Annotated in this window: 148 protein-coding genes, 1 tRNA gene and 4 pseudogenes; 87 read left to right on the forward strand and 66 right to left on the reverse strand. The window is 71.7% G+C overall.

Going from position 1 to position 177826, the window contains the following annotated elements; all coding sequences use genetic code 11:
• Positions 1 to 731: 731 nt before the first annotated feature.
• From ASG63_RS21915 to ASG63_RS21925, 3 genes are all read left to right on the forward strand, one after another.
• Positions 732 to 2489, forward strand: a complete 1758-nt coding sequence (locus ASG63_RS21915; RefSeq protein WP_407067277.1) for a type I secretion system permease/ATPase — start codon at positions 732 to 734, stop codon at positions 2487 to 2489.
• Entirely contained in the window at positions 2489 to 3838 is a 1350-nt protein-coding gene (locus ASG63_RS21920; protein WP_056221817.1) for an HlyD family type I secretion periplasmic adaptor subunit, read from the forward strand. Before ASG63_RS21915 ends, ASG63_RS21920 begins: the two co-directional genes overlap by 1 nt.
• A 630-nt stretch (positions 3839 to 4468) precedes the next feature.
• Positions 4469 to 4690 (forward strand): DUF6894 family protein, encoded by a 222-nt coding sequence (locus ASG63_RS21925; protein WP_056221819.1) that lies wholly within the window; start codon positions 4469 to 4471, stop codon positions 4688 to 4690.
• Between the two features lie 175 nt (positions 4691 to 4865).
• Here ASG63_RS21925 and ASG63_RS21930 read toward each other — a convergent pair whose 3' ends face one another.
• The 5 genes from ASG63_RS21930 to ASG63_RS21950 form a co-directional block, all read right to left on the reverse strand.
• Positions 4866 to 5738 carry an alpha/beta hydrolase gene (locus ASG63_RS21930; RefSeq protein WP_056221822.1) on the reverse strand — a complete coding sequence of 291 codons (873 nt, stop codon included), beginning with the start codon at positions 5736 to 5738 and terminating at the stop codon, positions 4866 to 4868.
• Entirely contained in the window at positions 5728 to 6645 is a 918-nt protein-coding gene (locus tag ASG63_RS21935) for a polysaccharide deacetylase family protein (RefSeq protein WP_056221824.1), read from the reverse strand. Before ASG63_RS21935 ends, ASG63_RS21930 begins: the two co-directional genes overlap by 11 nt.
• Positions 6646 to 6750: 105 nt before the next feature.
• Positions 6751 to 7530 carry an ABC transporter ATP-binding protein gene (locus tag ASG63_RS21940; protein ID WP_056221828.1) on the reverse strand — a complete coding sequence of 260 codons (780 nt, stop codon included), beginning with the start codon at positions 7528 to 7530 and terminating at the stop codon, positions 6751 to 6753.
• Complete coding sequence (locus ASG63_RS21945; RefSeq protein ID WP_056221830.1) at positions 7523 to 8374, reverse strand: ABC transporter permease; 852 nt, start codon at positions 8372 to 8374, stop codon at positions 7523 to 7525. Before ASG63_RS21945 ends, ASG63_RS21940 begins: the two co-directional genes overlap by 8 nt.
• Positions 8371 to 9330: an ABC transporter substrate-binding protein gene (locus ASG63_RS21950; RefSeq protein ID WP_056221833.1), complete on the reverse strand. Its 960-nt coding sequence runs from the start codon at positions 9328 to 9330 to the stop codon at positions 8371 to 8373. The genes ASG63_RS21945 and ASG63_RS21950 overlap by 4 nt, the downstream gene beginning before the upstream one ends.
• 126 nt (positions 9331 to 9456) lie before the next feature.
• Here ASG63_RS21950 and ASG63_RS21955 point away from each other — a divergent pair, with 126 nt between their 5' ends.
• Together ASG63_RS21955 and ASG63_RS21960 are read left to right on the forward strand one after the other, a co-directional pair.
• Positions 9457 to 10365 carry a LysR family transcriptional regulator gene (locus ASG63_RS21955; protein ID WP_056221836.1) on the forward strand — a complete coding sequence of 303 codons (909 nt, stop codon included), beginning with the start codon at positions 9457 to 9459 and terminating at the stop codon, positions 10363 to 10365.
• 14 nt (positions 10366 to 10379) lie between these two features.
• Positions 10380 to 11561 carry a hypothetical protein gene (locus ASG63_RS21960; protein WP_056221839.1) on the forward strand — a complete coding sequence of 394 codons (1182 nt, stop codon included), beginning with the start codon at positions 10380 to 10382 and terminating at the stop codon, positions 11559 to 11561.
• Positions 11562 to 11595: 34 nt separating this feature from the next.
• Here ASG63_RS21960 and ASG63_RS21965 read toward each other — a convergent pair whose 3' ends face one another.
• On the reverse strand, positions 11596 to 12909 hold the full coding sequence (locus ASG63_RS21965; RefSeq protein ID WP_056221842.1) for a GGDEF domain-containing protein: 1314 nt from the start codon (positions 12907 to 12909) through the stop codon (positions 11596 to 11598).
• Between the two features lie 376 nt (positions 12910 to 13285).
• Here ASG63_RS21965 and ASG63_RS21970 point away from each other — a divergent pair, with 376 nt between their 5' ends.
• Positions 13286 to 13945, forward strand: coding sequence for an OmpW/AlkL family protein (locus tag ASG63_RS21970; RefSeq protein WP_056221845.1), 660 nt, complete (start codon positions 13286 to 13288; stop codon positions 13943 to 13945).
• A 31-nt stretch (positions 13946 to 13976) separates the two neighbouring features.
• Here ASG63_RS21970 and ASG63_RS26910 read toward each other — a convergent pair whose 3' ends face one another.
• From ASG63_RS26910 to putA, 3 genes are all read right to left on the reverse strand, one after another.
• Positions 13977 to 17429 (reverse strand): YhaN family protein, encoded by a 3453-nt coding sequence (locus ASG63_RS26910; RefSeq protein ID WP_056221848.1) that lies wholly within the window; start codon positions 17427 to 17429, stop codon positions 13977 to 13979.
• An 84-nt stretch (positions 17430 to 17513) separates the two neighbouring features.
• Positions 17514 to 18764 carry a metallophosphoesterase family protein gene (locus ASG63_RS21980; protein ID WP_056221851.1) on the reverse strand — a complete coding sequence of 417 codons (1251 nt, stop codon included), beginning with the start codon at positions 18762 to 18764 and terminating at the stop codon, positions 17514 to 17516.
• Positions 18765 to 18918: 154 nt separating this feature from the next.
• On the reverse strand, positions 18919 to 22614 hold the full coding sequence (putA, locus tag ASG63_RS21985; RefSeq protein ID WP_056221854.1) for a bifunctional proline dehydrogenase/L-glutamate gamma-semialdehyde dehydrogenase PutA: 3696 nt from the start codon (positions 22612 to 22614) through the stop codon (positions 18919 to 18921).
• 341 nt (positions 22615 to 22955) lie between these two features.
• Here putA and ASG63_RS21990 point away from each other — a divergent pair, with 341 nt between their 5' ends.
• Complete coding sequence (locus ASG63_RS21990; protein ID WP_200941272.1) at positions 22956 to 23129, forward strand: hypothetical protein; 174 nt, start codon at positions 22956 to 22958, stop codon at positions 23127 to 23129.
• A gap of 76 nt (positions 23130 to 23205) precedes the next feature.
• Here ASG63_RS21990 and ASG63_RS25735 read toward each other — a convergent pair whose 3' ends face one another.
• Complete coding sequence (locus ASG63_RS25735; RefSeq protein ID WP_156394310.1) at positions 23206 to 23349, reverse strand: hypothetical protein; 144 nt, start codon at positions 23347 to 23349, stop codon at positions 23206 to 23208.
• Between the two features lie 191 nt (positions 23350 to 23540).
• Here ASG63_RS25735 and ASG63_RS21995 point away from each other — a divergent pair, with 191 nt between their 5' ends.
• Complete coding sequence (locus ASG63_RS21995; protein ID WP_056221862.1) at positions 23541 to 23999, forward strand: hypothetical protein; 459 nt, start codon at positions 23541 to 23543, stop codon at positions 23997 to 23999.
• A gap of 309 nt (positions 24000 to 24308) precedes the next feature.
• Positions 24309 to 24764, forward strand: coding sequence for an RrF2 family transcriptional regulator (locus tag ASG63_RS22000; protein ID WP_056221865.1), 456 nt, complete (start codon positions 24309 to 24311; stop codon positions 24762 to 24764).
• A 168-nt stretch (positions 24765 to 24932) separates the two neighbouring features.
• Here ASG63_RS22000 and rocF read toward each other — a convergent pair whose 3' ends face one another.
• On the reverse strand, positions 24933 to 25862 hold the full coding sequence (gene rocF, locus ASG63_RS22005) for an arginase (RefSeq protein WP_056221869.1): 930 nt from the start codon (positions 25860 to 25862) through the stop codon (positions 24933 to 24935).
• Positions 25863 to 26316: 454 nt separating this feature from the next.
• Between rocF and ASG63_RS26915 the strand changes: the two genes are divergently transcribed.
• Positions 26317 to 26445 (forward strand): hypothetical protein, encoded by a 129-nt coding sequence (locus tag ASG63_RS26915; RefSeq protein WP_274533541.1) that lies wholly within the window; start codon positions 26317 to 26319, stop codon positions 26443 to 26445.
• Between the two features lie 25 nt (positions 26446 to 26470).
• On the opposite strand, the gene ASG63_RS22010 is transcribed toward ASG63_RS26915, so the two are convergent.
• The 3 genes from ASG63_RS22010 to ASG63_RS22020 all read right to left on the reverse strand — a co-directional run bounded on the left by ASG63_RS22010 (position 26471) and on the right by ASG63_RS22020 (position 29752).
• The gene (locus ASG63_RS22010) at positions 26471 to 28927 is read right to left on the reverse strand and encodes a DNA topoisomerase (RefSeq protein ID WP_200927246.1); all 2457 of its coding nucleotides are present in this window, start codon (positions 28925 to 28927) and stop codon (positions 26471 to 26473) included.
• 43 nt (positions 28928 to 28970) lie between these two features.
• Positions 28971 to 29273: a DUF6894 family protein gene (locus ASG63_RS22015; protein WP_244479638.1), complete on the reverse strand. Its 303-nt coding sequence runs from the start codon at positions 29271 to 29273 to the stop codon at positions 28971 to 28973.
• Between the two features lie 200 nt (positions 29274 to 29473).
• A complete protein-coding gene (locus tag ASG63_RS22020) occupies positions 29474 to 29752 on the reverse strand; it encodes a hypothetical protein (protein WP_244472567.1) in 279 nt (92 codons plus the stop codon).
• Positions 29753 to 30093: 341 nt separating this feature from the next.
• On the opposite strand from ASG63_RS22020, the gene ASG63_RS22025 reads away from it, so the two are divergent.
• The 3 genes from ASG63_RS22025 to ASG63_RS22030 all read left to right on the forward strand — a co-directional run bounded on the left by ASG63_RS22025 (position 30094) and on the right by ASG63_RS22030 (position 31126).
• The gene (locus ASG63_RS22025) at positions 30094 to 30408 is read left to right on the forward strand and encodes a hypothetical protein (protein ID WP_056221872.1); all 315 of its coding nucleotides are present in this window, start codon (positions 30094 to 30096) and stop codon (positions 30406 to 30408) included.
• A 173-nt stretch (positions 30409 to 30581) separates the two neighbouring features.
• Complete coding sequence (locus ASG63_RS26100) at positions 30582 to 30758, forward strand: hypothetical protein (protein WP_200917502.1); 177 nt, start codon at positions 30582 to 30584, stop codon at positions 30756 to 30758.
• A gap of 164 nt (positions 30759 to 30922) precedes the next feature.
• Positions 30923 to 31126, forward strand: a complete 204-nt coding sequence (locus tag ASG63_RS22030; protein WP_055953942.1) for a hypothetical protein — start codon at positions 30923 to 30925, stop codon at positions 31124 to 31126.
• Positions 31127 to 31258: 132 nt separating this feature from the next.
• Here ASG63_RS22030 and ASG63_RS26105 read toward each other — a convergent pair whose 3' ends face one another.
• Both ASG63_RS26105 and ASG63_RS22035 read right to left on the reverse strand, forming a co-directional pair.
• A complete protein-coding gene (locus ASG63_RS26105) occupies positions 31259 to 31402 on the reverse strand; it encodes a hypothetical protein (RefSeq protein ID WP_200917504.1) in 144 nt (47 codons plus the stop codon).
• A 117-nt stretch (positions 31403 to 31519) separates the two neighbouring features.
• Positions 31520 to 32476 (reverse strand): alpha/beta hydrolase, encoded by a 957-nt coding sequence (locus ASG63_RS22035; RefSeq protein ID WP_056221875.1) that lies wholly within the window; start codon positions 32474 to 32476, stop codon positions 31520 to 31522.
• Positions 32477 to 32573: 97 nt separating this feature from the next.
• Here ASG63_RS22035 and ASG63_RS22040 point away from each other — a divergent pair, with 97 nt between their 5' ends.
• On the forward strand, positions 32574 to 33461 hold the full coding sequence (locus ASG63_RS22040) for a LysR family transcriptional regulator (protein WP_056221877.1): 888 nt from the start codon (positions 32574 to 32576) through the stop codon (positions 33459 to 33461).
• Between the two features lie 83 nt (positions 33462 to 33544).
• Positions 33545 to 34459, forward strand: a pseudogene (locus ASG63_RS24770) (transposase).
• A 43-nt stretch (positions 34460 to 34502) separates the two neighbouring features.
• Here the strand turns inward: ASG63_RS24770 and ASG63_RS22050 are convergent.
• The 3 genes from ASG63_RS22050 to ASG63_RS22060 all read right to left on the reverse strand — a co-directional run bounded on the left by ASG63_RS22050 (position 34503) and on the right by ASG63_RS22060 (position 38852).
• A tRNA-Ser gene (locus ASG63_RS22050) sits at positions 34503 to 34592 on the reverse strand.
• Positions 34593 to 35064: 472 nt separating this feature from the next.
• On the reverse strand, positions 35065 to 37206 hold the full coding sequence (gene mdoH, locus ASG63_RS22055) for a glucans biosynthesis glucosyltransferase MdoH (RefSeq protein WP_274534756.1): 2142 nt from the start codon (positions 37204 to 37206) through the stop codon (positions 35065 to 35067).
• Positions 37207 to 37259: 53 nt separating this feature from the next.
• The gene (locus tag ASG63_RS22060; RefSeq protein ID WP_056221885.1) at positions 37260 to 38852 is read right to left on the reverse strand and encodes a glucan biosynthesis protein; all 1593 of its coding nucleotides are present in this window, start codon (positions 38850 to 38852) and stop codon (positions 37260 to 37262) included.
• Positions 38853 to 39250: 398 nt separating this feature from the next.
• Here ASG63_RS22060 and glmU point away from each other — a divergent pair, with 398 nt between their 5' ends.
• The 4 genes from glmU (at position 39251) to ASG63_RS22080 (ending at position 43548) form a co-directional block, all read left to right on the forward strand.
• On the forward strand, positions 39251 to 40630 hold the full coding sequence (gene glmU / locus ASG63_RS22065; RefSeq protein WP_244480000.1) for a bifunctional UDP-N-acetylglucosamine diphosphorylase/glucosamine-1-phosphate N-acetyltransferase GlmU: 1380 nt from the start codon (positions 39251 to 39253) through the stop codon (positions 40628 to 40630).
• Positions 40631 to 40877: 247 nt separating this feature from the next.
• Complete coding sequence (gene glmS, locus ASG63_RS22070; protein ID WP_056221892.1) at positions 40878 to 42704, forward strand: glutamine--fructose-6-phosphate transaminase (isomerizing); 1827 nt, start codon at positions 40878 to 40880, stop codon at positions 42702 to 42704.
• Between the two features lie 170 nt (positions 42705 to 42874).
• Positions 42875 to 43114, forward strand: a complete 240-nt coding sequence (locus ASG63_RS22075; RefSeq protein WP_056221894.1) for an antitoxin — start codon at positions 42875 to 42877, stop codon at positions 43112 to 43114.
• The gene (locus ASG63_RS22080) at positions 43111 to 43548 is read left to right on the forward strand and encodes a type II toxin-antitoxin system VapC family toxin (protein WP_056221897.1); all 438 of its coding nucleotides are present in this window, start codon (positions 43111 to 43113) and stop codon (positions 43546 to 43548) included. Before ASG63_RS22075 ends, ASG63_RS22080 begins: the two co-directional genes overlap by 4 nt.
• Before the next feature lie 106 nt (positions 43549 to 43654).
• Here the strand turns inward: ASG63_RS22080 and ASG63_RS22085 are convergent, their stop codons facing one another.
• Positions 43655 to 44998, reverse strand: coding sequence for a dicarboxylate/amino acid:cation symporter (locus ASG63_RS22085; RefSeq protein ID WP_056221902.1), 1344 nt, complete (start codon positions 44996 to 44998; stop codon positions 43655 to 43657).
• A gap of 359 nt (positions 44999 to 45357) precedes the next feature.
• Here ASG63_RS22085 and ASG63_RS22090 point away from each other — a divergent pair, with 359 nt between their 5' ends.
• Positions 45358 to 47271: an ATP-binding protein gene (locus tag ASG63_RS22090; RefSeq protein ID WP_082559456.1), complete on the forward strand. Its 1914-nt coding sequence runs from the start codon at positions 45358 to 45360 to the stop codon at positions 47269 to 47271.
• 8 nt (positions 47272 to 47279) lie between these two features.
• Positions 47280 to 48626, forward strand: a complete 1347-nt coding sequence (locus tag ASG63_RS22095) for a sigma-54-dependent transcriptional regulator (RefSeq protein WP_056222203.1) — start codon at positions 47280 to 47282, stop codon at positions 48624 to 48626.
• Between the two features lie 48 nt (positions 48627 to 48674).
• On the opposite strand, the gene ASG63_RS22100 is transcribed toward ASG63_RS22095, so the two are convergent.
• The 3 genes from ASG63_RS22100 to ASG63_RS22110 all read right to left on the reverse strand — a co-directional run bounded on the left by ASG63_RS22100 (position 48675) and on the right by ASG63_RS22110 (position 53264).
• A complete protein-coding gene (locus tag ASG63_RS22100; RefSeq protein WP_056221905.1) occupies positions 48675 to 49229 on the reverse strand; it encodes a PepSY domain-containing protein in 555 nt (184 codons plus the stop codon).
• 96 nt (positions 49230 to 49325) lie between these two features.
• Entirely contained in the window at positions 49326 to 50960 is a 1635-nt protein-coding gene (locus tag ASG63_RS22105; RefSeq protein ID WP_056221907.1) for a PepSY-associated TM helix domain-containing protein, read from the reverse strand.
• Positions 50961 to 50999: 39 nt separating this feature from the next.
• Complete coding sequence (locus tag ASG63_RS22110; RefSeq protein WP_244472581.1) at positions 51000 to 53264, reverse strand: TonB-dependent siderophore receptor; 2265 nt, start codon at positions 53262 to 53264, stop codon at positions 51000 to 51002.
• Positions 53265 to 53825: 561 nt separating this feature from the next.
• Between ASG63_RS22110 and ASG63_RS22115 the strand changes: the two genes are divergently transcribed.
• Positions 53826 to 54572, forward strand: a complete 747-nt coding sequence (locus tag ASG63_RS22115) for a Crp/Fnr family transcriptional regulator (RefSeq protein ID WP_056221913.1) — start codon at positions 53826 to 53828, stop codon at positions 54570 to 54572.
• 159 nt (positions 54573 to 54731) lie between these two features.
• On the opposite strand, the gene ASG63_RS22120 is transcribed toward ASG63_RS22115, so the two are convergent.
• Positions 54732 to 54995, reverse strand: a complete 264-nt coding sequence (locus ASG63_RS22120) for a hypothetical protein (RefSeq protein ID WP_056221917.1) — start codon at positions 54993 to 54995, stop codon at positions 54732 to 54734.
• Between the two features lie 208 nt (positions 54996 to 55203).
• Here ASG63_RS22120 and ASG63_RS22125 point away from each other — a divergent pair, with 208 nt between their 5' ends.
• Positions 55204 to 55956, forward strand: coding sequence for a DUF502 domain-containing protein (locus ASG63_RS22125; protein ID WP_056221922.1), 753 nt, complete (start codon positions 55204 to 55206; stop codon positions 55954 to 55956).
• 139 nt (positions 55957 to 56095) lie between these two features.
• Here the strand turns inward: ASG63_RS22125 and ASG63_RS22130 are convergent, their stop codons facing one another.
• A complete protein-coding gene (locus ASG63_RS22130; RefSeq protein WP_244480001.1) occupies positions 56096 to 57061 on the reverse strand; it encodes an AraC family transcriptional regulator in 966 nt (321 codons plus the stop codon).
• A 160-nt stretch (positions 57062 to 57221) separates the two neighbouring features.
• Between ASG63_RS22130 and ASG63_RS22135 the strand changes: the two genes are divergently transcribed.
• Positions 57222 to 57761: a DUF2380 domain-containing protein gene (locus ASG63_RS22135; RefSeq protein ID WP_244480002.1), complete on the forward strand. Its 540-nt coding sequence runs from the start codon at positions 57222 to 57224 to the stop codon at positions 57759 to 57761.
• A gap of 218 nt (positions 57762 to 57979) precedes the next feature.
• On the opposite strand, the gene recG is transcribed toward ASG63_RS22135, so the two are convergent.
• The gene (gene recG, locus ASG63_RS22140; protein WP_056221929.1) at positions 57980 to 60127 is read right to left on the reverse strand and encodes an ATP-dependent DNA helicase RecG; all 2148 of its coding nucleotides are present in this window, start codon (positions 60125 to 60127) and stop codon (positions 57980 to 57982) included.
• Between the two features lie 236 nt (positions 60128 to 60363).
• Here recG and ASG63_RS22145 point away from each other — a divergent pair, with 236 nt between their 5' ends.
• Together ASG63_RS22145 and ASG63_RS22150 are read left to right on the forward strand one after the other, a co-directional pair.
• Entirely contained in the window at positions 60364 to 60657 is a 294-nt protein-coding gene (locus ASG63_RS22145; protein ID WP_056221932.1) for an FAD assembly factor SdhE, read from the forward strand.
• Between the two features lie 387 nt (positions 60658 to 61044).
• Entirely contained in the window at positions 61045 to 61383 is a 339-nt protein-coding gene (locus ASG63_RS22150) for a hypothetical protein (protein WP_056221935.1), read from the forward strand.
• Between the two features lie 76 nt (positions 61384 to 61459).
• Here the strand turns inward: ASG63_RS22150 and ASG63_RS22155 are convergent, their stop codons facing one another.
• Positions 61460 to 63409: a methyl-accepting chemotaxis protein gene (locus ASG63_RS22155; protein ID WP_056222210.1), complete on the reverse strand. Its 1950-nt coding sequence runs from the start codon at positions 63407 to 63409 to the stop codon at positions 61460 to 61462.
• 1165 nt (positions 63410 to 64574) lie between these two features.
• Between ASG63_RS22155 and mfd the strand changes: the two genes are divergently transcribed.
• Positions 64575 to 68168: a transcription-repair coupling factor gene (gene mfd / locus ASG63_RS22160; RefSeq protein WP_056221939.1), complete on the forward strand. Its 3594-nt coding sequence runs from the start codon at positions 64575 to 64577 to the stop codon at positions 68166 to 68168.
• A gap of 84 nt (positions 68169 to 68252) precedes the next feature.
• On the opposite strand, the gene ASG63_RS22165 is transcribed toward mfd, so the two are convergent.
• Positions 68253 to 68597 (reverse strand): hypothetical protein, encoded by a 345-nt coding sequence (locus ASG63_RS22165; RefSeq protein WP_056222214.1) that lies wholly within the window; start codon positions 68595 to 68597, stop codon positions 68253 to 68255.
• A 283-nt stretch (positions 68598 to 68880) separates the two neighbouring features.
• Entirely contained in the window at positions 68881 to 70281 is a 1401-nt protein-coding gene (locus ASG63_RS22170) for an AMP-binding protein (protein WP_244480003.1), read from the reverse strand.
• 459 nt (positions 70282 to 70740) lie between these two features.
• Here ASG63_RS22170 and ASG63_RS22175 point away from each other — a divergent pair, with 459 nt between their 5' ends.
• Positions 70741 to 71535 (forward strand): invasion associated locus B family protein, encoded by a 795-nt coding sequence (locus ASG63_RS22175; RefSeq protein ID WP_056221942.1) that lies wholly within the window; start codon positions 70741 to 70743, stop codon positions 71533 to 71535.
• A gap of 124 nt (positions 71536 to 71659) precedes the next feature.
• On the opposite strand, the gene hspQ is transcribed toward ASG63_RS22175, so the two are convergent.
• Entirely contained in the window at positions 71660 to 71986 is a 327-nt protein-coding gene (gene hspQ, locus ASG63_RS22180) for a heat shock protein HspQ (protein ID WP_244472571.1), read from the reverse strand.
• A gap of 107 nt (positions 71987 to 72093) precedes the next feature.
• Positions 72094 to 73146, reverse strand: coding sequence for an HpcH/HpaI aldolase/citrate lyase family protein (locus ASG63_RS22185; RefSeq protein ID WP_056221945.1), 1053 nt, complete (start codon positions 73144 to 73146; stop codon positions 72094 to 72096).
• Positions 73147 to 73353: 207 nt separating this feature from the next.
• On the opposite strand from ASG63_RS22185, the gene ASG63_RS22190 reads away from it, so the two are divergent.
• A complete protein-coding gene (locus ASG63_RS22190) occupies positions 73354 to 74643 on the forward strand; it encodes a patatin-like phospholipase family protein (protein WP_056221948.1) in 1290 nt (429 codons plus the stop codon).
• On the opposite strand, the gene ASG63_RS22195 is transcribed toward ASG63_RS22190, so the two are convergent.
• Positions 74644 to 75870 (reverse strand): FAD-dependent monooxygenase, encoded by a 1227-nt coding sequence (locus ASG63_RS22195; RefSeq protein WP_056221950.1) that lies wholly within the window; start codon positions 75868 to 75870, stop codon positions 74644 to 74646.
• A 189-nt stretch (positions 75871 to 76059) separates the two neighbouring features.
• Here ASG63_RS22195 and ASG63_RS22200 point away from each other — a divergent pair, with 189 nt between their 5' ends.
• Positions 76060 to 77451, forward strand: a complete 1392-nt coding sequence (locus ASG63_RS22200; RefSeq protein ID WP_056221954.1) for a GntP family permease — start codon at positions 76060 to 76062, stop codon at positions 77449 to 77451.
• A gap of 48 nt (positions 77452 to 77499) precedes the next feature.
• On the opposite strand, the gene ASG63_RS22205 is transcribed toward ASG63_RS22200, so the two are convergent.
• Positions 77500 to 77724, reverse strand: coding sequence for a hypothetical protein (locus ASG63_RS22205; protein WP_056221957.1), 225 nt, complete (start codon positions 77722 to 77724; stop codon positions 77500 to 77502).
• A gap of 320 nt (positions 77725 to 78044) precedes the next feature.
• On the opposite strand from ASG63_RS22205, the gene ASG63_RS22210 reads away from it, so the two are divergent.
• Together ASG63_RS22210 and pncA are read left to right on the forward strand one after the other, a co-directional pair.
• Positions 78045 to 79019: a quinone oxidoreductase family protein gene (locus ASG63_RS22210; protein WP_056221959.1), complete on the forward strand. Its 975-nt coding sequence runs from the start codon at positions 78045 to 78047 to the stop codon at positions 79017 to 79019.
• Between the two features lie 28 nt (positions 79020 to 79047).
• On the forward strand, positions 79048 to 79680 hold the full coding sequence (gene pncA / locus ASG63_RS22215) for a bifunctional nicotinamidase/pyrazinamidase (RefSeq protein ID WP_056221962.1): 633 nt from the start codon (positions 79048 to 79050) through the stop codon (positions 79678 to 79680).
• Between the two features lie 341 nt (positions 79681 to 80021).
• Here the strand turns inward: pncA and rimO are convergent, their stop codons facing one another.
• Positions 80022 to 81365, reverse strand: coding sequence for a 30S ribosomal protein S12 methylthiotransferase RimO (rimO, locus tag ASG63_RS22220; RefSeq protein WP_056221965.1), 1344 nt, complete (start codon positions 81363 to 81365; stop codon positions 80022 to 80024).
• 271 nt (positions 81366 to 81636) lie between these two features.
• Between rimO and pabB the strand changes: the two genes are divergently transcribed.
• The 4 genes from pabB to ASG63_RS22240 are packed head-to-tail and all read left to right on the forward strand — an operon-like array spanning position 81637 to position 84883.
• Positions 81637 to 83031: an aminodeoxychorismate synthase component I gene (gene pabB / locus ASG63_RS22225; protein WP_056221968.1), complete on the forward strand. Its 1395-nt coding sequence runs from the start codon at positions 81637 to 81639 to the stop codon at positions 83029 to 83031.
• Positions 83028 to 83648 (forward strand): anthranilate synthase component II, encoded by a 621-nt coding sequence (locus tag ASG63_RS22230; RefSeq protein WP_056221971.1) that lies wholly within the window; start codon positions 83028 to 83030, stop codon positions 83646 to 83648. Before pabB ends, ASG63_RS22230 begins: the two co-directional genes overlap by 4 nt.
• Positions 83635 to 84468 carry an aminotransferase class IV gene (locus tag ASG63_RS22235; protein ID WP_056221975.1) on the forward strand — a complete coding sequence of 278 codons (834 nt, stop codon included), beginning with the start codon at positions 83635 to 83637 and terminating at the stop codon, positions 84466 to 84468. The genes ASG63_RS22230 and ASG63_RS22235 overlap by 14 nt, the downstream gene beginning before the upstream one ends.
• A 13-nt stretch (positions 84469 to 84481) precedes the next feature.
• Positions 84482 to 84883 (forward strand): DoxX family protein, encoded by a 402-nt coding sequence (locus tag ASG63_RS22240; protein WP_056221977.1) that lies wholly within the window; start codon positions 84482 to 84484, stop codon positions 84881 to 84883.
• Between the two features lie 35 nt (positions 84884 to 84918).
• Here the strand turns inward: ASG63_RS22240 and mazG are convergent, their stop codons facing one another.
• Positions 84919 to 85728 (reverse strand): nucleoside triphosphate pyrophosphohydrolase, encoded by an 810-nt coding sequence (gene mazG / locus ASG63_RS22245; protein WP_274534755.1) that lies wholly within the window; start codon positions 85726 to 85728, stop codon positions 84919 to 84921.
• Between the two features lie 667 nt (positions 85729 to 86395).
• Between mazG and ASG63_RS22250 the strand changes: the two genes are divergently transcribed.
• On the forward strand, positions 86396 to 87487 hold the full coding sequence (locus tag ASG63_RS22250) for a replication protein RepA (protein WP_056221981.1): 1092 nt from the start codon (positions 86396 to 86398) through the stop codon (positions 87485 to 87487).
• 126 nt (positions 87488 to 87613) lie between these two features.
• Positions 87614 to 88189, forward strand: a complete 576-nt coding sequence (locus ASG63_RS22255; RefSeq protein WP_056221986.1) for a hypothetical protein — start codon at positions 87614 to 87616, stop codon at positions 88187 to 88189.
• A 167-nt stretch (positions 88190 to 88356) separates the two neighbouring features.
• Here ASG63_RS22255 and ASG63_RS22260 read toward each other — a convergent pair whose 3' ends face one another.
• The 5 genes from ASG63_RS22260 to ASG63_RS22280 all read right to left on the reverse strand — a co-directional run bounded on the left by ASG63_RS22260 (position 88357) and on the right by ASG63_RS22280 (position 93983).
• Complete coding sequence (locus ASG63_RS22260; RefSeq protein ID WP_056221990.1) at positions 88357 to 90117, reverse strand: methanol/ethanol family PQQ-dependent dehydrogenase; 1761 nt, start codon at positions 90115 to 90117, stop codon at positions 88357 to 88359.
• A 119-nt stretch (positions 90118 to 90236) separates the two neighbouring features.
• The gene (locus ASG63_RS22265) at positions 90237 to 90536 is read right to left on the reverse strand and encodes a GCG_CRPN prefix-to-repeats domain-containing protein (protein ID WP_056222222.1); all 300 of its coding nucleotides are present in this window, start codon (positions 90534 to 90536) and stop codon (positions 90237 to 90239) included.
• Positions 90537 to 90698: 162 nt separating this feature from the next.
• The gene (locus tag ASG63_RS22270) at positions 90699 to 91844 is read right to left on the reverse strand and encodes an acyltransferase family protein (RefSeq protein ID WP_082559457.1); all 1146 of its coding nucleotides are present in this window, start codon (positions 91842 to 91844) and stop codon (positions 90699 to 90701) included.
• The gene (locus tag ASG63_RS22275) at positions 91841 to 93160 is read right to left on the reverse strand and encodes an O-antigen ligase family protein (protein ID WP_056221996.1); all 1320 of its coding nucleotides are present in this window, start codon (positions 93158 to 93160) and stop codon (positions 91841 to 91843) included. Before ASG63_RS22275 ends, ASG63_RS22270 begins: the two co-directional genes overlap by 4 nt.
• Before the next feature lie 115 nt (positions 93161 to 93275).
• On the reverse strand, positions 93276 to 93983 hold the full coding sequence (locus ASG63_RS22280; RefSeq protein WP_056221998.1) for a DJ-1/PfpI family protein: 708 nt from the start codon (positions 93981 to 93983) through the stop codon (positions 93276 to 93278).
• A gap of 58 nt (positions 93984 to 94041) precedes the next feature.
• On the opposite strand from ASG63_RS22280, the gene ASG63_RS22285 reads away from it, so the two are divergent.
• The 5 genes from ASG63_RS22285 to ASG63_RS22305 all read left to right on the forward strand — a co-directional run bounded on the left by ASG63_RS22285 (position 94042) and on the right by ASG63_RS22305 (position 98693).
• Positions 94042 to 95136: a helix-turn-helix domain-containing protein gene (locus ASG63_RS22285; protein WP_082559458.1), complete on the forward strand. Its 1095-nt coding sequence runs from the start codon at positions 94042 to 94044 to the stop codon at positions 95134 to 95136.
• A 123-nt stretch (positions 95137 to 95259) separates the two neighbouring features.
• Entirely contained in the window at positions 95260 to 97014 is a 1755-nt protein-coding gene (locus tag ASG63_RS22290; protein WP_056222005.1) for an ArnT family glycosyltransferase, read from the forward strand.
• Positions 97015 to 97035: 21 nt separating this feature from the next.
• Positions 97036 to 97761 (forward strand): glycosyltransferase, encoded by a 726-nt coding sequence (locus tag ASG63_RS22295; RefSeq protein WP_056222008.1) that lies wholly within the window; start codon positions 97036 to 97038, stop codon positions 97759 to 97761.
• A gap of 3 nt (positions 97762 to 97764) precedes the next feature.
• Positions 97765 to 98097 (forward strand): lipid-A-disaccharide synthase N-terminal domain-containing protein, encoded by a 333-nt coding sequence (locus ASG63_RS22300; protein ID WP_056222010.1) that lies wholly within the window; start codon positions 97765 to 97767, stop codon positions 98095 to 98097.
• 2 nt (positions 98098 to 98099) lie between these two features.
• The gene (locus ASG63_RS22305; protein ID WP_056222013.1) at positions 98100 to 98693 is read left to right on the forward strand and encodes a pyridoxamine 5'-phosphate oxidase family protein; all 594 of its coding nucleotides are present in this window, start codon (positions 98100 to 98102) and stop codon (positions 98691 to 98693) included.
• Positions 98694 to 99362: 669 nt separating this feature from the next.
• Here ASG63_RS22305 and metC read toward each other — a convergent pair.
• The 3 genes from metC to ASG63_RS22320 form a co-directional block, all read right to left on the reverse strand.
• Positions 99363 to 100550: a cystathionine beta-lyase gene (metC, locus tag ASG63_RS22310; RefSeq protein ID WP_056222225.1), complete on the reverse strand. Its 1188-nt coding sequence runs from the start codon at positions 100548 to 100550 to the stop codon at positions 99363 to 99365.
• A gap of 77 nt (positions 100551 to 100627) precedes the next feature.
• Positions 100628 to 100987: a DUF6883 domain-containing protein gene (locus tag ASG63_RS22315; protein WP_244476433.1), complete on the reverse strand. Its 360-nt coding sequence runs from the start codon at positions 100985 to 100987 to the stop codon at positions 100628 to 100630.
• Entirely contained in the window at positions 100984 to 101235 is a 252-nt protein-coding gene (locus ASG63_RS22320) for a DUF4926 domain-containing protein (protein ID WP_056222016.1), read from the reverse strand. The genes ASG63_RS22315 and ASG63_RS22320 overlap by 4 nt, the downstream gene beginning before the upstream one ends.
• A gap of 135 nt (positions 101236 to 101370) precedes the next feature.
• Here ASG63_RS22320 and ASG63_RS22325 point away from each other — a divergent pair, with 135 nt between their 5' ends.
• The 7 genes from ASG63_RS22325 (at position 101371) to ASG63_RS22355 (ending at position 108256) form a co-directional block, all read left to right on the forward strand.
• Positions 101371 to 102384, forward strand: coding sequence for an amino acid ABC transporter substrate-binding protein (locus ASG63_RS22325; RefSeq protein ID WP_056222020.1), 1014 nt, complete (start codon positions 101371 to 101373; stop codon positions 102382 to 102384).
• Between the two features lie 77 nt (positions 102385 to 102461).
• Entirely contained in the window at positions 102462 to 103610 is a 1149-nt protein-coding gene (locus ASG63_RS22330; RefSeq protein ID WP_056222023.1) for an amino acid ABC transporter permease, read from the forward strand.
• 30 nt (positions 103611 to 103640) lie between these two features.
• Positions 103641 to 104777: an amino acid ABC transporter permease gene (locus ASG63_RS22335; protein ID WP_056222026.1), complete on the forward strand. Its 1137-nt coding sequence runs from the start codon at positions 103641 to 103643 to the stop codon at positions 104775 to 104777.
• Positions 104774 to 105529: an amino acid ABC transporter ATP-binding protein gene (locus ASG63_RS22340; RefSeq protein ID WP_056222029.1), complete on the forward strand. Its 756-nt coding sequence runs from the start codon at positions 104774 to 104776 to the stop codon at positions 105527 to 105529. The genes ASG63_RS22335 and ASG63_RS22340 overlap by 4 nt, the downstream gene beginning before the upstream one ends.
• Positions 105530 to 105671: 142 nt before the next feature.
• Positions 105672 to 106112: a hypothetical protein gene (locus ASG63_RS22345; RefSeq protein ID WP_056222033.1), complete on the forward strand. Its 441-nt coding sequence runs from the start codon at positions 105672 to 105674 to the stop codon at positions 106110 to 106112.
• Between the two features lie 144 nt (positions 106113 to 106256).
• Positions 106257 to 107114, forward strand: coding sequence for an EamA family transporter RarD (rarD, locus tag ASG63_RS22350; protein ID WP_056222036.1), 858 nt, complete (start codon positions 106257 to 106259; stop codon positions 107112 to 107114).
• Between the two features lie 98 nt (positions 107115 to 107212).
• Positions 107213 to 108256 carry a P1 family peptidase gene (locus tag ASG63_RS22355; RefSeq protein WP_056222041.1) on the forward strand — a complete coding sequence of 348 codons (1044 nt, stop codon included), beginning with the start codon at positions 107213 to 107215 and terminating at the stop codon, positions 108254 to 108256.
• A 58-nt stretch (positions 108257 to 108314) separates the two neighbouring features.
• Here the strand turns inward: ASG63_RS22355 and ASG63_RS22360 are convergent, their stop codons facing one another.
• Together ASG63_RS22360 and ASG63_RS22365 are read right to left on the reverse strand one after the other, a co-directional pair.
• Positions 108315 to 108599 carry a hypothetical protein gene (locus ASG63_RS22360; RefSeq protein WP_056222045.1) on the reverse strand — a complete coding sequence of 95 codons (285 nt, stop codon included), beginning with the start codon at positions 108597 to 108599 and terminating at the stop codon, positions 108315 to 108317.
• A gap of 28 nt (positions 108600 to 108627) precedes the next feature.
• Positions 108628 to 108834, reverse strand: a complete 207-nt coding sequence (locus tag ASG63_RS22365; protein WP_056222048.1) for a hypothetical protein — start codon at positions 108832 to 108834, stop codon at positions 108628 to 108630.
• Between the two features lie 431 nt (positions 108835 to 109265).
• On the opposite strand from ASG63_RS22365, the gene ASG63_RS22370 reads away from it, so the two are divergent.
• The gene (locus ASG63_RS22370) at positions 109266 to 110837 is read left to right on the forward strand and encodes an ATP-binding protein (RefSeq protein WP_056222051.1); all 1572 of its coding nucleotides are present in this window, start codon (positions 109266 to 109268) and stop codon (positions 110835 to 110837) included.
• 20 nt (positions 110838 to 110857) lie between these two features.
• On the opposite strand, the gene ASG63_RS22375 is transcribed toward ASG63_RS22370, so the two are convergent.
• The gene (locus ASG63_RS22375) at positions 110858 to 111754 is read right to left on the reverse strand and encodes a LysR substrate-binding domain-containing protein (RefSeq protein ID WP_056222053.1); all 897 of its coding nucleotides are present in this window, start codon (positions 111752 to 111754) and stop codon (positions 110858 to 110860) included.
• 115 nt (positions 111755 to 111869) lie between these two features.
• On the opposite strand from ASG63_RS22375, the gene ASG63_RS22380 reads away from it, so the two are divergent.
• Positions 111870 to 112259, forward strand: coding sequence for a tautomerase family protein (locus ASG63_RS22380; RefSeq protein WP_056222055.1), 390 nt, complete (start codon positions 111870 to 111872; stop codon positions 112257 to 112259).
• Between the two features lie 9 nt (positions 112260 to 112268).
• Here ASG63_RS22380 and ASG63_RS22385 read toward each other — a convergent pair whose 3' ends face one another.
• A complete protein-coding gene (locus tag ASG63_RS22385) occupies positions 112269 to 113321 on the reverse strand; it encodes an ABC transporter substrate-binding protein (protein ID WP_056222058.1) in 1053 nt (350 codons plus the stop codon).
• 364 nt (positions 113322 to 113685) lie between these two features.
• Between ASG63_RS22385 and ASG63_RS22390 the strand changes: the two genes are divergently transcribed.
• Positions 113686 to 114099 carry a DUF3597 domain-containing protein gene (locus ASG63_RS22390; protein WP_056222062.1) on the forward strand — a complete coding sequence of 138 codons (414 nt, stop codon included), beginning with the start codon at positions 113686 to 113688 and terminating at the stop codon, positions 114097 to 114099.
• A gap of 114 nt (positions 114100 to 114213) precedes the next feature.
• On the opposite strand, the gene ASG63_RS22395 is transcribed toward ASG63_RS22390, so the two are convergent.
• Entirely contained in the window at positions 114214 to 115119 is a 906-nt protein-coding gene (locus tag ASG63_RS22395) for an ATP-binding protein (protein WP_056222067.1), read from the reverse strand.
• A 284-nt stretch (positions 115120 to 115403) separates the two neighbouring features.
• On the opposite strand from ASG63_RS22395, the gene yajC reads away from it, so the two are divergent.
• From yajC to ASG63_RS22420, 5 genes are all read left to right on the forward strand, one after another.
• Positions 115404 to 115739 carry a preprotein translocase subunit YajC gene (gene yajC, locus ASG63_RS22400; RefSeq protein WP_055949106.1) on the forward strand — a complete coding sequence of 112 codons (336 nt, stop codon included), beginning with the start codon at positions 115404 to 115406 and terminating at the stop codon, positions 115737 to 115739.
• 79 nt (positions 115740 to 115818) lie between these two features.
• Positions 115819 to 117429, forward strand: a complete 1611-nt coding sequence (gene secD, locus ASG63_RS22405) for a protein translocase subunit SecD (RefSeq protein WP_056222070.1) — start codon at positions 115819 to 115821, stop codon at positions 117427 to 117429.
• 191 nt (positions 117430 to 117620) lie between these two features.
• Complete coding sequence (gene secF / locus ASG63_RS22410; protein ID WP_056222072.1) at positions 117621 to 118568, forward strand: protein translocase subunit SecF; 948 nt, start codon at positions 117621 to 117623, stop codon at positions 118566 to 118568.
• An 8-nt stretch (positions 118569 to 118576) separates the two neighbouring features.
• Complete coding sequence (locus tag ASG63_RS22415) at positions 118577 to 118966, forward strand: Mth938-like domain-containing protein (RefSeq protein WP_056222075.1); 390 nt, start codon at positions 118577 to 118579, stop codon at positions 118964 to 118966.
• 13 nt (positions 118967 to 118979) lie between these two features.
• The gene (locus tag ASG63_RS22420; protein ID WP_056222077.1) at positions 118980 to 119861 is read left to right on the forward strand and encodes a phytoene/squalene synthase family protein; all 882 of its coding nucleotides are present in this window, start codon (positions 118980 to 118982) and stop codon (positions 119859 to 119861) included.
• 114 nt (positions 119862 to 119975) lie between these two features.
• Here ASG63_RS22420 and ASG63_RS22425 read toward each other — a convergent pair whose 3' ends face one another.
• Complete coding sequence (locus tag ASG63_RS22425; RefSeq protein ID WP_056222081.1) at positions 119976 to 120899, reverse strand: manganese catalase family protein; 924 nt, start codon at positions 120897 to 120899, stop codon at positions 119976 to 119978.
• A 267-nt stretch (positions 120900 to 121166) separates the two neighbouring features.
• Between ASG63_RS22425 and ASG63_RS22430 the strand changes: the two genes are divergently transcribed.
• The gene (locus ASG63_RS22430; protein WP_056222231.1) at positions 121167 to 122885 is read left to right on the forward strand and encodes an L-lactate permease; all 1719 of its coding nucleotides are present in this window, start codon (positions 121167 to 121169) and stop codon (positions 122883 to 122885) included.
• Between the two features lie 142 nt (positions 122886 to 123027).
• Positions 123028 to 123558 carry a GNAT family N-acetyltransferase gene (locus tag ASG63_RS22435; RefSeq protein ID WP_056222234.1) on the forward strand — a complete coding sequence of 177 codons (531 nt, stop codon included), beginning with the start codon at positions 123028 to 123030 and terminating at the stop codon, positions 123556 to 123558.
• On the opposite strand, the gene ASG63_RS22440 is transcribed toward ASG63_RS22435, so the two are convergent.
• The 4 genes from ASG63_RS22440 to ASG63_RS22455 form a co-directional block, all read right to left on the reverse strand.
• Positions 123539 to 124864: an MFS transporter gene (locus tag ASG63_RS22440; RefSeq protein WP_056222084.1), complete on the reverse strand. Its 1326-nt coding sequence runs from the start codon at positions 124862 to 124864 to the stop codon at positions 123539 to 123541. The genes ASG63_RS22435 and ASG63_RS22440 overlap by 20 nt on opposite strands.
• 137 nt (positions 124865 to 125001) lie before the next feature.
• A complete protein-coding gene (trmFO, locus tag ASG63_RS22445) occupies positions 125002 to 126432 on the reverse strand; it encodes a methylenetetrahydrofolate--tRNA-(uracil(54)-C(5))-methyltransferase (FADH(2)-oxidizing) TrmFO (protein WP_056222087.1) in 1431 nt (476 codons plus the stop codon).
• Positions 126433 to 126497: 65 nt separating this feature from the next.
• Positions 126498 to 127472, reverse strand: coding sequence for a S1C family serine protease (locus tag ASG63_RS22450; protein WP_056222089.1), 975 nt, complete (start codon positions 127470 to 127472; stop codon positions 126498 to 126500).
• A gap of 93 nt (positions 127473 to 127565) precedes the next feature.
• Entirely contained in the window at positions 127566 to 128969 is a 1404-nt protein-coding gene (locus ASG63_RS22455; RefSeq protein ID WP_056222093.1) for an FAD-binding oxidoreductase, read from the reverse strand.
• 269 nt (positions 128970 to 129238) lie between these two features.
• Here ASG63_RS22455 and serA point away from each other — a divergent pair, with 269 nt between their 5' ends.
• From serA to ASG63_RS22470, 3 genes are all read left to right on the forward strand, one after another.
• The gene (serA, locus tag ASG63_RS22460) at positions 129239 to 130486 is read left to right on the forward strand and encodes a phosphoglycerate dehydrogenase (protein WP_056222096.1); all 1248 of its coding nucleotides are present in this window, start codon (positions 129239 to 129241) and stop codon (positions 130484 to 130486) included.
• A 254-nt stretch (positions 130487 to 130740) separates the two neighbouring features.
• Complete coding sequence (locus ASG63_RS22465; protein WP_056222237.1) at positions 130741 to 131265, forward strand: sigma-70 family RNA polymerase sigma factor; 525 nt, start codon at positions 130741 to 130743, stop codon at positions 131263 to 131265.
• Positions 131262 to 132032, forward strand: a complete 771-nt coding sequence (locus ASG63_RS22470; RefSeq protein ID WP_056222098.1) for an anti-sigma factor — start codon at positions 131262 to 131264, stop codon at positions 132030 to 132032. Before ASG63_RS22465 ends, ASG63_RS22470 begins: the two co-directional genes overlap by 4 nt.
• 31 nt (positions 132033 to 132063) lie before the next feature.
• Here the strand turns inward: ASG63_RS22470 and ASG63_RS22475 are convergent, their stop codons facing one another.
• The 7 genes from ASG63_RS22475 to ASG63_RS22505 form a co-directional block, all read right to left on the reverse strand.
• Positions 132064 to 134295 carry a xanthine dehydrogenase family protein molybdopterin-binding subunit gene (locus ASG63_RS22475; RefSeq protein WP_056222101.1) on the reverse strand — a complete coding sequence of 744 codons (2232 nt, stop codon included), beginning with the start codon at positions 134293 to 134295 and terminating at the stop codon, positions 132064 to 132066.
• Positions 134288 to 135361 carry an FAD binding domain-containing protein gene (locus tag ASG63_RS22480; RefSeq protein ID WP_056222104.1) on the reverse strand — a complete coding sequence of 358 codons (1074 nt, stop codon included), beginning with the start codon at positions 135359 to 135361 and terminating at the stop codon, positions 134288 to 134290. Before ASG63_RS22480 ends, ASG63_RS22475 begins: the two co-directional genes overlap by 8 nt.
• Positions 135358 to 135876: a (2Fe-2S)-binding protein gene (locus tag ASG63_RS22485; protein WP_056222106.1), complete on the reverse strand. Its 519-nt coding sequence runs from the start codon at positions 135874 to 135876 to the stop codon at positions 135358 to 135360. Before ASG63_RS22485 ends, ASG63_RS22480 begins: the two co-directional genes overlap by 4 nt.
• 75 nt (positions 135877 to 135951) lie before the next feature.
• Positions 135952 to 136392, reverse strand: coding sequence for a CopM family metallochaperone (copM, locus tag ASG63_RS22490; protein ID WP_056222108.1), 441 nt, complete (start codon positions 136390 to 136392; stop codon positions 135952 to 135954).
• Between the two features lie 20 nt (positions 136393 to 136412).
• Complete coding sequence (locus ASG63_RS22495) at positions 136413 to 139544, reverse strand: efflux RND transporter permease subunit (RefSeq protein WP_056222112.1); 3132 nt, start codon at positions 139542 to 139544, stop codon at positions 136413 to 136415.
• A gap of 11 nt (positions 139545 to 139555) precedes the next feature.
• Entirely contained in the window at positions 139556 to 141301 is a 1746-nt protein-coding gene (locus ASG63_RS22500) for an efflux RND transporter periplasmic adaptor subunit (RefSeq protein ID WP_056222115.1), read from the reverse strand.
• A gap of 94 nt (positions 141302 to 141395) precedes the next feature.
• Positions 141396 to 141824, reverse strand: coding sequence for a hypothetical protein (locus ASG63_RS22505; RefSeq protein ID WP_156394311.1), 429 nt, complete (start codon positions 141822 to 141824; stop codon positions 141396 to 141398).
• 235 nt (positions 141825 to 142059) lie between these two features.
• Here ASG63_RS22505 and cobF point away from each other — a divergent pair, with 235 nt between their 5' ends.
• Positions 142060 to 142830, forward strand: coding sequence for a precorrin-6A synthase (deacetylating) (gene cobF / locus ASG63_RS22510; protein WP_056222122.1), 771 nt, complete (start codon positions 142060 to 142062; stop codon positions 142828 to 142830).
• A gap of 243 nt (positions 142831 to 143073) precedes the next feature.
• Positions 143074 to 144351, forward strand: coding sequence for a hypothetical protein (locus tag ASG63_RS22515; RefSeq protein WP_056222126.1), 1278 nt, complete (start codon positions 143074 to 143076; stop codon positions 144349 to 144351).
• Positions 144352 to 144384: 33 nt separating this feature from the next.
• Here ASG63_RS22515 and ASG63_RS22520 read toward each other — a convergent pair whose 3' ends face one another.
• Positions 144385 to 144975 carry a PAS domain-containing protein gene (locus tag ASG63_RS22520; protein ID WP_244479754.1) on the reverse strand — a complete coding sequence of 197 codons (591 nt, stop codon included), beginning with the start codon at positions 144973 to 144975 and terminating at the stop codon, positions 144385 to 144387.
• Between the two features lie 345 nt (positions 144976 to 145320).
• On the opposite strand from ASG63_RS22520, the gene ASG63_RS22525 reads away from it, so the two are divergent.
• The 9 genes from ASG63_RS22525 to ASG63_RS22565 all read left to right on the forward strand — a co-directional run bounded on the left by ASG63_RS22525 (position 145321) and on the right by ASG63_RS22565 (position 154749).
• Positions 145321 to 145959: a ParA family protein gene (locus ASG63_RS22525; RefSeq protein WP_056222129.1), complete on the forward strand. Its 639-nt coding sequence runs from the start codon at positions 145321 to 145323 to the stop codon at positions 145957 to 145959.
• Entirely contained in the window at positions 145943 to 146269 is a 327-nt protein-coding gene (locus ASG63_RS22530; RefSeq protein WP_056222132.1) for a ribbon-helix-helix domain-containing protein, read from the forward strand. The genes ASG63_RS22525 and ASG63_RS22530 overlap by 17 nt, the downstream gene beginning before the upstream one ends.
• A gap of 370 nt (positions 146270 to 146639) precedes the next feature.
• Positions 146640 to 148166, forward strand: a complete 1527-nt coding sequence (locus ASG63_RS22535; RefSeq protein WP_056222136.1) for a septal ring lytic transglycosylase RlpA family protein — start codon at positions 146640 to 146642, stop codon at positions 148164 to 148166.
• A 169-nt stretch (positions 148167 to 148335) separates the two neighbouring features.
• On the forward strand, positions 148336 to 149562 hold the full coding sequence (locus ASG63_RS22540) for a D-alanyl-D-alanine carboxypeptidase family protein (RefSeq protein WP_056222141.1): 1227 nt from the start codon (positions 148336 to 148338) through the stop codon (positions 149560 to 149562).
• Complete coding sequence (tmk, locus tag ASG63_RS22545) at positions 149559 to 150290, forward strand: dTMP kinase (RefSeq protein ID WP_056222144.1); 732 nt, start codon at positions 149559 to 149561, stop codon at positions 150288 to 150290. Before ASG63_RS22540 ends, tmk begins: the two co-directional genes overlap by 4 nt.
• The gene (locus ASG63_RS22550) at positions 150280 to 151344 is read left to right on the forward strand and encodes a DNA polymerase III subunit delta' (RefSeq protein ID WP_056222243.1); all 1065 of its coding nucleotides are present in this window, start codon (positions 150280 to 150282) and stop codon (positions 151342 to 151344) included. Before tmk ends, ASG63_RS22550 begins: the two co-directional genes overlap by 11 nt.
• A 91-nt stretch (positions 151345 to 151435) precedes the next feature.
• Positions 151436 to 153010, forward strand: coding sequence for a methionine--tRNA ligase (gene metG, locus ASG63_RS22555; RefSeq protein ID WP_056222147.1), 1575 nt, complete (start codon positions 151436 to 151438; stop codon positions 153008 to 153010).
• Between the two features lie 74 nt (positions 153011 to 153084).
• Positions 153085 to 153864: a TatD family hydrolase gene (locus ASG63_RS22560; protein WP_056222246.1), complete on the forward strand. Its 780-nt coding sequence runs from the start codon at positions 153085 to 153087 to the stop codon at positions 153862 to 153864.
• Positions 153865 to 153936: 72 nt separating this feature from the next.
• A complete protein-coding gene (locus ASG63_RS22565; RefSeq protein ID WP_056222150.1) occupies positions 153937 to 154749 on the forward strand; it encodes an MBL fold metallo-hydrolase in 813 nt (270 codons plus the stop codon).
• Between the two features lie 144 nt (positions 154750 to 154893).
• Here ASG63_RS22565 and ASG63_RS22570 read toward each other — a convergent pair whose 3' ends face one another.
• Together ASG63_RS22570 and ASG63_RS24775 are read right to left on the reverse strand one after the other, a co-directional pair.
• Positions 154894 to 155754 (reverse strand): SGNH/GDSL hydrolase family protein, encoded by an 861-nt coding sequence (locus ASG63_RS22570; RefSeq protein WP_244480004.1) that lies wholly within the window; start codon positions 155752 to 155754, stop codon positions 154894 to 154896.
• A 526-nt stretch (positions 155755 to 156280) separates the two neighbouring features.
• On the reverse strand, positions 156281 to 157138 hold the full coding sequence (locus ASG63_RS24775) for a helix-turn-helix domain-containing protein (protein ID WP_156394312.1): 858 nt from the start codon (positions 157136 to 157138) through the stop codon (positions 156281 to 156283).
• 331 nt (positions 157139 to 157469) lie between these two features.
• Here ASG63_RS24775 and ASG63_RS22580 point away from each other — a divergent pair, with 331 nt between their 5' ends.
• The 4 genes from ASG63_RS22580 to ASG63_RS24780 all read left to right on the forward strand — a co-directional run bounded on the left by ASG63_RS22580 (position 157470) and on the right by ASG63_RS24780 (position 161228).
• Complete coding sequence (locus tag ASG63_RS22580) at positions 157470 to 157664, forward strand: hypothetical protein (protein ID WP_056222156.1); 195 nt, start codon at positions 157470 to 157472, stop codon at positions 157662 to 157664.
• 81 nt (positions 157665 to 157745) lie between these two features.
• Entirely contained in the window at positions 157746 to 159122 is a 1377-nt protein-coding gene (locus tag ASG63_RS22585) for a Mu transposase C-terminal domain-containing protein (protein WP_056222158.1), read from the forward strand.
• Positions 159122 to 160135: an ATP-binding protein gene (locus tag ASG63_RS22590; protein WP_056222161.1), complete on the forward strand. Its 1014-nt coding sequence runs from the start codon at positions 159122 to 159124 to the stop codon at positions 160133 to 160135. Before ASG63_RS22585 ends, ASG63_RS22590 begins: the two co-directional genes overlap by 1 nt.
• A gap of 326 nt (positions 160136 to 160461) precedes the next feature.
• Positions 160462 to 161228, forward strand: a protein-coding gene (locus ASG63_RS24780) for an IS5 family transposase (RefSeq protein WP_156394313.1) whose coding sequence is annotated in 2 segments (ribosomal slippage) — positions 160462 to 160807 and positions 160807 to 161228 — 768 coding nt in all. Because the reading frame shifts where the segments join, the coding sequence is not laid out codon by codon here.
• A 43-nt stretch (positions 161229 to 161271) separates the two neighbouring features.
• Here the strand turns inward: ASG63_RS24780 and ASG63_RS22605 are convergent.
• Entirely contained in the window at positions 161272 to 162600 is a 1329-nt protein-coding gene (locus tag ASG63_RS22605; protein ID WP_056222171.1) for an IS701 family transposase, read from the reverse strand.
• Between the two features lie 1198 nt (positions 162601 to 163798).
• On the opposite strand from ASG63_RS22605, the gene ASG63_RS22610 reads away from it, so the two are divergent.
• Together ASG63_RS22610 and ASG63_RS22615 are read left to right on the forward strand one after the other, a co-directional pair.
• Positions 163799 to 166792, forward strand: coding sequence for a bifunctional diguanylate cyclase/phosphodiesterase (locus ASG63_RS22610; RefSeq protein WP_162248663.1), 2994 nt, complete (start codon positions 163799 to 163801; stop codon positions 166790 to 166792).
• 655 nt (positions 166793 to 167447) lie between these two features.
• Positions 167448 to 167837 (forward strand): helix-turn-helix domain-containing protein, encoded by a 390-nt coding sequence (locus ASG63_RS22615; protein ID WP_056222177.1) that lies wholly within the window; start codon positions 167448 to 167450, stop codon positions 167835 to 167837.
• A gap of 118 nt (positions 167838 to 167955) precedes the next feature.
• Here the strand turns inward: ASG63_RS22615 and ASG63_RS22620 are convergent, their stop codons facing one another.
• Together ASG63_RS22620 and ASG63_RS22625 are read right to left on the reverse strand one after the other, a co-directional pair.
• On the reverse strand, positions 167956 to 169326 hold the full coding sequence (locus ASG63_RS22620; RefSeq protein WP_244480005.1) for an HlyD family type I secretion periplasmic adaptor subunit: 1371 nt from the start codon (positions 169324 to 169326) through the stop codon (positions 167956 to 167958).
• Positions 169323 to 171089, reverse strand: a complete 1767-nt coding sequence (locus ASG63_RS22625; protein WP_056222180.1) for a type I secretion system permease/ATPase — start codon at positions 171087 to 171089, stop codon at positions 169323 to 169325. The genes ASG63_RS22620 and ASG63_RS22625 overlap by 4 nt, the downstream gene beginning before the upstream one ends.
• A gap of 436 nt (positions 171090 to 171525) precedes the next feature.
• Here ASG63_RS22625 and ASG63_RS27155 point away from each other — a divergent pair.
• The 7 genes and pseudogenes from ASG63_RS27155 to ASG63_RS26240 all read left to right on the forward strand — a co-directional run.
• Positions 171526 to 173453: Ig-like domain-containing protein (locus ASG63_RS27155; protein WP_443189825.1), on the forward strand; the 1928-nt coding region annotated here is incomplete at its 3' end.
• A 4-nt stretch (positions 173454 to 173457) separates the two neighbouring features.
• Positions 173458 to 174009: Ig-like domain-containing protein (locus ASG63_RS27160; RefSeq protein ID WP_443189828.1), on the forward strand; the 552-nt coding region annotated here is incomplete at its 3' end.
• A 1-nt stretch (position 174010) separates the two neighbouring features.
• Positions 174011 to 175831 (forward strand): annotated as a pseudogene (locus ASG63_RS27165) (Ig-like domain-containing protein); the annotation flags it as partial.
• The coding region (locus ASG63_RS27170; protein WP_443189826.1) for an Ig-like domain-containing protein at positions 175713 to 176464 on the forward strand (752 nt) is incomplete at its 3' end. The pseudogene ASG63_RS27165 and the gene ASG63_RS27170, both read left to right, overlap by 119 nt.
• 4 nt (positions 176465 to 176468) lie before the next feature.
• Positions 176469 to 177208, forward strand: a 740-nt coding sequence (locus tag ASG63_RS27175; RefSeq protein WP_443189827.1) for an Ig-like domain-containing protein, incomplete at its 3' end; no start/stop codon positions are given.
• A 1-nt stretch (position 177209) separates the two neighbouring features.
• Positions 177210 to 177513, forward strand: a pseudogene (locus ASG63_RS27180) (Ig-like domain-containing protein); the annotation flags it as partial.
• A gap of 23 nt (positions 177514 to 177536) precedes the next feature.
• Positions 177537 to 177826, forward strand: a pseudogene (locus ASG63_RS26240) (Ig-like domain-containing protein); the annotation flags it as partial.

Raw genomic sequence — 177826 nt, forward strand, 5'->3', positions numbered from 1 at the left:
CTCTCGAAACGTGTCAGCAATCGTCTCACAATCCTCTTCACAGAGGATCCGCAAGAGCAAAATCGCCGCCCACGCTTCTCTTTCTCAGATTCACTTGTCAAAGAACATTGTACCGAACACGAACCGTTCGGTCCCAATGCCACTACAGACAAAAACAGTTGGTCATCCAGCTCTTCGCCGGATCCCCATCCGAAAGTCTCTGCAGAAGCGTCGGTGCGCCGCCAAACCCGTTGGCCGGCGCCGATGAGCCGGGGTATACGGGCGCCGGCCGGGGCCGTCAACACCCAACATCACATTTTTACGACGCCCATGCGCAAGGCGCCCCAGCGACCGCCGGGTCGGGCGCGCAGGGCCCCCATGCGTCGCCCCCCACCTCTATCCGGCTGTACTCTCGCACGGTGCCGATCGGCGGGGGAGGGGCGGTCTCGGCCCGTCCACGGCGGATTGTGCCGCCGCGGCCCCGATCGGTCCGAATCTCGGCGGAGGGCGCATTCACCGCATCTTCACATGATTGCCACATGCCTATGGAATGCGCCGCGGCCGCGTCGCGGGGCGTCTTTGCTCCGACCTCGCAGCGCGCTCCGCTTCGGTATCAGATGTAATCCCGACTGATTACGGGCGCGCACGAGGGAGCATCAGCGCGCGGAGACACTTGCAACGACTAAGTGGCTCGCTCAAAATACAGTTGTGGAGAGGGGCGGGCCGCACCGGTCTCGCCGGGAAGGAAGCAGATCGTGACGCAGGCCCGGGATTCCGCCGAGCTGGCCTCGGCACTGGCGCAGTGCCGGACGGCCTTTATCGGCGTGGCCGCCATGAGCGGGCTCGTGAACGTGCTCTATCTCACCGGCTCGTTCTTCATGCTCGAGGTCTACGACCGGGTGATCCCGAGCCGGTCGGTGCCAACCCTGATCGGCCTCTGCATCCTGGCCTTCGTGCTCTACATCTTCCAGGGACTTCTCGAAGCCCTGCGCTCGCGCATCCTGGCCCGCATCGGTGCCGCCCTGGACGAATCCCTGAGCGGGCGAGTCTTCGACATCGTGGTGCGCGCGCCCCTGAAGGGGGCCGCCCCCGGCGACGGCCTCCTGCCCCTGCGCGACCTCGACCAGCTGCGCGCCTTCCTCGGCGGCTCGGGCCCCTCTGCCTTCTTCGATCTCCCCTGGATGCCGATCTATCTGCTGATCTGCTTCCTGTTCCATCCCCTGATCGGCGTCGCCGCCCTCGTGGGCGCGGCCGTCCTCGCCACCCTCGGCCTTCTCACCGACCGGGCGACCCGGCATCCGGCCCAGACCGCCACCGCCCACGGCCTGCGTCGGAACGGCCTGGCCGAGGCCGGCCGCCGCAACGCCGAGGTCTTGGCCGCCATGGGCATGCAGGGGCGCTTCGGCACCCGCTGGGCCCTGGCCAACCGCGACTACATGCAGTCCCAGCAGCGCGCCTCCGACATCGCCGGCGGCTACGGCGCCGGCTCCAAGGTGTTCCGCACCGCCCTGCAGTCCGGGGTGCTGGCGCTGGGCGCCTACCTCGTGATCAACGGTCTGGCCTCCGCCGGCATCATCATCGCCTCCTCGATCCTGGTGGCCCGGGCCCTGGCCCCGGCGGAGCTCGCCATCGCCAACTGGAAGAGCTTCGTCCAGGCCCGCCAGTCCTGGGCCCGCCTCTCCGAGCTCTTCGCCCGCATGCCCGCCGGCGCGCAGCCGCACGCGCTCCCGGCGCCATCCCGCGCGCTTCAGGTCGAGAGCGTCAGCGTCGCCCCGCCCGGAACCCCCCGCCTCGTGGTCCAGGACGTCAGCTTCGCCCTTCAGGCCGGCCAGGGCCTCGGCGTCATCGGCCCCTCGGCCTCGGGCAAGTCGAGCCTGGTGCGCGCCCTCGTCGGGGTCTGGCCGGCCGTGCGCGGGAAGGTGCGCCTCGACGGCGCCGCCCTCGACCAATGGTCGGCCGACGATCTCGGCCCCCATATCGGCTTCCTGCCCCAGGAGGTGGAGCTGTTCGCCGGCACGGTGGCGGAGAACATCGCCCGCTTCGATCCGCAGGCCCCCTCCGACGCCGTGATCGCGGCCGCCCGCGCGGCCGGCGTGCACGAGCTGATCCTGCGCCTGTCGGAGGGCTACGACACCCGCATCGGCGAGGGCGGTGCCGGCCTCTCCGCCGGCCAGCGCCAGCGCGTCGGCCTGGCCCGGGCCCTCTACGGCGATCCCTTCCTGGTCATCCTCGACGAGCCCAACGCCAATCTCGACGCGGAGGGCGAGAACGCCCTGACCCAGGCGATCATCGGGGTGCGCCGCCGCGGCGGCATCTGCATCGTCATCGCCCACCGGCCGTCCGCCCTCGGCGCGGTCGACCTCATCCTGATGATGGCGGAGGGCCGGGCCCAGGCCTTCGGGCCGAAGGACGAGGTCCTCAAGCGCGTGCTGCGTCCGGCCTCGGTCCCCGTGGAGGCCCGCCCCGTGGACACGCAGGCCGGCCCCGGCGCCCTGCAGGAGAGTGCATGATGTCCGTCGCCCTCAGCCCCGTCGACCTGCATCCCGCCCTCACGGCCCCGCGTCCCACCGCGCAGGGCTCGATCCGCCGCCACCTCGCCCTCGGCCTCGCCCTGGGCGCGGTGCTGGTGGTGGGCGTGGGCGGCTGGGCCACCTTCACCCAGATCTCCGGCGCCGTGATCGCGCCGGGCCAGCTCGTGGTCGAAACCGACGTGAAGAAGGTGCAGCACCCCACCGGCGGCGTCGTCGGCGAGCTGCGGGTCCACGACGGCATGCGCGTCAAGGCCGGCGACATCCTGATCCGTCTCGACGAGACCCAGACCCGGGCCAACCTCGACATCATCCTGAAGGCCCTCGACGAGCTCTCCGCCCGGCGCGCCCGCGACGAGGCCGAGCGCGACGGCGCCGCCACCATCGCCTTCCCGCCCGAGTTGCTGGCCCGCAAGGACAGCGATCCCTCGGTGGCCCACCTGATCGAGGGCGAGACCCGGCTGTTCAGGTCCCGCGTGGCCGGCCGCGAGGGCCAGAAGGCGCAGCTGCGCGAGCGCGTCCAGCAGCTGCGCGAGGAGATCAAGGGCCTGACCGAGCAGGTCGCGGCCAAGGCCCGCGAGGTCGGCTTCATCACCGGCGAGTTGCAGGGCGTGCGGGAGCTCTACGCCAAGAACCTGGTGCCCCTGGCCCGGGTCAACGCCCTCGAGCGCGACGCCGCGCGCCTCGACGGCGAGCGCGGGCAGCTCCTCGCCTCGACGGCCTCGGCACGCGGCAAGATCGCCGAGACCGAGCTGCAGATCCTTCAGATCGACGGCGACATGCGCACCGAGACCGGCAAGGACCTCGCCGAGATCCGGGGCAAGTGGTCGGAATACGTCGAGAAGCGCGTGGCCGCCGAGGACCAGCTCAAGCGTGTCGACATGCGCGCCCCGCAATCGGGCACGGTGCACCAGATGACGGTGCACACGATCGGCGGCCTGGTGACGCCCTCCGAGCCCGCCATGCTGATCGTGCCGGAGGCGGACCAGCTCGCGGTGGAGGTGAAGATCCAGCCGCAGGACATCGACAATGTCCGCCTCGACCAGGCGGCAGTGCTGCGCTTCTCGGCCTTCAATCAGCGCACCACGCCGGAGATCGACGGGGTGGTGTCGCGGGTCTCGGCCGACGTCACCTCCGATCCGAAGACCGGGATGAGCTACTACACGGCCCGCATCCGCGTGCCGGAGGACCAGAAGGAGCGCCTCGGCACCGCCCGCCTCGTCCCGGGCATGCCGGTCGAGACCTTCATGCAGCTCGGTAACCGCTCGGTGCTCAGCTACCTCACCAAGCCGCTCACCGACCAGATCGCCAAGGCCTGGCGAGAAAAGTAACGCTTAGTGCGAGAAGTAAGGCCTGGCGAGAAAAAGAAAACGTGGCGCGAGGCCTTCGTCTCGCCGGAAGCCGGATGGCCCCGGCCTGCGCGAAGGCCGCTGCGCCTGAACGGGGGATGGCCCGTGCGCTGGCGGGAGGGATCAGCAGGCCGGCTGGATCGCGGACATCAGGCTTCGAAGGACGGCCCGGAGATGGGCGCGGAGCGCCAGGACCCGCTCGTCCGGCAGGGTCTCGGTTCCTGCCCTCTCGCTTCCGGGACCTGCAAGATATCCGTCGAACCCGCTCATCGGCAGCGCCCCTCAATGCCACGACGCATTTTTGCAGTGCACAAAAGACAAAAAGTATTATTCCAGACCGATTGTCAATACCTGCTTCTAGCGCAATTGCGCATCCCATTCGCCAATTGCATCTTCGATGAATGAAGCGCTTAATTCTACCTGAAGTTAATCGGGATTGAGCAACGATATCCGATACTGAGCACGCCACGGCCTCCCTTTGACTGTCCCGTCGCCCGTACCCTGAGACCTGGATCCCTTCCGGCCTGGAACGGACGTGCGGCGGTTCGGGCGGCAGGTCAGCGGGGGCGACAGGCCCATGCTCGTCCCTGCGTCCCGAGGGCCATTTCCCCGATGCGCTTCCATTTCGATCTCACCGATGGCCGGACGACGATGCCCGACGCGAGGGGCGCCGAAGCGGCCGACCTCGCCGAGGCCATCGCCCAGGCCGCGCTGGTCATCGAGGAACTTCGCAGGGGCGGCGAACTGGTCCATGTCGAGGGCGCCTGGGATCTCGTGATCCGGGATGCGGACGGGCGGGACCTGCACCGCATCCCCGTCGTCCCGAGGGCGTAAGTGCGCGGGCCTGCGCGTCCGAAGCCGAAGCTATGCCGCATCGACGGGGCCGTGCATTAACTTTCCATGAGCGGTTCACGATCAGCGGTTCACGATGCGTGGCCTGCCCTGAGCCGAGGCGGGTCGGAGGAGGGGCCGACCGGGCGAAGGCAGGGCGATTCGCGTCCGGGACGACTCAGGAATAGCCCAACGCGGCGGCGATGCGGGCCAGGCGCCCGTCCGGATGCGCCAGGGCCTCGAGGATCGAGAAATGATCTGCGCCGTCGAGCGCGACGCAGCGGGTCTCGGGCTCCACCGCCGCGCGCGCCGCGGCGTAGGCCTTCGACTGGCGCCGAAGTTCGGGCAGTTCGTCGGCCCCGTAAGCGACCACCAGGGGGACGAAGCGGCGGGGGGCCAGGCGGATCGGCGACAGCGCCTCCACCTCCCCGGGCGTGAGCCGGAGCGCGTCGTCGAGGGACGTCCGGCGGATGGGCGCGAGATCGTAGATCCCGCTGATCGCGAGGCCGGCATCGGCGTCCGGCCCGTCCAGCGCCAGGGCGGCGAGGTGCCCGCCCGCCGACCAGCCGGAAACCACGAGGCGCCGACGCCCCAGGCCCACGGCGGCATCGTGCGCCCGCAGGGCGCGCAGGGCCGCCCGGATCTCGTCCGCGATCCGGGTCAGCGACGCCTCCGGCGCCAGGGTGTAGCCGATCAGGGCCACGTCGAGGCCGAGGGCGAGCGGCCCCTCGGCCAGACAGGCGAAGCCCTCCTTGGCGTTCCGCTGCCAGTAGCCGCCATGGATGAAGGCCAGCAGCGGGGCGCCGGCCCGTCCGCAGGCGAACAGGTCGATCCGATTCCGGGGGCCGGCAGCGTGGGGCGGCCCCGGATCGTAGGGGAGATCGAGGGTGTGGCCCGGGCGGGCCCGGAGGGCGGCGCTGCGCGCGCTCCAGTCGGCGAGGCGGGCGGCGCTGTCGGCGACCGCCCCCGCATTGTCGTAGGCCCGGCTCAGGGCCGCGCGGTCGAGGTCCCGCCAGTCCGTCGGCGGCGTCCCGTCGGTCTCAAGCCTCATCGCCGGTTCCCCGATACCAGTCCACGAGTTCGCCCCCTTGGGCGAACCAGACGTCGTCGCGGGCGAGGAGCGCGTCGAGGAGCCGTTCCAGCAGCCCGATGCGGTGGGGGACGCCGGTGATGTAGGGGTGGAGGGCGAATCCCATCACCTTGGCGCCGCCCAGCGGCCCGTCGCCGGCCGCCTCCGCGGCGAGGCGCTCGACCTGGGCCAGCGCCCGGGCCACGAACTCGTCGGCACGGTGATGCTGGATCGCCAGCAGGGGGATGTCGTTCAGCTCCACCGAGTAGGGCAGGGCGATGAGCGGGCGCGTCGCGGTGGCGATGCGGCTGGGCCGGTCGTCCACCACCCAGTCGCCCACATAGTCGAGACCGGCGGCGGCGAGGTGGTCCGGGGTGTCGAGGGTCTCGGTCAGGCCGGGCCCGAGCCAGCCGCGCGGGTTCGTCCCCGTCACGGCGCGGATCGCCGCCAGGGTCCGGGCGATCATTGCGGGCTCGTCCGCGATGCGGTGGGTCGGGACCTGGTGGAAGCCGTGGCCCATGAACTCCCAGCCCGCGGCGTGGGCTTCGTGCGCCACGCGGGGATAGGCCTCGCAGACCGAGCCGTTGACCGACAGGGTCGGGCGGACCCCGCGCGCCTGGAACGCCGCGAGGAAGCGCCAGAACCCGACGCGCATCCCGTATTCGTGCCAGCCCCAGTTGGCGAGGTCGGGCAGGAGGGGCGCGCCGGTCGGCGCCACCAGGATCTGGCGCGGCATCGGGTTGTCGATGAGCCAGTGCTCGACATTCACCACCGGCCAGATCGCCACGTGCTTGCCCTTCGGCAGGACGAGGCGCGGCCGGTCGAAGGCGGCCCGGTAGGCGAGGCGGCGCTCGGGGCGGCGGGGGTCCGACAAATCCGGTTCGGTCATGCGGGCTCGGCGCGGCACCAGGGGTTGGACATGTGGAGGGCGGCGGGCGCTGCCCGTTCCCCTTCCCCTCGAGGGGGAGAGGGACCCGTTCCGGACGTCAGCGCCTCACGCGGCGACGCGGCCGTGATGGCTGTGGAGCTGGGCCGAGAGCATCCGGCGGATGTCGTTGAAGGCCGGGCTCGAGACGTCGCGGCGGCGGGGCAGGGCGATGTCGTGCACGGCGTCGATCCGGCCGGGGCTCGGCGACATCACCACGACGCGGTCGGCGAGGAAGATCGCCTCCTCGATGGCGTGGGTGACGAACAGCACGGTCAGGCCCGTGCGGCTCCAGAGCTCGAGGAGCTCGTCCTGCAGGCGCTCGCGGGTCATGGCGTCGAGCGCCCCGAAGGGCTCGTCCATCAGCACCACCTCCGCCTCGTTGGCCAGCACCCGGGCGATGGCGACGCGCTGCTTCATGCCCCCCGAGAGCTGGTGGGGATGCGCGTCCGCAAAGGGGCCGAGGCCCACGAGGTCGATGTAGCGGGCCACCGTGTCGCGGATCTCAGGCGCAGGGCGCCCGCGGGATTTCGGACCGAATCCGATGTTGTCGCGGACCGAGAGCCAGGGGAACAGGCCGTAATCCTGGAAGACCATGCCGCGCGACGGGTCGGGGCCGGCGATGGGCTTGCCCCACATGCACGCTTCGCCGGAGGAGGGCGCCTCGAAGCCGGCGGCGATGCGCAGCAGGGTGGACTTGCCGCAGCCCGAGGCGCCCAGCAGGCAGACGAACTCGCCCCGCGTCACCGTGAGGTTGGCCCCCTTCAGGGCGGTCACCGTCCTGCCCTGGACCGCGAAGGTCTTGCCGACGTCGCGGATCTCGAGAATCGGAAGCGTCGGATCACCCATGAGACGGACTCCAGGCCAGGAGGCGGCGGCCGATCAGCATGACGATCCGGTCCGACAGGAAGCCCGCGACGCCGATGACGATCATGCCGCAGATGACGATCTCGGTGCGGGAAAGCTGGCGCGCCTCCATGATGATGGCGCCGAGCCCCGTCTGCACGCCGGTCATCTCGCCGACCACGATCACCACCCAGGCGAAGCCGAGACCGAGGCGCAGGCCCGTGAAGATCGACGGCAGGGCGGCGGGCAGCACCACCCGGGCGAACTGGGCCGAGCCCCGGCAGCCGAGCATCGCCGCCGCCTCGAACAGGCGCGGCTCCACCGAGCGCACCCCGAAGATGGTGTTGACCAGGATGGGGTAGAACGCCCCGAGGAAGACGAGGAAATAGGCCGAGCGCGGCCCGAGGCCGAACAGGATCATGGCGAGCGGCAGCCAGGCGGTGACCGGCACCGGCCGCAGGATCTGGAAGGTCGGGTCGAGGAGCTGGCGCATCAGCGGCACCCGCCCGATGAGGAGGCCGAGGGGGAGCGCGAACAGCACCGCGAGAGCGAAGCCCCCGTAGACCCGCGACAGCGAGGCGCCGAGATGGGTGAGCAGGGTGGCGCTGAAGGCGTCGTCGTTGATGCCCCCCACGGCGAGGTCGACCAGCGCCGTCCAGACCTCCGCGGGCGGCGGGATCAGGCTGTAGGGCCGCCCCGTCGTCAGGAGATGCCAGATGACGGCGAGCCCGGCGGGGATCGCCAGGGCCAGGGCCGCCTCGCGCAGGCGCCCCCAGGGCCATGCGACGCGCGGGCGGGGCGGGGCCGCCGGCACGGACGCCGCGACGGCGGCCGGCGCGGCGCTCACGCGTCCCTCATGGCATCGACGAAGCGGGTGTCGATGAAGGTCGAAAAATCGGGCAGGCGCTTGATCTGCTTCAGGGCGAGCATGCGGTCGGCATAGACCTTGGCCTGGGCGACCTCGGTCTCACCGAGCTTCCATTTCAGCTCGACGTTCGGGGCGGAGAGTTCCAGCGCCTCCCGCTTCTGCCCGAGCTTGGCCACCGCCATGGCGATCATCGCCTCGCGGTTGCCCTGCGCGAACTCCGTGGCCTTGCGGTGGATCTCCAGCATCGTGCGGACGATCTCGGGCCGCTGCGCCGTGGTGTCGGCGTGCGCGCCGAACACCATGTTGAGGGCGCCCATCTCGGTCCCGTAGGGATACTCGACGAGGCTGCCGACGCCGCTGGCGAGGCTCACGCCCGGGGCCGGCTCGGCGCCCACATAGGCGTCGATGTCGCCGCGCGCCAGGGCGATGTGCATCTCCGAGAACGAGATCCGCACCGGGGTAATGTCCTTCACGCTCATCCCTTCCTGGCGCAGGCGCTCCAGGGCGAAGACCTCCTGGGTCGAGCCGGGCCACAGGGCGACGCGCTTGCCCATGAGGTCCTTGAGGGCGGCGATGCCCGCATCCTTCCTGGCGATGATCGCCATGCCGCGGTTGCAGGTCGAGGCGATGATGACGAGGGGCTCGCCGGCGGCCGCTCCCAGGGTGCCGGCGGCGATGCCGAAGGTCCCGAAATCCACCGACTTCGTCACCACCGCGTTCTTGCACTCGGTGGGGCTCTCGAACGGCACGACCTCGACCTTGTATCCGGCCGGGGTGAACGACTCGTAGAAATGCGGCGCGATCGAGTGGATCAGCTTCAGGGAGCCCATCCGGATCACCGTGGGGGCCTGCGCCCGGGCCGGACGGGGAAGGCCGAGGGGCGTGGCCAGGAGGCCGGCGCCGAGGCCGGCCAGGAGGGTGCGACGGCGGATCATGGCGGGGCTCCGGACGGCAAGTCTCGACCACCGAGGCTAGGGTCATCGCCTGTTGCACGCGAGTGCTGTTTCTTGACTGCCCCGTTGCCGATCGGGCAACAGGGGCGGGACCAGCGGACCCGCACGATGAAGCACCTACGCATCCTCACCTACGTGGCCGAGGTGGCCCGCCACGGCGCGATCCGCCGGGCGGCGGAGCGGCTCAACATCACGCCCTCCGCCCTGACCCGGCAGATCCAGGACCTCGAATACGAGCTCGGCACGCCGATCTTCGAGCGGGTGGCCCAGGGCATGCGCCTCAACGCGGCCGGCGAACTGCTGGTGCGCCACATCCGCGACCAGCGCGCCGACCTGGAGCGGGTGCGCTCGCAGATCGCCGACCTGTCCGGGGTCCGGCGCGGGCACGTGGCGCTGGCCTGCAGCCAGGCCTTCGTCAACCACGTGGTGCCGGACGAGGTCGAGGCCTACCGGGCGCAGTTCCCGCAGGTGACCTTCACCGTGCAGGTCCGCGATCACGTCCAGGCGGTGGCGGCGCTGGCCCAGTTCGAGGCCGACCTCGCCCTGGTGCTGCAGCCGCCGCCGTCGGCCGACATGCAGGTACTGTTCTCCTGCCGCCAGACGCTGTGCGCGCTGATGCGGGCCGAGCACCCGCTGGCCGCGGAGACCGGCCCGGTGCGCCTGCGCGACTGCCTCGCCCACCCGATGGCCCTGCCGGACCGCTCGCTCGCCATCCGCCACCATTTCGACGACGCGCTGGGCCGCCGGGGCACACCGCTGAGGCCCGCCATCGAGTCGAGCTCGCTGGAATTCCTGCGCAACCTCGTCCTGCGCGAGGACGCGGTCAGCCTGCAGGTCCCGAGCGGCATCCCCGACGATCCCCGCCTGCGCTCCCGCCCCATCGACGCCCGGGACCTCGCCCCGATGGCGCTGATCCTGGCGCAGCTGCGGGGCCGCACCCTGCCGGTGGCGACGGCCAAGTTCGCCGACCGCTTCGCGAGCAGCCTGCACCGGCGCTACGGCGTCGCGGCATCCTGACGGCGGAGGCGGAGATGCGCGTCCCCCGCCGCGTCCCCATCTCCACCCGGACCATTGGCACGGGATCGGACATGACGCGGATGCGCCTGCGCGGCGGTGCGGCCTGGTTCTCCGCGGCCGCGGGCTGGATCGGCCTCCTGGCGGCCGGCGTGACCCTGGCGGTCGCGGCGGCACCGGTGCTCGTACCCGCCGCGCGCGCGGGCCGCCTCCTCGCGGCGGCCGACGATCCCGGCGCCCTGGCGGAGATCCGCCTGGAGCGCGCGGCCACGCCGGAGCGCCTGGAGGCCGGGCTCGATGCCGCGGTCGCGGCGGAGGACGAGGACCTCGCCCTGAGCTTCCTGGCGCTGGCCGAGACCCGCGGCCTGCCCGTCGATCCGGCCCGCCGGGGCCGCGTGGAGGCCCTGGCGCAGGGCCGGATGAGCCGCGCCGCCCGGGACTTCGCGGCCGGGGCGGTCTCGGGCACCGCGGAGGGGACGGCGGGTCTCGCCGGCACCCTCGCGGCCGACGTGACCGGCCTCGGCGACCTGCGCGACCTCCTGCGCGAGGGCGGGCGCTACGCCCGCGCCGAGCCCTACGACCCGCTCCTCCTCGGCATGGCGCTGGTGGGCCTGCCGCTCACCGTCGCCACCTGGACGGCCGGGGCGGGCGCGGGCGGGCGGGCCGGCATGACCGTGCTGAAGGCGGCCCGGCGCGGCGGCCGGCTCTCGCCCGCACTCGCCGCGAGCCTGGGCCGCACGGTCCGCGCCGGCCTCGATCGCGAGGCCGTGGCCGGCGCGGTCGCCGCCTCCGCCCGCCTGGACGTCGCCGGCGCGCGGGCCGCCGCCGGCCTCGCCATCCGGCCCGGCACGGTGGCGCGCCTGACGAACCTGGCCGGCGATGCCCTCGTGCTCGGCCGCCGCACCGGCCAGCGCGGGGTGATGCAGGTGCTCGGCCTCGCCCGGGACCCCGGCGACGTCACCCGCGCGGTCCGCCTCAGCGAGCGCCTCGGCCCCCGCACCCGCGCCACCCTGGCGCTCCTCGGCCGCGGCGCCCTGGCCCTCGGTGCCGGCCTCGCGGCCCTGGCCAGCGCCCTGCTGACGGGGCTGGCCTGGTGCCTGGGTCTGACGCTGTTCTGCCGACGCCTCGGACTGCTCCTCGGACGCGCGATCTGGCGCCGGCCCAGGCCCCCGAGCCTGCGGGACGCGGGCCGGGCCTGACGGGGTCTTCGGGCCGGAGCAGGTCCGGGACGCCCTAAGCCAGGCGCAGATCGGCGTGCGGCAGATCGGCGACCGGCACGTTGACCGGCAGGTCCACCAACGGGGGATCGAGCGGCGTCGGATCGGCGAGCGGCAGGGCACGGGCCTGCCCGAGGCCACCCCCGACTGCGCGCCCCACTGCGCCGGGCGTCGGAGCCGCCTTCGGCTCGCAGCAGACGCGGTTCCGCCCCTGGGCCTTCGCCCGGTAGAGGGCGGCGTCGGCCTGCCGCGTCGCCTCCTCGAAGCTCGCCGCGTCCAGCCCCATCATGGCGGCTCCGATGCTCACCGTGACCGTCAGGGCCCCGGACCGATGCGGAAACGGCTCCTCGGCGACGGCCGCCCGCACGCGTTCGGCCACGGGCAGGAGTTCCTGCGGACCGGCGCCCGGAAGAACGATGAGGAACTCCTCGCCGCCCCAGCGGGCGATCAGGTCCGTGGCCCGGAGCGTTGCCCGCACGCGGGCCGCGAACGTCGCCAGGATGGCGTCCCCGCTCTCGTGGCCGTAGCGGTCGTTGATGGACTTGAAGTGGTCGATGTCCAGGATCAGGACCCCGCCCAGCGCCTGCCGGCCCGGGGCCGGAAGGCGGCGGCGCAGCTGCTTCTGCAGGCCGCGGCGGTTGGAGAGCCCGGTGAGCGGATCCGTCTCGGCCAAGCGCAGGAGCGTCCGGTTGGCGCGCTCGGCGGCCATCGCGATGTAGCCGAAATAGGCCAGGACCCCCATGACCTGATCCAGGATCATGGAGTTGCGCTCGGTCTCCGCCGAGGCCGTCGGCCAGTCGGTGCCGACGAGGACCCCGATCGAGACGAGGAAGACCAGCACATAGGATCCGAACGCCACGGTCACGATGGATTGCGACCACAGGCGTTCGACGCCCGGCGACAGGCGAACGGTCTCGCGGGCGGCCAGGAGGGCGACCCCGAGGCAGCAGAGGAACACGGCCGCGACCGCCAGGCGGTTGGCGACACCGGCCGAGAGCAGGAGCGGATAGAGGAGACCCGGGAGGGCGGTGAGACAGATCCCGAGATCGATCCGCACGGGGCGGCCGAAGAAGCTGCGCAGGCCCGTCCAGCACAGGACGAGACTCCCGGCGTAGAGCCAGTAGACGACCATCGCGATCCAGACCGGCGGCGCGTCGGACGACGGGACGTGCATCATGATGAGCGATCCCACCATCGACGTCCCCATGGCGCCCATCCATTGCCAGAGAAAGGTCTGCTGCCGCTGGCTGAGGGCCATGACGAGAAAGACGACGACGTAGGCACACCGGCTGGCAGCACTGGCAAAGTGAAGGGTGTGGAGATCAAGCATCACAGAACTCCGTCTCCAGACACAGCGCCACCACCGTCACAACAATCACGGCATCTGTGGAGGCTGCCACGGGATTTATCATTTCATCAGATACGAATACGCAACGAATGCCCAGGGACGACGATCAGGTATATTTATTGCACTTGCACCACTATATCAGATACATATCCGCGAAAATCGTCCTGCAATACTGTAAATCTGCAATATTAAGGAAATGGCAAAGGGCATGCTTAAGAGTATCTTCAGTCGATCTGCCTAGCTTTCCGGGACAGCCCCGCGACCGGGTGCGCCGCGCGAGCCCCGTCCCGGCGGCCTGCCGCCCGGGCCCCGGCGCCCGAGCGCGTCGCGCGGTCCGGCCTCTCCGAAAGCACGTCCCATGTCGAAGCTCGCCTCGTCCCTCGGTTCGCTCCTGGCCGTCGTCCTCGCGGACGGAGCGGGCCTCGCACGGGCGGCGGAGCCCGTCGGCGTCGATCGCGGCTTGCGGGCCGGGGACTGGCTCGTGCGCGGCCGCATTATGGGCACCATCCCCACGGAGCAGAGCACCCACATCGCCGTGATCGGCGGACAGAGCAAGACGCCCACCGCCCTGCTGCCGGACGGCGACGTCTCGTACTTCCTGACGGATCACATCGCCATCGAGGGGCAGGCGGGCCCGATCCGGACCCGCCCGAAGATCCGGAACTCGCTGGTGGGCGACGTCGCGATCGGATCGGTCTGGAACGCCGCCGCCATGGCGACCCTCCAGTATCACCTCCTGCCCGGGGCGCGTCTCAATCCCTATCTCGGGGTCGGCCTCGCCGTGACCACGCCCATCGCGATCGACCCGGCGCGGGGGATCCCCGATTTCACGCTCGGGTCGCTGGCCAGCCCCGTGCTCCAGGCCGGCTTCGACTATCACCTCGGCGGCAACTGGTTCGGGAACGTTGCGGTGAAGTACCTCTTCGTGCCGCGTCAATCCTACACGATCGGCGGCGTGCGGGTGGCGGCCGACCTGGACATGCTCATGGTGGGCGCCGGCCTCGGCTACCGGTTCTGAGCGCGCCGCGCCCGAAGCGGGGCGGCGCCGTTCACAGGTCGAGCACGTCCACCGCATCCCCCAGGCGCGCCCGGGCCAGGTCCGCCACGTGGCGGTGGTGGGTGAACAGGATCGGCTGGATCGTGCCGCCCACCGCCGCCAGGGCCTCGAGGCCGTGGGCGGTGCGGGCGTCGTCGAAGGTGAGGAACAGGTCGTCGCCGATGAAGGGGGCGGGCTCGGCGCGGGCGGCGTAGTCCTCCAGGTAGGCCAGGCGCAGGGCGAGGTAGAGCTGGTCGCGGGTGCCCTCGCTCAAGCCCTCCACGGGCACGAGCTCGCCCGAGGCCCGGCGCCCCGCGAGGCGGGGGGTGTCGGCGGCGTCGTAATCCTGGGCGAGGCCCGCGAAGGCGCCTCCGGTCAGGGCCCCGAACAGGGTGCCGGACCGGGTGAGCAGCGGGTCCTGCTGGCCGGCCCGGTGGCGGCCGATGGCGGTGCCGAGCATCAGGCTCGCGAGCTTCAGCACCGCCCAGTGCCGGGCATTGGCCTGGAGTTCGGCCTCCGCCGCCTTGCGCTGGGCGAGCGCCAGCTCGGCCCCGATGCCCCCCTCCAGCTCGGCGCGACGGCGCTCGTGCCGGTCGCGGTCGGCGAAGGCCCGCTGTCCGCGCTGATCCAGGTCCTCGGCCTCCGCCGCCAGGTTGGCGAGCGATCCCTCGATGTCGTCGCCGGTGAGGGCGGCGAGGTCCGCCCGGAGATCGGCTTCGCCGTGGCCGTCGGCGGCCCGGGCGAGCTCGGCCCGGCGCTCGGCCAGCTCGGCCTGGCAGGCCCGGCGGGCGGTGAGGCGCCCGTGGAGCGCCTCCGGGTCGGTGCCGGGGGGCAGCCCGGCGGCCGCCCCCTCGGCCATGAGGGCGGTCAGGTCGGCACCCGCGGCCTGCGCCGCCTGGGCCGCCTGCACCCGCGCCGCCTCGGCGGCATCGCGCTGGCGCCCCAGCTCCGCCCGGCGGGTCTCGCCCCTGAGGGCGTCCTGCAGGCGGGTGTGCAGCGCCTTCATGGCGGCGGTGGGGGGCAGGGCGGCGAGATCGGGCGCCACCGCCGCGGTCAGGCGCGCCACCGCCTCGCGATGGACCCCGATGTCGCGCGCGATGCCGTTGACCCGGCCGAGGCGGTTGTCGCGCTCGGACAGGGCCGCCGGCACCGCGCGCCAGGCGGCCAAAGCCGCCTCGGCCTCGTCCGGCGTGGCCGCGGCCGCCAGGCCGAGATCGGCGAGGGCGGGCCCCCAGGCCGTGCGCCAGGCGGCCTCGCGGGCCAGGGCCTCGGCGAGGGCCGCCGCCGTGCGGGCGATCTGCTCCGCGGCGGTCTCGGCGCGGGTCTTGGCCTCGCGCACCGCCTCCCAGCGCAGGGCGAGTTCGCCGACCCGGTCCTCGAGGCGGGCGAGCATCCGGCCGAGATCGAGGCCGTCGAGGTCGGGCAGGCCGGCCCGGCGGCTGAGATCCGCCAGGGGCGCCCGGCAGGCCTCGACCCGGGCGGCCATGCGGGCCTGCTCCAGCCTTGTGGTCTCCAGCCCTTGCGCGGAATCCTGCAGGGTCTCGACCTCCGTGAGCCAGGCGGCCATCTCGGCCGGGGCGGCGGGGTCGATCCCGCAGGGGGCCCAGGCCGCCCGCCAGGCGGCGGCGCCCTCGGCCAGCCGCGCCTCGCAGGCGGCGAGGGCCTCGTCCGCCGCGGCGGCCTCGGCCTGCTCGGCCGCGAGGCTGCGGGTGTCGGCCCCCTGCTCGGCCACCCGGGCGGCGTCGCTCACGAGGTCGTCGGCCGCCCGGTCGGCGGCGGCGAGCGCCGCGCCGAAGCGGGCCAGGATCTCGGGGGCGCCCCCGGGCAGGTCGGCCAGGAGGGCGTCGCGGCGGGCGCGCAGGGCCAGGAGGTCCGCCAGGCTCGGGATCGGCCGACCGGCGGCGCGCGCCTCCAGGCGGGCGCGGCGCTGGGCCACCGCCGCCTGCGCCGCCGCCAGGCGGTCGGCGGCCCGGTCGCGCGCGCGCAGCGCCCCGTCGAGGGTGCTCCGGTAGCGCGCCACCGCCTCGGCCGAGGGCGGGCGTCCGGCGGCGTAGGCGTCGAGATCCGGGATCGGGGGGCTGAGGCGGCCGGCCTGGGTCCGGATCGAGGCCGCCTCGCGGGTGAGGGCGGCGTCCAGGTCGTCGCGCCGGTCGAGGTCGCGGCGCAGGCCCGCGAAGGCCTTCAGGTCGGCCCGCAGGGGGGCCGGATCGGCGAGGGCGCCCGCGCCCGCCGTGGCGGCGGCGAGGCGGTCCCGCTCGGCCTCGCGGGCGGCGAGGTCCTGGCGCAGGCGAGCGATCGTGGCGGCGTCCTCGCGGCCCGCGCGGATCAGGCCCTCGATGCGGGCGCGGGCCGCGTCCGAGGGCTGGCGCGCCTGCAGGGCCTCGGCATCCGGCAGGCCGATCCGGGCCGCGAGCTGGGCGAGCTCGCGCGCGACGGCATCGGCCTCGCCCTGGATGCGGGGCAAATCGATGCCGCCCTTGTCGAAGCGGTCGGTGCCGCGGAACGCCTCCAGGATCTCGTCGGCTCGGGCGAGCACGCCCTCCTCCACCGGCACCTGCTCCAGGGCCAGGGCGGCCTGCGCGGCGGCGGACCGGGTGCGGGCCGCCGCCTCCGCCGTGGTGCGCAGGGCCGCCAGGGCCTGGCCGAGGCGATCGATCCAGGCCTCCGGCACCGCGATCAGGCCAGGCTCGGCCTCGGCGCGGGCGGCGGCCGCATCGATGGCCTGGAGAAGCGGGCCGACCCGGCGCAGGCGGGTGAGCCGGGCCTGCTCGGCGGCGATGCGCGCCCGCTCCGCCTTGAGGGCGACGAGGGCCGCCCCGGCGGCCTCGATCTCGCCGTTGAGGTCGCGCCAGTCGCCCGCCCGCAACTCCCCGGCGCGGATCGCCTTGCGGGCCTCGTCGTAGCGCTGGAGCGCCTGGTAGAAGGTCCGGCTCTGGGCGGCGCGCGGCATGAAGATGCCCGCGGCCTCGGTCTCGAGCTCGGCCTGGAGGCCGCTGTAGCCGCGCAGGCCCGAGGCCGCCGCGAACAGGCTGGCACCGACCTCGCCCTCGGCCTCCATCATCTCGGCCGCCCCCGCCCGCAGGGCGCGGGCGTCGAGGCCGAAGGCGCGGCAGAACACCTCGCGGGACAGTCCGCCGAGGAAGGGCGCCAGGGCATCCTCCGGCAGGGCCGCGTCGGCGGCGTCCACGAGGGTGTTCCGGTTGCCCTTGCGCCGCCGGAACCCGAGCCGGCGGCCGTCGGCGGCGCGGATCTCGGCGCCGATCCGCATCTGCGGCATGTCGTGCAGGAAGTCGTAGCGGGTCCGCGTCTCGATGCCGAACAGCAGGTCCGTGACGGCGCTGAGCGCCGAGCTCTTGCCAGCCTCGTTGGCCCCCAGCACCACGTGCAGGCGCGCGTCCTCGCGGAACGTGACGGTGCGGTCCGTGAAGGGACCGTAGCGTTCGAGGGCGAGGGAGAGGAGACGCATCGGAACCTTGGGGGACGCTTCGGGAAGAGCTTCGGGACCCTTGGGGGGCGCTTGCCGGCGGGCGGTCGTTCGACGGGGCGGCGTTCAGCAGGACCGCCCGGAGAGGCGCCCGAGGATCACCGCCTCGGCCTCCGCGCAGAGGGCCTCGAGGTCGGCGGCGAGGTCGTCCTCGGCGGCGAGGCCGGCCGGCATCTTGGCGGCGATCTCGGCCAGCGCCGCCCGGGCGCGGGCGCGGAAGTCCGGCTCGTGGTCCACCGCCGCCAGCAGGGTGGCGGGGTCGATGGCCGCGAAGGCGTCGGGGCGGGCCTCCGCGACGGGCCGGCGCGGACGGGCGGTCTCGATCTTCAGGCGCTCCAGCCAGATGTCCTCGTGGAGGCGGTGGGCGGCGGCCTGGATCTCGGCGGTGAGCCCGTCGCGGTCGGCCGCCAGGCGGTCGTGCGCCGGGGTCTCCCCCCGCAGGCGCACCCGCACGGCGATGAGGCGCGCCGCGGCGGCCTCCGCGAGCGGGCGCAGGGCCGCCTCGACGCGGGCGACCGCCGCGCGCTCGTCGACCACGCCGGAGAGATCGACGTCGACGGGTTGGAATCGGGCCTGGTCGACGATGAGGCGCTCGACGCCCTGCACCCGCCCGTCGGCGACGGACACCGCGACGGCGCCCTTCTGGCCGGGCTCCCGGATGCTGCGCCCCTGCAGGTTGCCCGGAAACACGATCCAGGGGTCGCGGGCGAGTTCGGCGTACTCGTGCACGTGGCCGAGCGCCCAGTAGGCGTAGCCCCGCCCCGCCAGGTCCGCCACCGAGCAGGGGGCGTAGGTGGCGTGGGCCGCGTGGCCGGTGCAGGAGGTGTGCAGGATGCCGATGTTGAACCAGCCCGGCAGGGCGGGCGGATAGGTGAGGGCGTAGTTCTCCTCCACCGCCCGGTTGGGAAAGCTGCGCCCGTGCAGCGCCACCTTGAAGGGCTCGAGGCGGTGGGTCTCGGCCCGGCTCGTCGGGAAGCTGCGCACGGAGTCCGGCAGGGTGATCGAGCGGGTGATGACGCTCTCGGCGTCGTGGTTGCCGCGCACCAGGATGACGGGGATGCCGGCCCGGTCGAGGCGGGCGACCTGCCGGGCGAAGAACAGCCCGATGGTGTTGTCGGACCAGTCGCCGTCATAGACGTCGCCGGCCACGATCAGGAAGGCGACGCTCCGCTCGATCGCCAGGGTGACGAGATCCTCGAAGGCCCGGCGCCCCGCCGAGGCGAAGCGCCGGGCGATGTCGGGGTCCTTGAGGGCGAGGCCGCTGAGCGGGCTGCCGAGATGCAGGTCGGCGGCGTGGATGAAGGTGAACGCGGACATGCGGTGCGGATGAGGGGCCCTGAGAGGCGGCCGGGGCGGGAAGATGCGGGCGCCAGGGTCGCGGGTTTGGCGCCCGATTGCAACGTGGGCGCCCGGATCCGCCCACAAGCCCCTGCGATCCCGAGGCTTTCGTCTCCGATCGCGCCGGCGGCCCTCACCCGTCCAGGGTCATCAGGCCGGCGTTGCCGCCGGCCGCCGCCGTGTTGCGGCTGACCACGCGCTCGCGGACGAGGCCCTCGACCGGGTAGGCCTCGGAGCCGGCGGCCGGATCGGGGCGGGGCCGGTGGATGGCCACCAGGGGGCCGGGACGGGCGGCGAGGGCCGCGGCGAAGGCCGTCAGGGCCTCGGACGCGCCCTCCCACAGGACCGCGTCGGCGGCGGTCTCCGGATCGGCGGCCCGGATGAAGCCGTCCAGATCGTGCGGCAGGGGGTGCGGCAAGGCGGCGAGGAGGACTTGGGCCGGCGCGGTGGGACTGAGAACGACGCGGTTGCCGGTGGCGAGCGCCGCGCCGATCTGGGCCGCGAGCCCCGGCCCGGTCGTTGCCCGGCACAGGATGGTGCCGCGCGGATGCAGGTCGTAGCGGTTCTCCTCGCCCACCGGGCCCGGCAGCCGGAGCCCGCCGCCCACCGGGCTTTGGGCGATCCGCGCTTCCGCAGCCGCGGCCTCCCCGGGCCGGCCCTGGTCGCGCAGCCACCGGACCCAGGCGAGGGCCGCCGGGGCGGGCGGCCCGGGCGGAAGGCCGGTCCCGGCCGGGGCGGCGGCGAGGAGGCGCCGCAGGAGGAGCGGACCGCCGGCCTTCGGGCCGGTGCCGGAGAGGCCGTGCCCGCCGAAGGGCTGCATCCCGACCACGGCCCCGACGAGGTTGCGGTTGACGTAGAGGTTGCCCGCCGCGCTCAGGGCGCAGGCCCGGGCGATCGCCGTGTCGAGGCGGGTCTGGACGCCGAAGGTGAGGCCGTAGCCGGTGGCGTCGACGGCCGCGATCGTCGCCGCGAAGGCGGTGCGGTCGAAGCGCACCACGTGCAGCACCGGGCCGAAGACCTCGCGGGTGAGGGCGGCGACGGACGGGATCTCGATCACGGTCGGGGCGACGAAGGTGCCCCGGTCGCAGGCCTCCGGCAGGGGCGCCCGGTACACGGGATATCCGGCGGCGCGCATCGCGGCGACGTGGGCCTCGATGGCGTCGCGCGCCTGTGCGCCGATCACCGGCCCGATATCGGTGGCCAGCCGGTCCGGGTTGCCGACCCGCCACGCGGCGAGGGCCCCCTTCAGCATGGCCAGGGTCCGGTCGGCGATCTCCTCCTGCAGCGCCAGCAGGCGCAGGGCCGAGCAGCGCTGGCCGGCGGAATCGAAGGCCGAGACCAGGGTATCGGCCACCACCTGCTCGGTCAGGGCCGAGGAATCGACCACCAGGGCGTTCAGCCCCCCGGTCTCGGCCACCAGGGGCACGGGGTGGCCCTCCGGGTTGAGGCGCCGCGCGAGGGTCGCCTGGATGCCCGCCGCCACCGCGGTGGAGCCGGTGAACAGGACGCCGTTCACGCGCGGGTCGGCCACGAGGGCGGCCCCGGTCTCGCCGCCGCCGGGCAGGAGCTGGAGGGCGCCCGCCGGCACCCCGGCCGCGCGCAGGATCCGCACCGCCTCGGCGGCGACCAGCGGGGTCTCCTCGGCGGGCTTGGCCAGGACACCGTTGCCGGCGGCGAGAGCCGCCGCCACCTGGCCGGTGAAGATCGCCAGGGGGAAGTTCCAGGGACTGATGCAGGCGACGACGCCGAGGGGCCGGTGCGTGGCGGGGGCGAAGTCCCGGGCCTGCCCGGCATAGTCGCGCAGGAAGTCCACCGCCTCCCGCACCTCCGCCAGCGCGTTGGCGGCCGACTTGCCGGCCTCGCGGATCAGGAGGGCGATGAGCGCCGGCTGGCGCGCGCTCAGCGTCGCGGCCGCCGCCTCCAGGATCGCCGCCCGCGCCGCACCCGGCCGCGCGGCCCAGGCCGCGGCCCCGGTCCCGGCCCGGGCCAGGGCCTCCGCCAGGCCATCCGGCCCGGCCTCCACCACGGTGCCGACGCGGTCCGCCCGGTCGGCCGGGTTGCGGACGTCGCGGGCCGGCCCGGTGCGCTCGGCCTCGGCCAGCATCGGCACCGCCCGCCAGAGACGCGCACCCTCCGCCGCCAGGCGGCCGGCGAGATCGGCCAGCCCCTGCTCGTCGGACAGGTCGAGGCCGGCGGCCGCGACCCGGTCGGGGACGAGGTCGCGGGGCTTTCGGATCGCCGGGTGGGGGGCGCCGGGAGGCTGCGCGGCCTGCACCACCGCGACCGGGTCGGCGGCGAGGTCGGCCACGGCCACCCGCGCATCCGCGACCCGGTTGACGAAGGAAGTGTTGGCGCCGTTCTCGAGGAGGCGGCGCACGAGGTAGGCCAGCAGCGTCTCGTGGGTCCCCACCGGCGCGTAGATCCGGCAGGGGCGGTCGAGCCCGTCCGGTCCCACCACCGCCGCGTAGAGGGCCTCGCCCATGCCGTGCAGGCACTGGAACTCGTAGCGTCCGAGATGGAAGTCGGGCCCCGCCAGGGTGTGGAGGGCGGCCAGGGTCTGGGCGTTGTGGGTGGCGAATTGCGGGAAGATCGCGTCGGGGGCGGCGAGCATCCGCTCCGCGCAGGCGCGGTACGACAGGTCGGTGTGGACCTTGCGGGTGAAGACGGGGAAGTCCTCCAGGCCCGCCACCTGCGCCCGCTTGATCTCGGTGTCCCAGTAGGCGCCCTTGACGAGGCGGACCATGAGGCGGCGCCCGGAGCGGCGGGCGAGGTCGACGAGGACCGCGACCAGCGTCAGCGCCCGCTTCTGGTAGGCCTGCACCACGAAGCCGAGGCCGTTCCAGCCGGCCAGGTCCGGGTCGGCGCAGAGGGCCTCCAAGATGTCGAGGGAGAGATCGAGGCGATCGGCCTCCTCGGCGTCGATGGTGAGGCCGATGTCGTCGTGGCGGGCGAGGCGGGCCAGGGCGGCGACGCGGGGCAGGAGTTCGGCCATCACCCGGTCCCGCTGGGCGCGGACGTAGCGCGGATGCAGGGCCGAGAGCTTGATCGAGATGCCGGGGCCGGAGACGAGGCCGCGCCCCGCCGAGGCCGCCCCGATGGCGTGGATGGCGTGCGTGTAGTCGGCCGTGTAGCGCGCGGCGTCGGCCGCATTCATCGCCGCCTCGCCGAGCATGTCGAAGGAGTGGGTGAAGCCGCGCGCCTCCTGGTGGCGGGCCTGGCGCAGGGCCTGCGCGATGGTCTCGCCGGCGACGTACTGGCCGCCCATGAGGCGCATGGCCTGGTCGACGCCCTCGCGGACCAGGGGCTCGCCGCCCCGGGCGACGACCCGGGCGAGGGAGCCGGACAGCCCCGCCTCGCGGCGCTCCGCGGCGCGGGCGAGGCGTCCGGTGAGCACCAGCCCCCAGGTGGCCACGTTGACGAAGAGCGAGGGGCTGTGCCCGAGATGGGCCGCCCAGTCCCCCTGTCCGATCGTGTCGCGGATCAGCGTGTCGCGGGTCTCCGGATCGGGAATGCGCAGCAGCGCCTCGGCGAGGCACATCAGGGCCACGCCCTCCTCCGTCGACAGGCTGTATTCCCGCAGCAGGCCCTGGACTCCGCCGACCGGGCCCTGGGCGCGCAGGCGTCCGACGAGCGCGTGCGCGAGGCGCGCGGTGACCGCCGCGGCCCCGGGATCCGTCGTCACCGCCTCCAGGCAGGCGGCGACGCGCTCGGGCTCGGGCGCGCGGGTCTCCGCGGTCAGGCGCCGACGCAGGGGCGTCGGCGCGGCACGCGGCCCCAGGAACGCACCGAAGGGGCGGGCTGACGGCGGTGCCGGATCGGCAGGGCGCATCGCGGGCTCACGGTTCGGGCGGAACCGCCGCCCCGGCCGGGGAGGATGGGACGCGACGCACCGCGAGTCGAGGCCCCGCCCGCGGAGGGACGTCCCGAGCCGTTTTCCCAACATTAGGCAAGCAGGGATATCGCGAGAAATCCAGTATAGTCCCTGCGTAAACCGGACGATCCAAAGCAGAAGCCGTAAGTTTTCCCGGGTCGAGCGATCGGCCCGCGCCTGGACGTCCGTGCCCGAGACCCCAGCCCCCCCTGTGTGCCTCGGGCCCGATGCTGGTGGGGTTGGCGCCGCGCCGCGAAGGGCATCACATCCGCGCCGCGCGCGCCTTCCTCGACGGGTCCATGACCGATCTGTCCCGGGCCAGCGGGCTCTCGTTCTCGACCGTCCAACGCCTGGAGGGGGGCGCGGAGGCCCCCGGCCCAGCCAGCCGGTACCGGGCCGTCGCCGCGCGCCGGGCGTCCGGGATCCTGTTCTCCCTGATCGAGGGGGCCGCCATCGTCGCCGGCCAGGCCTGAACGCCGTCGCGCGCCCCCGAGCCCCGTCGAGCGGGTCCTGCGGCAGGCGTCGACGCGTCAGGGCCTACAGCAGGGCCTACAGAAAGTGGCGATACACCACGTGGGTGTCGGCTTCCGGCTGGAGGCTGCTCCGGCCGGGGGCGCCGCAGGTCGCGGCGGCGAAGGGCGAAACCATTGCGACGAGGGTCAGGAGCCAGCGAAACGGACCTGCGGCAATCATCGGAATCTCCTCGGCCGGGTGGGGATCGGCGGGTTGGGATCGAATCGTCGCCTACGATGGCTGCGGGCCTGGGCCCGGTTCCTCCATGGAGCGTTCCGGCCCGTTTCGCGGTGCCGAGACGCACCCGGCCCGCGCTGTGGACGGCCGCACGCGACCGGGGCGCGCCGTCGCCTTTGGCCGTAGGGTGGGCCATGGCTGCACGGATCCTGGATCGCGACCGGTTCGCGAAGTGTCGCGCACTGATGGAGCGCGGGGCCACGCCCGGCGAGCGCGCGGCCGGACGCGCGGCCGCGACCCGGGTGGCGGCCGCCGCCGGTCTCAGCCTCGCCGACGCGCTCGTCCTGGCGGATGCCGGTCGCCCGGACGCCGGCCGGGCCCCCGCCCCGGACCACGACCGGCCGCGCCGGCCCGCCGAGCGGACCTACGCCTGGGCGACGCCCAGGCCCGCCCCGGAACCGGTGACGGTGGAGGAGTTGCAGCGGCAGAAGGCGGCGGACGAGGCGCGGCGCAAGAAGGCAACGGCTCGTGCCCGCCGGCGCCCGCAGGCCGCCGATCCGGACTGGGAGCACTGGTCCGGCGAGGTCCGCGAGGCCCAGGCCGCCCGGGACCGGGACTGGGCGCAGCGGCGTCCCCCCCGCGCCGCCGACTGAGGTGCCGGCCCCGAGGCTGCAACCGGCCCGACGAACACGCGCGAAAGCCCATTCGGATCGGAACGTGCCGTTCCAAGGCGTCCGATCCATGATAAAAAGACGACAAAGGCGCAGGGTCGCACATCCATCCACGCCGTGATCTCTGTCCGTCGCGCAACGGTAGGCTTGCCGCCGCATGTGTCCGATCCCCGGGACGTCGCCCCCCGAGACAACGCCGGGATACGGTGCGCGCGGGAAGCGCCCCCTGCCAGGCGGCCCGCGCGGGGCCGGTGCGTCACGGACTCGCTCTCACGCGTCCGAGTGAACGCCATGCGCCTCACGCTCCACACCGATTATGCCCTCCGCACCCTGATCTACCTCGGGGTCAACGGCGAGCGGCGGAGTTCCACGGCGGAGATCGCCCGCGCCTATCGCATCTCGGAGAGCCATCTCACCAAGGTGGTGCACAAGCTGGGTCAGCTCGGGCTGATCCGGACCATGCGCGGCCGTGGCGGCGGTCTCCGCCTCGGGCGGCCCGCGGCCGAGATCTGCCTCGGCACGGTCGTCCGGGCGACGGAGGAGGATTTCGCCCTGGTGGCGTGCTTCTCCGGGGCCGCCTGCGTCCTGACCCCGAGCTGCCGCCTGCAGCAGGTTCTCGGGGATGCCCTGAACGCCTTCCTGGCGGTGCTCGACCAGGTCACGCTGGCGGACCTGATCGGCGGATCGGGGGGCGCGGTCGCGCAGCTGCTCGGCCTGGAGGCTCCACGCACCCAAACACCCCCCTGATACGGGCTCCGCTCGATCGCAGCGGTGGCCGTATCGGCGAGCCTGCGCGGCGCTCGAGCGAAGCCCGGATCCGCCCTCCCGAAGGGATCAGACGGTCGGTGTCCGGTGGGGACTGGGGGGGGCCGCCCGGGACGCGGCCGGCGCCCCGGCGGGAGGCGGCGGGACGCCTCAGTAGCTCTGCGTCGGCCGGTCGAGCACGGTCCGGCCCATCAGGCTGGCGGCGAGATCCACCATGAGGAGGGCCGTGCGTCCGCGCTCGTCGAGGAACGGGTTGAGCTCGACGAGGTCGAGGCTGCCGACCAGGCGGGAATCGTGGAGCATCTCCATGATCTGGTGCGCCTCGCGGAAGGTCGCGCCCCCCGGCACCGTGGTGCCGACCCCCGGCGCGATGCCGGGGTCCAGGAAATCCACGTCGAGGCTGACATGCAGCCGCCCGCCGGCCGCGGCGACCTGCCCGAGGAAGGCCCGCAGGGGGGCGACGACGCCGACCTCGTCGATGCTGCGCATGTCGTGGATGAGCACGCCGGCCTCGAGCACCGCCACGCGCTCCGCCGGGTCGAGGCTGCGGGTGCCCATCAGGCAGACGTTGCGGGGGTCGATCGGGGCGGCGGGGGCCGGCAGGTAGCCGGAAAAGCCGCGCCGGCCGGTGGCGTAGGCGAGGGGGACGCCGTGGAGGTTGCCGCTCGTGGTGGTGTCGAGGGTGTGGAAATCCGCGTGCGCATCCAGCCAGAGCACGAACAGAGGCCGCCCCTCCTGCGCCGCGCGGCGCCCGAGCCCCGACAGGGTTCCGGCCGACAGGCTGTGATCGCCGCCGAGGAAGATCGGGAGGCCCTCGGCGCTGTGCCGGTAGGCGGCCTCGGCCAGGGCCTCGGTCCAGGCCGCGAAGGCGCCGAGGTGGCGCAGGGCCCCGTTGGGATGGGCCCGCTCCTCGGCGAGGGCCGGCGCGAGGTCGCCCGCATCGACGATGGAGAGGCCGAGGCCCCCGAGGGTCTCGGCGAGGCCCGCGGCCCGGTAGGCGCTCGGCCCCATGTCGCAGCCGAGGCGGCCGGCGCCCTCCTGCACGCGGGCGCCGAGAAGGATGCAGCGTCGGTTCGTCATGGTCGGGTCTCGCTCCGCAGCGCCGGTCGCGCGGCCCCCCTCGCGGGGCCGTGTTGCCCAGGCGACGTTGCCCGGGCGGGTGTTGCCGACTCGGTCTTGCCAGGCCCGTGCCGGGGCCGGGCCCGGCGCGATCCGGCCTGCCGGACGCAGGATAGGCGATCCCCGTGACGCTCGTTCCGGGCGGGACGCCGCAGGTCTTCGTCGCCCCCTTGGTCTCCGCCGCCCCGTGCGGGGCTCGGCATCCCGGCCACCATGTTTTGTTAACCATTCCGGTCGCAGCGTGCCGCCGTTCCTCCGGCACCGGCGCGCGGCCGGCGGACCGGAGGGAGGCCTCGCCGATGAGTCCCGAATTCGGCGGCGCCTCCATAATCCCGCCCGTTTCTCCGAGCCCAGTGGGGCGGGTCGGGGCCCTGGATCACGCAGCGGCCACGACCATGCACAAGGAGTCTCTCCCATGATCAAAACGCTGCTGGCGCTCTTCACCGTCGCCGCCGTCCTGACGATCCGGGCGTTCCTGAAGCTCCTCTGGCTGCCGTTCCACAGCTTCGGCGGCCTCCTGCGCGGCCGTCCGGCCGCCACCTGAACCCGGGCCCGCAGCCGGGTCCCGATCAGCCGGCGCCGCGACCGGCCGTCCTCCGGCGCGGCCGCCCCGCCGCCGTGCCGGCCTCCTTCGCGATCCCCCGGCCGGCCTCCTTGCCGGCAGCCTTCGCGATGCCCCGGCCGGCCGCCCCGCCGGGCGTCGGCTTGACCGGCCCCGGCCTCGCCTGGCGCGCGGTCGGCCCCGTCCGCGTCGGCGCCGCCTGGGCGTCGAGGAACCGGCGGCAGGCCTCGAACTGCGTCTCGACCTCGGGCGGGCAGTCCAGGCCGCGCTCCGCCGCCAGGGTCCGGGCATAGCGCAGCATCGCCGCGCTGGGGGCACGCGGCCCGCCGGCCGCGCCCGGCGCCGCCGTTCGTGACGCGGCGGGACCGGCCTCGGCATCCAGGAAGGCCCGGCAGCGGGCGAGGCTGCTCTTGCAGCCGCGGGGCAGCGGGATGCCCTTGCGGGCCGCCAGCGCCACCGCGAAGGCGACCATGGCCGGCGTGGGCGGACGATCGCCGCCGCCCGCGGCTCCGCGTCCCCGCGACGGCGGGATCAGGCTCGGGTCCAGGCTGACCACCTCCGCCTGCGCGATGGCGGCGATCAGGCCGTCGAGGCGGGTGCGGGTGCGCTGCCGGAAGGCCTCGGCCCGCGCCCGCGCCTCGACCCGGGTGGGCGCCCGGCCGATCTCGGCGAGCTCCGCCTCGAACGACGCCCGGCCCACCGGGTCGCCATAGGCCGGAAACACCCGCCGCACCGCCGCGATGAAGGCGAGCCCCACCTCGGTCACCGTGAGGGCCGGGTCCTTGCCGTCCCCGAGGGCGAGGTAGTGGCTCTTCAGGAGCTTGGGCAGGATGGTGTCCCGGGTCGCGGCCGTGCCGAGCCCCTTCGGCTCGTTCGGATTGACGGGGTTCTCCAGGGCCCGCTTCGCCGCCGGATCGTCCACCTGGTCGATCAGGCGGCCCATCACCACGGGAAGCTCGCCCCGGGTGATCCGGCGGGGCGGCTCGGTCACGGCCTCGACGATCTCGGCACCGGCGGCCCTGGCCGCCTCCCCGTCGCGCAAGGCGGGCAGGCGGGTGGCGCGGGCCTCGTCCTCGGGCCGGGCCTTGCCCGGAACGGGATCGGCCTCGATCTCGGCCTCCGCCCCGTAGAGGGCGCGCCAGCCCGGCGCGCGCACGACGCGCCCGCCGACCGCGAAGCGCTTCGCGCCGAGGGGCGTCGCCACCTCGGCCACGACCTCGGTGCGCGCATCGATGCCGTCGGGCAGGTGCGCGGCGCCATAGGCCTTGGCGACGAGTTCCCAGAGGCGGGCGAGGTCCGCCGCGAGGCGCCCGGGCTCCGGCACCTTGCGCAGGGGCACGATGGCGTGGTGCTCGCCCGGATCCTTGACGTAGTGCCCCCGCGCCCCGCGCCGGATGACGGGCGGCGCCGCGGTCAGCAGGGCGCCGAGGTCCGGCAGCACGGAAGCGATGGCGGCCAGCACCGCGCCCGCATCCCCGGCCTGCCCCTCGGGCAGGGCATCCGACTCGGTGCGCGGATAGCTGAGATAGCCCTGGTCGTAGAGATCCTGCGCGAGCCGCGCCGTGTGCTGGGGGTCCCAGCCGAAGCGCTTGGCGCAGCGGCGGGCCAGGGTGTCCTTCGAGAACAGGCGCGGCGGCGCCCGGCGGACGTCCCGCTGCGTCACCCCGAGGGGCCCGGACCACGCGGTCGCCGCCGCCCGGATGGTCTCGGCCGCGGCGCGTTCGAAGATCCGCTCCTTGGGGAGGTGCCACAGGGTCAGGGCCGCTCCCGTGCCGGTCTCGGCGTGCAGCGCCACCTTGAAGAAGTCCTGCGGGACGAAGGCCCGGATGCGCGCCTCGAGGTCCGCCAGGATGGCGAGCGTGGGCGTCTGCACCCCGCCGAAGCGCCAGGGCTCGCGGAAGGCGGGCGGCCGCAGGCGCAGGGAGATCGCGCGCGTGCCGTTGAGGCCGAGATGGTAATCCTCGTATTGCCGGCACAGCGCCTCCAGGTAGGCGGCGTAGTCCCGCTCGCCGGATTCCGGCTCCCGGGCCAGCATGGCGAAGGCCCGCCGGACGGAGACGTCGTCGAGGGCGCCGAGCTTGAGGCGGTCGACCCGGCCGCGCCAGCCGAGATGCTCCAGCACCTCCCAGGCGATCATCGACCCCTCCCGCCCCGGATCGGTGGCGATGATGACGCGCTCGACGCCCCGCAGGGCCTGGCCGATCGCCGCGAGCTTGCCCGCATGCGACTGGCCGGACCGGTTGGTGCCGCAGATCACCGGCAGGGTGTCGAGGACGATCGGCAGGGCCTCGAACTGCCAGACCTTCCAGTCCGGCCGGATCCGGCCCGGCTCCTCGGCGGCGAGCAGGTGCCCCTCGGCCGCGACGCAGACGGTGCCGGGCGAGCGGAAGTAGCGCTGGAGCTGACGCATCGCCGACGGCTTCTCGAAGAAGAACAGCGTGCGGCCGGGCGGGGCAGGGGACATGGGATGGGGCACACGGGCTGGAAGGGGATCGCGCGCGCGGGGCTCAGGCGGCCTGCCCGAGGCCGTCCCCGTCGCGGGCCCGCCGCGCCGTCCGTGCGGGCCGGTCCCGGCCCTGCGCCGGAGGATCGACGGACAGGAAGGGCCGGACGAGGACGCGCCGGCCGCGCAGGTCGTGGACGGTCACGTGCCACTCCGCCCAGTCTCCTCCCGCGCCGAGGCTGCGCATCACGTCCCGCGCCACCGCCTCGGCCCGGCGCATCAGCCGATGGGGCGCCCGGATGTCGTTGCCCACGGCATCGAAGATGCATTCGCGGCCGTTGGTGCAGTGGAAGCGGTAGCGGGCCATGCTGCTCTGACTCCCCCGTCGCCGCGCGCCGGGACGCGCTCGAGTTCACTCTCTGTTCTCATATGCACGCAAGGGCGCCGGGATGGCAAGGGCGGGATGGCAAGGGCGGGATGGCAAGAGGTGGCCCGCGCACGCAAAGCCTGCGCGGGCAGGACCGCCGGGCGGCGGCGTCCTGGGGGAAGTCCTCATGGAAGAAGTCGTCAGCGCCCGCCGGCGCCCCCCCGCATGCTCCTCTGCCGACAGGTGCGGCCCATATCCTCGAAGCCCGCCGGGCAGCGCCGGACGCAGGCGCCGGCGGCGTACTTGAGCGGCGGCCGGCAAGCCCGGCTGAAGCGCTGTTCCTGGAACAGGTAATCCTTCGCGGGGCTCTGCGCCGCGGCCGGGCCGGTCAGCCCCAAGGGGACCACGCCCAACGGAAGCGCGCCCAGGGGAAGCGCGACGAGCGCGAGGCGGAGGGCGGCGTGGGGGAGGCGGGGCATCGATTGTTCCGGGGCGGGGGCTTGGGTCCGGGGGAGCCTTGCGGCCTTCGCCTCTACCACGTCCCGTCCCACCCGGACATGGGCGCCGACGCGCGGCGCGCCTCGGCCCGGAGGGGCGTCCAGCGCCCCCGGCGTCGCGACGGGCCTCGCGATCGGTCTCGATGCCACTATCCGCCGACATCTCTTCCTGATCCGCACCGATCTCGACCCGACAACACTTTTGCCATCCTGCTTTTTTGCAATGCACGGGTAATACCGCGGAGCACAAACTAGCCTATTGGTGGAACTTGTACCTTCGCGAACCGTAGGTAGTCTGAACGGGCCCAACCCTCGGGGACGCCATGTTGTACCTGTCCTTCCTTCTCCTGGGCGCCGTGGCCAGCCGCGCGTTCCGGATCTCGGGCCTGCTGGCGATCGTCGCGCTCCTGGCGGTGGCCATCGGACTCGAAGGCGCCCTCAACCAAAGGGACCCGGCCTCCGTGCTGGGCCATGCCGTGCTGATGCTGGCGGCGGTGGAAATCTCCTATCTCGCCACATCCTGGCTGTGGGACGCGGCGGCCCGTCCGCGGCCGCACGGGGAGATCGGAAGCGGGGAAGAGCCCGCGACCCCGAGGCCTTTCGGGCCAAGCCTCCCCGGCGAGCCCCGGGAGTTGTGAAGGTCCGCCCCGGACGCGACGGGGACAGGATCCCGCATCCGAACACCGCCGGCGCCGTCGAACGCCGACCGGCCCGCTATGATTCGGAAATTTCCTGCGCAACCTCCGCCCATCTTGCAGCATTATGCAGACTCGCCCCAAACGTCCGAACGGGGTCAAACGGAGTGTGACGGATGAGCGCCGGCTATCCACTTCTGATCCTCGCCCTGGGAACCCTCGGCGGCATCGGCTTCCTCGCCCTCGGGGCCCGCAAGCAGGTCGCCGACCTGAAGAACGACCCGAAGCGATCGAGCTTCGTGCGCGATCACGGCGGCACGCCGCGGGAGAACATGCCGGGCACCGAGCACTGACGGGGCGACCGGGACGTCCGCACGCGGCGTCCCGGTCGCCGAGACGGTCCCCGCCTGCCGAGTCGGAACCGGCGCCCGGCCCAGCCGTTGACAGACAGATTGGAATTAATCTAATTCGCAACTGAGCGCGGCCTTCGCCGCCGCGCAGATCCCAAGGAGCTCCCATGGCCGGCCACGCGCATTGCGACAGCTGCAAGTTCTTCGACGAGCACAAGGTGAACGGCGCCCAGGCGGCCGGCGAAGAGGGCCTGTGCCGCTACAACCCGCCCGTGACCCAGCCCGCCCCCGAGTCGAAGGGCCTCTGGCCGGTGGTCGCCACCAGCGACTGGTGCGGCCACTTCACGCCCGAGATGTCGGCGGCCGAGTAAGCGGCCCGCACCGCATCCCACCAAGGGCCAGCCTTCGGGCTGGCCCTTCTCGTTTCGGCCGCGATCGACGAACGGGTCGGGTCGACCGCCATCCGGATCGCGGCGCGCACGGCGCGTCCCGCACCGACGGCCCTACAGGGTATTCCGCTTCAGGTGAGCGGCGACCCGCCCGCCGCTCACCTCGGCATCCGGGTTGCGAACCTCGCGCATCCGCGGAGCGGACCCGGTCGTCAGGTAGACCACCACCGTCAGTGCCAGGAGCACCTTCGCGCCCATCGCCCTTGCCCTCATCGTTAAGAGGGGGTGGATAGGATCGATCCCTTTCGACTTTGTTGCAGTGCGGTGGCTCCTCGCGCCGCCGCGGCGGCTTCGTCGGGTGTGGTGAACAGACCGTCACGGCGTGCCGCGATCCCCCGAACCGGCGCAGGCCGCCGTCACGGCCCGATCCAGGAACGCCGCCGCGGTGGCGATCGCCTCGCGCCCTTCGGCCAGTTCGGCATGGAACATGTGCCAGACGTGGAACATCCCCGGCCAGACCTCCAGCGAGGCGCGGACCCGGTTCTCGCCGAGATGCGCCGCGAGCCGGATGGCGTCGCTCAGCATCAGTTCGCCTTCGCCGATCTGCACCAGGATCGGCGGCAGCCCGCGGACATCGGCGAAGACCGGCGATGCCTCGGGGCTGTTCGGCAGCGCGCCGCCCAGGAAGGTCCTGGCCATCAGGTCGAGGCCGGCCTTGGTGTTCAGCCTGTCGAGGCCTTCGCGATTGGTCATCGACGCGCCGGTGTGCTCGAGGTTCGCCCAGGGCGAGAGCGCCGCACCGCCGGCCGGAAGCGCCACGCCGGCGTTGCGCGCCATGACCATCACCGAGACGACCATCGCCCCGCCGGCCGAATCTCCCGCGAACGTCACCGATGCCGGGTCCTGCCCCTGCTCGATCAGCCAGCGGTAGGCCGCGAACGTATCCTCGATCGGAACGGGGAACGGATGCTCCGGCGCCAGCCGGTAATCGGGCAGGTAGACGCGCGCCTTCAACGCCCTGGCGAACGCCGCGGCCAGCCCGTGATAGCCGTCCGGCCCGCCGACGATGTACGCCCCGCCGTGGATGTAGAAGAGCACGCGGTCGCCCGCGACCTCCGGCGGGGTGACGAGGGTCGCCGGCACGCCGCCCATGTCGACCTGTTCGATCCGCATGTCGGCCGGCGTCGGATGCTCGGCCATCGTGCGGACGTACGACCGCCGGATGTCGTCGATCGTCACGGACGCGGTCTCGCCGCGGAGGACGGGGGCGAGGTCCCGCAGGCTCGCGGCCCATCGGTCGAGGCGATGAATCACGGTGGGGTTGAGGGTCATGGCGCTGGCTCCCGATGGCGTTGATCCGTTCACGTCCCCGATATAGTCCGGTGATTGGCGACGGGACGTCGACACTGCGAGGGAGCGGCGGCGCCGCATGGCACCGGGCAACATCAACGACATCGTCGCCTTCGTGGCGGCCGCCGAGGCGGGCAGCTTCGTCGGCGCGGCCCGTGCGCGCGCGATGACGCGGTCGGGCATCGCCAAGAGCGTCGCCCGCCTCGAGGATCGCCTCGGCGTCCGCCTGTTCCACCGGACGACGCGCAGCCTGGGGCTGACCGACGACGGCCGCGTGTTCCTCGATCGCTGCACGCCGATCCTGGCCGACCTCGAAGCGGCGGAGTCGTCGATGTCCGATGGCGGCGGGGAGCCGCAGGGTCTGTTCCGCATGACCGCGCCGATGACGTTCGGACGCGTCGTGATCCTGCCGCTGCTCAACGATTTCCTGGCCCGCTGGCCCCGGCTGAAGGCCGAGGCGAGCTTCACCGACCGGATCGGCGACCTCATCGAGGACGGGATCGACCTGGCGATTCGGATCGGCGAGCCCCGCGAGACCAGCCGCCTCATCACCCGAACCCTGACCCAGCAGCACGATCGGGTCGTCGCGAGCCCTGCCTATCTGTCCACGCATCCGGCGCCGCGGCATCCCGACGATCTGGCGGGGCACGACTGCCTGAATTACATCGGCGCCGGGCAGAGGCGCCCGTGGCGCTTCACCGTCGAGGGCAGGACCGTCGCCGTCACCCCCCGCGCCCGCCTGTCGCTCGACAGCGGCGAAGCGCTCCGCGACGCGGCGGTCTCCGGGGCGGGGCTGGCGTTCCTGCCCGGCTATGTCGTCGAACGGGATCTCGCCGAAGGACGGCTCGTCGCGCTGTTGACGGACCATGGCGCCCCGCCGGTGCCGATCAGCCTCATCTATCCCAGCCGCCGCCATCTCGCGCCGAAGGTCCGGCGCTTCATCGATCTGCTGGTCCAGGCCGTCTGATACCCATCGGTACGGCTGAGGACGCACGGGTTCTACGCGCGCGCGTCGGGCGTGATCCGATCCGGCGAGCCAGGAGGTTTGCCCTGTCGAAGGCCGTGGACCTGCGCGCGGACTGGTGCCGATGCCCGACGACGCCGGGCGCGGACGAGCCGCGATGCCGGTCAGAGCCGGCGCCTTCGAGCGCGGGCCGCGATCGACGAGGGCGAAAGCCGCACCCGGGCTTGCGCGGATCGGCGCGGTCGGCCTGCAGAGGGTGCGCGACTGGGGGCTGGCCTTCGACACGGCTGGGCCGGATGGTTTGATCGAGCGCAGGAAGCCCGGCCCACGGCCCACGCGCGACGATGCGCGGCGACACGCCCTGGCGGCTGTCATCGAGGAAGGGCCGAACCTGCAGCCGCACGGCGTGGTGCGCTGGCGGCGGAAAGACTCGGCCGCCTGGCTGTTCGAGCGCTTTGGGATCAGCCTCGACGAGAAGAGCGTCGGTCGAACTCCGGTGGCAGGACGAGGCCCACCTCGGCCAGAAGAACCCGACCCCGCGGCGCTGGGCACGCCAGGGCAGCCGGCCCGCAGCTCCGAAGGATCGGCGCACGGCTTCCGCCGGCATCTTCGGGGCGGTCTGCCCGGAGAAAGGCGAGGGCGCCAGCCTCGTCCTGTTCCGCTGCGCCAGGCCGGCCATGACCGCGCATCGGGCCGAGATCCGTCGCGCCGTCGATCCCGGCGCTCACGCTGTCCCGATCCTTGAGGGAACCGGCCGGCACGTCGCCGCCGACCTCGTGGCGCCCGACACCATCGCCTTGCCGACGTTGCCGTCTCATGCCCCCGAACTCGCCCCGGTCGAGAAGGTCTGGCAGGTCCTGCGCGAGAACCGGCTCGGCGACAGGGTCTTCGCCTCCTGCGTGGATATTCCCGATCACCGCTGCGAGGCTTGGAACAAGCTGATCGCACAGCCCTGGACGATCCGGTCTCTCGGACTGCGCCAATGGGCCTATCGGTCGTGAACCACGCCGATTGGTCTCGGTCGAGTGCATCGAGTGGATACTTTGGCGGAAGGGGTGGGATTCGAACCCACGGTAGACTTGCGCCTACGGCGGTTTTCAAGACCGCTGCCTTAAACCACTCGGCCACCCTTCCAAGCCCATGCGGGAGCGAGAGACTTCGCCTCCGCGGAAGCACCGGGCCCGGACCCGCCGCTTCTGTTCGCCCTCGTTCGAACCGGCGATCCTGTCTATGGCTGCCCGCGGGGCGGCGTCAACCGTCGCCGCGGGGCCCGCCCTTGCGCCGCCCGGTGGAGCGGGATGGCGCAAGCCCGGTCGCCCGAGGGCTTCGGCGCGATCGGCGCGTCGCCCGTCCGCCCCGATACCCCTGTCGCCGCCGCCATCGTCCACGCCCGAAAAACCCGCCGCGGCTGGGCCGGGCGGGTGAAGGTGTTCCTCGGTGTTCCTGGGTGGAACGCCGTATCCTGCCACTTGGTATTCCAGCAGCAAAGGCGTGGGGGCCGGCCGCGGTGACGAGAGGCCGGGATTGAAACGGGAAACCTCGTCCGGGCCCGGCGGCGGCGCGTCACCGCCGGCGCCGCGGTGCGGTCAGGCCGGACGGCGCGGGCTCAGGGTGCCAGGCGGGTGAGGCGGTCGAGGAGGGCGCGGTCGTGCAGGAGGGCCATGCGCTCCTTCGGCGTCAGCCAGGCCCGGGCCTCGGCGATGCCCTCCGCCTCCACCACCTTGGCCTGGGCCAGCGCCCGGTCGGGGTCGATGGCCCCGCGCGGGCGGGGGGCGGTCTCGGGCAGCATCGCCGCGTGGGCTGCGGCGAGGTCCGCATCGGCGTGGAGGGCACTGAGCGCATCCGCGTCGTCGAGGCCCGCCTCGGCGTTGCGCCGGCTCAGGGCCCCGGCCTGCACGGCGATGGCGGGGGGGTCACGCTCCTCCGGGGTCATCAGCAGGCCGAGGCGCCGCAGGGCCAGCCCGAGGCCGAGCTGGCCGCTCGCCCAGGAGATGGGAATCGCCAGGACGAGGCCCAGGATGGTGGGCGACATCCACAGGAACAGCGAGGTGGCGATGGCGAAGGCCGCCACCCCCGTGACCAGGCCGAGCGCCATGTGCCAGCGGTGGCGGCGCACGATGTCGGACCAGGGGATCGAGCCGTCGTCGCGCCGCTGCGGGTTCCAGCCGGTGTCGCGCCCGAGCAGGATCTGGAACACCGAGCCCGACTGGATCAGCATCGCGATCGGGGCGATCAGGGCCGAGAGCAGGATCTCGATCAGGCTCGACAGCACGAGGCGGACCGCGCCGCCGCAGGCCCGGCGCACGGGTCCGTCGATCAGCGCGAGGCCCAGTCCCAGAAACTTCGGCGCCAGCAGGATGCCCATGGTCAGGCCGAAGAGCTGGAGCGCGCGCACGGGATCGAAGCGCGGCCAGACCGGGTAGAGGCCGAACTCGGAGGTGAAGTATTCCGGCCGCACATAGGCGGTCTGGAGCACCAGGGCGATACCGACCACGAGCTGGGCCAGCCACAGGGGCGAGGCGACGTAGCCGGCGATGCCGGTGGCGAAGTGCTGGCGGGAGGCGAGGGCAAGCCCCGCCGTGCCGATGATGCGGCTGTGCTGGAGGTTCCCTTGCGCCCAGCGCCGGTCGCGCACCGCCACGTCGATGAGCGAGGGCGGGCTCTCCTCGTAGGAGCCGGGCAGCGCCGGCAGCATGGTCACGCTCCAGCCGGCCCGCCGGATCAGGGCCGCCTCCACGAAGTCGTGGCTGAGCACGTGCCCGCCGAAGGGCGGCTTGCCCTTCAGGTCGGGCAGGCCGCAGGCCGCCGCGAAGGCGCGGGTGCGGATGATGGCGTTGTGGCCCCAGTAGTTGCCGTCGCGGCCCGACCAGACGGAGAGGCCCGTGGCGATCACCGGCCCGTAGATCCGCGCGGCGAATTGCTGGACCCGGGCGAACAGGGTGTTGCGGTTGATGATGAGCGGCAGCGACTGGATGATGCCGGCATCCGGGTCCGCCTCCATGGCGGCGGCCAGATGCACCACGCAGGAGCCGGTCATCAGGCTGTCGGCGTCGAGGACCAGCATGTGGTCGTAGGCGCCCCCCCAGCGGGAGACGAAGTCACCGATGTTGCCGGCCTTGCGGTGGTGGTTCTTGGCGCGATGGCGGTAGTACAGCCGCGCCCGTGCGCCGCCCCAGCGGGCCCGGAGCTCGAGGAAGGCGCGCTCCTCGGCGATCCAGGCGTCGCCCTGGGTCGAATCCGACAGGACGAAGTAGTCGAAGGCCTCGCCCAGGACCGTGGCGTCGATCTCGGCGCGCATCGCCTCGATGGCCGCGAAGGTGCGCGCGGTGGCCTCGTTGTAGACCGGCATCACCACCGCGGTGCGGGTGGCCAGACGCGCCGGCAGGGCCGGGGTCGTTCCGCGGCGCAGAAGGACGAGGAAGCCCAGGATCGCGCCGGTGAAGGCCAGCGCGATCCAGGAGAAGTTCAGGGTGAAGAGGGCGAGCAGCACGTATTGCAGCGCCGTGGTGCCGCCCGAGACCGCCACCACCTCGTACATCTGCATCGCGCCGTAGGCGGTGAGCAGCGCCGCCCCGCCGAAGACGAAGGCGCGGGCGAGCCAGGGCTGGGCGTGGCGCGCGGCCGGGCGGTGGCCGTCGGCCGGGTCCCAATGCTCCAGGCCCTGCACGGGCATCGGCAGCGGCGCCTCGGGGGGCATCGCGGCGGCGAAGGGCCGGGGGGCCGGACGGGCCGGGGCGGCCGGATCCACGGGACGGGCCGCGGCGGCCGGAGCCGCCGCGTCGGGGGAGAGGGGGGATGCGGTCACGGGGTCCAACGGTAGAGCCAGGTTTCGGTGAGGGGGATGCCGCCGCGCTGCAGGTTGAGCCGCAGCTCGCAGGACTTTTCGCCCTTCGGGTCGAGCTCGAAGGCCACCCGCAGGGTGTCGCGCTCGGGGTAGCGGTAGAGGGTGCTCGACGGGATCGCCCCGGAGGCCGCGCCGAGCTGGGTCTGGAGGTCCCCGGGGGCGGCGATGCCCGCGCCGGTGAAATCCACCAGGAACAGGCGGCGGTTGTCGCCGCCGCGCCCGCTGCGCGTGCCCGAGACCAGGGCGACCTTCGGCGGCTCGGGGGGCTGCCAGCACCAGTGCTGGCGGTAGCTGAAGGGCATCTCGGCCCCGGCCGCCAGGGTCGCCTTGGGGCGCCAATAGGCGAGCACGTTCTCGTTGAACTCGGAATCGCTCGGGATCTCCAGCAGGGTCACCGCCCCCGGGCCCCAGGCGCCGAGGGGCTCGAGCCAGAGGGAGGGGCGCCATTCCCAGTGCTGCACGTCGTCCTGGAAGGCGGCGTAGTCCCGCGCCCGCTGCATCAGGCCGAAGCCCTTCGGGTTCTCGTCGAGGAAGGAGGAGATCTGCAGGGTCTGGGGATTGCGCACCGGGCGCCAGATCGCCTCGCCGGCGCCGGTGCGGATCTGCAGGCCGCCGCTGGCGGAGGCGCCCGCGCGGGCGTCGTCCGCCCCGCGCCGGTCGTGGGGGCCGAACAGGTAGCTCGTGGTCATGCCGCCGAGGCCCAGATGGTCGATGGCCGCGCGGGCGAAGACCGTGCCCTCGACGTCGCAGAGGGAGGCGTCGCCGGGGCGCAGGCTCATGCGCAGGGCCGCCGCGGCGGAGGGCGAATCCACCAGGGCGTGCAGGACGAGGGGGCCGCCGGGGCCGGGCCGCTCGATCCAGATCGCGCGGAATTCGGGGAATTCCTCGCCCTTCGCGTCGGCCGGGCGCAGGGTCAGGGCCCGGGCCGTGACGCCGAAGCCCTGGCCGGTGGCCAGGAGGCGGAAGAACGACGCCCCCTGGACCATCGCGAAGTCGCTGAGCTCCCCGCCGCGGAAGCGGGCGCGGATGCGGAAGCCCGAATAGCCGGGGTCGTCCTTGAAGGCCGGGAGGGCGACGCCCTCCGTCTCGAACCGGGCCGGATCGTAGGGCAGGGCGCGCACGGTGCCCTCCTCCACCAGGGCCAGCGCCACGCGGGAGCGGAAGACCGAGCCGCGATGCAGGGGCTCCAGGGTGAAGCCCAAGCCCGCCTCGGCCCAGACCGCGCTGCCGGGCCGGGTGCGGATGGCGGCGTACTGCTCGCGGTTGAGGCCCGTCAGGGCGTCCGGCAGGTCGTCGATGCGGGGGGCCGCGTAGGGGCGCCTGGCCAGGGCCCGGGCGAGATCGGTGACGAGGCCCGGCTGGAACGGCGTGCCGTCGGCGGGCAGGGCGGGGGCCTCGTCGGCGGCGGCGGCCCCCGGCAGGGCCGCGAGACCGCCGGCAAGCGTCGCGAGGCCGGCCTGCCGGAGGACGGTGCGGCGGCTCGGGCCGGTGCAGCGGGTCGGGCCGCTGGCGGACGGGGCGTCGAGGAAATCCGGGTTCGGCGGCGTCATCAGGTCCGTGGGGTCGGCGGGGGCGCGCGGAGAAAGGCGAGGGCGTCGATGTGGGGGGCTCGCGGAGGTCGAGCGTCGGTCGTGTCTACCATGCCGGGGCCTGAACCGGGGGTTAAGCCCTCCCGAACCGCGCCGGTCAACGCCGAAGGGCGCGTTTCCGTTCGGTCCGGGCCGGGCCAAAGCTTGCCCGACAGGTCCTGTGACCCGACCGATACTGCCGGAGACCCTGCACGAGGTCCGGACCGATGAAGCCCATGCCGTTCGAGCCCGGACTTGAAACAGCCCCATCGGCGCTTTAGCCCGCGCAAGAGCACCCGCAAGAGCACCAGCTTGACCCGGGCACCAGCTTGACCCGAGCGACAGCGCGACCCGCGGCGGAACCCTCGATGACGGATCAGATGACCAGGAACGCAGACCGCAGCCTCACCGCCATCGTGCTCGCCGCCGGCAAGGGCACGCGGATGCGCTCGGACCTGCCCAAGGTGCTGCACCGGGTCGCCGGCCGGACCCTGCTCGGGCACGTGCTGGCCGCCGCGCAGGGGGCCGGGGCGACCCGCATCGCCGTGGTGGCGGAGCCGGGCCAGGACGCGGTCGCCCGCGAGATCGCCGCCCTGGCGCCCGGCGCGGCGGTCTACCCCCAGGCCGAGCGCCTCGGCACCGCGCACGCGGTGCTGGCCGCCCGTGCCGCCCTGGAGGCGGGCGACGACGACGTGGTGATCGCCTTCGGCGACACGCCGCTGATCACCGCCGACACCCTCGCGCGCCTGCGCGCGCCCCTGGCGCAGGGCGCGGCCGTGGCGGTGCTGGCCTTCGAGAGCCCGAATCCCACCGGCTACGGCCGGGTGCTGACGGAGGGGGACCGCGTCCTGGCGATCCGCGAGGAGAAGGACGCGAGCGCGGCCGAGCGCGCCGTCACCCTGTGCAATGCCGGCCTGATGGCCCTGTCGGGCCCCCATGCGCTGCCCCTCCTCACCCGCATCGGCAACGCCAACGCGGCGGGCGAATACTACCTGCCCGACGCCGTCGCCCTGGCGGTGGCGGACGGCCTGCCCGTCGCGGTGGTGCCGGTGTCGGAGGCCGAGGCGCAGGGGGTCAACGACCGGATCCAGCTCTCCGTGGCCGAGGCCGAGATCCAGGGGCGCCTGCGCCGGGCGGCCATGGCGGCGGGGGCAACCCTGATCGCGCCGGAGACGGTTTTCTTCAGCATCGACACGGTGTTGGGACGGGACGTTGTGGTGGAACCTCACGTGGTGTTCGGGCCCCATGTGACGGTGGGCGAGGCCTGCGTGGTGCACAGCTTCTCGCATCTGGAGGGCGCCACGCTTGAGCCCGGCGTCCAGATCGGCCCCTATGCCCGCCTGCGCCCGGGGGCGGTGCTGGAGACCGGCGCCCGCATCGGCAACTTCGTCGAGGTGAAGAACGCCCGGATGGGCGCCGGCGCCAAGGCGAACCACCTGACCTACGTGGGCGACGCCGAGGTCGGGGCGGGGGCCAATCTCGGGGCCGGCACCATCACCTGCAACTACGACGGGGTGAACAAGCACCGGACGCAGATCGGGGCGGGGGCCTTCATCGGCTCGAACACCGCCCTGGTGGCGCCCGTCCGCGTCGGCGCGGGCGCCATCGTGGGCGCCGGCTCGGTGATCGCCGGGGACGTGCCGGACGACGCCCTGGCGGTGTCGCGCGGTCGCCAGCGCAACCTGGCCGGCTGGGCGCCGGGCAAGCGCGCGGCCCTGCAGGCGGAGAAGGCGGCGCGGGCCACGAAACCGAAGCCGTGAGGCCGACGCGGGCGTGTGCTGAAAGCCCGCGTTCAGGATTGTCGGCGCAGGCTCCGAAGCGGGCTTGGCTGGCCGAGGCGGGCTTGGCTGACCGAAGCGGGCTTGGCCGGCTCCGAAGCAGGCTTGGCGGCCCGCCGGGTCACGCGGCTGGCGCGCCCCTGTCCCGATCCGGTACAAGCCCGGACGCATGCGACCGCGTCCGGGCCTCGCGCCGGGCATCTGAGAAACACCTGAGAGACCCAGACCCATGTGCGGAATCGTTGGCATCGTCGGACGGGACGCCGTGGCCGGGCAGCTGGTGGAAGCCCTGCGCCGGCTCGAATATCGCGGCTACGACTCGGCCGGCATCGCCACCCTGACGGAGGGGCACCTGGAGCGCCGGCGCGCCGAGGGCAAGCTCGCCAACCTGGAGATGCGCCTGCGCGACGCGCCGCTCGGCGGCAGCCTCGGCATCGGCCACACCCGCTGGGCGACCCACGGGCGGCCCAACGAGACCAACGCCCATCCGCACGCCACGACGCGCGTCGCCGTCGTGCACAACGGCATCATCGAGAATTTTCGTGCGCTGAAGGCCGAGCTGCAGGGCCAGGGCGTGCGCTTCGAGAGCGAGACCGACACCGAGGTGGTGGCCCAGCTCGTCAGCCACGCGATGGAGGGGGGCCTGGGGCCGGTCGAGGCGGTGGCGGCCTGCCTGCCGCGCCTGCACGGGGCCTTCGCCCTGGGCTTCATCTTCACCGGCCACGACGACCTCCTCATCGGCGCCCGCCACGGGGCGCCGCTGGCCATCGGGTTCGGCGAGGGCGAGACCTATCTCGGCTCGGACGCCCTGGCGCTGGCGCCCTTCACCCAGGAGATCACCTATCTCGACGAGGGCGACTGGGCGATCCTGTCGCGCGCGGGCGCCGAGATCCGCGACCCGGACGGACGGCCCGTCACCCGCGAGCGCCAGCGCATCGTCGCCCAGGCCTATCGGGTGGAGAAGGGCAACCACCGCCACTTCATGGCCAAGGAGATCCACGAGCAGCCCGAGGTGGTGGGCCGGACGCTGGCCCATTACGTCGACCTCGCCAACGGCCGCGTGGCCCTGCCCGAACCCCTGCCCTTCGACTTCGCCGCGCTCTCGCGGATCTCGATCACCGCCTGCGGCACCGCCTACTATGCCGGCCTCGTGGCCAAGTACTGGTTCGAGAGCCTGGCGCGCCTGCCCGTCGAGATCGACGTCGCCTCGGAGGCGCGCTACCGCGAGCCGCCGCTGGACCGGGACGGGCTCACCCTCGTGATCTCGCAATCGGGCGAGACCGCCGACACCCTGGCCTCCCTGCGCTACGCCAAGGGGCAGGGCCAGCACACCCTGGCGGTGGTCAACGTGCCGACCTCCACCATCGCCCGGGAGGCCTCCGCCACCGTGCCGACCCTGGCCGGGCCGGAGATCGGCGTCGCCTCCACCAAGGCGTTCTCGTGCCAGCTCACCGTGCTGCTGTGCCTCGCCATCGCGGCGGGCCGGGCCCGCGGCGCCCTAAGCGCCGAGGCGGAGCGCCGCCTCGTCGACGCGCTGATCACCGTGCCGGGTCTGATGGCCGACGCGACCAAGCTGGAGGGCGAAATCGAGCTGCTGGCCCGCGAGGTCGCCAAGGCCCGCGACGTGCTCTACCTGGGGCGCGGCACCAGTTACCCGATGGCGCTGGAAGGCGCCCTGAAGCTCAAGGAAATCAGCTACATCCACGCGGAAGGTTATGCGGCGGGTGAACTCAAGCACGGCCCCATCGCCCTCATCGACGAGAGCGTGCCGGTGATCGTGATCGCGCCCCACGACGCGATCTTCGAGAAGACGGTGTCGAACATGCAGGAGGTGGCCGCCCGCGGCGGGCGCATCATCCTGATCGGCGACGCCAAGGGCGCGGCCGCGGCCGGCCTCGACACCATGGCCACCGTGACGATGCCCGACCTCGACCCGGTGGTGGCCCCCATCGTCTACGCGGTGCCGATCCAGCTGATCGCCTACCACACCGCCGTCTTCATGGGCAAAGACGTCGACCAGCCGCGCAACCTCGCCAAATCCGTCACGGTGGAATAGGTCCGTGATGGGGGAGGCGGGTGCGGGCCGGCCCTTCGGAACCGCGACGGGCACGGCGGACCGAAGACCGCCAGTGGCCAGCCCCCTGCCACGGGCCTATGCTCGCCGGCACAGGCCCCTGCGACGGTCCACCGGGATGTTCCTGCAAGGGATCGTCATGGGAGGGTTTCATGGACGGAAAGACGGCGAGCCTGTTCCGGAGCGGCCGCAATCAGGCGCTGCGCATTCCGCGCGGGTTCGAGCTTCCCGGCACGAGCGCGCGCATCCGCCGGCTGCCGAACGGCAATCTCGAGATCGAGCCTCTGGGTGAGATCGGGCTGCTGGCCGCCTTCAAGGATGAGCCACCTCTGCCGCCGGACGATGCGATGGACCCGATCCCGGATCGTCCCGCAGAGCCCGTGGAGCGATGAGCGAGCGCTACCTGCTTGACACCAACATCCTCTCCGAGATCATCCGGGCGGGCAGAGACAGCGCCGTCCTGGGCATGATCGCCCGGGTCGGCCAGGACACCATCTGCACGAGCGCGATCGTGGCGAGCGAGATGCGCTACGGCGTCGAGCGCAAGGGCTCGACGCTCCTGCGTGACAAGGTGGAGCGTGCCCTGCGCAACATCGAGATCGTCCCCTACGCCTCCGACTGCGCGCACGCCTACGGCACCATCCGAGCGACGCTGGAGCGCGAGGGCAGGACGATCGGCGCCATGGACATGCTGATCGCCGCCCATGCCCTCGCGCTGAATCGAACCCTGGTGACGGACAATCTGCGCGAATTCGAACGCGTCGCCGACCTGCGCGTGGTCAACTGGCTCGACCCGGCCTCGCGGGAAGGCGGTCCCGCCGTGTAGGGACGCCGGCCGTCGCGGATCCTGTCCACGGTGCCAGGCCCTGATCGGTCCGACGCTCGACCTGACGAAGGAGGACCGGGCGCCGCGCGCCCGGTCCCGTGTCGCCTCACTCGGCCGGCTGCAGGGCCGGGAGCTCCGAGTCGAGGGGCATCGGGTTGCCGCCGAGCGCCGCCGCGAGCTTGACGTCGTCGACCTCGCCCTCCCAGCGGGCGACCACGATGCAGGCCACCGCGTTGCCGATGAAGTTGGTGAGCGCGCGGCACTCGGACATGAAGCGGTCGACGCCGAGGATCAGCGCCATGCCGACGACCGGCACCGAGGGCACCACCGCGAGGGTCGCCGCCAGGGTGATGAACCCCGAGCCGGTGACGCCGGCCGCGCCCTTGGAGGACAGCATCGCCACGAGGAGCAGGAGGCCCTGCTCGCCGTAGGTGAGGGGCGTGTCCGTGGCCTGCGCGATGAACAGCGCCGCCATCGTCATGTAGATGTTGGTGCCGTCGAGGTTGAACGAGTAGCCGGTGGGGACCACGAGGCCGACCACGGGCTTCGAGCAGCCGGCGCGCTCCATCTTCTCGAGGAGCGAGGGCAGGGCGGACTCGGAGGACGAGGTGCCGAGCACCAGCATCAGCTCTTCCTTGATGTAGCGGATGAGCTTGAGGATCGAGAAGCCGTTGTAGCGGGCGACGAGGCCCAGCACGCCGAGGACGAAGATCGCCGAGGTCAGGTAGAAGGCGCCGACCAGGTAGGCGAGGTTGGCGAGCGAGGCGATGCCGTACTTGCCGATGGTGAAGGCCATGGCGCCGAAGGCGCCGATGGGGGCGACCTTCATGATGATGTTGACGACGCCGAAGATGGCTTCCGACAGCACCTTGATGATGTCGAGGACCGGCTTGCCGCGGTCGCCCAGGAAGGCGAGCCCGAAGCCGAACAGCACCGAGAAGAACAGCACCTGGAGGATCTCGCCGCCCGAGAACGCCCCCACCGCCGTGGTCGGGATGATGTTCATCAGGAAGTCGGTGATCGTCTGCGTCTTGGCCTTGTCGGCGTACATCGCGATCGACTTCGGATCGAGCGACTTCGGATCGATGTGCATGCCCGCGCCCGGCTGGACGAGGTTCGCCACGATCAGGCCGACGATCAGCGCCAGGGTCGAGAAGGTGATGAAGTAGATCAGCGCCTTGCCGCCGACGCGGCCGACCTTCTCCAGGTTGGTCATGCCGGCGATGCCGGACACCACGGTGAGGAAGATCACCGGCGCGATGATCATCTTGACGAGCTTGATGAAGGCGTCGCCGAGCGGCTTCATGTCCGCGCCGACCTGCGGGTAGAAGTGACCGAGGGCGATGCCGATCGCCACGGCGACCAGCACCTGGAAATACAGGGTCCGGTAGATCGGCTTGGGCTGGGGCGGCGCGTGGGGCGCGGTGAGGGGCGATGGTACAGCGGCCATGATGGCGTTCTCCCGGTGGGTCTCTCGAACGATGCCGGCGCGGCTCGGGGACGGCGTCCCGCGTCCGCGCTCTCTTGCTCTTGCGCCGAGGGGTCCGGCCTCCCCCGGCCGCGCCCCGGAGGGGTGCGGCGGCGGGGGCGGCGGCCCTGCGGCGGACAGTCCTGCGGTCGACGCAGGGCTGCATTACCCCTCCGGAATGGCAACCGGCATGCCAGGGCGAGCGCCGGCGAAACGTTTCGTTAAGCCTTTGAAATCGGGATCGTTTTCACGATGAGTCCGCGGCGCGCGCAGGATCGCTTTGCGAAAACCCGGACGCGGCGGCGAAATCCTTTCCGGGAAATCGCAGGGGTCCGACCGGCATGAGGCCCCGCGCCCAGCCGGCCCGATCCCGGCCGGAGGAGGGGCCCGGCGCGCCCCGGGCCCCCGCGTCGCAGGGGCCGAGCCGGCGCAGCCTCGTCCTGCTGGCGAGCGTCGCCGCGATCCTGCTCGCGGCCTGGCTCGCCGGGGGGATCGCCGAGCGCTGGGCCCTGGCCGATTTGCGCCGCACGGCCGCGGCGACGCTGGGGCTGCAGGTCGGCGTCCTGGCGGCCGAGATGCAGAAGCAGACCTCCCTGCCCCTGGCCCTGGCGGCGGATCCGGAGATCGCCGCCGCCGCGCAGGCCGCGCCCCCGGCGGACCTGATCGACCGCGTGAACCGGCGCCTCGCAGAGGTCGCCGCCGCGACGGACTCGGCGGTGATCTACGTCATCCGGCCGGACGGCGTCACGGCCGCGGCCAGCAATGCGGGGAGCCGGGGCAGCTTCCTCGGCCGGGACTACGCCTTCCGGCCCTATTTCCGGCAGGCGATGCAGGAGGGGTCCGGCTCGCAGTTCGCCCTCGGCACCGTGAGCGGCCGCGCCGGCCTCTACCTGTCCCGGCGGATCGGCGCCGCCGGCGGCGTCGTGGTGGTCAAGATCGAGTTCAACGGCGTCGAGGCGGCCTGGCGCGCGGCGGGGGACGGGGTGTTCGTCGCGGATGCGCGCGGCATCGTCCTCGTGGCGAGCGAGCCGGCCTGGCGCTTCACCACCCTGCGCCGGATCGACGAGGCCGAGCGGCGGCGCATCCGCGAGGCCCTGGAATTCGGCGACGCGCCCCTCGACGACATGCCGCTCTATCCCGTCGCCGGCACGGAGGATCTCGTGCGCGTCGGCCAGGGCGCGCGCCCGGCCTGGGCCGCCCTGCGGCTGGACGCCCCGATCCCCGGGACCGCCTGGCGGCTCACCGCCCTGACGCCCCTGGGCCGCACCGTGGAGCGCGAGCGGGTCCAGGCCTGGATCATCGCCGCCCTGGTCACGGGCCTCGCCTGCCTCGGCCTCACCGCGCTGGCGGGCCGGGGCCGGCGCAACCGCGCGCGCCTCGCCCGCGCCTCGGCCCAGCGGGACGCCCTCGAGACCCGCGTCCGGGAGCGGACCCTGGAGCTCACCGACGCCAACCGGATGCTGCGCCTCGAGATCGAGGAGCGGCAGCGGGCGGAGGCCGAGCGCGAGCGCCTGGGGCGCGAGCTCGCCCAGGCGGGGCGCCTGGCCGCCCTCGGGCAGTTCGCCGCCAGCATGGCCCACGAGATCAACCAGCCGCTGGCCGCCATCCGCTCCTACGCCGACAACGCCGCCATCCTGGTCCGGCGCGGCCGGACGGAGGAGGCGGCCGAGAACGCCTTCGCCATCGGGCGCCTCACCGACCGCATCGGCGGCCTCACCCGCCAGCTCAAGGGCTTCGCCCGGCGCTCCTCCGCCAGGCGGGAGCCCGTGGCCCTGTCCGAGATCCTGCACAACAGCCTGGAGCTGGTGGAGGCCCGCGCCTCGGCCGCCCGCATCCCCCTGGTGGTGGAGGGCGCGCGCCCCGGCCTGCGGGTGCTCGGCGACGGGCCGCGCCTCGAACAGGTCGTGGTGAACCTGCTCCAGAACGCCCTCGATGCCGTCCAGGGCCGGACCGACCCGCGCGTCGGCGTGCAGGTCGCCGAGGAGGCGCCGGACCGCGTGGTGGTCGCGGTCCGCGACAACGGGCCCGGCATCCCCGAGGCGGTGCGGGCGCAGATCTTCGACGCCTTCTTCACCACCAAGTCGGACGGGCTCGGGCTCGGGCTCGCCATCGCCCGCGGAATCGTCGAGGATTGCGGCGGCAGCCTCACCGTCCAGGGCGATCCGGCGGGCGGCACGATCTTCCGCATGGCCCTGGTGAAGGCCGCGGCACAGGGGGGGACCGGGGTGGCCGGACCGGCGGAGGCGACGACGTGAGCGAGACCATGGCGGGGGCGGCCTCGGCGGAGCGGGTCGTCTTCATCGACGACGAGGCGGAGGTCTGCCGGGCCAACCGCCAGAGCCTGGAGCTCGACGGGTTCACGGTGGAGACCTTCGGGGCCGCCGGGCCGGCCCTGACCGCGATCTTGGCCGATCCCCCCGGCCTCGTCATCACCGACGTGCGCCTGCCCGACCTCGACGGGGTCGCGCTGTTCGCCCGCCTGCGCGCCCTCGACCCGGAGCTGCCCGTCATCCTGATCACCGGCCACGGCGACATCCGCATGGCGGTGGGGGCGATGCGCGACGGCGCCTACGACTTCCTGGCCAAGCCCTACCCGGCCGAGGCGCTGCTGGCCTCGGCCCGGCGCGCCCTGGAGCGCCGCCGCCTGGTCCTGGAGAACCGCCAGCTGCGGGCGCGCCTCGACGCCGCCCTGGAGGAGGATCCGGCCTTCCTCGGGGTCTCGCCCGGCATCGTGCGCCTGCGCCAGCTCGTGCGCGAGGTGGCCCAGGCCGACGTCGACGTCCTCGTGTTCGGCGAGACCGGCGCCGGCAAGGAGGTGGTGGCGAGCGCCCTGCACCGCTGGGGCCGGCGGGCCAAGCGCAACTTCGTGGCGATGAATTGCGGGGCGCTGCCCGACAGCGTCGCCGAGAGCGAATTGTTCGGCCACGAGGCCGGGGCCTTCACGGGCGCCCTGAAGCGCCGGGTCGGCCGGATCGAGCACGCCCAGGGGGGCACGCTCTTCCTCGACGAGATCGAGAGCATGCCGCTCAACCTGCAGGTGAAGATGCTGCGCGTGCTGCAGGAGCGCCGGGTCGAGCCGCTCGGCGGCAACGAGTCCCTGGCCGTCGACATGCGGGTGGTGGCCGCCACCAAGGTCGATCTCGGCCAGGCCGCGGCCCAGGGCACCTTCCGGGACGACCTCTACCACCGGCTCAACGTGATCACGATCGCGATCCCGCCCCTGCGGGACCGGCGCGAGGACGTGATCCTGCTGTTCCAGGAATTCCTGCGGCGGGCGGGCGCCCGCTTCGGCCGCGCGGTCCCGGCGATCACGGGCCCGGTGCTCGACCACCTGCGCCGGTACGACTGGCCCGGCAACGTGCGCGAACTCGGGCACTTCGCCGAGCGCTACGCCCTGGGGCTCGCCGACCTGGAGCGCCCGGCCCCGGAGGCCGTCACCGCTGGCACCCTCGCGGACCAGGTCGACCGCTTCGAGCGCGGCCTGATCCGCGAGGAGCTGATCATGGCCGGGGGCGACGTCCGGCTGGCGGCGGAATCCCTGGGGACGCCGCGCAAGACCCTCTACGACAAGATCGCCCGCCACGGGCTCACGCCGACCGACTACCGCTGACGGCCCCGGTCGGGGAGGCCGGCCCTGGGGCCGGCCGCCCGCTTCAGATCAGTCGACGACCTTGCCGTCGGGGCCGACCTTGACCTTCTGCTCGCGGTCGGGGAGCGCCACCTTGATGTCGTACTGCACCGAGGCGCCCTCGCGCTCGACTTCGGCCTCGTAGGCCTTGCCGCCGCCGGCCTTCTGCTCGGCGATCTTCAGGGCGTCCTTGAGCGAGGTGGTGGCCTTCTGGAAATCGGCCGGCTTCAGGCGGGTGAAGTAGCGCTCGATCGGCTGGTTCTCGGTCTTGTACAGGGCGCCGTCATCGGCGTTGATGCCGTACTCCACCAGCTTGCCGTCGGGGTAGACGACCTTGATGCTGTAGTGGTTCGGGTTCTTGCCGTCGGCCTTCTCGAAGTCGGCGTCGATGGCGCGGCCCTTCTCGCCCTGCTGCTCGGCGGTGGTCAGCGCCTGGGCGAGGGTGACCTTGCTGACGGCGGCGCGCTGGTACTCCTTCAGGTCCTTGTCCGTGTTGGCGTCCATCTTGGCGGCGGGGGTCTGGGCCAGCACGAGGCCGGAGCTCAGGGCGAGGAATCCGGCGGCGGCGGCGAGGCGGTACATCATGGCGGGTCGTCCCGTTTCGGGTTCGTTGAAGGACCCTGGAAACGGGCACCGGCCCGTTTGGTTGCCCCGCGTCGATCCGGTTGCCGCCGCCGGACCTCAGCGGGCCGACGGGCCCGTCGGGGCGAGGCCGCCGAGGTGCGCGCGGTGCGGCGGGGAGGCGGACGCGGCGGGGGTCGATCCCGCCGCGCCGGACGCGGCGGCCGCCCGGGCCGCCTGCCGCGGCCCGGCGTAGCGGGCGAGCTTGCGCGCCGCGCCGGCGAACAGGCCCGCCAGGGCCAGCAGCGTCGCGTCGAACCAAACGAAGCGCGCCTGCCCGGCGAGGAGCCCGGCCCAGCCGTGATCGACCAGGGCGAGGTCGGCGGCCACCACCGCGAGATAGAGGCCGGCGGTCGCGGTCAGCGCCGCGCCCCAGGCCCGGCGCCCCGGCCCGGCGAGGGCCGCCAGGGTGACGAGGCCCCAGGTGGCGAAGAAGGCGGCGATCTCCCCGTCGCTCCGCCCCGGCAGGCCGAGGGGCAGCAGGCGGTTGGCGAGGAAGTAGGCCGCGATTCCCGCCGGCAGCCCGGCGACGGCGCCGATGTTGAGGGCCTGGACCAGGCGCAGGCCAGGCAAGCCCCGTTCGCCGGCCTTGGGCAGGCGCGCCACCGACCACAGCACGAGGCCGGTGGCCACCATGGCGGAGCCCATCAGGCCGCAGACGAAGAACAGGATGCGCAGGGCCGGCCCGGCGAAATGCGCCTCGTGCAGGCCGACCAGGGTGGTGAAGGTCCGGGTCGCCGGCTTGAGGCCGCCCTGCCGGACCTCGCGCACCGCGCCGGTCACCCCGTCGAAGGCGACCTGCGGGTGCTCGTGCGAGAGCCCGTGCGGCTCCTCGAACACCGCCGTCACCACGGCGTTCGCGTCCCGCGGATTGGTGATCGCCAGCCGCTCCAGGGGCTCGGGCACCGTCGCCATGGCCGCGCGCACCATCGGGCCGATGGGCGCCAGGGTGCCGGGCTGCCCGGCGGGGGGGCGCGGCGCCGGGATCTGGCCGCTCTCGGCGAAGAAGGTCTGGGCCTCGCCCCTGTAGGCCGTGGTGATGCCCCAGGGCATGTACATCACGCTCAAGGTGACGATGCCCGTGTAGGTGATCATCAGGTGGAAGGGCAGGGCGAGGACGCCGGTGACGTTGTGGGCGTCGAGCCAGCCGCGCTGGGCCGACTTGTCCCGCCGCAGCGTGAAGAAGTCCGCGAAGATGCGCCGGTGCGTGATCACGCCGGAGATCAGCGCGACGAGCATGATCATGGCGCAGAGGCCGACGATCCAGCGGCCCCAGAGGGGCGGCATGTGCAGCTCGAAGTGGAAGCGGTAGAGGAAGTCGCCGCCCTTCGTGTCGCGGATCACCGCCGGCGCCCCCGTCGCCGGGTCGAGGCGGGCCTGCCCCGGCGGGGTGCCCGGCCTCGTCCGCCAGAACAGGTCGACGACCGGGCTGTCGGGGGTCGGCAGGCCGATGAACCAGCTCCGCGCCCCGCCCGCATGGGAGGTGAGGTGGGCGACGCCGAACTCGGCCGCCCGCACCTGGGCGTCGGGGCTGAGCGATTCGACCTGGCGGAGCTCGGGCCGCATCCAGCGCGAGATGTCCGTCCGGTAGTAGCTCGCCGTGCCGGTGACGAAGACCGCCAGCAGGACCCAGCCCACGACGAGGCCGGACCAGGTGTGGAGCCAGGCCATCGCCTGGCGGAAGCTCGTTCCCATGCATCCTCCGGGGGGGGGCGGGCCTGGCGAGGGTACGCGTTACCAGCGGTAGCGCAGGGTGGCGTAGACGGTACGGGGCAGGCCGTAGAAGCAGCTCGAGTAGCTGAAGCAGCCCGTGACATAGCGCTCGTCGAGGAGGTTCTGGGCGTTGACCTGCATCGTGAAGCCGTTGAGCGTCGCGTCGAGGTTCTTCAGGTCGTAGGTGAGCACGGCATCCACGAGGACGCTTTCCGGCACCTTGAAGGAATTGGCCGGGTCGCCCCAGGAGGAGCCGAGATAGCGCACGCCGCCGCCGAGGCCGAGCCCGAGCAGGGGGCCGCTGGTGAAGCGGTAGTCGACGAACAGCGAGGCGGTGGTGTCCGGGATCTGGACCGGGACTCGGCCCCGGAGCGGCACCTGCTGGTTGGTGACCTGGTTGAGGGTCGTGGTGATGTCGGAGACGGTGCGGGCGTCGATGACCGAGACGCCGCCGATGACGTTCAGCCCCTCGGCCAGGTTGGCCCGCGCCTCGAACTCCAGGCCCTGCACCCCCACGGCCCCGGTCTGCACCACGAAGTTCCGGTTGACCGGATCGGCGTTGGTCGCGTTCGAGCGGCGGATGTCGAAGGCGGCGGCGGTGAGCAGGATGTCGGTGCCGGGCGGCTGGTATTTGATGCCGGCCTCGAACTGGTCGCTGGTGATCGGATCGGGGATGCGGCCGACCGAGCCGAAATTCGCGTCGAAGATCCGCCCGGCGGTGATGGGCTCGAAGGCCTCGCTGTAGGAGACGTAGGGCGCGACGCCGTTGTCGAAGCGGTAGAGCAGGCTCGCCCGGCCGGTGAAGGCCTCGGAGGGCACGTCCTGGTTGGTCACGACGTTGGTCGTGAGGCTCCGGGTCGGGCCGAAATTGCTGGCCCAGTCGTAGCGGCCGCCCAGGGTGAGGACGAGGCGGTCGAACTTGATCTGGTCCTGGACGTAGAGGCCGGTCTGCTCCGACGTGATCCGCGCATCCGTGGTGAAGGGCGGCGTCGGGATGGTCATGGCGTAGTCGGGCGCCAGCACGTTCAGGCTGGGGGCCGCCGGGAAGGCCGTCGACAGGGTGCGGGTCTCGAACCTCCGGTAGTCCACGCCGACGAGGGCGGTGTGCGCGAAGAGGCCGGTGTCGAACTTGCCCACGAGGTTGTTGTCGATGGTGTAGGCATCGATCCCGACCCGGGTGGCGATGCGCGAGCGGTCGATGAGCGGCCCGCTGCTGAAGGGGCCGGTATTCTCGCTGAAGGCACTGTAGACGCTGCGGTAATCGCCCTCGGTGCGCAGGTAGCGCGCCGCCGAGTGGACGTGCAGGGCCTCGTTGATGTCGTGGTCGAAGATGTAGCTGATCGAGGCCTGGGTCCGGTCCGAGCGCTCGAAGTTGCGGTCGCCGTCGTAGAAGTCCACCGGCAGGCGGCCGGTGACGCCGCCGCCGAAGTTGCGCGGGAACACCGTGCCCACGGCGGGGAAGCCGCCGTAGAAGCCCGAGAACGGATCGCGCTGGTAGTTGCCGATGAGGGTGAGCGAGGTGTCGGCGGAGGGCCGCCAGGTGACGCTCGGGTTGATGAGCACGCGCTCGACCTCCGTCGTCACCGCCGGGCCGTCGCCCTTCCAGCCGAGGCCGATCACCCGATAGGCGAACTGGTCGGCCAGCGGCCCCGCCGCGGACGGGATCGGGCCGCCGATGTCGAAGCCGCCGCGGACCTCGCTGAAGCCGCCGCCCTGGACGAAGATCTCGCCGTGCTGGACGAAGCGCGGCATCTTGGACACGAAGTTGACGATGCCGCCGGGGCCCGACTGCCCGTAGAGCACCGAGGCCGGGCCCTTGATGACGTCGATGCGCTCCACCCGGAACGGATCGATGCTCGCCGAGGCGTCGCGGCTGCCCGGCAGGGCGAGGCCGTCGAGGAAGAGCGGCGCGGTGAAGCCGCGGATGTAGAACTGCTCCAGGCGGGTGGCGCCGGCGCCGCCCCGCTGCTCGGTGGTCACGCTCGGCGAATAGCGCAGGGCCTGGTTGATGGTGAGCGCGTTCTGGTCCTCGATCTGCTGGCGGCCGATCACCGAGATCGACTGCGCCGTCTCCAGGATCGGGGTGTCGGTCTTGGTGGCCACCCGACTCTGGGTGGCGACGTAGCCGGGCACCGGGCCGACCGCGCCGCCGGGCTGGCTGCCCGAGGCGTTCCGGCCCGCGCCGGCGCCCTCCACCGAGAGGGTGTCGAGGGTCACCGCGTCGGTGGCGTTCTGCGCCTGCGCATCCCGGAGCGCGAACCCGACCGCAGCAACGCCGGACAGCAGCGTGACCAAGAGACAGCGATGGGCTGCTCTGGCGACGGGACGGGCACGCTCACGCGACGCAAAGCAGTTCACAGCCAAAGACCATTCCAGGGTGAGTACGAAGGCGCTACCGCAGACGTGAATTGACTTACTTTCGGAAGCACCAAAACGTCTTGGCAGGATTCCCAATTCATCTGCAAGAGATATGTTTTTTACTTATTCCAGATTGGAACTGAGATGAGCAGACCGCGCGCACACCACCCTTAATCCCGCCCTCTGCGAAAAAACCCGCACCGCGACCCAAAGCGCACAGCCGGCGGAGGGGGCGTCGATCCGGGGACCCCGGACGGGCCGCGCTCCGGCGGCGCGGGCCGGGAGCGGCTTGTCCCCGAGGATCTCCGGGGAAGATCCCGAACGTCGGTCCACGCACCGAAACAGGATGTCCGACGTCTGCCGAGAGACCATGCAGACCCGCACGGATACTTGAAACGCGCGCCCACAACTCCATCTCAGAACCGTCGGTCGCATCCCGCCGCGGGCGGTCGGGAGACCGCGCGCTCTTGCCGTCCTGGGAGGAGCGCCATGCCGGATCCGTCACAGCCGAGATCTTCGCCCCCCGATCCGGTCCGGCAGGCCACGGTGCGGAACCGGCTCCTGCGGGCGATGGGGCCGGAGGATTTCGCGCGGCTCGCGCCGCACCTGGAGCCGATGGCGGGCGCGCTCCGCCAGCTGCTGATCCGACCCAACCAGCCGGTCGAGCGGCTGTACTTTCCCGAGAGCGGATTCGTCTCGATCGTCACCGAGGCCTCGGCCGGCCGGGTCGAGATCGGCCTCGTGGGCCGGGAGGGCCTCGTGGGCGCCACGCCGATCCTGCTCGACAGCGATCGGACCCCCCACCACGCCTTCGTGCAGAGCGCCGGCCGCCTGCTCGCCATCGACGCCCCGGCGCTCCTGGCGGCCGTCGGGCAGAGCCCGTCCCTGCGCCATCTGCTGCTGCGCTTCGTCCAGGTGCAGATCGTCCACCTGGGCAAGACCGCCTTCGCCAACGCCACCTTCACCCTGGAGGTGCGCCTGGCCGCCTGCCTGCTGATGTGCCACGACCGGATCGACGGCGACGACATCGCCATCACGCACGCGTTCCTGGCCCTGATGCTGGGGGTGCGACGCTCCGGGACGACCCTCGCGGTGCAGAACCTCGAGGGCCAGAACCTGATCCGGGCGCGGCGCGGGCGCATCACCATCCTCGACCGCCCGGCGCTGCGGGCCCTGGCCGACGGAAGCTACGGCACCGCCGAGGCCGAGTACGCCCGGCTGATCGGCGGGGCCTGATCCCCGCCGGGGGCCAATCCCCGCCAGGGGCCAATCCCCGCCAGGGCGGCGGAGCGGAGGCCGCCCCGGCCCGCGCCGACCGGGCGCGCGCCCGGCAGGTCCTCGCCACCATCCTGGGCGGCTGAGAACGTTCGCGGCCGAGAACGCGCGCGGCTCGGCTCAGCCCCGGTCGGGCCGGGCCTCCCAGATCGCCGCCTCGACGAAGGGGCGCTTCAGCTGCGGGCCGGCGCCGCTGCGCAGGACGAAGTCGTTGGCGCCGGGATGGCGGCGGATGGCCTTGCCGAGGTTCAGCCGGTAGCCCGCCCCGAACACGAAGGGCGGCGCCATCGGGTCGGCCATGTAGGCGTTCACGGCCGCCGTCACCTCGGTCGCGGGAATGAGGCCCAGGTCGCACAGGGCGCGAATCGTCAGCTTCTCGGTCATGCGCTCTTCCATAGGCCCCCGGGGGGCGGGGCCGCAACGCGACCCGTCGCACGGGGCGCGGACGCGGTCTTGAGCCGCGGGAGCGCAGGGGCTACCTCTTGGGACGGGGGCCAAGCTTGCCGGAACCCCGGCTCCGCACGCCGCGCGGGGCAGGGGCGTTCCGCGCAGGGCGCTCCGAGACGCCGTCCCCCCGGCCGAAAGTGCATCCGTGGCACCCACCCTGTCCCCCCCGCTTCCCCCACCCGAGCCCGAGGCCGGCGCCCGCCCGCGGGTGAGCGCGCGGGGCCGCCTGCGGACCTATTTCCTCACCGGCATCATCGTGTCGGGGCCGCTCGCCATCACGATCTACCTGACCTGGTGGTTCATCAGCCTCATCGACGGCTGGGTGAAGCCCCTGGTGCCGGCGAGCTACCTGCCCGACCATTACCTGCCGTTCTCGATCCCGGGCCTCGGCCTCCTCATCGCCTTCGTGGCGGTGACCCTGCTGGGCTTCCTCACCGCCAACCTGGTGGGGCGCAGCGTGGTCGAGTTCGGCGAGGTGCTGCTCGCCCGCACGCCGGTGATCTCCGGGCTCTACAAGGGCCTGCGCCAGATCTTCGAGACGCTGTTCTCCGCCAACGGCACCTCGTTCCGCACCGTCGGCCTCGTGGAATTCCCCGTGAAGGGCACCTGGTCGGTGGTGTTCCTGTCCGCGCCGGCCGCCCCGGACGTGCAGAACGCCCTGGCGCCGGGGGGCGATCATGTCGGCGTGTTCCTGCCCTGCGCCCCCAACCCCACCACCGGGTTCTTCTTCTACCTGCCGCGGACCGACATCGTGGAGATCGCCATGAGCGTGGACGACGCGGCCAAGCTGGTGATGTCGGCCGGCGTGATCCAGCCCGACGACCACCCTGCGAAATTCCAGGCCCTGGCGGCGAGCCTGCGAGCCGCCCACGGCGAGCCCCCGAAGGTCGACGCCTGATCCGGGCGCCCCCGGCGTCTCGTCGTCGAACCCGGAGGCTTGGTGCCGTCTGCAACCGACCGAGGCCCTGGAAGCGGATTTGAAAGGGCCTCAACGGCGGATATTCGCCGTATGCGCGTTCCCGCAGCTTCGTGCTCAATCAGGAGCGCAGACCGTGGTGCCGCCGCCATTGGCTGGGCGTTGAGCCCGTCCAGCCCAGGAACGCACGCGTGAAGTGAGCTGCATCGTCGTAGCCGAGCTCTGCGGCGATGCGCCCGATGCTCAGCGTCGTCTCAACCAGCCGCTCGCCCGCGCGGAGAAGCATGATGCGGCGATGAATGTCGGCGTAGCACGTACCAACCTCCTCCAGGCGGCGCTGGAGGGTCCGGCGCGAGAGGCCGAGGCGTCGGGCCACGCGATCGATGGAAGAGCCCCCCTCGTCGAGTTCGAGGGCGATCACGTGTGCGACGCAATCTGCGAGCCGGTCGGTGATCGGCGCGTCCTGCATGGCCCCGTCGCGAACAGGACGGAAGCGGCAGGGATTGACGGTCTCCAGAAGATTGGCTGGGAAGGCGAGCCCAGCGCGTGGGCCTAGCGCGACCTCGCATCCGAACAGGACCTCGATCTCGCCGCGGGCCGGGAGCCACGCCCCTGTCACCACGGCGCGCGTAGGCCGCCAGGCCTTGCCGAGAAAATGGCGCACCGTACCCAGCAGATAGCCGAGCGCCAGGATCTCGTTGGCCTGACGCCCGCACGCGATCCGCTCGGCGACTTCGTAGCCGTAGAAGGCCTCCGCCCCCCGGCAGCAGACGCCGGTCCGGGTCGCGGTCTGCAAGAGCAGCGGTGTGACGACCTCCACCCGCCCAAGGGCGTCGCCGAGGGTGTCAGCGGACTGCACCTGGATGCCGATGGGACCCAGGCCTGCGATACCGGTGCGGGTCGAGAGCCGAGCCGGCAAGGCGGGATCGCCGATCTCGCGGATGGCTGCCTCGACGAGCGTGAGCTGATCCCGGAGGAGGATCAGCCGATCCGGAGTATCCAAGAGGGTCAGGGGCATTCCGGCGCGACCGAAGGCGCGGCCGACGGAACCGCCGGCTGCGGCGACTGCCTCGGCGATCGGCCCCATCGTGCGCGCCCTGGTCAGTCCGTATGCCGACATGGATGGCCTCCCGGCCGCAAGGTCCGCGCTTTGGCGCAGGATGGCAAGATTGGGGGTTGGGTGTCGCCTAGACCGGAGGGAATTGGCCGGCGTGGATCAGGCCAGAGGTATCCGGGAGGGAACGGCCATGTCGGCTTTCAACGATCGCAGCGTCATACGGCACGTGTATCGGATCGGTATGATCGGCGGCGTCATGACATCGCTGGCGGGGACACCGATCCGCGCGGCGGAAACCACCCCGGTTTCAGTCGCGGTGCTGCCTCTCAAATTGCTCGACACCTCAGGCGAGCCCGCTGATCAGTCCGTTCAGCACACGGAGCGTCTGGCACGCCTGACGGACGACCTCGCCGTCGATCTTACCGGCACGGGCATGTACCGCGCGGCCGTGCTTCCCGCCGAGCACCTGCGCCAGGATTGCCCCACGGGCCAAGCGACTTGCCTGCTCCAAGCCGCACGGGATCGCGGTGCGCAGCTGATCTTCGTCGGCGTCGTGCATAAAAGCAGCACCCTGATCCTTCAGCTTTGGGCGCGTCTGGTTGATGCACGGACGGGCCGAGATATCATGACCCGCGACTTGAATTTCCGGGGCGATACGGATGAGTCGTGGCAGCGCGCCGAGGCGTTCCTCGTCGCCCAGATCCGCGATGCGGCGGCGAAGCCGCTTTAGCCGATCACCTATCGAAGGGGAGGCACACACTCTGCAGGCGCAAGATGGCGTTTCGCTCGGTTGGCCAGACTCTCGTACCGGAGCAAATCCTCTGCTTGGAAAAAGCCTCCGGCAGATGACGGATGTTCGCTTCCGCAACACGTTGCTGGGAAGCGAACGGGCAGACATCCCCCCGTCCCGGCCGCTCGCCGCGGCGAACCGAGCGCCCGATCGTCCGGTCAGCCCGCCCCGAGCAGGCGGATCGCCGCGTCGCGCTCGAACAGGTAGAGTAGCACCCGGAGCGCCTGGCCCCGCGCGCTCGTCAGGCCGGGGTCGCGCTGGACCACGAGCTGCGCGTCGTCGCGGGCCACCTGGAGCAGTTCGGCGTCGGTCTCCAGGCTGGCCAGGCGGAAGGCGGCCATCCCCGATTGGCGGGTGCCCAGCACCTCGCCCTCGCCGCGCAGGCGCAGGTCTTCTTCCGCGATGCGAAAGCCGTCCTCGGTCTCGCGCATCATCTCGAGGCGGGCCCGCGAGACCTGGCCCAGCGGCCCGCGATAGAGCAGCAGGCAGGTGGAGGCGCGCGCGCCCCGCCCGACCCGGCCGCGGAGCTGGTGGAGCTGGGCCAGCCCGAAGCGCTCGGCATGCTCGATGACCATGATGCTGGCTTCCGGCACGTCGACGCCGACCTCCACCACCGTGGTGGAGACGAGGATCTTCGTCTCGCCCCGCTGGAAGCGCTCCATGGCGGCGTCCTTGTCGGGCCCCGGCATCTTGCCGTGGATCAGCCCGACCGCGTCGCCGAAGCTGTGGCGCAGGTCCCCGAAGCGCTCCTCCGCCGCGGCGAGGTCGACGAACTCGGATTCCGCCACCAGGGGGCAGATCCAGTAGACCCGGTCGCCGGCGGCGAGCGCCCGCCCCAAGCCCGCCACCACCTCGTCGAGGCGGTCGGTGGAGACGAGGCGGGTGGCGATGGGCTGGCGCCCGGCGGGCTTCTCGTCGAGCACCGAGACGTCCATGTCGCCGAAGCAGGTCAGCGCCAGGGTCCGGGGGATGGGGGTCGCCGTCATCACCAGGATGTCGACCGCCGCGCCCTTGGCGCCCAGAGCCAGGCGCTGGTGCACGCCGAAGCGGTGCTGCTCGTCCACCACGGCCACGCCGAGATCGGCGAAGACCACGCTGTCCTGGAACAGCGCGTGGGTGCCGACGACGATGTCGACCGCGCCGGCCGCCAGGGCCGCCAGGGTGGCCCGGCGCTCGGAGGCCCTGTCGCGCCCGGTGAGGAGGCGCAGGCGCAGGGGCGCGGCCAGGGGGGCGAGGCGCTCGAAGTGCTGGCGCGCCAGGATCTCGGTGGGGGCCATCAGGGCGGCCTGGCGCCCGGCCTCCACGGCCGAGGCCATGGCGAGGAGCGCCACCGCGGTCTTGCCGGAGCCGACATCGCCCTGGAGCAGGCGCAGCATGCGCCGGTCGGAGGCGAGATCGGCGCGGATCTCGGCCACGGCGCGGCTCTGCGCCCCCGTCAGCCCGAAGGGCAGGGCGGCCTCGATCCGGCCGCTCAAACGCCCGTCTCCCGCATTGGCCCGGCCGGGCGCCCGGCGGTTGCGGGCCCGCATCAGGGCGAGGGCCAGCTGCGAGGCCAGGAGCTCGTCGTAGGCCAGGCGCCGCCGGGCCGGGGAGCGGGGGGCCGCGCCGCCGCCCTCGGGCACGGGGGGCGGGGCCACCTCCGGCCGGTGCTCGGCCCGCAGGGCGTCGGCGAAGGCCGGCAGTCCCTCGCGGGCGATCCAGGCCGGGTCCTGCCACTCGGGCAGCACCGGCAGGCGCTCCAGGGCGGCATGGGCCAGCTTCGAGATCGCCCGGGAGGTCAGCCCCTCGGTGGCGCCGTAGATCGGCTCGACGGTGGGCAGGGCGGCGAGCCCCGCCTCGTCGACGATGCGGGCGGGATGGACCATCTGGCGGTGCCCGTCCCAGAGGTCGATGCGCCCCGTGATGTAGCGGTGGCTCCCCAGGGGCAGCATCTTCTCGACCCGGGCCTGGGGCATGCCGAAGAACACCAGGGTGATGTCCCCGGTGGCATCCTCCACCAGCACCCGGAACGGCCGCCGGCCCGCCCCGGGCTGGGGCGCCCGGTAGCCCGTCACGGTGACGCCGAGGGTCACGGGCTCGCCGGGGGGCGCCTCGGCGATGGAGCCCATCAGGCGCCGGGCGACGCCGCCCTGCGGCAGGTGGAACAGGAGGTCGACGATCCGGGCCGGCTGCTCGGGGGTGCCGAGCAGCCGCTCGATCATCGGCGCCATCTTGGGCCCGATGCCGGGAAGGCCGCGCGCGGGCGCGAAGAGGGCATCGAGGACGCTCGGGCGGAGCAGGGGCTGGCGGGACGCAGGCTCGGTCATGCGGCTCGGGGGCGGGAAACGGGCGGATGGGAATCCGGAGGAGGGGGCAGGACCCGGGCGGAACCGGACGGCCCGGGCGGGATGGCGGCGCGGGCCGCTGACTCTATATACCGCCTGGAAGGCTTGGTCCCGCGACGGATGACGCACCGGGGCCGGGCCGGGGCTGCCACGATCCGAAGGATCCTCCGATCCAAGGATCACGGCATCCCGGGATCCCCGCATCACAGGCTGACCGCATGTCCGGCACCACCCGCACCAGCGCCGACCTCGATCCGCGCCGCCGCCGCACCCTCTTCCGCGCCTGGCACCGGGGCATCCGCGAGATGGACCTGATCATGGGCCGCTTCGCCGATGCCGAGATCGGCACCCTCACGGAGGAGGAGCTCACCACCTTCGAGGCCCTGATCGAGGTGCCCGACCGCGACCTGTTCCGCTGGCTCACCGGCGAGGACGCGACGCCCGCGAACTACGACACCCCGGTCTATCGCCGCCTCAAGGCCTTCCACAGGCACGACGCGCCGATCCACTAGGGATCGGCGCGCGCGCGACCCGTCCGCGCCCCCGACTTCCCGCCACCGGATTCCCGAGCATCGGGTTCGCCGGCCCCGGCATCGACGCCGGGGTCGTGGGAAGACCGTCGATCGGTCGAGGCCGGTCAGCGTCGGAGCTGAAAACACAAGAAGAGCGCCGGCCGAGAGGTGCTTTTCCTGCCGTCGATCATCGTGGCAGACCGTAGATCCGCAGACGTGCGCGCCGATACCCAAAAAACGACCGCGATAGTCCACTCCGAATCAACCAAACCCGTTCAAATTTTCGGCGAGATCAAGGGCGCAATGCTTTTGAAACTTTCACGATCTACTGTTCGGCGCAGAACATAAAAGTAGACTATCGCGCGAGCCTGGATGATGGGATCTTTGATGAAGCGGCGCGTTTTCGCGTATGCAACAGGTCTGGCCTGTTGTCTCGGGGGCCTCCAAGCCTACGCCCATGCCTCGAACGTCGCCGGCATCGTCATCCAGAAAGCCCGACAATTCGGCTTCCAGGCCGTCACCCTGCAGGCCGGCGGGTCCATCGTGCTGTCCAACGACGAGGCGACGGCCGTCCACCACGCCTATATCGAGGCGGACGGCGTCCGCCGCGACTTCGGCGACCAGGCCCCCGGCAGCCGCACCACGATGGTGTTCCCGCACCGGGGCGACTTCCTCGTCCTGTGCGGCGTCCACCCGAAGATGAAGCTGGCCGTCCACGTGGACTGAGGCGCCGGCGGGCGCGGATCGAGCGGACTTCGTCGCCCGATCCGCGCCGGCAGGGTCCCGTCCCGGGGAGATTCGGTCACCGACCGTGGGCGTGCGCCGCTGATCGTCCGTCGGCCGAGGACAGGAACTGCACGTTCAGGCTGGCGCCGGACCGATGCCGCACGGCGCAGTCGAACTCGCGTCCATCCGCCTCGACGACGACCGCGAACCGATCCGGCACCTGGGCGGGCTGGCCCAGATGCAGCCGCGCCCCGCCCTGCGTCAGGTCGCGGATGGTGCAGGCGAGGCGCGCGCCGCCGGGCAGGCGGATCGCGGCGCGCAGAAGGACGCGCGTCCGTCGCTCGGTGCGCCGCTCCTCCATCCCGATGGTCCAGTCGTCCAGGCCCGTGCTGATGCGCGACACCCCGTCGGCCGCCTGCTGCATGCTGGCCAGGATCGCGCCCGTGGCCTGCGCCTGCTCATCCATCGCGGCGGTGACGCCGTCGACATGCCGGCTGATCGTGCCGACCGCCGCCGTGATCGTCGCCAGGGTGGTGGCGACCTCGCTGGAGACCGCCTGCATGCCGGCGATCTCGCTGCTGATCCGGTTCGTGGCGGCGGCGGCCTGGCCGGCCAGGGTCTTCACCTCGGTCGCCACCACCGCGAAGCCGCGCCCGGCCTCGCCGGCCCGGGCCGCCTCGATCGTCGCGTTGAGGGCCAGGAGATTGATCTGCTGGGCGATGTCCGTGATCATCGTGGCGACGCCGCTCATCGCCTGGGCCGCGCCGCGGAGCCGCTCGGTGGCGGCATCCGCCTCCCCGGCCCGGCCATGGATGTCGTCCACGACGGTCTTGGACTGGGCCATGCTGCGGGAGATCTCCCGCGCGGAGGCGTTCATGACGTCGGCCGCATCGGTGACCGCCTGGACGTTGTCGAGGGTGCGCTCGGCGGTCTCGACCGCGACGGAGCGCGCCTCCATGTTGGCGGTGACGTCGGTGGCGTACTTGACGATCTTGGTCAGGCGGCCGGCGGGATCGAAGATCGGGTTGTAGCTGGCCTGGATCCAGACGGGCCGGCCGCCCTTGCCGAAGCGCTGGAACATGCCCGACGCGAAGCGGCCGGCGCGCAGGCGGTCCCAGAAGGCGGCATACTCAGCCGTCTGCGCGTAGCCGGGCTCGACGAACAGGGCGTGCGGCCGGCCCCGGATCTCCTCGATCCCGTAGCCGAGCGCCGTCAGGAAGTTGGCATTGGCGTCGAGGACCGTCGCGTCGGGGGCGAACTCGATCACCGCCTGCGAGCGGTTGACCGCCGCCAGCTGCGCCATCGCGTCCGCGACCTGCAGCTTCTGCGCGGTGATGTCGGTGGCGAACTTGACCACCTTGACCGGCACCCCGTCCCGGTCCCGGATCGGGTTGTAGGTAGCCTGGATCCAGATCTCGCGGCCGCCCTTGGCGATGCGCTTGAACTCGCCCGAGCGGAACTCGCCGCGGCCGAGATCCGCCCAGAACGCGCGGTACGCGGCCCCCGCGCGCTCGTCCGGATCCACGAACAGGCCGTGATGGCGCCCCTGGACCTCGTCGCGGGTGTAGCCCACCGCGGCCAGGAAATTGGCGTTGGCCTCCAGGATCGTGCCGTCGAGGGCGAAGGCGATGACGGCCTGGGAGCGCTGCAGGGCCTCGAGCTGCCCGTCGTGGTCGATGCTGCGCAGGACCTCCGCGGTGACGTCGGTGGCGAGCTTGACCACCCGGGTCACGCGCCCGGCGCGATCGCGGACCGGGTTGTAGGTGGCCTGGATCCAGACCGCCCGGCCATCCTTCGCGAAGCGCTTGAACGCGCGCGTCTGCGGCTCGCCGCGGCGCAGGGCGTCCCAGAACGCGCGATAGGCTTCGCTGGCCCGCTCTTCGGGGGAGACGAAGCGCCCGTGGGGCTCTCCCGTCACCTCGGCGAGGGTGTAGCCCATCAGGTCGAGGAAGAGGTCGTTGGCGGTGAGCACCGTGCCGTCGGGGGTGAACTCGATGCGGGCCCGGGACCTGTCGATGGCGGCCATCAGCGCGCGCAGATCGGTGTCGAAGAACGGCACGGAGGGTCCCCCACGATGCGCAGCCCGCATCCGCCCCCGTCTTACGAGAGTCTGATTAAGCAAACCCGAAACATCTTAAAGTCGAGGGCTCGAACACCTTCAATCTTTGACGCGATGCGCTTCACGGAGTCGCGATCTCGACATTCATCGATGAAGTTTAACAATGTTGTTGCTGGGCAGCACAGGGCGCCTTGCCTGACCGGGAGAGGAACCGGCCCGGGCCGCCGCGCAGCCCCGCCCGACAGGCTTCCCAAACGCCGATCCGCCAAACGTCGATCTCCCAAGCGTCGATCCACCGGGCGGGCGAGCCCGACGCGGGGCGGACCGCGAAAGGCCTTGACAATATTCCTAATTCGTGCCCCTATCTCCCGACCTGCCGCCCGTACGAATCGGGAGCCCGACCGGAGACCGACCGGACGGGCTGGGGGCGGCGGGGCGGTGCCCGCGTCGGTGGCTTCGGTCGCTGCCGCCCCGGGCGACGGCTTGCTATGACCGCCGGCTCGGCACAGGGCGGCGCGCCGGGGGAGGAAATGCCCCCGCCGTCCGACCCGTCGCTGGGCCAGCGGGAAGACGCTGCGGCGCCGCCCATGACGAGGCGGCGTGCGACGAAGGCTCGCTCCGAAGCGTGCGGGGTCTCCCCAGAACCCGCCGAACTTAGCGCCAGCGCGAGCCCCGTCGGAGACACCGCGACGCCAACGGCCCCGGCGGCGACGCCGGAGCCGAGGGACGCCGGGGAACCGGCAACATTCCAAGCGCAACACAGGGTTCCGCGGCGTCCCGCGTCCCCGTCCGCGCGTCGACATCTGGGCCATGCCTCCGGCGCGGAACCGCGCGCGGGGGTGAAGCCGCGTGGGGAGGGGGAACCCGCCGCCGGTCGAGGTCCGCGGGCCGCTGCGCTGGATCAACGCGGCGGGGTAGGTTAACGCCGGTTACGGCGGGGGGCGGGTCTGGTAAGGACTGGGCTCAGGGATACATACGGTCCCGTCCCCTTGCGCGTCCGTCCCGCCGGTCCGCCCCCGGGGGGAACGAAACGTCCTTTCGAGGCCGCCGAGGCGGTCCTTCCGAGACAGGATGGCGGACGGAAGAACAGGCGCTTCCGCCCGGCCCAGCACGAGTTCAGAACCCCGACCCGATGGCAAAACCTCAACCCAAAGCCCCCGCGCCCGCGGCAAGACCCCAGACGGCGCGCTTCGCCCTGCCGAAATCCGGGGCGCTGGCCCGCGCCCTGGAGGCGCTGAAGCGCGGCGACAGCCCGACGCTCGCCAACGTGCCGGAGGGGTTCGACGCGGTGGTCGTGGCGGATCTCGCCCGGGCCCTCAGCCGGGACGTCGAGGGGCCGGCGGTGCTGGTGCATGTCGCCCGCGATTCGGGGCGCTCGGCCGCCTTCGTCAGCGCCCTGAAGTTCGTCGCCCCCGAGATCGAGGCGATGAGCGTGCCGGCCTGGGACTGCCAGCCCTACGACCGGGTCTCGCCCAACGGCGCCATCGCGGCCCAGCGCATGACGGCCCTGTCGCGCCTCGCCCGCTCGCGCTCCTCGGAGGAACAGCCCCGCATCCTCTGCACCACCGTCAACGCTTTGATTCAGCGGGTGCCGCCCCGAGAGAAGATCGCGGTCGAGACGTTCTCGGCCGCCATCGGCAACGTGGTGCCGATGGACACGGTGACGGCCTGGGTCGAGGCCAACGGGTTCCTGCGCACGGGCACCGTGCGGGACACCGGCGAGTACGCGGTGCGCGGCGGCATCCTCGACCTGTCGCCGCCGGGTCTGCCCAACCCGATCCGCCTCGACTTCTTCGGCGACACCCTGGAATCGATCCGCGCCTTCGACCCCGAGACCCAGCGCACCGTCGGGCAGCTGCGCTCGCTGGACCTCGTGCCGATGAGCGAGGTGCAGCTCACCACCGAGACGATCCGGCGCTTCCGCCAGGGCTACCTCTCGAATTTCGGGGCCGCCACCCGCGACGACCGGCTCTACGAGACCATCAGCGAGGGCCGGCGCTATGCCGGCCTCGAGCACTGGATGCCGCTGTTCTACGACCACCTCGACACGCTGTTCGACTACGTGGCCGGCGTGCCGATGGTGTTCGACGCCCAGGTGGACGAGGCGGCGCACGAGCGCCTCACCCTGATCCGCGACTATTACGACGCCCGCGCCGAGGCGATGAAGGCGCCGTCCCCCGGGGTCGCGCCCTACAAGCCCCTGAAGCCCTCCGCCCTCTACCTCACCCCCAACGAGTGGCGCGACCGGGTCGCGGCGGCGGCGATCGCCCGGCTCTCGCCCTTCTCGATGCCGGAGAGCCCGGACCGGGCGACCATCGACTGCGAGGGCCGCCAGGGCCGCACCTTCGCGGCCGAGCGCGCCGAGGAGGCCGCCAGCGTGTTCGACGCGGCCGTCGCCCACGTGAAGGACCTGCAAGGGTCCGGGCATCACGTCATCCTGGGCTCCTGGTCCGACGGCTCGCGCGACCGGCTCTGCTCGGTGCTGGCCGACCACGGCCTGAAGAAGCCCGTGGCCATCAACACCCTCGCGGCGGTGAACGCCCTGAAGCGCGGCACCGACGTCGCCGTCGCGGTCTGGGGCCTGGACTCCGGCTTCGTCGTCGACCGCCTCGCGGTGATCTCGGAGGGCGACATCCTCGGCGACCGGCTGGTGCGCCAGAAGCGCAAGGCCAAGCGCCCGCAGGACATCATCCTGGAGGTGCAGGCCCTCCAGCCCGGCGACCTCGTGGTCCATGCCGACCACGGCATCGGCCGCTTCGTCGGCCTCAAGACCGTGACGGCCGCGGGGGCGCCGCACGATTGCCTGGAGATCCAGTATGCCGGCGGCCTGCTGCTGCTGCCGGTGGAGAACATCGAGCTCCTGACGCGCTACGGCTCGGAGGATGCCGAGATCGCCCTCGACCGTCTCGGCGGCGGCGCCTGGCAGGCCCGCAAGGCCAAGATGAAGAAGCGCATCCTGGAGATGGCCGGCCAGCTCATCCGGGTCGCGGCCGAGCGCTTCGTGCGGCAGGCCCCGCGCCTGCACGCGCCGGAGGGGCTCACCGACGAGTTCGCCGCCCGCTTCGCCTTCGACGAGACCGAGGACCAGGCCAACGCCATCGACGCGGTGCTCACCGACCTCAATGCGGGCCGGCCGATGGACCGCCTCGTCTGCGGCGACGTCGGCTTCGGCAAGACCGAGGTGGCGCTCCGCGCCGCCTTCGCGGGGGCCATGGGGGGCAAGCAGGTGGCGGTGGTGGTGCCCACCACGCTGCTGGCGCGCCAGCACTACCGGACGTTCAGCGAACGCTTCAAGGGCCTGCCCGTGGAGGTCGCCCAGATGTCGCGCTTCGTCTCCAACACGGAGATGAAGCGGGTGCGCGACGGGCTCGCCGCCGGCACCGTCGACATCGTCGTCGGCACCCACGCGCTGCTGGCCAAGGCCGTGGCCTTCAAGGATCTCGGCCTCATCATCGTCGACGAGGAGCAGCATTTCGGCGTGGCCCACAAGGAGCGCCTCAAGGCGCTCCAGGCCGACGTGCACGTGCTCACCCTGTCGGCGACGCCCATCCCCCGCACCCTGCAGCTCGCCATGACGGGGGTGCGCGAGCTCTCGATCATCGCGACGCCGCCGGTGGACCGCCTGGCGGTGCGCACCTTCGTGACCCCGTTCGATCCGCTCCTGATCCGCGAGGCCCTGCTGCGCGAGCGCTACCGCGGCGGCCAGTCGTTCTACGTGGTGCCGCGCATCGAGGATCTGGCCGAGGTCAAGCGCTTCCTCGACCAGGAGATGCCCGAGACCACGGTGGCGGTGGCCCACGGCCAGATGGCGGCGGGCCAGCTCGAGGACGTGATGACGGCCTTCTACGAGGGCAAGTTCGACGTGCTGCTGTCGACCACCATCGTCGAATCCGGCCTCGACATCCCCACCGCCAACACCCTGATCGTGCACCGGGCCGACATGTTCGGCCTCGCCCAGCTCTACCAGCTGCGCGGCCGCGTCGGACGCGCCAAGGCCCGGGCCTACGCGCTGTTCACCACCCCGGCCAACCGCACCCTCACGGTCCAGGCGGAGAAGCGCCTGAAGGTGCTCCAGACCCTCGACACCCTGGGCGCGGGCTTCCAGCTCGCGAGCCACGACCTCGACATCCGCGGCGCCGGCAACCTCCTCGGTGACGCCCAGTCGGGCCACATCAAGGAGGTGGGCTACGAGCTCTACCAGCAGATGCTGGAGGACGCCGTCACCGCGCTCAAGGCCGGCATCGACGAGCCGGTGGAGGAGGCCTGGTCGCCCACCATCGCGCTCGGCGCGCCGGTCACGATCCCGGAGGACTACGTTGAGGACCTCACCGTCCGCCTCGGGCTCTACCGCCGGCTCTCGACCCTGGAGAACGACGCCGAGATGGAGAGCTTCGGCGCCGAGCTGATCGACCGCTTCGGACCCCTGCCGCCGGAGGTGGAGCAGCTCCTCAAGATCGTCACCATCAAGATCCTGTGCCGCGACACCAACGTGGAGAAGGTCGAGGCCGGCCCGAAGGGCGTCGTCGTCCACTTCCGCGACAAGGCCTTCGCCAACCCGCAGGGGCTCGTGGCCTACGTCGCCGAGCAGGCCTCCTTCGCCAAGGTGCGACCGGACATGAGCATCGTCTTCATCCGCGAGCTCGACACGATCCCGGAGCGCCTCAAGGTGACGACCACGATCCTGCGCAGCCTGTCGACCATCGCCCGCCGCAAGAAGGCGGCCTGAGCCGGAACGCGAAAAGGGCGCGCCGCCGGCACGCCCTTTTCGCATGGAACAGAAGAGGTTGGGACGGTCTCTTCGACCAGTCTCTCAGAGGTCCGGCTGGTTCAGCACGTAGGGGCCGATCTGGCTCTGCAGGTCGATGCAGGTGCCGGACCGGCGGCCCATCGTCTCGTCGACGACGATCACCGGGATGCCGGCCTGGCGCATCTGCTCGCGCAGGCGCTCGGAGAGCTGGGCATAGGCCGGATCGCGCCGGGACGAGGCCTGGAGCAGGATGGCGGCCGGGCGCGCGATGACCGCGAGCACGTCATGCGCCGCCTCGAGGGAGGCGGTGACGCTGGCGTAGCCGAGCTCCGCGAGCTCGGCGGCGAGCGAATGATCGATCGCACGGTGGCCGTCGTCGACCACGAGAACTTGTTGCAGCGCACCCATGAGCATCAGTGCTAGCCCATCCTTCGTCCCTTGGAAAGAGACCCGTGTGACAACACACATGGGGGCGGTTGGTTCGCCGGCCACGTTTCGGACGTGACCGTGCCGCCCGATCCCTGAGCGGCGGATGAACCGATTCGATGCGGCGCATCATTCGGTGGCGACGGGGCGCGCGGCCTTCGCTCAACCCGTTCCGGCGAATCGGCAAACCGGCTTTCGGCATCGCAATGGCGGATCGGCGGAGGGCGCCGCGGTCCCCCGGCCGGCAGCCCGGACGGCGGGCGGTTCAGGCCCGCCGGATGGCGAGGGTGCGGTCGTCCTCGATGCCCGCGGCGAAGGGCGAGGGCGCCCAGGCATCGACCGTCTCGGGGATCGCGATATCGCGCTGCAGCGGCTCGGCGTGGCAGGCCCGGCCCCGGAAGGCGAGGCGCCCGTCCGGGTCCCGCCGCAGGGCCATGAGGGTCGAGAACAGGTGGGCGCGCTCGGGATGGGTCAGCGCCAGGGCGACGTCGTTGGCCTCCCGGGCACCGGCCAGGAGGGCGGTCTCGTCGAAGGCGACCACGTCGATGATCGGGCGATGGGCCTCGGAGGCGAGGGTGCGCGGACCGAGGCGCCCCGGGGCGCGATGCGCGAGGACGATGGCCTCCAGCGTCCGCGGCAGGCGGCTGGCGGCGAGGTTTCGCTCCAGCGCTGCCGGCACGACGAGGCGGGTCGGCAGCGGCCGGTCGAGGGCGTCGGCGAAGCTGCGGGCCTCGAACACCGGCAGCGTCTCGAGGCCGGCGCCCGCCACGAGGGCCGCCCCGAGGCCGGTCACGAGGCCGCGCAGGTCGCTCTGCGGCACCAGGCTGAGGATGCGGTCCCCGGGCTGGACCCGGGCGGTGACGAGGTACACGGCGATGGCCGCCAGCAGGGCGTCGCCGCTGCGGTGGACCGGATGCGCGGGATCGCCCGCGGCGAAGCTGATGAGGCCGCCGGGCCCGGGGGCGAAGGGGCCGCCCGCCTGGTCGAGGGCCATGGCGTCGAGGCTGATCACGCCGTCCGGAACGTCCGGGCCGAAGGCGGCGAGGTAGCGCAGCCCGAAATACCGGACCGCGACCCGGCACAGGCGCTCGGCCAGGGCGAGGGGGCCGAACCGGGTCTGGGTGATGACCGCCGGGAGCGCGGCCTGCTGCACGGCGGCGAGGAGGCCTTCCTCGTCGAGGCTCAGCGGCAGCAGGCAGGGGATGTGGCCGGCGGCCTCCACGGCCAGGTAGGCGAGGAAGCTCTCGGAGCTGCCCGGGAGGGCGAGGCCGATGCGGCTGCCGGGGGCCAGGCGCCAGCTGCGCAGGCCGTTGGCGAGGCGGGCCACGATCTCGGCCGCCGCCCCGTAGGTCCAGGTGATGGCGGGCCGCCCGCTCCAGAGGGGCTTGTGCGGCGGATCGACGAAGGCGACGCGATGGGGATGGGCATGGGCCGTCCCCGCCAGAAGGGTACAGAGACGCTGCGCCCGGGGCGGAACCCGCGCGCTGTCGGGCCCCGCGCCCGCAGGGCTCCCCGGCATGGCCCCGGACCCCACCAGGGCCGGACGGCCGGGCCCGGGTGCGGACCCGCCGGCCATGCGGCGGCTGGCCTGGGACAGGGGGATTCCCGCCCGGACCGAGTCCAGGAGATGGGAGGCTTGGAACTGGGCTGCTTGCTGCGCCGGCACGTACGCTGACTCCCGCGACCCTTCGTTCATGAAGGCTTAGGGTTAAGTTCGCCTTAACCCCGGAGCCGCCGCAGCCCCCCGGCCACGGCCGTGGTGTCATGTCTTCGCCGCATTCGGGGGGAAAGCAGGCCGCCCTGTCGTCGGGACGGGACTGCGCCGTCGAGGGCGCGGTCCGCGGGTTGCCGCGCGGTGGCGGAGGCTCTCATCCGCTGCACCGCTGCGATCCCGGTCCAGTCATGATCTCGGCCCAGGGGGATGTCGGCTTCGAAGCGATCTCGGTCGAAGGGTGCCCGTCCGGCGGGCCTGGTGCGATGTATGCGCCGGGCAGGGGCCGAACGGACGTCCGAACGCCCGAAGCGCCCTTGAAGTCCGAACCGTTCGATGCGAATCCGCGCCCCAGCTTCGAGGCGCATCCCGCGAGCCGAATCCGTTACGCCGTATCTTAAGGGGTCAGAGCTGATGTTCTTCGCCAACCGTCCCGCGCGCCCGCTGCGCGTCGCCGCGTTCCTCGCCCTGGCGGGCCTTACCGGAATGGCGGGGGTTGCCGGACCGGCTCTCGCGCAGGGAGCCAAGGGCAAGGCCGCGCCGGCCCCGACCGCCCCCGCGCCGACGGCGCCCCCGGCCGCCGCTCCCACCGGGGCGGCCCAGACGGGCCCGCAGATCGTCAACGTGAAGTCCGATCCGGCCCAGACGGAATGGACCAAGGTCTGCGGCAAGGACCAGGCCAGCGGCACCGACGTCTGCTACACCACCCGCGACTTCGTCTCCGACCAGGGCCAGCCCGTGCTCGCGGTCGCCGTCTACGAGATGAAGAACGCCGCCCAGAAGCAGGAAGTGCGGGTGATCCGCTACCTGCTGCCCCTCGGCCTGCTGCTGCAGCCGGGCATCCGCTTCACCATCGACGGCCAGCAGGGCACCGCCGGCAAGTTCGCCGTGTGCTTCCCCAACGGCTGCTTCGCCGAGGCCGGCAATGTCGGCCCCGAGCTCGTCGCCGCGATGAAGAAGGGCACCACCCTCAACGTCAGCGTCCAGAACCAGACCCAGCGCGAGGTCACCTTCGCGGTGCCGATCACCGGCTTCGGCAAGGCCTTCGACGGCCCGGCCATCGATCCCAAGGTGCTGGAGGAGCAGCAGAAGAAGCTGCAGGCGGAACTCGAGAAGCGCAGCGAGGACATGCGCAAGAAGCTCGAGCAGCAGAACGCCGCCGGCGCTGCACCGGCCGCCGGTGCGCCGGCCGCCGCGCCGAAGCCCTGAGGATCGCGACTCCGCCGGCCGCTCGCGCGGCCGGCCTTCCTGAACGCAACGAGGCCGGGCGCGATGCCCGGCCTCGTTGCATTTCACGGGCCTGTCTCCCGGCGCCGACCGCGCCGGCGGGGTCTCAGTTGGCGTGGGCTGCCCCGCGCATCCGGTAGCTGCCGTCGGCGCCGCGCTCGAACACCTCGGCGATGCCGGTATGCCGGAGGGCCTCCCCGGAGGTGTCGGTCACGAGGTTCTGCTCGGACACGTAGGCGACGTATTCGCTCTCCGCATTCTCGGCGAGCAGGTGGTAGAACGGCTGGTCCTTGCGTGGCCGGACCTCCTCGGGAATCGCCAGCCACCATTCCTCGGTGTTGTCGAACACCGGGTCGATGTCGAAGACGATGCCGCGGAAGGGATAGATGCGGTGGCGCACGACGGCACCGAGGCCGAACTTGGCGGTTCTCATCACGGAATCAGCAGTGATCGTATCGGTCATGCGATAGAAAATAAGCGGCTCCGGGCCACTTGTCATCGGCGGTGCTCCGCCGATGACGAAGGGGAGGGGAAAAACCCTCAGGCGAGACCGTAGGTCTTGGCGAGTTCCGGATCCTTCTCGGCCACGAGCTTGGCGAGATCGACGATGACCTTGGCCTGCTTCCAGGTGGCGTCGTCCTGCATCTTGCCGTCGAGCATCACCGCGCCGGTGCCGTCGGGCATCGCCTCGACGATCCGCACCGCGAAGGCGACCTCCGCCGGATCGGGGGCGAAGACCCGCTTGGCGATGGCGACCTGATTCGGGTGCAGGGTCCAGGCCCCGGCGCACCCCATCAGGAAGGCGTTGCGGAACTGGGCCTCGCAGGCCTCGCCGTCGGAGAAGTCGCCGAAGGGGCCGTAGAAGGCCTTGAGACCGTTGGCCATGCAGGCATCGACCATCTTGGCGATGGTGTAGTGCCAGAGGTCCTGCTGGGCGGAGGCCCGGGCGGCGCCGTCGCTCGTCGGGTCGGCGATGACCCGGTAATCCGGATGGCCGCCGCCGACGCGGGTGGTCTTCATGCCGCGGGAGGCCGCGAGGTCGGCGGGTCCGAGGCTCATGCCGTGCATGCGGGGCGAGGCGGCGGCGATGGCATCGACGTTGGCGACCCCCTCGGCGGTCTCGAGGATGGCGTGGACGAGGATCGGCTTGGTCACGCCGTGCCGGGCCTCGAGCTGGGCCAGCAGCTGGTCGATGTAGTGGATGTCCCACGGCCCCTCGACCTTGGGCACCATCACGACGTCGAGCTTGTCGCCGACTTCGGCGACGATCTCGAACAGGTCGTCGAGGATCCAGGGCGAGTTCAGGGCATTGATGCGGGTCCAGAGGCCGGTGCCGGAGGCGGCGAAGTCGGTGGCCCGGGCCATGGCCACGAAGCCCTTGCGGGCCGCCTCCTTCTGGTCGATCGGCACCGCGTCCTCGAGGTTGCCCAGCACCACGTCGACGGTGGCGGCGAGCTCCGGCACGCGGGCCCGGACCTTCTCGTTGTGGGGCGGCACGAAGTGGATCATCCGCTCCAGCTTGACGGGAAGCTCGCGGAAGGGGGCCGGTGCGCCGGTGGCGAGCGGCTGGAAGAAGCGGCGTGGCAGTTTCATGGGTGGTTCTGGCTCCCGGGAGTTTCTTTGTGTGAGATCGGCGTCCCAAACCAGCGGTTAGGGCAAGGCCGGCCCCGCCGTAAAGGTGCGCGGGCGCACGCAAGCCGTTTGCCATGCCGCCATCGCGGTGCGCGCGGCGGAACGCCCGTCTCCGGCTCACGTTCTCACGATCGAGGGGGCACCTCACGGACGACGAAGGACGGACCCATGTCCGGATCATCGACCCGGCGGACTGGCTTCCGCCATCCGGTGCTGCTTGGAGCAGCCCTGATCGGTCTCGGCCTTCCGCAGACCACGTTCGCCGCCGAGCGCGCCAAGCCGGCCGCCGAGAAGCAGGTCCAGTCCGCGACGCAATCCGGGCGCGTGGCCTTCACGGCCGCCGAGGCCGCGACGGCGTGGCCCGACGGACTGGCGGCGGGGCTGCGCATTCCCGGCGACGATGCCGCCGCCTTCCGCACCCTTCTCGATGGAGCTTCGGCCGCCAACCGGCCCTGGCTCGTGCTCTCGGGCGGGGGTGAGAACGGCGCCTACGCGGCCGGCCTGCTCAACGGCTGGAGCGAGGCCGGCACGCGGCCGGATTTCGGCATCATCACGGGCGTCAGCACCGGCGCGATGATCGCGCCCTTCGCCTTCATCGGCACCGCCGGCGACGCGGCCCTGCGCCAGAACTACACCGAGATCTCCGCCGCGGACGTGTTCGAGTTCGGCGGCACGAACGAGGCCCTCACCGATACCTGGCCCCTCAAGCGCCGGATCGACCGGGCGGTGACCCCGGCCCTTCTCAAGGCGGTGGCCGCGGAGCACGCCAAGGGCCGCCGGCTCCTGGTGGCGACCACGGCAGTGGATGGCGAGCGGCCGGTCCTGTGGGACATGGGGGCCATCGCGCAGACCGGGGGCCCGAAGGCGCTGGCGCTGTTCCGCTCGGTGATCCTGGCCTCCTCGGCCGTGCCCGGAGTGTTTCCCCCGGTGATGATCGACGCTGTGGCGGGCGACGGCAAGCATTTCCAGGAGATGCACGACGACGGCGGTACCACCGCGCCGTACTATCTCGCCCCGGAAGCGATGCTCCTGGCGAAGGATCCGGAGCCCTTGCCGACGCCTCAGGTCTACCTCGTCGTCAACAACAGTCTGGCGCCCGACTTCCAGATGGCGTCGCGCACGACCCTGAGCGTGCTCGGCCGCTCGATGTCGGCGGCGATCAAGGCACAGACCCGCGCCGCGCTCGCCCTCAGCCAGGGCTTCGCCCGGCGCACCGGCCTCGACCTTCAGGTCGCCCAGATCGACGGGCGCTTCGGGAAGACCTCCGCTGCGCCGTTCGACCAGGGGTATATGAAGGCCCTGTTCGCCCACGGCGTCGCCCTGGGCAAGTCCGGCACCGCCTTCCAGGACGGTACGGCGGACCCGGCGGCGGAGATCGCCACCGGCTCGGTCGACCGGCGGGTGGCCCGGGAGAGTTCCGCTCAGGACGGCCCGGTCCGGAGCGTGGCCGGGCGCTGATCAGCGCATCAGGCTCGGGGCGCCGAGGCGGGGCAGCACGCCCTCGCGCATGACGATGCGGCGCAACGGGCCGATCGTCGTCATGGCGAGGAGGCCGAGGCCGCGCAGGGCGTCCACCGGCAGGAGGTCGGCGAGCAGGCTGCGGTTGAGCGCGTCGACCGCGGTCGACCGCAAGCGCGCGTCGAGGTCGCGCCCGCGGGCGAAGCCGGCCAGCGCCGCGCGCGAACCCGGGTCGCGTCCGTCCGCCACCGCCCGCATCACCGCGTCGCGCAAGGACGCGGCGTCGCGCAGGCCGAGGTTCAACCCCTGCGCGCCGATGGGCGGGAAGACGTGGGCGGCCTCGCCGATCAGGGCGAGGCGGGCCGCGACCGGGCTCGGCACGGACAGGCCCCGCATCGGCACGAGGCCGCGCGGCCCGTCGACGCGCATCGCCCCCAGCATCGCCTGGGCCTGGCGCTCCACCGCCCGGGCGAGGGCCGCATCGTCGCAGGCCGCCAGGCGCTTGGCGGGGCTCTCGCCCATCACCCAGACGAGGCTGGAGCGGAGCCCACCGGGCAGGGGCACCAGGGTGAACGGCCCCTGCCGGGTGTGGAACTCGGTGGAGACGTCGCGGTGGGGCCGCGTGTGGGCGAGGATCGTCGTGATGGCGCTCTGCGGGTAGGACCAGGTGCGGGGCACGATGCCGGCGGCCTCGCGCAGCTTCGAGCGGGCGCCGTCCGCCCCGGCCACGAGACGGGCCGACAGGGTGGCGCCCCCGGCCAGCGTGATCGTGGCGGCGTCCGCGCCGGCCACGAAGCCCGCGGCGTCCTCCTCGAACAGGGTCAGGTTGGCGGCCGAGCGGGCCTCGGCGCGCAGGCCCTCGACGAGGCGGGCGCTCTCGACGTTCCAGCCGAAGGCGTCGAGGCCGATCTCGGTGGCGACGAAGCGGGCCGGGGGCGGGCGGAACAGGCTGCCGGTGTCGTCGACGAGGTGGAGCTCGGCCAGGGGACTCGCCTGGGGCGCGATCGCCGCCCAGACCCCGAGGGCGTCGAGGAAGCGCACCGAGCCGTCGAGGAGCGCCACCGTGCGCCCGTCGGCCACGGGGGCGTGCCGGCCGACCAGGGCGGTGGCGACGCCGTCGCGGGCGAGCGCCAGGGCGAGGCTCAGGCCCGCCGCGCCGGCCCCGACCACGGCGACCGCGAAGGTCTCGGACGGGGGAGCCTCGGATTTCGCAGGAAGTGTCGCCACGGCGTCGCGGTCTCCAGAACGGCATCGGGCAGCGCATCGGCCGGCAAGATCCCGGCCGACCGAAAGAACCTGACGCTTACAGAGGCGTGTCACCGCGCCGGTCAAGGCCGCGATGGTGCCGCAGGGGCGGGGCTTGTACCATCCGGCGCAAGGCCGCGACCCTCGGCGACCCGGAGGCCCACCCCGATCATGAGCCTGTTCATCGCGCTGCTGGCGCTCGGCTTCCTGATGCTCGTCGCCTATCGGGGCTTTTCCGTCATCCTGTTCGCACCGGTGGCGGCCCTGCTGGCGGTGCTCCTCACCGATCCGTCGGCGGTGCTGCCGGTCTTCTCCGGCCTGTTCATGGAGAAGATGGTCGGCTTCGTGAAGCTGTACTTCCCGGTGTTCCTGCTCGGCGCGGTGTTCGGCAAGGTCATCGAGATGTCGGGCTTCTCCCGCTCCATCGTGACCGCCGTGATCGCGCTCGTGGGCACCCGGCGGGCCGTGCTCTCCATCGTGCTGGTGTGCAACCTGCTCACCTACGGGGGCGTCTCGCTCTTCGTGGTGGTGTTCGCGGTCTATCCCTTCGCGGCGGAGGCCTTCCGCCTCAGCGACATCCCCAAGCGCCTGATCCCCGGCACCATCGCGCTCGGGGCCTTCTCCTACACGATGGACGCGCTGCCCGGGACGCCGCAGATCCAGAACATCATTCCCACCACCTTCTTCGGCACCAACACCTGGGCCGCCCCCTGGCTCGGGCTGATCGGCGCGGCCTTCATCCTGGGGGTCGGCGTCGCCTATCTCGACCGGCGCATCGCCGCGGCCAGGCGCCGGGGCGAGGGCTACGGCACCGGCCACAGCAACGAACCGCAGGTGATGGACGCGGCGTCCCGCGCGCATCCGGCCATCGCCCTCCTGCCGCTGATCGTGGTGGGGCTGGCGAACCTCGCCTTCACGGCCCTGATCCCACGCCTCTACGGCGCGAAGGCCGAGACGGCCCTCGCCGGCCTCGACAAGCCCATCGTCACCGCGGTCTCGTCCGTGACCGCGATCTGGGCGGTGGAGCTGGCGCTGCTCGCCGGCATCCTCACGGTGCTGGTCTTCGCCTGGCGCCCGGTCTCGCAGGGCTTCGCGGAGGGCAGCCGCGCGGCGGTGGCGGGCTCGCTGCTGGCGGCGATGAACACCGCCTCCGAATACGGCTTCGGCGCAGTCATCGCGGCCCTTCCGGGCTTCCTCGTCATCCGCGACGCCCTCTCGGCGATCCCGAACCCCCTGGTCAACGAGGCCGTGACGGTGACGGCGCTGGCCGGCATCACCGGCTCGGCGTCGGGCGGCATGAGCATCGCGCTGGCGGCCATGTCCTCCACCTTCATCGCGGCCGCGCAGGCCGCCCACATCCCCATGGAGGTGCTGCACCGGGTCGCCGCCATGGCGAGCGGCGGCATGGACACCCTGCCCCACAACGGCGCGGTCATCACCCTGCTGTCGGTGACGGGCCTGACCCACCGGCAGGCCTATGCCGACGTCTTCGCCATCACGCTCCTGAAGACCGGGGCGGTGTTCCTGGTGATCGGGGTCTACTACCTCACCGGCATCGTGTGAGCTGGCGCCGTGCCTGGGCGAAGCCCGGATTCGTCCGTGCCGAAGGGATCAACCGGATCCGGCGCGGAGCGGCGGTTCCTCCGGTTCGACGAGCCGTAGGGTGAGCTGCGTGAAGGGCCGGATGTCCCAGGCCGGACCGGCATGGAACATCATCACCACGGGCCGGCGGGCCAGCACCTGGAATTCCGGCAGTCCCGCCTCCGGGCGCAGGATCGTGCCCGGCTGGACGGCGGGGTCGTACCCGGCAGGACGTATCCACACGATCTCATCCATTCAGCCGATCCATCGTCATGGTCGTGCCGCGCCCTCCCGGCGGGACCGGGACGGCCGCATCCCGGCGCCGGAGCCGGGAACGACTCGCGGGACGGGGGCCGGTTAACCTGCGTTAATCACGCGGCCGCCGTGGACGCAATCGGAGAGGTGCGGGAGTCCGATCCGGTGCGCCAGCGCACATGGGCTGGCAGGAGCGGGATGAGAACCTGCACCATTGCCGGCATACCGGGACCGTCTATGGCGCAGATCATCGCGGCCGGTGGCCCCGCACCCGTCCCGCCCCAGACCTACACCGAAGACCCACACTGAGGAACGACACGATGCCGAAGGCGATCCAGGTTCACGCGTACGGCGGCCCCGAGGTGATGCGCTACGAGGACGTGACGCTGCCGGCCCCGGGCCCCGGCCAGATCCACGTCCGGCAGACCGCCATCGGCGTCAACTTCATCGACATCTACTTCCGCTCGGGCGCCTACAAGGCGCCGCAGCTGCCCTTCACCCCCGGCAAGGAGGGCGCCGGCGTGATCGTGGCGCTCGGCGAAGGCGTCACCGGCTTCCGGGTCGGCGAGCGGGTCGCCTACGGCTCGGCCGCGAGCACCTATGCGGAGGAGGCGGTGATCGAGGCGAGCGCCGCCGTGCACCTCGCCGACGACATCGACGACAAGACCGCCGCCGCGATGATGCTGAAGGGCCTCACCGCCGAGTACCTGCTGCACCGGACCTACGCGGTGAAGCCGGGCGACACCATCCTGTTCCACGCCGCCGCCGGGGGCGTCGGCCTCATCGCCTGCCAATGGGCCAAGCACCTCGGCGCCACGGTGATCGGCACCGTCGGCTCGGCGGAGAAGGCGGAGCTCGCCCGCGCCAACGGCTGCGACCACGTCATCCTCTATCGCGACGAGGATTTTTCGGCCCGCGTCCGGGAGATCACGGGCGGCAAGGGCGTGCCGGTGGTCTATGACGGCGTCGGCAAGGACACCTTCCCGGCCTCCCTCGACTGCATCAGCCCGCTGGGCCTGTTCGTCAGCTTCGGCTCGGCCTCCGGCCCGGTGGACGATTTCAGCCTGGCGCTGCTGGGCCAGAAGGGCTCGCTCTACGCCACCCGCCCCTCGCTCTTCGCCCATGCGAGCAAGCGGGAGACCCTCGACGCCATGGCCAAGAACCTGTTCTCGGTGGTGGCGAGCGGCGCGGTGAAGATCCCGGTCCACAGCACGGCCCGGCTCGCCGACGCGCAGCAGGTCCACCGGGATCTCGCCGCCCGCAAGACCACCGGCGCCACGGTGATGATCCCGTGATCCGGTCGTCCCGGGATCGGAGGATCGCGTGATCCCGGGAGCCCAGGACGTCCTCCTCGTCATCGACGTGCAGGTGGACTTCCTGCCCGGGGGGGCCCTCGCCGTGCCGGACGGCGACGCCGTGGTCGCGCCGGCGAACCGCCTCCTCGGCCTGTTCCCGCACGCGGTGCTGACGCAGGACTGGCACCCGCCGGGGCACGTCTCCTTCGCGACGAGCCATCCCGGCCGGGCGCCCTCCGACACCGTGCCGCTCGCCTATGGCCCGCAGGTGCTGTGGCCGGAGCATTGCGTGCAGGGCAGCGCCGGGGCCGCCCTCGCCCCCGGCCTCGCGGCGGACCGCGCCGAACTGGTGATCCGCAAGGGCCACCACCCGGGGGTCGACAGCTATTCGGCCTTCCTGGAGGCGGACCGCCGCACGCCCACGGGGCTGGCCGGCTACCTGCGTGAGCGCGGCTTCACCCGGGTGGTCCTGTGCGGCCTCGCCACGGATTACTGCGTGGCCTGGAGCGCCCGCGACGCGCGGGCGGCCGGCTTCGAGGCCCTGGTGGTCGCGGACGCCGTGCGGGGCATCGACCGGGACGGCTCGCTGGCGCAGGCCTGGACCGAGATGACGGCGGCCGGGGTCGGGCGGATCACGAGCGGGGCGATCGGAGGCGGGTAGGCCTCCGAGGCCTTCTCCCGGCAGCACTGCCCTGTCCGGACAAGGCGCGTTCCGCTCCCCCTTAGGACAGGGCGATCGCAGATGCCGATCGGCTCTTCGGAAACGCTCTCGCAGCCCCCGTCATCCCGGGGCCGCGCAGCGGAGCCCGGGATCCTGAAACACAGGTGATGCAAGGCCCCGCACCGTCAGCCGCTCCGGACTTGCGTGCGCGCCCCTTCGGGTCCGGGCTCGTGCGGCGCCCCGGAATGACGGCGCGCCACCCTCTGCGATGGACCTGCCCTCGTGGGGGCACTCAACCACCCCACCGCCTCCCCACAAGGTGGGGGGAGGGGTGCATAATCCTACACCGCGCTCCCGTAGAGATCGTAGGCGTCCGCGCGCTCGATCTTCACGGTGACGATGTCGCCCACCCGCAGGGGCCGGCGCGCCGTGACGTGGACGTTCCCGTCGATCTCGGGGGCGTCGTATTTCGAGCGGCCCTTGGCGACGGTGCCGTCGGCCGCGTCGATGATGACGGGCAGGCGCTTGCCGATGCGGGCCTTCTGCAGGCGGGCGGAAACGGCCTGCTGCGCCTCCATGAAGCGGCGCTTGCGCTCGGCCTTGACCTCCGGCGGGACGAGGTCGCCGAGGCCGTTGGCCACGGCGCCGGCCACCGGCTCGAACTCGAAGCAGCCGACACGCTCGAGCTTGGCTTCGCGAATCCAGGTCAGCAGCTCCTCGAACTCGGCCTCGGTCTCGCCGGGGAAGCCGACGATGAAGGTCGAGCGGATGGCGAGATCGGGGCAGATCTCGCGCCAGCGCCGGATGCGCTCGAGCTGACGCTCCTGGTTGCCGGGCCGGCGCATGCGCTTGAGCACGGACGGGCTCGCGTGCTGGAGCGGCATGTCGAGGTAGGGCAGGATCTTGCCCTCGGCCATCAGCGGAATGACCTCGTCCACGTGCGGGTAGGGGTAGACGTAGTGCATCCGCACCCAGGCCCCCAGTTCGCCGAGTTCGGCGGCGAGGTCGTAGAACTTCGCCCGTACCGCGCGGTCGCGCCAGGGGCTCTCCGCGTAGCGGATGTCGACCCCGTAGGCGGAGGTGTCCTGCGAGACCACCAGCAGTTCCTTGACGCCGGCCTTCACCAGCTTCTCGGCCTCGCGCAGCACCTCGCCGGCCGGCCGGCTGACGAGATCGCCGCGCAGGGAGGGGATGATGCAGAAGGTGCAGCGGTTGTTGCAGCCCTCGGAAATCTTCAGGTAGGCGTAGTGGCGCGGGGTGAGCTTCACCCCCTGCGGCGGCACGAGGTCGAGGAACGGGTCGTGGGCCGGAGGCACCGCCGCGTGCACCGCCGCCACCACCGATTCGTAGGCCTGCGGCCCGGTGACCGCGAGCAGGTTCGGATACTTCTCGCGGATCTCGTCGGGCTGGGCGCCCATGCAGCCGGTCACGATGACGCGGCCGTTCTCCGCCATGGCCTCGCCGATGGCCGAGAGCGACTCGGCCTTGGCCGAATCGAGGAAGCCGCAGGTGTTGACGATGACGACGTCCGCGCCGTCATGCCGCCGGGCGAGCTCGTAGCCCTCCGCCCGCAGGTGCGTGAGGATGCGCTCGGAATCCACCAGCGCCTTCGGGCAGCCGAGGGAGACGAAGGAGATTTTCGGCGCCGCCTTGGCGGGGGCCGGCGGCAGGGGGGATGCGGTCATGGATGCTCGTCGGGCCGGACCGGCTGCGGAAGAACCGGATCGGCCGTGGACTCGGGGGAGGGCGGGACAAAGAGGTTGACAGCCCTATAACGGGATTCGCGCGCCCAAGCGAGCCGGGCGGGTCCGAGCCATGCGCGGATCGCGCTTTTGCCACGGCATCGCGCATGCCACCTGTGCATGATACCGCAGGCCACGACGGATGCGTCGGCCCCCAATGCTTCGGCACACCGGGATCGTCGGTCCGTCGCCGCCCCAAAACCTTCGAGTCGTCATGTGGATTGCTGACATCCCGTTCGTCGAGCCCGTCGCGGCGGCCGAGGCCCTGGCCGCCCTGCCGGGGCTCGCCTTCCTCGACAGCGCCATGCACCACGACACCCTGGGGCGGACCTCGACCCTGGCGGCGGACCCGTTCGGGCGCTTCCGGTTTCGCGATGGCCAGGCCACCCTGGATGGGCGTCCCGTCCCGGGCTCCGGCCTGGAGGCGCTGCGCGCCTGCCTCGCCCCCTACCGCACGGCGCGGGACCCCGATGGCCCGGCCTTCGCGGGCGGCGCGATCGGCTACGTCGCCTACGATTTCGGCGCCGCCCTGGAGCGGGTGGCGCCCCCGGCCCGGCGGGCGGGCCTCTGCGACGACATCGCCTTCAACCTCTACGACACGGTGCTGAGCCTCGACCACGCGACCGGGCGCTGCCGCCTTCTCGCCACGGGCTTTCCCGAGACCGACCCCGCCGCGCGCGAGGCCCGCGCCCGGGCCCGGCTGACGCAGTTCACCCGCCTGCTGGAAGGCGCGCATCCGAGCCCCGAGCCGGCGGCGCAGGGGCCGCTGGCCTGGCGCTCGAACTTCACCCGCGCCGGCTACGAGGCGGCCGTGGAGCGGGTGCGCGACTACATCCGCGCCGGCGACATCTACCAGGCCAACATCGCCCAGCGCTTCGAAGCCGACCTGCCGGAAGGCTTCGATCCGTTCGCCCTCTATCGGCGCCTGCGCGCCACCAACCCGGCGACCTTCGGCGCCTATCTCGACTTCGAGGACCTGCGGGTCGCCTCCAGCAGCCCCGAGCGCTTCCTCAAGCTCAGCGGGCGGGCGATCGAGACCCGGCCGATCAAGGGCACGGTGCGGCGCGTGGCCGATGCCGCCGCCGACGCGCGCCTGGGCGAGGCGCTGCAGGCCAACGCCAAGGAGCGGGCCGAGAACATCATGATCGTCGACCTCCTGCGCAACGACCTCTCGCGCATCTGCGAGCCCCACAGCGTGCGGGTGCCGGTGCTGTGCGGCCTCGAATCCTACGCCTCGGTCCACCATCTCGTGTCGGTGGTCACCGGAACCCTGAAAGCCGACATGGACGCCCTCGACCTGATCGCCGCCACCTTCCCGGGCGGCTCGATCACCGGCGCACCGAAGCTGCGCGCCATGGACATCATCACGGAGATCGAGAGCGACGCGCGCGAACTCTATTGCGGCGCCATCGGCGCCCTCGGCTTCACCGGCGACCTCGACACCGCCATCGCCATCCGGACGGTGTTCATGAACGACCGCACGGCCGTGCTCCAGGCCGGCGGCGGCATCACCCTGCTGTCCGAGCCGGGCCCGGAATACGAGGAGACCCTGACCAAGGCCGCGCGGGTGTTCCAGGCCTTCGAACCTGAGGCGGGGAGGGCGCCGTGATCCTCGTCATCGACAACTACGACAGCTTCGTCTTCAACGTGGTGCGCTACTTCGAGGAACTGGGCGAGACCGTCCGGGTGGTGCGCAACGACGCCCTCGACGTCGCCGGCATCCGCGCCCTGGCGCCCGAAGCGATCGTGATCTCGCCCGGCCCCTGCACCCCGGCGGAGGCCGGCATCTCGCTGCCCGCCATCCGGACGCTCTCCGGGGCGGTGCCGCTGCTCGGCGTCTGCCTCGGCCACCAGGCCATCGGGGCGGCCTTCGGCGGCCGGGTGGCGCGCGCCGGGCGCCCCCTGCACGGGCAGGCGACGCCGATCCGGCACGACGGGGCCGGGCTCTTCGCCGGCCTGCCCGACCCGATGCAGGTCGGGCGCTATCACTCGCTGATCGTGGCGCCGGAGGCCGGCATGGCCGACCGGCTCAGCATCGATGCGGTCTCGACGGAAGGGGAGGTGATGGCCCTGTCGCACCGGACCCACCCGACCTGGGGCGTGCAGTTCCACCCGGAATCGGTGCTCACCGAGAACGGGCACGCCATCTTCGCCAATTTTCTGCGACTGGCCCGCGCCTGGCGCGCCGACCACGCCCTGCCGGCCCAGACCGATGCTGTGGTTTGACGGCGGCCTCACCGAGGGGCCGGTGCCCTTCGACCTCGGCGACCGGGGCCTGACCCTCGGGGACGGGGCGTTCGACACGGCCCTCGCCCGCCATGGCCGCATCCTGTTCGAGGCCGCGCACGTGGACCGCCTGGCGGCCGCCACCGCGACGCTGGGCTTTCCCGTGGCGCCGGAGCGCATTGCCGAAGCGATGCGGGAGCTCGCCGAAGCGGCGGGCCGGGTGCATCCCCTGGCGGCGATCCGCACCACCGTGACCCGGGGCTCCGGCCCGCGCGGGCTCGGCCCCCCGGCCGCGCCCCGGCCGGTGCTGTGGGCGAGCGCCGCCCCGGTGGGCGACGCCCTGGCCTTCGCGCCCCTGACCCTCCACCCCACGGAGATCCGCCGCAACGAGACCTCGCCGGCCGCGAGCCTGAAGACGCTGGGTTACCTCGACGCGGTGCTGGCCGCCGGCGCGGCCCGGGCAGCCGGCTTCGACGAGGCCCTGTTCCGCAACACGCGCGGGCACGTCGCCTGCGCCGGCACGGCCAACCTGTTCGCGGTGGTCGACGCCACCCTCGTCACCCCGCCCCTGTCGGACGGCGTCCTGCCGGGCATCCTGCGCGGCGAGGTTCTGTCGGGATGCGCTTCGCGCCTCGGCCTGCCCGCCGCCGAACGCAGCGTCGGCCTCGAGGTGCTCCTGCGCGCCGACGCGGTGTTCGTGACCAATTCCCTGCGGGGCCTCGCCCCCGTGACGGCGATCGGCGAGACCGCCTTCGCGAGCGCCGACCACCCCGTGGTGGCGGCCCTCATCGCCGACCTGCGCGACGCCTTCGCGCCATGAGGGCGCCCGATCCATGAGGACGCCGCGCTTCTGGTGGCGCCTGCCCCTGATGGTGGCCTACGGCTTCATCGGGATCGTGCACCTCGCCGCCCCCGAGGCCTTCCTGCCGATCATGCCCGGCTGGGTGCCGGAGCCCCGCCTCACCGTGATCGTCACCGGCCTGTGCGAGCTCGCCGGGGTGCTCGGCCTCGCCTGGGGCTCGACCCGGCGCTGGGCCGGGATCGGGCTCGCCCTCTACGCGGTCTGCGTCTTCCCGGCCAACCTCAAGCACGCCCTGGAGGGCATCGTCGTGCCGGGCCTGCCCGACAGCTGGTGGTACCACGGCCCCCGGCTGGCGTTTCAGCCGGTCTTCGTCTGGTGGGCCCTCTATGCCGGCGGGATCGTCAACTGGCCGTTCGGCCGGCGCCCGGCCTGAGCCCCAGGGCCCGCCCTTCGGCGGAGCCCACGGCGTCAGCCCTTCTCCGCGACCTTGACCGCCGCCCAGGCCGCCTCCATCGCGTCAAGATCGCTGTCGGCTAGGTCGCGCCCCTCCGCGACGAGGGTCGCAGCCATGGCGGTGAAGCGGCGCTCGAACTTCATATTCCCTTCTCGTAAGGAATATTCCGGATCGATCCCAAGGTGGCGGGCGAGGTTGGCCACCGAGAACAGGAGGTCGCCGAGTTCCTCCGCCACCGCCGCCCGGGTGCCGTGGGCCATGGCGTCCGCGACCTCGTCGATCTCCTCGCGCACCTTCAGCACCACCTGCGCTGGATCGGTCCAGTCGAAGCCGTAGGTCGCGGCCTTGGCGGAGAGCTTGTGGGCGCGGGTCAGGGCGGGGAGGGGCAGCGGAATGCCGGCGAGCGGGCCGGTCTCCCGCGGCGGCTTGGCCCGGCGTTCCTCCGCCTTGATCGCCTCCCATTGCCGCGCCACCGCCGCGGGATCGCGCCGGGGCGAGCCCGTCGGCAGCAGGGTTCCGTCCGGCGCGAACACATGTGGGTGGCGCCGGACCATCTTCTCCATCACCGCCCGGACGACGTCCGGGAACGCGAACAGCCCGGCCTCCTCGGCGATGCGCGCGTGGAACACCACCTGGAGCAGCAGGTCGCCGAGCTCGTCGCGCAGGTCGTCGGTGTCGCCGCGCGCGATGGCGTCGGCGACCTCGTAGGCCTCCTCCACCGTGTAGGGGGCGATGCTGGAGAAATCCTGCGCCACGTCCCAGGCGCAGCCGGTCTCCGGGTCGCGCAGCTGCGCCATCAGCGCCAGCAGATCCTCGATCCTCACTCCATCGCCTCCGCGTCATGCCTCGATCCGCTTCCCTTAGCGGATCGCGGGCCAACCCGTGAGGCTGGGGATGGAGGCGGGAGAAGCGGTGGCTTCCTCTGGAAAATTTCCATGAAAAAGCCTTGGCCGGGGGTGTGTTCGTTCTTCCGAACGGTTCCCGCGCCCTTAGGAAAGGTATCAGTAAGGGATTCTCAGAGAGTCATTTCTGAGAGTTATATGGGGGCGTCGAAAGCCGTTCCGCTGCAGGGGTTTGGCGGGTGTTCGCGCATCGAACTCTGCGCAAGTCCGTATCGAACTCTGCGCGGGTCCGCATCGAACTCTGCGTGTCCGAACCCGGCCGGCGCATGGGATTCTGCGTGCCTGCGTATCGGGTTCGGCGTGGATCGGCGGTCGCAGCGGTGAACTCTGGGGATTGTGCCGAATCCGGCCCCGTATCGAACTCTGCGTCGGCGCGCGCCGGCCGGATCCGGCCCGTCCACCGGCGCCGGTTTTCCCCGTCCCGGCCGGTGGATAGCCGGGATGACGCCGGTCTTCGGCCTGGGCCGGCGAGACTCCGCGGCGGGGAATCGGGCATGGTCGCCCCGCGGCGGCGTCCGGGGATGTCGATCCCCGGGCGGGTCTTCTCGGGCTGCCCGAGGGGCGCCGCCGGGAGCATGGGGCGGGGCGCGTGGGGATCGAGGACACATTGGCGGGCATCCGCGACGCCGACCTCCTCGCCGAGGTGGAGGCGGCCCGGGGCAGCTTCCTGTTCGCCACCATCGCGGAGACCATCCTGCATCGGCAGCGGGCCCGGGACGCGGAGGCCGCCGCCCGCGGCGCCGTGGCCGGCCGGCGCCAGGCCATGGGCCGCGACCAGCGACGCCGGGACGCCATCCGCGAAGTCATCGAGACCGAGCCCACGGGCCCGGAGAACCTGCAGCACATCCACTCGGTGCTGGCCCTCTGCGGCCTGCCCTATCGCGACCCCGGCGACGCGCGCGAATTCTTCCGCGAATACGGGCGGAATTCCCTCAGCCTGCTGGCCGGACGGCTGAAGAACCCCGCCACCGGCGAGATGGAGTTCCAGGGCCTGCCCTACGGGCCCAAGGCCCGCCTCGTGCTGCTGCACCTCTGCACCGAGGCGGTGCGCCAGCGCAGCCCGACGATCGCGGTGGCCGACAGCCTGTCGGGCTTCATGAAGGAGATGGGATTCGCCGTCACCGGCGGCGAGCGCGGCACCATCCGGCAGTTCAAGGAGCAGCTCGCGCGGCTCGCCGCCTGCACCCTGCAGATCGGTCTCTGGGACGGGGCGGGCAGCGCTAGCACCCTCAACGTGCCGCCCTTCCGCCAGCTCGACCTGTGGCTGCCCCAGGGAGCCGACGGGGTGGTCTGGCAGAAGAGCGTCCAGTTCCACCAGGATTTCTACGACAACCTGATCCAGCACGCCCTGCCGGTGGACATCCGGGCGGCCCGGGCCTTCTCGGGCTCGGCGCGCAAGCTCGACCTGCTGTTCTGGGTCGGATACCGCCTGCGCGCCCTGCAACGGCCCCTGCGCCTTACCTGGGACAACCTGCACAAGCAGTTCGGCGCCGACAACGCCAGCATCCGCAGCTTCCGCCAGGCCTTCAAGGCGGATCTCGCCCACCTGCAGGAGGTCTTCCCGAAACTGCCGATCCGCCTCGACGACGGCGGCATGCTGCTCCAGCCCGCCGACCCGAGCGCCCTGCTGATCCCGCCGCGCGGGGCCAAGCTGCCGCGCAAGGCCGCCGCGTCGGGCTGAGCCACATGTTCCCTTAATGGAATGGAATAAAGGAAGGAATACGGCTTGTTCCTCTTTCGCAGATAAGGAATAAGGTTTGGAATTCTGGGTCGCTTCGTCGTCCGCGGAATATTCCAAGAGGATTCGATGTTCCTGTCCGAAGCCGAGGCGGAAGCGGCCCTGCGGGATTTGCGGCGTCGCCGCGACGAGCTCGACCGGGCCATCGCCGACCACCAGCTCTACCTCGAGCTCGGCCGCCGCCTGCGGCCGATCGGCCCGACGCCGGCCGCCGAGGCGGAGACTCCCCCGCCCGGCGCCTGGGACGCGCCCGCCCGCCCGCCCGCGGCGGAGCCGGCCTCGCTTCCGGAGCCGGTCTTCGTGCCAGGACGTGATTTTGTCTCAGGACACGGCGTCGTGCCAGGGCAGATCTCGGGTCCCGGACAGGCCGAGCCCGCGCGCGCTGGCGAGGATCTCGTGGCGGCGCGCCGGCACGGGCGCGCGCTCGTCGCGGCGGCCGTGAACCTGCTGCACGAGGCCGGCCGGCCCCTCCATGCCGGCGAGATCTGGCAGGGCCTCACCGCCCTCGGCTTCGCGCTTCCCGGCCACGATCCCGTGGCGGCCCTCAACACCCGCCTGTGGAAGCGCTCGGGACCGGGCGGCCCGCTGAAGCGCCTCGGCGAGGCGGTCTACGCCCCGTCCGAGGAGGATGACGATCTGGGCTGACCCGCGCCGCCGGTCCGGCGCGCCGGAAGCGTTCCGTCCCGAGACGGCGGCGTTGACATCCGGCCCCCCTGATCCCCGGTTCCGCTGCGCGGCCCCGGGATCAGGGGGCTGCGAGCGGGCTTCCGGCGCGACGCTCCGCCCATGCGATCACGCGCCACAGCAGAGGATCATTCGGGCAGGGCGAACACGGTGAGCTGGCCGCCGAGCGCGGTGTAGCGCGCCAGCGCGGCGTAGCCGCCGACCGCGCCGGCGCCGTCGTTCGGGTCGGTGAGGCCGGCCGCGAGGCCGATCCCGGCCCAGCCGCCGACGCCGGAGAGCACGGCGACGTATTGCCGGCCCTCGTGCAGGTAGGTGGTGACGTTGCCGACGATGCCCGAGGGCGTCTTGAAGCGGTAGAGCTCGTGGCCGTCCCGCGCGTCGACGGCTTTGAGATAGCCCTCGAGGGTCCCGTAGAACACCACGTCCCCGGCGGTGGCGAGCACGCCGGACCAGACCGAGAACGGCTCGGGAATCGTCCAGCGGATCGCCCCCGCGACCCCGTCCCAGGCGGTCAGGGTTCCGGTGCGGGGATCGTCGGGTGCCGGGTGCAGGCTCACGGTGGCGCCGACATAGGGCAGGCCGGGGGTGTAGGAGACCCGGAACGGCTCGTAATCCATGCAGATGTGGTTGGTCGGCACGTAGAACAGCCGGGTCCGGGGCGAGTAGGCCGCCGGCTGCTGGTTCTTGGCCCCGATGGCGCCGGGGCAGATGCCCGTGGTGGTCTCGTCCTCGCCCGAGGATTCCGGCGCATGGCGCGGGTCGAGCACCGGGCGCCCGTAGCCCGGCGAGGCCCGGTCGAGGTCCACATGGGTCGCCCAGTTCACGGAGCGGTCGAACTTCTGCGCCACCAGGAGTTCGCCGGTGGCGCGGTCCAGGGTGTAGCCGAAGCCGTTGCGGTCGAAATGGGTGAGGAGCGGGCGGGGGACGCCGCCGACCGCCGCATCGGTCAGGATCATCTCGTTCACGCCGTCGTAGTCCCACTGGTCGTGGGGCGTCATCTGGTAGAGCCAGCGGGCGATGCCGGTGTCGGGGTCGCGGGCCACGATCGATGCCGCCCAGCGGTTGTCGCCGGGGCGCTGCGCCGGGTTCCAGGTCGAGGGATTGCCGGTGCCGTAATAGACGAGGTCGAGGGCTGCGTCGTAGGCGAACCAGCCCCAGGCGCAGCCGCCGCCGGTCTTCCACTGGTCGCCCTCCCAGGTCTTCAGGGAGGAATCCCGGCCGATGGGCTTGCCGAGCGACGTCGTGCGCGCGGGGTCGACCCGCATCTGTTCGTCGGTGCCCGTGGCGGTGGCGCGCCAGAGCCGGCCGCCGGTCTTCGCGTCGTAGGCGGTGACGTGGCACTGGACCCCGAACTCGCCGCCCGAGAGGCCCACCAAAACCTTGCCCTTCACCGGCAGCACGGCGGCGGTGTTGGTCTCGCCCCGGGCCGGGTCGCCGTTGCGGACCGACCAGTTCACCCGTCCGGTCTTCGCGTCGAGGGAGACCAGGGTGGTGTCGGCCTGCTGCAGGAAGAGGACGCCGTCCGCGTAGGCGAGGCCCCGGTGGACCGTGTCGCAGCACAGGAAGGCCATCACGGCCGGGTCCTGCTTCGGTTCGTAGCGCCAGAGGATGCGGCCGTCGTGGTCGAGATCGAGGGCCGTGACGGTGTTGGGGAAGGGGGTGTGGACGTACATCACCCCGTCGACCACCAGGGGCGCACCCTCGTGGCCGCGCAGGATCCCGGTGGAGTAGGTCCAGGCCACCCGGAGCCGGCCGACATTGGCGGCGGTGATCCGGTCGAGATCCGAATAGCGGGTGTTGGCCGCGTCGACCGTGGGCAGCACCGTCTGGGCCGCGGCGGGACCCGGGAGGACGCTCGCCAGCAGGGCGAGCAGGGGGATGGCGCGCATGGGACTCCCGGTTGCGGGGGCGGAGATGGTCGCTTCCCCTCCCCGTGCCACAGCCGGGCGCCGAAGCGAAGGGACCGGGCGGTGCGCCGCCGCCCGATCCCTCCCGGAGAGACCCGATCCTAGAAGTAGGGCCCGAAGGGCGGGCGCGGGCGGTAGTCGCCGTAGCGCGGTCCGTAGAAGGGACGGGGGCCGTAGAACGGCCGCGGGCGATAGTCGCCGTAGGGGCGGTACATCGGCCGGCAATAGCCGAACCGGTTCGGGATGAAGCCGGGACCGCAGCCATAGGCGACGGTTTCGGCGGCGGCCCCCGCCAGCGTCCCGGCGGGGGCCGGGGCGAGGGGCGCCGCCTCGGCGGCGGCGCCGAAGCCGACGGCACCCGCGACGCCGAGCGACGCGGCCAGCGTCGTGCGGGCGAGCATCGTGCGAAACAGCGATTTCGTGCGAAACAGCGATTTCACGGACATGAAACCATGACCTTCTGCTGGTGTGACCTTTGTCGTTCTCGACCGTCCGGCCTCCCGGAGGCCGGACAACGCTGATCCTGCCGGGCGACGGCTGAACGCTCCCTGACAGGGTGCGTTTCAGCCCGCGGCGACGGGTCCGGCGGCCGGCGGGCGCGCGGCCCGGCGGAGGATGCGCCGGCGCATCGGCTCCTCGAGGCCCCGGTGCAGGAGGACGCTGAGGGCGAGGGCCAGGGCGGTGGCGAGCCCCGCCCCGAGCCAGGGCGCGGCGGCGAGGCGGCCCCCGAGGGCGATCCGGTCGAGGCTGTTGACCAGGGCGTAGGCCGGGACGTGGATGAGGTAGAGGGCGAAGGAGATCCGGCCGAGGAAGACGAAGCCGGGCCTCACCAGGGGGCCGCTGCGGAGCTGGGCGCCGGCCAGGATCAGGGGCGCCCAGGCCAGGGCCGTCAGGCCGTTGTGGAGCAGCACCGCGGGCAGGTGGGGCGCCGCCGCCACCAGCGCGAGGCCCGCCAGGGCCGCCAGGGCGAGGAGGGCGGGCGTGGGCAGGCGCCACCGGGTCCAGGCCCCGTAGAGGAGGAGCCCGGCCACGAATTCCGGCAGGCGCAGCAGGGGGTTGTACTTGATGGCCTGGGCCAGCAGCACCGGGCCTGCGCCCCCCGCCTCCGGATCGATGAGTGAGACGCCGGGGGCGTAGCGCGCGAAGGCGAGGGCGGCCCCGGCGGTCAGGACGATCCACGCGGCGAGGGTCAGCCGCGCGGTGCGGCCGGGCGCCCCGCGCGCCAGGGGCAGCAGGAGGGGAAACAGGGCGTAGAAGACCACCTCCACCGAGATCGACCAGCTCGGGCAGTCGAGGGCGCAGGCGGCCCCCGGCACCCAGGCGTGCAGGCCCAGCGGCGCCAGCACCGCGCTCGCGGCCATCAGCCCCTGCAGGGGCGGGGGGGACTTCGCCACCCAGGCGACGAACCAGGGCAGGGCGAGGACGAGGCAGGCCAGGTAGACCGGGTAGACCCGCGCCACCCGGGCCCAGGCGAAGCGCGCGCGGGCGGCGCGGTCGGTCAGGTCCACGTCCCGGTAGGTGTAGGCCAGGATGAAGCCCGAGAGCAGGAAGAAGAAGGTCACCCCGGAATAGCCGAGGCGCACCGCCCCGGGGATCGCCGCCTCCGCGAAGAAGAAGGTCGCGTAGTGGAACGCCACCACGTAGGCGGCGGCCACGAAGCGCAGGGCGGTGAGCGCCGGCAGCGGTGCCACAGGGGGATGGGCGCTCATCGCGGGGCCTCCGCGACCACCCGCCCGGCGGCGCCGAAGCGCAGGCCGAAGACCGAGAGGGCGACGAGGAAGAACAGCGCGTTGGTGGCCTGGTAGAACACCGATTCGAAGACGCCCACCATCAGGCCGAACAGCCAGATCCGCAGGAAGAGCAGCCGCAGGGGGTCGAGGGCGGGGCCGGCCCCGGACCGGCTTTGGGCCTGGAGGTCGGAGAGGGGGGCCAGCACCATCCACCACACCGTGAGGGCGAGGCCCGGCAGGCCGCTTTCCAGGGCGGTGTTGAGGTAGCCGTCATGGGCGTCGGTGGCGCGGTTGACCCAGGTCGTGGCCTCGCCGCCGCCGCCGTAGAACACGCTTTCCCAGAAGGCGCCGTAGCCGAAGCCGGTGAGCGGCTTCTTGGCGATGTTGTCGAGGGCGAAGCGCCAGATCTCGGTGCGGCCGGTATAGGTCGGGTCGGCGGCCAGGCCCGCCACCAGGGCGCCGAGGCTGGGCGACAGGACCGAGCCCACGGTGAGCAGGAGCAGCAGCGCCAGGGGGCCGAGGAGGATCAGGCGGCGCCAGGTGCCCGAGGCCGAGAGGGTGCAGGCCCAGGTCAGGCCGAGCACCGCCGGAGTCATGACCAGGGAGGTCTTGGCGTTGGTGAAGACGAGGAACACCCCCGCCAGCCCCACGACCGCGTAGCCCAGGAGGCGCTGGCCCATCCCGGCCCAGAACAGCCCGACGATGATGAACAGGCTCATGGCCGCGCCGGCGCCGTTCTTGTGGGCGAAGACGCCGCGCCAGCTGCCCGCGTGCTCGGGCTCGATCAGGTCGAGGGCGGTGTGCATGGCGCGCTCGGGCACCAGCACGAGGCCGAGGTAGCAGGTCGCCAGCACGAGGAGGACGGTGCCGCCGAGGACCTGGGCGAACTGGCGCGCGTCGCGGGCGAGCACCAGCACGCTCACCACCCCGCCGAACATGATGACGAGGGAGACGAGGCGCCGCGCCGAGACCGCGGGTTCGATCGAGAGGGCGGTGGAGACGCCGATCCAGGCCAGCATCGCCAGGATCGGCAGGGTGGCCAGGGGGCGCAGGGCCTCCCGCCCGCGCCAGGCCAGCGCCGCTGCCGCGATGCCCGCCATGACCAGGAACAGCCCCTGGTTGACGAGGTTGCCGCCGGCCCGCGAGGCGGCGTTCTCCGCCGCCGTCCCGTCGAGGAAGGGATCGGCCCCGATCAGGATGAAGAGCAGGATCGCGCCCATCGCCCCGATGCGCAGGGCATCGGGGAGGTCCGCCCGCCGCGTCGCGCCCGCGCCGGTGGCGATGCCCGTCGTCATGGTCCACTCCCGCGCTCGAGGGCCGGCAAGGTCTTGCGCACTCTAGATCCGCCGGTGCCGCCCGCTAGGCGCGCAGAATACGTTTAAGAACGCGCAAAGGACCGGCGGGCCCGCCTCACGGCCCGGCCGGCCCCCAGGGGACGATGTCGGTCGCCCCGGTGATCGCGCCCACGATGCGCTCCCGCTCGGCCCGGCCGGCGGCGAGGCGCCCCCGCACCGCCGCCAGCACGGCGGGGTCGGCGCCTGCGGGCGTGCCGGCGGCGAAGGGCGGGGCGGGCGCGTATTCGAGGCCGAGCTGGATCGCCTCCGCCGCCGGCCGCCCGGCGAGCTCGGCCGCCAGGGTCAGGGCGAAGTCGATCCCGGCGGTGACGCCGCCCCCCGTGAGGAGGGGGCCGTCGCGCACCACCCGCTCGGCGACCGGGATCGCCCCGAAGGCCGCCAGGAGGTCGAGGCTGGCCCAGTGGGTGGTGGCGCGCCGGCCCCGCAGGAGTCCGGCCGCCCCGAGCACCAGGGCCCCGGTGCAGACGGAGGTGACGTAGCGGGCGCCCTCCGCCTGGTCGCGCAGGAAGGCCAGGACCGCCGCATCCCGCATCAGCCGGTTCACCCCGAGGCCGCCGGGCACGCAGAGCACGTCGAGCTGCGGGCAGTCGGCCATGGCCAGCGTCGGGGCGAGCACGAGGCCGGTGGAACTCGTCACCGGCGCCCGGTCGGCGGCCACGAGGTGGACCCGCGCCTCCGGAATCCCGACGAAGACCTCGTAGGGCGCGGTCAGGTCGAGCTGCTGGACGTCGGGGAAGGCGAGAAGGCCGATCGTGAGGGGCATCGGGACTGTCTCCGGCTGTCTGGACAGGACGACCCTAACCCCGCAGGCTCCGGCCGACATGACCAAGAGGCCTCGTTTCCTGCCAGATCGCACCGCGGACGAACCCTTGCGCCACGAAGTCTCGCGCCACGAACCCCGCCGCATCGAGATCCTCGCCTTCCCGGGGGTGCAGCTCCTCGACGTGTCGGGGCCGCTTCAAGTGTTCGCCACGGCGAACGATCTCGCGGGCGAGGCCCCGGCGCCCTATGCCCTGCGGGTGGCGGCGGCGGGCGGCGGCGTGGTCCTGAGCTCCGCCGGGCTCGGCCTCGCGACGGAGCCGCTGCCGGCGGCGGAGGCCCCCGTGGACACCCTCGTGGTCGCCGGCGGGCGCGGCGTCGACGGGGCGATCGCGGACGGGCTGGCCGCCTGGGTCGCCGCCCGGGCACCCCGCGCCCGGCGGGTGGCCTCCGTCTGTACCGGCGCCTTCCTGCTCGGGGCGGCCGGCCTCCTCGACGGGCGCCGGGCCGTGACCCACTGGACCCGCTGCGACGCGCTCGCGCGGCGCCATCCGGAGGCCCGGGTCGAGCCGGATCCGATCTTCATCCGAGACGGCGCGGTCTGGACCTCCGCCGGGGTGACAGCGGGCATCGACCTGGCGCTGGCCCTGGTGGAGGCCGATCTCGGCCGGGCCGCGGCGCTGGCGGTCGCCCGCCACCTCGTCGTCTTCCTCAAGCGCCCGGGCGGCCAGGCCCAGTTCAGCACCGTCCTGTCGCAGCAGGTCCTGTCGCCCGGGGCGGGCGGCGCCCGCTTCGAGGCCCTCCAGGCCTGGATCGCCGATCATCTCGCCGAGGACCTCACCGTGCCGCGCCTGGCCGAGATGGCCGGCATGAGCCCGCGCGGCTTCGCCCGCCACTACCGGGCGGCCACGGGGCTGACCCCCGCCCGCGCCCTGGAGCGCCAGCGGGTCGAGGCGGCCCGGCGGCTCCTGGCCGAGACCGCGCTGCCGGTGAAGCGCATCGCCGCGCGCTGCGGCTTCGGCTCCGAGGAGACCCTGCGGCGCAGCTTCCTCCGCCAGGGGGCGGTGGCGCCTGGCGTCTGCCGCCAGCGGTTCCGCGCGGCCGGGGCGGGGGGGCCGGGCGCGGCGGCCGGCGACCCCGCGGAACCAGAGATTTGACATTCCCGGCCGCATCATCGACACCGCCGGCCTCGCGGCATCGACCGGAATCAGCGACCGGATTCCCGGGTCGGGTGCCGGTCCGGAGCCGCGTATGTCCCCCCTGACGGCCCATCCGCCCGCATGACCGACCGCGCCACCGTGCCCCGCCCGGCCCGTGGGGACGCCTTCGCGTTCCCGGACAGCCTCCTGTCCGCCGCGGCCCGGAGCCATGCCCGGGCCTGCGCCCTCCTGGTGGCCCTCTGCCTCGTCTGCTTCCTGCCCGGGATCGTCTCGCTCCAGCCCATGGACCGGGACGAGCCGCGCTTCGCCCAGGCCTCCAAGCAGATGCTGGAGACCGGCGATCTCGTCGACATCCGCTTCCAGGCCGAGGCCCGGCACAAGAAGCCCGTGGGCATCTACTGGGCCCAGGCCGCCGTGGTCGGCGCCGCCGAGGCGCTCGGCGTGCCGAACGCCCGCACCACCATCGGCCTCTACCGCATCCCGTCCCTGCTGGGCGCCATCGGGGCGGTGCTCCTCACCTACTGGTCGGCCCTGGTCTTCCTGCCCCGGCGGGGCGCCGTCCTCGCCGCCGCCCTGTTCGGGGCCTGCGTCGTGCTCTCGGCCGAGGCGCGCCTGGCCAAGACCGACGCGCTGCTCTGCGCCTGCGCCGTGGCGACCTTCGGCGGCCTCGCCCGGGCCTGGCTCCGGCGCGACCGCGCGGAGGGGCATCGCGTCGAGGGCCCCCTCGACACCGCCACGGTGCTGACCTTCTGGCTCGGCCTCGCCCTCGGCATCCTGATCAAGGGCCCGATGGTGCCGCTGTTCTGCGGCCTGCCGGCCCTGATCCTCTCGCTGCGGTGGCGCTCCGGCCGCTGGCTCGGCGCCCTGCGGCCCGGCCTCGGCCTGCCGCTGACCCTGCTGATCGTGGCGCCCTGGTTCGCGGCCATCACCTGGAAGAGCGGCGGCGCCTTCTACGGGGAGGCGGTGGGCCACGACATGCTGAGCAAGGTCCAGGGCGGCTCGGAGAAGCACTTCGCCCCGCCCGGCGCCTACCTGGTGGCGTTCTTCGGCACCTTCTGGCCGGGTGCCGCCTTCGCGGCGCTCAGCGCCCCCTTCGCCTGGGGCTACCGGCGCGAGCCCGCCATCGCCTTCCTCCTCGCCTGGATCGTGCCGACCTGGATCCTGTTCGAGATCGTGCCGACCAAGCTGCCCCACTACGTGCTGCCGCTGATGCCGGCCATCGCCATCCTCACCGTGCGGGCGCTGGCCGCGGGCGCCCTGCACCCCGAGCGCCGGGGCGCGCGCCTCACCGCCGGGCTCGTGGTGCTGATCCCCGTCGGCCTCACCCTCGGCCTCTCGGCCTTCGCCTTCGCCTACGACCGGACCCTGCCCTGGGCCGGGCTGCCCCTGCTGCTCGGCGCCAGCGCCGTCGCCGCCCTGGCCTGGCGCGCCTTCGCCCGCGGCCTGCCCGAGCGCGCCCTCGGCCTCGGCGTCCTGGCGTCGATGCTGCTCTCGCCGGCCGTGTTCGGCCTGACCCAGCCGGTGATGGCCGCCCTCAAGGTCTCGCCCCGCCTCGCGGCGATCCGCGATGCCTTGCCCTGCCCGCATCCCCGCGTCGCCAGCCTCGGCTACCGCGAGCCGAGCTTCGTCTTCCTGATCGGCACCGACCTCGCCATGCTCGGCACCGGCACGGAGGCCGCCGACTTCCTGAAGGGCGACGGTTCGCTCAGGGGGGACGCCTGCCGCCTCGTCTACGTCGAGGGCCGGTTCGCGAGCGAGTTCGACGCCGCCGTCAAGGCCGCCGGGCTGGCGCCCAACCGGGTCGGCACCGTCTCGGGCTTCAACATCAACGGCGGACGCCGGGTCGACCTCTCGGCCTACGCGGCGACGCCCTGACCTCCCTCGGATCGAACCTCCATGCGCCTCTCCGTGATCATCCCGGTGAAGGACGAGGCCGGCAACATCGCGAGCCTCGTCGCCGAACTCGAGACCGCCTGCGCGCCCCTGGCGCCCTTCGAGGTGATCTACGTCGATGACGGCTCCACCGACGGCACCGCCGAGGCCCTGCGGGCGGCCCAGAGCGGACGGCCCTGGCTGCGGGTGCTCGCCCACGACCGCACCGCCGGCAAGGCGGCCGGCATCCGCAGCGGCATCGCGGTGGCGCGGGCGCCGGTCTGCGCCCTGATGGACGGCGACGGCCAGAACGACCCGGCCTTCCTGGCCCCCCTGCTCGAGGCCATCGAGGCGGGCGGCGCGCGGGTCGGCCTCGCCCAGGGCCAGCGCGTCGGGCGCAAGGACGGGCGGCTGAAGAGCCTCCAGTCGCGCATCGCCAACGGGGTCCGGGTGCGCATCCTGAAGGACGCCACCCGCGACACCGGCTGCGGCTACAAGCTCGTGCGCCGGGACGTCTACGGGACGCTCCCGTTCTTCGACGGGCAGCACCGCTTCATGCCGGCGCTGGTCGCCCGCGAGGGCTTCGGCGTGGTCCACCGGGACGTGGTCGACCGGCCCCGCTTCACCGGCACCTCGAAATACGGCCTGTTCGACCGCCTCTGGGTCGGGCTCCTCGACCTGGCCGGGGTGTGGTGGCTGATCCGGCGCAAGCGCGTGACGCCGCGGGTCACGGACGTGACGGGAGCCTGAGCCATGCTGATCCAGCTCGCCGAGGACGTGCGCGGCTACGTCTACGACGTCTTCGTCACCCGCTTCGATGCCTGGCTGGTCTTCGGCATCCTGGCCCAGGCGGTGTTCGGCGCCCGCTTCGTGGTGCAGTGGCTCGCCTCCGAGCGGGCGGGCAAGAGCGTGATGCCGCTCGCCTTCTGGTTCCTCTCCATCGCGGGCGGCCTGATGACCCTGGTCTACGGCCTCGTGCGGCGCGAGCCGGTGATCATCTTCGGGCAGGCGCTGTCGACCTTCATCTACCTGCGCAACGTCGCCCTGATCCTGCGCGAGCGCCGCGCCGCCCGGGCGGCGCCCTGACCATGGACCCGCTGCCGCCCTTCCACGACGACCTGGACGCGGCCCTCGCCGAGGTCTGGCGCCTGCTGGTCGAGGGGCCGCGCTTCCGCCGCAACGCCTTCCACATGCCGGCGCTGGCCACCGTCGACGCGCAGGGGCACCCGCAGGTGCGCACCGTGGTGCTGCGGCACGCCGACCCGGTGGCCGGCGCCTTGCGCTTCCACTGCGACCGCCGCTCGGACAAGGCCTCCGAGATCGCGGCCTCCGGGCATGCGGCCCTGCACGGCTACGATTCCGCCGCCAAGATCCAGATCCGGGCGTCGGGCCCGGCGACGCTCCACGGCGACGACGCGCTCGCCGACGCGGCCTGGGCCGGGTCGATGGCCATGAGCCGGGTCTGCTACGGCGCCGACCCCGCCCCCGGCGCGCGCCTGCCCGCGGGCGATGCCTACACCCTGCCGGACCCCGAGACGGCCCTGACCCTCGGCCGGCCGAACTTCTGCGCCGTGGTGGTCACGCTCGCCCGGCTCGAATTCCTCTACCTCGACCGGCGCGGCCACCGCCGGGCCGCCTGGGTGCGGGCCGACGGCTGGCGCGGGGTCTGGCTGGCGCCCTGAGGGCGCGCCGCCGCCGAGCCGCCGGGCGTTGAGCGGCCCGGCCACGGGGACGCGGCCCCGCCGCCGGGGCCGGCGCGGGGGATGACCCAAGGAGACCGGGCGGAACGAACGCCCGGCGAAACGGGAGACGCGGGACGCCGCGAGACCACGTTTTGGAAACAGGTATGCCGGTCCCCCGGCGTCCCTCGGCCCGGCCCCTCGCGGGGCCGATCCGTTTCGTCACGACGTCTTCTCGGCACCGGCGACCCGGCTTGTGGCAGCCCCCCTCCGGATCCGCCGCCCTGGCGGGCGGTGCGGTCCGGCGGCCGTCTGATCAGGGCGCGTGGCCCCGAGCCCGCCTCGTAGTGGGCGGGCCGTCCGCTCTCTCGGTGCGCCTCAGGGGACCGGGTGCAGCCGTGCGGCCTTGCAGCCCTGCGGCCTTCCCGTCCGAGACGCCTTGCGTCGCCGATGCGGCCCGGGGCGATGGCGAAACCGGGCCATCGACGCGGGGCGCCGTCTCCTCCCCCCGAGCCCCCCGGCCCGGTCCGCCGGGGGGCCTCCCGCGTGGGAGGCGAGTGCCCGGACTGAACCACACAATAGGAATATTGTCAATGTTTTTCGGTGGCGGCGGTGGGGCCGCCGGCGCCGGAGCGGAGAAACCCGTTGCGGCTTCGTCGTGGCGGCGCCCGCTCACAGCGCCGCGCGCAACCGCGAAAACCCCGCGTCGAGATCCGCCTGCAGATCCGCAACATCCTCCAGGCCGATGTGGAAGCGCAGGGCCGGGCCCTCGGGGGCCCACCGGGTGGCGGTGCGGTAGGTCCTGCAGTCGAACGGGATGACGAGGCTCTCGAAGCCGCCCCAGGAGAAGCCCATTCCGAAGAGCTCGAGCCCGTCGAGCATCGCCGCCACGGCCCGCTCCGGGGCGGGCTTCAGGATGACGCCGAACAGGCCCGAGGCGCCGGAGAAGTCGCGCGTCCAGATGGCGTGGCCGGGATCGTCGGGGAGGCCTGGGTGGAGCACGCGGGCCACCTCCGGCCGGGCCTGGAGCCACCGCGCCATGGCGAGCCCCTGGGCCCCGTGCTCGCGCAGGCGCAGGGCCATGGTGCGCAGGCCCCGCAGGGCCAGGAACACGTCCTCCGGGCCGGGACACATGGCGAAGTGCTCGAAGGTCCGGTGCAGGGCCGGCCAGTATTGCGCGTTGGCCGAGGTCAGGCCGAGGAGCAGGTCCGAGCCGCCGGAGAGGTACTTGGTCCCGGCCTCCACCGCGATGTCGACGCCGCGCGCATGGGGCGGGAACAGCAGCGGCGTCGCCCAGGTGTTGTCCATGATGACGGCGGCGCCCCGGGCGTGCACGATCTCGGCGATGGCCGGCACGTCCTGCATCTCGAAGCTCTGCGAGCCCGGGGCCTCCACCAGCACGGCCTTGGTGGTGTCGCGCATCAGGGCGCCGATGCCGGCGCCGATCAGGGGATCGTAGTACTCGACCGCGACCCCGAAGCGCTTCAGGACGCCGTCGCAGAAGATGCGGGTGGGGCGGTAGGCGGAATCGCTGACCAGCAGGTGGTCGCCGGCCGAGACCACCGCCATCAGGGCCACGGTCAGGGCGGCGAGGCCCGACGGCGTCAGCACGGTGCCGGCCGCGCCCGCGAGCTCGCTCCAGGCCTGGGTCAGCGAATCCGTCGTCGGCGTGCCGGAGGTGCCGTAATCGTAGCGCCCGCGCCGGTGCTGGAGGTCGTCGTAGGTCGGGAACAGCACCGTCGAGCCGCGATAGATCGGCGTGTTGACGAAGCCGTGCTGGGCGGAGGGATCGCGCCCCGCATGGACGAGGCGGGTGCTCGCCCCGAAGCGGGCGGGGTCGCGGGGAGGGGTGTTCGACATCGGCACCGGTGGGCGAGGGGTGAGCGTGCGGCGACCGAAGCCCGGCCCGCGCGCCGGCGTCAAGCCGGGCGGCCGGATCAGGCCTCCTCGTCCGCGCGCCTCAGGGGAACGACCGTCACGAGCCTGGCGACGCCATCGGCCTCGACTTGCCAGACCGAGCGCACCCAGGGCTCCCGGCCGTTCGGCGCGCGAAGCCGCCCTTCGAAGACGAGCTTGGTCGGGCCGTTCTCCGTCAGATTCTGCGGGCGTCCCTCCGTCCTGAGGACGTGGTCGGCCAGGGCGTCGGCAAGTTCCATCGGTCTGTCCCGGCTGAAGCCGAAGGCCAGGAAGAAGCGTGCCTTCGAGCCGCCCCGTGGATGGGAGAGGTCCAACAGGTAGTCGACGAGCTTGTTGTTGCGGATCGTGAACCGCGTCGGAGAGGCCGCCGGCCCGCTCAAGCCGCCCGGCGCCCGATCCGCTTGATTCCGGTGGCCCGAACCGTCGCGAGGGCGCCTTCGGGCTCGGCGAACTCGACCTCGTAGGCTGATCCGTCCTGCCAGACGGCCACCACGGTTCCCTCCGTGCCGGCCTGGATCAGTGTTCCGTCATCCGTCCGCGCGTCGGCCAGCAGCACGACGTCATCGAGTTCCCGGAGATCGACCCCAGGCTCGTCCTTTCGCAGGAGATAGAAGACTTCGACGGACATGGGCGAAGGATATCCGGCGGGTGCCGGCCGGACAAGCCACGCGGCCCGATCCTTTGGTCTTGGGGCCCCCTGGTCTTGGGCCCGACGCCTGGGTCCCTGGCTTGACCCCGGCCGCCGATGCCCTGCAATGCGCGCATGCGATCCCTGTCGATCCCGCTCCTCGCCGCCCTGCTCGCCGCGTCTCCGGCGCTCGCGCAAGGCGACACCCTCGCCCAGGTCAAGGCGCGCGGGCACCTCGTCTGCGGGGTCAGCGGCGGGGTGGCGGGCTTCAGCATGCCGGACGGGCAGGGGCGCTGGCACGGGCTCGACGTGGATTTCTGCCGGGCGCTCGCCGCGGCGATCTTCGACGATCCCGACGCGGTGCGCTTCATCCCGCAATCCTCGGCCGCGCGCTTCACCGCCCTGCAATCGGGCGAGATCGACGTGCTCGCCCGCAACACCACCTGGACCCTGTCGCGCGACACCGCCGCGATGAACTTCCCGGTGATCACCTTCTTCGACGGGCAGGGGTTTCTCGTGCGCAAATCCCTGAACGTCACGGCGGTGAAGCAGCTCGACCGGGCCACGATCTGCCTGCAGCAGGGCACCACCACGGAGCTCAACACCGCCGACTGGTTCCGCACCCGCGGGCTGACCTACCAGGTGGTCACCTTCGCCAACAGCGAGCAGACCCTGGGCGCCTACGAATCCGGCCGCTGCGACGCCTACTCCACGGACAAGTCCTCCCTCTTCGGCGAGCGCCTGAAGACCGCCCACCCGGAGGCGCACGTGATCCTCGACGAGGCGATCTCCAAGGAGCCCTTCGCGCCCGGCGTGCGCCAGGGCGACGATGCCTGGCGCGACCTCGTCGCCTGGACCCACTACGCCATGATCGACGCGGAGGAGGCGGGCATCACGCAGGAGAACGTGGACCGGCTCCGGGGCGAGACCCTGAGCCCGGACGTCAAGCGCATCCTCGGGCTGGAGGGCAAGTACGGCCAGGGCCTCGGGCTGACCGGCGACTGGGCCTACCGGATCGTCCGCCACGTCGGCAATTACGGCGACGTCTTCGCCCGCAACCTCGGCGACGGGACGCCCCTGAAGATCCCGCGCGGGCTGAACGCCCTCTGGACGAACGGGGGCCTGCACTACGGGCCGCCGATCCGGTGAGGGGGGACGGGATGGACCGCGCGTCCGGGCGGACCCGCCCCCGCAGCGGGGGGAGGGGTGCGCGGGGAGGTCGGCGCGTGCCTCGATCCCCGCGCGCCCTCGCGCTCCAGGCCCTCGTCGCGCTCGCGCTCGCCGCGCTCGCGTATGTCGCCGCCACCAACGCGTCCGAAAAACTCGCGCGCCAGGGCATCACCGCCGGCTTCGGCTTCCTCGGACGCTCGGCGGGGTTCGACATCAGCCAGCGGCTGATCCCCTACGCCGCCGCGACCGCGACCTATCTCGACGCGTTCCGCGTCGGGCTCCTCAACACCCTGCTGGTCTCGGGCCTCGCCATCGGGCTGGCCACGCTGATCGGATTCGCCGTGGGCATCGCCCGGTTGTCGCCGAACTGGCTCGTCCGGACCCTGGCGGCCACCTATGTCGAGACCCTGCGCAACCTGCCGCTGCTGCTCCAGCTCCTGGTCTGGTACGTGGCCGTGCGGGTGGCGCTGCCCGAGGCGCAGCGTCCGGCGGCCTGGGGCGGGGCCTATCTCAGCCAGCGCGGGCTGGTCCTGCCCCGCCCGGAATTTTCGGGTGTCGCCTGGCTCGTGCCCGCAGCCGTCCTGGCGGGGATCGTCCTGTCGGGCGCCTGGGCGCGCCGCAGGGCCCGCCGCGTCGAGGCCGGGGCCGCGCCCGGCCCGGTCGTGGGGCCGGCCCTCGCCCTGGTGCTCGGCCTGCCGGCGCTCGCCTGGATCGGTCTCGCCCGCGCCGGGCACCCCGTGCCGGTCGCCTGGCCGGCGCCCGGTCCCTACGGACCCGAGGGCGGGCTCGGAATCCTGCCGGAATTCGCCGCGCTGCTCCTCGGGCTCTCCACCTACACGGCGGCCTTCATCGCCGAGATCGTGCGCGCCGGCCTCAACAGCGTGGCCCGGGGCCAGGGGGAGGCGGCCGCCGCCCTGGGCCTGAGCCGGGCCAAGACCTTGGCGCTCGTCACGATTCCCCAGGCGATGCGGGTGATCGTGCCGCCGCTCACCAGCCAGTACCTCAACATCACGAAGAACTCGTCCCTGGCGGTGCTGATCGGCTATCCCGACCTCGTCCACGTCTTCATGGGCACGGTGCTCAACCAGACCAACCAGGCCGTGGAGGTCGTGGCGATCACCATGGCGGTCTACCTGACCCTGAGCCTCGGCCTCGCCGCGCTGATGAACGCCTACAACCGCCGCGCGGCCCCGGGGATGCGATGAATCCGGGGTCCCCATGAGTCCGGTCTGTCCATGACCATCGTCCGCGAGACCCTGCTGCCCCCGGCCCCGCCGCCGCGCCGGACCGGCGGCCCCGTCGGCTGGCTGCGGGACAACCTGTTCTCGGGCCCCGGCAACACGCTCGCCACCCTGGTGGTCCTGGCCGGGCTGGCGCTCCTGCTGCCGCCGGCGATCCGCTTCCTCGTCACCGACGCGGTCTGGAGCGGGACGTCGGGCGAGGCCTGCCGGCCGGCGACCGCCGGGCACCCGGTGGGCGCCTGCTGGGCCTTCATCGGCGACAAGATCAACTACCTCGTCTACGGCTCCTACCCGGCGGCCGAGCGCTGGCGGCCGAACCTGTTCTTCGGCCTCGTGGCGGTCAGCGCGGTCTGGATGCTGTGGCTCGACGCGCCCAAGCGCGGCCTCGGGGCGGTCTTCGTCTTCCTGGTGGGCCCGATCCTGTCGGTCTGGCTGCTCTCGGGCGCCTCCGTCCTCGGCCTCGCCCCCGTCGCCACCAGCCTGTGGGGCGGCATGCTGGTGACCCTGGTGGTCTCGCTCGTCGGCATCGTCGCCGCCCTGCCGCTGGGCATCCTGCTGGCCCTGGGGCGGCGCTCCGAACTGCCGGTGCTGCGATACGCCTGCATCGGCTTCATCGAGTTCTGGCGCGGGGTGCCGCTGATCACCGTGCTGTTCATGGCCAACGTGATGCTGCCGCTGTTCCTGCCCGGGGACCTCACGGTGGACCGGCTGGTGCGCCCGCTCGTCGGCATCGCGCTGTTCGCCTCCGCCTACATGGCCGAGGTGGTGCGCGGCGGCCTGCAGGCGATCCCCGAGGGGCAGGGGCGGGCGGCCCTGGCGCTGGGCCTCACCCGATGGCAGGCCCTGCGCCTCGTGATCCTGCCCCAGGCCCTCAAGGTGGTGGTGCCCGGCATCGTCAACACCCTGATCGGCCTGTTCAAGGACACGACGCTCGTCTCCATCGTGGGTCTGGCCGACTTCATCCGGGTGCTGGAGGCGGCGCGTGCCGATCCGCGCTGGTCGGCGCCGACGATCCCCGCCACGGCCTACGCCTTCGCGGCCCTGTTCTATCTCGCGGTCTGCTTTTCCATGGCGCGCTACGCCGCCTTCATCGAGCGGCGTCTGGCCGCCGGCGAGCGGGGCCGGTCGTGACGGACGGCCCCGCGACCCCTGATCTCAAGACCCCCGCCGTCGAGTTCCGCGGCGTGAACAAATGGTTCGGCACCGCCCACGTCCTGCGCGAGGTCTCCCTCACGGTGGCGAAATCCGAGCGAATCGTGATCTGCGGCCCCTCGGGCTCGGGCAAGTCGACCCTGATCCGCTGCGTCAACGGCCTCGAGGCCCACCAGGGCGGCACGATCCGGGTCGCCGGCCAGGACCTCACCCCGGCCCGCATCCCGGCGGTGCGGCGGACCGTCGGCATGGTGTTCCAGCACTTCAACCTGTTTGCCCACCTCACCGTGCTGGAGAACTGCACCCTGGCGCCGATCCACGGGCGCGGCATCGGGCGCCGGGCCGCCGAGGCGCGGGCGCGGGACGAACTCGAACGCCTCGCCGTCGCGGATCTGGCGGACCGCTACCCCGGCCAGCTTTCCGGCGGGCAGCAGCAGCGGGTGGCCATCGCCCGCGCCCTCTGCCTCGACCCGGCGGTGATGCTCTTCGACGAGCCGACCTCGGCCCTCGACCCCGAGATGGTGCAGGAGGTGCTCGACGCCCTGACGGATCTCGCGAGACGCGGCATGACCCTGCTCTGCGTCACCCACGAGATGGGCTTCGCCCGGCGGGTCGCCGACCGGGTGGTGTTCATGGACGCGGGCCAGATCGTCGAGGTCGCGCCGCCGCAGGCCTTCTTCGACCGGTCCGAGCATCCCCGCACCCGGGAATTTCTCGCGCGTCTTCTCTGAGGGACGGGAGGCCCCGCGCTGCGGGCGCGGCCCCGGCGGAGTTGTGCCGGCGCAGGACCGTTCGCGAAACCGGACGCTCCGGTTCGTTAACGCCGATGCGCTAAATCCATCCCGGTACTCGCGTATCCGGGAAGCCCGTCCCTTGCGTATCCTGCGGAACATCGTCGTCGGCAGCGTCTTCGGCGGCAGCGCCCTGGTCATCGCCTTCGCCTGCGTCGACCGGCTCGACCATCCGGCGCCCCGGGCGGCCGTGCCGGTGGCCGCCCTCACCCGGCTCCGCCCGCCCGAGCCCACCGTGACGGGCGCGCTCCCGGCCGAGACCGGCCCCTCGATCAGCGACATCCTCGGGCGCGACGCCGTCGCCCGCCAGACCGTCACCCGTCCGCCCGTGCCCAAGGCCTCCACCACTCGCGAAACCCCTGCCCGCGAGACGGCGGGTCGGGCCCCGGCCAAGCCCGTGGCCAAGGTCGCCGCCGCGCCGGCCCCGAAGCCGGCGAAAAAAACCGCCGAGGGCTTCGACACCGAGCGCCTGAACGCCCTCATGCGCGGCGACCCCGCCGTCACCCTCGCGCGCACGCGCTGAGCCCGCCGGGCGCCCCGAGCGCCCCCGCCATGCGCCATCCCGCACGGGGCGCGTCCCTGAACGCCTGCTATAAGCCGCGCCCGGTCCCCCCGCGGGCCGCGGCGAGGCCGCCGGCAAAGGGCCGGCGGCAAGGGGAGGCGGCCTTTGGGTCTGATCTACGCGCTCGGCGCCTATCTCAGCTGGGGCCTCGTGGTCCCGGTGCATTTCCGCCTGCTCGACGCCGTGCCGGCCCCCAGCATCCTGGCCCACCGCATCGTCTGGTCGAGCCTGCTCGTCGCCGGCCTGCTCGTGGCCCTGCGCCGCCGGATCCGGACCCCCTTCCCCCTGGTGCGCCGCCACGGGCTCCTCGTCCTGTCGGCCGGCCTGATCGGCGTGAACTGGCTGCTCTACCTCCGGGCCGTGCAGTCCGGGCACATGCTCGACGCCAGTCTCGGCTACTTCATCAACCCGCTGATGAGCGTCGGCCTGGGCGCCCTGGTGCTGGGCGAGCGCCTGCGTCCGGTCCAGGCCGCGGCGGTGGCGCTGGCCGCCGGCGCCGTGCTCCTGGCCGTCGCCCTGGCGGGCAGCCTGCCCTGGGTCTCGCTGGCGCTGGCCGGCAGCTTCTCGCTCTACGGGCTCGCCCGCAAGGTCGTGGGCGTCGACGCCATGGTGGGCTTCGCCGCCGAGACGCTGGTGCTCCTGCCGGTGGCGCTGCTCTACCTCGCGGCCTTCGCGCCGCCGGTGATCCAGGGCGACCCCGTGCGGGCCGGCCTGATCCTGCTCACCGGAGTCACCACGGCCCTGCCGCTGATCTGGTTCGCGGCGGCCGCCGAGCGGCTCACCCTGGCGACGCTCGGGCTGATGCAGTACCTCGCGCCCTCCTGCCTCCTCCTCCTCAGCACCCTCGTCTACGGCGAGCGGCTGGAGCCGCACCGGATGGTGCTGTTCGGGCTGATCTGGCTGGCGCTGGCGATCTACGCCGCCGACGCCTATCGCGCCGCCCGGCAGGCGCGAGCCGGCTGAGGGCCCGCGCCGGAACCCCTCGCCCCGAACCCCTCGCCCCGAACCCCTCGCCCGAAGCCCCGCCGCGTGCGATCCTGGCCCCCGGGAGGAGGTGACCCGTGCCGACCAACCGCATCACCGACATCGCCGGCCTCCGGGTCGGCCACGCCAGCGATCCGCGCCTCGCCAGCGGGGTCACCGCGCTCCTCTTCGACGAACCCGTGATGGCGGGCGTCGACGTGCGCGGCGGCGGCCCCGGCACCCGCGAGACCGACCTCCTCGATCCCGAGCGCACCCTGGAGCGCATCGACGCCCTGGTGCTCTCCGGCGGCTCGGCCTTCGGCCTCGACGCCGCCGCGGGCGTCGTCGCCCACCTCGCCGAGACCGGGCGCGGCTTCGCGATCGGCCCGGCGCGGGTGCCGATCGTGCCGGCCGCGATCCTGTTCGACCTCCTCAACGGCGGCGACAAGGCCTGGGGCCGGTTCTCGCCCTACCGCGACCTCGGCTACGCGGCGGCCCTCGCCGCCACGCGGGCGTTCGCCCTCGGTTCCGTCGGGGCCGGGACGGGGGCGGCCACCGCCAACCTGAAGGGCGGCCTCGGCTCCGCCTCGGCGGTCGTCGCGGGCCTCGCGGCCGCCGGCGTCGCGGCCGGGGGGCCGGCCGAGAGCGGATCGCCCGTGCGGGTCGGGGCGCTGGTGGCGGTGAACGCCTTCGGCCGGGTGACGCAGGGGGAGGGGCCGCATTTCTGGGCCGGCGCCGACGAGGTCGGCGACGAATTCGGGGGCCTCGGGTTGCCCGCCGCGATGCCGGCCGATGCCTTCGCCTGGCCGCCGCGCAAGGCGCTGGCCGGGGCGAGCACCACCCTGGCGGTGGTGGCCACCGACGCCGCCCTCACCAAGGCCCAGGCCCGCCGCCTGGCCGTGATGGCCCAGGACGGCCTCGCCCGGGCGATCCGCCCGGTCCACACGCCGCTGGACGGCGACGTCGTCTTCGCGGTCTCCACCGGGCGGGTGGCGCTGGCCGACCCCGTCACCGACCTCGCCCGCATCGGCGACGCGGCCGCCCGAACCCTGGCGCGCGCCGTGGCGATCGGCGTGCATCGCGCGACGGTGCCGCCCGGATGGGCCGGGCCGCCGGCCTGGCGGGATCGCTTCGGGACGTGACCGGTTCGGAACGCGGCCGGCCCGGTTCAGGCTCGGCGCGATTCGGGCTCGGCCCGGTTCACGTCTGGCCGAGTTCGGCCTTCGAATCCGCGATGAGGCCGGCGAGGCCGGCATCGACCTCGGCCCCGAGCAGGCGGCGCTCGGCCTCCGTCAGGTCGGCGGCCCAGCCCCGCTGGCCGAAGCCCTCCGCGCACTTGGCCCGCTCGGCCGTGAGATAGGCCTCCGTCTCGGCGGGCTGCGTCCGCATGGCCTGGACCAGGCCGAACCAGGCCGCGCGCTCCACCACCGCGAGGCGGGCGCGCAGGCGGATCATCACCGCGCGGTCGGGGTCGACGTCGTCCATGGCGTGTCCGGTCTCCGGGAGCGCCGCGTCAGCGCCGCGGCTCGCAGCGCGTCTTCACGTAGGTGCCCTGGTCGTTGCCGTGCCCCGCATTGGCGGCGAGCACGGGCCCCTGCATCAGGCATTCCTGCAGGGTGTGGGCGGGGCCAGTGATGATGTCGAGCGCCGTGTCCCGCGAGCAATCCGGGGCCTGGACGGTGGAGGCGCAGACGAGGGCGACGACGAGGACTGGGTTCATGGGGGGATTAACTGGATCAGGCCGGCGACGCGGCAAGGGCGGCTTTTGCCGCGGGTGCAGTTTAATGCCTGCGGGGTGATGCCTGCGGGGCTCCTCGATGCCGGCCGCTCTCCGCGCCGGCTTGCGTTCCTACTTTGTTCCAGTAGGGGCTCTGGGATCGCGTCGGGCGAGGCCAAGATACCTAGGATATCGCGCCTAGGTTCTTGAGCCTAGGACAAGAGGCTTATCCTCCGCATTGCCTTCCAGGGTGCCTCGAACGAAAGAGGAACAAAGGGGGGACCTGCCGGCTCTGTCTGCGCGCCGGGTGCGGCCCCTGGCCTGTGGATGCCGGCCCCGCGCGACGGACCGGCCCGATGGCGCGCGTGTTAAGGTCTTCGTGCGAGAGCCAGGAGGTGCGGAGGACCAGCCTCCGCGCGGGAGCCGGAGCAGGCATGACGGTCGGCATCGAGATGGGTCTGAGCATGGGGCCGGGGGCGGAGCCCGCGCGCCTCGACCTCGAGGAGCTCCTGGCGACGCGTCTCCTGGTCCAGGGCAATTCGGGCTCGGGCAAGTCGCACCTGCTGCGGCGCCTGCTGGAGCAGAGCGCCGGCGCGGTGCAGCAGGTGGTGATCGACCCCGAGGGCGACTTCGTCACCCTGGCGGAGGCCTACGGCCACGTGGTGGTGGACGGCGCCCACGGGGAGGCCGACCTGCAGGCCATCGCCGCGCGGGTGCGGGCGCACCGGGTCTCGGTGGTGCTCACCCTGGAGAGCCTCGACATGGAGGCGCAGATGCGCGCCGCGGCCGCCTTCCTGGGCGGGCTGTTCGAGGCCGAGCGCACCCACTGGCACCCCGCCCTGATCGTGGTCGACGAGGCCCAGATCTTCGCGCCGGCGGCCGCCGGCGACGTCTCCGACGAGGCCCGCAAGGCCTCGCTGGGGGCCATGACCAACCTGATGTGCCGGGGCCGCAAGCGGGGCTTGGCCGGCATCATCGCCACCCAGCGCCTGGCCAAGCTCGCCAAGAACGTGGCGGCCGAGGCCACCAACTTCCTGATGGGCCGCACCTTCCTCGACATCGACATGGCCCGCGCCGCCGACCTCCTCGGCCTCGACCGGCGCGGGGCCGAGCGCTTTCGCGACCTGTCCCGGGGCGAGTTCGTGGCGCTGGGCCCGGCCCTGAGCCGGCGGCCCCTGGCGCTGCGCATCGGCCCGGTGACGACCTCGGCGCGCTCCGGCTCGCCGAAGCTCGTGCCGCTGCCCGCCCCGGCGGATGCGGACCTGCGCGCCCTCATCCTCACCCGCTCGCCCGACGAACCGACCCTGGCCTGGGCGCCGGCGCCGCGCACGCCGCCGACCCCGCGCGCCACCCCGGCCGATCTGATGCGCGAGCTCAGCGCCTACCGTCCGGAGCCGGTGGAGGCGCCCGAGCCGATGAGCGAGGACGAGATCCGCGCCGGGCTCGACGCGGTCCTGCGCGGCATCGCCGCCGACCCGGATGCCGGCGGCCAGCCGGTGGCGGTGGTCTACCAGGACTTCCTCGTGCGCTGCCGGATGCGCGGCCTCGACGGCGAGGCGATCAGCCTGGCGGCCTTCCGCCGCCGCCTCGGCGTCGCCCGGGCCGGGTTCGACGGGGCCGACGTCGCCCCGGACGAGGCGGACGGGCGCTGGGAGGAGGCGCAAGGGGTCGCCGCCACCCTGCCGGACGAGGTCCAGGGCCTGTTCCTGCTGCTGGCCCGGGCGGCCCTCGCCGGCGAGCCCTGTCCCGGCGACGAGGCCCTGGCCCGGGCGATCGGCAGCCGCTCGCCCGGCCGGGCCCGGCGCCTGCTCGCCTATGTGGAGACCCGCGGCACCATCGTGTGCCGCATGGATTACCGCGGCAACCGCATCGTCGCCCTGCCGGCCCTGGCCTGCGAGACCGGACCCGGTGATCCGAAGGCGCCGGTCGAGGCCAAGTCCGGCGCCGCGGCCGCGGCGCCGCCGGCCGCGGAATCCGGCCTGCCGGGCCTGTTCGCCGCCGAGTAGGCCCGCGGGCGAACAGGCTCTCAGCTGAACAGACCTGGGGCCATCGCCGCGCGCAGCATCTGCGCGAGGCGGTCCAGCGCCGGGGAGCGGCGCCCGGTCGAGGCCCGCAGCGACAGACCGATCCGGGGCAGCGCCGGCAGGTTGGCCTCGGCCGGCTCCAGGGCGCGGAGGGTCGGCGGCAGCCCGTGGGGCACCCGCAGGGCGATGCCGAGGCCGGCGGCCACCGCGGCCCAGAGCCCCGTGAGGCTCGGCGACGCGAAGGCGACCCGCCACGGGATCGCGGCCCCGTCGAGGGCCCGCAGGCCGGCCTGGCGGAACAGGCACGGCGCGGCGAAGGCGACCAGGGGCAGGGTCGCGTCGGGCGCGCGCACGAACCCGTCCCGCGGCCCGATCCAGGCCATCGGCAGGTCGAGGCGCGCGAGCGGCGCCGGGCCCGGCCAGGCCTCCGACGGCACGGCGCCGGATTCCCAGGCCAGCACGAGGTCGAGGCGCCCGGCCTGAAGCCCCGCCAGCAGGGCGGCGTTGGTCTCCACCCGCACCTCCACCTGCACGCCGGGGTGCTGGCGCGCGAAGGGGCCCAGGAGGCCCGGCAGCCAGGTCTCGGCGAAATCCTGCGGCAGGCCGAGGCGGACGGTGCCGGCCAGCGCCGGTTCGCGCAGCCGGGCCAGGGTCTCGTCGTTGAGGGCGAGCAGGCGCCGGGCCGGGCCGAGGAGGGCCTCGCCGGCCTCGGTCAGGGCGAGGCCCCGGCCGGACTTCCGGGTCAGCGGCTGGCCGAGCTGCGCCTCGAGCTTGCGCAGCTGCAGGCTGAGGGCGGACGGCGAGCGGCCGAGGCGGTCGGCGGCCTTTGCGAAGCTGCCGAGGTCGATTCCGGCGACGAAGCTGCGCAGGGCATCGAGGTCGAGGCTGGTGGCGACCATTCGGTTTTCCCAAACGATCCGTTCGGATCTTCGCGATTTTCGCGACGATGCTGCGCCTCTAAGCCTGGATGGGTCAACACCACACCCCGCGAACCCCCACCCGCAGGAGCCCCCCATGCCGTTCGTCCGCGTCACCCTCTCCGGCCCGCCCCCGAGCGGGCGCGCCCGCGAGGCACTCCAGGGGGGCGTCACCGCCCTGATGGCCGAGGTCCTGGGCAAGCGCGCCGACCTGACGGCGGTGCTGGTGGAGGGCACGGCGCCCGGGGCCTGGAGCATCGGCGCGGAACCGGTGGAAACCGCGGCCCATCTCGAGGCCACGGTCACGGCCGGCAGCAACAGCCCGGCCCAGAAGGCGGCCTTCCTCGCGGCGGCGCACCGGCTGCTGGCCGAGACCCTCGGGGCGGGCCTGCCCCTCGCCACCTACGCGGTGGTGAACGAGGTCCCGGCGGAGTCCTGGGGCTATGGCGGGCTCACCCAGGCGCAGCGCGCCCGGGACCGGGGCTGACGGGGGCCTTCAGCGCTTCGTGGCGGCCTCGTAGTATTTCGGCTCGAACAGGCCCTCCAGGGGGACGTCCTTGTCGAGGGTGCCGATCGAGACCTGGTAGGCCTGCATCGCCTTCGTGGCCGCGATGATCTGGCGCGGGTCGGCGGTGAACTTCGCCGCCGGCGAGGTCAGCGCCCGGGTGATGGTGGCGGTGTCGGTGATGCCCTTGCCCAGCGCCGCCTCCACGGGCTTGGCCGCGCGGGCCGGATCGCTCTTCAGGAGCTCGGTGGCGCGCACCACGGCCTTCACCAGGCCTTCCACGGCGGCGGGGTTCTTGTCGGCGAAGGCCCCGAACACGCCCACCACGGTGCCCGGCTGGTCGGGGAACATCTCGCCCCCGGTGGCGACGAGCTTGATGGCGGGGTTGCGCATCTGCACGATGGTGAGCGCCGGCTCGCGGATCGAGGCGCCGTCGACGGCCCCGGCCAGCATGGCCTGCTGGGTCGCGTCGATGCCCATCGCCACCACCTCGGCATTGGCCTTGTCGGCCTTGGCCACCTGCCAGAGCCAGTGCTGCAGGGTGGTGTTGGGCACCGAGCCCGGCGGCTGCGTGGCGAGGCGGGCGGGTTTGCCCTCCTTGGCCCGGAACTGCGCGAAGGCCTGCGCCTTGTCGGCGCCGTCGGCGAAGTAGGGCGCGAGCTTCGGGCCGGCCACGAACACCATCTCCTCGATGGCGGTGGCGGCCACCACCCGCACGTCGATGCCCTTGGTGCGGGCGACGGCCAGCGGCGCGACGCCGGCGACGTAGACGTCGATGGTGCCGGAGGCCAGGGCCTGGATCATGTTCGGGCCGGATTCGAAGGTGGTGAAGGTGGGTGCGAGGCCCGCCTCCTTCAGCCAGCCCTCGCCGTTGGCCACGAAGATCGGCGCCGCGCCGATCACCGGGATGACGCCGATGCGGACCGGGACCGGCGCGGCGGTCTGCGCCGCGGCCGGTCCGGCGGCGAGGAGGCCCGCGCTGGCGGCGAGGGTGGCGGCGAAGAAGGTCGCGGCGAAGGTGACGGTACGGCGGGTCGGGCGCATCGGGTGGTTCCGGTCGGGGGCGGGCCGAACCCGGGCGCGCACGCGGCGGGACGGCGTGCGGCGGCGCGGGGCCGGCCAGGAGGATGCCGCGCAGTGGCACGCACGGGGCGTCAGCGCAAGAATCCGCTCCGGTCTCGGCGCTCCACCCCGGATGTTTGGCGTTTTCATCTCCACCGCATGCGCGAAGGAGAAGATGAATCTCCCGCCGGCGAAGGGTTGCGGGCGGGCCGGCAAGGTCGAGAGCCCGTCGAATTCGCCCGCGCCGCCTTCGGGATCCGTCCCGTTACGGGAACGGGTCCGGACCCACCCCGTTGTCACCCCGTCGCGGCACCGGCCGCCGACGTGAGATTGAGGGAAACCTGTTATGAGCCTCCTCGGCAGCATCGTCAGCAAGATCCTCCATCCGTTCGGCGGCGGCGACGCGCAGGCCAAGCCGTCCGAGGCGAACGCACAGCCCTCCGCCGGCGGTTCGGACGCCCCCGCCTCGACCCCGACCAGCACCGGCGCCCCGGCCGGCGGTCCCGTCGACGTCGAGCAGGTGCTCAACGGCATGGCGGCGAAGAATCCGCAGACCCTGAACTGGCGCACCTCGATCGTCGACCTGATGAAGCTCCTCGACCTCGATTCGAGCCTCACCGCCCGCAAGCAGCTCGCCGACGAGCTGCACTACACCGGCGACAAGGAGGACTCGGCCACGATGAACGTCTGGCTGCACAAGCAGGTCATCAAGAAGCTCGAGGAGAACGGCGGCAAGGTGCCGGCCGATCTCAAGGACTGATCTTTTCCGACTGATCCGGCGCGGCCTGCATCCGGGTCGCGCCGTCGGGGCAGGGGACGGCGTTCCCTGCCCCTTTTCTATGGTGGTCCGGGTGGCCGGCGCGGGAACCCGCCTTCACCCCTCCAGCCGCTGCCCCAGGCGCCCGGCGAGATCCTGGATGAACTGGAACGCGGTCCGGCCCGAGCGCGAGCCGCGGGTGGTCGCCCATTCGAGGGCCTCCGCGCGGACCCGGTCCGGCTCGGCGCGCAGACCATGGCGCGCGACATAGGCGCGGATCATCGCCAGGTACTCGTCCTGGCTGCACTTGTGGAAGCCGAGCCAGAGGCCGAAGCGGTCGGAGAGGGAGACCTTCTCCTCCACGGCCTCGCCCGGGTTGATCGCCGTGGAGCGCTCGTTCTCCACCATCTCCCGGGCCAGCAGGTGGCGCCGGTTCGAGGTGGCGTAGAACAGCACGTTCTCGGGCCGCCCCTCGATGCCGCCGTCCAGCGCCGTCTTCAGGGACTTGTACGAGGTGTCGTCGCCGTCGAAGGAGAGGTCGTCGCAGAAGACGATCCAGCGATGGGCGTCGCCCCGCAGGGTCGCCATCAGGTCGGGCAGGGCCTCGATGTCCTCGCGGTGGATCTCCACCAGCTTCAGGGGGAGGGCGCCGGGCGCCCGCGCCGCGTTGATCTCCGCGTGCGCCGCCTTGACCAGCGAGGACTTGCCCATGCCGCGCGCGCCCCAGAGGAGCGCGTTGTTGGCCGGCAGGCCGTCGGCGAACAGGCGGGTGTTCGCCACCAGGGTGTCGCGGGCCCGGTCGATGCCGGTGAGCAGGCCGATCGCCACCCGGTTGACGCGTGGCACCGGGATCAGCCGGCGCTCCGGCCCCCACAGGAAGGCGTCCGCTTCCGTCAGGTCGACGGGCGCGCGCGGGGCGGGGGCGGCGCGCTCCAGGGCGGCGGCGATCCGTTCCAGCACCGGCAGGAACGCCGCCAGGGTTGCCGGATCGACGGCCGGGTCGGCGGGGGGCGTGGCGGTCATGGACGGCTCCTCGAACTCGGGTCCCGCGACGGGGCGGACAGGGCGGGTCAGACGTGGCGGGTCAGACGTGGCGGGTCCCGTGCTTTACGGTGCCGGAGCGCCGCGATGAACCCGATAAATCGCGCCGCCGCCGGCGATTCGCGGCCCCGGACCCATTCGCCTCACCCGGGCGGCGTTGCTTTCACTTAGGCCCTGGCTATAGTCCGCGCGCTTTTTGACAAGCCCGGACGCCCCCTCGACCGAGGGTCTGGCGGCGCGGGCCTTATCCTTGAGGAGTCACCCGCTTGATCACCCCCGCCTTCGCGCAAGGGGCCACCTCGGCCGCTGGCGGAGCGGACATCGCCTTGCAGGTGGTGCCGTTCGTCCTCATCTTCGTCATCATGTACTTCCTGATCCTCCGCCCGCAGCAGCGCCGCGTGAAGGAGCATCAGAACATGGTCAAGAACGTCCGCCGCGACGACACCGTCGTCACCACCGGCGGCATCGTCGGTCGCGTCACCAAGGTCGCCGACGAGGCCTCGGAGATCGAGGTCGAGATCGCGCCCAACGTCCGCGTCAAGGTCGTGCGCGCGATGATCTCGGAAGTCCGCGTCAAGGGCGCGCCGGTCAAGGCCGCCTGAGGCGGCGACCCGGGCGCTGCAGGCCGGGCCCACGGCCCGCGGCGCCCTTGAGGAAACGGACACAGGACGGACCCGGCGGATGCTGCGCTTCTCGAGAACCAAGATCGTCACGACGCTGGCCGTCATCCTGATCGGCCTCAGCCTCGCCGTGCCGAGCTTCTTCTCGGCCGAGCAGCGCAGCCACTTCATGGCCTCCCTGCCGAGCTGGTTCCCCAGCTGGATCGTGCCCCAGCGCGCCATCGTGCTGGGCCTCGACCTCCAGGGCGGCTCGCAGCTCCTCCTCGAGGTCGACCAGAACGACCTCGCCAAGTCCCTGACCACGGCCCTGCGCGACGACGTCCGCCGGGTCCTGCGCGAGGCCGGCGGGGTGACGCCGGAGGGCGGCATCCAGATCATCCCGCGCGGCGTCCAGCTCCGGATCTCCAACGAGGCCGCCCGCGCCAAGGTGCTGCCGAAGCTGCGCGAACTCGCGCAGCCGATCTCCAACGCCCTGGTGGGCCAGGGCGGCGGCCAGACCCTGACCGTCGCCGAGAAGCCCGAGGGCGTGATCCAGCTCACCCTCACGGATGCGGGCCTGACCGACCGGACGCGCCGAGCCGTGACCCAGGCCATCGAGGTCATCCGGCGCCGCATCGACTTCGGCGGCACCAAGGAGCCCTCGATCCAGCAGCAGGGCGCCGACCGCATCCTCGTCCAGGTCCCCGGCCTCCAGGATCCGCAGAAGCTGGAGGACCAGCTCGGCAAGACGGCCAAGCTCGAGTTCCGGATGCTGGCGGATTCGCCCTCCGGCGACGTCGACCTGCTGCCCTCCAAGGACGAGAAGGGGGCCCGCGTCCCCGTGGAGCGTCGCGTGATGGCCTCCGGCGCCGACCTCACCGACGCCCAGCCGGCCTTCGACCATCAGACCCAGGAGCCGATGGTCAGCTTCAAGTTCAACCTGAAGGGCGCCCAGAGCTTCGGCCAGGCGACCTCGGAGAATGTCGGCCGCCGCATGGCCATCGTCCTCGACAACGAGGTGGTCTCGGCCCCCCGCATCAACACGCCGATCACCGGCGGCTCCGGCCAGATCACCGGCAACTTCACCGTGGCCCAGGCCAACGAGCTCTCGATCCTGCTGCGGGCCGGCGCGCTGCCGGCCAAGCTCACCGTGGTCGAGCGCCGCGTTGTCGGCCCCGGCCTCGGCAGCGACTCGATCCAGGCCGGCAAGTACGCCACCCTGGTGGCCGGCGCCCTCGTCATCGCCTTCATGTTCGCCACCTACGGGGTGTTCGGCTTCTTCGCCAACATCGCCCTCATCGTGCACGTGGGCCTCATCCTCGGCCTGATGTCGGTGCTGGAGGCGACCATGACCCTGCCGGGCATCGCCGGCATCGTGCTCACCATCGGCACGGCGGTGGATTCCAACGTGCTGATCTACGAGCGCGTGCGCGAGGAGGTCCGGGCCGGGCGCTCCATCGTGTCGGCCCTCCAGGCCGGCTTCGACAAGGCCTTCGCCACCATCATCGATTCGAACTCGACCATGGCGATCGCCGCCCTGATCCTGTTCTTCCTCGGCTCCGGCCCGGTGAAGGGCTTCGCCGTGGTCTTCATCCTCGGCATCCTCACCACGGTCATCACCGCCGTCACCCTGACCCGGATGATGATCGCCCTGTGGTACAACATGGCCCGGCCCAAGGCGCTGCCATTCTAATCCGCCGTTCGCCCGTTCACCGTTTGCAAGAGGAGGTCGATCCGATTTTCGCGTGATCCGCTCGGTCGCCACGCCACCACGTCATTCCGGGGCGCCGCAGGCGAGCCCGGAATGACGGGGAGCCCGGAGGAGACGAGCGCGGCCACGCAGAAGCCCGATCGACCGCATCGCCGAAAGACCCGAGACCGATCATGCGCCTGCTCCGCCTCTGGCCCGACGAGTCGCACGTCGACTTCATGCGCTTCCGGCGCATCACCTTCCCGCTCTCGGCGTTCCTGTCGGTGGCGACGGTGGTGCTGTTCCTCACCGTCGGCCTGAACTTCGGCATCGACTTCAAGGGCGGCACCCTGGTGGAGCTGCAGGCGAAGTCGAAGTCGGCCGATGTCGGGGCCGTCCGCCACACCGCCAACGGCTTCGGCTTCGGCGAGACGGAGGTGCAGGAGCTGGGCGGCGAGGGCACCGTCCTGGTGCGCTTCCCCCTGCAGCCGGGCGAGCAGGGCCAGACCGCCGTGATGCAGAAGGCGCACGCCGCCTTCGACGCCGAGTACGAATTCCGCCGCACCGAGACCGTGGGACCGCGCGTCTCGGGCGAGCTCGTGCAGTCCGGCACCATCGGCGTCGTGCTCTCAGTGCTCGCCGTGCTGTTCTACCTCTGGTTCCGCTTCGAGCGGGAGCTGGCGCTCGGCGCCATCGTGGGCACGCTGCACGACATCGTGCTGACGCTGGGCGTCTTCGTCATCAGCCGCATCGAGTTCAACATGACCTCGATCGCCGCGATCCTGACCATCGTGGGCTACTCGCTCAACGAGACCGTGGTGGTGTTCGACCGGACCCGCGAGCTGATGCGGCGCTACAAGACCATCCCCACGGTGGAGCTCCTCAACCTCTCCATCAACTCGACGATGTCGCGCACGGTGATGACCGCGACCTCGGCCTTCCTGTCGCTGCTCGCCCTGGTGCTGTTCGGCGGCGAGGCGATCAAGGGCTTCGCCATCGTGATGCTGGCCGGCGTCGTGATCTGCACCTACTCGGCGATCTTCGTCTCGACGCCGGTGCTGATCTATCTCGGCCTGATGCTCTCGGGCGTGAAGGCGCAGGGGCGCCCGGCCGGCGGGCGCGTGCCCCAGGCGGCGGAGTAGGGGCGGGCATGGCGTCCCTCGGCAGCCTGCACGACGGCTTCGTTCCCGGGCGCCACCTCATCGACGCCTACGGCAACGGCGGCTTCCGCTTCGCCGAGATGTCGCATCGCGGCTCGATCCTGGTCACGCCGTCGGGCATCCGGGCCTGGGACGTGGGCGCGCCCCGCGCCATCGACCGGAACAGCCTGCGCCCGATCCTCGCCGAGGCCGGGGCGGTGGACCTCCTCCTCATCGGAACCGGGCTCGAGATCGCGCCTTTTCCTGATGCGCTCCGGCGCTGGCTCAAGGAGGGCGGCATCGGCCTCGACGTGATGCAGACGGGGGCGGCGGCGCGCACCTACAACATCCTCATGGCGGAGAACCGCAAGGTCGCCGCCGCCCTGATCGCGGTCGCATGATGAATTGCGGGACATGACGGATTCGGACACCCGGACCAGCCCGGCCGAGGGCAACCTCACCTTCGCCTTCCAGCATTGCGAGGCCCTGGTCCGGGAGGGCGATCCCGACCGCTACTTCGCCACCCTCTTCGCGCCCGCGAGCGCCCGTCCCCACCTCTTCGCCCTCATCGCCTTCAGCCTCACCGTCGCGCGGGTCCGCGAGGCCGCCTCCAACCCGATGGCCGGCGAGATCCGCCTGCAATGGTGGCGCGACGCCCTCCAGGGCGAGGCTCGCGGCGACGTGAAGGCCAACCCCGTGGCCGCCGCCCTCGACGACGCCATCGTCCGGCGCAAGCTGGGGCGCCAGCCCTTCGTCGATCTGATCGACGCCCGGGTCTTCGACCTCTACGAGGACCCGATGCCCCGGGTGAACGACCTCGAGGGCTATTGCGGCGAGACCGTCTCGGCCCTGATCCGCCTCGGCGCCCTCGTCCTCTGCGACGGGGTCGAGCCCGGCGGGGCGGCGGCCGCCGGCCATGCCGGCGTCGCCTACGGGGTCACCGGCCTCCTGCGCGCGCTGCCCTGGCACGCCCGGGCCGGCCAGGTCTACCTGCCCGCCGACATCCTCAAGACCTACGGGGTCACCCGCGAGGACATCATCACCGGGCGCGGCGGCCCCGGGCTCCTGCGGGCCACCGCCGATCTCCGGGCGCTGGCCCGCCGCCACCTCAAGGCCTACGCGGCGGCCCGCGCCACCATCGCGCCGGCGGCCCGCCCCGCCTTCTTAGCCGTCGCCCTGGTGGAGCCCTACCTCGCCGTCATGGAGCGGCCGGGCTACGACCCCCTCAACACCGTTGTCGAGATCCCGCGCTGGCGCCGCCTCTGGACCCTCTGGCGGGCCTCCCGCCGGGCCTGAGGGCGGGCCGGTCGCCCATGAAAAAGGGCGGCCCCCGAAGGAGCCGCCCGTCAGCCGTCGCGAAAGGGGCGGCCCCGAACGAGCCGCCCCGTCATCCGTCGCGAAAAATCCGCCTCAGCGGGCCTTCTTCGTCAGCTTCTCGGCGATCTCGAACATCTCCTGGGGCGCGTAGTCCGGGGTGAAGGCCGAGGGCACGCCGGTGAGCTGGTGGATCTTGCCGCCGTCGGGCATCCCCTCGACGACGCTGAGCTCGCCCGGCGGGTCGCCCGGGAGCGCCACCTCGCCGTTGCCCCAGATGCCGGCCATCTCGGTGTAGTCGCCCGGGCTGAAGGTGTAGAGCCGGCGGTGCGAGCCCTCCTGCAGGTACTTCTGGCACTCGGGGATCTTGTCGAGGTTGATGTTCGGCGTCGGCAGGAACTTCTCGATCTCGACGCCGGTGATCTTCTTCAGCGCCAGGGCGTAGGCGTGGGCGTGGACCGAGCCGCGCACCAGCAGGTAGCCGCAGACCTCGCGGCCCGTCGGGTCCGTCAGGGTCTCGTAGACGCGCAGCTTGTGCAGGCGGGCGCCGCACTCGAGGTGGAAGTTGTGCAGCAGGTCCACCACGACGTTGCCCGTGGTGGTGATGAAGTCGTTGTTCCAGGACGCGCCGTTGCTGTTGACCGGCGTGACGCCGCCGCCGTTCGACAGGAAGGCGGCCGCGAGGCGGATGTCCTTCATGTCCTCGAACGGGGCCTTCGAGATGTCGCCGCCGTCCTTCTCGTCGCCGTCGTTGTCGGGGCCGTTGTTCAGCATCGCCACGCCGTTGCTGACGAGCTCCACGTGACCGAGTTCCTCGGCCGTGATCGCGGCGACGAGGCTATAGAACGGGCGCAGCTTCGACTTGCTTCGAAAATTGAAGCTCTGGAACATGTAGTTTCCCAGGGTCGACATCTCGCCGTACTTGCCGCCGAGCAGTTCCTGCAGGGCCGCAGCGGCGTTGGGATCCTTCCGCTTGGGGGCTGGAAGCTCGGCCTGTAGCTTGTCGACGCGCATAAACATGGATTAAATCTCCGCTTCCCGTCGTTCGGGGTCTCGACAGGGAAGTGGTCGCCGGACGCGCATGTTCCGCTGGCCCGGCCAGGAATGCGGTGGCCGCGGCGTCGCGGACCGGGGCGGGTGCGCCGGCGGCGCGGACGGATCTTCGTGCAACACCCTCTGAATACATGATTAACCGCGTTGAGCCGGCCGAACGGCTCTGCTAGCAACGGGAACAAGGCCCGGCATGAGATCGGGTTGCCCTGGAGGAGGACGGCCCCCGTGAACACAGTGACCACCTGGAATCAGGTCTACGACCCATTCGGGAACGCCTGGCTCTCGACGCTTGCGGCCTCGCTGCCCGTCATCGCCCTGCTCGGCATGATCGCGAGCGGCAAGGTCCAGGCCCATATCGCGGCCGTGCTCTCCCTCGTGCTCGCCTTCTGCGTCGCCGTCTTCCTGTTCGGCATGCCGGGCGACCTCGCCCTGCGCGCCTCCGGCTACGGCGTCGCCCTCGGCCTGTTCCCCATCGGCTGGATCATCCTGAACGTCATCTTCCTCTACCGCCTGACGGTGGAGAAGGGCTGGTTCGCCACCCTCCAGCAATCGGTGGCGGGCATCACCACGGACCGGCGCCTCCAGCTCCTCCTCGTGGCCTTCGCCTTCGGCGCCTTCTTCGAGGGGGCGGGCGGCTTCGGCACCCCGGTGGCGGTGACGGGCGCGATCCTGATCGGCCTCGGCTTCTCGCCGCTGGCCGCCTCCGGCCTCTCGCTCATCGCCAACACGGCGCCCGTGGCCTACGGGGCGCTCGGCGCGCCCATCCAGGGCCTCGCCTCGGTGACGGGCTACGATCCCTACATCCTCGGCGCCATGATCGGCCGGCAGCTGCCGTTCTTCTCGATCATCGTGCCGTTCTGGCTGATCTGGGTGTTCGCGGGCTTCCGCGGCATGATCAAGATCTGGCCCCCGATCCTGGTCTGCGGCGGCTCCTTCGCGGCGGCCCAGTTCCTGATCTCGAACTACGTGAACCCCTGGATCGTCGACATCGGCGCCTCCCTGATCTCGATGGCCGCCCTGGTGGCCTTCCTCAAGGTCTGGCAGCCCAAGGAGGTCTGGACCTCCCCGGCGCTTCGCGGCAACGACCCGTCGATCGGCTACGTCAACGGCGGCCGTCCGGTCTCCCTGGGCGCCGCCGTCCCGGGCGACCTGCCCAAGGTGGATCTCGGCGGCCGCACCGCGACCTCCCGCGAGATCGCGATGGCCTGGGTTCCGTGGATCATCCTCTCGGTGATCGTGGCGATCTGGGGCACCGGCTGGTTCAAGAGCCTCGTCAACCCGATCTTCACCTGGAAGTACGAGGTCCCGGGCCTGCACAACGTCATCATGAAGGTGCCGCCGGTGGTGGCCAAGGCCCATCCGGAAGCCGCCGTCTTCGCCTTCACCTACATGTCCTACACCGGCACCGGCGTGCTGTTCGCGGCGATCATCTCCGGCCTGATCATGCGCTTCTCGCCCTGGCGCCTGGTGACGGCCTACATCGAGACGATCTGGGTCTTGCGCTACTCGCTCATCACCATCGCGGCGATGCTGGCTTTGGGCGTGCTCACCCGCTACGCCGGCGTCGACGCCACCCTGGGCCTCGCCTTCGCCGGCACCGGCATCCTCTACCCGTTCTTCGGCACGCTGCTGGGCTGGCTCGGCGTCGCGCTCACGGGGTCGGACACGGCCTCCAACGTGCTCTTCGGCGGCCTGCAGAAGATCACCTCGGAGCAGCTCGGCCTGTCGGGCATCCTCATGGCCTCTGCGAACTCGTCGGGCGGCGTGATGGGCAAGATGATCGACGCCCAGTCGATCGTCGTCGCCTCCACCGCCACCGGCTATTTCGGCCAGGAGGGCAAGATCCTGCGCTTCGTGTTCTGGCACTCGATCGTGCTGGCCTGCCTGGTCGGCGGCCTCGTGATGCTGCAGGCCTACGTGCACCCGTTCAGCGCGATGGTGATCCACCCGTAGGGGCGATCCGCTCGACACCCTGACGACAGGGCCCGCCCCGGAGACGATCCGGGGCGGGTTTTTTCGTGACCGCGCACGGCCCGGGGGCCGGCCGCCCGCGATGCCGCTTGTGTCCCGGGCCGCGCGGGGGCAAGTCCTGGGGATGTTCTTCCGCAAGCTCGCCGCGCGCTACAGCCTCGCGAACCTCAAGCCGGTGGAGACCGCGCGGCTGCGCCTCGCGCCGCTGGTGCCGTCCGACGCCGAGGCCCTGCGCGCCCTGACCGACGACCCGGCCATCACCGGGGCGGTCGACTTCCTGCCCGCCCCCTTCACCCTGAAGGACGCGCGCCAGCTCATCGGCCCGGCCAAGGTGACGAAGGACTGCTTCCTCGGCGCATGGCTGCGGACGGACGGGGCGCTCGCGGCGGTGATCGGCCTGCACCTGCGCGGCGACCACGCCGCCGAGGTCGGCTACTGGGTCGGCGGCGCGGCCCGGGGGCAGGGGCTCGGCACCGAGGCGGTCACCGCCGCGGTGGGCCTGCTGCAGGAGCGCTTCCCCCACCGCTTCATCATCGCCCAGTGCCGCCCCGAGAACGCGGCCTCGGTCGGCCTCCTGCGCAAGGTCGGCTTTCGCGACACCGGCGATCCGGGCCAGCTGCCCGGACGCCGGATCTTCACGGTCGCGTCGGCGTGACCGGGGCCGGGATTCCGGTCGCCGGCAGGTCCGACGCCCGCCGGCGGTAGACGACGACCGTGGCCAGGAGACCGCAGGCGCCCCCCAGGGCGAGCCACAGGCCGGGGGCCGCCTTGTTGCCCGTCTCCGCGATGAGCCAGGTGGCGACCAGCGGCGTCATCCCGCCGAACAGGGCGGTCGCCAGGGAATAGGCCAGGGAGAACCCGGCCGTGCGCACCTCCGGCGGCACGATCTCGGTGAGCGCCACCACCATGGCGCCGTTGTAGCCGCCATAGAGGAAGGACAGCCACAGCAGCACCCCCAGCATGGTCTCGAAGCTCGGATGCGCCACGAGCCAGGCCAGGGCCGGATAGGCGGTGACCAGGGTCAGGCCCGAGAACAGCAGCAGGATCGGGCGCCGGCCGATCCGGTCGGAGAGCGCGCCCATCACGGGGAGCCAGGCCAGGTTCGACACCGCGACGCAGAAGGTGACGATCAGGCTGTCGGTGTCGGAGAGCCGGAGGACGGTCTTGCCGAAGGTCGGGGTGTAGACCGTGATCGCGTAGAACGCGATCGTGGTCATCGCCACCATCAGCATCCCGAGCCCGACGATCCGCCAGTTCCGCCCCAGGGTGCGCAGCACCGCGCCCACCGGCGGGTGGACCTTGCGGGCCTGGAAGGCCGGGGTCTCCTGCAGCGAGCGCCGGATGTAGAACAGGAACGGCACCAGGAGGCAGCCGATCAGGAAGGGGATGCGCCAGCCCCAGGCGCCCATCTCGGCCGGCATCAGCAGGCGGTTGAGGGCGTAGCCGATGGCCGCCGCCGCCATGATCGCCACCTGCTGGCTGCCCGATTGCCAGGCGACGTAGAAGCCCTGGCGGCCGGGGGGCGCGAGTTCGGCGAGGTAGACCGAGACGCCGCCGAGCTCGACCCCGGCGGAGAAGCCCTGGAGCAGGCGGCCGACCAGCACCAGGATCGGCGCCACGAGGCCGATGCTGGCGTAGTCGGGGACCAGGGCGATCAGGATCGTGCCGGCGGCCATGATGGCCAGGGTGACGATGAGCCCCTTCCGGCGGCCGACCCGGTCGACATAGGCCCCAAGCAGCACGGCCCCCAGGGGCCGCATGAGGAAGCCGGCCCCGAAGGTCATGAAGGTCAGCATCAGCGCGGCGACGTCGCTCTCGCTCGGGAAGAACGCCTTGGCGATGTAGGCGGCGTAGAACCCGAAGGCGAAGAAGTCGAACATCTCCAGGAAGTTGCCGCTCGTCACCCGCAGGACGGCGGCGGCCCGGGAGCCGGCTTGGTCGTGATCCGCATGGCCCGCCATCGCAGTTCCTCGCCTGATACGTTCGGCCCTGGGCCGTTCATCCCAGGGTGACCGCATTTTTTCGCCGCCGCTAGGGCGGGGGAGGGGCGGAGCGGTTTCAATGCGGGCGCCGTGTTCGGGGCGCCGCGGCGGGCTCCCTACTCGGCCGCGATCTGCGCCGGTCCGTGGCCGAGCCAGGCCGCGAGGTCGGCCCGGGCCCGGTCGGTCATCGCCTTCTTCTTGGCCACCGCCTTCTCCGGCCCCTTCAGGCGCTTGCCCCCCTCGCCCTTCGGGGCGTGGTCGAGGGGCGGGAACAGGCCGAAATTCACGTTCATCGGCTGGAACGAGCGCGGGGCGCCGGCCTCCTCGGCCGCGATGTGGCCGCCGGTGATGTGGCCGATCAGGGCACCCAGCGCCGTGGTGGCGGGGAGGGGCGCGAGGGCCTCCCCGCGGACCTCGGCCACCGCGAAGCGGCCGGCCATCAGGCCGATGGCGGCGCTCTCCACGTAGCCCTCGCAGCCGGTGATCTGGCCGGCGAAGCGCAGGGACGGCCGCGCCTTCAGGCGCAGGGTCGCGTCGAGGAGGCGGGGGCTGTCGAGATAGGTGTTGCGGTGGAGGCCGCCCAGCCGCGCGAACTCAGCGTTCTCCAGGCCGGGAATCGTGCGGAACACCCGGACCTGCTCGGAATAGGTCAGCTTCGTCTGGAACCCGACCATGTTGTAGAGGGTGCCCAGCGCGTTGTCCTGGCGCAGCTGGACGATGGCGCAGGCCTTCACGGTGGGGTCGTGCGGGTTGGTGAGGCCCACCGGCTTCATCGGGCCGTGGCGCAGGGTCTCGGGGCCGCGCTCGGCCATGACCTCGATCGGCAGGCAGCCGTCGAAATAGGGGGTCGAGGCCTCCCACTCCTTGAAGCCGATCTTGTCGCCGGCAACGAGCGCCTGGATGAACCGGTCGTACTGGTCGCGATCCATGGGGCAGTTGATGTAGTCGGCGCCCGTGCCGCCGGGCCCGACCTTGTCGTAGCGCGACTGGAACCAGGCCTTGCCCATGTCGATGGAGTCACGGTGCACGATCGGCGCGATCGCGTCGAAGAAGGCCAGCGACTCGGCCCCGGTCAATTCGCGGATCCCCTGCGCCAGGGACGGGGCGGTGAGGGGGCCCGTGGCGATGATGGTGCGGCCCCAGGCCTCGGGGGGCAGGCCCTCGACCTCCTCGCGCACGATGCGGATGCGCGGATGGCCCTCGATCGCCGCGGTGACGGCCCGGGCGAAGCCCTCGCGGTCGACGGCGAGCGCCCCGCCGGCGGGAACCTGGTGCGCGTCGGCCGCGCGCAGGATCAGCGAGCCAAGGGTGCGCATCTCCTGGTGCAGGAGGCCGACGGCGTTGCCGTTGGCGTCGTCCGAGCGGAACGAGTTCGAGCAGACGAGTTCGGCGAAGTCGCCCCCGTGATGGGCCTCGGTGCCGCGCACCGGGCGCATCTCGTGGAGCACCACGTCGTGGCCGCTCTCGGCGATCTGCCAGGCGGCTTCCGACCCCGCGAGGCCGCCGCCGACGATGTGGATGGGCAAGGATTCCGCGTGGTCCGTCATCGGCACGGGATAGACCCGCCCGGGACTTGGATCAATGCGGGGCTTGGATCAATGCGGGGCTCGGCTCAATGCAGCTGCGGCGAGACCAGGAAGCGCTCCCGGTCCGAGGAGGTCACCGAGAGCTTGAGGGGCTTGCCGTCGCGCTGGATCGTCAGGGGCACCCGCACCCCGGCCTCGCCCAGGGCCCAGACCTGGCGGAAGAAGCCCGCGAGGTCTGCCACCGGCTCGCCCGCCACCGCCACGATGACGTCGCCCGGGCGCAGGTCCGCCGCCTCGGCGGGACCGTCGTCGGCGAGCCCCATCACCACCACGGAATCCTCGCCGTCGCTGGCATAGAGCCCGAGCCAGGGGCGGACCGGCCGGTCGACGCGCCCGCGGGTGGTGAGGTCGTCGAGGATCGGCGGCAGCAGGTCGATCGGCACGATCATGTTGATGGTCTTCGGCCCGGCCGTGCCGCCCTGCTGCAGCTGCAGGGAGCCGATGCCGAGGAGCGCCCCGTCCGGTCCGATCAGCGCCGCCCCGCCCCAGTGCGGATGCGAGGGCGCGGTGAACAGGGCCTCGTCGAGGACGTATTCCCAGTAGCCGGCGAATTCCTGGCGGGCGACGATCTCCACGGCGAGGCTGCGCGCGCGTCCGCCGACCCCGGCCATCACGGCCCGGTCGCCGATCTTGACGGGCGCGGAGCGCCCGAGCTTCAGCGGCTTGATCCGCAGGTCGCCCAGCGCCTGGACGAGGCCGAAGCCGGTGACCGCGTCGAAGCCGACCACGTGGCCGGGCACGGAGCGCCCGTCATGGGTGGTGAGCCAGACGGAATCCGCCTCGGTCACGAGGTACCCGATGGTGAGGACGAGGCCGTCCTCGCCGATGACGACGCCGTTGCCGGCCCGCTCGGTGCCCAGCGTCTCGGCGGTGAAGGCCTCCGGCGGTACCCGCGTGGAGAGCGCCACGACGGCGGTGAGCGCCTGCTCGAGGTCGTAGCCGTAATCGGCGGCCTTGGGCTGGGCGGATGCGGGGATCTTCCAGTCTCCGGGCGAGGCCATGGGCGCGTCTTTCCTGCCGTCGTGTCGTGTCGATGAGACCGGAGATAGGTCGCCGGCTCGGATTCCGACAGTCTGGAGCGACCCTGCGACCGCTCAAGGCCCGGCGCGCAGCACCTTGCCGGGATTGAGCAGGCCCTGGGGATCGAGAGCGCCCTTGATCCGGCGGGCCAGCGCCATCTCCTCCGGCCGCCGGTGGTGGACGAGGGCGTCGACCCGGTACTGGCCGATGCCGTGCTCGGCCGAGATGCTGCCGCCGAACCGCGCCACCGCGTCGTGGACGATGCGGTTGATGGCGTCCGATCCGTGCCCGGGGCCGATCAGGACGTTGTAGTGGATGTTGCCGTCGCCCATGTGGCCGAAGATGTTCGGCCGGGTGCCCGGCGCGCCCGCGGCCAGGGCCTCGCCCGCCGCCGCCAGGAAGTCCGGGATCGCCGGGATCGGCACCGAGACGTCGTGCTTCACGCTCTTGCCGGCCCGGGCCTCGGCCTCGGTGATGTGCTCGCGCAGGGCCCAGAGGGCGGCCGCCTGCGGGCCGGATTCGGCGAGCACGCCGTCGGTGGCGTCGCCCCGCTCCAGGGCCTCGCCCAGCAGCGTCTCGACGGCCTCGCGCAGGCCGGGCAGGCTCGATCCCGCCTCCATCAGCACGGTCCAGTCGGCAGCGGCGATGGGACTCGCCAGGCCCGCATGCTGGGCCACCAGGGCGAGGGATTCCCCCGCGATCAGCTCGAAGGCCTGGATGGTGTCGCCCAGCGCATCCTGGGCCGCCCGGAGGAGGCGCAGGGCCGCCGCCGGATCGGGCACCGCCAGGAGCGCCGTGGCGGTGTGGCGCGGGCGCGGCACCAGGCGCAGGATGGCGGCGGTGACGATGCCCAGGGTGCCCTCGCTGCCGATGAAGAGCTGCTTCCAGTCGTAGCCCGCATTGTCCTTGCGCAGGGCGCGCAGGCCGTCGACCACGGTCCCGTCGGCGAGCACCACCTCGAGGCCGAGGACGAGGTTGCGGGTCATGCCGTAGCGCAGGACGTTGAGGCCGCCCGCATTGGTGGCGATGACGCCGCCCAGCATGGCCGAACCCTCCGCCGCCAGGCTGACGGGGAGGAGGCGCCCTTCCGCCGCCGCCGCCTCCTGCGCCACCTTGAGGATGCAGCCGGCCTCCCCCTCCAGGGTCAGCCCGAGGGGGTCGACCCGGCGGATCGCGTTCATGCGGGCGAGCGACAGCACCACCTGGCCGCCGGAGGCGTCCGGGGTTGCGCCCCCCGCAAGGCCGGTATGTCCCCCCTGGGGCACCACCGCGACGCCGGCGGCGTGACAGGCCGCCATCACGGCGGCGACCTGCGCCGTGGTGCCTGGGCGCGCCACCGCCGCCGGCCGGCCCGGGAACAGGCGGCGCCAGTCGACGGCGTAGGGCGCGCAATCCTCCTCGCCCGTCAGCAGGCCGCCCCGGCCGAGGCTGGCCTCCAGGCGGCCGAGGAGGTCGGCCTGTGCGCGCGTCTGGCTCATCGGAAGGCTCCTCGTGCTGGCGGTCCGGCCCGGGCCGGACAGCCCGGGAAACGGGTCGTCCCGGCATTCCGGCGCCGGCCCGCCGGGTCAAGGGGGCGGCCTGACAATCGCCGCCGATGCTCAAGGCCGGCCCTTGACCGGACCCGTGAACTGGCTTCTCACACGGCCCATTCGGGCGCCGGCGTCACGGTCCCGGCCGCGTCGCGCGGCCTTCGGGGCCGGCGCCCCATCCGCCCGCCACGGGCGCGAGATCCGAGAAGAACACGACCATGGCCGAACGACTCTCCTTCCCGAAGGACAAGATCCGCGTCCTGCTGCTCGAAGGCATCAACGACAGCGCCGCCGAGCTGTTCGCCGCCGCCGGCTACACCAACGTCGTCCGGGTGGCCAAGGCCCTGGACCGGGAGGCCCTGCACGAGGCCCTGAAGGGCACGCACATCCTCGGCATCCGCTCGCGCACCCAGCTCGACGCGGCGGCCCTGGCCCACGGCGAGCGCCTCCTGGCGGTGGGCTGCTTCTCGGTGGGCACCAACCAGGTCGACCTCGAGGCCGCCCGCCACCGGGGCATCCCGGTCTTCAACGCGCCCTACTCGAACACCCGCTCGGTGGCCGAGCTCGTCATCGGCGAGATCGTGATGCTGCTGCGCCGGATCGTGCCGCGCTCGGTGGGCGCCCATGCGGGCGAATGGGACAAGTCGGCCACCGGCTCGCAGGAGGTGCGGGGCAAGACGCTGGGCATCGTCGGCTACGGCAATATCGGCTCGCAGCTCTCGACGCTGGCGGAAGGCATGGGCATGCGGGTGGTGTTCCACGACCAGACCGACAAGCTGCGCCACGGCAACACCGAGCCCACCGACAGCCTGGAGACCCTGCTGGCCCAGAGCGACGTGGTCTCCCTGCACGTGCCGGAGACGCCCGAGACCCACAACATGATCGGCGAGGCCGAGATCCGGGCGATGAAGCCCGGCGCCTTCCTGATCAACAACGCCCGCGGCACCGTGGTCGACCTCGACGCCCTGGCCCGCGCCCTGCGCGACGGCCACCTGCGGGGGGCCGCCGTCGACGTGTTCCCGGTGGAGCCCGGCTCCAACCAGGAGCGCTTCGTCAGCCCGCTCCAGGGCCTGCCCAACGTGATCCTGACGCCGCATATCGGCGGCTCGACGGAGGAGGCGCAGGAGCGCATCGGCTCCGAGGTGGCGCGCAAGCTCGTCGATTACTCCGACATCGGCTCGACCGTCGGCACCGTGAACTTCCCGCAGGTGCAGCTGCCCGCCCGTCCCACCGGCACCCGCCTGATCCACGTCCAGCGCAACATCCCGGGCATGCTGGGGCGCCTCAACGACACCTTCGCCCGGCGCGGGGTGAACATCGCGGCGCAGTTCTACCAGACCGACGGCGAGGTCGGTTACGTGGTGGTGGAGACCGACGTCACCGATGCCGACGCCGAGAGCCTGCTGGAGGAGATCCGGGCGCTGGACGGCACCATCCGGGCCCGCCTGCTCTACGAGCGCCGCTGAGGCGCGCGCAGTCGCCTGCCCTACGCGTGCCGCTGACGCGCGCGCAGTGGCGCACCGGCGCCGCCTCGGTTAACCTGGGTTGAGACGGTGCCATCCGAAGCACCGTCGCCGGACCGATCCCGCGCGCGCCGGAGACAGAGGAAGCCCAGCCGTTGCGTGCAAGTCCCCTGCGTGACGGCCCCCCGCGTGGCGGTTCCCAGCCCGATGGTCCCTCGGCGGACGATCCGGCGCGCACCGATGCGGTCCTCGTCGATCTGATCGCCCGGATCGCCCGGCGCGACGAGGCCGCCCTGCGGACCCTCTATGATCGGACGGCCCCGAAACTTCTCGGCGTGGTCCTGCGTATCCAGTCCGATCGCGGCCTGGCCGAGGACGTGCTGCAGGACGTGTTCCTGCGCATCTGGCAGAAGGCCGCCACCTACAGCCCGGCGGCCGGACGGCCGCTGGCCTGGCTCTGCACCATCGCCCGCAACCGGGCGATCGACGGGGTGCGGCGGCGAAGCGAGACGCAGGGGCCGGTGACCGAGGACGGGGAGGATTGGGTGGAGCGGCTGGCCGACCCCCACGACAGCGAGGGCGCGATCCTCGGGCGCAACGCCCTCCAGGCCTGCCTCGGCCGGCTCGAGGCGCTGCACCGCGACTGCATCGTGCTGGCCTATTGCGAGGGCCAGTCCCGGGAGGATCTCGCCCTGCGCTACGACCGCCCCGTGAGCACCATCAAGACCTGGCTGCATCGCGGCCTCGCGACCCTGCGCGGCTGCCTGGACGGTGCCCCATGACCCCCGATCCGGAGGAGCGCGACCTGCGCCTGGCCGAGTACGTGCTCGGCACCCTGCCGCTGCCCGAGCGGGCGGCGGTGGATCTCGAGCTCGCCGTGGACCCCGCCGCCCGCGCGGCGCGCGACGCCTGGGAACGCCGCCTCGCGCCCCTCGCCCTCGGGGCACCCGAGGTCGTGCCGGGGCCGGAGGTCTGGCCGGCGATCGCCCGGCGGCTCGCCGCCGACGGGCCGCGTCCCGCCTCGCCGATCGACGTCCATCCGGGCGGCGATCTCGGACCCGCCGCCAACGACGACCGCATCGGCGCCCTGCAGGGCGCCCTGCGGCGCTGGCGCCTGACCGCCGGCACGGCGGCCGCCCTGGCGGCGGGGCTCGCCCTGTTCATCGCCGTCGGCGGGCCGCGCCCCGGCACCGGGCCGGGCGAGGGCGACGGGCGCTACGTGGCGGTGGTCAGCCGCGGCGGCGAGGCCCCGGCGCTCCTCGTCAGCATCGACACCCGGGCCGGGACCGCCCGGGTGCGCCCGGTGGGGGCGCAGGCCCCGGCGGGGCACAGTCTGGAACTCTGGTACGTCGGCGCCGGCGCGGCCCCGAAGACCCTCGGCCTCGTGGGCACCGACGCCAGGGTGCTGGACAAGGCGCTGGCCCTGCCGGCCGAGGCCGGCGCGCTGGCGGGCGGCACCTTCGCGGTCTCCGTCGAGCCGGCGGGTGGCTCGCCCACCGGCCAGCCGACCGGGCCGGTGGTCTATTCCGGCCCGCTGATCCGCGAATAGGCGGCGGGCCCGGGACGGCCGGCCCTGCGCCTCACCCCAGCAGCTTGTCCAGGGTGATCGGGATGTCGCGCACCCGCACGCCGGTGGCGTGCCAGACCGCGTTGGCGATGGCGCCGGCGGTGCCGGTGATGCCGATCTCGCCCACCCCCTTGATGCCCAGCGGGTTCACGTGCGGGTCGTGCTCCTCCACCAGGATCGCCTCCATGGCGGGCACGTCGGCGTTCACCGGGATGTGGTACTCGGCGAGATTCCCGTTCATCACCCGACCCGAGCGCGGGTCGAGCAACGCGTGCTCGTGCAGGGCCAGGGACACGCCCCAGATCATGCCGCCGTAATACTGGCTGCGCACGAGGTGCGGGTTGATGATCCGCCCGGCCGCGAAGGCGCCCACGAGGCGCGTCACCCGGATCTGGCCGAGGTCGGGGTCGACCTTCACCTCCGCGTAGACCGCCCCGTGCGCGTGCATCGCGTAGGTCTTTCGCGATGCGGGGTCGCCCGCGCCCTGTCCCTTGGCCTCGACGGAGGTCCTGCCGGCGCGGGCCAGGATCTCGCCGAAGGATTCGGAGCGGGCGGGGTCGTCCCGGCGGGCGAGGCGGCCGTCGGCGGCGGTGACGCCGGCATTGCCGGCGCCGTAGAGGGGCGAGGCGCGGTCGTTGACGGCGAGCTCCGCCAGGGCGGCGATGGCGCCCTGCGCGGCGTTGTCCACCGCCGTGCCGCTGGTGGCGGTGCCGGTGGAGCCGCCGGCCAGGCCGCCGTTGGGCAGGTTCGAATCGCCGATGCGCAGCTCGACTTGGGTAATCGGGAGGCCGAGCCCGTCGGCGCCGATCTGCGCCAGCACCGTCCAGGCGCCCTGGCCCATGTCCTGGGCGGCGGTCTCGATGAGACCCGTGCCGTCGGCCCGGATCGTGGCGCGGGCCTCGCCCTGCATCATCCCGGCCGGGTAGGTGGCGGTGCCGAGGCCCCAGCCGACCAGGAGCCCGTCGGCGTCGCGCATCTGGCGCGGCTGGCGCGGGCGGGCGGCCCAGCCGAAGCGCGCGGCTCCTTGGGCGTAGCATTCGCGCAGCGCCTTCGAGGAGAAGGGCCGATGGGTGATCGGCTCGACCTCCGCGTAGTTGCGCAGGCGGATCTCCAGGGGATCGAGGTCGAGCTCGAGGGCCAGCTCGTCCAGCGCACTCTCCACCGCGACGCTGCCCGAGGCCTCGCCGGGGGCCCGCATGAAGATCGGGGTGCCGATATCGGCCCGGGAGACCGCGTGCGTCGTGGCGATCGCGCCGGCCGCGTAGAGGTGGCGCGAGAGGATGCCGGAGGGCTCGACGAAGTCGTCGTGCCGGCTCGTCAGGGTCAGGGTGTGGTGGTCGAGGGCCGTGAGGGTGCCGTCCCGGGAGGCGCCGAGCTTCAGGGTCTGGCGCGTGGCGGCGCGGTGGCCGACCGGGCCGAACATCTGCTCGCGCCGGGTCACCAGCTTGACGGGGCGTCCCACGAGCTTCGCCGCCATGATGCCGAGGATCTGCGGCGCGGCGATGAAGCCCTTCGAGCCGAAGCCGCCGCCGAGATAGTGGCAGACCACGTGGATGTTCTCGGGCGGAATGCCGAACAGGCCGGCGAGCCGGCCCTTGGCGATCCAGAGCGCCTGGGTCGGCGTGTAGAGGGTCAGGCGGTCGCCGTCCCACGCGGCCACGCTGGCATGGGGCTCCAGGGCGTTGTGGTACTGCGCGGCCGTGTCGTAGGTCGCCTCGATCCGGGTCTCGGCCGCCGCCATGCCGGCGGCGAGGTCGCCCGAGCCCTCGTCGGTGGCCGAGCCGGCCCCGACGGTCTCGGGGCGGAAGATCTCGCCGGCCCCGAGGGCGACGCTGACGGGCTCCGAATCGTAGCGGGGCGCCAGCAGGGCCGCGCCCTCGGTGGCGGCCTCCAGCGTCTCGGCGATCACCACCGCGATCGGCTGGTTGGCGTAGCGCACGCCGTCATTCTGCAGGAGGTCGAGGCGGAAGGCGAAGGGATTGTCCTTCAGGTCCGGCGACTGGGCGAGCGCCGGGGCGTTCTGCGGCGTCATCACCGCGACGACGCCGGGATGGGCCTCCGCCGCCGCGACGTCGAGATGGGTGACCCGGCCGCGGGCGACCGCACTCACCGCCATCACCGCGTGGGCCAGGCCCTCGGGCCGGAAATCCGCGCTGTAGCGGGCCGCCCCGGTGATCTTGGCATGGCCGTCGCGCCGGGTGAGCGGCTGGCCGATGGAGGCGCCGTGGCGCTGACGCTCAGGCATGGGCGGGGGCTCCGGCCGAAGGGATGAGGGGATGGGGAGCGAAGGGACTGGCCGGCAGCGCGGGGACGCGGTCCGGGGTGCCGGCGGCCGCCAGGGTGAGCGCGCGGACCACGATGCGGCGGGCGAGCTCGATCTTGTAGGCGTTGTCGCCCGAGGGCCTGGCGTCGGCCAGCGCCGCCTCGGCCGCCTTCGCGAAGGTCTCGGGCGTGGGCGCCGCGCCGGCCAGCAGATCCTCTGCCGCCCGGGCGCGCCAGGGCTTCAGGGCGACGCTGCCGAGCGCGATGCGGGCCTGCCCGATCCGGTCCCCGTCCATCGCCAGACCCACCGCCGCCGACACCACCGCGAAGGCGTAGGAGGTACGCTCGCGGACCTTGAGGTAGCGGCTGTGCCCGGCGAAGGCCTCCGCCTCGGGGGGCAGGGTGACGGCGACGACGAGGTCGCCCGCTTCCAGAACGGTCTCGCGCTCCGGGTGATCGCCGGGCAGGCGGTGGAACGCCTCCAGGGGCACGGAGCGGGTGCCGCCGGCCCCCGCGATCTCGACGGTGGCGTCGAGGGCGGCGAGCGGCACGCAGAAGTCGGACGGGTGGGTGGCGATGCAGTGATCGCTCCAGCCGAGCACCGCGTGGCTCCGGGTGACGCCGCCCAGCGCCGCGCAGCCGGCGCCGGGGTCGCGCTTGTTGCAGGCGCTGGCGGTGTCGTAGAAATACTGGCAGCGGGTCCGCTGCAGCACGTTCCCGGCGGTGGTGGCGGCGTTGCGGAGCTGGCCCGAGGCGCCCGAGAGCAGGGCTTCCGCCAGGGCCGGGTAGCGCCGGGCGATGGTCGCGTCGTGCGCCAGGGCCGCGTTGCGCACCAGGGCGCCGATCCGGGTCGACCCGTCGGCGCCGCGCTCGATGCGGTCGAGGCCGGGCAGGCGGGTGACGTCGACGAGGGTGTCGGGCCGGCTGATCCCGCCCTTCATCAGGTCGACGAGGTTGGTGCCGGCGGCGAGATAGGCCGCCCCCGGCCGGGCGGCGGCCGCCACCGCCTCGGCGACGCTGGTGGCGCGGATGTAGTCGAAGACCTTCACGCCGCATCCTCCGCGAGCTGGCGGCCGGGCAGGACGTCCGGCCCGCTCATCGCCGCATGGGCGGTGAGCACGGCTTGCGTGATGCCCGCATAGGCGCCGCAGCGGCAGAGATTCCCGCTCATGCCCTCGCGCACCCGCTCGGGGTCGCCCCCGGTCTGGCCCTCCTGGATCAGCCCGACCGCGCCGAGGATCTGGCCCGGGGTGCAGAAGCCGCACTGGAAGCCGTCATGCTCCAGGAAGGCGGCCTGGACCGGGTGCAGGGCGTCGCCCGCGGCGAGGCCCTCGATGGTGGTGATCGAGGCCCCGTCGTGGCTGACGGCGAGCGCCAGGCACGCATTCACCCGGACGCCGTCGAGGAGGATGGTGCAGGCCCCGCACTGGCCCCGGTCGCAGCCCTTCTTGGCCCCGGTGAGGTCGAGGCGCTCGCGCAACAGGTCGAGGAGGGTGACGCGCGCATCCTCCAGGACGACGCTGCGGCGCACGCCGTTCACGGTCAGCGTGATGGGAAAGCTCATGCGGGGGACACCTCCGGCCGGCTTGTCTGGAAAGGCTCCAGATAGAACCGGCGCGGTGCCCGACCAGGGGGGGCTTCAGCGCGCGGCGGCCTTCGCCTCCGCCTCCTTGCGCGCCAGGATGGCCCGCATCTGCGCGATCTCGGTGTCCTGCGCCGTGACGATGCGCTCGGCGAGCGCCCGGACCTCCGGGTCCTTCGAGTATTGCAGGGCGACCCGGGCCATGGCGATGGCGCCGGCATGGTGCGGGATCATGCCGGCGGCGAAATCGCGGTCGACATCGCCGGAATAGCGGATCTCCATGTCGCCGTGCATGCGCATGGCGGCCTCCTGGAACGCCCTGGTGGAGGGGGATGCGCCGGCCTTCGCCGCGCCGGCGGGTTTTTCCGCGTGCGGGTGGCCCGGCGTGGCGTGGCCGTGGTCGTGGCCATCCCCCGCGGGGTGATCCTCATGGGCCGGGGCGGCGCCCGTCAGGGCGAAGAGGGCGAGGGTGGCGAGGACGGCGGCGGCGGTCTTCATGGGGGTCGGTCTCCGGGAGATCAGAACAGGGCCGGGGCGGGGGCGCCCGCGGCCGGCGCCGAGGCAGGGCCTTGCGCCGCCTGGAGGCGGGCGAAGGCGCCCCGGCCGAAGCGCAGGACGAGGACGGGGGTGAGCACCGCGTCGAGGAGGGTGGCGCTGAAGAGGCCGCCGAAGATCGTGACCGCGACGGGGTGGAGGATCTCCTTGCCGGGCGCCGTGCCGTCGACGAGGAGGGGCACCAGGGCGATGCCGGCGGCCAGCGCTGTCATCAGGACGGGCACCAGCCGCTCGTTGCTGGCCCGCAGCACCAGGGCCGGCCCGAAGGGCAGGCCCTCGGCGATGCCGAGGTTGAGGATGTGGCTGATCTTCAGGATGCCGTTGCGGGCGACGATGCCGGTGAGCGTCACGAAGCCGATCATCGAGGCCACCGAGAGGGGCAGCCCGGCGAGGAAGAGCGCCGCGACGCTGCCGATGAGGGCGAGCGGCACGTTGCCCATGACGATGAGGGCGAGCACGCCGGAGCGGTAGCGGCTCGCCAGCAGGGCGAAGACCAGGGCCAGCGAGACGAGGCTGAGGAGCCCGATGGTGCGGGTCGCCTCCCCCTGCGCCTGGAACGCGCCCTCCAGGCTCGCGGTGATGCCCTGGGGGAGCGTCGTGCGCGCCAGCGTGTCGGCCATGGCGGCGGCCACCGCCGCGCCGTCCGCGCCCGCCTGGGTGTTGGCCTGCACGACCAGCCTGCGCCGGCCGTTCTCGCGAAGAATCTGGTTGGGGCCGTCGCGCTCGGTGATATCGGCCAGCGCATGGGCCGGCACCCAGCCGGTGGGCGTCTCGATGAGGAGTTCGCGGAGTGCCGCCACCGAGCGGCCGGATTCCGGCAGGCGCAGGGTGACGTCGTAGCGGCGCAGGCCGTCCACCAGGGTCGAGACCACCCGACCGTTGGCCAGCCGGCTCACCGCCTCGACCACGGCGCCGGGGGCGATGCCGTAGAGGGCGGCGCGTCCGGAATCGACCCGGACCTCGAGCTGCGGGATCCGGACCTGCTTCTCGATGGACAGGTCGGCGATGCCGGGGATCGTCTCGAACGCGGTCGTGAGGGCTTCGGCCGTGCGGCGCAGGCCGTCGAGGTCCTCGCCGAACAGCTTGAGGGCGATCTCGGCCCGGACGCCCGAGAGCATGTGGTCGAGGCGGTGCGAGATCGGCTGGCCGACATTGAGCGAGACCGGCAGCACGCCCAGGCGCGCCCGCAGATCCGCCACGATGGCCGCGCGCGGCCGCCCGCCGGGCTTCATCGCGATCTCCAGGTCCGTGGAGTGGACGCCCTCGGCATGCTCGTCGAGCTCGGCCCGGCCGGTGCGGCGCCCGACCCGGTCCACCTCCGGGATGTCGAGGACCAGACCTTCGGCGATGGCGCCGATCCGGCTCGATTCGGCGAGGGAGATGCCCGGCGTGAAGGCGAGGTTGACGGTGAACGAGCCCTCGTTGAAGGCCGGCAGGAAGGCCCGCGGCAGCGTGGTGGCGGCGAAGGCCGCCGCACCGACGCCGAGCACGGCCGCCGCCATCACGGCGCGCGGGTGACCGAAGGCGAACGCGACGAGGCGGCCGTTGCCGGCCTTGAGACCGCGGATCAGCCGGCCCTCCGGCGCCTCCAGGGTCTTCAGGCCGGGGAGCAGCCAGGAGGCGAGGGCGGGTGTCAGGGTGAGCGAGACGAGCAGGCTCGACAGGATCGCGATGATGTAGGCCTGCCCCAGGGGGGCGAAGAGCCGGCCCTCGATGCCCGACAGGGCGAAGAGCGGCACGAAGACGAGGCAGATGATCACGGTCGCGTAGACGATGCCGGAGCGGACCTCGTTGGAGGCCGCCACGATCACCGCGAAGGCCGTGCGGGGCGCGCCCTCGTGACGGTTCTCGCGCAGGCGCCGCAGGATGTTCTCGACATCCACCACCGCGTCGTCGACGAGCTCGCCGATGGCGATGGCGAGGCCGCCCAGCGTCATCGTGTTGATGGACAGCCCGAGCGCGGAGAAGATCGCCGCCGTGGCGAGGATCGAGACCGGGATCGCCGTGAGCGAGATGAGGGTGGTGCGCGCGTTCATCAGGAAGGCGAACAGCACCAAAGCCACCACGGCGACGGCCTCGAGCAGCACCTGAACCACGTTGTGCAGGGAGGTCTCGATGAAATCCGCCTGCCGGAACAGCACCTTGTCGGCCTGGATCCCGGGCGGCAGGCTGGGGCCGAGCTGGGCCAGCGCCTCTTCCACGGTCTTCGTCAGCCGCACCGTATCGACGCCCGGCTGCTTCTCCACCGAGACGATGACGGCGGGCTTGCCCAGGTAACCGCCATCGCCGCGCCGGGGCCGGGGGGCGAAATCCACCTCCGCCACCTGCCGCAGGTAGACCGGACCCGCGGGCGTGCCCACCACGAGGTTGCGCAGGTCGTCGAGGTCGATGGTCCGGCCGATGGCGCGGATCAGCACCTCGCGGGCCCCCGCATCGGTGAAGCCGCCGCCCGCATTGGTGCCGAAGCCCTCCAGGGCCTGGGTCAGGCTGGCATGGGTGACGCCCAGGGCCCGCATGGCGGCGGGGTTCGGCGCCACCCGGAACTGGCGCACCGCGCCGCCGATCGGGATGACCTGCGCCACGCCCGGAATGGACAGGAGGCGCGGCCGGATGGTGAAGTCGGCGGTCTCGCGCAGTTGCATCGGGCTCGCGGTCTCGGAGGTCACCGCCACCAGCAGGATGCCGCCCATGATCGACGAGACCGGCCCCATCTGGGGCATCACGTCGGCGGGGAGCTCCGAGCGGGCCAGCGCCAGGCGCTCGGCCACGAACTGGCGCGCCCGGTAGAGGTCGGCGTCCCAGGCGAACTCGACGGTGACGATGGACAGGCCGATGCCCGAGACCGAGCGCACCCGGGTGACGCCGGGCAGGCCGTTCATCCGGGTCTCGATCGGGTAGCTGACGCGCTGCTCGACCTCCGGGGGCGCGAGCCCTTCCGCCTCCGTCATCACCGTGACGGTGGGCCGGTTGAGGTCCGGCAGCACGTCGACGGGCAGGCGGGTCAGGGCGAGGAGCCCGGTCAGCACCAGGGCGGCGGCCAGCGCCAGCACGAGCAGGCGGTTGCGCAGGGACTGCGCGACGATGGTCTCGAACATCGGGCCTCTCCTCAGCGGATCTGGTCGAGGAGCTCGGCGCCCTGGACGACGACGCGGCGCCCGGCCGCGATCCCGTCCTCCACCAGCATCCGGTCGGCATCCAGCGGCGCCACCCGCACCGGGCGGCCGAGGAAGCGCTCGGCGCTGACGTGCTCGTAGACGAGGCTGCCGCCCTCCGCCCGCACGACGCCGGAGCGCGCCACCGGCAGGCCGGGGCGGGCCGGGCCGACGGGGGCCAGCACGGTGACGAACTGGCCCAGGCGCAGGCCCTTCGCCTCGCCCTCCACCGCGAACTGGACCGGCACCGCCTGGTTGCGGTCCGCGAGCCCCGTGCCGCGATAGGCGAGCTGCAGGGTGCCGCCGTCGCCCAGGCGCGCGGTGGCCCGGCTGCCCTCGGCCAGCGCCTCGAAGCTCAGGGCCTCGACCCAGAGCTTGCCCGGATCGACGATGCGGTAGACCACGGTGCCGGGGGCCGCCATGGCGCCCGCCACCGCGTTCGCCTCGGCGATGACGCCGTCGACGGGGGCGACGAGGGATTCGGGCTCGCGCCGGATGGCGTCGAGGGCGGCGCGGCGGTCCCGCAGGCCGCCGAGTTCCGAGCGGGCGTCGTCGAGCTGGGTCTGCGCCACCGCGCCGGTGGTGGAGAGCCGCTCGAAGCGCCCGACCCGGCGCTCCAGGATGGCGATCTGCTGGTCGAGCTCGCCCTGGCGCTGGCGCATGTCGGAGACGTCCACCGCCTGGACCGGCGGCGTCACGGTGGCGAGCACCTCGCCGCGCGTCACCCGGGTGCCGAGGCGGGGAAAGCCCCGCTCCGGCGGCGCCAGCCGGCCGCCGACGGAGGATTGCACCACGCCGCTGGCATTCGGGTCGGGGATGATCCGGCCCGGCAACGCGACGCTCCGGGTGACGGAGGCTTGCGCCGTCAGGCCGGTGCGCAGGGCCAGCAGCCGCTGCAGCGACTTCGGCACGAAGACCGAGCCGTCGGGCAGGCGGCGCGCCCGCTCCATCAGGGTGCCGCCGGTGAGCGCCGCCGGGGTGACGGGCGGCTGCGTCTGGTCGGGGCCGTGGCCCTCGTGCGCCTGCGCCGCGCCGCCGAGGAACAGGGCGAGCACCAGCGTCGCCCCGACGGCGAGGAGGACGGCCAGGATCACGGCCAGAGACTGGCCCGCGCGGCGCCGGAGCGCCAGGGCGAACGCCCCGAGCCCCATCAGGAAGCCGCCGGCCGCCAGCGCCGCCGGGCTCTGCCGCGCGAGGCGATCGGCCAGGGCCGTGGCCGAGGCGGCGGCGCCCGAGGCCGAAGGTCCGGCGGTCGGGGCCGCGATCGGGGTGGGCAGATGGAGATCGAGGTCGAGGAGGTCGGTGCGGCCCTCGGCCGAGACGCCGACGACGAGGTCGTGGTCGGTCCCGGCCGCGAGCCAGGGCGCCGCGAGGCGGTAGGTGCCGGGCGCGGTCTCGGCGGCCTTGCGCCGGCCCTCGGGCGTCATCACGGCGACGCCCGCCTCCGGGACGGGGGCGTTGGTGGCGAAGGCGTCGAGGTAGAGCACGAGATCGGTGCCCTGCACCACGGCGACGAGCTCGAAGCGCTCGGAGACGGCCTCCGCCCGCGGGGCCGTCGCGGCCGGAGCCGGCGGCGCGTCCGCACCATGATCGTGGCCCTCATGGGCGAGGGCGGCCCCGGACAGGACGGGCAGGGCGGGGAGCGCGAGGGCGACGAGGAGGGCGAGCGCGCGCAGGGCGGCCGCGAGGCAACGGAACATGGACCGGGAGTCTTTCGCCGAGGAGCACGGAACGGCGTCCCGGCCGCGAGCCTCCATCGGGAGTCTCGCGGGCCTCATGGGACGCGCGGCAGCGTCAGGCGTCGAATCGAGGCGGTTCGGGGAGGGTTTCCGGGACGATGTCCGTCCGGGCGGGGAGGGCGCGTGCCAGGGCGCGGTCGCCGGGCCCGCGCGGGCCGGCCCCGGCGTCGCTGTCCGGGGCGAGCCCGGCCCCGGTGCAGCAGGCGTTCGAGCTGCGGCAGCCGGCATGGCCGCAGAGGCCGTCGCAGGCGCCGGTGCTCAGCGCCTTGATCGGGGCGGCGGCCAGCACCACGCGGGTCCGGATCGCGGCCCGCGGCAGGAGGATCCGGTCTTCGCCGCCGAGCCGGGTTTCCGCCGAGACGGCGGGGGAGGGGGCGGTCGCGGTCACACCCGCGGCGTGCGGATGGCCCGCATGGGCTTCGGCGCCGGACGGCATGAGGCCGACGGCGATCAGCACGATCACCGCCGCGAGCCAGAGTGCCATGTGCCGGACGCGCATCATATCAACGACAGACATAGCACACCGCGCCGGGCGACGACAGGCCGGTTTTCGCGCAGGGCGTGCCCGCGGGCACCCCGGCTCGACCTAAGAGGCTGGGAACGCACGGGGTTTCTCGCGGCACCGGTTCCCCTGCCCCGCCGCATGCTCTAAGCGGGCGACCCGGAGGCTCCGCCTTCGGGCGGCACCGCCTGCAGGCGGCAGCGGAGGACGGCGCGCGATGAGAACTCTCCTGGTGATCGGGATCGGCACCGGCAACCCCGAGCACATGACGATCCAGGCGATCCGCGCCCTCAACACCGCCGACGTGGTCTTCGCCCTCGACAAGGGCCGCGCGAAGGCCGACCTCGTCGACCTGCGCCGGGAGATCTGCAGCCGGTATCTCACGGACAGGCCCTACCGCTTCGTCGAGGCCCAGGATCCCGAGCGCGACCGCAATCCGTCCGATTACGGAGCCACCGTCGAGGCCTGGCACGCCGCGCGCGCGGCGCTCTACGAGGCGATGATCGCGACGGAACTCGGCCCGGAGGGCTGCGGCGCCATCCTGGTCTGGGGCGATCCCTCCCTCTACGACAGCACGCTCCGCATCCTCGACCGCATCCGGGCGCGCCGAACCCTGGACCTCGCGGTCCGGGTGATCCCGGGCATCACCAGCGTCCAGGCGCTCGCGGCCGGCCACCGCATCCCCCTCAACCGCATCGGCGGCCCGATCACCATCACCACCGGCCGGCAGATCGCCGGCGGCCTGCCCGCGGGCAGCGACGCCACCGTGGTGATGCTCGACGGCCGGCCCCGCTTCGACCATCTCGACCCGGACCTGACCATCTACTGGGGCGCCTTCCTCGGGACCGCCGACGAGATCCTGGTCTCGGGCCGCCTCGGCGACGTGGCCGACGAGATCGGCGCCGTCCGCGCGGCCGCCCGCGCCCGGCACGGCTGGATCATGGACACCTATCTCCTGCGCCCGCCCGAGCCGGCCAGCGCGGACTGAGACCGCCTGCGACATGGTCGCCCATCCGCCGGAAGGATCCTCCGGCCTCCTGCCCGACCGACAGGGGATTCTCCCGCGTCGCCGCAGGGACACATCAACAAAAATCCCTTTCCTCCAAAGCTGGCGCGACCCGTGACTGTCTGAGACTTGGCCGGGTGTTTGCACGAGACTTCGCCGGGCCAATAATCGTCCGATCCGGCCGCGACGACGACTGTCGCGGGCCAGGATCGGGAGGGCTTGCGGATGGCGGCGCACGGGGTTCGGGCGGACGGGTTCGGAGGGCAGGGGCGCGCGCGGACGCTCTGTGCGGTGCTGGTCGCCGGGGTCGCCTGCGCCGTCCTGGCGGCCGCCGGGGCGCTTCCCGCCCTCGGCGCGGCCTACGCCGCCCTGTCCCTGCACCTGGAGGACCGCTTCCACACGCAGGAGCCCGGGCCCCCGGCGCGCATCGCCCTCGGGCCGGAGGGGCGCGACATCCGGTTCGCCGGGGCGATCGGGGCCGGGACGGCCGCGCGCCTCGCAGCCCTGCTGGCGATCCATCCGGAGGTGACGCGCATCCATCTCACCAGCGAGGGCGGCCTCGTGGAGGAGGCGACGGCGATCGGCGACCTCATCGCCGCCCGGGGCCTTGCCACCTACGTGCCGGACTATTGCGTCTCCGCCTGCACCCTGGCCTTCGTGCGCGGGGCCGAGCGCTACCTCGTGACGGACGGCCGCCTCGGCTTCCATGCCCCCTACGATCCCGGCCTGTTCGGCCAGGTGGTGCAGGCCGACGCCTCGGCCGAGCGGGCGGCCTACCTGGCCGCCGGCGTCGACCCGGCCTTCGCCGCCGAGGCCCTCGCCGTGGCCTCCGACAGCCTGTGGATCCCCGAGCCCGCCCGCCTGATCCGGGCGCGGGTCGCCACCGCGCTGGTCGACACCGACCGCTTCCCCGATTCCACCCTCGACGACGATCCGAGTTCCGCCGGCGCCCGGGCGGCGATCCTGGGCGCGCTGCCGCTCCTCGGCGCCCTCGCGGGGCGGGGCGCCCTCGCGGGGCGGGGCGACGTCCTCGACGCGCTGGCGGCCGCCTATCTCGACGGCTACCGGGCCGGCCTGCCCGAGGGCGCGGCCCTGGACCGCCTGCGGGCGGGGGCCGCGCGCGCCATCGCCCGTATCCTGCGCGGCGCCGACGACGCCACCTGGGTCGCCACCGGCCGCGTTCTCCTGCGGGCGATGCGCCGGGCCGACCCGCAGGTCTGCCTCAGCATCGGCGGAGCGGGCAACCTCCTGGCGGCGCAGGACATCCTGGACGACGATGCGGCCGCGACCGTGCTCGCCCGGGCGGCCGGGCAGGGGGCGGGCGCGGCGATGGCCGCGCCCGCTGCCGAGCCCGCGCGCACGACGCGCATCGCCCGGGACTGCGCCGGCCTGATCGCGGCCTACGCCGAGGCCCTGGCACGGCCCGGAGCCGGGCCGATCCTGCGGGAGCTCGCGAGCCACCGGGGCCACCCGACGCGGGAGGCCACGGCCCTGCCCCGCTGATCCGGGCCCTTCGTCTCATCCGGGCTCTTCGTGTCAGTGCCGCTGGCCGTCCGGACTGTCCCGGAGGTGGCGGGCGAGCTCGAGGCCGATCTCCACCATCAGGCGATCGAGGAGCCGCGACAGGCCGGGCCGGGCGAGATCGTCGGCGAGGCCGCGCAGGGCGATGGCGTGTTCGGCCATCCGGTTCACCGCATGCTGGTCTCGGGGGCCGTCCGCGCGGTCCTCGGCCAGGTCGAGGACGATGCCGCGCGCCCGCGCCGGGGTCCCCGCGGCGTCGGCCTCGATGCGTCCGCGCAGGTCCAGCCGGCGCAGGTCCAGCCGGCGCGGGCCGCGGGTGCGGAAGGCCACCGCGAAGGCGCCGCCCCGGGCGATCGCCGCGTGGAGGGCGTTGTCGACCCGCGCCCGGTCCGCGTCGTGGATGCGGGCGAGGAAGCGCGCCAGCGGCACGCCCCGCGCGCCCGCCTCCGGCGGCCACCCGACGGCCCGGGCCACCGGGGCCGAGACGACGAGGCGGTCCGCCCAGATGTCGTGCACCCAGGCGCCGACCACGCCCGAGGCGGCGAGGGCCGCCCGCAGGCCCCCGGGAATGTCGGCCTCCGACTCCGGCGGCGGGGATCGCATCATGGGTCTCCTCACCGGCAGGAGCGGATCCGCGCAGACGACCTGAGGTTGCCTGATCGGCCGCACAGAGCGCTGGGCGTGCAGCACCCTAGAGCGGAAGATTCGCTGCGAAAAGGGTCCCAGGCCGAATTCCACGCGAGACCGGCAACCTGAAATTGCCTGTCCACATCTCCGCCGCCGCGCCGGGCTTAACCGTTGGTTAACCATGATCGGCGACATCCGGGATCGCAGCATCCTTGGGTCACAGGACGGAAGGCCACCGCCCCGTCCACCGGCGATCCAGACTGCCGGATCCGTCCGCCCCCAACCGTCACCCGAACTCGTCGACGCTCGCGAAGGGATGCCAGGATGAAAGCCATCACGTTCGTCACCCAGAAGGGGGGCAGCGGCAAGAGCACGCTCTGCATCTCCCTGGCGGTCGCCGCCCAGGAGCGCGGCCTCTCGGTCTGCATCCTCGAGATGGACCGCCAGGCCACGATCAGCGACTGGCTCGACCATCGCACCGCCGAGGGCCCGGAAGTGGCGCAGATCGACGCGACGCAGATCGAGGGCGTGATGGCCCAGCTGCGCGACTCCGCCTACGACTACGTCTTCATCGACACCCCCGGCGTCGATTCCGCCGGCACCCTCTCGGCGATCCGCGCGGCCGATCTCTGCGTCATCCCGTGCCGCCCGACCCCGGCGGACCTGCGCGCCTTCAAGCCGACGCTCGCGGCGATCTACCGGCTGGAGAAGAAGTTCGCCTTCGTGCTGAACCAGACCCCGCCCCGCTCCTACCGCATCCGCGATGCCGCCGACGGCCTCGCCGTGCTCGGCATCCTGCCGGACGTGAACATCGTCGCCCGCACCGATCACCAGGACGCCATCGGCGTCGGCCAGGGCGTCACCGAGTTCAATCCGAAGGGCCAGGCCGCCTCCGAGGTGCGCAAGCTCTGGAGCTGGATCGAGAAGCGCATGCAGGTGAGCAAGCATGCCAAAGCCGCCTAAGCTGAGTCTCGCCTCCATCGTTGCCGCCTCGACCCCGCCGGGCAAGTCCCACCAGGGCCCCCAGCAGACCGCCGAAATCGTCCAGCTCGACACCGGCGCGCCCCCGCTGCGGCGCCCCACCGCCACCCTGAAGCAGCGCGCCCGTCAGATGTCGGTCTACCTGGAGCCGCCGGTCTACGATCAGCTGCGCGACATCGCCCATGCGGAGCGGGCCAAGATGCACGGCCTGATGCTCGAGGCCCTGGATCTGCTGTTCAAGCAGCGCGGCGCCCGCTCCATCGACCAGCTCAACGAGCCGGACGGGCGCTGAGCACGAAAGAAGAGCCCCAGCAAGAGCTTGCCGGGGCTTTCCGATGTTTCGGATCAGCCTTGTGCGGTGCGTGACGGCCCGCGGCCGCGATCGATCGGACCAGGATTTTTTACCGATCCCGCAAAGGCTTGGCGGACGATTCTCAGGCTGAGCCTCCGTCCGGGCTCGCGGCCCCGGCCCCGGCCCGGTTCCCCCGCCGGGACAGGCCTGCGTTCAGCCTTCCTTTACGGCATTCGGACAATCTTATCCGTCTCGGGAGGGGCGCAGGACGCCGGTCCCGGGGGGCTCGTCCGGTCCTGCTCTCGCCCGCCGGCGGTCCCTCTCGAATGTGTTTTGTGGATCGGGGCGGGGGCTGGGGCGGATCATCGCGATGGCGCGTACGACGAAGCCGGGACATCCGGGGCCGGCCCCGCTGCCGCTCTGGCGGCTGCTGGCGGTCTCGGCCGTGGCCCTCACCACGGCCAACTGCGCGCAGTCCCCGCAGAAGCTCGCGGGCGCCTCCGGAACCGGCTCCAGCCTCGATCCGAAATACGGCGTCAAGGCCAGCCCGCGCCTCTACAACGAGGGCGACGTGATCCCGAAGGGGGGCGGCCGGCGATTCTCGGGCAAGCCCTACGTGGTGGCCGGGCGCACCTACGTCCCGCGCGAGGACGCCAAGGGCTATGTCCGCGAGGGCCTGGCCTCCTGGTACGGCTCGGCCTTCCACGGGCGCATGACCGCCAACGGCGAGGTGTTCGACCGCCACTCCATCGCCGCGGCGCACCCGACCCTGCCGCTGCCGAGCTACGCCCGCGTCACCAACCTCGCCAACGGCCACTCGATGATCGTCCGGGTGAACGATCGCGGCCCCTATCACGCCAACCGCCTGATGGACGTCTCCGAGGAGGTGGCCGAGGCGCTCGAATTCCGCCGCAGCGGCACCGCACGGGTCCGCGTCGAGTATGCCGGCAAGGCCTCCACCGCCGGCAGCGACGACCGCAAGCTCCTCGCCACCCTGCGCACCGACGGCCGGCCCGCCGCCGTCAACGGCCCCTCGCCGGTCATGCTGGCCGATCTCGGCCCGGACACGGCGCAGGTCTCCGCCGAGCGCCTCGCCCGGGCGAGCCGCCCCGCCCTGGCCTTCAAGGAGGCCGACGACCAGCCCGCGGCCGAGGCCGCCCCGGTCGCCGCGACCGAGGCGGCGCCGGCGCCCCGTCCGGCCAAGCCCGCCCCCATCCTGGTGGCGAGCGCCGCCACCGTCGCGGTCCCGGCCGCGCTGCAGCCGACGGCTCTGCGGGCCGAGGGGTTCCGGCCCGTGCGGCACAGCCCGTCCGAGCCGCACCAGACCCTGGCCGCCGCCCGGCCCGCGCCCCTCAGCCTGACCCCGCCGCCCCTGCGGCTCGCCGGGGCGCGGCCCGAGCCGCACGCGACCGCGAGCCGCCTCGCCGCCGCGTCGCCGGCCGGTAAGGGCCAGGGCCAGGGGCTGGGGCAGGGGCTCGCGACGGTCGCCCAGGCCGGCGGGGCGCTGGCCAGGAGCGATCCCCGCGCCGCCACCGCCCGCTTCGCCGCCGCGACCCCGGCGCCCGCATCCCGGACGGCTCCCGCCGGGCTGTCGGCCGCCGGACCGAGATCGGGCCACCAGCCCGGTGTCGCCCGGATGGCGGTCGCCAGGACCGGTTCGGAGGCCAGGACCGGTTCGGAGGCCAGGATGGCTTCGGAGGTCAAGGCGGCGCCCAAGGCCGTCGCGGTCGCCAAGGCCGTCGCGGTCGCCAAGGCCGGTCCGGTCGGCAAGCCGGCCGGCAAGGCCGCCGGTCTGGCCCAGGGGACGCCCCCGGCCAAGGCGACCCCCGCGGCGCGAACGGCTCTCGCCGCCAAGGCGCCGGCCCGGACCCGCGCCCAGTTCGCCGAGGCCCGCTGAGACGCCCGCCGAGGCGGCATGCGGCGCGTCCGCGGCCGTCGGGACCCATCGACGCGCGAGGGGACCCACACGTGATTTGGGTTCGATCTCGGCGCCAAATACCTGTAACGTCACGCTTGATCGTGGGGGCGATGCACGGGGCGGCGTGAGGCAGGGCGTGAGACAGGGTATGAGTGTGAGAGAGCTCCTCGCGGGTCGGAACGGAGCGGGCCGCGCGGCGGTGTCGGGGCTGGTCCTGGCCGCGGCGCTGAGCCTGTTCGCGGCGGGCTCCGCCCTGGCCCAGAGCTTCCAGACGGCGGCGCCCCACGCGATCCTGATCGATGCCGATTCCGGCTCGGTGCTGTTCGAGAAGGGGGCCGACGAGCTCTTCTCCCCGGCCAGCATGGCCAAGCTGATGACCACCGAGATCGTGTTCAACGAGATCCGGCAGGGCCGGCTGACCATGGACTCGGAGTTCCAGATCACCGAGGACGCCTGGCGCCGGGGCGGAGCGGGGGGCGGCGGCTCCTCGATGTTCGCGCAGCTCAACAGCCGCATCAAGCTGTCCGACCTGCTGCGCGGCCTCATCGTGCAATCGGGCAACGACGCGGCCATCGCCATCGGCGAGGGCATCGCCGGCTCGGAGGAGAATTTCGGGCGGATGATGACGGCGCGGGCGCGGGAGATCGGCCTGACGCGCTCGACCTTCCGCAACGCGACCGGCTACTCGGCCCCCGACCAGAAGGTGACCGCCCGCGATCTCGCCAAGCTCGCCCTGCACCTGATCGAGACCTACCCGGACCTGTACAAGATCTTCGCCGAGCGCGAGTTCACCTGGAACAAGATCAAGCAGCAGAACCGCAACCCGCTGCTGACGCTCGATCTCGGCGCCGACGGGCTGAAGACCGGCTACCTCGAGGAATCCGGCTACGGCCTCACCGGCTCGGCGGTGCAGAACGGGCAGCGCCTGATCATGGTGGTGAGCGGGCTGAAGACCGCCCGAGACCGGGCGGCGGAATCGCGCAAGCTGATGGAGTGGGGCTTCCGCGCCTTCGAGCCGCGCCAGGTCTTCACCGCCGGTGAGACCGTGGCGGAGGCCTCCGTCTACGGCGGCGCGGCGGGCAGCGTGCCCCTCGTCGCCAAGAAGGCCGTGCGGGTGCTGCTGCCGCGGGGCTCCGGCGACAAGATCACCGCCCGGGTGGTCTATCAGGGCCCCCTGGTCGCCCCGGTCGAGCAGGGGCGCGAGATCGGCCGCCTGCGCATCACCCGCGGCGACACCCAGGCCCTCGACCAGCCGCTCTATGCCGGCGACACGGTGGAGGCCGGCACGCTCCCGCAGCGGGCCCTCGACGCGGCCTGGGAGGTCGGCACCGGCCTGTTCCGCAAGGCGTTCGAGAAGGCCGGCGCGAAATCGTGACGGCGCCCGGGACGGGGGGAGGGACCTTCATCACCTTCGAGGGCGGGGAGGGGGCCGGCAAGTCCACGCAGATCCGCCGCCTCGCCGCGCATCTGCGTGCCGAATCCGGCCGCCCCGTGCTGACGACGCGCGAGCCCGGCGGCTCGCCCAAGGCCGAGCGGATCCGCGAGGCGCTGCTCGCGGGCCTGGCCAAGCCCTACGGCCCCTTCGCCGAGGCCCTGCTGTTCTCCGCCGCCCGGATCGACCACCTCGACACCCTGATCCGCCCGGCGCTGGGGCGGGGCGAGATCGTGCTCTGCGACCGCTTCGCCGATTCGACCCGGGCCTACCAGGGCGCGGCCGGCGGCCTGGACCCGGATGTGCTGGTCGCCCTCGAGGGCGTCGTCGTCGGCCCGACCCGGCCCGACCTGACCCTGATCCTCGACTGCGAGCCGGAGCTCGGGCTCGCCCGCGCGCAAGCGCGCCGCGCCGCGGGTGCCGAGGGCGCGGTCGACCGCTTCGAGGCCGAGGCCCTGGCCTTCCATGCCCGCCTGCGCACGGCCTTCCGCGCCATCGCGGCGGCGGAGCCCGGACGCTGCGCCGTCGTCAACGCCGCCCTGCCCGCCGATGCCGTCGAGGCCGCGATCCGCGCCGTGGTGGCCGAGCGCCTGCCCGGGCTGCTGCCCGCGCGGGCCGGCCATGGCCGGAGCGACGACCGCCCCGGGACGGAGCACGGCGATGCGGCCTGAGCGCGCCCCCGAGGACGTCGAGCCCGGAGACCTGACGGAAGTCCCGCGCCCGCGCGAGCAGAGCGATCTCGTCGGCCATGCCGAGGCGGAGGCCGCCTTCGTCGCGGCGATCGCCTCGGGGCGCCTGCACCATGCCTGGCTCATCGGCGGCCCGCGCGGCATCGGCAAGGCGACGCTGGCCTACCGGGTCGCCCGCTGGCTCATCGCCCATCCGGCGGCGCAGGGGGCGCCCGCGAGTCTCGCCGTCGACCCGGACCATCCGGCGGCGCGCCAGGTCGCGGCCCTGTCGCATCCCAACCTCGTGGCCCTGCGCCGGACCCGGGCCCCCCAGGCCAAGACCCTGGCGACCCGGATCTCGGTGGATGCGGCCCGCGGCGCCCTCGCGCTGTTCGGCTCCACCGCGGGCAATGCGGGCTACCGCATCTGCATCGTCGACAGCGCCGAGGACCTCAACGCCAACAGCGCCAATGCGCTCCTGAAGATGGTGGAGGAGCCCCCGCCCCGCTGCCTGTTCCTCATCGTCAGCCACGCGCCGGGCCGGCTCCTGCCGACCATCCGCTCGCGCTGCCGGGCCCTGACCCTGCGCCCCCTCGCGGAGGCCGAGGTGGCGCGGGTGATCGGCGGCTTCGCGCCGCCCTTCGTGCAGCCTGGCCCCGAGGCGCTTGCCCGGGCGGCGCAGCTCTCGGAGGGCTCGGTCGCCGAGGCCGTCGCCCTGCTCGATCCCGCCCGGGCCAGCCTCGTCGCGGAGGTCGAGACCCTGCTGGCCCGCCTCGACCACCCGGACTGGCGCCGCATCCTGGCCCTGGCCGAGAAGCTCAGCGGGCGGGACTCCGACGACCTCTTCGCGGCCAGCCTCGACACGGTGTTCCGCTTCGTCTCGGCCGAGCTCGACCGGCGCCGGCACGCGCCGCCCGCCCGCCTTGCGGCCCTGGTCGAGGTGTGTGACAAGATCGCCCGCGCCGCGCGGGAGGCCGCGACCTACAATCTCGACCGCCGGCCGCTGGTCCTGTCCCTGTTCGGCGACCTGGCGGGCGCGCTCCGCGACGCCGCCTGACGGGGCCTGGTCGTCTCCCGCCGTCCTGTGATCCCGGGACCCGATTCCGGGGCCTGATCCTGTGAACCCTGTATCCGGGGAACCCCTCGACGTGACCGCCACCGACCCGGCATCCGCGAAGACCTTCGGTCTCTCCACCGCGATCTCCTATCCCAACGGCGCGCCGCATATCGGCCATGCCTACGAGGTGATTGCCACGGACGCGATCGCCCGCTTCAAGCGCCTCGACGGCTACGAGGTGCTGTTCTCCACCGGCACCGACGAGCACGGCGTCAAGATCCAGCAGACGGCGGCCAAGGCCGGGATCACCCCGCGGGACCTCGTCGACGCCATGTCCGCGCGCTTCCGTGCCATGGCCGAGGCCCTGGATTGCAGCCACGACCGCTTCATCCGCACCACCGAGCCCGACCATTACGCGGCCGCCCAGGCGCTGTGGCGCCGGATGGAGGCCAACGGCGACCTCTACCTGTCGAAATATGCCGGCTGGTACTCGGTGCGCGACGAAGCCTACTACGCCGAGGACGAACTCGAGACCGGGCCCGACGGCGTCCCCGTGGCCAAGGCCACCGGCACGCCGGTGACCTGGATGGAGGAGGAGAACTTCCTGTTCCGGCTCTCGGCCTACCAGGATCGGCTCCTCGCCCTCTACGAGGCCGAGCCCGACTTCATCGGCCCCGAGACCCGGCGCAACGAGGTGGCGAGCTTCGTGCGCTCCGGCCTCAAGGACTTCTCGGTCAGCCGCACGAATTTCGACTGGGGCGTGCCGGTGCCCGGGCACCCCGACCACGTCATGTACGTCTGGGTCGACGCCCTGACGAACTACCTTACCGTCACGGGCTTTCCCGACCAGGCCGACGCGCGGACGAAGTTCTGGCCGATGGACCTGCACGTCATCGGCAAGGACATCGTCCGCTTCCACGCGGTGTACTGGCCGGCCTTCCTGATGTCGGCGGGGCTGCCGCTGCCCAAGCGCGTCTTCGGCCACGGCTTCCTGCTCTCCAAGGGCGAGAAGATGTCGAAGTCGCTGGGCAACGTCGTCGACCCGATGGACCTGATCGCGACCTACGGGGTCGACGCGGTGCGCCACTTCGTGCTGCGCGAGGTGCCCTTCGGCGGCGACGGCAATTACAGCCACGAGGCGATCATCACCCGCTACACGGCGGACCTCTCCAACGGGCTGGGCAACCTCGCCCAGCGCTCCCTCTCGATGATCGCCAAGAACCTCGGCGGCACGGTTCCCGAGCCCGGCGTCCTCACGGAGGACGACCGCGCCCTGCTGGCCCTGGCCGACGCCTTGCCCGCCACCGTGCGGGCGGCCATGGACCGGCTCGCCCTCCACACGGCGCTGGCCGAGATCTGGGCCGTGATCACCGCCGCCGACCGCTACTTCGACGCGCAGAAGCCCTGGGTCCTGCGCAAATCCGATCCGGCCCGGATGGCGGCGGCGCTCTCCGTCGTCGCCGAGACCCTGCGGGCCATCGGCATCCTGGTGCAGCCCTTCATGCCGGGCTCCGGCGCCCGGCTCCTCGACCTCCTGGCCGTGCCGGCGGACCGGCGCCAGCTGGCCGATGTGGGGGAGGGCGGTCGCCTCGTGCCGGGGACGCCGCTCCCCGCCCCCGTCGGCCTGTTCCCGCGCTTCGTGGAGCCGGAGGCGTCTTCGGCGTGAACGACGGCGTCTCGTCCGACGGCGTCTCGTCCGACGGCATCTTGCCCACCCCACCGTTTTCCGAGCCTCGCCTCATGCTGGTCGACAGCCACTGCCACCTCGATTTTCCGAATTTTTCGGAGGATCTGCCCAACGTCCTCGCCCGCGCCCGCGCGGCCGGGGTGACCCGGATGGTCACGATCTCCACGCGGATCGCCAAGGCCCGGACCTACGAAGCCCTGTCGGAGGCCAACCCCGAGATCTGGCACACCATCGGCACCCACCCGGACGGGGCGGGCGATGAGCCCGACGTGCCGACCGAGGCCATCGTGGCGCGCACGCACCATCCCCGCTGCATCGGCATCGGCGAGGCGGGCCTCGACTTCCACTACGACAACGCCGCCCCCGAGGCGGTGCAGGAGCGGGTCTTCCGCCGCCACATCGCGGCCGCCCGCGAGACCGGCCTGCCGCTGGTGATCCATTCCCGCGACGCCGATGCGGAGATGGAGGCGATCCTCGTCGACGAGATGGGGCGCGGCACCTTCACGGCCGTCCTGCACTGCTTCTCGTCGGGGGCGCGCCTGGCCGAGGTCGGCGTCGAGCTCGGCTTCTGCGTGTCCTTCTCCGGCATCGTCACCTTCCGGCGCTCCCACGACCTGCGGGCGATCGCCCGGTCGGTGCCGCGCGACCGCCTGCTGGTGGAGACCGACGCCCCGTTCCTGGCGCCCGAGCCCCATCGCGGCCGCACCAACGAGCCGGCCTACACGGCGGACACCGCCCGCGCCCTCGCCCAGACCCTCGAGATGGAGTTTTCGGACTTCGCCTCGCTGACGACGGCCAATTTCCACCGCCTGTTCCACAAGGCCGCGGCCTGAGCCGGGCAGGGGGCTCGGATCGGGCGTGACAGGCCCCCGCCCCCTCCGATACCAACGGGGGCGGAGGTGCCGATGGGCGCATTGCGATTGACGATCCTCGGCTGCGGCTCGTCCGGGGGCGTGCCCCGCGTGGGCTACGGCTGGGGCGCCTGCGACCCGCAGGAGGCGCGGAACCGGCGCCGGCGCTGCTCGCTCCTGGTGGAGCGGCAGGACGGCGACCCGGCAGGAGCCGCCACCACCCTCCTCGTCGACACCTCGCCGGACCTGCGCGAGCAGCTGCTCGGCGCGGCGGTCCAGCGCCTCGACGCGGTGCTGTTCACCCATGCCCATGCCGACCACACCCACGGCATCGACGACGTGCGGCCCCTGGTCATCCACATGCGCCGGCGCATCCCGGTCTTCGCCGACGCCCGCACGCGCCGCCTGCTGGAGGCGCGGTTCGGCTACTGCTTCGAGACGCCCCCCGGCAGCGAGTATCCGCCGATCCTCGACATGCACGACCTGGCGGACGGGGAATCGACGGTGGTGGAGGGGCCGGGCGGGGCGATCACGGCCCTGCCCTTCGGCCTGGAGCACGGCAACGAGGCGGCCCTCGGCTTCCGCTTCGGCCCGGCGGCCTACGCGCCCGACGTCAGCCTGATGCCGGCGGCGTCGCAGGCGCGGCTGCACGGCCTCGACCTGCTGATCATCGATGCCCTGCGGTTCACCCCGCACCCGACGCATTACTCGGTCTCGGATGCCCTGGCGCTGATCGAGACGGTGCGGCCGCGCCGGGCCATCCTGACCAACCTGCACACGGATCTCGACTACGCCACGCTGAGCGCCAAGCTGCCGCCGAACGTCGTGCCGGCCCATGACGGGCTGAGCGTCACGCTGGATCTCTAGCGTTCGTCCGGGATCGGGGGAAACCGGTTCTCCCGAGAAGACGAACGGCGAGACGAGGAATCGCCAGTCCGTCTCGGCCAGGATGAACCGGACGGACTCCCGGGAGGAGGGCGGTCCGCCGCCTCCCCCGATCCCCTCCTCGGCTCAGTTCTGGGTGCCGGCGTCCTGCGGCAGGCCCGCATTGGCCAGGAGCTGCGCCGTGGCGGCGCGGGCCAGGCGGTCGTAGCCCGCATCGGTCATGTGCAGGCCGTCGGGACCGATCATCTGGGTCGGGGACAGGAGCCCCTGGGCGGCCCAGGCGCGCATCATCGCGTTGCGGCGGATCACCGGCACGTTGAGCTCGGTGGCGATGGCGTGCAGGGCGGCGCCGTAGGCCTCGGCCCCGGCGGTGGTCGCGAGCTTCTTGCACCATTGCTGGTCCATCAGGACCACGTCGGCACCGGTGGCCCGCATGGCGAGGATGCCGGCGCGGGTGAGTTCGGCGAAGCGCGCGACGCTGACGCCGCTCATCGGGTCGTTGCTGCCGGTCTGCCAGATCACGAGGTCCGGCTTGTCGGCGAGCACGTCGCGCTCCAGCCGCCGGGCCATGGCCTCGGAATCGTCGCCGCCCTTGCCCCGGTTCAGCACCGTGACGGCGGAATGCTCCGCGCCCATCGCCCCGAGCCGCGCCGTGAGGTCGCGCTGGAGCTGGGCCGGGTAGGTGGTGGCCGGCGAGGAGGCGCCGGAGCCCTCGGTCGAGGACGAGCCGAAGGCCACGATGCGGACGGCCTGGCCCTGGGCGATCAGGCCGGCGAGACGGGGCAGGCGGGCCAGCGCCCGGCGCGGGATCGCCGTCCGGACGATCGGTCGGGCCGTCTCCATCGCCGCGGCCTGGGGCGGCTGCACCAGGGCGGTGCGCTGCGGCTCGGCCTGCGCGCGCGCCGGCGCGCCGGTGGCGAGCGAAACGGATCCGACGGCCAGCAGGACCAGGCTCAGGGCAGCGGAGGGGCGTGCAAGGATCGGCATCGCATTCGCTTCGGAGAGGATCGATTCGGACGGGCATCCGCTCGGCTGGTGCCCGGTATCATGTATTATGAGGAGGAATTATGACATCCGCCAGCGGTTTAGCACCCCTGGCGGTCGCTGCGCGCCCAAGAACTGGCAACGACGTGAATCGCCCGTGTGGAGATTGCATGAATACGCGGTGTCGGGAATGGGTGAACCCTTCGTCGCGGGAGGCCCCTGCCCCGGTCCGACGGGTTCTGGTTCCATAATATATCTTATGCGAACGGTGTTTCCCGGCCTGAATCGGGGGGGTGTTGGGGCGGCGCGGCCAAGTTGGCGGCGGGCTTGTCATCAATAATTGGCGGCGAACGTGAAAAAGCGTGCAGATAGAGAGGCTTGTGCCAGCAGCATTGCGGGCCCTCGGCTACAAGGAGAGCGGTTGCCAATTATACGTAACACCCTGAAATCACTCACGTTCTTGCGGACCCCGTCGTCAAGCGATTGTTGATTGCGGACCTTATTGCGGACCCTAGCCGCTACCGGGCGCTCAATCGTCCGTGCTTTGATCAACAGGGTTGAGACGTGGTCCGAACAAAGTCCCGTCGGAGGAGATGAGCTCGGTTGCCGCGACGGCTACAGCCCGGGCTGCCTCGGCATCCAGGCCGTCGTTTTGCTGAAGGTGTTGAGCCGCCTCAGCTGCCCGCTTGTATTGGAACGCTATGGCTTTAGCCATTTCATTCAATTCGGAAACTGTATCTCCGCCTATGATTTTGATGCGGTCGAAGGCCAGAAGACTGAGAAGTATCGCTCGGAGAAGCTTTATATCAAGTTCTTGAGCTGCCCCCTGCCCTCGTTCTCTGCTGCCACGACCCGTCAGAATATAATCTATAGAAACGTTCCGCATGTATGAGGCGGCTACCGCCTCAGCATACGGGATGGAATTACGCGATCTCCACTTTGATACATTTTGTCTAGTGGTATGCAGCGCATCGGCTAGTGCAGTATCTGTATCAACTCCATACACCTCTTTCATCCTATCAAGGACGTCGGCAGCATTTAGCTTCTGGGCCTCCGCGCTAGGCGGAACCGATAGGTCTTGATCAAGCGGTGTTGACATATTGGCTACAGGCGTGTTTCCATTTAGGCTACATCGTCGGAGCCTATCATGGACATCGTGTTGCACGATACCGAGCAAGCCTATGAGGCTGAGTATGCGCGGGTGCGTTCGGTCCTTATTTCGCGGGGCAGCTCCCTTAACACGTACCTCAAGAGCCGCGGCATCTGTCGTCAGCTCGCCTACAAGGCCCTCAAAGGCCGGTCTCTCGGCCGCAAAGCTGTAGCCCTCAGGGCGCAAATCATTCGGGACGTTCTGGATACGGCTGCCTAACATGGATGGCTGGGTCACCGCGTCCGAAGTAGCTCAGGCCGCTGGGATTTCTGAACGTAAGGTTCGGCACGCCTTCGCTCGGATCGGTTCAGGAAAAGCGCAGCTGTGGCGGGGCTCTTGTCTGACGGTTCGCGTTTGCCACGGACGGGGAGGGAGGGCCGGGGCTTCGTGGAGAGTCCTCGCAACCACCCTCCCCCCGGCACTTCAGCTCCGCATTCAGACTACGCAAACGCCTGTTGAAGGGCAGTTGAACGCCTCAGCAAAGGCCGTTCAAGCGGCCGAGTGGTGGGCTCATTTCCTCCGTCCCGCTCTGACGCACCCGAAGGGTTCACGTGAGCGACGCTCCGCGATGGAGGTGCTGGCTAGTGCCGAGGTTTGCGGCCCGCATGGCGAGTGGTTCACGCCGAGCCTACGTGACATCGAGCGCAAGGTCAGCAAGGCGACGGCCGGCGGCCTGAAGGGACTGATCCGCAAGCGCCGCGAGACGAAGCCCGAGAGCCGCCTGATCCTCACGAAGCGTTGGGATGCCGCTACTGCCGGCTAGGATGACGCCCTGCGCGCCGAGATCGCTCGCAAGGTCCACCAGCGCATCCGCGACCTATGGGGCAGTGGGGCGGTCTACAGCGTGGTCCAGCGCCTTGCCGGTGAATACCTCGCTGACCTCACCCTCAAGGCCAGGATCGGCGGCACCTTCGCCGAGATCATGCCGGCGTGCGAACTGCCCAAGGGCGTCGTCGAGGCGGGCCGCAGCGCCCGGCGCGTCCATCAGTACCGCACGGACATCAAGGCTTGGGACGATCGGCGCTCACGCCTCCGTCTCACCTCGGCCGGGTTCGCGCCAATGGAACTCGTCTACGGCGATGTCCACCATTTCGATGTGTATGTTGCCCGCCCGGACGGCACGCTGGCGACCCCCAAGGGCATCGCCTGGCTCGATGCCGGCACCCGGCGCGTGCGCATCGACCTCGTGCTCTGTGAGCCCGGCACGGCGATCCGCAACAGCGACGTGATCGACAGCTTCATATCGATGACGCAGGACCCGCACTGGGGCATGCCGGCGAAGCTCTATCTCGACAACGGCTCCGAGTACGGCTTTGCCGAGTTCCTGAAGGACGCTTTGCGCCTCGGCGGCCTGGACTGCGAGGAGTTCGGCCGGGGCAGGGCGCTGATCCGGGCGACCGCCTACAACGCGGCAGCCAAGGGTATCCTCGAAGGCTCGTTCCGCGTCATCGAGCAGACGATCCTCTCGGCTGTGCCCGGCTACATCGGCGGCGACCGCATGAACTCCCGGCGGGCCAACCTCGGCAAGGCGCCCTCCCCGTTCGACGGCAGCTTCGACGACTTCGCCCACGACTTCGTTGGGCTGCTCGCCTTCTACAACACAAAGCGGCAGACCGGCGACCTCGCTGGGCGCTCGCCCGAGCAAGCCTACGCGCAGGCGGTCGCCGCCGGCTGGCAGCGCACCGACGTGGACGAACTGGCGCTGATGACGGCTTTCTCGGAGGAGGCTACGCGCACGGTCCAGGACGGCAAAATCAGCGTCGGCGGGGAATGGCTCTATTGCGACGCGCTGGCTCGCCACACCGGCGACAGGGTCAGCATCCGCCTGCCGAAGTACCTGTGCTGGCCGGCCGTGCCGGTGTTCACGATGAAAGGGGAATACATCGGCATCGCCCGCCCCGACCCGGTTTATTCGCGCCTCGATCCGGCAGGGGCTGCGGAGGCCGCCCGTCGCAAGGGGGTGGCCCGCGACGCGATCCGGTCCGAGGCGGCCGACCTCAACCGGATTGATGTGGTGGCGGAGATGATCGACTCCGGCCGCCGTCAATCCGCGCCGCCGGTGCCGGCGAGCAAGGGGACGATCGAGCTAGGCGGCGACCGCGCCGAGATCGGCCGGCGCATCATGGAGAGCCCGACCGAGCGCCGCGATCGCGACCGCGAGGAGAAGCAGGCCAAGCTCAAGGCCACCCTGGAACGCGTCGAACGCTTCAGAGGCTTGTGATGAACGACCTCACCCCCATGCTCGACCCCAAGTATGCCCACCTCCCTCTCTACCTCCAGCGAGGCATCCTCCAGCGCAAATTAGAGCGCGAGGAGGAAGAGCGCGAAGAGCGCAGGTATCAGGAGCGCATCGAGCAGAGGCGTGCGGAGATCGCTGCAAAGCGCGCGGCCGAAGCCGCCCAGAAGGAAGCGTTCGAGGCGCGTCGTCAGGCGCATGTCAGCCGGGACACCCCGTTCGTGATGACCTCGGCGGCCAGGGTTGTGCTCGACACGATCGACCGCTGCGACCGGTTCAGACATAACGGGCTCGTCACCGGGGCACCTGGCGTCGGTAAGACGCGTGCGTTGGAGGAGGCGGTCCGCCGCTCGGGCACGATGGAAGGGCCGCTCGTCGGCCTCGTGACCGTCACGGGCGTGATGGGCAACTCGACCATGGCGCTGCTGGAGGAGGTCGCTCCTCACCTGGGTGTGCGCACCGTCTACGGCGTCGCCGCGACGCTGAAGCTCCTGTGCAGCCGGGCCAGCGCCTTCCCTGTCCTGCTGTTCGATGAGTCGCAGAACCTTACCGACCGCGTGGCGCGCGACCTGTTGGCGATCAGCGAGCAGGCTCGCGTCCAGATGCTGTTCTTCGGCAACGACGAGGCGCTGAAGTTCGTCAACTCACAGAAGGCCGCCATCCGGCAGATCGCCCGGCGCCTGCCGATCCGTGAAGAGATCGACTGCATCCTGGACACGGACGCGGATCTGCTCGCCGGCCAGTATGCCGTGGACGACCCGGAAGCGCTCCGACTGTGCCGCACCCTCGCTGAGACCCATCACGCGGACGGCATCGGCAAGGTGTTGCCCATCGCCCGTGCCGTCGCCGAGGCCGCTGGCAGCCGGACGGTCGATGTCGATCATCTGCGCGAAGCCCTGGCGCTCTTCCCGCACTTCTTGCGTGACCTCGCGAGGGCCAAGGCACCCCCACAGGTCGTGCGTCAAAGCAGCTTCAAGCGCCTGCCGAAGCAGCGCTGACCCCCCCTCCCCCATTGGTTGTGTTCCTCATGCCGACCCTGAGCCGGCCGGTCTTCTTCCTGCCAGAAAGGCCGTTTCCGATGAACCAGTACGTCAATCTGAAGCATACGATCAAAGAGGCGGGCGAGCGACATCCGCTTCGGTTCGGTCCCAAAAAGCGCCACACCGCCGGCACACTTCATACGAGCGACGGTCCAAGGGTCAGGCAGCCTGCGGCCCGTGATGCGTCGCTCAGTGGGGGGGAAGCTAGGGCGTGGTGACGATTTAACGAGTTCAGGCTGGGACCAGCTTGGCTTGGGAGGGATGGCCGACGCAGGAGTTTGGCCATGTTTCAGGAAGTCGACGCGCTTCGGGACGATCAATGGGACCGCCTGAAGGGTTTCGTTCCGGGGGGGACGAAGGGCAAGCGCGGTCCTCGGACCGACAACCGACGCTTCCTGGGCGCGCTGCTTTGGATGGCACGTTCGGGCGGGCGCTGGCGTGATCTTCCGGAGCGACTGGGCGACTATCGGTCGGTGAAACGGCGGTACTACCGCTGGATCGAGCGCGGCGTGCTCGACGCGATGCTGGAGGTTCTGGCACGCGAGGCCGATCTGGAGTGGCTGATGATCGACGCAACCATCGTGCGGGCACACCAGCACGCTGCTGGCGCGCACAAGGTCAAAGGGGGGCGGATGCCCAGGGCCTCGGCCGGTCTCGCGGCGGCCTGAGCACGAAGATCCATGCCGCGACCGACGCGCTCGGGCTTCCCGTACGACTTCTGGCCAGCCCTGGTCAGCGCAACGACATCACCGTGGCGGCCGACCTGATCGCGGGCTTCGAGCCCGATGCGACCTTGGCCGACAAGGCCTTCGACGCCGACCCGCTCTGCGTGGCGATCACGCAGAGCGGTGCCGAAGTCGTCATCCCGCCCAGGCGCAACCGCAAGGTCCCGCGCGCCTACGAAAGGGACCTCTACAAAGAACGGAATCGCATCGAGCGCTTCTTCAGCAAGCTCAAGCAGTTCCGACGCGTCGCAACGCGCTACGACAAGCTGCTCACCAACTTCATGGGTTTCGTCAAACTCGCCGCCATCGCCATCTGGCTCAAATAGTTAAATCGTCACCACGCCCTAGCACTACCTGGGCACTTTGATGTTAGAGGGCAGCGTGAAGCGTCTTCGGCAGTGGGGGCACAGGACGGGTGGAACCAGCTTGGCGAACAGCCGTCCGATGATGGCCTGCCGCACGGCGGGTAGGCTGGGTGACGGCGGCGGCCCCGGAAGGCGGGTCGTCATTTTTTCCCCGCCCCGTCCGACGATGCTCGGCGAGGCGCAGGTGCTGCAGGTAGGCGCAGGCGATGCACGTCATCAACGCGTGTCGATGCAGCCCAGTCCAGGACCGTCCCTCGAAATGGTCGAGGCCGAGTTCTTCCTTGAGCTGCTGGTGGGCCTGCTCGCAGACCCAGCGCGCCTTGATCGTGCCCGCCAGGGCGCGCCGTGACGTCTTGGCCGGCAGGTTGGACAGGTAGTATTTGCGCTCACCCGACGAGCGCCACTCGCCCACGAGCCAGACGTCCTCGCCCGGCAGATGCCGGTTGTTGCCCCAGACCGGACCGTCGCCGACCCGCACCCGGATGGCGGCGAACCGGGCCGAGAGCTTGCCCTTCGTGCCCTGACGCCACGTCACGCGCCGCCAGGGCAGCTCGGCCAGCACCGCCTCGGCCTCCCGCGGCTCCTGGTCCGGCGAAGGTTTGCGGGCGCGACCGGTCGGCGGCACGAGCCGCACCTCGGCCGCGTAGACCTTCTGGTTCCTGACGATGCCGACGGCCCAGCGCAGGCCCCTTGCATCCAGGCCGTGACGGAAGGCAGCGCTGACGCCGTAGCCCGCATCGGCCAGCACCGTGCCGAAGCGTAGACCGGCGGCCCTCAGGCGATCCAGTTCCGACAGTGCGATCTCACCCTTGGTCCGCGGCACGATCGCGGCCTCGGGCACGCCGGCCTGCCCGCATCGTTGCGGATCGCTCGTCCATGCCTCGGGCAGGAGCAGGTGCAAGCCTACCGGCACGGGCACCTCGCCCTGCGCCAGGGAGAGGGAGACCAGAGACTGACAGTTGGTCTGCTTGCCCAGCGCACCGCAGTACTGGCGCGCCACCCCGACCGAGCGCGTGCCCTTCTTCGGCAGGGCGGTGTCGTCGATCACCAGGCAGGCATCGGATCCGCCGACCAGCCGGTCCGCCTGACGGGCCAGCTCCGTCCAGAGCGGTCCATCGTCCCAGGCGGGGCTGGCGATGAAGTGCTGCAGCTGGTCGTGGCCCGACAGCCCGAGCCGTGCCGCCATCGGCTGAAGGCTTTTGCGATCCCCCGGACCGAGCAGGCCCCGGAGATAGAGCGGTGCCCAGGTCCGCCGGGTCTTGCGCCCCATCGCAGTCAGGAACGGCGTCAGCCAGGTGTCGAACTCGTCCGTCCCCTCGCGATCCCGATCCATCGCTGCCTCCCACGAGCTATCCCGAGGGAGACAACGCGGCAAACGCCCTCAAAGTGCCCAGGTAGTGCTAAGCATCTATCTGCCATATTGTTATGAATCATAGCTTTAAATTTCCTAGGAGCTGTTTTAAAAATTCTCAATGCTGTCGCATATGATTTTTACATTGTAATATATTTAATCGTACAAGACATCGATAGACTCGTCCGTTCGCGAAACTGATACGCATTGTACAGATTTGTCAAAAGATATAGAGCAGAGAACAAATTGATCTGGAATAAGATCTGCATTTATCAATACCAATCTTGCTCCTAGATCGGTTGAGTTTTGAATGACACATCCTTTGTAGCTATGCTCATCAATTACAATAAAACCAAATGCGTCTTCGCTATTAGATTCGATGTGGTCCCATGCTTTTGCAGCCATCCGATTCCCTTGCATCGTTCGTATGGACAGGGGTTCACAAGTGCCTATGAAGCTTCTAATATTTCAATATAAATGCGAATAAGTCAACCAGAATGCGAAATACAAAGCTTACCGGCTGTGTATCGAGAGTTCTTTCTAACTCGCAGCGTTTAGACGCGTATTGGTCATACGGCTTGTAAGGGGCCTTTCGCTTCAAAGAGGATCTATGATTCCATCTCCATTCGTCGTCAATCTGAAGCTGCATTCCAAACGTGACTTCAAATATTGGCACAACATTCAGCTTTGATTGAGTAATATCGGCAGATATCAACTCTATTGCCTACTGAACTGCCGTGATATTTTGAGACCAATTTCGGTAGTACGGCGTCGATGTCGAAGATATGATCCCGATTCGACTGGTTTTTTACTACGCGTTCCCGACTGGGAAGCAGCTGCGCGTTCTACAAAACTCAGCTTGTGGGATTTTTCGAACTTAAGGTGGTTCACAAAACTGGAAAACAAGGCGGATACGTCTTCATTTGCGACCTGCGTTATAGTTTGCGCTAGGCCCGCTTCACGTCCTCAAAGTGGATTGATACACATATTAGAAAAAATCGCCTGATAGTTGTGTTTCGGGCATGGAAATGCATGGATCGTTAACCTGTGCGGCTTGATCCTTGGAGCGTCATTTTGCTGCAATACCCCGCGTGATCGGTCACGCTGTCCAAAAAGGCGCTTAATGTATCCGTTATTGGAGAATGAGCCCGAGCGGCTTGCAGTTCTGCGAGATCTGCAGGTGCTTGACACGCCTGGCGAGACACACTTCGATGCGGTGTGCCGCACGGCACAAGCCTTATTCTCGGCACCAATCGCCTTCGTCTCTCTGGTGGACGAGAACCGACAGTGGTTCAAGGCTCGTTGCGGGATCGACGTCAACGAGACGCCGCGCAGCATAGCCTTCTGTAACTACGCAATCCTTTCAGATGATGTCCTAATCATTGAGGATGCACTGGACGATCCTAGGTTTAAGGAAAACCCCCTTGTCACAGGTCCGCTCGGCGTCCGGTTCTATGCCGGAGCGCCGCTAATTCTGCATCAGGGAATACGCCTCGGAACGCTGTGCCTGATGGACGTTCAACGGCGTTCCTTTTCTGCTGAGCAGATCCGGCAGTTTCAAGATTTGGCGAACATCGTAGTGGCCCACTTGCGCCTGCACGAGGCTCGAAACCAGATCGGACGAGATCTGAAGGCGCTGCAATCCGCACAAGCGAAGCTGCGGGAAGCGGCTGATTACCAGCTTCTCGTCGAGCAGGTCGGGGGCATCGGGTATTGGCAGTACAATCTGAAATCTGGAAAGGCCACGTGGTCCCCCAGCATGCGACAGCTCGTTGGCCACGATATGCTCGACGATGAACTGTCCCTCCATAATTTAGTTCAGTTCCTGCACCCCGACGAACACCGCGACCTGTTTGCCGCCTTTGATATCCGAAACGCCGACGTAAACGGGATGGCCCTTTTGCCGTTCGACCGGCAGCGTCGCCTTGTCAGGGCGGATGGCGAGGTCCGGACTGTTATCTCCCGCGGCCTGCCGCAGCACGACGAAACGGGTGCGGTTGTTGCTCTCCTGGGCGTCTGTGTCGACATCACCGATCTCGTGCGTTCCGAGGAGCAGCTGCGCGGGGTCAGCACCCTTCTTCGTGTCACCCTGGAGAATATGGATCAGGGCATCCTGATGGTTGGCGCGGACAATCGTGTCCTAGTTCACAACCAGAGGGCCAGGGATCTGCTCGGCCTTTCGGAGGCTCTGCTGCATGAGGGAGCCCGGTTCGATCTCCTTCAGCAGCATCAGATTGACCGCGGCGAGTTCCGCAGGGTCGATGGCGAACTCAGGCACTGGCTGGAGAGTTGCGCCCCGGGAACCACGGCCGTCACCTATGAGCGGGACCGTCCGAACGGGCCCTCAATCGAGGTGCGATCAGTGCCTTTGCCGACAGGCGGATTGGTCCGGACCTTCACCGACATCACGGAGCGCAAGCGGCGTGAGGCGGCCCTTCGCCTCGCCGAGGCCGAGTACCAGACGCTCTTCCAGAACGCCGTTGTCGGCGTCTACCGAGCGAACCTCGATGGCACGCTTGTTCGGGCGAACCAAGCTCTTGCGAGACTCCATGGATACGGCGACCCGACGAGTGCGACGGCGTCCGGCAACGGCTTCACCCATGACTGGTACGTTGACGGCAACCGGAAAGATGAGTTTATGCGCCTCCTGTTGAGGCACGGCAGGGTCGATGATTTTGTCTCGGAGGTGACCGGTCACGCAACCGGCGGACCGATCTGGGTATCAGAAACGGCGTGGTTGGTGCGCGATGCTGACGGACGCCCCTCCTGTTTCGAAGGCACAGTCGTGGACGCAACGGAGCGAAAGCGCGCCGAGGCACAGATTGAGCACATGGCCCGGCATGATGCACTAACGGGCTTGCCGAACCGCCGGCAGTTCCAGGAACGATTGACCCAGGAACTAGTCCATGCGCAGCGGCAAGGGACCTCGATCGCTGTCCTATGCTGCGACCTCGATCGCTTCAAAACGGTCAATGACACCTTCGGACATCCGGCCGGCGACGCGCTCTTATGTACCCTGGCCGACCGCATGCGGCGCTGCTTGCGTCCGGGAGACATGGTTGCTCGTCTCGGAGGCGATGAATTCGCAATCATCCTGCTGGGTCGAAGCCATCCCCACGGCGTGGGAGCGACAGCGAAGCGTGTCATTGAGGTAGTAGGTCAGCCCGTGGACATCGATGGGCATCTGACGAACGTGGGTGTCAGCATCGGTGTCGCGATCGGACTGGACGACGGTGATCGGGCCGACCTTTTGTTTAAGAATGCTGATATCGCCCTCTACCGTGCCAAGGAAGCGGGTCGTCACACGTGCCGCTTCTACGAGGCTGGAATGGATATGGCGGTCGCGTCCCGTAATCTGCTCGAAATTGATCTAAAGGACGCCGTCCGTAAGCGAGGTTTCGCGCTGCACTACCAGCCGATCATTGATCTTGCGAGCGATACGCTCCGCGGTTTCGAGGCTTTGCTGCGCTGGCCGCACGCGGAGAAGGGGATGATATCACCGGCCGCTTTCATTCCCTTGGCCGAGGAGACTGGCTTGATTGTCGAGCTTGGAGCCTGGGCGTTGCGCGATGCGTGTCGGGAGGCGGTATCGTGGTCCGCCGATCTTCGTGTCGGCGTCAACGTGTCTGCGGTTCAAATCCAACATGTCGATTTCCACCAGCACGTCGTTGACGCTTTGGTTCAATCCGGACTCGCGCCGGAGCGCCTGGAGCTAGAGATTACCGAGAGCGTGCTTGTGAAAGATGCCGAAATGGCTATCGCCTGCTTGCATCGCCTACGCAGAATAGGCGTCCGTCTGGCGATTGACGATTTTGGTACCGGCTACTCTTCGCTCAGCTACCTGTGTCAGTTTCCGTTCGATAAGATCAAGATAGACCGATCGTTCATCCAGGATGCCTGTGCATCAACGTCCGGCGCCATCGTCCGTGCCGTGGTCGGTTTGGGCAAGCACCTTGGGGCAACCATCACGGCCGAAGGCGTAGAGACGCAGTCGCAGCTCGACTGGGTTCGAAGCGAAGGCTGCTGCGAGGTTCAGGGCTTCATCTTTGGTAGGCCGGTGCCTGCGAGTTTTATCAGGGGCATGATGCAGCCGGTCGAGGTTGCGAACGCGCAGGGGCCGGAGATAATAGATTACTCGCCGTACTGCGAGCGGCAATCTCTACTCAATGCCTGATCGTGCGGATCGACCCAACCCGGATTGGATGCCCCTCGCGATCCTTCGATGATCAAACGCATTGCAGTGACAGACTGGCCGCTTACAGAATGAGTGGTAGGTCGCGACGACACATTTATTGGTTGAAGTTGTGTAAACTATGCACAACGCCGACGATCCGGCTCGCTGCATTAACATTGTGCTCAGCCGTGGGTGCATGGATCAATTCGAACGGCGATGTCTCAAAACGATCAGTGTAGCGGCACCGTCCTGTGCGGGCTACACGAAGCTCCAGACCACTGCCGACTGTCCCGTTCGAAAACGGGTAGGAGCGTCATGAACCGGAGTTTACCGCTTGCTGGTGTGGCATTGCCCCAAGCATGTGTTCATGATTCATGGATAAGCAGAAGGTCGTAGACTGGCGACGCGCGATCCGTGTCGCTTCAACTGATGGGATCGGTCCGCCGACGCCGGGCCCTGACCGTTTGAGGAGCGAACGGTCAGGGCCCGGCGTCGGCATGCGTTCTTGTCAAGTTGCAGGATTTTGATACAGCGGGTACTTATCCCGTCCGCAAGATTATAGTTCGAGCGTTGTAAGCCCAGTAAAAAGACACGTAAAGAATTCCACGTATTTGCCTTCCCTCTAGGCTGTCCAATATATTTTGAGTAACGTACAATGTCAAATATAGACAAAGATAGCGGCGCGGACACGATCGGTACCCGTATCAAATCGCTGCGCCGTTCCGTCGGCCTCAGCCAGGCCAATCTCGGCGAGAGTCTGGGTGTTACGTTCCAACAGATCCAAAAATACGAGAGTGGACGGAGTAGGATAGCGGCCGATAAGCTTCAACGGATCGCCCAGGCTCTGCACGTAGACGTGAACTATTTCTACGACACGCGCAACGGGGAGTCTCTGTCTGAGAAGGAGGTCCGTCGAGGTCAGACATTACCGACACCTGAGGGGATCCTGTTTAACGAGCACTTCGACAGGATCAAAGACCCGCGCGCCCGGTATCTGCTCTCCGAGCTTGCTCGTGTGCTCTGCGAGATCGAGGCAGGAAAATAACCGTTGGGACAACAGGCATTGCCGTCTGAAGCGGCTGGAGAACTCGAGACGTGAGGATGTAAGGCCCTGTTCGCGCGTTGAGGATAGGACTTTCCGAGACCCCCATCGCAACAGTCTTTTAGCGCTCGCGCCAGGCCTTCGCGATTTGGTCGGTCAGAGGTTTGACAAGGTAGGATAGGACGGACCGTTCTCCGGTCTGGATGAAGCTCTCGACTGGCATGCCGGGCACGAGCCGTGCCCTGCCCAAGCGATCGCGTTCCGTATCGGGCACACGAATCCGGGCCGTGTAGTAGCTCATGCCGGTCTTCGAATCCTGGCTGACATCCGCGGAGATGCGGCTGACCATTCCGCCGATCTCTGGTGTTACGCGCTGGTTGAAGGCGGCGAAGCGAAGCACGGCTTTCTGGTCAAGGTGGATGCTGTCGATATCTTGGGGCTGGATGCGCATCTCGACCGCGAGCGTGTCCGCATCGGGCACGATCAGCATCGCGGGCTCACCCGGGACGACCAGGCCACCCACCGTATGGACGGTCAGCTGATGCACGACGCCGTCTTGAGGTGCACGCAGATTCGTCCGCTTCAACTGGTCGAGGGCAGCGACGCGTTTCTCCGACAACTCGGACCAGCGGCCGCGGATATCGGCCAGTTCCTTGCCCGTTTCGCTCCGCATGTCCTGATCGATCTGAAGAATCTGCAGCTCGGTCTCCGTAATCTTGCCGTTCGCCTGCGCTTGCGCGGCGACCAGTTGCCCGCGCTCGCCGCCCAAGCGAGCTGCGTCGCGCTCTAAGGCCGTCACCCGTGAAACGGCCACGAGATTCCGCGCCCAGAGCTCGCGAACGCCGACGAGTTCATCTCCGATGAGGGCGATCTCGCGGGCCTTGGCGGCGGCTTGCTCGGCGAGACCGGTGATCTCCTGGCGGATCTGAAGAATACGTTGTTGGAGCTGAGCCTTCTGGCCTTCTCGCCCGGATCGGCGCGTTTCGAAGAGGCGGCGCTCTCCATCGATCAAGTGCGCGACGGCCGGCTCCTCGCGCCTGCGCCGTGTCAGCGCGTCGGGAAAATCGATCATCGTCAGGCCATCCCGCTCCGCCTCGTTGCGGGCGCGGCGGGCCGTCAATTCGTCCATGGCTTTCAGGATGATGTCGAGGTTCGCGCGGATCTGGGTCTCGTCCAGCGTGATCAGGACATCCCCCAGGGAGACGCGCGTGCCATCTCGGACATGAATCTCGCTCACGACACCGCCTGTCGGGTGCTGGACCTTCTTGACGTCGCTCTCGACGACGAGTTGCCCTGGGCTCACCACGGCCCCGTGGATCTCGGTGAGTGCCGCCCATCCGCCGATGCCGAAGACTAGGACGGCGATGATGCCGGAGACCACGGTCAAGTGTCGGCCGATCGATTGGTCCGCCTCGGAGTGCCGGGGGCCGGCAGCGCGCGTCGGCAGCGCCCCAGCCGTCACACCGTTCCGAATCATGCTGCTCGAGGTCATGCGGAAGCCTTCAGGTTCGTCTCGGCCGCTTTCGCGGTTGCAGTGATGGTGCGCTTCGGGCCGCGCACGTTGGGAAAAGCCGTTGGGCGAAGATTCGTCTTCAGCACCTCGTTCTTGCGGCCAAAGGCGCGCCCCCGCCCCTCTTCCAGGACAAGCACGAGATCGACGGCGGCGAGGACGCTGGGGTGATGAGCGACCACCACGACGATGCCGCCGCGCATGCGCACGCCGAGGAGGGCCTGCGTGAGTGCCGCTTCCCCGGCCTCGTCGAGGTTGGCGTTCGGTTCGTCGAGAACGACGAGGAAAGGATCGCCATAAAGGGCGCGCGCGAGGCCGATCCGCTGGCGCTGCCCTGCCGAGAGCCCCGCCCCGCCGGGGCCGATGCGGGTCTCATATCCCTCAGGTAGCCGAAGGATCAGTTCGTGCACGCCGGCGCTCCGGCTGGCCGCGACGACGGCTTCGGCATTCGGGTCCGGCGCCAGCCGTGCGATGTTCGACGCGATGGTGCCGGCGAAGAGCTCGACGTCCTGAGGGAGGTAGCCGACATGGCGGCCGAGGCTGCCGTCGGCCCACTGATCGAGGGTGGCCCCGTCGAGACGTATCGCCCCACGCAGCGGCGTCCAAACGCCAACGAGCGCCCGCGCCAGCGTGGATTTGCCGGATGCACTCGGCCCGATGATGCCGACGCCCTCGCCCGCCTTGAGGCCGAAGCTGACGTCGGAGACGATCGCGCGCGTTCCGCCCGGCGGCAGGATCGATGCGTTCTCAACAGTCAGGGATCTGATGGGGGCCGGCAGAGCGAGCGCCGGTTTGTCCGGGGTGAAGCGCGCGAGCATGTCATGCAGGCGCACCCAGCCTTGCCGGGCCGCAACGAACCCTTTCCAGTTGGCGATCGCGATCTCGGCCGGTGCCAGCGCCCGCGAGACAAGGATGGACGAGGCGATGATGATGCCGCCCGTGGCCTGCCCCTGAATGACCAGGTAGGCTCCGAGCGCCAGCACCGCGGATTGCAGCACCATGCGGAAGATCTTCGAGGTGGTCCCGAGACCCGCGGCGATGTCGGCGACGCGGCGCTGACGCCGCATGTACGCGTTATTCTCCGCGTTCCAGATCTGCGCGAACTCCTTCTGCATGCCCATGGCCCGAAGGACCTCCGCGTTCTGGCGCCCGGCCTCGGAGAGGGCGTTACGGCTCGCCCCATGCTGGGTGGCTTCGCGCTGGGGCCGGCGGGTCAAAAGCTCGGTGAGGATGGTCAGCGCCGCCAGGACGAGCGCGCCGGCCAAGCCCGCGAGACCGATCAGCGGATGGAACAGGAAGCAGATCCCGAGGTAGATCGGCATCCAAGGTAGATCGAAGATTGCCGTTGGACCGAGGCTCGAAAAGAAATTGCGGATCTGATCGAGGTCCCTCAACGGCAGGAGCCCGTCGCCGCCGGCCGGTGCCTCAAGAGGATGGCGCACCACCATGTCGAAGACCCGCCCGGATAAGGCTTCGTCCAGCGAGCTGCCGATCCGGGCCAAGACCCGCGCCCGGATGGTCTCGATGAGCCCTTGGAACAGGAACAGGGTCAGGGTCAGCATACCCAGTCCGACGAGGGTCGGGATCGAGCGTGCCGGGATGACCCGGTCGTAGACCTCGAGCATGAAGAACGATCCCGTCAGGTACAGGATGTTGATGATGCCGCTCATGACGCCGACGCCGAAGAACGCGCGCCGGCAGCGGAAAAGGGCGGTTCTCAGCTCGACATTCTGATGAAATCGCATCGGAGTTCGCCTATTTGAGTTCGGCGGATCAGCTATAAAGCGAGTTTTTTCGCCTTCAGCGATAGACTGTGACAGCGCACCGGGTGCCGCTCCGGCTCCAAATGTGCCGTATATCTTCTAAGACGGCCTGCCGATTATTAAAAAATTCCTAAAGTTGTCCGGATCGATTGCATTGATATCCATCAAAAGCGATGGAATTTCGGTATTTACCGACGCAGTTTGGGCTCTGTTAAGCTTATAGAATGCGAGTCGCTCCTATCGATCAAATAGGCGCCTGGGCCCCGCCCTTGCATGCTTGTAAGGGAGTTATTCGTATGTAGGTTGATATTGGTAAGCGAGAGGCGGAACTGACGCCGAATCCTCGACAGCATTTTCTGATCTGAAGTGTAACCAACCGCTGGATATTGATCCGCGGGCGCACCTAGAGAGAATAGCTATGGCAAGCACCCAAACGTTCGAGGCATCCTCTGGTCGCTCGGGCAGTTCGCTGATTATCGATGGGTTTGTTTATGCTCAGCGGAACGGATCCGGATCCGCAACGGGAACGCTTTCAGTCAATCGAGATTTTTTAGAACCGGACGCGAGTCTGAAAACTGGCTCGATTGCTGGGTATCTTTCTATTTCTCGGCAAACTGGTACCGTATTTGATTTGAATGCCTTATCGATAAGAGCAGACGTGAGTCTTTTATCTGGCGTGGTGTTTGTCGGGTATAGGAATGGTGTTGAGGTTGTTTCTGCCGCTTCTGGCGATCTGATCAATCTAGGCTTGCTATTGGGGGAAACGCGTTATCAGTTTAGCTCTGCATGGCAAAACCTAACAGAGGTGAGGGTATTCAGAGGTGGTGTCTTAGATGTTTCGCTTGGACAGCTTGGTTTTGGTATCGATGATGTTACACTAGCTATTGATACGGTTGCGCCCAGTGCGCCAACTATCACCACCGCCGCGGGCCTGACCAACGACGCCACCCCGACCATCGCGGGCACRGCCGAGGCCGGTTCGACTGTGACCATCTCGGACAACGGCACCGTGCTCGGCACCGCCGTGGCCGGACCGAACGGCGTGTTCAGCTTCACGCCGGCCGCTGACCTGGCCCAGGGGGCCAACAGCTTTACCGTCACCGCCCGCGATCTCGCCGGCAACGTCTCGGCGCCCTCAGCTGCCGTGGCTCTTACCATCGACAGCCTCGCCCCCGGTGCGCCGGTGATCACCATAGCGCCCGGCCTTACCAACGACGCCACCCCGACCATCACGGGCACGGCCGAAGCGGGTTCCACCGTCACCATCTCGGACAACGGCACCGTGCTCGGCACCGCCGTGGCCGGACCGAACGGCGTCTTCAGCTTCACTCCGTCCGCTGACCTGGCCCAGGGGGCCAACAGCTTCACCGTCACGGCCCGTGATCTCGCCGGCAACGTCTCGGCGCCCTCTGCTGCCGTGGCTCTCACCATCGACAGCCTCGCCCCCGGCGCGCCGGTGATCACCACCGCCGCCGGCCTCACCAACGACGCCACCCCGACCATCACGGGCACGGCCGAGGCCGGTTCGACTGTGACCATCTCGGACAACGGCACCGTGCTCGGCACCGCCGTGGCCGGACCGAACGGCGTCTTCAGCTTCACCCCGGCCACTGACCTGGCCCAGGGGGCCAACAGCTTCACCGTCACCGCCCGCGACCTCGCCGGCAGCATCTCGGCGCCCTCTGCTGCCGTGGCTCTCACCATCGACAGCCTCGCCCCCGGTGCGCCGGTGATCACCACCGCCGCCGGCCTTACCAACGACGCCACCCCGACCATCACGGGCACGGCCGAGGCCGGTTCGACTGTGACCATTTCGGACAATGGTACCGTGCTGGGCTCCGCCGTGGCCGGACCGAACGGCGTCTTCAGCTTCACTCCGGCCACTGACCTGGCCCAGGGTGCCAACAGCTTCACCGTCACCGCCCGCGATCTGGCTGGCAACGTCTCGGCGCCTTCTGCCGCTGTCGCTCTCACGATCGACAGCCTCGCCCCCGGCGCGCCAGTGATCACCACCGCCGCCGGCCTCACCAACGACGCCACCCCGACCATCACGGGCACGGCCGAAGCGGGTTCCACCGTCACCATCTCGGACAACGGCACCGTGCTCGGCACCGCCGTCGCCGACACGAACGGCGTGTTCAACTTCACGCCGGCCGCCAACCTGGCCCAGGGTGCCAACAGCTTCACCGTCACCGCCCGCGATCTCGCCGGCAACGTCTCGGCGCCCTCTGCTGTCGTGGCTCTTACCATCGACAGCCTCGCCCCCGGTGCGCCAACCATCACCACCGCCGCCGGTCTCACCAACGACGCCACCCCGACCATCRCGGGCACRGCCGAGGCCGGTTCNACCATCGACAGCCTCGCCCCCGGTGCGCCAACCATCACCACCGCCGCCGGTCTCACCAACGACGCCACCCCGACCATCACGGGCACGGCCGAGGCCGGTTCCACCGTCACCATTTCGGACAATGGCACCGTGCTGGGTACCGCCGTGGCTGACACGAACGGCGTGTTCAGCTTCACCCCGGCCGCCGACCTGGTCCAGGGTAGCAATGTCCTGACCGTGACCGTGCGGGATCTCGCCGGCAACGTCTCGGCGCCTTCTGCCGCCGTGGCTCTCACCATCGACAGCCTCGCCCCCGGCGCACCGGTGATCACCGCCGCCGCCGGCCTCACCAACGACGCCACCCCGACCATCACGGGCACGGCCGAAGCGGGTTCCACCGTCACCATCTCGGACAATGGGACCGTGCTGGGCACCGCCGTGGCCGACCCGAACGGCGTCTTCAGCTTCACCCCGGGCGCAGATCTCGCTCAGGGGGCCAACAGCTTCACCGTCACCGCACGGGATCTCGCTGGCAACGTCTCGGCGCCGTCCACCGCCGTGGCTCTCACCATCGATNCTCACCAACGACGCCACCCCGACCATCACGGGCACGGCCGAAGCGGGTTCCACCGTCACCATCTCGGACAATGGGACCGTGCTGGGCACCGCCGTGGCCGGACCGAACGGCGTCTTCAGCTTCACCCCGGCCGCCGATCTGGTCCAGGGTAGCAACGTCCTGACCGTGACCGCGCGCGATCTCGCCGGCAACGTCTCGGCGCCCTCTGCTGCCGTGGCTCTCACCATCGACAGCCTCGCACCCAGCGTACCGGTGATCACCACCGCGGCCGGCCTCACCCCCGACACCACCCCGACCATCACCGGCACGGCCGAGGCCGGCGCCACCGTCACCATCTCGGACAACGGCATCGTACTCGGCACCGCCGTCGCCGACACGAACGGCGTGTTCAGCTTTACCCCGGGCGCAGACCTGGCCCAGGGTGCCAACAACTTTACTGTGACCGCGCGCGATCTCGCCGGCAACGTCTCGGTGCCCTCCACCGCCGTGGCTCTCACCATCGACAGCCTCGCCCCCGGTGCGCCAACCATCACCGCCTTTGCAGGCACCATCACCGATGCCACCCCGACCATCACCGGCACGGCCGAGTCAGGGGCGACTGTCACGGTCCGTAGCGACGCACTCGTGCTGGGTACCGTCGTGGCCGCTGCCGACGGCAGCTTCAGCCTAACTCCGACGGTGCCTCTGCCGAACGGACCTGCCAACCTCACCGCCACGGCGCAGGATGGCGCCGGCAATCTGTCGCCTCCCTCCGTCGTGACGCAGGTCGTCATCGACACGCGCGTGCCCGGCGCCCCGGTCGTCGACTACGTGGCGCCGACCAACGACGACACGCCCGTCATCACCGGCACGGCCCTGGCTGGCGACCTGATCACGATCACCAGCGGCGCGAACCCGGTCGGCTTCGGCACCGTAGGCCTCGACGGTCGCTTCAGCGTGACTCTCACGGTTCCGCTGGCGGAGGGCACCAATGCGCTGGAGGTCAGGGCAACGAGCCTCGGCGGCCTCGTCTCGCCGGCCGCACCCGTGACGGTGCTGGTCGACACGGTCGGTCCTCTCGCTCCGAGCATCACAGCTTTTGCAGGACCCACGAACGACACGACTCCCGCCATCACGGGCACGGCCGAGGCCGGTTCCACCGTCACCATCTTGGACAACGGCATCGCGATCGGCACGGCCGTCGCTGGCATGAACGGGGGCTTCAGCTTCACACCCACCACCCCACTCACGGCAGGCAGCAACGTCCTGACCGCCACCGCACAGGATCTCGTCGGCAACGTCTCGGCGCCCTCTGCTGCCGTGGCTCTCACCATCGACGGCGTTGCGCCGGATGCGCCAGCCATCACCATAGCGGCCGGCCTTACCAACGACGCTACCCCGACCATCACGGGCACGGCCGAGGCCGGCTCGACTGTGACCATCTCGGATAACGGCACCGTGCTCGGCACCGCCGTGGCTGACACGAACGGCGTGTTCAGCTTCACCCCGGCTGCCAATCTGGCTCAGGGTGCCAACAGCCTCACCGTCACGGCGCGCGATCTCGCCGGCAACGTCTCGGTAGCCTCTGGTGCCGTGGCTCTCACCATCGACAGCGTCGCCCCCGACGCACCGGTCATCACCAATGCCGCCGGCCTCACCAACGACGCCACCCCGACCATCACGGGCACGGCCGAAGCGGGTTCCACCGTCACCATCTCGGACAATGGGACCGTGCTGGGCACCAGATCTCGCTCAGGGGGCCAACAGCTTCACCGTCACCGCACGGGATCTCGCTGGCAACGTCTCGGCGCCGTCCACCGCCGTGGCTCTCACCATCGATAGCGTGGCTCCCGGCGCACCGGTGATCACCACCGCAGCCGGCCTCATCAACGACGCCACCCCGACCATCACGGGCACGGCCGAAGCGGGTTCCACCGTCACCATCTCGGACAACGGCATCGTACTGGGTACGGCGCTGGCTGGCACGAACGGCGTGTTCAGCTTTACGCCCCTCACCCCACTTACGGAAGGAAGCAACGTCCTGACCGCCACCGCACGGGGTCCGGCCGGCAACGTCTCCACGCCCTCAGCAGCCGTGGCTTTCACCATCGATAGCGTTGCGCCTGATGCGCCAACCATCACCCTAGCGGCCGGCCTCACCAACGACGCCACCCCGACCATCGCGGGCACGGCCGAGGCCGGCGCCACCGTCACCATCTCGGACAACGGCACCGTGCTCGGCACCGCCGTCGCCGACACGAACGGCGTGTTCAGCTTCACGCCGGCCGCCAACCTGGCTCAAGGTGCCAACAGCTTCACCGTCACCGCCCGCGATCTCGCCGGCAACGTCTCGGCGCCTTCTGCCGCTGTCGCTCTCACCATCGACAGCCTCGCCCCCGGTGCGCCAACCATCACCACCGCCGCCGGTCTCACCAACGACGCCACCCCGACCATCACGGGCACGGCCGAGGCCGGNACCATCGACAGCCTCGCCCCCGGTGCGCCAACCATCACCACCGCCGCCGGTCTCACCAACGACGCCACCCCGACCATCACGGGCACGGCCGAGGCCGGTTCCACCGTCGCCATCTCGGACAACGGCGCCGTGCTCGGCACCGCCGTGGCCGACACGAACGGCGTCTTCAGCTTCACCCCGGGCGCAGACCTCGCTCAAGGTGCCAACAGCTTCACCGTCACTGCACGCGATCTCGCCGGCAACGTCTCGGCGCCTTCTGCCGCTGTCGCTCTCACCATCGACAGCCTCGCTCCCGGCGCACCGGTCATCACCACCGCCGCCGGCCTCACCGACGACGCCACCCCGACCATCACGGGCACGGCCGAGGCCGGTTCCACCGTCACCATCTCGGACAATGGTACCGTGCTGGGAACCGCCGTGGCCGGACCGAACGGCGTCTTCAGCTTCACCCCGGGCGCAGACCTCGCTCAGGGTGCCAACAGCTTCACCGTCACCGCACGCGATCTTGCCGGCAACGTCTCGGCGCCCTCTGCCGCCGTCGCTCTGACCATCGACAGCGTTGTGCCTAATGCTCCGAGCATCACCGCTTTCGTGGCCCCGACCAACGACACCACCCCGGTGATCACCGGCACGGCCGAGCCGGGSGCGACSGTRATCGTCTCGAACGGCACGACCCAGATCGGCTCGACGGTGGCCGGCGCCGACGGCAGCTTCAGCCTGACAGCGGCCGCTCTGCCCGAGGGNCGGCACGGCCGAGCCGGGGGCGACCGTRATCGTCTCGAACGGCACGACCCAGATCGGCTCGACGGTGGCCGGCGCCGACGGCAGCTTCAGCCTGACAGCGGCCGCTCTGCCCGAGGGYACGGCCAGCCTCACGGCCGTGGCCGTGGATGCGGCGGGCAACGCCTCGCCCGTCTCCRCAGCCACGCCCCTGGTCATCGATCTCACGCCACCAGGGGCACCGGTGTTCGACGCCCYGGCGCCGACCAMCGACACCACACCGACCCTCACGGGGACGCCGGCACGGCCGAGCCGGGGGCGACSGTRATCGTCTCGAACGGCACGACCCAGATCGGCTCGACGGTGGCCGGCGCCGACGGCAGCTTCAGCCTGACAGCGGCCGCTCTGCCCGAGGGYACGGCCAGCCTCACGGCCGTGGCCGTGGATGCGGCGGGCAACGCCTCGCCCGTCTCCGCAGCCACGCCCCTGGTCATCGATCTCACGCCACCAGGGGCACCGGTGTTCGACGCCCTGGCGCCGACCACCGACACCACACCGACCCTCACGGGGACGGCCGAGGCCGGCGCCACCGTCACCATCGCGGACAACGGCACCGTGCTCGGCACGGCGCTGGCCGGGAC

It is taken from the genome of Methylobacterium sp. Leaf94 (assembly GCF_001426045.1).
In the GTDB taxonomy this organism is placed as follows: Bacteria; Pseudomonadota; Alphaproteobacteria; order Rhizobiales; family Beijerinckiaceae; genus Methylobacterium.

Excerpts from the sequence above, each read along its gene's own strand:
- ASG63_RS21920 (WP_056221817.1), top strand. The coding sequence starts at position 2,489 with ATGTCCGTCGCCCTCAGCCCCGTCGACCTGCATCCCGCCCTCACGGCC.
- ASG63_RS21925 (WP_056221819.1), top strand. The coding sequence starts at position 4,469 with ATGCGCTTCCATTTCGATCTCACCGATGGCCGGACGACGATGCCCGAC.
- ASG63_RS21930 (WP_056221822.1), bottom strand. The coding sequence starts at position 5,738 with ATGAGGCTTGAGACCGACGGGACGCCGCCGACGGACTGGCGGGACCTC.
- ASG63_RS21935 (WP_056221824.1), bottom strand. The coding sequence starts at position 6,645 with ATGACCGAACCGGATTTGTCGGACCCCCGCCGCCCCGAGCGCCGCCTC.
- ASG63_RS21940 (WP_056221828.1), bottom strand. The coding sequence starts at position 7,530 with ATGGGTGATCCGACGCTTCCGATTCTCGAGATCCGCGACGTCGGCAAG.
- ASG63_RS21950 (WP_056221833.1), bottom strand. The coding sequence starts at position 9,330 with ATGATCCGCCGTCGCACCCTCCTGGCCGGCCTCGGCGCCGGCCTCCTG.
- ASG63_RS21955 (WP_056221836.1), top strand. The coding sequence starts at position 9,457 with ATGAAGCACCTACGCATCCTCACCTACGTGGCCGAGGTGGCCCGCCAC.
- ASG63_RS21960 (WP_056221839.1), top strand. The coding sequence starts at position 10,380 with ATGCGCGTCCCCCGCCGCGTCCCCATCTCCACCCGGACCATTGGCACG.
- ASG63_RS21965 (WP_056221842.1), bottom strand. The coding sequence starts at position 12,909 with ATGCTTGATCTCCACACCCTTCACTTTGCCAGTGCTGCCAGCCGGTGT.
- ASG63_RS21970 (WP_056221845.1), top strand. The coding sequence starts at position 13,286 with ATGTCGAAGCTCGCCTCGTCCCTCGGTTCGCTCCTGGCCGTCGTCCTC.
- ASG63_RS26910 (WP_056221848.1), bottom strand. The coding sequence starts at position 17,429 with ATGCGTCTCCTCTCCCTCGCCCTCGAACGCTACGGTCCCTTCACGGAC.
- ASG63_RS21980 (WP_056221851.1), bottom strand. The coding sequence starts at position 18,764 with ATGTCCGCGTTCACCTTCATCCACGCCGCCGACCTGCATCTCGGCAGC.
- putA (WP_056221854.1), bottom strand. The coding sequence starts at position 22,614 with ATGCGCCCTGCCGATCCGGCACCGCCGTCAGCCCGCCCCTTCGGTGCG.
- ASG63_RS21990 (WP_200941272.1), top strand. The coding sequence starts at position 22,956 with ATGACCGATCTGTCCCGGGCCAGCGGGCTCTCGTTCTCGACCGTCCAA.
- ASG63_RS25735 (WP_156394310.1), bottom strand. The coding sequence starts at position 23,349 with ATGATTGCCGCAGGTCCGTTTCGCTGGCTCCTGACCCTCGTCGCAATG.
- ASG63_RS21995 (WP_056221862.1), top strand. The coding sequence starts at position 23,541 with ATGGCTGCACGGATCCTGGATCGCGACCGGTTCGCGAAGTGTCGCGCA.
- ASG63_RS22000 (WP_056221865.1), top strand. The coding sequence starts at position 24,309 with ATGCGCCTCACGCTCCACACCGATTATGCCCTCCGCACCCTGATCTAC.
- rocF (WP_056221869.1), bottom strand. The coding sequence starts at position 25,862 with ATGACGAACCGACGCTGCATCCTTCTCGGCGCCCGCGTGCAGGAGGGC.
- ASG63_RS26915 (WP_274533541.1), top strand. The coding sequence starts at position 26,317 with ATGATCAAAACGCTGCTGGCGCTCTTCACCGTCGCCGCCGTCCTGACG.
- ASG63_RS22010 (WP_200927246.1), bottom strand. The coding sequence starts at position 28,927 with ATGTCCCCTGCCCCGCCCGGCCGCACGCTGTTCTTCTTCGAGAAGCCG.
- ASG63_RS22015 (WP_244479638.1), bottom strand. The coding sequence starts at position 29,273 with ATGGCCCGCTACCGCTTCCACTGCACCAACGGCCGCGAATGCATCTTC.
- ASG63_RS22020 (WP_244472567.1), bottom strand. The coding sequence starts at position 29,752 with ATGCCCCGCCTCCCCCACGCCGCCCTCCGCCTCGCGCTCGTCGCGCTT.
- ASG63_RS22025 (WP_056221872.1), top strand. The coding sequence starts at position 30,094 with ATGTTGTACCTGTCCTTCCTTCTCCTGGGCGCCGTGGCCAGCCGCGCG.
- ASG63_RS26100 (WP_200917502.1), top strand. The coding sequence starts at position 30,582 with ATGAGCGCCGGCTATCCACTTCTGATCCTCGCCCTGGGAACCCTCGGC.
- ASG63_RS22030 (WP_055953942.1), top strand. The coding sequence starts at position 30,923 with ATGGCCGGCCACGCGCATTGCGACAGCTGCAAGTTCTTCGACGAGCAC.
- ASG63_RS26105 (WP_200917504.1), bottom strand. The coding sequence starts at position 31,402 with ATGGGCGCGAAGGTGCTCCTGGCACTGACGGTGGTGGTCTACCTGACG.
- ASG63_RS22035 (WP_056221875.1), bottom strand. The coding sequence starts at position 32,476 with ATGACCCTCAACCCCACCGTGATTCATCGCCTCGACCGATGGGCCGCG.
- ASG63_RS22040 (WP_056221877.1), top strand. The coding sequence starts at position 32,574 with ATGGCACCGGGCAACATCAACGACATCGTCGCCTTCGTGGCGGCCGCC.
- ASG63_RS22060 (WP_056221885.1), bottom strand. The coding sequence starts at position 38,852 with ATGACGCCGCCGAACCCGGATTTCCTCGACGCCCCGTCCGCCAGCGGC.
- glmU (WP_244480000.1), top strand. The coding sequence starts at position 39,251 with ATGACCAGGAACGCAGACCGCAGCCTCACCGCCATCGTGCTCGCCGCC.
- glmS (WP_056221892.1), top strand. The coding sequence starts at position 40,878 with ATGTGCGGAATCGTTGGCATCGTCGGACGGGACGCCGTGGCCGGGCAG.
- ASG63_RS22075 (WP_056221894.1), top strand. The coding sequence starts at position 42,875 with ATGGACGGAAAGACGGCGAGCCTGTTCCGGAGCGGCCGCAATCAGGCG.
- ASG63_RS22080 (WP_056221897.1), top strand. The coding sequence starts at position 43,111 with ATGAGCGAGCGCTACCTGCTTGACACCAACATCCTCTCCGAGATCATC.
- ASG63_RS22085 (WP_056221902.1), bottom strand. The coding sequence starts at position 44,998 with ATGGCCGCTGTACCATCGCCCCTCACCGCGCCCCACGCGCCGCCCCAG.
- ASG63_RS22090 (WP_082559456.1), top strand. The coding sequence starts at position 45,358 with ATGAGGCCCCGCGCCCAGCCGGCCCGATCCCGGCCGGAGGAGGGGCCC.
- ASG63_RS22095 (WP_056222203.1), top strand. The coding sequence starts at position 47,280 with ATGGCGGGGGCGGCCTCGGCGGAGCGGGTCGTCTTCATCGACGACGAG.
- ASG63_RS22100 (WP_056221905.1), bottom strand. The coding sequence starts at position 49,229 with ATGATGTACCGCCTCGCCGCCGCCGCCGGATTCCTCGCCCTGAGCTCC.
- ASG63_RS22105 (WP_056221907.1), bottom strand. The coding sequence starts at position 50,960 with ATGGGAACGAGCTTCCGCCAGGCGATGGCCTGGCTCCACACCTGGTCC.
- ASG63_RS22115 (WP_056221913.1), top strand. The coding sequence starts at position 53,826 with ATGCCGGATCCGTCACAGCCGAGATCTTCGCCCCCCGATCCGGTCCGG.
- ASG63_RS22120 (WP_056221917.1), bottom strand. The coding sequence starts at position 54,995 with ATGACCGAGAAGCTGACGATTCGCGCCCTGTGCGACCTGGGCCTCATT.
- ASG63_RS22130 (WP_244480001.1), bottom strand. The coding sequence starts at position 57,061 with ATGGGGCCGATCGCCGAGGCAGTCGCCGCAGCCGGCGGTTCCGTCGGC.
- ASG63_RS22135 (WP_244480002.1), top strand. The coding sequence starts at position 57,222 with ATGTCGGCTTTCAACGATCGCAGCGTCATACGGCACGTGTATCGGATC.
- recG (WP_056221929.1), bottom strand. The coding sequence starts at position 60,127 with ATGACCGAGCCTGCGTCCCGCCAGCCCCTGCTCCGCCCGAGCGTCCTC.
- ASG63_RS22145 (WP_056221932.1), top strand. The coding sequence starts at position 60,364 with ATGTCCGGCACCACCCGCACCAGCGCCGACCTCGATCCGCGCCGCCGC.
- ASG63_RS22150 (WP_056221935.1), top strand. The coding sequence starts at position 61,045 with ATGAAGCGGCGCGTTTTCGCGTATGCAACAGGTCTGGCCTGTTGTCTC.
- ASG63_RS22155 (WP_056222210.1), bottom strand. The coding sequence starts at position 63,409 with ATGGCCGCCATCGACAGGTCCCGGGCCCGCATCGAGTTCACCCCCGAC.
- mfd (WP_056221939.1), top strand. The coding sequence starts at position 64,575 with ATGGCAAAACCTCAACCCAAAGCCCCCGCGCCCGCGGCAAGACCCCAG.
- ASG63_RS22165 (WP_056222214.1), bottom strand. The coding sequence starts at position 68,597 with ATGGGTGCGCTGCAACAAGTTCTCGTGGTCGACGACGGCCACCGTGCG.
- ASG63_RS22175 (WP_056221942.1), top strand. The coding sequence starts at position 70,741 with ATGTTCTTCGCCAACCGTCCCGCGCGCCCGCTGCGCGTCGCCGCGTTC.
- hspQ (WP_244472571.1), bottom strand. The coding sequence starts at position 71,986 with ATGAGAACCGCCAAGTTCGGCCTCGGTGCCGTCGTGCGCCACCGCATC.
- ASG63_RS22185 (WP_056221945.1), bottom strand. The coding sequence starts at position 73,146 with ATGAAACTGCCACGCCGCTTCTTCCAGCCGCTCGCCACCGGCGCACCG.
- ASG63_RS22190 (WP_056221948.1), top strand. The coding sequence starts at position 73,354 with ATGTCCGGATCATCGACCCGGCGGACTGGCTTCCGCCATCCGGTGCTG.
- ASG63_RS22200 (WP_056221954.1), top strand. The coding sequence starts at position 76,060 with ATGAGCCTGTTCATCGCGCTGCTGGCGCTCGGCTTCCTGATGCTCGTC.
- ASG63_RS22205 (WP_056221957.1), bottom strand. The coding sequence starts at position 77,724 with ATGGATGAGATCGTGTGGATACGTCCTGCCGGGTACGACCCCGCCGTC.
- ASG63_RS22210 (WP_056221959.1), top strand. The coding sequence starts at position 78,045 with ATGCCGAAGGCGATCCAGGTTCACGCGTACGGCGGCCCCGAGGTGATG.
- rimO (WP_056221965.1), bottom strand. The coding sequence starts at position 81,365 with ATGACCGCATCCCCCCTGCCGCCGGCCCCCGCCAAGGCGGCGCCGAAA.
- pabB (WP_056221968.1), top strand. The coding sequence starts at position 81,637 with ATGTGGATTGCTGACATCCCGTTCGTCGAGCCCGTCGCGGCGGCCGAG.
- ASG63_RS22235 (WP_056221975.1), top strand. The coding sequence starts at position 83,635 with ATGCTGTGGTTTGACGGCGGCCTCACCGAGGGGCCGGTGCCCTTCGAC.
- ASG63_RS22240 (WP_056221977.1), top strand. The coding sequence starts at position 84,482 with ATGAGGACGCCGCGCTTCTGGTGGCGCCTGCCCCTGATGGTGGCCTAC.
- ASG63_RS22255 (WP_056221986.1), top strand. The coding sequence starts at position 87,614 with ATGTTCCTGTCCGAAGCCGAGGCGGAAGCGGCCCTGCGGGATTTGCGG.
- ASG63_RS22260 (WP_056221990.1), bottom strand. The coding sequence starts at position 90,117 with ATGCGCGCCATCCCCCTGCTCGCCCTGCTGGCGAGCGTCCTCCCGGGT.
- ASG63_RS22265 (WP_056222222.1), bottom strand. The coding sequence starts at position 90,536 with ATGCTCGCCCGCACGACGCTGGCCGCGTCGCTCGGCGTCGCGGGTGCC.
- ASG63_RS22270 (WP_082559457.1), bottom strand. The coding sequence starts at position 91,844 with ATGAGCGCCCATCCCCCTGTGGCACCGCTGCCGGCGCTCACCGCCCTG.
- ASG63_RS22275 (WP_056221996.1), bottom strand. The coding sequence starts at position 93,160 with ATGACGACGGGCATCGCCACCGGCGCGGGCGCGACGCGGCGGGCGGAC.
- ASG63_RS22280 (WP_056221998.1), bottom strand. The coding sequence starts at position 93,983 with ATGCCCCTCACGATCGGCCTTCTCGCCTTCCCCGACGTCCAGCAGCTC.
- ASG63_RS22285 (WP_082559458.1), top strand. The coding sequence starts at position 94,042 with ATGACCAAGAGGCCTCGTTTCCTGCCAGATCGCACCGCGGACGAACCC.
- ASG63_RS22290 (WP_056222005.1), top strand. The coding sequence starts at position 95,260 with ATGACCGACCGCGCCACCGTGCCCCGCCCGGCCCGTGGGGACGCCTTC.
- ASG63_RS22295 (WP_056222008.1), top strand. The coding sequence starts at position 97,036 with ATGCGCCTCTCCGTGATCATCCCGGTGAAGGACGAGGCCGGCAACATC.
- ASG63_RS22300 (WP_056222010.1), top strand. The coding sequence starts at position 97,765 with ATGCTGATCCAGCTCGCCGAGGACGTGCGCGGCTACGTCTACGACGTC.
- ASG63_RS22305 (WP_056222013.1), top strand. The coding sequence starts at position 98,100 with ATGGACCCGCTGCCGCCCTTCCACGACGACCTGGACGCGGCCCTCGCC.
- metC (WP_056222225.1), bottom strand. The coding sequence starts at position 100,550 with ATGTCGAACACCCCTCCCCGCGACCCCGCCCGCTTCGGGGCGAGCACC.
- ASG63_RS22320 (WP_056222016.1), bottom strand. The coding sequence starts at position 101,235 with ATGTCCGTCGAAGTCTTCTATCTCCTGCGAAAGGACGAGCCTGGGGTC.
- ASG63_RS22325 (WP_056222020.1), top strand. The coding sequence starts at position 101,371 with ATGCGATCCCTGTCGATCCCGCTCCTCGCCGCCCTGCTCGCCGCGTCT.
- ASG63_RS22335 (WP_056222026.1), top strand. The coding sequence starts at position 103,641 with ATGACCATCGTCCGCGAGACCCTGCTGCCCCCGGCCCCGCCGCCGCGC.
- ASG63_RS22360 (WP_056222045.1), bottom strand. The coding sequence starts at position 108,599 with ATGGACGACGTCGACCCCGACCGCGCGGTGATGATCCGCCTGCGCGCC.
- ASG63_RS22365 (WP_056222048.1), bottom strand. The coding sequence starts at position 108,834 with ATGAACCCAGTCCTCGTCGTCGCCCTCGTCTGCGCCTCCACCGTCCAG.
- ASG63_RS22370 (WP_056222051.1), top strand. The coding sequence starts at position 109,266 with ATGACGGTCGGCATCGAGATGGGTCTGAGCATGGGGCCGGGGGCGGAG.
- ASG63_RS22375 (WP_056222053.1), bottom strand. The coding sequence starts at position 111,754 with ATGGTCGCCACCAGCCTCGACCTCGATGCCCTGCGCAGCTTCGTCGCC.
- ASG63_RS22380 (WP_056222055.1), top strand. The coding sequence starts at position 111,870 with ATGCCGTTCGTCCGCGTCACCCTCTCCGGCCCGCCCCCGAGCGGGCGC.
- ASG63_RS22385 (WP_056222058.1), bottom strand. The coding sequence starts at position 113,321 with ATGCGCCCGACCCGCCGTACCGTCACCTTCGCCGCGACCTTCTTCGCC.
- ASG63_RS22390 (WP_056222062.1), top strand. The coding sequence starts at position 113,686 with ATGAGCCTCCTCGGCAGCATCGTCAGCAAGATCCTCCATCCGTTCGGC.
- ASG63_RS22395 (WP_056222067.1), bottom strand. The coding sequence starts at position 115,119 with ATGACCGCCACGCCCCCCGCCGACCCGGCCGTCGATCCGGCAACCCTG.
- secD (WP_056222070.1), top strand. The coding sequence starts at position 115,819 with ATGCTGCGCTTCTCGAGAACCAAGATCGTCACGACGCTGGCCGTCATC.
- secF (WP_056222072.1), top strand. The coding sequence starts at position 117,621 with ATGCGCCTGCTCCGCCTCTGGCCCGACGAGTCGCACGTCGACTTCATG.
- ASG63_RS22415 (WP_056222075.1), top strand. The coding sequence starts at position 118,577 with ATGGCGTCCCTCGGCAGCCTGCACGACGGCTTCGTTCCCGGGCGCCAC.
- ASG63_RS22420 (WP_056222077.1), top strand. The coding sequence starts at position 118,980 with ATGACGGATTCGGACACCCGGACCAGCCCGGCCGAGGGCAACCTCACC.
- ASG63_RS22425 (WP_056222081.1), bottom strand. The coding sequence starts at position 120,899 with ATGTTTATGCGCGTCGACAAGCTACAGGCCGAGCTTCCAGCCCCCAAG.
- ASG63_RS22435 (WP_056222234.1), top strand. The coding sequence starts at position 123,028 with ATGTTCTTCCGCAAGCTCGCCGCGCGCTACAGCCTCGCGAACCTCAAG.
- ASG63_RS22440 (WP_056222084.1), bottom strand. The coding sequence starts at position 124,864 with ATGGCGGGCCATGCGGATCACGACCAAGCCGGCTCCCGGGCCGCCGCC.
- trmFO (WP_056222087.1), bottom strand. The coding sequence starts at position 126,432 with ATGACGGACCACGCGGAATCCTTGCCCATCCACATCGTCGGCGGCGGC.
- ASG63_RS22450 (WP_056222089.1), bottom strand. The coding sequence starts at position 127,472 with ATGGCCTCGCCCGGAGACTGGAAGATCCCCGCATCCGCCCAGCCCAAG.
- ASG63_RS22455 (WP_056222093.1), bottom strand. The coding sequence starts at position 128,969 with ATGAGCCAGACGCGCGCACAGGCCGACCTCCTCGGCCGCCTGGAGGCC.
- serA (WP_056222096.1), top strand. The coding sequence starts at position 129,239 with ATGGCCGAACGACTCTCCTTCCCGAAGGACAAGATCCGCGTCCTGCTG.
- ASG63_RS22470 (WP_056222098.1), top strand. The coding sequence starts at position 131,262 with ATGACCCCCGATCCGGAGGAGCGCGACCTGCGCCTGGCCGAGTACGTG.
- ASG63_RS22475 (WP_056222101.1), bottom strand. The coding sequence starts at position 134,295 with ATGCCTGAGCGTCAGCGCCACGGCGCCTCCATCGGCCAGCCGCTCACC.
- ASG63_RS22485 (WP_056222106.1), bottom strand. The coding sequence starts at position 135,876 with ATGAGCTTTCCCATCACGCTGACCGTGAACGGCGTGCGCCGCAGCGTC.
- copM (WP_056222108.1), bottom strand. The coding sequence starts at position 136,392 with ATGAAGACCGCCGCCGCCGTCCTCGCCACCCTCGCCCTCTTCGCCCTG.
- ASG63_RS22495 (WP_056222112.1), bottom strand. The coding sequence starts at position 139,544 with ATGTTCGAGACCATCGTCGCGCAGTCCCTGCGCAACCGCCTGCTCGTG.
- ASG63_RS22500 (WP_056222115.1), bottom strand. The coding sequence starts at position 141,301 with ATGTTCCGTTGCCTCGCGGCCGCCCTGCGCGCGCTCGCCCTCCTCGTC.
- ASG63_RS22505 (WP_156394311.1), bottom strand. The coding sequence starts at position 141,824 with ATGGCACTCTGGCTCGCGGCGGTGATCGTGCTGATCGCCGTCGGCCTC.
- cobF (WP_056222122.1), top strand. The coding sequence starts at position 142,060 with ATGAGAACTCTCCTGGTGATCGGGATCGGCACCGGCAACCCCGAGCAC.
- ASG63_RS22515 (WP_056222126.1), top strand. The coding sequence starts at position 143,074 with ATGGCGGCGCACGGGGTTCGGGCGGACGGGTTCGGAGGGCAGGGGCGC.
- ASG63_RS22520 (WP_244479754.1), bottom strand. The coding sequence starts at position 144,975 with ATGATGCGATCCCCGCCGCCGGAGTCGGAGGCCGACATTCCCGGGGGC.
- ASG63_RS22525 (WP_056222129.1), top strand. The coding sequence starts at position 145,321 with ATGAAAGCCATCACGTTCGTCACCCAGAAGGGGGGCAGCGGCAAGAGC.
- ASG63_RS22530 (WP_056222132.1), top strand. The coding sequence starts at position 145,943 with ATGCCAAAGCCGCCTAAGCTGAGTCTCGCCTCCATCGTTGCCGCCTCG.
- ASG63_RS22535 (WP_056222136.1), top strand. The coding sequence starts at position 146,640 with ATGGCGCGTACGACGAAGCCGGGACATCCGGGGCCGGCCCCGCTGCCG.
- ASG63_RS22540 (WP_056222141.1), top strand. The coding sequence starts at position 148,336 with ATGAGTGTGAGAGAGCTCCTCGCGGGTCGGAACGGAGCGGGCCGCGCG.
- ASG63_RS22550 (WP_056222243.1), top strand. The coding sequence starts at position 150,280 with ATGCGGCCTGAGCGCGCCCCCGAGGACGTCGAGCCCGGAGACCTGACG.
- ASG63_RS22560 (WP_056222246.1), top strand. The coding sequence starts at position 153,085 with ATGCTGGTCGACAGCCACTGCCACCTCGATTTTCCGAATTTTTCGGAG.
- ASG63_RS22565 (WP_056222150.1), top strand. The coding sequence starts at position 153,937 with ATGGGCGCATTGCGATTGACGATCCTCGGCTGCGGCTCGTCCGGGGGC.
- ASG63_RS22570 (WP_244480004.1), bottom strand. The coding sequence starts at position 155,754 with ATGCCGATCCTTGCACGCCCCTCCGCTGCCCTGAGCCTGGTCCTGCTG.
- ASG63_RS22580 (WP_056222156.1), top strand. The coding sequence starts at position 157,470 with ATGGAGGTGCTGGCTAGTGCCGAGGTTTGCGGCCCGCATGGCGAGTGG.
- ASG63_RS22590 (WP_056222161.1), top strand. The coding sequence starts at position 159,122 with ATGAACGACCTCACCCCCATGCTCGACCCCAAGTATGCCCACCTCCCT.
- ASG63_RS22605 (WP_056222171.1), bottom strand. The coding sequence starts at position 162,600 with ATGGATCGGGATCGCGAGGGGACGGACGAGTTCGACACCTGGCTGACG.
- ASG63_RS22615 (WP_056222177.1), top strand. The coding sequence starts at position 167,448 with ATGTCAAATATAGACAAAGATAGCGGCGCGGACACGATCGGTACCCGT.
- ASG63_RS22620 (WP_244480005.1), bottom strand. The coding sequence starts at position 169,326 with ATGACCTCGAGCAGCATGATTCGGAACGGTGTGACGGCTGGGGCGCTG.
- ASG63_RS22625 (WP_056222180.1), bottom strand. The coding sequence starts at position 171,089 with ATGCGATTTCATCAGAATGTCGAGCTGAGAACCGCCCTTTTCCGCTGC.